This window comes from Streptomyces sp. NPDC059169 (assembly GCF_042755225.1).
GTDB lineage: Bacteria > Actinomycetota > Actinomycetes > Streptomycetales > Streptomycetaceae > Streptomyces.
The window spans coordinates 345,425-572,257 of the sequence record NZ_JBHZCF010000001.1 but is presented as its reverse complement, the minus strand read 5'-3'; the positions used below and the strand labels follow the sequence as shown (position 1 = coordinate 572,257).

Sequence of the window (226,833 nt, the reverse complement as noted above, 5' to 3'; positions counted from 1 at the left end):
AGCGACAAGGCCGACGGCTGGGCCGTCGCGGGCTATTCGGCGGGTGCCCACTGCGCGGCCAAGCTCGCCGTCGCGCACCCCGACCGCTACCGCGCCGGAGTGGCCATGTCCGGCTACAACGACCCGGCCGGCGAGAAGGCGTCCCTCGCCGCCCAGGACCCGGAGCTGCGCCGCGAGAACAACCCGCTCCACATCCTGGAGTCCGCCAAGACCCCTCCGCGGACGTCCCTCTACGTCTCCGGCGCCCGCGGGGACGGTTTCGAGTCGGGCCTGGCTCTCCGGGCCGCCGCCAAGCCCCCGACCAAGGTTGACGTCTTCGAGATCTACGGGGCGCACGACACTGGTGCGTGGAAGATCCAGATCCCGGAGATCTTCCGTTGGCTGACCCGCCAGGTCAGCTACGAGCCGACCGCCAACAACACGGCAGCCGCCCGCTGACGCGGACCGCGGGCCCCGGGGCGACAGTGGGGCCGCTGCGTCCTCCGGCCTCAGCCGGAACCTGCGGGCGCCGGACACGACGGCGGTTTCCCGGGCGTACGTCCGGCACGCCCGGCGAGGTCCGGGTGCCCCTGGGGCGACGACCGGACCCGTCCTCGACGTCGACGAGCGGACCCGTCTTCGACGTCGACGACCGGGGGAAGCGGGGACCGGATCCTCACTTCCGGGCTCGCCGCGTACTTGCCCCACTCCCGGGCTCGCTGCGTACTCGCCCCGCATCACCGATCCGAAGAGCCGGGCGGCTCCGGGCTGGGCTCTTCGCCGTGCACCCGCGCCGCGGGATGGAGGCCCGGGCCCGGGTCGACGGGCCGGAAGCCGTTGCCCCGGCCCCGCCGCAGGAGCCTGTGCGGGACTGTTCCGGGGCTACGCGATCCGCGTCGCCCCGGCGTACGGCATGTCGTCGATGGACGCGATCCGGACCGGCGCCCCGGGACGGGGGGCGTGGATCATCCTGCCGCCGCCGATGTAGAGGCCCACGTGGGAGATGCCGGAGTAGAAGAAGACCAGGTCTCCCGGGGCGAGCTGGGACCGGGAAACGCTCCGTCCCGCGTTGATCTGGGTGTACGTCGTCCGTGGGAGGGAGACGCCCGCCGAGCGCCAGGCGGCCTGCGTCAGCCCGGAGCAGTCGTACGCCGAAGGGCCTGTCGCGCCCCACACGTACGGCTTCCCGAGCGCTGCGTAGGCGTAGTCGACGGCCTGTGACGCACGGGAGTTGGGCGCGGGGACGCGCGGTGCGGATGTGTCGGGGCGGGTGGTGTCGCGGTCCGCGCGGGCCACCGCCGCACCGTCGCCGGCCCGGTAGGCCGCCCGCTGCTCGGAGGTGAGCCGGGCCAGCAGGGACTGGGCTGCCGCGAGCTTCTTCCGGATCACCGTGCGATGGCGGTCCAGCTCAGCCTGCTGCTCCGCGAGTTCGGCCAGCAGCTCGGACGCCTCCGCGCGCACTTGGGCGATCTCCCGGAGCTGGTGTCGGATCCTGCTGATCGTCGTCGTCTGCCGCGCCCCGACGCGTTCGGCCAGCTCCGCCCCCGCCAGATAGCCGGCGGGGTCGGAGACGAGCGCGAGCTGGACGGCCGGGTCGATGCCTCCCGCACGGTACTGCGCGGTGGCGAAGGAGCCCAGGTCGTTCCGGGAGGCATTGAGTCGTTCCGTGCGCCGGGCCGCCTCGTCCCGTAGCTCGTCCACCGTGGTCCGCGCCGCGTCCGCCTTCTCCTTCGCACCGTTGTACTGCTCCGTCGACCGCTCCGCCTCTTCGTAGAGCCTGTCGGCCTTGGCGCGCACCTCGTCCGCAGTGAGGTGGGGTTCTGCCTGCGCGGACCCTTCGAAGGCGGTGGCGGTCGCGGCTCCGGCGAGTGCGAGGGCCGAGAAGCGGGTGGCGGGTCCGGCGAGCTTTCGCTGCCTGGGCTTGCGGTGCGCTGCCACGGGTGGTGCCAGTCCTTCCGGATCGGGGCCGCCGGTGCGGGTTCCGGCGGCGGACCGCACAGGGGCGACGGTCCGCCGCCGGGTCTTTCGGCGGGGGCTGCCGACTGCCGCCCCGGTGCGCGGAGCGGTGGTGGGAGTCGGCCACCTGGGGCTGGACGCTAGACCGCGGGATGAGGGAAGAGAGAGGGCATGTCTGTTATTGGCAACAGACGGACCGCACGGGTCGCTTTCCGACCATACGGATAGGCTCCCTTGCCATGGACGTACTCATCAATGTCTTCGTCGCTCTCCACATCATCGGTATTGCCGCACTGCTCGGTGGTTTCCTGACCCAGATGAAGGCGATGGGTGAGGGACGGGCGCGCTTCACGCCCGCGATGCTGCACGGCGCGCTGACCATGCTGGTGACGGGCGTGGTGCTGGTGGGGCTCAACCAGGCGGACGACCAGCCGGTGAACAACCTCAAGGTGGGCATCAAGCTGGTGATCCTGGTGGTGATCCTGGGCCTGGTGTACGTGAAGCGCGACGAGGAGACGGTGGACAAGGCACTGTTCGCCACGGTGGGCGGCCTGACCGTGGCGAACATCTTCATCGCCACGCTCTGGACCTGACCCGATCGCCGGACCACCCGTCCCGCCCCGACCGGACCACTCGTCCCGCCCCGACCACTCGTCCCGACCCGTGAGGCCGAGCCGACCTTGATCGGCCCGGCCGTCCGGCCCGCTCTCGTCGAGGAGGCGCCGGAGGGGAGGCCCGGGAGAGTGAAGAGTGGCCCCCCGGGAACCGATCTGACGATCAGGCCGGCCGGACGCTCCCGTAGATCGGCATGTAGTAGATGGACTCCTCGCGCACGGAGGTGCCGGGCTTCGGTGCGTGGATCATCTTGCCGTCGCCGATGTAGATGCCGACGTGGCTGATGTCGTTGTAGAAGAAGACGAGGTCGCCGGGGAGGAGCTGCTCCGTCGCGACCCGCTGCCCCACCTTCACCTGGTCCCAGGTGGTGCGGGGCAGATCGACGCCGGCGGCCCGCCATGCGGCCTGGGTGAGCCCGGAGCAGTCGTAGGAACTGGGCCCCGTCGCACCCCAGACGTACGGCTTGCCGATCTGCGCCCGGGCGAAGGACAGCACCTTTTCAGCCTTCGCGGCGTACGTACCGGTGGTGGCGTCCGTGCCCGTTGTGGCGCCCTGGCTCTGCTCCTGTTGCTGCTCCTGCTCCTGCTGCTGGCGCTGCTGCTCGGCTTCCGCCCTGGCCCTCGCCTCTGCCTTGCGGCGGGCTTCCTCCGCGCGTTCCTGCTCCAACTCGTCCAGCCGGGCTCGCTCCTCGGCCGTCAGCCGCGACAGCAGCTCCCGCGCTTCGGCGAGCTTCTTCTGGACGGTCTGCTTGCTGGTGCGCAGCGACTCCTGCGAGGCCGTCAGCGACTCCAGGCTCTTGGTGGCCCGCGCACGCTCCTTCGCCGCCGCGGCTTGCTCCGTCTCGAAGTCCGTGATCGCGCTGCGCTGCCGGTCGGTCATCCGGTCCATCAGTTGCGTCTGGTCGACGTAGTCCTGCGGACTGTCGGCGAAGAGCAACGCGGCGGTCGGGGTGACCCCACCGGTGCGGTACTGGGCGGCGGCGAACGTACCGAGGGCGCGCCGGGTCTCGTTGAGGGCGTCCGCGCGCTCGGCGGCGTCGTCCATGATCCGGTCCACCGCGCGGCGCTGCTTCGTGGTGGCTTCCTGCGCCCGGTTGTACTCCTGGGTGGCGGAGCCCGCCTGCCGGTAGAGGGCGTCGACCTTCTGCTGGACCTCTTCGAGGCTCGGCTTGGGTTCGGCGGTTGCGTTCTGGGTCGACAGTAGCGAGACACCCGCTATGGCGGCCGTCGTGAACCCGACTGTGGGGGCGTTCGTACGCGGTCGACTGCGCTCCTTGCGATGCGACGCCAAGGTCGGCATCTCCTTCCGTGGACCGCCTACCGGGTTAGCTGTCGGGTTCGGACGGATCGGAAGGCTGTCCTACGGGCCGAGCGAAATATGGCCCGATTCACCCCAGTTGCGTATGCATGTTGGGTCCCCGGTTCCGAACTCCCGTCAGGGAGGTCGAATTCGGCGCAGGCTGCCCGGTTGGCGTGGGTCGCCGATGGTGAACGGATCGCCTGGGCGAGCACGCTAGCCAAAGTGTGGTGCTGCTGTGAAGGTGGATGTTCGATTTGCCCGATACATTTCCGTGACCTCGGCGTGTTGTGGCCGAGACATGACGCTGGGTAGTCGGCCTGATGTGTGCGCTCCCTGCGTCCGGTGTGGGGAAGGCGGCGGCGGGTTGTCGGCGGGGCGGCCTAGACTCGTACTGCGATGAGCAGCCTCTTTGACGACAGCTTCCTGGCGGATCTCCAGCGCACCTCGGCGTCGGAGGAGTCCCCCCCGCCCGAGGACGACGAGCATGGTGAGCACCCCCACGAGGAGGTCCCGCACGACCTCTTCGAGGGGGCGTTCGACGCGCCTCCCAGCGGGGACGCCCACTACCGCAACGGTGCGCCGCGCCCGGTCGTGGACCCGGCCGCGCTGCTCGAGGGGCTGAACGAGCAGCAGCGCGCCGCCGTCGTGCACACCGGGTCACCCCTGCTCATCGTTGCCGGTGCCGGCTCCGGCAAGACCCGCGTGCTCACCCACCGGATCGCCCATCTGCTGGCGACCCGCCACGTGCATCCCGGTCAGATACTGGCCATCACGTTCACCAACAAGGCCGCCGGCGAGATGAAGGAGCGCGTCGAGCAGCTCGTCGGCCCGCGCGCCAACGCCATGTGGGTGTCCACGTTCCACAGCGCGTGCGTCCGTATCCTGCGCCGTGAGTCGAAGAAGCTCGGCTTCACCTCGTCGTTCTCGATCTACGATGCGGCCGACTCCAAGCGCCTGATGTCGCTGGTCTGCCGAGACCTGGACCTCGACCCGAAGAAGTTCCCGCCGAAGTCCTTCAGCGCCAAGGTCTCGAACCTGAAGAACGAGCTGGTCGACGAGGAGACGTTCGCCGACGGCGCGGCCGACGGATTCGAGAAGACGCTCGCCGAGGCGTACCGGATGTACCAGGCCCGGCTGCGCGAGGCCAACGCGCTGGACTTCGACGACATCATCATGACGACCGTCCATCTGCTCCAGGCGTTCCCCGACGTCGCCGAGCACTACCGCCGGCGCTTCCGCCACGTACTGGTCGACGAGTACCAGGACACCAACCACGCGCAGTACACGCTGGTGCGCGAGCTCGTTGGCACCGGGTACGAGGACCTCGAGCCCGCCGAGCTGTGCGTCGTCGGCGACGCCGACCAGTCGATCTACGCCTTCCGCGGCGCCACGATCCGCAACATCCTCCAGTTCGAGGAGGACTACCCGGACGCGACCACGATCCTGCTCGAGCAGAACTACCGCTCCACGCAGACGATCCTCTCCGCCGCCAACGCCGTCATCGAGCGCAACGAGAGCCGCCGCCCCAAGAACCTGTGGACGAACGCGGGCGCCGGAGCGCAGATCACCGGTTACGTCGCGGACACCGAGCACGACGAGGCGCAGTTCGTCGCCGACGAGATCGACCGGCTGACGGACGCGGGTGAGGCAAAGGCGGGCGACGTCGCCGTCTTCTACCGGACCAACGCACAGTCACGCGTCTTCGAAGAGATCTTCATCCGCGTCGGGCTGCCGTACAAGGTCGTCGGCGGAGTGCGCTTCTACGAGCGCAAGGAGGTCCGGGACGTCCTCGCCTACCTGCGGGTCCTCGCCAACCCCGAGGACAACGTCCCGCTGCGCCGCATCCTCAACGTCCCCAAGCGCGGCATCGGCGAGCGCGCCGAAGCGATGATCGACGCGCTGGCGCTGCGCGAGAAGATCACCTTCCCGCAGGCGCTGCGCCGCGTCGACGAGGCCTATGGGATGGCGGCCCGTTCGGCCAACGCCGTGAAGCGCTTCAACACGTTGATGGAGGAGTTGCGCACCGTCGTCGACTCGGGCGCAGGACCGGCCGTCGTGCTGGAGGCAGTGCTGGAGCGGACCGGGTACCTGGCCGAGCTCCAGGCCTCGACCGACCCGCAGGACGAGACGCGCATCGAGAACCTGCAGGAACTCGCCGCCGTGGCACTGGAGTTCGAGCAGGAGCGCGGAGCCGAGGAGGGCTCCGGCACGCTCGCCGAGTTCCTGGAGCAGGTCGCGCTCGTCGCGGATTCCGACCAGATCCCCGACGAGGACGAGGAGGGCAGCGGAGTCATCACGCTCATGACGCTGCACACGGCGAAGGGCCTGGAGTTCCCGGTGGTGTTCCTCACCGGCATGGAGGACGGCGTCTTCCCGCACATGCGCGCACTCGGCCAGACCAAGGAACTGGAGGAGGAGCGGCGCCTGGCGTACGTGGGGATCACTCGCGCCCGCGAGCGGCTCTACGTGACGCGGTCGTCGATGCGCAGCGCCTGGGGGCAGCCGGCGTACAACCCCGCGTCCCGATTCCTCGAAGAGATCCCGGACGTGCACGTGCAGTGGAAGCGCACCGGTCCCATGGCGGCCCCCGCCGGCCCGACGTCCGGGATCACCTCCTCGCTCTCGTCCTCCCGGGCGCGCTCCGGCCCTTCGGGCTTCGCCACCAGGCGGACGACGGACAAGCCGGTGATCGCGCTGGCGGTCGGCGACCGGGTCACGCACGACCAGTTCGGGCTGGGTACCGTCATGGCGGTCACCGGCTCGGGATCGGACGCCCAGGCCACGATCGACTTCGGGGACGCCAAGCCGAAACGGCTGCTGCTGCGGTACGCCCCGGTCGAGAAGCTCTGACGAGAGTCGCTTCGCGGCGCGGTCCGTGGTCGTGCCGGCCTGCGGACGCGCCGGCCTGCGGACGCGCCGGCCCGCGGGGCGTGACGGTCCTGACGGGCGCCGGGCCCCGACGGAAGGATGCCCCGTTGCCGACGTGCGGTGGCCCTGGGGGACGTCCGGGAACGGGGCGCATGGTCTCAGGGAGAAACGGCGGGCGGGACGCGTATGACCCGGCCGCGCCGGACGCGAGGGTGCGGGTGCGCCACAGAGGACGCGGACTGCCACCGGGACGGGCGGGACGAGTGTGCCCCGGGCCTCTGCCGCCGGTCGGGCCGGCCGACGGTCCTCGTCGTGGTCGTGGGACCGGCGTCGGTCAGGTCGGGCTGAGCCCGTGGCTGCGCAGCCAGGGCAGCGGGTCCACGGCGGAACCGCCGCCGGGTCGCACTTCGAAGTGCAGGTGCGGGCCCGTGGAATTGCCCGAGTTGCCGGAGAAGGCGATCGTTTCGCCGGCCTTGACCTTGCCGGAGCGGATCTTGGTGCTGCTGAGGTGGCAGTACCAGGTCTCCGTACCGTCCTCGGCGGTCACGATGGCCATGTTGCCGTACGCGCTGTTCCACTGGGTGCGCACGGTGCCGTCGGTCGCGGCCATCACAGGGGTCCCATAGGAGACAGGGAAGTCGATGCCGGTGTGCATGGACATCCAGTTGACGCCGGCCTGGCCGTAGTAGGCGCTGAGTCCGTGCTGGCTCACCGGGAGCGCGAACTTGGGGCGCAGGGCCTCGCGGCGTGCGGCTTCCGCCTCGCGCTTCTTCCGTTCCGCCTCCTGGCGGGCTTTGAGGTCGATGCGTTCCTGCGTGCGGCTGGCGCGGTCGCCGAAGTCGCGGGCGTCGGCGCTGAGTGCGGCGAGCTGGGTGTCGAGCTTGTTGTTCGCGACTGCCGGCTTCACGGACGACGGGTCGGCGGCAGTGACCGCGGTGCCGCTGTCCTTCTTGTCGTCGGTGCCGGTGAGCCCGCTGACCGAGGCGGCTGCGACGCCGGCGACTCCCATCACGCATGCGGACGGTACGGCCACGGTGAGCAGGGCGGAGCGCTTGGTGGGGGTGCGGCGACGGCCGCGGCTGCCGCCGGTTCGGCGGACGGGGCGTGCCGTGGCGGGCGAGGAGGAGAGCGCCACGGCGGGGGCGGTGATGGTGGCGGCCTCGGCGACCAGTGCGGGATCGGGCTCGTGGCCGGAGTCCTCGGCGTAACCGTAGTCCTGCTCATGGTCGGTGTCATAGGCGGAGTCGCGGTCGGAGTCCGCTGCCGATGCGTAGTCGCTTCCCTGGCCCTCGCTCGTCACGGCATCCGACGGCATGTCGGCGTCGTAGCCGGCCGTGGTGGGGAACTGCTCGGAGGCGACTCCCCCGTCGAGTTCCTGGTGCGCGTCGAAACCGGGATAGTCGGCGTACGCCGTGGTGTCGGAAGCCTGCTCGGCCTGCTGTCCGACGGGCTCGGCGAACTGCGGGTAGACGGCCGTGGCATCGGGTGCGTCCGTCGCAAGGGGCGAATCCGTCGTGCCGGCACCGGAGTTCCAGGCGGTCGCGTCGAAGGCGCCCGAGTCGTACGACGTCCCGTAGCCGGTCGTCGTCCACTGCCCCGTGGCGTCGTAGGGGACGGAGGTCGCGGCGGTCTCAAACGGGTCCGTGGTGAACTGCCCCGACTGGTTCCAGGCGTTGGCGTCCCACTGAGCGGTGGTGTCGTACTGGCCCGCGTCGTACTGGCCTGCGTCGTACTGCTGCGGGTACGGCTGCTCGTGCGCCTGGACGCCGTAGGCCCCGTAGCCCGTGGTGGAGTTCGTGGTCCACTGCGATGCGTCGTAATGGCCGCTGTGCCCGTTGTGTCCGGACTCGTAGTCGCCCGGCATGGTGCCGAAGAGCGGGTCGGTGTCGAAGCTGCCGGTGGCGTACGGGGCGTACCCGGCGTCGGGGTGCTGGTCGTTCACCAACTTCTCTCTCGCCTCGGCAGACAGGAGCAGGATCTGGGCTCCGTGTGACGGAGACACCAGAGGCAAAGCAGTGGCGCGACTGTACCCGGCGGTATGCGACGGCGACAATCTTCCACTGGTTTTACCGAAGCCGGAAACGGGCATTCGGCCGTGTTTCGGTGGGCTGTAGGCAGAGCCTTGGCCTTATGTTCGACTTTTGTTCGACTTCAGGCCACCGATGCGGCGCCGGTGGCGCCGAGTCCCGCACCACCCGACTCCAGTACTTCGCGGACCCTGGTCGCGACGGCGGGATGGACGGGCAGCGCGAGATGGCCGATGCCGTTCACGTGGACGTTCTGCGCCGCGAGGTCGGGATGGTCCAGGCGCGCCGTCTCGGGGGGCACCATCACCTGGTCCAGATCGCTCCAGAAGCTGACGAACCGGGTCCTGCAGTCGGGCGCGGGACGGCGCAACTCGGCGATCACCGCGGAGCCCGGCCTCATCTGGCGTACGAGGGGGTGGGCGCTCGCGAAGGGCGCGACGCGCGTACCCGCGTGCGGGGTGCCGAGGGTGACCAGTGTGCGGACGCGGTGGTCACCGCCGAGCCGCTGGACGTAGTAGCGGGCGATGAGGCCCCCGAGGCTGTGGCCGACGACGTCGACCTCCTGGTGACCGGTGCGCGCGCAGATCTGTTCGACGTGCCGACCGAGGAGCTCCGCCGCCGTCCGTATGTCGCAGGTCAGCGGCGAGTAGTTGAGGGACTCCAGGTGGCTCCAGCCGTGCCGGGCCAGGCAGCGTCGCAGGAGCACGAACACGGAGCGGTTGTCGACGAAGCCGTGGAGCATGACGACGGGGAGCAGTGGACCGCCCTGCGCCGGGAGCTTGACGGCGTCGGTCGGTGCCGGCTTCGGGGCCTGGCGCTCCTGCGTCACGCCCGACGGGTAGAGGACCAGGTGGGCGGCGAGGACGGCCACCTCAAGGGCGGTGGCCCGGACCAGTGCGATCGACACCCTCGTCCGCAAGAGCGGCAGCAGTCCCATGGCCGACCTCCTGAACGGCGCACGGGATGACGGCTCCGTCCCCCGTGTGCCCTCATGGGGCTGCCGACAGGTCGCACCGCTGTGCCGCGGCGGCTGGCGGCACAGCGGTACGGCGACCGGCTGGCGGCTCCCTTGCGATCGCCCCAGATGCGACTGTGTGCCGACCTGCGCGGGTACGACGCATAGCGAACAATGTCCCACGTGTGATTTCCCCCTCGCTGTCCACCGTGAAACGGCTGGTTGCGGGATGCTGTAGATAACGTTCGTTCACACTCCCCGGCCCGCCGCGGCACGGGGACCCCGCGGCAACGACGCCGCAGTCGGTATGTGGAGGCAGTGATGGGTGTGACCGGTCCGATTCGCGTGGTGGTCGCCAAGCCGGGTCTCGACGGCCACGATCGCGGCGCGAAGGTGATCGCTCGCGCGCTGCGCGACGCCGGTATGGAGGTCATCTACACCGGGCTCCACCAGACCCCCGAGCAGATCGTGGACACCGCTATTCAGGAGGACGCCGACGCGATCGGCCTTTCCATCCTCTCCGGCGCCCACAACACGCTCTTCGTGAAGGTGCTGGAACTACTGAAGGAGCGGGACGCGGAGGACATCAAGGTCTTCGGCGGCGGCATCATCCCGGAGGCGGACATCCTGCCGCTGAAGGAGAAGGGCGTCGCCGCGATCTTCACGCCAGGCGCCACGACGACGTCCATCGTCGACTGGGTCAACGCCAACGTCCGCCATCACGCCGACGCCTGATCGCTCCCGCCGGTGAGATGCGCGCTCCGGGCCTCGCCGGGCCCGCGCTCCGCGCCGGGCCACGTGGAGCGCGGGGCAACGGGGGCCGACGGCTGGCCCGGGGCGGGCCCGCCCGACATTGCGCCCGGCGCCCGGCGTGCCACGCCACGCCACGTGTTGCGAGCCGGTATGCCCAAGGCGGCAGCCCGTCCGCGCAGCCGGTGCGCCACTCCAACGATGGGGCAGCCCGACGGGCGTGCCCTCGGGCTGCCTCGTCGGCAGCCCCACCCGATCGTCCGCTCGTGCCGTTCGTCCGGTAGGCATCAACGCCCCCGGCCGGGGCCGCACTGTCCACCGGCCGTGCCCGTACCGACCGCCGCACCGCACCAGCCTCGTCACCCGCCCGTGCTCCGGTCGTCCAGAGCAGGGGCTACACCCCTCGCGGAGTCAGCTCGGTGTGCATCGTCGCCCGCAGGCGCAGCGTCGAGACCAGACGCTGGAAAGCCTCGGACCAGTAGCTCCCCGCCCCCGGCGAGCCGTGTTCCGGTTCGTCGGGTGTCGCCGTCAGCAGGTCGAGCCGTTCCGCTTCCGCGGGGTCGAGGCAGCGCTCGGCCAGGCCCATGACGCCGCTGAAGCTCCACGGGTAACTCCCCGCGTCCCGCGCGATGTCGAGGGCGTCGACCACGGACCGCCCGAGCGGCTCCGCCCACGGCACCGCGCACACGCCGAGCAACTGGAACGCGTCGGACAGCCCGTGAGCCGATATGAACGCCGCGACCCATGCCGCCCGTTCCTCGTCCGGCAGCGTCGCCAGCAGCGTCGCCCGTTCCGCCAGGGAGGCTGTCCCGGGGCCGGTCGACGGCGGCTCCGACGGAGAGCCGAGGAGGGCGCGGGACCACACCGGATCCCGCTGCCGCACCGCTGCCCGGCACCATGCGGCGTGGAGCTCGTCGCGCCAGCCGTCGGCCACCGGCATGTTCACGATTTCCTCGGGAGTGCGCCAGCCGAGCCGGGCCGGCCAGGTCGCCAGCGGCGCCGCCTCGAGGAGTTGGCCGAGCCACCACGACCGTTCGCCCCGCCCGGAAGGTGGCGTCGGGACGACTCCGTCGCGCTGCATTCCCGCATCGCATGCGTGAGGCGCCTCGACGGCTATTCCTTCCCCGCCTTCCGCATGGTCTGGCCCGACGCAGCTCGAGGCCCGCTCGGCCATCCGCCCGGCCAGCGCAGAGCCCGGAAGCGCCGACAACAACTCTGCCGCGGTCGCACGGACGTTGCGACTGCGGTCGGACAACGCCTGCTCCAGGAAGGGTTCGTCCGCGTCCGACAGCCCCGTGCGCAGCGAGTCCAGGAACATCAGCCGGTCCTCAGCCCGCTCGGTGGACCATGTGGCGGCCAGCAGCGCACGGGCCGCCACCGGGTCGTGCGCGCGGACGGCGGAGAGCAGCGCGACCCGCTCGGCGAACAGTCCCTCCTCCCAGAGCCGGCGGACGGCGTCGCCGTCCTCGGGCGCCGGGAGGGAAGCCCCGCCCGACGTACCGCGCAGGGCGAACTTCCACTCGGTGTTGAGGCGCGCGAGCCACAGACCGCGCGGTCCGGCGAAACGCAGGGCGAGCGGGCGGAGGTCGGTACGGGCACGCGCCGCGTCGAGCAAGGCGGGCAGTGCCGAGGCGGGTGCGCGGTAGCCGTGCGCGTTGGCGGCCGAGAGCCACTGCGGGAGCAACTCGGTGAGGTCGGGCGCCGTGCCGCGGCGGCCCCCGGAGCTCGCGGGCGCACCGCGGTCGGCCAGTAGCAGGGCGAGCCGGCGGCGGGCGGGCTCCGGCGGGGTGCGTCGGTCGTCGTGGGGTGCCCGATCCGGCCGTGCCGCCGCCACGGGCAGGAGTCCGGCCCGGCGGCGCACCGTGTTCAGTGCGGCCGCGTCCAGGAGCGCGAGGGGTGCCTCCTGGCCGGGTGGCAGTACGGCGTCCGGTGGGGTGCGACGCTCGGTGCCGAGGAGAGCGGAGCTGACGAGCTCTTCCCAAGCGGTCGTGCGGGTGGTGCTGGGCATCGGTTCCTCCGTGCGTCAGGTGAGGGCGACCGTCTCGTCGGTGTCGTCGGACCAGGCGGACAGGGGCGTGAAGCCTCGGTGGCCGCATTCGCCGAAGACCGTGATCGGGCCGCCTCCCGACAGTGCGGCGAGCTTCCACAGCCCGGGCCGCGACAGGGCGGCGGAGGTGACGGGCAGCGCGCAGTCACCCTCCTCGTCGACGATGTGCCAGCCGTCGTCCGCCGGGGCCGGTAGGACATGGGTCAGGGTGACCGGCCAGGACTCCAGCCACGGGTCCTGGCACAGGGCCGCCGCGTACGCGGCGAGCGCGTCCACCACGGAACCGCCCGGCGGCGGCGCCTTGATGGGGGCCGGCGGGCCGAACTGCGCACCGAGGTCGACCCGTAGTTGCCCGGCACCCGGGTGCGGCACGAGCTCGGCATCGATCATCACGCCCGTGGGCAGGGCGAGTTGGGGCGCTCGACCTGCGGCGCCGAACGAGAGCAGCAGAGCCGTGCGGCCGCTCTTCCGCCCGGACAGCCACATGCGCCGCGTGGTGACCCTGCCGTCGGTGGTGTCGTACTGCGCGAGCACCAGCCACTCGTCCCTGACCGCAGGCCCCTCCGCCGGAGCGGTCAGCCCCACCCTCGTCCGGACGGTGGCGGCCAGCGGCGCGGGCAGCCGCTCGACGTCCAGCCAGGCGCGGTCGAGGAGGTGGAGCAGCGCGCACTCCTCCAGCAACCGCACCGGCCAGCCCGCCCCCGATCCCGGGATCGCGCCCAACTCCCTCACCCGTCCGGCCAGCCCGGGTGCCTGGGCGTCGACCATGCGGGCCGCAGCCTCCTGCCACATCCCGTACCCCGCCTGCTCCGCCGAGGCGAGGCCGCCGCGCAGCAGGTCGGCCAGCCTCTGCTCGAGTTCCGTCACTCCGGCGGTGATCCGGACCGCACGCCGTGCGGCCCTGCGCCGGGCCGCCTCCGGGTCGGCCGTCTTGGCGGCCCGTCTCGCGTCGGCTCCGCCCGCTTCCCCGTCCGCCGTGCGCCTGCGGCGCTTGGCCAGCCAGCCGTCGGCCCATTCCGGCACGGCGGTGGGCGGGACGGCCTCCTGGCCCCCGGCCCAGAGCAGCAGCAGCCCCAGCGCGTGCTTGCACGGGAACTTCCTGCTCGGACAACTGCACGTGTACGCCGGGCCCTTGGTGTCCACGACCGTCTGGTACGGCTTGCTCCCGCTGCCCTTGCACAGGCCCCAGACGGCCCCGGACCCGCTGCAGCCCGCCTCGGACCAGGGCCCGGGCGTGCCGAGTTTGCTTCCCGCCTTGCGCGACGAGGCGTCAGGAGCCAGGGCCAGCACCTGTTCCGCCGTCCAGCGCACCCCCTGCTGATTCATGGGGAAGACGCTAGGTGCAGCCACTGACAATCGTCCCTGACCTGCCCGTTCGTTCGCAGCGCGAGGGCCGCGCCGCCGATTGACCCAAGGCGGTTCGTGGTGGTGCCGAAAGGAACGGGCCGGCCCGCCGGACGGCGGGCCCCGCCCGGGTTTCGGCGACCGGGATCCGACGACTGGGCATTCCCGCCCCACCTGCGGCGACGATCGATTGTCAGTGGCGTGGTGCACGGTGGCACCCACATCCGGTCGACCGATCTGGAGGGGGATCCATGACCGTGCCCGAAGCCAGTGCAACCACCGCCGTCGAGACGCTGCGGCCGCATGCCGAGGACGCCTTCGCCGAAGAGCTCGCCGCGCTGGCCGCGGCCGACGACCGGCCGCGGCCGGCCCGCTGGAGGCTGTCGCCGTGGGCGGTGGCCACCTATCTGCTGGGCGGCACCCTGCCCGACGGGACGGTGGTCACGCCCAAGTACGTCGGGCCGCGCCGGATCGTCGAGGTCGCGGTCACGACGCTCGCCACGGACCGCGCGCTGCTCCTGCTCGGTGTCCCCGGTACGGCCAAGACCTGGGTCTCCGAGCACCTGGCCGCTGCGGTCAGCGGGGACTCCACTCTGCTCGTGCAGGGCACGGCGGGGACGCCCGAGGAGGCGATCCGGTACGGGTGGAACTACGCCCGGTTGCTCGCCCACGGGCCGAGCCGCGACGCGCTGGTGCCCAGCCCGGTCATGCGGGCGATGTCGCAGGGCATGACCGCACGCGTCGAGGAGCTCACCCGCATCCCTGCGGACGTGCAGGACACGCTGATCACCATCCTGTCCGAGAAGACGCTGCCCGTACCCGAGTTGGGCGAGGAGGTGCAGGCGGTACGCGGGTTCAACCTGATCGCCACCGCCAACGACCGTGACCGCGGCGTCAACGACCTCTCCAGCGCCCTGCGCCGCAGGTTCAACACGGTGGTGCTGCCGCTGCCCGAATCCGCGGAGGCGGAGGTCGACATCGTGTCCCGGCGCGTTGACCAGATCGGCCGTTCGCTCGACCTGCCCGCCGTTCCCGAAGGGTTCGACGAGATCCGTCGCGTCGTCACGGTCTTCCGCGAGCTGCGTGGCGGCGTCACGGCGGACGGGCGCACCAAGCTCAAGTCCCCTTCGGGGACGCTCTCCACCGCGGAGGCCATCTCGGTCGTCACCAATGGGCTCGCCCTCGCGGCGCACTTCGGTGACGGGGTGCTGCGGCCGGGCGACGTGGCCGCCGGGCTCCTGGGAGCCGTCGTGCGCGACCCCGCGGCGGACCGCGTCATCTGGCAGGAGTACTTGGAAACGGTGGTCCGCGAGCGCGACGGCTGGAAGGACTTCTACCGCGCCTGCCGTGAGGTGAGCGCATGACGACGGGCACGGTGGTGCCGGACGCGCCGCAGGCCCCCGTCCGTCCGCCGGGCGGCGCTGCCGCCCGGCAGGCCGCGTCCGCCGCGAGCCCCGCTGCGGCTGTCGGACGGGAGTCCCCGGCCGCGGTCACCTCGCCGGCCGGGACGCCCGGAGGCGTGGAGGAGGCCTGGCCCGTCGACGGGCCGCTGGTGCTGGGAGTGCGCCATCACGGACCGGGATCCGCCCGGGCGGTGCGGGCCGCCCTGGAGGCGGTACGGCCCCGGGCGCTGTTGGTGGAGGGGCCGCCCGAAGGGGACGCCCTGGTGCCGCTCGCGGCCGACGACGCCATGGTCCCGCCGGTGGCGATCCTGGCGCATTCCGTGGACGACCCGGGCAGGGCCGCGTTCTGGCCGTTCGCCGGGTTCTCCCCCGAGTGGGTGGCGATCCGCTGGGCCCTGCGCCACGACGTTCCCGTGCGTTTCATCGACCTGCCCGCCGCGTACTCCCTGGCGGCTGCCGCCGACCCCTCGTGGGGCGATGAGGAGGACGAACTGCACCCGGGGGACGGAGGGGAGCGAGCGCTGCGGATCGATCCCGTCGCCGTGCTCGCCGAGGCCGCCGGGTACGACGACCCGGAGCGCTGGTGGGAGGACGTGATCGAGCACCGTGGCGCGTCCCCCTCGGGGGGCGGCCCGGCGCCGGCCGACCCCCTCCTGCCGTTCGCCGTCCTCGGTGAGGCGATGGCCGCTCTCCGCGAGACCTACGGGCACGGCGGGCACCCGCGTGATCTCGTGCGCGAGGCCCATATGCGGATCCAGCTGCGCGTCGCGCGCAAGGAGTTCGGCGATGAGGTCGCGGTCGTCTGCGGCGCGTGGCACGTGCCCGCACTGACGGCAAAGTCGACCGTCACCGCCGACCGCGCCCTGCTCAGGGGGCTTCCCAAGGTCAAGACGGAGACGACGTGGGTCCCCTGGACCCACCGGAGACTGGCCCGGCACAGCGGCTACGGCGCAGGCATCGACGCTCCCGGTTGGTACGCCCACCTGTTCGACTCACCGGACCGTCCCCTCGAGCGCTGGATGACCAAGGCCGCCGGGCTGCTGAGGGACGCGGACCTGACGGTCTCCTCGGCCCACGTGATCGAAGCGGTCCGGCTCGCGGGGACACTCGCCGCGATGCGCGGCCGGCCGCTCGCCGGGCTGAGTGAGACCGCCGACGCGATCCGCGCCGTGATGTGCGACGGGTCCGACGTACCCCTGCGCCTGATCCAGGACGAGTTGACCACCGGCGACGTGCTCGGCGAAGTCCCGGACACGGCTCCGGCCGTACCACTGCAGCGCGACCTCACCCGGCTCCACCGCACCCTTCGGCTCAAACCAGAGTTGTTGGAACGCGAGTTGCAGCTCGACCTGCGCAAGGACAACGACGCGGCGCGCAGCCGTCTGCTGCACCGGCTCGGACTTCTCGGCATCACCTGGGGCACACAGACGCAGGGGCGTGCGTCCACCGGCACCTTCCGGGAGACGTGGCGGCTGCGCTGGGAGCCCGAGTCGTACGTCAAGGTCGCAGAGGCGGGTGTCTGGGGCACCACCGTGCTCACCGCCGCCACCGCCAAGGCTGCGTCGCAGGCTATGTCGTCGACAGCGCTCGCCGAGGTCACCGCGCTCGCGGAGCAGTGCCTGCTCGCGGAACTGCCGGAGGCGCTCCCCGTGGTGATGCAGGCCCTCGCCGACCGGGCCGCGCTGGACTCGGACGTCGGACACCTCGCCCAGGCCCTGCCCGCGCTCGCCCGCTCCCTGCGCTACGGGGACGTCCGCGCCACGGACACGGCTGCGCTCGGTGAGGTCGCGGCCGGGCTGGCCGAGCGGATCTGCGTGGGACTCCCGCCTGCCTGTACCGGACTGGACGCGGACGGAGCCGCCGAGATGCGCCGCCACCTCGACGCCGTCCACACGGCGATCGGGCTCCTGCCGGAGTCGGCTGAACTCGGCGTCCGCTGGGCCGGTGTGCTGCGCAGACTCGCCGTACGGGACACCGTGCGAGGAGTGATACGCGGCCGTGCGGCCCGGCTGCTGCTGGACGACGGCCGGCTGCCCGAGGAGGAGGCCGCCCGGCTCATGGGCCTGGCGCTCTCACCGGGCACCGCACCGACCGACGCCGCGGCCTGGATCGAGGGGTTCGTCGGCGGTGCCCCGGGCGGGGGGATGCTCCTGGTGCACGACGAGCGCTTGCTCGGGCTCGTGGACGCCTGGCTGGCGGGCGTGCCCGTGGACGCCTTCACGGACGTCCTGCCCTTGCTGCGCCGTACGTTCTCCGCGTACGAGCCGGGTGTGCGGCGCACCCTCGGCGAGTTGGTGCGGCGCGGTCCCGCTGCCCGAGGACCGGTTCAGAAGGAGGCCGGTGCACCGGGGTTCGGCGCCGGGCTCGACGAGGAGCGGGCGGACGCGGTGCTGCCCGTGCTGCGGCTGATCCTGGAGGGGGACGCATGACGACCGTGGAAACGGCACCCGACGAGCGGCTTCGCCGGTGGCGGCTGGTCCTTGGCGGGGAGGCCGCGGAAGGCACCGGCTGTGTACTGAACGGTGCGGACGCGGCGATGGACGGCGCGCTCGCCGCGCTGTACGGAGCGGGCGGCGACCGGGACAGGACCGGCGGAAGGCGGTCCGCGGGGCTGGAGGGCTCGGCCCCGTCCGTGGCGCGCTGGCTCGGTGACATCCGCACGTACTTCCCGAGTTCCGTCGTCCAGGTCATGCAGCGGGACGCCATCGACCGACTGGGCCTGTCGGCCCTCCTCCTGGAACCGGAAATGCTGGAGGCTGTCGAGGCGGACGTACACCTGGTGGGAACGCTCCTCTCGCTCAACAAGGCGATGCCGGAGACCACGAAGGAGACGGCTCGCGCGGTCGTCCGCAGGGTCGTCGAGGACCTGGAGAAACGCCTGGCCACCCGCACTCGGGCAACCCTCACAGGAGCGCTCGACCGCAGTGCACGCATCAACCGGCCGCGGCACCGGGACATCGACTGGGGCCGCACGATCCGGGCCAACCTGAAGAACTACCTGCCCGAGTACCGCACGGTCGTGCCCGAGCGGCTCATCGGCTACGGCCGCGCGTCCCGGTCCGTGAAGAAGGACGTCGTCCTGTGCATCGACCAGTCGGGCTCGATGGCGGCATCCGTCGTCTACGCCTCGGTGTTCGGGGCCGTGCTCGCCTCCATGCGCTCGATCGCGACGCGGCTCGTCGTCTTCGACACGTCCGTCGTCGACCTGACGGACCAACTCGACGACCCGGTGGACGTCCTGTTCGGCACCCGACTCGGCGGCGGTACGGACATCAACCGGGCCCTCGCCTACTGCCAGTCGCAGATCACCCGACCCGCCGACACCGTCGTCGTGCTCATCAGTGACCTCTACGAGGGCGGCATACGTGACGAGATGCTCAAGCGGGTCGCGGCGATGAAGGCGTCGGGGGTCCAGTTCGTCGCCTTGCTCGCTCTCTCCGACGAGGGTGCACCTGCTTACGACCGTGAGCATGCGGCAGCCCTGGCGGCCCTCGGGGCCCCGGCGTTCGCCTGCACTCCCGACCTCTTCCCGGAGGTCATGGCGGCGGCGCTCGAGAAGCGGCCGTTGCCGGTGCCCGATGAGGGTTGAGCGGAGAGTCGGGAGGGGGACCAAACCGGACGGGAACGTCCGGCGCCCTGGACGGCTGGGGCAGCCCGGCCACCGGGAGAGCCCTCGCCGCGGATCCCTGATGCCCGTTACCGCCGGCGCCCGCCGCCGGGGGCCAGGCTGGCCCTCTCCGCGTCAACCCGAGGCCCGTGCCGTCCGGTAGGCGTCCGCGCGTCGGGTCAGACTCGAGGAAGAGGTCCGGTGCGATGGTGCTGCGGATGCCCCAAGCCGCCGGCGCGGGGCCGCGGCACGTCGGGCACGCGCCGCCCGTCGCTGTCGGTCACGACGCACGACGCGATGGGCACGGTCGCCACGACGCCGGCCGCGGGGCACGCGGTCGCCGGGGTGAAGGGTACGGCCGCCGCGGTCGCGCCGAGCTACGTCCACGGTGTGGCGCAGCAGGTCTGAGCCGCGCGGGACGGCGTGTGACCGGCGGGTCGCCACGTCCGGCGGGTGAACACGGGCGGTCCCCATGGGGGTGGGGCCGCCCGTTCCCGTTCCCAGCCGCTCCCTTCCCCCTGCTGCTACCGGTTCCTTCCTGTCCGTCGTGATCTCTGTCCGTCATGCGAGCCCCGTCCGTCGTCGGCGCTGTCCTTCGTGGTCCCGATCCGTCCGCCGTGGTCCCGATCCCCGTCCGGCCCCTGCGCGCTGCGCCTGTGGGTGGTCCGCCCCTGTTCCGCTGATCCGCGATCCCTCCCGTCCGTTCCGTTTCTCGTGGCACCCGATGGGGGTGTGGCCGGTCCGACGCCCGTCACGGTGACCTCCGCGCGGGCCGGCGGCCGATGAGCGGGGGGTTGCTGCGGGGTTCGCCGCGCGCGGTGCGTCCCGCCGTGGCCGGACCGAGTCCGTTCCGCGTCCGTTCCGTATCCACTGGGTTCCGCCGCGGGCGCTATCTGTGACGGGTATCACCGCCCAGGTGTGATCTGCGATTTAGGCCGCCACGTCCTGCGGGGATAACCTGCGAGACGGACATGCCGCGTGCCCGGACACCGTGTACGCCTCCCTTGTGACAGCGCAGTCACGTTGCCCTTCGCGGCACGCCCACGCAGACAACGAACCGCGATCACTGAAAAGGGACGGACGCGCGTGGACCTGTTCGAGTACCAGGCGAGGGACCTCTTCGCCAAGCACGGTGTACCGGTGCTGGCCGGTGAAGTCATCGACACGCCTGAGGCGGCGCGCGAGGCGACCGAGCGACTGGGCGGCCGTTCGGTCGTCAAGGCGCAGGTGAAGGTCGGCGGCCGCGGCAAGGCCGGTGGCGTCAAGCTGGCCGCCACACCGGACGAGGCCGTCGCCCGCGCGACGGACATCCTTGGCATGGACATCAAGGGCCACACGGTCCACAAGGTGATGATCGCCGAGACGGCTCCCGAGATCGCCGAGGAGTACTACGTCTCGTACCTCCTGGACCGCACCAACCGCACCTTCCTGGCGATGGCCTCGGTCGCAGGCGGCATGGACATCGAGGAAGTCGCCGCGACGGCGCCGGAGAAGCTCGCCAAGGTTCCGGTCGACGCCAACGAGGGCGTCGACCGGGCCAAGGCTCGCGAGATCGTCGAGACCGCGAAGTTCCCGGCCGAGGTGGCCGAGCAGGTCGCCGAGGTCCTCGTGACCCTGTGGAAGACCTTCGTCGCGGAGGACGCCCTCCTCGTCGAGGTGAACCCGCTGGCCAAGGTCGCCGACGGCCGCGTCATCGCCCTCGACGGCAAGGTCTCGCTGGACGCCAACGCCGAGTTCCGCCACGCCGAGCAGCACGCCGAGCTCGAGGACAAGGCGGCGGCCAACCCGCTCGAGGCCGCAGCCAAGGCCAAGGGGCTCAACTACGTCAAGCTCGAGGGCGAAGTGGGCATCATCGGCAACGGCGCGGGTCTGGTCATGTCGACCCTCGACGTCGTCGCGTACGCCGGTGAGAAGCACGCAGGCGTCAAGCCGGCCAACTTCCTCGACATCGGTGGCGGTGCGTCCGCCGAGGTCATGGCGAACGGCCTGGAGATCATCCTCGGCGACCCGGACGTCAAGTCCGTGTTCGTCAACGTCTTCGGCGGCATCACCGCCTGCGACGCGGTCGCCAACGGCATCGTGCAGGCCCTGGAGCTCCTCGAGTCCAAGGGCGAGGCCGTGACGAAGCCGCTGGTCGTGCGTCTCGACGGCAACAATGCCGAGCTGGGTCGTCAGATCCTCGACGACCGCAACCACCCGCTCGTGCAGCGCGTGGACACCATGGACGGCGCGGCCGACAAGGCTGCCGAGCTGGCTGCTGCCAAGTAACAAGGGACGAGGTCACAGACTCACCATGGCTATCTTCCTCACCAAGGAATCCAAGGTCATCGTCCAGGGCATGACCGGCTCCGAGGGCCAGAAGCACACCAAGCGCATGCTGGCTTCCGGCACCAACATCGTCGGTGGCGTGAACCCGCGCAAGGCGGGCACCACGGTCGAATTCGACGTCCCCCAGGGCGCCGAGGGCCTGGGAAGCACCTCCGTCGAGGTCCCGGTCTTCGGATCGGTCAAGGAGGCCATCGAGAAGACCGGTGCCGACGTCACCGTCATCTTCGTCCCGGAGAGGTTCACCAAGGACGCGGTCGTCGAGGCGATCGACGCCGAGATCGGTCTCGCGGTCGTCATCACCGAGGGCGTCGCGGTCCACGACACCGCCCAGTTCTGGGCGTACGCGGGTGCCAAGGGCGACAAGACGCGGATCATCGGCCCGAACTGCCCGGGTCTGATCACCCCCGGTCAGTCGAACGCGGGCATCATCCCGTCCGACATCACCAAGCCCGGCCGCATCGGTCTCGTGTCCAAGTCCGGCACGCTGACCTACCAGATGATGTACGAGCTCCGGGACATCGGCTTCAGCTCCTGCGTCGGCATCGGTGGTGACCCGATCATCGGCACCACCCACATCGACGCCCTGGCCGCCTTCGAGGCTGACCCGGACACCGACCTGATCGTGATGATCGGCGAGATCGGCGGGGACGCCGAGGAGCGTGCCGCCGACTTCATCAAGGCGAACGTCACCAAGCCGGTCGTCGGTTACGTCGCGGGCTTCACCGCGCCCGAGGGCAAGACCATGGGCCACGCGGGCGCCATCGTCTCCGGCTCCTCCGGCACCGCCCAGGCGAAGAAGGAGGCCCTTGAGGCCGCCGGCGTGAAGGTCGGCAAGACCCCGACCGAGACGGCGAAGCTGGCGCGCGAGATCCTCGTGGGCTGAGCCCGACCGCTCCAGCATGCGGGCCCGCACCCCGGGGAATCGGGGCGCGGGCCCGCGTCGTGTCCACCGGGCGCCCGGCTCCCAGGGCGCGGACCTGCCCGGTCGCCTGCCCGCAGATCGGCCGGATGTGCCGTCGGCCACGGTCAGCCCACCCGTGGAACGAGTCGTTCCGGCCCGGCGTTCGGATGCGAGCGGAGCTTCGCTCGCAGCGTTACCTCCGCCTTCGTGAAGGAGGGCGGACCCCCGCGCGGCGGGACGCCGCTGACCGCCTCGCCCGGTGCCTGCGGGGGATCGTAGTGGGAGGGGGACGTCGCGAGGGTGACGGCCGTGGCCCCGATGATCAGCGCGGTCAGGCCGAAGGCCGCCCGCGTCCAGAACTGCGTCCTGCGCTCGCTGTTGTCCCGCACGGTCGGGGCAGGAGGGACGTCCGGTCCGACCCCGGCCCGCACCAGGTCGCCGAGCTCCCGGTGCAGTGCCGCGGGTTCCGACAACTGCGGCAGCCTGGCGGCGACGAGTTCTCGGGCGTGCAGTATCCGGTTGGCCGCGGCCGGGGTGCTCGCCTCGGTCTCGGCCGCCGTCTCGGGCAGGTCCAGGCCGAGCCCGTCGTACAGCAGCATCGTCCGGCGGTACGGCGGGGGCAGTTCGAGGAGTGCCGCGCGCAGGGGGTGCCGTTCGGGATCCGCGGACGCCGGGACGGACGCCTGTTCGTTCGGTTCCGGCCGACGGTGGCTGCGGCGCAGCCGGTGCCAGGGTGACAGCGCGTACTCGTACACGGCCGCTCGCACCCATCCCTCCGGATGACGGTCGACGGCGACCTCCGGCCAGCGCTGCCAGGCGAGGTGGAAGGCGTGCTCGACGGCCTCGCGGGCGAGTGCCCGTCTGCCGGTGAGCAGGTAGGCCTGGCGTACGAGATCGGGGGCCGCACGTGCGTAGAGGGCATCGAAGGCTTGTTCGGCGGTGAGGCTCGGCTCGCGAGCCTGGGGCACCGCGGGCGGGTAGTGGGCGGTCGGAGTCCGGCGGTGCCGGCTGTCGGGGGGCGCCGGTGGCGGGTGCGTGCCCGAGGCGGCGGGTCCGACCGCCGGGAACGGCCCTCGTGCCGGGCGGGACCCCGGTCCGGAAGCCCGCTCGGCGACGGGGGCGGTAGCGAGCCGGCTCGGCGACGCTGGAAGCGGCGCGGAGCGTTCCTCGGGCACGAGAGCTGGCGCGGACGCCGGGGCGGGCGTGGGCGGGGGTCCGGTCTCGGGCGTGCGGAGGGTGGCTTTTGCCGATGCGCCTCCGGACGCGGCCCCCGCTGCCGACGAGGCCACGGCGGGGGCCTCGGCGACCTCGCTGCGTCCGGGGGCGTGCTCCCCGGCTCGCTCCCGGGGGGCCGTGGGATCGACCTCGGAGGTCCGCGACTCCCCTGTGCCGGCGAGGGCTGGTGGCCTGTAGTGCTCCGCGCCGCCGGTCGTGGTGGCGCCGCCGCTGGGGGCCGGGGCCGCGTCGTGCTGCTCTCCGGCGTCCTGCCTGGTCTTCCGTTCCCCAGCGGGTGCCACGGCGTCCCCGTGCGCCTGTCGTGCCTCGCGATCTGCGGCGAGCGAGGCGAGCAGTTTCCCGTACGCCTCGCGCTTGCGTCCGCGCGGGGTGGTGCGGCCGGTCTCCCAGTTCCTTATCGTCGCGCGGGTAACGCCGACGGCCTCCGCCACTTGTTGTTCGCTCAGCGACTTCGCTTCGCGAAGCCGGCGCCGCTCTTTGGGGGACGGCAGTCGTCGGGCGTGGGGCTCGGTGCCGTCGCTGTCCCCGGTGCTCTGCGTCATGAAGGGCTCCCCGAGAGGCTGTACCTGGCAAAAAAACACATAAACGTATATTGAGCGACACAACGGCCATTCGCCTGTTACATGGATAAACCGTGTGTCGTTGGCAGCATGGCGGCGTGAACCGCACGACCGATCGCAGCCCGTCGTTGGTGGCCGTCCAGGGCGCCCCGCCCGCTGTCGCCCTGGTCATGTCCTTCATGCGGGGGGTGATCGCAGCAGGGCTGGGCCTCGGCGCCCTCGCCGTCCTGGTGACCCTGATGTGGATCACCTCCCCGTACCCGGACAGCGGACCACGCGGCGCGCTGCACGTGGCCGCAGGGCTGTGGCTCCTCGCGCACGGGGTCGAGGTGGTCAGGACCGACACGCTCTTCGGGACCCCGGCGCCCGTCGGGGTCGTCCCGCTGCTGCTGGTGGTGCTGCCCGTCGCTCTCGTGCACCGTGCGGCCCGGGACTCGGCCGAGGCCGTGGACGGCGCGCGCCAACCCTCCGGCGGCGTGGTGGTGGCAGGCGTCACCGTCGGGTACCTGGTGGTCGCCGGAGCCGTGACGGTGTTCTCGGCGGGCGGCGCGCTCGCTGGGGAACCGCTCAGCGCTGCCCTGCACCTCCCGCTCGCGGCCCTCCTGTCCGCAGCGGCAGGAGTCTGGACGGCGTACGGTCGCCCGCTCGGGCCGCTGCCGGACCGGGTGCCAGCGCGCCTCCGTACCGCCCTTGCGCGGTCCTGGGTCGTCGAGGCGCCCAGGGTCGCCGGCGCGGCGGTGGCAGCGCTGCTGTGCGGCGGTCTGCTGCTGCTCGGACTGTCGCTGGTGGGCCATGCCGGCGCGTTGCAGGAGTCCTTCCTGATGCTCGCGCGGGACTGGCCGGGCAGGTTCGCGGTGCTGCTGCTCGCCCTGCTGCTGCTGCCCAACGCCGCGGTGTGGGCAGCGGCCTACGGACTCGGCCCGGGGTTCGCTCTCGGTACGGGTGCCGCGGTGACGCCCCTCGGGAAGACGGGGAACCCGGTGGTGCCCGAGTTCCCGCTGCTCACGGCGGTCCCCGGGGGCGGGCCCGCGCACCCGCTGATCTGGCTGGCCGTCGCGGTGCCCGTCGCAGCGGGTGTGGCGGCAGGCTGGTGCGCGGTGGCCCCGGCCGGGTCGGCATCCCGCGGGCGTGCCGCCGGGAGGCCCGGCGTCGAGCGGCGCGAGGGCGCGTCGGACCAGGGGCACCGCAGCGGAGGAGCCTCCTCCAGGGACGCGGGGGGTGCCGAGCGCGCCGGGTCCGGGGACGGCCGCGGCATCGGCGGCACCACACTGACCGTGCTGCTCGCGGCGGGTCTGTGCGGCGTGGCCGTTTCGCTGCTCTCCGCAGCTGCCGGTGGCCCGCTCGGCACCGGCCACCTGGCCGCCTTCGGCCCGGTCTGGTGGCTCACGGGCCCCGCCGCGGTGCTGTGGACCACGGCCGTCGGGGTTCCCTGTGCGCTAGGTCTGCGCGCCTGGCGCCTGAGGGACCGGGACCGCTGGACGTGGGCCCGCTGCCGGGCGGCAGCGGTGCGGTCCGTGCGCGGTGTGCCGGGGCGCCTGAAACCACGGGGAATCCCGTTGCCCGGCCGTTCGTCGAGGGAGGCGCCGGGTCGATCCCCGGCGGTGGTCCTCGCCCCTTCCCCGACGCAGGCCCTCGACCGCGCACCGGCGGAGGCCGGTCCGGCCGAGGGGCCGGCCGGTCACGACGACCCCACGTCCGCGGGCACACCCGCGCCGGCGGATGACGCCCGTGCGGAGGACCCGGGTGGGGAGGACGTGCCAGGCCCGGCAGGCGACCCGGGACCAGCTGTTCCTCCGCCCGTACCCTCGCCGCCCGCGCCCGCGGAGAGGGCCACGGCGACGGTCGTGCCCACCGTCGGACCGACGGCGGGCACGACCGCACGGGGCGCCGGCGGGATGTGGGGTGCCCCGGGTCCTGCACCGGGAGGGGCCGCGACACCGGACGCGGGTCTTGAGGAAGCCGGGACCGCTCGATCGGCCTGCGACGTGCGCGGGGGCACGCCCGCCAGGCCGTCCGGCGCGGGTGCGGCGGCCGGTACGGGAGGAACCCGGCAGAACCGGTCCTCCTCGACTACTGCTTGACGCCGATCACGCCGCGCAGCGGCTCGGGCAGCAGCGTGTTGCAGGAGAGCTGGCCCGTCTTCGTCAGGGAGTCGTCCACGCACGTGTAGAAGTCGCGGTACACCAGCTGGACGGTGAAGGTCATCGCCACGATCGCCAGTGCGACCACCGCCATCAGCAGACCGCTCACGGCCGCCGTCACCTGTGACTTGCCCGACGGCTGGGGGGCGCCGACGGCCGCGGCAGTCGCCTCGCCGACGGTGCGCCGCGACCTCGCGCGCAGCGAGCTCGTGCCCCAGTAGAGCGTCAGGGCACCGAGGAGCAGGGCGATCTCGGGGAGGTCGAAGAGGGCGAAGAAGAAGGCCCACATGCCGCCCAGGAGCGCGTAGCGGGCGCGCCGCTGGGCCGGGTCGGTCGGGTCCCAGCGCAGGCCGGTGCCAGGGCCGCCGCCCTCGGGGCCGCCCTGGCCGCCGCCCTGGCCCTCGGGCCGGCCGCCGAACCCGCCGGAGGAGCGGCCCGGCTGGCGGCTGCTCCATTGGCTTCCCCAGGACGAACGCTCGTCGTCCCGCTCGTCGTCGTCGCCTTCGTCGCTGCCGCTCGACCCGTGCCGGGGCTGCCAGGGACGGTCCGGCGAACCCTCCGGCGGGGGCGCGAACGGATTGCCCCCGTCCGCGGGTCCGCCGGGTTCCCCGGGCTCCGTGGAATCCGTGGACTGGCGTTCCCGCAGCAGCAAGGAGCCCCGCTCGGAGGCGAGCGGGAGGCGGAAGGCCGTGCGGCGGCGTCGGTCCGGCATGTGGTGAACGTCTTCCCCTCTGTACCCGGGTGCTCCGTCTGAGGACGGGCCCTGCCCCCAGACGCTACCTCCCGGCCCTGCCCCCGTCCCGTGGGGGCCGCTCGGTGTGCCGGTATCGTTGCTGACGGTCGGCGGCTTCGTAGAGTTCCCCTATCGCAGGACTCGCTCCGTTCGTACGACCGCACAAAAGATCCATCCGAAGACGTACTGCAACGCGAAAAGAGTCCCCCAGTGGCTGCCGCCCGCCTCGTCGTCCTGGTCTCCGGATCCGGAACCAATCTCCAGGCGCTGCTCGACGCCATCAGCGAGGATCCGCACGGTTTCGGCGCCGAGATCGTCGCCGTCGGCGCCGACCGCGACGGCATCGCCGGTCTCGACCGGGCCCGTGGCGCTGGGATCCCGACCTTCGTCCGCCGGGTCAAGGACTACGCGACCCGTGAGGAGTGGGACCGCGCGTTGGCCGAGGCCACCGCCGACCACGCGCCGGACCTCGTCGTCTCGGCCGGTTTCATGAAGATCGTCGGCAAGGACTTCCTCGCCCGGTTCGGCGGCCGGTTCGTCAACACGCACCCCGCCCTGCTGCCCAGCTTTCCCGGTGCCCACGGAGTGCGCGACGCGCTCGCGTACGGGGTCAGGGTCACCGGATGCACCGTCCACTTCGTCGACGACGGCGTCGACACCGGCCCGATCATCGCCCAGGGCGTGGTCGAGGTGCGGGACGAGGACGATGAAGCCGCTCTGCACGAGCGCATCAAGGAAGTCGAGCGTCAGCTGCTCGTCGATGTCGTGGGGCGTCTGGCCCGCAACGGCTACCGCATTGAGGGACGAAAGGTAGTTATCCCGTGACCGAGACCGCCGAAACCATGCAGCGGCCCATCCGGCGCGCGCTGGTCAGCGTCTACGACAAGACCGGCTTGGAGGACCTGGCGCGCGGCCTGCACGAGGCCGGCGTGGAACTCGTGTCGACGGGGTCGACCGCCGGGCGCATCGCCGCTGCCGGCGTCCCGGTCACCAAGGTCGAGGAGCTCACCGGCTTCCCCGAGTGCCTGGACGGCCGCGTCAAGACGCTGCACCCCCGCGTGCACGCGGGCATCCTCGCCGACCTGCGCCTCGAAGCGCACCGCGAGCAGCTCGCCGAGCTCGGCGTCGAGCCGTTCGACCTGGTGGTGGTGAACCTCTACCCGTTCCGGGAGACCGTCGCTTCCGGTGCGAATCCCGACGAGTGCGTCGAGCAGATCGACATCGGCGGCCCCTCGATGGTCCGGGCAGCCGCCAAGAACCACCCGTCCGTGGCGGTGGTCACCAGTCCCGACCGTTACGCCGACGTCCTCACCGCCGTCGCGGGCGGCGGTTTCGACCTGACCGCGCGCAAGCGGCTCGCCGCCGAGGCCTTCCAGCACACCGCCGCCTACGACGTCGCCGTCGCCTCGTGGTTCGCGTCCTCGTACGCCCCCGTGGACGAGGGCCGCCTCCCGGACTTCCTCGGCGCGACGTACGAGCGCTCCAGCGTGCTGCGCTACGGCGAGAACCCGCACCAGGAAGCGGCGCTCTACGTCACGGAGCAGGGCGGCGGACTCGCCCAGGCCGAGCAGTTGCACGGCAAGGAAATGTCGTTCAACAACTACACGGACACGGAGGCCGCTCGCCGGGCGGCGTACGACCACGCCGAGCCGTGCGTCGCGATCATCAAGCACGCCAACCCGTGCGGCATCGCCGTCGGCACCGATGTCGCCGAGGCCCACCGGAAGGCGCACGCCTGTGACCCGCTGTCCGCGTTCGGCGGGGTGATCGCCGTCAACCGTCCGGTCTCCGTGGCGATGGCCGAGCAGGTCGCCGAGATCTTCACCGAGGTCATCGTGGCCCCCGGCTACGAGGACGGCGCTGTCGAGGTGCTGGCCCGCAAGAAGAACATCCGGGTGCTGCGTTGCCCCGAGGCACCTTCGGCCCCGGTCGAGCTCAAGCCGATCGACGGCGGTGCTCTGCTCCAGGTCACCGACCGTCTCCAGGCGGACGGCGACGACCCGGCGCACTGGACGCTCGCCACCGGTGAGCCGCTGCCTGCCGACGAGTTGGCCGAGCTGGCGTTCGCCTGGAAGGCGTGCCGGGCGGTCAAGTCGAACGCGATCCTCCTCGCGCGGGGCGGCGCCTCGGTCGGCGTCGGCATGGGTCAGGTCAACCGCGTCGACTCCGCGAAGCTCGCGGTCGAGCGGGCGGGCAAGGAGCGTGCGGAGGGTGCGTACGCCGCCTCCGACGCGTTCTTCCCCTTCCCTGACGGCCTGGAGATCCTGACGGCGGCGGGCGTCAAGGCCGTGGTCCAGCCGGGCGGTTCGGTCCGTGACGAGCTGGTGGTGGAGGCCGCCCGGAAGGCGGGCGTGACGATGTACTTCACGGGGACGCGCCACTTCTTCCACTGATCCGTATGCTCCGCCGCGCCGGACTGTTTTCCCGCCTGGCGGGGCCAGGCGGGCTGGAGCGCCTTTCCCCACGGTCCGGGGGGTTGCACTCTCGGTTGCAGGCTCTCGGCCCCGCAGTCTGATCGCACCGCTTCCCCGGCGTGCGCCGCCTCGGAAGGCGCCCGCCGGGAGGCGCTGGCACGGCGAAGGCCGCCTTCCCCGCACTGCGGGGAAGGCGGCCTTCGGCCTTGGCGGGCTTACTTCTTGATGACCAGGGTGCCGGCCGCGCGGTCGTGCCAGCCCTGGAGCTTCCCGGAGTTGTCGAAGAAGGGCGACAGGTACACCAGGAGCATGCCGATGAAGCAGACGATCGAGCCGACCATGGGGATGATCCACCGGATGAAGCCGCCACCGATGCCGGGGACCCGTCCGGTGTTCTCCTTGACGACCTTCAGGCCCAGCGCGAGCTTGCCGACCGTGGCGCCCAGGAACGAGATCATCAGCCACTCGTACAGCAGGGACGCCAGGAAGAAGAGGGCGAGGACGGCCAGGAAGGTGCCGACCACGCCGGCCGCAGCCGCCGTGTTGTCGTCCATGCACTGCTGGAAGTCGGCCGCCGCGGGGTCACATTGCTTGGTGGTCTCCGACAGCCCGACGGTGCCGGCGAGGCCTATGAACCCGAAGATCAGGTACAGCACGTACAGCAGAACGCCGTCGATCAGTCGCGCTGCGAAACGGCGGCCCATCGAAGCGACCTGGACGGTGCCGAGTTCGGGCACGTTGATGTAGCCGTTGTTGGCCTGGAGCGTCCCCGGGGCCTGGGGGTACGCGCCGTGGGGCGGCTGGCCCGGCTGCTGCGGGTAGCCGTAGCCCTGGGGCGGGACGCCCTGGGGGGCCTGCTGCGGATAGCCGTAGCCGGGCTGGCCCTGCGGGGGCTGCTGAGGCTGCTGCCCGTACGGGTTGTTCGGGTCGCCGAAGCTCATCTGGGGTTTTCCTCCGTTGTATCGCGGGGACGACGCGGCCGCGCGGAGGAAAGCATGGAAATGTTACGTGATGACCGCCCCCCGGCACTGCCTGCGGCACTGCGCGGTTCATGGTCATAAACGGGACGTAAGTTTGTCCAGCCGGTATCGAGATGTGTTGTGCAAGTGCAACCTCGGTCATGTTCGTGCACGACTCGGCGGAGGCCTGGCGGCGGCCCGAATTGGAACCGGAGAGGGTTCATCCGCGAGGATGGGGCCATGACCGCCCAGATTCTCGATGGCAAGGCCACCGCAGCCGCGATCAAGTCCGAACTGACCGCCCGCGTGGCGGCGCTCAAGGCCAGGGGCGTGACGCCCGGCCTCGGGACCCTGCTGGTCGGCGACGACGTCGGCAGCCAGAAGTACGTCGCGGGCAAGCACCGCGACTGCGCGCAGGTGGGGATCGCCTCCATCCAGCGCGAACTGCCGGCGACCGCCACGCAGGACGACATCGAGGCGGTCGTGCGTGAGCTCAACGCCAACCCCGAGTGCACCGGCTACATCGTGCAGTTGCCGCTGCCCAAGGGCATCGACGAGAACAGGGTGCTGGAGCTGATCGACCCGGCGAAGGACGCGGACGGGCTGCACCCCATGAACCTCGGCCGGCTCGTGCTGAACGAGCCCGCGCCGCTGCCCTGCACCCCCGCAGGGGTGATCCGGTTGCTGCGCCAGTACGGCGTCGAGCTGAACGGCGCGCACGTCGTCGTGGTCGGCCGCGGCACCACCATCGGACGCTCACTGCCGCTGATGCTGACTCGGCGCTCGGAGAACGCGACGGTGACGCAGTGTCACACGGGCACCCGTGACCTCTCGTCCCACCTGCGCCAGGCCGACATCATCGTCGCCGCGGCGGGCTCCGCCCATCTCGTCCGGCCGGAGGACGTGAAGCCGGGCGCGGCGGTGCTCGACGTCGGCGTCAGCCGCGACGGCAATGGCAAGATCGTCGGTGACGTCCACCCGGACGTCGCCGAGGTGGCCGGGTGGCTCTCCCCGAACCCGGGTGGCGTCGGTCCGATGACCCGGGCCCTGCTCCTCGTGAACGTCGTCGAGGCTGCCGAGCTGTCGGCGGCGGGTTGATCCGTCATGGGCACCACGGACGACAACCAGGAACGGCTGCCCGCCGCGGGTGACGTCCCCGTGTCGGCGGCCGGCACCGGCCCGGACGCGGCGACCGGCGAAGCGAACGGCAAGCCCCCCGCCGAACAGCACGCCCCCGGGCGCGCCGCCGGCAGGTCCCGGCGCCCTCCGGCCGTGACGCGGGACACCGCGCGGCCCGAGGGCGGCGGACGTGCCGCGCCGGGAGACGCGCCGGCCCCCGCCCGGCAGTGGCCCCTGTTGACCGTGTTGGGGCTGGCTGCGCTCGGTCTGCTGGTCGTGGCCACCGATCCGTTCGCGCAGGCCTTCCGGATCGGCATGATGCTGGTCGGCGCCGCACTTCTCACCGGCGCGGGACTGCGCCGGTGGATGCCCTCGGTGGGCATGCTGGCGGTGCGTTCGCGCTTCACCGACATGGTCACCTACGGCCTGCTCGGCCTGGCGATCGTGTTGCTCGCCCTCATGATCCAGCCGCGGCCCTGGCTGGAGATCCCGTTCCTCGAGGACGCGGTCCACTTCACCGTGCGGTAACCGCGCGGCAGTAGGGCGCCTCGTGGTTCGAGCACGGCCCGACGAGCGCGTGCGACGACCCGCACCCCTTCGGTCCTTCGGGGTGCGGGTCGTCGCCGTTCGGGGGACACCGCCCGGTACGGCAGTGGCCTTCCAGCTCCCGGTCCCGGGCGCGTCGAAGCCGGCGGGCGCCCGGGGTCGCGGTGCGGGAGAGCTCCGCCGAGCCGCGGAGGCGCCACGTCCCCGGACGGCAGTGCGGGACGGGAGGGCGTGCCCGTGTCCGGCTGAACGCGTGCGTCTGCGGGAACCGCTACGGGACGCCCTGCGGTGCGGCCGGGGCGAGGGCGGGCCGAACAGGGGGAGGTCGCCGAGCCGACCGTCTCCGGTGGCCGTGTCCACCGCGAGGTCGCGGGACAGGAGGGCGTCGCCGCCACCGTGCGACGCCCGTGGCCGTGGCGAAGGAGCCCTCCGGCCCGGGGCGCTCTGGCGGTGGTGTTCGACGACCGTCGGGCGTACCCGGGGGCTTCGTCGCGCGACGACGCCCGTCCTCACCCTCGTGGGAAGTCGGGCGTCGTCCCGTGGTGAAGGGCCGTGCGCGGGTCACGGCCCTTCAGGGGGCGCCCGGGGCCGGTAGTGCGGAAGTGACGGTTCCGCCATGGTGTGATCGTCGGGCAACGGATGCGAGACTGGTGCGGGCTTCGGTTCACGGCGTGCTCGGGGGTGTATGCCAATGTCCCGAATGCCCCCGTGCGCCCCCGCGTCAGGAACTGTCATCCTGGCTCCGCGCATCCCTGCGGGTAGTTCGTGCGACGGCGCCGGAGGGAGTGGCAGGGGGCACCACAGCGCGGGGCACATCAGGCACGTTTTGGGGGGACAAGGGGGAGCAATGCCTCGTTGGAAGGCGCTACCAGAGGAACTCGACCCGCAGGTGAAGGAGTTCACGAGCCAGCTGCGGCGGCTCGTGGACCGCAGCGGGCTGAGCATCAACGCCGTGGCGGACCGCACCGGCTACAGCAAGACGTCGTGGGAGCGCTATCTGAACGGGCGGCTGCTCGCCCCCAAGCGCGCGATCATGGCTCTCGGCGAGGTGACGGGCACCAACACGGTTCACCTCACCACGATGTGGGAGCTCGCGGAGCGCGCCTGGAGTCGTTCGGAGATGCGCCACGACATGACCATGGAGGCGATCCGGATATCCCAGGCGCGGGCCGCGCTGGGGGAATTCGGACCCACGCCCCCGGGTGCGGGCGGTGTGCGCTCCGGCGGGGTGACGACGGCTCCGCCCGGTGTGGGAGGCGGTGTGGACGGCCAGCCGTACGTTCCCGCGCAGGACGGCGGTCGTGGCGGTCATCGTGCCGGTGCGTCGGCCCGTGCGGGCGCCCCCGCCCAGGGTCGTGGCCGCCGCAAGGCCGTGATGTTCGTCGCAGGCGTCGTGGGTGCGCTGCTGGTGGTCGCGGCGGCCATCGCCCTCACCGATCTCGGTGGCGGCAGCGACGACGACACCGGCGGCAAGGCCGTTGCCCAGTCGCCGTCCGCCCCGCCGACCAGCAGTGCACCGGAGCTGCCCGTCGGAGTGAAGTGCTCCGGTGCGGACTGCACCGGCCAGGATCCCGAGAGCATGGGGTGCGGCGGGCAGTTCGCCACGACCGCGGCCCGCGCGACCGTCGGCCGGACCGTCGTCGAGGTGCGCTACAGCAAGACCTGCTCCGCTGCCTGGGCGAGGATCACCGAGGCGAAGACGGGGGACAAGGTCCAGATAAGCGCTGCGGACGCGGAGCAGAACGGGCTGGTGAGCGCCGACAAGGATGCGTACACGCCGATGGTCGCCGTGGCAGCCGAGTCCGAGGCCAAGGCGTGCGCGACGCTCGCCACGGGCCTCAAGGGGTGCACCACGGCGCAGTGAGGGCGCTCAGTGGAACGACTGCGCGCTCCAGTGAGCCGCACCACAAGGGTCCGGCGGTGCGTGGGCCCTGGGGTCCGATAGCCTGACCGCTGGATATCTCTTCACGTCGAGAGATCGATCACTACGGTGGAGATATCCAGCACCAGGGGCAGGGACCCCCACCGCCAGCTGTCTTACGGAGATCGCCATGACCCGCACTCCCGTGAATGTCACCGTCACCGGCGCGGCCGGCCAGATCGGCTACGCGCTGCTCTTCCGCATCGCCTCGGGCCACCTGCTCGGCGCGGACGTGCCGGTCAAGCTCCGCCTGCTGGAGATCCCGCAGGGCCTGAAGGCCGCGGAGGGCACCGCCATGGAGCTCGACGACTGCGCCTTCCCGCTGCTGCGGGGCATCGAGATCACCGACGACCCGAACGTCGCCTTCGACGGTGCCAACGTCGCCCTGCTCGTGGGCGCCCGCCCCCGTACCAAGGGCATGGAGCGCGGCGACCTGCTGGAGGCCAACGGCGGCATCTTCAAGCCGCAGGGCAAGGCCATCAACGACCACGCCGCGGACGACATCAAGGTCCTCGTCGTCGGCAACCCGGCCAACACCAACGCCCTCATCGCCCAGGCCGCCGCCCCGGACGTACCGGCCGAGCGCTTCACCGCGATGACCCGCCTCGACCACAACCGTGCGATCTCGCAGCTGGCCGCCAAGACCGGTGCCGCCGTCTCCGACATCAAGCGCCTCACCATCTGGGGCAACCACTCCGCGACCCAGTACCCGGACGTCTTCCACGCGGAGATCGCGGGCAAGAACGCCGCCGAGGTCGTCAACGACCAGGAGTGGCTGGCCGACACCTTCATCCCGACCGTCGCCAAGCGGGGCGCCGCGATCATCGAGGCCCGCGGTGCCTCGTCGGCCGCGTCGGCGGCGAACGCCGCGATCGACCACGTGCACACGTGGGTCAACGGCACCGCCGAGGGTGACTGGACCTCGATGGGCATCCCGTCGGACGGCTCCTACGGCGTCCCGGAGGGCCTGATCTCCTCCTTCCCCGTCACCTGCAAGGACGGCGCGTACGAGATCGTCCAGGGGCTGGACATCAACGAGTTCTCCCGCACTCGGATCGACGCCTCGGTCGCCGAGCTGGCGGAGGAGCGCGACGCGGTCCGCGGTCTCGGCCTGATCTAGGAGGAGCGGCGCGCACCGGCGCGCAGAGCTGTTGTGGGGCACCACCCTGGGTGGTGCCCCATCGTTGTTTTTCCCTGCTCCGCCCTCCGTGTGCCCCGCGTGCGGTCCGCCGGGACCCGTGGGTGTGCCCGCCGTCCGCCCGGTCCACGTTCCGTCCGCGCGATGACCTGAACCTGTTCGCGGCACATCGTGTTGTGAAGCTACACCTTGATGTAGTACTACTTATACATGAGCGAGCAGGTGCACAACAGGCTGGCCGTCGTCAGGGCTGAGCGGAATGTGACCCGTCAGCAATTGGCCGAGGCAGTGGGCGTCCACTACCAGACCATCGGCTACATCGAGCGGGGGCAGTACAACCCGAGCCTCGACCTGGCGTTGAAGGTCGCCCGGCACTTCGGGCTCCCGGTGGAGGCGTTGTTCTCCCTGGAGCCGTTCCAGCCGCTCACCGACGAGGTGTACGGGAGGACGTCATGACGGGGACGACGGCGCGCGCGGGCGCGGCGACGCGCTACGACCGCTGGATGCACGGGCTGATGAACCGGCGGGAGGGGGACGCGCTGCACGCGACCGTGAGCCGGCGACGGGCCTTCGTCGGCGGGCACATCGCCCTCACCGCCGCCGCCGTGGCGGCCTGGCTCGGGGCCGTGGTCGGTGACCGGCTCTGGTGTGCCTACGCGCTGGCCGTACTCGTGCTGCCGTGGTGCATCGCCATGGGTGTCATCAACGCCTCGACCCGGGGGCTGCTCGAACTGCGAGCCCGGGTGCTCGACGAGCGCCAGCTCGCCGAGCGCGCGGCCGTACGGGCCAGGGCGCACACGCTGACCACCTGGCTGGTCTCCGGGGCGACCGTCGGTGCCGGGGCGATAGCCTGGGTCGGGGACGTGGCCACGGACGTCACGCTCTTCACCGTGCTCTTCGTCGTCCTGATCGTCCACTGGACGATGCCCCGCTGGGTGGCGGGCCTGTCCGTCCGCGACGAACCCGCGGACGACCCCGGAATCGAGTGACGCGCATTACTTCCGGCCATGCATCGTGCATGCTTTCCGCCCTTAGGGGCAGGCGACCCGTCCACCAGTCCAAGCTGGTGAAGGACATAACGGGAACGGAAGGCAAAACGCGACGTGTCGGCAGAACTGACCATCCACGTGGCCGGAGAATGGCGCAAAGCCGCCTCCGGGGCCACGCGCGAGATCCTCGACCCCGCTGACGCCACGCCCTTCGCGGTCGTGGCGGAAGGCGGGGCCGAGGACACCGACGCCGCGATCGCCGCAGCGCGAGCCGCGTTCGACCGGGGGGAGTGGCCCCGCACACCGGTGACCGAGCGTGCCGCGCTGCTGCGGCGCGTCGCCGGGCTGCTCCAGCGGGACCGCGAGGAGCTCGGACTCCTCGAGAGCCGCGACGCGGGCAAGACCGTCGAGGAAGGGCGTGTCGACGTCGACTGCGTCGCGGACGCCTTCCGCTACTTCGCCGACCTCGTCATGGGCGAGCACGGCCGCGTCGTCGACGCCGGGTCGCCCGACATCCACAGCGTGGTCGTCCACGAGCCCGTCGGGGTGTGCGGCCTCATCACGCCCTGGAACTACCCCCTGCTCCAGGCCAGCTGGAAGATCGCCCCCGCGCTGGCCGCGGGCAACACGTTCGTGATCAAGCCCAGCGAGATCACCCCGCTGACCACCGTCGCCCTCATCCGGCTCCTCTCCGAGGCCGGTCTGCCGGACGGCGTAGCCAACATCGTCACCGGCGCCGGCGACCCGGTGGGCGCTCGCCTCGCCGAGCACCCGGACGTCGACCTCGTCTCCTTCACCGGTGGACTCGCCAGCGGTACGAAGGTCATGCGCGCCGCCGCGGAAAGCGTCAAGAAGGTCGCACTGGAACTCGGCGGCAAGAACCCCAACGTGGTGTTCGCGGACGCCTGCACCACCGACGAGGGCTTCGACACCGCCGTCGACCAGGCGCTGAACGCCGCCTTCATCCACAGTGGCCAGGTCTGCTCCGCCGGCTCCCGGCTCATCATCGAGGAGTCGCTGAGCGAGCGCTTCACGACGGAACTCGCCCGCCGCGCCGATCGGATCCGCCTCGGCCGCGGCACCGACGAGGGCGTCGAATGCGGCCCCCTCGTATCCGCCCAGCAGCTGGCGAGGACCGAGGACTACGTCGCCTCCGCGCTCGCCGAGGGTGCGCTGCTGCGAGCCGGTGGGCACCGGCCCGAGGGCCCCGGCTACTTCTACCGGCCGACCGTCCTCGACCGCTGCCACCGCGGGATGCGCGTCATCCGCGAGGAGGTCTTCGGCCCGGTGCTCACCGTCGAGACGTTCCGCACCGAGGACGAGGCCGTCGCACTCGCCAACGACACGGAGTACGGCCTCGCCGGCGCCGTGTGGAGCGGGGACCCGGGCCGTGCCCGGCGCGTCGCCGGCCGGCTGCGCCACGGGACCGTGTGGATCAACGACTTCCACCCCTATCTGCCGCAGGCGGAGTGGGGCGGCTTCGGCAAGTCCGGCATCGGCCGTGAGCTCGGCCCGGCGGGACTCGCCGAATACCGCGAGACCAAGCACATCTACCAGAACCTCGCCCCGCGCCCCGTGCGCTGGTTCGCAGGCTGAACAGGGTGAGGAAGGAACACAGGAACATGACCCAGTACGACTACGTCGTCGTCGGCGGCGGCACCGCAGGCTCGGTGATCGCTTCCCGGCTGACCCAGAACCCCGACGTCACCGTGGCCGTCATCGAGGGCGGTCCGACCGACGTGGACCGTGAGGACGTCCTCACGCTGCGTCGCTGGATGGGACTCCTCGGCGGGGAACTCGACTACGACTACCCCACCACCGAGCAGCCCCGGGGGAACTCCCACATCCGGCACAGCCGCGCCAAGGTGCTCGGCGGATGCTCGTCCCACAACACCCTCATCGCGTTCAAGCCGCTGCCGTCCGACTGGGACGAGTGGGCCGAGGCCGGAGCGACCGGTTGGGACGCCGCGGCCATGGACCCGTACTACTACCGGCTGCTGAACCACATCGTGCCGGTCGACGAGGCCGACCGTAACGCCATCGCCCGCGACTTCGTCGACGCGGCCCAGGCCGCGCTCGGCGTGCCGCGCGTCGAAGGATTCAACAAGAAGCCGTTCCACGAGGGCGTCGGCTTCTTCGACCTCGCGTACCACCCGGAGGACAACAAGCGTTCCTCGGCGTCCGTCGCCTACCTGCACCCGGTGATGGACAAGCGTCCGAACCTCACGCTGATGCTGGAGACCTGGGCCCACCGGCTGGAGCTGGAGGGGACCAGGGCGCGCGGCGTGCACGTGCGCACGAAGGACGGCGAGGAACTGTTCGTCGAGGCGCGGCGTGAAGTCCTCGTCTGCGCGGGCGCGGTGGACACCCCGCGGCTGCTGATGCACTCCGGTATCGGTCCGAAGGCGGACCTGGAGAAGCTCGGCATCCCCGTCGTGCACGACCTGCCGGGCATCGGGGAGAACCTCCTCGACCACCCCGAGTCGGTCATCGTCTGGGAGACGAACGGACCCATACCGGAGAACTCCGCGATGGACTCCGATGCCGGGCTGTTCGTCCGGAGGGACCCCGAGGAGCGGGGCCCCGACCTGATGTTCCACTTCTACCAGATCCCGTTCACGGACAATCCGGAGCGGCTCGGCTACGAACGCCCGCCGCACGGCGTGTCGATGACGCCCAACATCCCCAAGCCGCGCAGCCGCGGTCGGCTGTACCTCACCAGCGCTGACCCCGAGGTCAAGCCGGCGCTGGACTTCCGCTACTTCACGGACGAGGACGACTACGACGGCCGCACGCTCGTTGACGGCATCCGCATCGCCCGGGAGATCGCGAAGGCCGAACCGCTGGCCGGCTGGCTGAAGCGGGAGGTGTGCCCGGGACCCGAGGTCACCGGTGACGAGGAGCTCAGCGAGTACGCGCGCAAGGTGGCGCACACCGTGTACCACCCCGCGGGCACCTGCCGCATGGGTGCCGAATCCGATGGCCAGGCCGTCGTCGGACCTGACCTGAAGATCAGGGGGCTGGACGGAATACGCATCGCCGATGCGTCCGTGTTCCCGACGATGCCCGCCGTCAACCCGATGATCGGGGTCCTGATGGTGGGGGAGAAATGTGCGGCGATGCTGACGGGAAGTGAGGCCCGATGACCACCGAAACGTCACCCTCGACCACGACTGCAGGTCACGATCCCGCCGGCGACACCCCGCCGGTGTTCGCGGTCCGCAACCTGTGGAAGGTCTTCGGGCCGCGGGCCGACAAGGTGCCCGGCTCGGCCGAACTCGCCGCCCTCAGCCCCGTCGAACTGCGGGAGCGCACCGGCTGTACCGCCGCCGTCCACGACGTCAGCTTCGACGTCCGCAAGGGCGAGGTCTTCGTCGTGATGGGCCTGTCCGGCTCCGGCAAGTCCACGCTGGTGCGCTGTCTGACACGGCTGATCGAGCCCACGTCCGGTTCGATCGAGATCGATGGCGAGGACGTGCTGTCGATGGACAAGGGCCGGCTGCGCGAGCTGCGTCGGCACCGCGCGGCGATGGTCTTCCAGCACTTCGGGTTGCTGCCCCACCGCACCGTGCTGGACAACGTCGCCTACGGGCTGGAGATCCAGGGCGCCGGCCGTGCCGAGCGGCGCGCCAAGGCCGCCGAAGTGGTCGCCAAGGTCGGCCTGGAAGGCATGGAAACACGACGTCCCGGTCAGCTCTCGGGCGGACAGCAGCAGCGCGTCGGACTCGCCAGGGCGCTCGCCGTCGACCCCGAAGTGCTGCTCTTCGACGAACCGTTCAGCGCGCTCGACCCGCTGATCCGCCGCGACATGCAGGAGGAGGTGATCCGGCTGCACCGGGAGGAGGGCCGCACGATGGTCTTCATCACCCACGACCTGAGCGAGGCGCTCCGCCTCGGCGACCGGATCGCGCTGATGCGTGACGGGCGGATCGTGCAGCTCGGCACCCCCGAGGAGATCGTCGGCTCGCCCGCCGACGACTACGTGCGCGACTTCGTCCGCGACGTGCCGCGCGAGCAGGTCATGACCGTCCGCACAGCCATGCGCCCCGCGGCGGCCGGCGAAGCCGAAGAGGGCCCCGCGGTCGCTCCGGACGTCACCGTTTCCGAGGCGATCGAAGCGGTCGCACGTTCCGGCGGCGCGGTGCGCGTCGTCGAGAACGGGCAGTGCCTCGGAGTGGCGGACCACGCGGCCCTCCTCGCGGTCGTCGCGGGCCTGCCGCGCGAGGAGGTGGCGGCATGACGAAGATCGGCATACCTGCGGAGCAAGGACGGTGGTGCGGATGACCGCCACCGTGACCGTACCCAAGGCCGAACCTCGCGGCGCGGCCGGAGAGTCCGCCGACCCCGGCTTCCTGCGGAACCTCATACGGCGGGGCGGAGGACCGAAGACGTTCGCCGTGGCCGCGGCCGTCCTCGTCATCGTGCCGCTGTGCGCCGTCCTGCTGGGCGGCGGGAGCTGGCCCGCCGGGCTGACCGTCGACATCTCGGGTCCGCTCGACGACGCCAACCAGTGGGTCATCGACAACCGGGACACCCATCCCCTCTTCCTGTACTTCCTGCTGCACCTCTCCAACACGGCGACCGAAGCGGTCAACGCCGTCTACCAGGGCCTCGACGCGCTCGGCTGGCTCGGCATGCTGACCGCCGGCGTACTCGTCGCGTGGCGGGCCGGCGGACTCGGACGGCGCGGGGCGCGTCTCGCGCTCACCGCGCTCGCGGTGTTCGCCGTGTGCGGGCTGCTCGGCATGTGGGACGCCACGCTGATCACCCTTGCGCTGATGGTGGTGTCCGTCGCGGCCGCGGCCGTGCTCGGGGCGCTGATCGGCCTCGCGGCCGGGCTGTCCGACCGGTTCGACCGGGCGCTGCGCCCGGTGCTCGACACCATGCAGGTGATGCCGGCGTTCGCCTACCTGCTGCCGTTCGTGCTGGTCTTCGGCACCGGTACGCCCGCCGCGCTGTTCTGTACCGTGATCTACGCCGCACCGCCGATGGCCCGGCTCACCGCGCTCGGGCTGCGCGGTGCCGACCCGTCGGTGTTGGAGGCGTCCACCTCCCTCGGCGCCAGCGGCTGGCAGCGCCTGCGGACCGCGCGGTTCCCGCTCGCCCGCAAGCAGATGCTGCTCGGCCTCAACCAGACGATCATGATGGCCCTGTCGATGGTCGTCATCGCCGCGCTCGTCGGCGCGGGCGGTCTCGGCGAAGAGGTGTACTCGGCCCTGTCGACCACCGACGTCGGCAAGGCGTTCGCCGCGGGCGTCCCGATCGTGCTGATCGCCATCTGGTTGGACCGGACCACCGCCGCGGCGGGTGACCGCATCGGTGATCCCGTCCCCGCGGGCAGCCGGCTGCTCCACGGCCCGCGTGCCTGGGCACTGGTCGCCGCCGCCGTCGCCGTGGCCGCCGCGGTGCGTACCACCAGTTGGCCCGACGCCTGGACGTACGAGATCTCCACCCCGGTCAACAAGGCGCAGGAGTGGGTCACCGCGAACCTGACCTTCACCGAGGACTGGGCGCGGGAGTTCACGCTCTGGATCCTCAACCCGCTGCGGGACGGACTGTTGTGGCTGCCCTGGTGGTCGCTGCTGTTGATCATCGCCGTGGTGACCTGGCTCGTCGGCAACTGGGCCGCGGCGCTCACCGCGACCGCCGCAATGTCCCTCATCGGTGTCCTCGGTGTCTGGTCGAGGTCCTTGAACACGCTCTCCCAGGTGCTGGCCGCGCTGGTGGTCACGTTGGTCCTGGGCATTGCCGTGGGCGTGGTGTGCTCCCGTGCCGGACGGCTGGAGCGTTGGTTGCGCCCGCTGCTCGACGCCATGCAGACCATGCCGCAGTTCGTGTATCTGATCCCGGTCGTCGCGCTGTTCGGCGCCACCCGGACCTCGGCCATCGTCGCCGCCGTGGTGTACGCCTTGCCCGCCGTCATCCGCATCACGACCCAGGGCCTGCGCGAGGTCGACCCGGGCGCGGTCGAGGCGTCCCGTTCGCTCGGTGCCTCCGTGCGTCAGCAACTGCTCGGCGTGCAACTGCCGCTCGCCCGTCCTGCCCTGCAACTCGCCGTGAACCAGGGTGTGGTGCTGGTGCTGGCCGTGGTCGTGGTCGGCGGCCTCGTCGGTGGCGGTGCCCTCGGCTATGACGTCGTCAAGGGCCTCTCCCGGGGCGAGATGGGCCTTGGTATGACGTCCGGTGTCGCCATCGTCTGCCTCGGCCTCGTACTGGACCGGATCACCCAACGGGGCGCCCGCAAGACCGGTTGACCCACCCCCTCCCCCCTCCACCCCCCTTCACCCCTTCCCCACCAGCAAGGAGCCACCATGCGAACCATCCGTACCGCCGTCGCCGTCGCCGGCGCCCTCGGCGTCCTGTCCCTCACCGCGTGCGGTGCCGCCGACACCGGCAAGACCCAGGACGTCGGCGGCGACAAGACCGTCAAACTCACCGTGCCGTCCTGGGTGGGCGCCCAGGCCAACGTGGCCGTGGCCAAGAACATCCTGGAGAAGGAGCTCGGCTACAAGGTCAAGACCCAGCAGATGGGTGAGGTCCTGGCCTGGGACGCCCTGTCCAAGGGAGACATCGACGCGGTCCTCGAGGACTGGGGCCACCCCAAGGAGGAGAAGCAGTACGTCGAGACGAAGAAGTCCGTCGTCAAGGGCGGCGACCTCGGCGTCACGGGGCACATCGGCTGGTTCGTTCCGAAGTACTACGCGGACAAGAACCCCGACATCACCGACTGGAAGAACCTCAACAAGCACGCCGAGGACTTCAGAACCGCGGAGAGCGGGGACAAGGGACAACTGCTGGAAGGCTCGCCCGACTACGTCACCAACGATGACGCGATCATCGGGAACCTGAAGCTGAACCTGAAGACGAAGTACGCTGGCTCCGAGGCCGCCCAGATCACTGCCATGAAGAAGTACGCCAAGGAGGAGAAGCCCTTCCTGACGTACTGGTGGACCCCGCAGTGGCTGAACTCGCAGATCGACATGGTCGAGATCAAGCTGCCCGAGTACAAGGAAGGCTGCGACGCGGACCCGAAGAAGGTCGCCTGCGGCTACCCGCACACTCCGCTGCAGAAGTTCTTCAACGCGGACTTCGCGAAGAACGGAGGCGAGGCGGCCGAGTTCCTGAAGAACTTCAAGTGGTCGACCGAGCAGCAGAACGAGGTCGCCCTGATGATCGCCGACGAGAAGATGTCGCCCGACGCCGCGGCCGAGAAGTGGGTCAAGGCGAACGAGGCCACCTGGAAGGCGTGGCTGCCGAAGAAGTGACCGGCACGGCCCCGGGACACCCCCGTGTTCCCGGGGCCGCCGTCGTACGCCCGTACACGCGAGCGCCCTCGCCGGATCGTCAGCCGGCGGAAGTGCTCGCCGGGCATCGCACGGGATGACGGACCTGACGCCGCTGTGCGTGCCCGGTCCCGTCCGGCAGCAACCGCTCCGCCCGGCGCACCGACGGCTCCCGTGAACGGCCCCGGCGCGCCCGCCCGCCGTCCGGCCGTCCCGCCGTCCGGCCGTCGAGGTCCGGGTCAGGTGCGCAGCGAGGAAGCGAGCGCGCGGACCGCGTCCAGCGTCCGCAGCAGGAGCCCGGGGCCGAACGTGATGCGGGTGGCTCCGAGCCTCCCCCACCCGGCGACGTCCGGGCCGTCCTGCCCCATGCCCACGTTGATCGGTCCGGACACGGCCTCGCGCAGAACGCACAGGGCCTCGGGCGGCGCCCCGATGGGATAGACGCAGTCGGCGCCCGCCGCGACGTACAGCAGGGCCCGCTCGACCGCTGCCACCGGATCGGTCACCCCGCGGAGGAAGGTGTCCACCCGGGCGTTGAGAAACAGCGCACCGCCGGCCTCGGCCCGTACCTCCGCGAGCCAGTCCGCGTGCCGGTGCGGTTCTTTGAGCACCTTTCCGGGACCCGAGTCCTCAAGATTGACCCCGACGGCGCCGGCGTCGAGGGCCCTCCCCACGAGTTCCTTGGGGGAGAGGCCGTAGCCGCCCTCCAGATCCGCGGACACCGGTACGTCCACGGACCGGACGATCCGCGCCACCGCGGCGAACATCTCGTCCGCCGGCGTCGCGCCGTCCGCGTAGCCGAGCGCTGTCGCCACGCCCGCACTGGGTGTGGCGAGGGCCGCGAAGCCGGCTTCCACGAAGACCCGGGCGCTGGCCGCGTCCCACGGACCCGGCAGGACCAGCGGTTCCTCGGGCGCTCGCCCGTGGTGCAGGGCGCGGAAGGTCCCCACTGCGTCGCCCGGTTCGGTGGTCATCCGATGCCTCCAGGTCAGTGGGCGTGCTGCCCGGGTGTGTAGTGGCCGGGGACCATCCGGGTCGTGACGCCGAATCGGTTCCAGGCGTTGATGACCGTGATCGCCGCGATCAACTGTGCGAGCTCGGCTTCCTCGAAGTGCGCGGCGGCCCCCGCGTAGACGTCGTCCGGGACGAATCCGTCCGTGAGTACCGTCATCGCCTCGGTGAGCTCGATCGCCGCGATCTCCTTCGGCGTGTAGTAGTGCTTCGACTCCTCCCACGCGCTCAGTTGGACGATCCGGTCGACCGACTCCCCCGCAGCCAGGGCGTCCTTGGTGTGCATGTCGAGGCAGAAGGCGCAGTGGTTGATCTGCGAGGCGCGTATCTTCACCAGCTCCAGGAGGGCGGGTTCGAGCCCCTGCTTCGCGGCCACCTCCAGCTTGATCATGGCTTTGTAGACCTCGGGCGCGAGCTTCGCCCACTGCAGGCGCGGACTGTGCTCCGGGTGGTTGCCGGCGTTCTCGGTGCTCCGGATCTCTGTCATGAGAAGAACCTACGAGGGGTGTGGCTCAGGGGTATGGTCCACTTCCATGTCTGATGACTGGGCCACTCTCGGGTCGGACCTCCACCTGGAGCTGCGAGGCACCGGGCTGCGCACGGGCCTGATGGACGCCTTGCGGGAGGCGATACGCTCGGGGCGGCTCGCCGCGGGCACCCGACTGCCGTCGTCCCGTACGCTCGCCGCCGACCTCGGGGTGGCCCGCAACACCGTGGCCGACGCCTACGCCGAGCTCGTCGCGGAAGGCTGGCTCACCGCACGGCAGGGCTCGGGCACCCGGGTCGCCCCGCGGGCCACTCCGCGCAAGGTCGCGCGCGCCGCACCGCGCACCAGCCCCGCGCGACGACGGCCCGCGTACAGCCTGCTGGCCGGCTCACCGGACCTCTCGTCGTTCCCGCGCGCGCAGTGGCTCAAAGCCTCCCGTCGCGCGCTGACCGCTGCCCCGCACGAAGCCTTCGGCTACGGCGATCCGCGCGGTCGCACCGAGTTGCGCACGGCGCTCGCCGACTACCTGTCCCGTGCGCGTGGGGTGCACGCCGCCCCGGAACGCATCGTGATCTGCTCCGGATTCGTGCACGGTCTGATGCTGCTCGCCACGGTGCTGTGGCGCAGGAGGGTGCGGGAGGTGGCGGTCGAGGCGTACGGGCTCGACGCGCACCGCAAGCGGCTCGGCGACGCGGGGCTGCGCCTGCCCGCACTCCCCTTCGACGCACTCGGTACCCGGACCGCGGGGCTGGCGGGCCTGAAGGGGGTCGGCGCGGTGCTGCTCACGCCTGCGCACCAGTTCCCCATGGGGGTGGCGCTTCCCTCCGAGCGACGGGCCGCCGCCGTGGACTGGGCGCGCAGCACGGGCGGCCTGGTCCTGGAGGACGACTACGACGGCGAGTTCCGCTACGACCGCCAGCCGATCGGTGCGCTCCAGAACCTCGATCCCGAACGGGTCGCCTACCTGGGCACGGTGAGCAAGTCCCTGGCGCCCGGGCTGCGGCTCGGCTGGATGGTCCTGCCGGAGGACCTGGTGGACGAGGTCGCCGCGGCCAAGGGGGTTTCCGACTGGGCGTCGGGCGCGCTCGACCAGCTGACGCTCGCCGAGTTCATCACCTCCGGGGCCTACGACCGCCATGTGCGCGGCATGCGGCTGCGCTACCGGCGCCGACGCGACCAACTGGTGGAGGCGCTCGCCGAGCGGGCCCCGGACGTCAGGGTCAGCGGCATCGCGGCCGGGATGCACGCGGTGCTCGAACTCCCGGCGGGCACCGAGCACACGGTGGTCCAGGCGGCGGCCTGGCAGGGCCTCGCACTGGAGGGCCTCGGCCGCTACCGCCACCCGGCCACGCCGTCCGGAGCGGACGGCCTCGTCGTCGGCTACGGCACCCCTTCGGACAGCGCGTGGTCGGGTGCGTTGGACGCGCTGTGCCGCGTGCTGCCGTGAGCGGGGCAGCGGCATGGGCGGGGATGCCGGCGCAAGGCCGGAACGTCCGGGTGCGACGACGTGCGCACCCGGGGGATGCCGGGCGCAAGGCCGGAACGTCCGAGTGCGACGACGTGCGCACCCCGGACCGCTGCCCCCCGGACCGTCGTCCGGGTGCCGGCGCTGTACCGGTTGCGACGCCCGCGGCAGACCGGCGCGGTCGGGCGACCGGCGGTCAGCACGCCGGGGCGGTGTTCCGCCGGCGCGGGTCCGCAGGCTTGGCCCCTCGAAGTGCCGCCGGTCCCAAGGCCCCGCTTCGACGGGGGCCACTACCTCGGTCCAGAGCCCTCGGTGGCGCCCTGCGGAGCCGAGGGACCGTGTGCCGCCGGGGGCGGGACCTCACCGAAACGGGCCAGGGCCAGTGCGCCCGCGACCGAGATGACGAAGCCGGCGACCGCGAGCCAGGCGAGACCCTCACGGGGGCGGTCGCCGAGCCAGATCACGCCCACCGCGGCGGGACAGGTGGTCTCGGTGAGGACCAGGCCGGCCGTGGCCGTGGTGACGGAACCGCGGGCGAAGGCGGAAGTGAGCAGCAGGAACGCCGCCGCGCCGCCGAGCAGCAGCGCGTACAGCGCGGGGTTCGTGAAGTCCACCGAGTCCAGTAGCCGCACCGCGACCTCCGGCACGCCGAAGCCGATGCCCGCGCCGAGTCCCAGCACCAGCGCCCGGGAACGGCCGGGTAGCCGACCCGCCGCCAGGCCGATCAGCAGGACGACGACGGAGACGCCGAGCAGCGCCCAGCGCAGCCAGCCGGGTGCGGTCGCGTCCCCCTCCGGGCCCGAGGCGATTCCCAGCATCGCGAGCCCCGCGCACACCACGCCCACGGCCGACCACTCGATCCTGGTCAGCCGTACCGACAGCAGCCGCGTCGCGGCCACCGCGGTCACGGCAAGGCTGGCGGCGAGTGCCGCACCCACCGCGTAGATCGGGATGAGCCGCAGGGCCACGATCTGCAGCCCGAACCCCACGCCGTCCAGCGCCAGCCCCACGAGATAGCGCCACTGCCGCACCGCGCGCACGAGTAGCGCCGTGTCCACCCCCGAGGTGGCCCCCGGATCCGCGACGGCGCGGGCGGCGATGGCCTGGAAGACGGTGGCCATGCCGTAGCAGACCGACGAAGCAACGGCGCAGAGCATCCCGAAGAGCACAAAACGACTCTAGATGGGGAGGGTTCGTGGACTGGGCTTACGGCGGCTCGGGGCGGCCATCTAGTCTGTGCGGCGGTCAGCCGGCTGGCCGGATGTGTTCGTACGAGGAACCGGGGGACCCGAGATGGCACGGCGCAGGCTGAGGTCGAGCACGATCGTGCTGGGTGGAGTGGGGGTGCTCGCGGCGACGCTCACGTCCTGCGCCTCGGAGCCCGATGAGCGCTGTGTCGACCCGGTGACCTACGAGGTGCTCCCCGACTACGAGTGCGCTGACGACGAGGGCGTTGACGGCGACGTCGTTGACGATGATGACGATGACGATGACGACCACGGGCACAGCAACGGGCGCTACTACTACGGCGGCGGCGTCCGCGGCAACGGCAAGGTCTCGGGCGGCAGCTTCGACAAGGCGGCCGTCGACACCGGCGGATTCGGTGGATCCCACCGATCCGGCGGCGGCTGATCGGACGGGGACCAGCACACACCGATGAAACGCCACACCATCGCCCCGCGCCCCGGCTGGCAGCAGATCGTCGAGGAGCAGGGGCTCATCTACCCGCTGACCCGCTACCCCGACGGCTCGCTGCGGCCCTACTGGGACGAGAGCGCCTACTACGAGTTCTCCCTGCCCGAGGTCGAGGCCCTGGAGGAGGCCGTCGAGGAACTGCACGCCATGTGCCTGGCCGCCGCCGCGCACATCGTGGAGCAGGAGCGTTTCGCTGACCTGGGCATCACCGACCGCCGACTGGCCCGCAGGGTCGCCCAGTCCTGGCGCCGGCGCGCCGAACTGCCGTCCCTCTACGGACGGTTCGACCTGCGCTACGACGGCACGGGCCCGGCCAAGCTGCTGGAGTACAACGCGGACACCCCCACCTCGCTGGTCGAGGCCGCCAGCCCCCAGTGGTTCTGGATGGAGGAACGTTTCCCCGGTGCCGACCAGTGGAACTCGCTGCACGAGCGGCTCGTGGACGCCTGGAAGCGGCAGGCCCCGCTGCTGCCGCCGGGTCCGGTGCACTTCGCGCACTCCGACGGCGACGAACTCGGCGAGGACCTGATGACCGTCGCCTACCTCCGCGAGACCGCCCAACAGGCGGGGCTCAGCACCGCGGCACTCTCCGTCGAACGCATCGGCTGGGACCGGTTGTCCGGGAGGTTCGTCGACGACCGGCTGCGCTTCATCCGAAGTTGCTTCAAGCTCTACCCCTGGGAGTGGCTGGCGACCGACCGCTTCGGTCCGCACGTCCTCGACACCCTGGACAACGGCGGCGGCACCGGCACCACGTGCTGGATCGAGCCGGCGTGGAAGATGCTCCTCTCCAACAAAGCCCTGCTCGCGGTGTTGTGGGAGCTCTACCCGGGCCACCCGAACCTGCTGCCCGCCTACCTGGACGGTCCGCGTGACCTCGCCGAGCGCAGCGGTTACGTGGCCAAGCCGCTCCTCGGCCGCGAAGGGGCGGGCATCACCATCCACGAGGCGGGCGCAGCGCCGGTGGTCCGCGAAGAGGCCTGCTGCTACCAGGAGTTCGCACCCCTGCCGGACCTGGGCGGACGCCAGGGCGACGGCTCCGGGGGAGGCAACCGGGTCGTCCTGGGCGCCTGGGTCGTGGAGGACGAGGCCGCGGGCCTCGGGATCAGGGAGTCCTCTGGTCCGGTGACGGACGAGTACGCCCGCTTCGTCCCCCACGTGATCCTGTGAACGGGCGGCGGTCGTGCCCCGGCGTGACAGCCCGGGCACGACCGCACCGTCTCACTCGCCGGCAAGTACCGCCCTCAACTGGTCCAGCCCCCAGTCCAGGTCCTCCTTGCTGATCACCAGCGGCGGGGCGATCCGGATCGTCGACCCGTGGGTGTCCTTGACCAGCACACCGCGTTCCATCAGCTTCTCGGAGATCTCCCGGCCGGTGCCGTGCGAGGGCGTGATGTCGATCCCGGCCCACAAACCGCGCCCGCGCACCGCCTCCACCGCGCCGCCGCCGACCAGCAGCCCGAGCTCGTGGTGCAGGTGTTCGCCGAGCTCGGTCGCCCGCTGCTGGAACTCGCCGGTGCGCAGCATCGCGATGACCTCAAGCGCCACGGCGCAGGCCAACGGGTTACCACCGAAGGTCGAGCCGTGCTCGCCGGGACGGTAGACGCCGAGCACGTCGGACGAGGACACGACCGCCGACACCGGGACGACCCCGCCCCCCAGGGCCTTGCCCAGCACGTACACGTCCGGGACGACGCCCTCGTGCTCGCAGGCGAACGTGCGGCCGGTTCGGCCGAGGCCCGACTGGATCTCGTCCGCGATGAACAGCACGTTCTTCTCGCGGGTCAGCTCCCGCACTCCGGCGAGGTAGCCGGCGGGCGGCACCAGCACACCCGCCTCTCCCTGGATCGGCTCCAGCAGCACGGCCACGGTGTTCGCGCTGACCGCGGCGTCCAGGGCGGTCAGGTCGCCGTACGGGACGATCTCGAAGCCGGGCGTGTACGGGCCGAAGTCGGCCCGGGCCTCGGGGTCGGTGGAGAAACTGACGATCGTCGTCGTACGGCCGTGGAAGTTGTTCGCCGCGACCACGATCTTCGCCTGTCCCGGCGGCACGCCCTTGACCCGGTAGCCCCACTTGCGGGCGGTCTTCAGCGCGGTCTCCACCGCCTCGGCCCCGGTGTTCATGGGCAGCACCATCTCCATGCCGCAGAGTTCGGCGAGCTGCGTGCAGAAGTCGGCGAACCGGTCGTGGTGGAACGCGCGCGAGGTCAGCGTCACCCGCTCGAGCTGGGCCTTGGCGGCCTCGATCAGTCGCCGGTTGCCGTGTCCGAAGTTGAGCGCCGAGTACCCGGCGAGCATGTCGAGGAACCGGCGCCCCTCGACATCCGTCATCCAAGCACCGTCCGCCGAAGCGATGACGACGGGCAGCGGGTGGTAGTTGTGGGCGCTGTGCGCCTCCGCGGAGGCGATCGCTTGCTGCGTTGCAGACACGGGGTCTCCGTTCGTCCTGCGGCGTGGTTCGACGGTCGGCTCCAGGGCCGAGGCCGTGCTCCTTTCTATCGTCGCTCGGCCGCCGCGTGAAGAAACATCCTGACTTCCGAGGGTTCCGCCGCAGGACCTTTCCGCTCCGCCCCCGGAGGCCGGCCGCCGTGCGCCGCCGAGTAGGGTGAGCGCTACGCACGGCGACTGGCGTACGCGGAACGGACCGCGGGGGAGCCGTGTGCGGCAGGACCTACGAGGTGCCGCCCGCCTGGGCACCCCGCTCGTGGGTGCCGTCCGCTCCCCGCCCGTCGGCGGGGATCCCGAGCTGCACCCCGGGACCAGCAGGTCCCGTGCGGGTGCCCGTCGTCTCCGTCCGGCACGGAGTTCCGCGCACCCCCGGGACACCGGCCGATCGCCCCGGAGGACCGCCATGATCCACAACCATCCCGCACTCACCGCCACGGACCCCGAACTCGCTGCCCTCGTCGGTGCCGAGGAGCAGCTGCAGGCCGACACCCTGCGGCTCATCCCCAGCGAGAACTACGTGTCACAGGCGGTGCTCGAAGCCTCCGGCACCGTCCTGCAGAACAAGTACAGCGAGGGTTACCCCGGCCGCCGCTACTACGAGGGTCAGCAGAACATCGACCAGGTCGAGCTGCTCGCCGTGGAACGCGCCAAGGCCCTCTTCGGCGTCGACCACGCCAACGTCCAGCCCTACTCCGGGTCCCCGGCCAACCTCGCCGTGTACCTCGCCTTCGCACAGCCCGGCGACACCGTCATGGGCATGGCCCTCCCGATGGGAGGCCACCTCACCCACGGCTGGGGCGTGTCCGCCACCGGGACCTGGTTCCGCGGCGTCCGGTACGGCGTGCGCCGGGACACCGGGCTCGTCGACTTCGACGAGGTTCGCGAACTGGCCCTCAAGGAGCGGCCGAAGGTCATCTTCTGCGGTGGCACCGCCCTGCCCCGCGCCATCGACTTCGCCGCCTTCGCCGAGATCGCGCAGGAGTGCGGTGCCGTGCTGGTCGCCGATGTCGCCCACATCGCCGGCCTGATCGCGGGTGGTGCGCACCCTTCGCCCGTGCCGCACGCCGACGTGATCTCCACGACCACCCACAAGACGCTGCGCGGTCCCCGGGGCGCGATGCTGATGTGCCGCGCGGAGCACGCCAAGGCCATCGACAAGGCCGTCTTCCCCGGCCTGCAGGGCGGACCGCACAACCAGACCACGGCCGCCATCGCCGTCGCCCTGCGGGAGGCGTCGCGGCCCGCTTTCCGTGACTACGCCCAGGCGGTCGTCGGCAATGCCAAGGCCCTCGCCGAGGCCCTGCTCGCGCGGGGCTTCGACCTGGTCTCCGGTGGTACGGACAACCACCTGATCCTCATGGATCTCACCCCCAAGGACGTTCCCGGCAAGGTGGCGGCGAAGGCCCTGGACCGGGCCGGCGTCGTGGTCAACTACAACACCGTCCCCTACGACCCGCGGAAGCCCTTCGACCCGTCCGGCATCCGTATCGGAACCCCTTCGCTCACCTCGCGCGGCCTCGGCACCGAGCACATGCCGAAGGTCGCCGACTGGATCGACCGCGGCGTCACCGCGGCCCGTACGGGCGACGAGCAGGTCCTCGCCGCCATCCGGAAGGAGGTGGCCGAGCTGATGTCGGCCTTCCCCGCCCCGGGCCTCTCGAGCTGAGACCCGAGGAGCCGGCAGATCGCGGCCCCGTGGTCCGGCAGCCCGCGCGCGGACCGTTCGGTACGTCCGTCCCTCCGCCCAGCACGGTCCTGCCGGGCAGGCGGCGATGTCGGGCCGGAGGGGGCCAACCCGCAGGGTGCGGGCGGGCGACGGACGTCCGTCCGAGCGACCGCGACTGTGTTCCTCGTCTCACCCCCGACGCGCCGGACCGGGGAGCGGCGCAGCAGGCCGCCCCCCGGATCCGCCCGGTGCCCCGCGGGCGCCGGGCGGATCCGGGACACGACCGCCACGGAACGGCCCGGTGGGAACACCCCGGCGCAGGCCACGGCGGTACGCCGGGTACGGGCGGGGGTGAGTCCGGCGGCCGCATCCCCGCCCCTGGCACCTGCCCGCCGTACGTGGGCGATCGCTTCCGGCGCACCGCCCCCGGGTGATCGGTTCCCGTCCTGTCCGCGGCACCTGAGAGAATGATGAACATGGCCTCTGACAGTCCTCGTGTGCTCTCCGGAATCCAGCCCACCGCAGGCTCGTTCCACCTCGGCAACTACCTCGGCGCGGTCCGCCAGTGGGTCGCGTTGCAGGAGACACACGACGCCTTCTACATGGTCGTCGACCTGCACGCGATCACCGTTCCGCAGGACCCGGCCGAGCTGCGTGCCAACACCCGCCTCGCCGCGGCCCAGCTGCTCGCCGCGGGCCTCGACCCGGAGCGCTGCACGCTGTTCGTCCAGAGCCATGTCCCGGAGCACGCCCAGCTCGGCTGGGTGATGAACTGCCTCACCGGCTTCGGCGAGGCCTCGCGCATGACGCAGTTCAAGGACAAGGCCGCCAAGCAGGGCGCCGACCGGGCCACCGTCGGCCTGTTCACGTACCCGATCCTCCAGGTCGCCGACATCCTGCTGTACCAGGCCAACCAGGTCCCGGTCGGCGAGGACCAGCGGCAGCACATCGAGCTGACCCGCGACCTCGCGGAACGCTTCAACAGCCGCTTCGGTGAGACGTTCACCCTCCCCGCGCCGTACATCCTCAAGGAGACGGCGAAGATCTACGACCTGCAGGACCCGCAGATCAAGATGAGCAAGTCGGCCTCCACCCCCAAGGGTCTGGTCAACCTGCTCGACGAGCCGAAGACGACTGCGAAGAAGGTCAAGAGCGCCGTCACGGACACCGACACCGTCATCCGCTTCGACCAGGACGAGAAGCCGGGCGTCAGCAACCTGCTGACGATCTACTCCACCCTCACCGGTACCGGTATCCCGGAACTGGAGCAGAAGTACGAGGGCAAGGGTTACGGTGCGCTGAAGACCGACCTCGCCGAGGTCATGGTGGAATTCGTCACGCCGTTCCGGGCCCGCACCCAGGAGTACCTGGACGACCCGGAGACCCTGGACTCCATCCTGGCCAAGGGCGCGGAGAAGGCGCGGGCGGTCGCCGCCGAGACCCTCGCACAGACCTACGACCGGGTGGGTTTCCTGCCCGCCAAGCACTGAGTCCAAGGACTCTGGCGGGATCACTGCCGCAGCCGTCACACTGGCGGCTGCACGGACCATCGATCTGAGGAGAACGACGTGGGGACCGTAACGCTCGGCGTTTCGATCGCGGTCCCGGAGCCCTTCGGCAGCCTGCTCCAGGAGCGGCGCGCGGGCTTCGGTGATCCCGCCGCCCACGGCATCCCCACGCACGTCACGCTCCTGCCCCCCACGGAGGCCGATGCGTCGGTGTTGCCGGCGGTCGAAGCCCACCTCGTGCGCGTCGCCGCCGCGAGCCGGCCGTTCCCGATGCGACTGTCGGGCACCGGGACGTTCCGCCCGCTGTCACCGGTCGTGTTCGTCAAGGTCGTCGAGGGTGCTGCCGGCTGCACCCAGCTCCAGCAGCGGGTGCGGGACGCGTCGGGCCCCCTCGTGCGGGAGCTGCAGTTCCCGTACCACCCGCACGTCACGGTGGCGCACGGCATCGCCGAGGAGGCGATGGACCGTGCCTTCGAGGAGCTGGCCGGCTACGAGGCGGCGTGGACCTGCGCGTCCTTCGCCTTGTACGAGCAGGGTGCGGACGGCGTGTGGCGCAAGCTCCGGGAGTACGCGTTCGACGGCGGCCAGGCCGCGCCGGGCGTTCCCGCCCAGGGCACTGCGCTCGACGCGCCGGCCCCCACCCACCGCTGATCCGGCGGCCTCACAGCGGGAGGCGGCGGAACAACGGCCGCGGCACGTGTCGCAGGGCCGACATCACCAGCCGTAGTGCCCCCGGCACCCACACCGTCTCCGAGCGCCGCCGCAACCCCCGCTCGATCGCCTCGGCCACCGCCTCCGGCGTGGTGGCCAGGGGAGCCTCCGCGATGCCCGCGGTCATCTTCGTCCGGACGAATCCGGGTCGGACGACCATGACGTGCACGCCCGTGCCGTACAGGGCGTCGCCCAGGCCCTGGGAGAAGGCGTCGAGGCCGGCTTTGCTGGAGCCGTAGATGAAGTTGGCCCGGCGGGCCCTCTCGCCCGCCACCGAGGACAGCACGACGAGAGAGCCGTGGCCTTGGGCCTGGAGGGCACCGGCGCAGATCAGCCCGGAGGACACCGCACCGGTGTAGTTGGTCTGGGCGATCCGGACCGCTGCGAGGGGCCTGGCCTCGTCGTGCGCCTGGTCGCCGAGGACGCCGAAGGCGAGCAGCACCATGTCGATGTCGCCCTCCGCGAAGACCTTGCCGAGCACCTCTTCGTGACCGGCGGGGTCCAGCGCGTCGAAGGGGACGGCGTGCACGACCGCGCCGAGGTCCCGCAGTTCGCCCGCGGCGGTTTCCAACGCGGGGGAGGGCCTGCCGGCGAGCCAGACCGTGCGGGTGCGGCGGGCCACCAGCCGGCGCGCGGTGGCCAACCCGATCTCCGACGCGCCACCGAGGACGAGCAGGGTCTGGGGGGTTCCGAAGGCGTCCTTCATGTGTCTCCTTTCAACGCCTGGGTTCACGGGTTCATCGGGGCGGGGCGACGTGAGTGATCCGTTCCGCTCAGAGCGAGAGGCGGCGGGAGAGGTCCGACACGAACACTCCGCCCGGATCCAGGGCGGCGCGCAGCTCGCGGAAGCGGTCGAGCTGCGGGTACATGGCCGCGAGCATCTCGGGCCGCAGCCGGGAGTCCTTGGCGAGGTACACCCTCCCGCCGGCGGCCGCGACCTCCTCGTCGAGTTCGTCGAGGAAGGCGCCCAGTCCGGGCAGGCCGGCGGGGATGTCCAGCGCCAGCGTCCAACCGGGCATCGGGAACGACAGCCATCCGGGGTCGCCTTGGCCGAAGCGCTTCAGCACGGCCAGGAACGAGGGGCAGCCGTGCCGGGCGATGCGTCCGGCGATCCGGTGCACCGCCTCCTCCTGCCCGTGTCCGACCACGAACTGGTACTGGACGAAGCCGTCCCGCCCGTAGACGCGGTTCCAGTGCGGAACCCCGTCGAGCGGGTGGAAGAACGCGGAGATCTTCTGCAGTTCGCCCACGCGCGACCGGGGTGCCTTGCGGTACCACAGTGCATTGAACGCGGCGACGGAGGCGCGGCCGAGCAGTCCCGTGGGTACGCCGCCGGGGACGGCGGGGAGCTGCCGGGGGCGGAACGTGAGCGGGCGGCGCCTCCCGCGCGGGGGCAGGGCCTCGAGCGGGGCGTGGTCCCCCCGGGTGAGGACCGAACGGCCCGTCGCGCCCCCGCGGGCGAGAAGGTCGACCCAAGCCACCGAGTAGCGGTAGCGGTGGTCGGTCGAGGCGAGTCTGGCCATCAAGTCGTCCAGGTCGGTGGCGCGTGCGGTGTCCACGGACATCAGCGACGTTTCGACGCGGTGCAGTTGGACCGTGGCCGACAGGATCACCCCGGTGAGGCCCATGCCGCCCGTCGTCGCGTCGAAGAGCTCGGTGCCGGGGAGAACGGTGTGCAGCCCGCCGTCGGCAGTGAGTAGTTCCATCGAGAGCACGTGGCGGGAGAAGGTGCCGGAGACGTGGTGGTTCTTGCCGTGAATGTCGGCCCCGATGGCTCCGCCGACCGTCACGTGGCGGGTTCCGGGTGTGACCGGCACGAACCAGCCGAGCGGGAGCAGCACCTCCATCAGCCGGTGCAGACTGACCCCGGCGTCGCACACGACGATGCCCGCCTCCGCGTCGATGCTGCGGATCCGGTCGAGGCCGGTCATGTCCAGGACGGCGCCACCGGCGTTCTGCGCGGCGTCCCCGTACGCCCGACCGAGGCCCCGCGCGATGGAGCCGCGTGCGCCGCAGTGGCGGACCGCCGCAGCGGTCTCCGCGTAGCTGCGCGGGTGCACAAGCAGTGCGGCCGAGGGGGCGGTACGGCCCCAGCCGGTTACCGCCACCGGCAAACCGTCGTCCTCGTCGGTGGTCCCGGGGGCGCCGCCGAGAGCGGACTCATGGGCGTCGGACGGGCGCTGGCGGTGCGTGGCGGAACAGTCGGCGGACATGTAGGTGACGCTATCGCCATGAATGCGGTATTCATCCCTCATGCCCATGGGCGCGCCGGAATGGGTGATTAAAGGAGTGTCATTAAAAATGACCACACATATCGGCCGTCTATTGAGAAGAGTCGCAGCTGGCCCATCGAAAGGGGTGGCAGATGCGATCCGTCAACCAGGTCCACCGGACATGCTGGCAGGACTGGGCGGACCTCGATCGCCGGCTGCTGGCGGTGATGCGCGACTGCGGAAGCCGGCCGCGTGTGGCCGTGGCGGCGCGGGCGCTGTCCCACGGCGGCGAGCACGCCGGGCTGTGGCTCGCCGCGGGCCTCCTGTGCGCGTCGGCCGACCGGGAACGGCGCCGCAGCTGGCTGCGCGGCACCTTCCTGGTCGGCGCAGCCCACCTCGCGAGCGTCGGCGTCAAGCGGGTCGTGCGCAGGCCCCGCCCCCTACTGGAGGACGCCGCGCCGCTCGTCGGCGTCGCGAGCCGGCACTCCTTCCCCAGCTCCCACGCCACCTCCGCCGCGGCGGCCGCCGTGGTCTTCGGAGCACTGCGCCCGGCGGGCCGCCGGCTGGTTCCACCGCTGGCCGCCGCCATGTGCGCGTCCCGATTGATCGTCGGCGTGCACTACCCGACCGACGTCGCCGCGGGAGCGCTCCTCGGCGGGCTCACGGCGGGGCTCGGCACCGCATGGATGCGCGCCGGCGGCGCAGGAAACCGGGGGGGAGGCCGTCGTGTCTGAAGGCGGCACCGCGCTGCTGGAACAGCCAGAACGGCGGCCGGACCCACCGGCGCCCGTCCGGGCCAGGCCCCTCGGCCTGCCCCTGGGGCTGATCAGGACGGCACGACCACGCCAATGGATCAAGAACGTCCTGGTCGCCGCGGCCCCGGCGGCCGCCGGGGAACTGGCCTCACGGCACACCGCCACCCAACTCGCAACCGTCTTCGCCCTGTTCACGGCCGCCGCCTCCGCGGTGTACCTGATCAACGACGCGCGTGACGCGGAGGCCGACCGTGCCCACCCGGTGAAGTGCACCCGCCCGGTGGCCGCCGGGGACGTACCCGTACCCGTCGCCTATGCGGCAGGGGCGCTGCTCGCCGTCGCTGCGACCGCCGCCGCGGCCCTCCTGTGCAACGCGATGACTGCCGCGCTGCTCACTGCGTACCTCGCCATGCAGTTCGCCTACTGCGTCCGGCTCAAGCACGTGCTCGTCCTCGACCTCGCCGTCGTCGCGACGGGCTTCCTGATGCGCGCCATGATCGGCGGAGTGGCGCTGGGCATCCCACTCTCCCGCTGGTTCCTGATCACCACCGGCTTCGGTGCCCTCTTCATGGTGGCCGCCAAGCGCTATTCGGAAGCGGTCCAGATGGCGGGCTCCGACGGCGCCACGCGTGCCCTGCTCGCCTCGTACACCACCGGGTACCTCCGCTTCGTCTGGCAGCTCGCGGCAGGCGTCGCCGTCCTCGGCTACTGCCTGTGGGCGTTGGAGAACGGCCAGGCCGCAGACGGGTCGCTGCTGCCCTGGCGCCAGCTCTCGGTCATCGCGTTCATCCTCGCGGTGCTGCGGTATGCGGTCTTCGCCGACCGGGGGACCGCGGGGGCGCCCGAGGACGTCGTCCTGCGCGACCGGCCGCTCGCCGTCATCGGGCTGATGTGGCTCGCGGTGTACGGATTGGCGGTCGTGCACCTGTGACCGGACGGACCCGGGAGCTGACGTCGTTCTTCCTCGTCGGAGCCTGCGCCTACGCCTCCGATCTGGCGCTGTTCGTGCTGCTGCGCGGTCCGCTCGGCCAGGATCCGCTGCCCGCCAAGGCATTCTCGTTCGTCGCCGGCTGCACCGTCGCGTACGTCGGTAACGCCCTCGGCACGTACCGCAACCGGGGCCACGGGCGTCGCGTCGCATGGCGCCAGTACGCCGTCTTCTCCGGGATCAACGCGGCGGGGGCCCTCGTCCAACTACTCTGCCTCGCCGTCTCGCACTACGTGCTCGGGCTCACCTCGCCCCGCGCCGACGCCGCCGCCGGGCTCGGCGTCGGCATGGTCCTCGCCACCTGCCTGCGCTTCTGGGCGACACGCACGTTCGTGTTCGGATCAGGATTCGCTCGAGAGGGCAGACGTACGTCATGGACTGGCTGACCCGACTCCCCGTCATCGGTCCGCACGTGCGGCGGCTGATGCAGACCCACGCATGGCGGTCGTACGAGCGGCTCGACGAGGCGCGCTGGACCCGTCTCGCAGCCGCGATCACCTTCATCAGCTTCATCGCGCTCTTCCCGCTGATCACGGTCGGGGCCGCCGTCGGCGCCTCCCTTCTCAGCAAGGCACAGCTCGACCAGATCGAAGCCAAGATCTCCGAGCAGGTGCCCGGCATCTCCGAGCAGCTGGACATCGGCGCGCTGGTCGACAACGCCGGCACCGTCGGACTGATCGCCGGTGCGCTGCTGCTGCTCACCGGCATCGGCTGGATCGGCTCGATGAGGGAGTGCCTGCGGGTCGTGTGGGGCCTCGACGACCGTGCCGACGGCAACCCGGTCGTGCGCATCGGCAAGGACGCGCTGATCCTGGTCGGGCTCGGCGCGGCCGTCCTGCTGTCGTTCGTGGCCTCCGCACTCGGTTCTACCGCCATCGGCTGGAGCGTGGACCGGCTCGGCATCGACCGGAACGGCTGGGGCGGGGTGCTGCTGCAGGCCGCCGCCCTGGCCGCCGCCATCCTCGCCGACTTCCTGGTGCTGCTGTACGTCCTGACGCTCCTGCCGGGGGTACAGCCGCCGCGCCGTCGCCTGATCGTCGCCGCGCTGATCGGCGCCGTCGGCTTCGAGCTGTTGAAACTGCTGCTCGGCGGCTACATGCAGAACGTCGCTGGACGGTCGATGTACGGCGCGTTCGGCGTCCCGGTCGCCCTGCTGCTGTGGATCAACTTCACCGCGAAGCTCACGCTCTACTGCGCCGCGTGGACGGCCACGGGCCACGGCGCCGTCACGGAGCGTCGTGCCGGCGCGGAAGACGACGGACCAGATCCGGCAGCGGCCAGCGCCGGTTGACCAGGAACGCTGCCCCCGCCAGCAGGACGAGCACCCCGCCGGTCACGCCCAGTGCGACACCAGCCCCACTGGAACCGTCGTGCGCCGATGCGGACGCCTTGGCCGGCCCCGGCCGGTTCTTCTTCCCGTCTTCGCCGGCCGAGTCGGGATGCTCGGAACCGCTGTTCCCCGTCTGCGCGTTCCGCGGCGCGACCAGCTCGCCGACCGGCTCCACCTTTCCGGCCGCGGCGAAGCCCCAGTCGAGCAGGCGGGCGGCCTCCTTGTAGACCGCGTGGGGCTCTTTCGTCGACGGATTCATGACGGTGACCAGCAGGACCCTGCCGTTCCGCTCCGCGACACCGGTGAACGTCGCTCCCGCATTGGTGGTGTTGCCGTTCTTGACGCCCGCGATGCCCTCGTACGGGGCGACCCCGGACTCGCCGGTGAGCAGCCTGTTGGTGTTCTGGATCTCGAACGTGCCGCGGGGCTTCCCCGGCTTCTGATCGCCGGGGAACGCGGCGCGCGCCGTCGAGCAGTACTCCCGGAAGTCCTTCTTCTGCAGACCGCTCCGGGCGAACAGGGTCAGGTCGTACGCGCTCGACACCTGGCCTGCCTCGTCGTATCCGTCCGGAGTGACCACCTGTGTGTCGAGCGCCTGCAACTCCTCGGCGTGCGTCTGCATCTCCTGCACCGTCTTGCCCACGCCGCCGTTCATCGACGAGAGCACGTGCACCGCGTCGTTGCCCGATCGGAGGAACACCCCGAGCCACAGATCGTGGACGGAGTACGTGAGCTTCTCCTTGACGCCGACGAGGCTGCTGCCCTCGCCGATCCCCGCGAGGTCGTCCCGGGTCACCAGGCGCAGCTGTTCCCTTGGCAGCTTGGGGAGCAAGGTGTCCGCGAACAGCATCTTCAGGGTGGAGGCGGGGGGCAGCCGCCAGTGTGCGTTGTGGGAGGCCAGCACCTCGCCGCTCTCCGCGTCCGAAACGATCCAGGCGCGGCCGGTCAGCTTCGCCGGGAGGACGGGAGCGCCCGGCCCGAGAATGACCTGGGTGCCGGGCTTGCCGAGCCGGGTGCCACCGACCGTGGACATCGCCGCGGGAGGGTTCGGAGCCTTGCGGTCCTGCTTCGCGGACGCCGCCGCGGGCGCGGCGGAGAGCGCGGGCAGCAGCGCGGCGGCGGTGACCGTCAGGGCGGCCTTCTTCACAGCAGACACGGACGAGAACGTACATGGCGTCGACGCGGATCCCGACACCGGCCACAGGACCCGCCGCGAACGCCGCCGGGACAGCCCATCGACCGGCCCACGGACCGCTCGGGGGCCGCGCCCCGGACCCCGCCACACCCGCGAGGGGGAGAGCGGTGATACTGAGTCCATGAAGCTCAGCCGCCCCGTCTCCTGGTTCCTGCTCGCCTTCGGGGTGTGGAGCTGGTTCATCTGGATCACTTTCGTCAAGAACCTGTGGAAGGACGGCAGCGGGCTCGCTTTCGACGACGCGGGTGAACCCACCGGGTACTTCTGGGTGCACCTGCTGCTCGCCGTCACGTCCTTTCTCCTGGGGACGGCCGTCGGAGTCATCGGGTTGCGTGGCGTCCGCGCACTGCGCCGCGAGCGACAGCAGTCGTCCGGCCAACTGCCGGACTGAGGAGGGAACGGTCTGCCGTGCTGCTCGTCGTCCTCGTCGTCCTGGCGGTCCTCGCCCTCCTGGTGGGCGTGCACTGGTACGTCTGGCGGCGCCTGGTCCGTGACACCACGCCGGGCCCCGGCCGGCCACGGCGTCTCGGAACCGCGGCCGTCGTCCTGCTGCCGCTGCTCTCCGTCGGGGCACTCGTCGCAGGGCGCGCGGGGGCCCCGTTCCGGCTCCAGCAGGTCCTGGCCTGGCCCGGCTACCTCTGGCTCGCCACGTTGCTCTACCTGACGCTGGCCCTGCTGGTGGGTGAGGCGGTCCGACCGATCCTGCTGCGCGTGACGGCTCGCAGGGCTGCCGCACGGTCGTCGTCCGCGCGGGAGCCAGAGCCGCTGGCCGACGCTCCGGCCGCTGCCGCACCACGTCCGGCTGAACCGTCGTCCGGTGGCGGCACGCCCCAGCCCGGCACCTTCGCCGGGGGCGGTGCGTCCACGGCACCCCCGACCGCCGACACCGGGGCGGCGACGACGATGCAGCAGGGGGGCCCTGCCGACGGCACCGCCCCGGTGAGCACGGCCGCCGTGGCGGCTCGGCCCGCGGGGACCACTGCCGGAGACGGCACCGGCACGAGCGTGGACGCCCCCCCGGACGGTGCCGTCGCAGCAGGAGTCGCACCGGCCGGGAAGACCGTGTCGCGACGGGTGTTCGTCTCGCGCATCGTCGGCGGCGCGGCGGCCGCCGCCGCGGTGGGGACCGTCGGCTACGGCACGTACGGAGTCCTGCGCGGGCCCCGTGTGAAGAGGGTCACGGTGCCGCTGGCGAAGCTCGCCCGCAGCGCCCACGGGTTCCGCATCGCCGTCGTCAGCGACATCCACCTCGGCCCGATCCTGGGGCGCGCACACAGCCAGCGGATCGTGGACACGATCAACAGCACCCAGCCGGACCTCGTCGCCGTCGTCGGTGACCTGGTGGACGGCAGCGTCGCCGACCTCGGGCCGGCGGCCGAGCCGCTCGCCCAGCTGACGGCCCGGCACGGTGCGTACTTCGTCACCGGGAACCACGAGTACTTCTCGGGTGCCGACGCGTGGGTCGACCACGTACGGGAGCTCGGCCTCACTCCGCTCCGCAACGACCGCGTCGCGCTCGACGGGTTCGACCTCGCCGGGGTCGACGACGTCGCGGGCGTCTACGAGGGGCAGGGGCCGGACTTCGGCAAGGCCCTCGGCGATCGTGACCGCAGCCGCGCCGCCGTGCTCCTCGCCCACCAGCCGGTCGTCATCGACGATGCGGTGCGCCACGGCGTGGACCTCCAGCTCTCCGGGCACACCCACGGAGGTCAGCTCTGGCCCGGGAACTACCTCGCGGACCTGGCGAACCCGACCGTGGCCGGGCTCGAACGCTACGGCGATACGCAGCTCTACGTCTCGCGCGGGGCGGGCGCCTGGGGGCCACCGGTGCGCGTCGGCGCCCCCTCCGACATCACCGTCGTCGAGTTGGCCTCCCGGCGAACCTGATTGTTCACCCGCGAGGCCGGTGATTTCCCTACCGGTCGTATGCCCTCTGTGATTGGCTGATCGCCATCACGAACAGGGGTGGGCGTGAAGGGGGATACGGGCGATGCTTTCTGTCCGGTTACGCATCGTTGTGACGTGTGTGGTGCTGCTCGTGGCGGCGGCCGGCGCCTGGCGGCTGCTTCCCTCGGGCGGTGCGGAAAAGGTCATCACGGTCGGCACGACCGACGCCGTCACCTCCCTCGACCCGGCAGGCGCCTACGACGCCGGCTCGTGGGCGCTGTACAGCAACGTCTTCCAGTCCCTGCTGACCTTCCGGCCGGGCGCTGCGACCCCGGTCCCGGACGCAGCCGAACGCTGTGCCTTCACGGGGCTCAACCTCCAGACCTACAGCTGTGAGTTACGCGACGACCTCACCTTCTCCAACGGCCACCGGATCTCGGCCGAGGACGTCAAGTACTCCTTCGAGCGGATGCTGCGGATCACGACCGACGTCGGTCCGAAATCGTTGTTCACCACGCTCGCGTCCGTCACGGCCGAGGGGCGCACGGTGACCTTCCACCTCCGCAACCGCGATGCCACGTTCCCGCAGAAGGTCGCCACGGGGGCCGGATCGATCGTCGACCGCTCTGCCTACCCGGCGAACGGGCTGCGCACGGGCGGCACCGTCGACGGCTCGGGACCGTACGTCCTCAAGGAGTACGTCCCGGGCGTCAGCGCCACCCTGGAGCCCAACCCCACCTACAAGGGCGCCATCACCAAGCGGGGCGGGCCCGTCGTCGTCCGCTATTTCAAGGAGTCGGCCCAACTCGCGGCGGCTTGGAAGCGCAAGGACGTCGACGTCACGCACCGCCAGATGCCACCGTCAGTGATCACCGGGATCGTCAACGGGACGTCGGCGGTCCGTGTTGACGCAGCCGACAGCTCCGAGGTGCGCGACCTCGTCTTCAACGTGCGCGAGGACTCGCCGTTCGCGAAGGTTGCCGTGCGGAAGGCGGTCGCCGCGGCGGTGGACCGGTCGGCCCTCGCCACCTCCGTCTACCGGGCGACCGTCGAGCCGCTCTACTCGCTGATCCCACAGGGCATCACCGGACACAGCACCTCGTTCTTCAACGCCTATCCGAAGCCCGACCCCGGCCGTGCGCGGAGACTGCTGGAGGAGACGGGGGTCGCCGCGCCGGTGCGTTTCACCCTCGCCCACCGGGACGACAGCGCCGCGGCGGCTGAGGCGGCGGAGCTGCGCCGGCAGCTGCAGGGCACCGGAGCCTTCGAGGTGACGGTGGTATCCGTGCCGTGGCAGGCCTTGCAGAAGGGCTACGCGGCGGGGAAGTACGACGCGTTCACCATCGGCTGGGTGCCGGACTTTCCCGACCCCGACAACTTCGTCCAGCCGTTGGTCGGTCATGACTCCACCCTGCACTCGGGGTATCGGAGCGCCCGTGTCGAACGGCTCATCCAGTCCACGCAGCAGTACAGCGAACGCGGACGTGCCGCGAAGGACTTCAGGTCGATCCAGGACGTGGTGGCGGATGACGTCCCGCTCGTGCCCCTGTGGCAGAAGAAGGACTACGTGTTGAGCAGCGAGGACGTCGCCGGCGCACAGTACCTGTCGGACGGCACGGGCATCTGGCGGCTGTGGGAGCTGGGGTGGCTGTGACCCGCCGGATGCGAAGGGCGGCGGGGGACGGCGGGACCGAGGATCGGCGAGGAACGGCGAGGGGGGTGTCGGCACGGAGGAGCGGCAGGCCGGCGGGGCGGGCCTCGGGCGGGTTCGGAGCCCGACGTCTTCCCGGTCCGGGCGGAGAAGGCTCCGGGGTTCGGGTGTGCTCGAGCTTCGGTGGCCGGCGGCCCGGCGATCGAGCTCGGTCTCCCGGACACCCCACCTGGACTCAGCCCTCCAGGGACGGACCCTCGCGGTGCGTCGTGCGCTTCGGCTTGACCGACGCGGCCATACCCGCGGCCGTGGGCATGAAGTCCCTGAGCAACTCGTGCGTCTCCGCGACGAGTGGGCGCAGGATCCGGAAGCGGGAGAGCGAGATCGCCCGGGCCGTGACCGGTGCGAGCCGTTCGACGAGACGGCGGCTGTTGGCACAGCCATCGGACCTGTCGTACACCCAGAACAGCACGAGCCCCATCTGCTGGAGCCAGAGGAGTTGGGGAAGTGTCTCGGCCAGCTCGGGGTCGACCTTCACGGCGGCTCCCGACAGCACCCGGCGGTGGACGCTGATCGCCGCCTCGCGCGGCCCCTCCGACTCGGGGGAGAAGGGACTGAGCGGACTCTCCGGGTCGGCCGCGTTCTTGAAGAACTGGGCCGCGAACTCGTGGTACGGCTCGGCGACGTCCAGCCAACCGAGGAGGACCCCACGGATGCGTGCCGTGAGGTCCTCCTCGCTGCCGTCGAGGATGTTCGCCACCGCTGTCTGGTGCTGCTCGGCGATCCGGTCGTAGAACCCCTGGATCAGGTGTTCCTTGGAGGAGAAGTAGTAGTAGGCGTTGCCGACCGAGACACCCGCCTCCTGGGCGATCGCCCGCATGGTCGTCTTGTCGTAACCGCGCTCCTGGAAGAGCCGGAGCGCGGTTTCGAGGATGAGGGTGCGGGTCTGCTCGCTCTTGGCGGGCTTGGCTGGCCTGCCCTGCTTCTCGTCGTTCACGCTGACCGAGCCTAGTCGGGCGGTGCCGGGGGGTCGCACTGCCCGTCGCAAGGGACAACCGTCAACTCCCGGTACTTCGCGGCGGCGAGTACCGTGGCGCGGGCGAAGGGCCGGCCGGCCGGTGTGCTCAGCCAGTGGGCCTTGGGTCGGTGTTCGGCCAGGGCCCACAGGCAGACGATCCAAGCGGCGGTGGACCGGTACACCTGGCCCTGGTCCCCGATCACCGTGATTTCCCGCAGGGTGCTCTCGTGGTCGAGTGCGGGGAAGCGGCTCCTGGCTTCGGCCGAGGCGGCTGGGACCAGGTCCAATGGGACGAGCTGCGGCTGTCGCAGCAGCCAGTGGCGCAGGTGGACGCAGAGCGTGCACTGCGCGTCGTACAGCACGGTCAGCCGTGTCACCGGAACGCCCACGGTGCTCACGCGCCCGTCGCGGGTGCCACCCAGACGGTGAGGGCCACGCTGATCAGCAGGTAGGCGACGTACGCGATGACAGTGAGGTCCATGCCCCACCCTCCTTTGAACGCGTTCAAAAGCTGGTGTCTGAACTTTAGACTCCCTTCTGAACGCGTTCAAGTCGAGATGGTCGAGGACTGCTCGGTGGTCGCAGGCTCGTAGCGGAGAACGAAGGCTGATCCCCGGGGGGTCGCCGCGTCGCACTGCCCCGGGCCGGCGATCCGTCGTCTTTGGGCGCCCCGTTGTCGTGACCGCCCTGCTGACGGACTTCCTGGACGGCCTATCCGACCGGTGATCGGCGTGACGGCCGCCATGGCGGGGGCCAAGAAACGTCGCTGACGGCAGGGCCGGTCACGCCCAGGCTGGTCCGTGCGTGCTCCAGGTACTGCCTGCGCGCGCCTCTGAATTCCGCATACGCCTGGTCCCAGTCCTGGTCGCCGCTGGTGGGGAGGCCCTGTGCGAGGTACTCGAGGTGCCACAGGCAATGATTGAGCCTTTTCGAGGCGGTGTTGGTCGCGGTGTCGCCCAACAGCCCCAATCGGTCCGAGAGTGCTGAGCGGCGGGACTCCCCCGCCCGTATCTGGTCCAGCACCTCGGGTGTCAGCTCCAGTGGTGATGATCCCGTCGTCAGCCCGCGGCCCACGGCGATGCGTTGGTAGCAGGCTGCGAGCTCCTTCACCGTGTGGGCGTACTCCCCGTAGGCGTTCAGTCGTGCCTCGTCCCAGCGCACCGCCTGCCGGCGCCGCCATCGTGTCCGTTCGTTGAGGCTCGTGACGAGGAACGATGTCAGGGCGCCGATCACGAAGCCGACGAGGGGAAGTATCTGATCGGTCAGGCTCATGGTGCCCCCGTGGGCCGAACGGTCAACGACGAGCTGTCACCTTCCCGCAACGCGGTGACCTGAAGCTCCGGCCTCTCCTTGCCAACCTCGCAGCAGATCAGATGAGTTGGCCGGACTCAGTCAGGAGTGCATCGGGAAGCTGCCGGATGCCCTCGGCACGGGTGACCGCGCCGGGCGGTCACCTCCCGGTCCGCCGCACCCGGTCGGCCCCCGTCACCGACATCACCAGGGAGTACAGCGACGTCGTCGCCGTGATGAACAGGCGGTTGTTCTTGGGCCCGCCGAAGGTCAGGTTGGAAACCGGCTCGGGGACGAGTAGCCGGCCTATCAGCGTGCCGTCGGGGTCGTAGCAGTGCACCCCGTCGTGGAACGCGGCCGCCCACAGTCGACCCTGGTCGTCGAAGCGGATGTTGTCGAAACCGCTCGTCGACTCTGCGAAGACCTTGCCGTCGGTCAGGGTGCCGTCGTCGCGTACGCCGAAAACGCGGATCTGCCGGGCGACGCTGTCCGACACGTACAACTGCTGCTCGTCCATGGAGAAGACGACCCCGTTCGGGCCGGAGAAGCCGTCCGCCGCCAGGTGGACCGTGCCGGTGGCGGGGTCGATCCGGTAGACGTTGCGCGCGCCGATCTCGCTCTCCGCACGATGCCCTTCGTAGTCGCTGGTGATGCCGAAGTCCGGGTCGGAGAACCAGATCGACCCGTCGGAACGCACCACCGCGTCGTTCGGTGAGTTGAACCGCTTGCCCTCGAAGCGGTCCGCCAGGACCGTGATGGATCCGTCGTGCTCGGTGCGGGTGACGCGACGGTTGCCCTGCTCGCAGCTGATCAGTCGGCCCTCTCGGTCCAGCGTGTTGCCGTTGCTGTGTCCCGCGGGGGAGCGGAAGACGCCGACGGTGCCGGTCGGCTCGTCCCACCGCAGCATGCGGTCGTTCGGGATGTCGCTCCAGACCACCTGACGCCAGGCCGGTAGGTAGAGCGGACCTTCGGCCCATCGGCAGTCCCCGTACAGCTGCTCCAGTTTGACGTCCCCGTTGGCACACCGTCCGGTACGGAAGCGGTCGTCCAGAATCTCGTACGGATGGTCCATTGTTGCGTCGGACATCTTCCACCTCTGTCCATCATTTGCCGAATGTCATTCTGGCCAACTCCAGTATGGCAGAACCGGGTATGGTTGCCTCATGGCGCCTGTGGATAACCTCGACAACACCGACCGTGCCCTGCTCACGCTCCTGCAGCAGGACGCAGGAAAGGCCTATGCCGTCCTGGGGAAGGCCATCGGCCTGTCCGCCGGTGCCGCGCACGAGCGGGTCCGCAAACTGCGGGAGCGTGGGGTCATCCGCCGTACGCGGGTCGACGTCGACCCCGCGGCCCTCGGTCTCGGCGTGCTGGCCTTCGTCATGGTCGAGTCCTCGGCGTGGATGGGGGACTCGGCGGACGCGTTCGCCGCGATACCGGAGATCGAAGAGGCTCACGTCATCGCGGGCAGCGCATCGATCCTGGTGAAGGTGCGGACGGCCACCACCGAGCAGCTCCAGGACGTCCTGCGCCGGTTGTACGCGATCGACGGGGTGTGCGGCACTCAGGCCACCGTCGCGCTGGAGACGTTCTTCGAGCGGCCTCCGGCGCCGTAGTCGTCCTCCTCGTCCCGCTGTGCGTGCAGACGCCGCACGCCGGGTGCCGCCGCCGTGGCCAGGCACGCACCCCCGACCGCCAACGCGGCGACGGTGAGCGGGACGTGCGCACCCCATGCGGACGCTGCGACCGGTGCGAGCGCATAGCCCAGCGGCACCGCCGCCAGTGACAGCAGCCAGTCGTACGAGGTGACGCGGGCGAGCGCGTGCGCCGGGAACGCCCGTTGGACGGCGGTGCTCCACACGGGGGAGAGGAAGCCCAGGCCCGCCTGGGCGACGCCGTACGCGGCGATGGTCAATGGCATGGGAGCGGACGCTGCCATCAGGAGCAGAGGCAGGGCGTACGTCGCGAGCCCCAGGTTCGCCGCCAGGACAGGTCGTCGCGGCCTGGCGTGCCCCGCGAGCAGGGAGCCGACCAGCAGGCCGACCGCGCCTGTCTGCAGCATCGCCACCCAGGCGCCCTCGCCGCCCGGCCCCCGCACGGCGATCGCCGGGCCGAGTGTCATCAGGACGGCCGCGGCTCCGTTCCACGCGGCGTGGGCGATCAGGCTCGTCCAGTACCAGTCGCGGCTGCGGACCTCACTCCATCCTTCGCGGAGGTCGGTGAACAGCGACCTCCGCGGCACACGGACGTTGCGCACCCGTACCGCGGCGAGCAGCGCGGCGCTCACGGCGAAGCTCGCCCCGTCGAGGACGAACGCCCAGCCGGGCCCGGAGGTGAGGACGAGCAGTCCCGCGAGGGCGGGTCCGCCCAGCCGGGCAGCGCTCAGGGCGACACCCATCGCGGCGTTGGCGCGCTGGAGTTGGTCGTCCGTCACCGTTCCCGTGATCAGCGGGGAAACGGTCGGCATCGCGAAGGCGGAGGCGGTGCCGCCGATCACCTCGGCACCGGCGACCACCCACAACCGGGGCTCGCTGCTGAGGAGTTGGGCGCCCACCAGGAGCTGCGTGGCGCACCGCACGAGGTCGGTCGCGAGGGCGATCCTGCGGGCGTCGAAGCGGTCCCCCGCCACGCCGCCGAGCGGCAGCAGGAGCAGCTTGGGGACCATCGCGCAGGCGAGCACCAGGGCGAGGGCGGAGGTGGAGCCGGTGGCTTGGAGGACGGCGAGTGCGAGGGCGGCGGGCACGACGGCGTCGCCGAGGAGGGAGAGGGTTCGTCCGGCGAAGAGCAACCGGAACGAACGTGAGCGCAGGGGGTGCGGATGCGACGGCATGCCCGTCAATGTATTTCGGTATCGAATAATTCGTCAACGAAATGTATGGGTGGGGTGATCGAACCCGAGGTGCGACCGAGCACCACGCCCAGGACAGAACACCCAGCGCCCCGGGCGTACGATCAACCGCATGGACGAGCCCGAGCCCCGCGACTGGACCGATGAGCACGTGGCGCGCTGGCAGCCGGTGCTCCCCGGCCTCGACCCGGACGTCGAAGGCGCGGTCACCCGGATGAAGAAGCTCTCCGTCCATCTCCGGAGGGTCCGTGAGAAGTCCCTCGTCGACTTCGACCTCGAACGCCACGAGTTCGACACCCTGCACAAGCTGGCAGGTCGCGGAGGTACCGCCGCACCCTCCGACCTCGCCGCCGACCTCGACCTGGCACCCGCGTCCGTCACCGGGCGCCTCGACGCCCTGGAGCGGCGCGGCTTCGTCCGCCGCACGCCGTCCACCACCGACCGGCGCCGTGTCGTCGTGGAACTCACTCCGGCGGGGCGGGCGACCTGGCTGGGGGCGATGGACGTCCTCGGCCACGAAGAGGTCCGGCTGCTCGGCGTCCTCGGCGAGGACGAACGGGCACTCCTCAACGACATGCTGCGTCGCGTCATGCTTGTCGCCGAGGAGCGTGACCGCGAGCCCCGGGACCCCGAGCACGGTGCCTAGCGCCGTGGCAGGGCGGGTTCGAAAGCTGGGCTGGGAGGAATTGAGCGCCCCAGCGGGCGCGGAGAACGGGCGATGAGGGGCGATCAGCCGGCGGTGCTGCCGGCTGACGCACCGTGACGGTCGCGCCGGAGGCCGCCCGTTCGGCTTCGACGCTGAGACGTACGAGGGAGCGCAGTACCGTCGAGCGGTGCGCCGCCCTACTCAAGCAGTGGTGCGGCCTCGCCATGCCGATGGACAAGCTCGCCTTCGCCCGTCAGGCCGCATCGCACCTCGCTGCCATCCCAGGAGGCAGGCTCTAGATGCTCAGCGAACGCGCGTAGTTGATCTGCCCCATCACCCAGTGGACGGTGTCCGGGCCGGTCGCCGGGATCATCGTGGTGTGGTGCCGGCCTCCGCTGGAGACGCTCACCTGGATGAAGCCGGTCGTCGTCTTCTCCTTCATCAGCAGGAAGAGCAGGCCGAGCAGGCAGAAGACCGCGAAGACGACCGCGAGCACGATGCCGACGGTAGGGATCTTGTCCTCGGTGCGGGACAAGTCCGTGAAGTTCCACACCGCGCCCTTGAGGGGGAGCGTGCCGGCCGGAGTGACGATCGAATCCTGCAGCACGGTGATGTCGCCGATGGACATGAGGGGCATGCCGTGGGCGCCCATGCCGGGCACCGCCTGGGGAATGCCGTAGCCGGGCGTGGTGTTGGGGTAGCCGTAGCCGAAGTCGGGAGTGCCCGGGGGCTGCGTGGGCCCCCACTGGTACTCGCCGCCGTCCTTGTAGGGGTTCGGCTCGCTCATCAGTCCCCGCTCTCGCATGCAGAAGGCCCGTTCCTGTACGGCGAGCGTACAGAAACGGGCCCGCGGCGGGGTGTCTGACCCGTCCGTCAGAAGCGGCGCGTGATCAGCGCCCGCTTGACTTCCTGGATCGCCTTCGTGACCTCGATGCCACGCGGGCAGGCGTCCGTACAGTTGAAGGTCGTGCGGCAACGCCACACGCCGTCCTTGTCGTTGAGGATCTCCAGGCGCTGCTCGCCCGCCTCGTCACGCGAGTCGAAGATGAAGCGGTGCGCGTTGACGATCGCGGCCGGCCCGAAGTACTGGCCGTCGTTCCAGAACACCGGGCAGGACGACGTGCACGCGGCGCACAGGATGCACTTGGTGGTGTCGTCGAACCGCTCGCGGTCCTCGGCCGACTGCAGGCGCTCCCGCGTCGGTTCGTTGCCCGTGGTCACCAGGAACGGCATGACGTCCCGGTACGCCTGGAAGAACGGCTCCATGTCCACGACCAGGTCCTTGAGGACGGTCAGGCCCTTGATGGCCTCGATCGTGATGGGCTTCTCCGGGTTGATGTCCTTGATCAGCGTCTTGCAGGCGAGCCTGTTCTTGCCGTTGATCCGCATCGCGTCGGAGCCGCAGATGCCGTGCGCGCAGGAGCGTCGGAAGGTCAGCGAACCGTCGACGTCCCACTTGATCTTGTGGAGACCGTCGAGCACGCGCTCCTTCGGGTCGATCTCGATCTGGAAGTCCTGCCACTCCGCCTCGGCCGAGACCTCGGGGTTGAAGCGGCGGATCCGGAAGGTGACCGTGATGTACGGGGAGGCGGTGGACTCCGCCTCCACCTTGTCCATGGTCGGGGTTGCCATCAGTACTTACGCTCCATCGGCTGGTAGCGGGTCTGGACGACGGGCTTGTAGTCGAGACGCACGGTCTCGGAGCCGTCGGCGCCGACCTCGCGGTACGCCATGGTGTGGCGCATGAAGTTGACGTCGTCGCGGTTCGGGAAGTCCTCGCGGTAGTGACCACCGCGGGACTCCTTGCGGGCCAGCGCGGAGACGGCCATGACCTCGGCCAGGTCGAGCAGGTTGCCCAGCTCGATGGCCTCCAGCAGGTCCGTGTTGAACCGCTTGCCCTTGTCCTGGATGGACACGTTCTTGTAGCGCTCGCGCAGTTCGGCGATCTTCTCGACCGCCGACTTGATGGTCTGCTCGGTGCGGAACACCATCACGTTGGCGTCCATGGTCTCCTGCAGCTCCTTGCGGATCTGCGCGACCCGCTCGTTGCCGGTGGAGGCGCGCAGCCGCTCGACCATGTCCTCCACGACCGAGGACGGGTCCTCGGGCAGGTCGACGTAGTCGGCCTTCGCGGAGTACTCGGCGGCGGAGATGCCGGCGCGGCGGCCGAAGACGTTGATGTCGAGCAGCGAGTTGGTGCCCAGGCGGTTGGCCCCGTGCACCGATACGCAGGCGACCTCGCCGGCGGCGTACAGACCCGGGACGACGGTGGTGTTGTCGGCCAGGACCTCGCCCTCGACGTTCGTCGGGATGCCGCCCATCGCGTAGTGCGCGGTCGGCTGGATCGGGATCGGGTCCGTGTAGGGCTCGATGCCGAGGTACGTGCGCGCGAACTCGGTGATGTCCGGGAGCTTCGCGTCCAGCTGCTCCGGGGGCAGGTGGGTGAGGTCCAGGTAGACGTGGTCGCCCTCCGGGCCGCAACCGCGGCCCTCGCGGATCTCCGTGTAGATGGAGCGCGAGACGACGTCGCGCGACGCGAGGTCCTTCATGACCGGCGCGTACTTCTCCATGAAGCGCTCGCCGTCCTTGTTGCGGAGGATGCCGCCCTCACCGCGGGCGCCCTCCGTCAGGAGGATGCCCATGCGCCAGATGCCCGTCGGGTGGAACTGGAAGAACTCCATGTCCTCCAGCGGCAGACCGCGCCGGTAGCAGGCGGCCTGGCCGTCGCCGGTCAGGGTGTGGGCGTTGGAGGTCACCTTGAAGAACTTGCCGGTGCCGCCGGAGGCGTAGATGACGGCCTTCGCCTGGAAGACGTGGATCTCGCCGGTGGCCAGCTCGTAGGCGACCACACCGGCCGACTTGCGGACGCCGTCGACCTCGGTGATCAGCTGATCGAGGACGTAGAACTCGTTGAAGAATTCCACGCCTTCCTTGACGCAGTTCTGGTACAGCGTCTGGAGGATCATGTGGCCGGTGCGGTCCGCGGCGTAGCAGGACCGGCGGACCGGCGCCTCGCCGTGGTTGCGGCTGTGACCGCCGAAGCGGCGCTGGTCGATGGTGCCGTTCGGGGTCCGGTTGAACGGCAGACCCATCTTCTCCAGGTCGAGGACGGCGTCGATGGCCTCCTTCGCGAGGATCTCGGCGGCGTCCTGGTCGACCAGGTAGTCACCGCCCTTGACCGTGTCGAAGGTGTGCCACTCCCAGTTGTCCTCCTCCACGTTCGCCAGCGCGGCGGCCATGCCGCCCTGCGCGGCGCCCGTGTGGGACCGGGTGGGGTAGAGCTTCGTCAGCACGGCGGTACGGCTGCGCTTCGTCGCCTCGATGGCGGCGCGCATGCCGGCGCCGCCGGCGCCGACGATGACGGTGTCGTACTTGTGAATCTTCATGGGTTAAACCTCAGCCCCGTGCCTAGCGGATGTTCGGGTCGAAGGTGAAGATCACCAGCGTGCCCAGAAGGATGGTGAACACCGTGGCCGTGTACAGCAGGCCCTTGAGCCACAGGCGCGTGTTCGGCCGCTCCGCGTAGTCGTTGATGACCGTACGCAGGCCGTTCGCGCCGTGCAGCATGGCCAGCCACAGCATCGCCAGGTCCCAGACCTGCCAGAACGGGTTGGCCCAGCGGCCCGCGACGAACGCGAAGCCGATCTTGGAGACTCCGCCGTCCAGGACGAGCTGGATCAGCAGGTGGCCGATGACCAGGACGACCAGCACGACGCCCGAGAGGCGCATGAAGAGCCACGCGGCCATCTCGAAGTTGCCGCGGGTGGACTTCGGGGTCGTCCCGGTGCGCTTGCGCGGGGCCTCGATGACCGGGGCGGGGTTGTCGGCGTCGTAGAGGGACACGCCCTCGACGGAGCCGATCGCGGAAGAGGTTTCAGCAGACATGTCGTTCCTCACCCGAACAGTTCGCGTGCGGCGTGGCCGAGCACCGGATAAAGGGCGCCCACCATCAGGACGATCCAGACGCCCATGACGGTCCAGAGCATCTGCTTCTGGTAGCGCGGGCCCTTGGACCAGAAGTCCACGGCGATGACCCGAAGGCCGTTCAGCGCGTGGAAGAGGATGGCGGCCACGAGGCCGTACTCCAGCAGCGCGACGATCGGCGTCTTGTACGTCGCGACGACATCGTCGTACGCCTCGGGGGAGACGCGGACGAGAGCGGTGTCCAGCACGTGTACGAACAGGAAGAAGAAGATGAGGACGCCGGTGACTCGGTGAGCCACCCAGGACCACATACCTTCCCGGCCGCGGTACAGCGTTCCAGCCGGCACGGAAAAACCCTCCGGGAGCGGGGATTGGAGCCGGCCGCCAGCGTTCTACCAAAGGTGACAGCTCTGTCGGTCTGGCCCGGCCGGGTACGGTCCACCGGCCCTGGCCATCGTAGCGACGAGATGTCGGTTCCCTCGCGCGGGGTCCATAGGTGTGATCAAACCGGCAATCAAAGGGGCACGGACGGACTATTGACGGGGTCCGATCGGCTCGTTTCCGGTCGATCGGGCCACTGTCCTGCCCAGGCGTGCCCTGGCGAGCCGGCGCAGCTCGTCCGCTGCGGTCACCCGCTCCTCATCAGGATCGTTACCAAGTCTTGAGCGGATCCCGGCGAGCACCTGGTCGGGGTGTTCGTCCGGGTGGAAGCCGTCCAGGTAGATCACGAAGGCGTGGCCGAAACTCGCCTCATACGCGGCGTGGGCGGCGCGCAGCGCGGTGTGCGCGGACGCAGGGGCGGTGGGAGGCAGGCCGAAGGAGCGCTCCCCGGTGAGCGCTTCGTCCAGGTCCGCCGCGGACAGGTCGTAGCTGGCCTCGTCGGCGGCCGCCAGCAGTGCGTCCACGTCGGGGTACGGCCGGTGGGCGACGATCCGGTGCGCCCAGCGACGACTGTTGCAGCAGGTGAGGACGGTGGCCGTGGCCGCGGCCTCGGGGGCGGTGTTGAAGTGGTCGAGCCCGGGCAGGCGGGCCCTGGCCGGCTGCCTCGGGGTGCGGACCGGACAGGGGGTGGCGGGGGCTGCGGGGGCGGGAATCCGCGCGGCGGGGTGGAGCACCGGTGGTCGCTGGGGGAGACCGGTGGGCGTTTCGCTGGACAGCGTGGGCTCCGGGGCGACTGGGGGCAGTGAGGGAGATGGGCTGCAACGCTATCGACGCGTGACGACACCTGTCCGAGGGATGCACGAATTTCACTCGGACGAGAGAGTGTCGGTGCGCATGATAGACGAAGCCGAGGGAAATCGCCCGATTCACCTTTGTTCGTCATACTTCAGCAGGAAAGGGAGGTTGATGAGGTGATGTGGCTTTCCCGGGGTGCACGCCGTCCGGGCTCCGCCGTCGTTGTGGTCGCGGCCCTAGCAGCGGTGGTGTCCTGCTCACCCGGCGGTTCCGCAGGTGCCAGGACCGCCGAGGGCGAATCGGCCCGGCCGCCGACAGCTCCGTCGAGGGCGACGCCGCCCGAGCCCGTCCCCTCGCCCACCAAGACGTACCCGCTGTCCACCGCCCCCCGCACCATTCCGTCCGTGCGGGCGTTCGAGGCTGCGCGCGGCCCTGGTTGGCGCCCCGGAGCGGGCAGCGCGGTCGTCGTCGCCAAGGGCAGCGAGTCGCTCGCCGACGAGGGGCGCTTGCTTGCGGGAGAGCTGAAGACCCGTTTCCGCAGCAGCGGCCCCGTCAACGCCGGCGACATCGAGCTCGCGCTCAGCCCCGGCCGGCAGGGTGCGGCCGAGTCGTACACGCTCACCACGCGTGACAACCGGGTGCGGATCACCGGCCCCGACGAGGCCGGCGTCTTCTACGGCACCAGAACCCTCAAGCAGTCGCTCCGCTCCGGCGGCTCGGTGCCGGAGGGCGTCGTGCGCGACCGGCCCGACCGCCCGCAGCGCGGGCTGAACGTGGACATCGCGCGCAAGCACTTCACGGCCGGCTGGATAGAGGCCCGGCTTCGTGAGATGGCCGATCTCAAGCTCAACACGCTCGGTCTGCACTTCTCCGACGACCAAGGCTTCCGGATCGCCTCCGACACGCACCCCGAGGTGGTCTCCGCCCAGCACCTGTCCAAGGAGGAGGTGCGCCGGATCATCGCGCTCGCGCAGAGCCTGCACATCGCGGTCGTGCCCGAGATCGACTCGCCCGGTCATCTCGGGGCCGTCCTGCGCGCGCACCCGGATCTGCAGCTGCGCAACACCCAGGGCACACCGCGCCAAGGTGCCATCGACATCTCCAAGCCCGGTTCCGCGAAGATCGTGGACGATCTGCTGCGCGAGTACGCGGCGCTCTTCCCCGCCGGATGGTTCCACGTCGGCGCCGACGAGTACCAGGCGCTGACCGTGCGGGACCCGGCCGCCTCGTACCCGCAGCTCGCCCGGGCGGCCGTGCAGAAGTACGGCCCGAACGCCCGAGTGAAGGACCTGGCGACCGGCTGGCTGAACGACCGTGCCGCGGTGGTGCGCGCAGCGCAGAAGAAGCCCAAGGCGTGGAACGACGGCTTCTTCCGCGGCGGCGTGGTCTCCGCAGACAAGAACATCGAGGTCGAGTACTGGACCGGCAAGGAGTACGGGGCACGGCCGCCGCAGGAGTACCTGGCCGAGGGCCGCAGGCTGGTCAACCTGAATGACGAGTTCCTCTACTACGTGCTCGGTGAGCCCAACCAGTTCACCTACCCGACGGGACGTCGCATCTACGAGCAGTGGACACCGCTGGTGCTGCGCGGCACGACAGCGGTGCCGGCGGGCTACTCCGGCCAGATCCTGGGCGGCCGCCTCGCCGTCTGGTGCGACCTGGCCCAAGCCCAGACCCAGGAGCAGGTGGCGGCCGGCATCCGGATGCCGCTGCGGGCGGTGTCACAGAAGCTGTGGACACCGGGGAAGCCCGCGCTCTCCTGGCCGCAGTTCAACTCGTTGGCGAACACTCTGGGCTGAGCGTAGGGTTCGGGGCCGGTCGCGGTGCGACCGGCCCGGCCGCGCCTCAAGGGGAGAGGGCGGCCTTTCTCCTGCCTTTGTTGCACTCGTCCGGGGGGACCTCGTCATGAACCATGCGCCCGCGCCCTTTCCTGCGCCCGCGCCCCATCCAGTACCCACGGCCCGCCAGGTGCTCCACTCGCCCGTCGGTCTCTCGCACGCGCTGACCGCGCTGCTGGGCTGCGTCGCGCTCGCCAACGTGCTGGAAATCGCCGCCGCGCTCAGACTGCGCAGCGTGATGGACGGCATCATCGCGGACGGCACGGCCCTCGGCGACGAGGCACTGGAGCTGGTCGACTACGGCCTGCGCGGATCGAGCCAGGTGTACGTGGTCTGCTTCCTCGCCACGGCCGTCGTCTTCATCGTCTGGTTCCACCGGGTCCGCCGGAACGCCGGGGTCTTCGCGCCTGATCTGCAGCGCCGAGGGGCGGGATGGGCGATCGGCGGTTGGTTCGTACCGTTCGGCAACCTCTGGATCCCGTTCGGGATCGCCGTCGACGTCCTGCGGGCGAGCCATCCCGACCCGTACGGTCGGCAGCCCTCGCGCCAGGGAATCCTCCGCGCCTGGTGGGGCGCCTGGGTGCTGTCGTGGTTCGTCCACCGCTTCGCGTTGCTGGCCTACGACAAGGCGCAGACCGCACAGCAGCTCCGCGACGCCGCGGGCCCCCTCGTTGTCAGCGCGTCCCTCGACCTGGTGGCGGCACTGCTCGCGATCCTCTTCGTCCGTCAGGTGACGAGGATGCAGCACGCCAAGGTCCTCGGCGGGGGGACCGTAGCCGCAGCGTGAGCCCGCCCCGGGGGTGTGTCACCCACCGGCCGGCGGTGTGCCGTGGGCGGTGCATCCTGCGCGGCCCTTCCTCACCGTTCGCCCCACCGGCCGGAGCGCGGTGTGCGCAGAATGTCACATGCGTGTGACGCATACGTGTGCGATGGGCCGGTGGGTGTGCCGTCTACCGGTCAGCAGCCGGACGCAGAGGGGGCGGGGCATGGGGTACTCGGGCTACTTCCTGGTCGGAAGGGACGAACGTCCGCTGGCCGAACAGGACGCGCTGGGTCGGGTGCGGGCGGATCTGACGCTGCACCAGCGCCGACCTGACGGCTGGCAGGTGTGGCGCCACCCGAGCGAACCCGACATCGGCGACATGGGGGCGCTCGCCGGCTCGGCGGGTGTCCCCGTGCTCTTCGGCTTCGTCATGGACAGTGCCTGTGTGGTGGTGGAGGCGGCCGCGCCGGGCAGCGGCTCTTGGTACGCCTGCCTCGCCAGGGAGCACATGGCCGAATTTCTCGCCACCAACGACATGGTGGTGGACGACCTGTTCCCGTCGGCCGAGGACGCCGTGAAGCGGGCCTCCGAGTGGGCCGTGGCAGCGGGGACGGCCGCGGAGGCCGGAGGGCTGCTGGAGATCCTGCGGGCGCCGCGGCCGGTGCCGCTCGCCGCGGATGCTGAGGAGCTCTTCTTCAGCTTCCTGGAGCGACTGGGCATTCCGGATGAGTCCGGTGTTATCGGCGTCTCTGGGTGACGATTTCGAGCCACCGGGCGCAGTAAGGGGCATACTGCGTCCGGACTGTCGGGAGGCGTCGATGAGCCTGGTGCAACTGATCGCTGAGGCGGACGAGCGGAGCCTGGCGGCGAGTGGTCTCGCGTGTCTGGACCGCTGCCTGCCTCTGTTGGTGGACGAGACGGAGGTGCTGCGTCCGCTCTGGGCGGGCATCGCCGAGGGCGAGGACGGCTGGGCGGGACAGCTCGCCGCCGCGAGGGTCGCCCTCGACGACACGCCCGCCGCCCAGGCCGCGGCCCCGGTGCGGGAGATGATCGGGGCCGCGCCCGCGCAGTGGGCCGCCGAGCCGCTCGCCGCATGGGCCACGGCCTGCTCCGCCCTGGCGCTGGAGCTCCACCAGGAGCTCGATCCCACGGGTGGTGCCGAGGGGCCGCTCGCCGCCGGCGAGGAGCGACGCCAGATCCAGATCCTGGAAATCCTCGCCGGCACACCGGGCGGCGCGGGGCTCCGACGGGCCCTGGACCTCTCGACAGAGGGCCGGCGCGTGCTGCGCGCGGCCCTGTCCCGCCGGGCGAGGGCCCAGGGCTGACCCGGCCGCCACTGCCGCGGCAGGCACGGTTCGCCCCGGGCGAACCGTGCCTGCCGCGGCGCTAGACCGCGCTGATCCCGTGCGGACCGCCCTTCGCCACCACCGTTGAGCCCAACAGGACCTCGGCGTAACCGTCGCCGTCCGTGTCGCGCACCACCGGCGAGCCGTGGCCCGACCGCGCCTTGACGCTGGGGGCGCCGGTCGTCGTGAGTCCCTCCGGCGAGCCGTGGAAGGTGGCGATCCGGCCGTCGTTGACGACGATGAGGTCGTCGTACCCGTCGCCGTTCACATCGCCGGAGGCGAGCCCCTGGCCACCTGCTCCCATGAGGACCGCCGGTGCGCCCGTCTGCGATCCGCGCGCCGAACTACTGACCACGACCAGCGGCCTGTCGCCCGACGGCGTCAGGAAGGTGAAGGCCCCGTCCGTGTCGTCGTCCCCGTCGAAGTCCCCGAACGCCGAGGCCACCAGCTTGGAACCCGGGGGAACGAGACCCGCCGCGCCGAACACCGAGCCGGGTGTCGCGGGTGCAGTACCGGAGCCGGAAACGGCGGCCAGTGCACGGATCGCGGGCAGGGCGGCGTACAGCTTCCTCCCGGGGCATTCGGTGGGGGAGCCGTCCCGGTGGCCCGACAGCCGCTGGAAGGTCACCTTCTGCCCGGCCCGGTACTTGCCGTTGTTCATGCTCGACGTGAGGGTCGTGGTCCCGTTCACGGTTGCCCCGTAGAGACCGAGCTTCCACGCGGCGACGGCGGCGATCGCCTTGCGGACCGCCGGTGTGACCGCCGCGGTCTGGTAGTTGCCGATGACGGAGATGCTGCTGGTGTTCACGTTGAAGCCGTACGTGTGTGCGCCCTGGACGGGCTTGTCGATGCCGCCGGCACGTCCCTCGAAGACCGTCCCGCACTTGTCGACCAGGAAGTGGTAGCCGATGTCGTTCCACCCCTGACTCTTCACGTGGTAGGTGAAGATGCCGCGCACGATGGCCGCCGAATTGGAGCACTTGTAGGTGTTGGAACCGGCGGTGTGGTGGACGAAGACGGCCTTGGTGCTGGTGTTGTACTTCGGCGGGTCCTGGACAAGGGACTCGTTGGCGCCCCAGCCGGCGCGCGAGACCATGGCGGGCGCTCCGGCGGGCGCGGCGACCCGCTGCGAGGGAGGTGTCACGGCGCGGTGCGAAGGCACCACCGGGGCCCCACCCTGAGGGTCGATCAGCTCCAGGCGCAGTCCCCGGGGGAGCGCCGTGCCCGAGGCGCGCAGTTGCACCCCGTCGGAGGGGCCGGTCCACAGGGGTGCGGTGCCGGCCCGCAGCCCGCTGCCGCTCCGCTCCGTGTCGCCCTCGGGCGTCCGTGCGTCGGCGTCCAGGGCGTGCCACTCGGACCACGCGCCGGTGTCGCTGTCACGGGTGCGGACCTCGGCGGTGCCGCCGAGGGGGGCGTCCGGGTCGTCCCAGGTGAGGCCGACCATGCTGAAGGGCCGGGTGGTGCGGGCCGGAAGGATTCGCACCGTCGGGTCGTTGCCGGGCACCGGAACGGTGTGGACGGCACCGCTCGCGGGGGTGGGGGGCGTGGACGCGTCCCGTGCGGGGGGCGCGGCAACGGTCGGGGCCGTGAGGCCGGTGAGGCAGAACGTCACAGTGCACGCGGCGGCGAGCGCCACGGGGCGGCATCTCATGAGCCGCGAGCATAGGGAAGTAGCGGACATATGTTGTGCAATGACGCTCCGTCGGACGCGTGGACCCCTCCGCGGGGCGAGCGGCAGTGGACTGGTCGTCGAACGCGAGCGCGAAATGGGGAGTCCGGCTTCTCGGGCCGTTGGTAACGTCCCGCCATGACCGATGATCACCATGGGGGCACGCCGTCGAGGACGCCCGTAGCGGCCGACGACGTCCAGCACGCCGTCCGGCTCGCGCTCACCACGCTGCGTGCCGGAGTCGACGCCGACTGGGACGTCAAGGCCGGAGCGCTGGAGTGGACCTGCTGGGAGACCGTCGAACACCTGGCAGACGACCTCTTCGCGTACGCGGCCCAGCTCGGTCCCGAGGCGCCCCCGACGGACCGCGACGTGCCGTTCGACTGGGTGGCCCGGCGTCCCGGGGGACCGGCGAACGTCACCTTCGCGGAACGGGCGTCCGGGCCGCGCGGGTTGCTCCAGGTGCTGGAGGCGTGCGGCGCCCTGCTCGCGGCGATGGTCAGGACCACCCCGCCCGAGGTGCGCGCGTACCACTCCTTCGGGGCGTCCGACCCGGAAGGCTTCGCCGCCATGGGGATCGTCGAGACGCTCGTCCACACGCATGACGTCGCGGCCGGGCTCGGGATCTCGTGGGCGCCCCCGAGCGGGCTCTGCGACCGCGTCCTCGCCCGTCTCTTCCCCGATGCCCCAGCGGGTACCGACCGCTGGGCCACCCTCCTGTGGGCGACGGGTCGGGGCGCTTTGCCGGGGCGCGCACGGCTGGATTCGTGGCGGTGGTACGGAGCGGTCCGCGACTGACCGGGCCGTCCGGGGGAGGTGTCGAACCCGCTCCCGGCCCGGGCCCGTTTCCACGGTTCCGGAGCGCGCCGGGGGACCGGCCGGTGCGCAGGAGGAGGGCTCGAAGAGAGGCGGCGCGCCGGAGAACAAAGGGACGACCGGGGCCGCCACCCCCCACAGGAGAGGCCCCGGTCGCCGTTTGCAGGGCCGCGGAACGGCCCCGTACCTCTCTCAGCGCCGGGGGTGCGTTTTCTGTCACACCCGCGGGCCCGCAGAATGTTGCAAGTTGTACAAGCACGTGGACGCGGCCCCCTCGGAGCACGTAGCGTGGCGCTGCGCGCTGGGCTGTGCGACGGGTAGTGACCAGCCGCGATGACGAACGGGTAGTGGGAGTGCTGGGGGACGACGCGGAGCTGACCGCCGCGGTGAACGCTGCGCAGGCCGGGGACGAGGATGCCTTTCGGGCCGTGTACCGCGCTGTGCACCCGCGGCTGCTCGGATACGTACGGACGCTGGTCGGCGAGCCCGAGGCCGAGGACGTCGCCTCAGAAGCCTGGCTGCAGATAGCCCGGGACCTGGACCGCTTCAGCGGCGACGCGGACCGGTTCCGGGGCTGGGCCGCGCGGATCGCCCGCAACCGTGCACTCGACCACATCCGGATGCGGGGCCGGCGCCCCGCCGTCGGCGGCGACGAGACCGAACTGACCGGGAAGCCCGCCGAATGCGACACCGCGGGAGAGGCCATGGAGGCCCTTGCCACCGGCCGGACCATGGAGCTCATCGCGCAACTCCCCCAGGACCAGGCAGAGGCCGTCGTCCTGCGCGTCGTCGTGGGCCTCGACGCCAAGAGCGCGGCCATGACGCTGGGCAAGCGTCCGGGTGCCGTACGCACGGCTGCCCACCGCGGGCTGAAGAAGCTGGCGGAGCTGCTGGGCACCGAGGGCGAGGGCGGCGCGGATAGCCTGGGCCGGGGCGCGGAGCTCGGAGCCGTCCCGCCGCAGCGCATCCCACGGCCCGGCCCGGCGCGCTCCGCCGGTGTGACGCATTCGCGTCTGCGGACGCAGAAGGACATGTGATGGCCGACGAGCGGTACGAATGGCTCGACAAGGACACGGCGGAGCGGTTGCTCCGTGGTGAGCCCGTCGAGCCCGTCGGCGTTGACGCGCGTAGCCAGGCGGAACGGCTCGCCAAGGCGTTGGACGATACCCGCGTCCGGGACGGTGCGACCGAGCCGATGCGGGGCGAGGACGCCGCGGTCGCGGCGTTCCGCAAGGCGCGCGACGGCGGCGGTGCAGAGCTGCTCCCTCCGGTCCGGCTCGCCTCCGCGCCCTCCGCCACCCGCTGGGGCCGCCCGGTGCGCCGCTGGGGACTGGCCGCCTCGCTGGCCGGCGTCGCCGTGGGCGGTGTGGCCGTGGCCGCGGTGGCCGGTGTGGTGCCGACACCGTTCCGCGGCGACCGCGCCCCGGAACCGGCAGCCTCGGTCTCCGGGGACGCCAGTCCGGGTCCCGTCGCCTCCGACACGCCGAGCGGTGGGGCCACATGGCGGCCGTCGCCGGCGGAGAGTCCGCAGGAGCCCCCCGCATCCTCCTCGCCCCACCCGTCCGAGCCTCCTGCGGACCGGCCCGGGGGCGGGGCGACCCAGGGCCGCGGTGACGACGAGTCCGCCCCGTCGGACGACCAGGGCACGGGCGCGGGGTCCGACGACGCCGATTGGTACGGCAAGACGGTCTCCGCGTGCCGCGACTACCGAGACGGAGCCCTCGACGAGGAGAGCAAGCAGCGCCTGGAGGCCGCAGCCAGGGGCGCGGACCGGGTCAGGCGCTTCTGCGACCGGGTGCTGTCCTCCGTCGACGACGACGGTGACGACAACGATGGCAGCTCCGGCGGCGGGGGCGGCAGGGGTGGCGGCACCGACGAGGGCGACGACGGGGACGACGGTCCCGCGGGTGTCCGCTTCCCGTTCCTGGGTGCCCCGGTCGATGCCCTCCCGGTGCCGGCCGCGCCCGTGGCCTCCCCCGACACGTCCGCCGTCCGGACCGCCTGGCTGGTCGCCGTCTAGGGGCGTGTTGCGAAGGTAGCTCCGTCCGCCCGCGGGCCAGGAGGGACTTTCACAACACGCCCTAGCACCGTCCGGCCCCGGTCGTGCCCGGCCCGTCGTCCGCGGGGTCGCGGGGGCCGGGTGGCCCGGGACGGTGGGTGCGCGCTGCCGCGTGGGCGGGGCCGGCCCGCTCGACGGCGGGATCCCGGGCTCGGCCCGTTACCCCGTCTTCCGCCCGCCACCCCCTCCCCGTGCGGCTTCGATCGTTCCGCGAGCGGTCCCGCCCGTGCAGGCCTAGCACGGCCTTCCCGCGCTCGGACGCTCGCCACCCGTACCGCCTTCCCCGTGGGTGGGGCGTACGGTCCCGCACCTCGCGGGTGCCGGGGCGGGCCGTCCTCGGGCGGGCGTCCGTCGCCCTCCGGCAGTGGAGGGAGAGGGCCGTGTGCCCGCGACGGGCCCGATCGGAGGTCACCGCGAGAGCCCGAAGGACCGCAACCGCATGCCGCCGTGCTCGGGCCGGCCAGTGCTCCGGCCGTCCTCGGGCGGGCGTCCGTTGCCCCGGTCCGTCCCTTGGCCACAGGTCCCTGACCTGGCATGTTCAAGTTCCCGACAAGAATTTCCAGCCAGGTGTGACGTTTTTTGGCTGACCGGCGCAGTACTAAGTGAGCCGACTGGTCATCGGCCGTGCCAGAGCCGGGGTTCCCCCCGTACCCGCGGCTCGGCGCACAGGCGCGGGCGGGACACGTTCCCCCGGTCCCGCCCGCGCCTCTCTCCTTCGCCGGGTCACCAGTGGACGACGACCTTGTCGCCCTTCTGCACCTGGTCGAAGACCGAAGCGAGCTTCTTCTTGTCCCGGACGTTCACACAACCGTGCGACGCGCCGGCGTAGCCGCGGGCCGCGAAGTCCGCGGAGTAGTGCACCGCCTGGCCTCCGCTGAAGAACATCGCGTACGGCATGGACGTGTGATAGATCGTCGACGTCCACTCCTTGGCCTTCCATCCCACGGTGAACGTCCCTTCGCGGGTCGGCGTGTTCTCCGAACCGAACCGCACGTCCATGGCGGCGACGACCTTGCCGTCGATCATCCAGGCGAGCGTCCTGCTCTCCTTGCTGATGCACAGCACCCGTCCGGTCTTGCACCGCGCATCGGGTTCGTCCAGCGCGTTCGTCGTCGCCGGGCGCAGTTCGTCGGCCGTCGGCCGGTGCGTCATCGCGAGGAGCTTCCGCCAGGTCGCCTCGTCCACCGACCCGGTAGCGGGCACGCCGCGCTTCTCCTGGAAGCCGCGGACCGCCTTCGAGGTCATCGAGCCGTAGAACGCAGTGGGGCTGCGGTGGAAGTGGCCGACCTGCCGGAGCCGCGCCTGCAGCTCGCGGACCTGCTCGTTCTCCGTGCCCTCCGTCATCAGCACCTTCGGGGTCGTCGGCTCCGTGCTCGCCTTCGTGGACGGCGGGTCGGCCTTCGGCTTGGAGTCGGACCCCGGAGTGGAGTCGGACCCCGGACTGGAGTCCGCCGCGGGCGACGAGGGCGCAGCCGAGGCCTTGCCGTCGGCTGCCGGTCGTGCCTTGCCGTCGGCGGCGGGCGGGGCGGCTGCTCCGCTTCCGGTCGCCTGACTGGTGCAGCTGGTGGCCAGGGCCACGACAGCGGCGGCCATGAGTGCTCTTCGCAGGACGGACGTACGGTGCATCAGCTGCCCCCCGGGACGGTCGTGTGTGAGTAGGGATGCTTCCCGGCCGCGCTTGGTTGCGGCCGGGAGGGCATGCTGTGAGGAAGGTCCCACCGCGGGGCGGCGCGTCCACCGCACGCCCGCCGGCGCGATCCGTCGCGAGGGACCCGTACCGAGGGGGACAGCTCCAGCGGGAGGCACAGCACATGGCGCGCGAGTCGGAATCGGGACTGCCGATCGAGCCGGTGTACGGACCGGACGCCCTCGAAGGGTGGGATCCGGCCGCGAAGCTGGGTGAGCCCGGGGGCTACCCGTTCACCCGCGGCGTCTACCCCTCCATGTACACGGGACGACCATGGACGATGCGCCAGTACGCGGGGTTCGGCACGGCCGCCGAGTCGAACGCCCGGTACAAGCAGCTCATCGCCCACGGCACGACCGGGCTCTCCGTCGCCTTCGACCTGCCGACCCAGATGGGCCACGACTCCGACGCGCCCCTCGCACACGGCGAGGTCGGGAAGGTCGGGGTCGCGATCGACTCCCTCGACGACATGCGGCTGCTGTTCGACGGGATCCCGCTGGACCGGGTGTCCACGTCGATGACGATCAACGCGCCGGCCTCGCTGCTGCTGCTGCTCTACCAGCTGGTCGCCGAGGAACAGGGCGTCCCCGCGGGCAAACTCACCGGGACGATCCAGAACGACGTGCTCAAGGAGTACATCGCCCGCGGTACCTACATCTTCCCCCCGGGCCCGTCGCTGCGGTTGATCGCCGACACCTTCGGGTACTGCAGGGCCGAGGTCCCGAAGTGGAACACCATCTCGATCTCCGGCTACCACATGGCGGAGGCCGGGGCGTCGCCCGCGCAGGAAGTCGCCTTCACCCTCGCGAACGGCATCGAGTACGTCAGGACGGCGCTGGCAGCGGGCATGGACGTCGACGACTTCGGGCCCCGACTCTCCTTCTTCTTCGTCGCCCGGACGACATTCCTGGAGGAGGTCGCCAAGTTCCGTGCCGCACGCCGCATCTGGGCGCGGGTCATGCGGAACGACTTCGGGGCGGAAGACCCCAAGTCCCTGATGCTGCGCTTCCACACGCAGACCGCCGGGGTGCAGCTCACCGCGCAGCAGCCCGAAACGAATCTGGTGCGCGTGGCGGTCCAGGGCCTCGCCGCCGTCCTCGGCGGCACTCAGTCGCTGCACACCAACTCCTTCGACGAGGCCATCGCGCTGCCGACCGAGAAGTCGGCCCGCCTGGCGCTCCGCACCCAGCAGGTTCTCGCGTACGAAACCGACGTCACCGCCACCGTCGATCCGTTCGCCGGGTCGTACGCCGTCGAGAGCATGACGGACGACCTGGAGGCAGCAGCGCTGGAGTTGATGGCCAAGGTGGAGGACCTGGGGGGCGCGGTCAACGCCATCGAACGCGGCTTCCAGAAGAACGAGATCGAACGCAGCGCGTACCGTATCGCGCAGGAGACCGATTCCGGGGAGCGCACCGTCGTCGGTGTCAACCGCTTCACCCTTGAGGAGGAGGAGCCGTACGAACCGCTCCGCGTCGATCCGGCCATCGAGGCCGAGCAGGTGGCACGGCTGGCGGAACTGCGCGCGGAGCGCGACCGCACGGCCGTGGACGCGCTGCTCGACGAGCTGAGGGTGACCGCCGGGGGCACCGGCAACGTGCTCCCTCCGATGAAGGAGGCACTCCGCGCCCGGGCCACGGTCGGCGAGGTGTGCAACGCCCTGCGCGACGTGTGGGGCACCTACGTTCCCGTCGACGCGTACTGAAGCGCTCCGTTCGGCCCCCGCGGAACGGCGGGGCGGAGGGACGGGCAGGGGGGCGGAAGGCCCGCGGCCTCCCTCTCGGGGAGAGCCACCGTGCTGGTGGGGATTCCGTCATGCGAAACGCAGAGGCGGTGTGTCGCAGGCGCGTGCGAGACTCCGCCTCATGCTGGGTGTGACCGATCTACCGACCTACCTCGCAGGACTCGTCCTGATCGTTCTGCTACCGGGACCGAACTCGCTCTACGTGCTCTCCGCCGCCGCCCGCCGCGGCGTACGCACGGGCTACCGCGCGGCGGCCGGCGTCTGGTGCGGCGACACGGTCTTGATGACCCTGTCAGCCGCGGGGGTCGCTTCGCTCCTCCAGGGCAATCCCATGCTCTTCGGGATCGTGAAGCTCGCCGGCGCGGGCTATCTGACGTGGCTGGCGTTCGGGATGCTCCGAGCGGCGCGGGGCATGTGGCGGTCCCGGCACGAGCCTGCGGACGTGGTGACGGAGCAGGCGCCCGCCGCAGCGGAGCGGCCGTTCCGCCGGGCCTTCGTGATCAGCCTGTTCAACCCCAAGGCGATCCTCTTCTTCGTCGCCTTCTTCGTGCAGTTCGTCGACCCCGGCTACGCCTACCCGGCACTCTCTTTCGTCGTGCTCGGCGGACTGGCCCAGCTGGCGAGCGTCCTCTACCTGACGCTGCTGATATTCGGCGGCACCCGCCTGGCGTCCGCGTTCCGCCGCCGCAGGCGACTGTCGGCCGGGGCGACGTCGGCCGCCGGTGCGCTGTTCCTCGGCTTTGCAGTGAAGCTGTCGCTCAGCAGCGCGTGACCTTTCCGAGGAAGCCGAGCAGCCCTTCCGCATCCGTGCCGGCCCAGCCGACGTAGCCGTCGGGTCGGACCAGGAAGAGGCCCTCGCCGTATGCCGGAAGGACGTCTTCCGGCTGCGTGCGCCGCACGCGCACGACGTCGGGCAGCTCGTCGGGCAGCTTCGTGGCGAGGGCGTCGACCCCCACCACCAGCAGGGTGAAGTGCGGGCCCCGGAAGACGTCGAAGAGCCGGGTTCCGTCCGCGAGACGCCCGTCGGGCGCCCGGTCGCCTCCCGTCAGTACACCCGCGGCGCCGTCGGCGAGCGGGCCACCGCGGTATCCGAGTCCGAGCTGGCGCGTCACCGCCCCGCGGCGCGCCTCGCCCCGGTGGATCCGGGTGGACAGCCCGAGGACGTCCGCCGCGACGGGCCGCCGCTCCTCCTCGTAGGAGTCGAGCAGGGCCTGCGGCGCTCCGTGACGTAGTACGTGGCCGAGCTTCCAGCCCAGGTTGTGGGCGTCCTGGACGCTGGTGTTGAGTCCTTGCCCGCCGGCCGGCGAGTGGATGTGCGCGGCGTCGCCGGCGAGGAAGACCCGGCCGCCGCGGAAGCGCTGGGCGAGGGCGGCGCGCGGGCGGAAGGCGGAGGCCCACAGCACCTCAGTGACCTGATCAGCCGTCAGGTGGGTGCGGGCGGCGACCAGGGCGCGCACTCCTTCGGGGGTGGTGTCCGGGGCGCCCTCGGCGAACCGGGCGACGAGCTGGAAGTCTTCGGTGCCGGGGAGCGGGCAGATCGCCGCCCAGCCGGAGCCCGTCCCGCCGAAGGTGTGCCAGCCGCCGCGGTCGAGGTCCCGTACGCGGACGTCCGCGACCAGGATCGGGGCCGGGTCGACCGTCTCGCCTTCCATGTCGATCCCGAGGGCAGTGCGGACCGTGCTGCGGCCCCCGTCCGCGGCGACCGCGTAGCGGGCGCGGACCGCCGTGCCGGTTGAGAGTGTCGCCGTGACGCCGTCGGCGTCCTGCTCGATGCGGGTCACGGACCGCCCGAAGGCCACGTCGCCGCCGAGCTCGCGCAGTCTGGCGAAGAGGATCTCCTGGGTGCGCCACTGGGGGAGGAGCCAGGGCTCCCCGAACGGCTCGGCCTCCGTCGGCTCCGCGCGGTCGAACATGTCGTGCTCGCTGATGCGCCGACCGTCTTCCCAGAGCTGCCCCATCGGCGCCGGTCCGCCGGCGGTGAGGACCGCGTCGACCACTCCGAGGTCGTGGAGCACCTCCAGGGTGCGCGGTTGGAGCCCCTTGCCCCGGGAGCCGGGGAACAGTCCGTCGGACCGTTCCGCGACGAAGGCGTCGACCCCGCGCCTGGCCAGGTCCACGGCGAGGGTCAGCCCGGTGGGGCCGGCGCCGACGATGAGCACGTCCACTTCCTTAACGTTGTTAAGTTCCATGAGGCGGAGCGTGCCCTTAACGGCGTTAAACTGTCAAGGTGGGACCGACGAAGATCGACCGTGCCCGGGTCGCCGAGACCGCCCTGCGGCTGCTGAACGACGTGGGGCTCGACGGGCTGAGCCTGCGCCTCATCGCCAAGGAGTTGGACGTGAAGGCGCCCGCGCTCTATTGGCACTTCAAGGACAAGAAGGCGCTGCTCGACGAGATGGCGACCGAGATGCTCCGGCGGATGGTCGCCGACATGACGGGGTCGCCGTCGGCCGACTGGCGGGAGAGCCTCGCGCTGGCGATGCGGGGGCTGCGCGAACACCTGCTGCGCTACCGCGACGGGGCGAAGGTCTACAGCGGAACGCATTTCACCGACATGAGCTTCGCCGAACCGATGGAGTCCCACCTGCGGCGCCTCACCGAAGCCGGCTTCACCCCGGGAGCGGCGGCCCGCGCCTGGCTCACCGCATACAGCTACACGATCGGCTACGTGATCGAGGAGCAGGCCATGGGGCCGGATCCGGCCACCGGTGCCGAGGGGTACGACCTGGCCGCCCGCGCGGAGCGCCTGGCCGACTACCCCTTGGCCGCGGCGGCCGGCGAGGAGATCTTCGCCGGGCGCCCCGCCGGCTTCGAGACCGGTCTCCGAGCGGTGGTGGAGGGCATCGCCCACACCCTGGGCCCGGCGGTGCGGGGCTGACCCCGCGCGCCCGCCGGACGTGTCGGTCCTCCCCCTCGGACGTGCTCGATCCACCGGTGGTCGCGGGCCCGGTGCCCTTATGGTGCGGGAGGGGAACGCACCAGCAGGCTGCCCCGCACCCACCTCGACCTCGGCGACCGTGCGCAGAAGGGGGCGTGGCCGGGCGGGGTCCGTACGCCGCGCCGATGGGCGTCGGGGGACCGGTCGTCGTGCGTGGCCGGCGGGACCCGGTGCCGGGAGGCGACGTGCGGCGGGCCGGCGCGGGGCGGCCGCTGCTCGGCTTCGTACCGCGCCCGCGCCGGATCGGGGTTGGTGTGACGAAGCCGGCGGCCGGTACGGCAATGGACGGGAGCCGACGGGAGCCGACGGAAGCCGACCGGTGCGGACGGGTGCGGACGGGTGCGGACGGCTCGTCGACCGGCGGACGCCAGCGTCTCGCGGGAAGGGGCCGCGGTCCGTGAGCGGGCGGCAGCGCCCGGCGCCCGGACGGGGGATCTGGGCGCGACAGGACGCGCATCAGTCCATATCGTGGTCAAAAGACGGGTGAGCTTACCCACACTGAGGGCCGGCCATGCGTCGTCAGACGAGTTTCCCATCCCCTATCGGGCTGAACTTTTGTTGATCTCGAGTTAGTTGGGCCTTGAAGGGGCCTACTCTTCAACGGGTGAACCAGTTGATGTCCCGCGAGCCCGACGCCGGCCTTCCCGGCGAGACCGTGCTGCCTGGCGACCGTGCGCTGCCCGGCATGCTGCCCGACGCCCTGCGCACCGAACTCATCGCCTTCCGCCGGGACTTGCACATGCACCCGGAGCTCGGCAACCAGGAGTTCCGCACCACCGCGGCGATCAAGGCCCGGCTGGAGGCCGCGGGCCTGCGCCCCCGGGTGCTGGCGAGTGGTACGGGTCTCGTGTGCGACGTCGGAACCTGGGACCGGGTACGCCCCATGCTCGCCTTCCGCGCGGACATCGACGCCCTGCCCATCCCCGACACCAAGACGGTGCCGTACCGGTCCACCGTGGCCAACCGCGCCCACGCCTGCGGCCACGACGTGCACACCACGACCGTGCTCGGGGCGGGCCTCGTCCTCGCCGACCTCGACCGGCAGGGACTGCTGCCCAACGCCGTGCGACTGATCTTCCAGCCGGCCGAAGAGGTCCTGCCCGGAGGGGCGGCAGATGCCATTGAGTCCGGCGTGCTGGACGGGGTGGGCCGGATCATCGCCGTGCACTGCGACCCACGGGTGGACGCGGGCCGGATCGGGTTGCGACCGGGCCCCATCACCTCTGCGTGTGATCGGCTGGAAATCACCCTTGACGGGCCTGGTGGACACACGGCTCGGCCGCATCTGACCACCGACCTGGTAACCGCCGCCGCGAAGGTCGTCACCGAAGTCCCCGCGCTGCTGGCCCGCAGGGTCGACACCCGCTCGGGCCTGGCGCTGACCTGGGGGCGCATCGAGTCCGGGCACGCCTGCAACGTGATCCCGCAGCACGCCGAGCTCTCCGGCACCGTCCGCTGCCTGGACCTCCCCGCCTGGCGCGAGGCCCCGGACCTGGTGCACGCCGCCGTCGATGAGATCGCCACGCTGCACCGTGCGAAGTCCCAGATCAACTACATTCGCGGAGTCCCGCCAGTGGTCAACGACCCGGTCACCACGGAACTGCTCCGCGACGCCCAGACCGCGCGCCGGGGTGCGCTCACGATCGAGGACACCGAGCAGAGCCTGGGCGGCGAGGACTTCTCCTGGTACCTGGAACACGTTCCCGGCGCGATGGCGCGTCTCGGTGTGCACCCCCCGGGGGACCCGGTCCGGCGTGATCTGCACCGCGGTGACTTCGACGCCGACGAGCGGGCGATCGAGACGGGCGTGGAGCTGTTCACGGCTGCGGCGCTGATCGACGCCGTCCCCGTGTAGCCGATCCCCGCAGCATCTTCCCCGCGTAGGGGAGCGGAAAGGGCTGCGCCCTCCCGGGTAAGGGGCCGACCCGAAGAGCGATATGGCGCCCGTGACATCGCGGGCGCCATTCGTTGTTTCCGGGTAACGCCAGGGCGTAATTTGTTTAGCTCTTGGCCAAAATAGATGACGCATTGTCATGATGTGAGTTCTCTGAGTCATCAAAAGTGCCCGAAATGTAGGAGCTGTGCATCGTGTGGGTGGTATGGGAAAATACTTGCTTGTGCGCAACTGCCAAGTCCGCTACGCGACGATCCGATAACGACTCATGAACGGGTCTTTAACTGACATCTACGCGCGTTACGATCGCCGCGAACCCAGCGCCGGAAGTGGCGCTTTCGGCCAGGTCTAAGGAGCCTTCCCGTGCGCCGGATTACCAGGATCGCCACCGTGGGCATCGCGTCCGCGGCTCTCGCAGTTTCGGTCACCGCATGCGGTGGAAAGTCGTCGTCCGATGCAGGCGCGGAGGGTGGCGCCCGGGCCGCTCTCGCCTACGACATCGGCGGCCGTGGTGACCAGTCCTTCAACGACGCCGCCTACGCCGGCATCGAGAAGGCCAAGACCGAGCTCGGCATCAAGGCCACCGAGGCGGAGCCCACCGAGGGCGAGGGCGACCCGGACAAGGTCCAGCGGCTCACCGAGCTGGCCCGCGCCGGCAACAACCCGGTGATCGGCGTCGGCTTCGCCTACGCCCCGGCCATCGCCGAGGTCGCGCCGAAGTTCCCGAAGACCACCTTCGGTCTCATCGACGACACCTCCAAGACCGGCAAGAACATCGCCAACCTGGTCTTCAACGAGGAGCAGGGTTCCTACCTGGCAGGTGTCGCCGCCGCCAAGGTGACCAAGTCCAAGACGGTCGGCTTCATCGGCGGCGTCGAGACTCCGCTGATCAAGAAGTTCGAGGCGGGCTTCGTCCAGGGTGTCAAGGACACCAACAAGGACGTCAACGTCAAGGTCCAGTACCTGACGCAGCCGCCGGACTTCGGTGGCTTCTCCAAGCCCGACCTCGGCAAGGCCGCCGCGCAGGGCCAGCTCGACGCGGGTGCCGACGTGATCTACGCGGCCGCCGGTCTCGCGGGCTCCGGCTCGATCGAGGCCGCCGCCAAGGCCAAGAAGTGGGCCATCGGCGTCGACTCGGACCAGTACAGCCAGAAGGGCCTCGCCGCCTACAAGGAGTACATCCTCACCTCGGTGACCAAGGACGTCTCCGGCGCTGTCTTCAACCTGGTCAAGTCGGTCAAGGACGGCAAGCCGCAGTCCGGTGAGATCCGCTACGGCCTGGACAGTGACGGCGTGGGCCTGGCCACCTCGAACCCCGCCTTCACCAAGATGAAGGACGTCACCGCCGCGGTCGAGAAGGCCAAGGCCGACATCATCGCCAAGAAGATCACGGTCAAGACCGCTCCGTAACCGGACAGTCGGGACCGGTGGTCCGCGGGTCCGGGGAGGACGGCATGCGCCGCCCTCTCCGGACCCCGTTCCCGATCCCGGCCGCCGGATTTCGTCATCAGGCGAAGCTACGCGCGTAGAGCCCTCTGTGGCACGATACTTTCGCCCAGCCCCTGACCTTCCTGACCAGTCCGCTGCTCGTCCCGCCGAGCTCGCCCAGTACTTTTGCTCCTTATCCGCCAAGGAGAGTGCGCCATCAACGCGTCCAGTCCGTCATCGCCGCCGGCTGCAGCCGTAGAACTCCGCGGCATCACGAAGCGCTTCCCCGGAGTCGTCGCCAACCACGACATCGACATCACCATTCGCAGGGGCACCGTCCATGCCCTCGTCGGTGAGAACGGCGCTGGTAAGTCGACCCTGATGAAGATCCTCTACGGCATGCAGAAGCCGGACGAGGGCACCATCACGATCGACGGGAACCAGGTCTCGTTCTCCAGCCCCGCGGACGCCATCGCGACCGGCATCGGCATGGTCCACCAGCACTTCATGCTGGCCGACAACCTGACCGTGCTGGAGAACGTCGTCCTCGGCGGCGAGAAGCTGTACGGGATCGGCGCGAAGGCCCGGAAGAAGATCAAGCAGATCTCGGACGCGTACGGGCTGAACATCCGCCCCGACGTCCTGGTCGAGGAGCTCGGTGTCGCCGACCGCCAGCGCGTGGAGATCCTGAAGGTCCTCTACCGCGGAGCCCGCACGCTGATCCTCGACGAGCCGACCGCCGTCCTCGTCCCGCAGGAGGTCGACGCGCTCTTCGACAACCTCCGGGAGCTCAAGGCGGAGGGCCTCACGGTCATCTTCATCTCGCACAAGCTGGGCGAGGTGCTGTCGGTCGCCGACGACATCACCGTCATCCGCCGCGGTACGACCGTGGGCACCGCCGACCCGCGCACCACCACGCCCAAGCAGCTCGCCGAGCTGATGGTCGGCAGCGAGCTGCCGTCGCCGGAGACCCGCGAGTCGACGGTGACGGACGTGTCGATGCTCGACGTGCACGACCTCAGGCTCACGGCGACCGACCCCGACGGCGTCATCCGCGAGGTCCTCGCCGGGGTCACCTTCACCATCCACAAGGGCGAGGTGATGGGCATCGCCGGTGTCGAGGGCAACGGCCAGACCGAGCTCATCGACGCCCTCATGGGCATGCGCGACCCGGATGGCGGTGTGATCACCCTCGACGGCGTCGACATCTCGCACCTGCCGACCCGCAAGCGCCGCGAAGACGGCATCGGCTACATCCCCGAGGACCGCCACCGGCACGGTCTGCTGCTGGAGTCGTCCCTCTGGGAGAACCGCATCCTCGGCCACGTCACCGAGAGCCCCAACAGCAAGAGGGGCCTGCTCGATCTCAAGGCCGCCCGCAAGGACACCGAGCGGATCGTCCGCGAGTACGACGTCCGCACCCCGGGTATCGAGGTCACCGCGGCTTCGCTCTCCGGCGGCAACCAGCAGAAGCTGATCGTCGGCCGCGAGATGAGTCACACCCCCAAGCTGCTCATCGCCGCCCACCCCACACGGGGCGTGGACGTCGGCGCGCAGGCGCAGATCTGGGACCAGATCCGGGAGGCGCGCCGCGAGGGCTTGGCGGTGCTGCTGATCTCCGCCGACCTGGACGAACTCATCGGGCTTTCCGACACCCTGCGGGTGATGTACCGCGGCCGTCTGGTCGCGGACGCCGACCCTGCCACGATCACTCCCGAGGAGCTGGGCTCGGCTATGACCGGCGCTGCCTCCGGCCACCTCGAGCACAACGAGAACGGTGAAGGCCGATGAGGAAATTCGACAAGGACCGGCTGATCCTGGGCCTCGCCGGCCCGGCGCTCGCCCTGGTCGTGGCCTTCCTGCTCACCTCCGTGGTGCTGCTGCTCTCGGGACGCAACCCCGTCGAGCCGTACCAGCTGATGTGGGAGAACGCCGAGTACACCGATGTCCAGGTGCTGATCCTCAATCAGACCGGCACGTACTACCTGGCTGCCCTGGCCGTGGCCATCGGCTTCAGGATGAACCTGTTCAACATCGGCGTGGACGGCCAGTACCGCCTCGCGGCGATGCTCGCCTCCGTCGTCGGTGCCTCCGTCGAACTGCCGGGCCCGCTGCACATCCTGCTGATCGTGGTCGTCGCCATGCTCGTCGGTGCCTTCTGGGCCGGCATCGCCGGCGTCCTGAAGACCACCCGCGGCGTGAGCGAGGTCGTCTCCACGATCATGCTCAACGCCATCGCCACCAGTCTGATCGCCTGGCTGATCCTGCCGGCCAACTTCGGTGTGCAGCCGAAGGGTTCCAACAACGTGACCACCGGTGACATCGCCGAGTCCGGCTGGTTCCCGGGCCTGGACGTGGAAGGCGGCACGATCTACGGCTTCACCTTCATCGCCTTCGCGCTGGGTGTCGTCTACTGGTTCGTGCTCAACCGCACCCGCTTCGGCTTCGATCTGCGCGCCACCGGCGCCAGCGCGTCCGCCGCCCAGGCGAGCGGTGTCGACGCCAAGAAGATGGTCATGACGGCGATGCTGGTCTCCGGCGCGATCGCCGGGCTCACCGGCATGCCGCTGCTGCTCGGCCAGACCCACACCTACAGCCTGAGCTTCCCGGCCGGTGTCGGCTTCACGGGCATCACCATCGCGCTCCTCGGCCGCAACAACCCGCTCGGGATCTTCTTCTCCGCGCTGCTCATCTCCTTCCTGGAGAAGACGTCCGCCTCGCTGGACCAGCACGGCTACGAGAAGGAGATCGCCACGATCATGCAGGGCCTGATCGTCATCTCGGTCGTCGTGTCCTACGAACTCGTCCGCCAGTACGGGCTCCGCCGCCAGCAGCAGAAGGTCGGCGAGGAACTTGCCGCCCAGGCCCGCAAGAACAAGGAAGAGGTGGCGGCATGAGCGAGTCCACGAGCACGGTCTCGATGACGGCTACTGCCCCCAAGAAGGGCGGGGGCCGCGGCAAGCTGTCCCTGCCGGTCATCCTGCTGATCATCGCGGCGGGCCTGGCGCTGTTCTCCATGGTCCGCATGATCAGCGGCGCCAACGACCTCACCTCCATCGGGCAGGTCTCCGGCGCACTGCAGCTGGCCGTGCCCATCGGTCTCGCCGGTCTCGGTGGTCTGTGGGCGGAGCGGGCCGGCGTGGTCAACATCGGACTCGAGGGAATGATGATCCTGGGCACCTGGTTCGGTGCCTGGGCGGGCTACCAGTGGGGCCCGTGGACCGGCGTCCTGCTCGGTGTCGTCGGCGGTGCGCTCGGCGGTCTGCTGCATGCCGTGATCACGGTGACCTTCAACGTCAACCACATCGTCTCCGGTGTGGCCGTCAACATCCTCGCCGTCGGCCTCACGCAGTACCTGTCCAACTTCACCTTCGCCAACGCCGAGGGCGGTTCCTCCAAGCAGTCCCCGCGCATCGACCGCATCACCGACATCACGATCCCAGGACTGTCGGACGGTCTGGCCGATGTCCAGGCCAAACACTGGTTCTTCGTCTCCGACCTGGCGGGCGTGCTCGGCGGCCTGGTCACCAACCTGTCCGTGCTCACCGTCGTCGCGCTGCTGCTGGTCCCCGGCACCTGGTGGATCCTGTGGCGCACCGCCTTCGGCCTCCGGCTGCGGTCCTGCGGTGAGAACCCCGTCGCTGCCGAGTCCCTCGGCGTCAACGTCTACAAGTACAAGTACATCGCGGTACTCGTCTCGGGCGGCATGGCCGGTCTCGGCGGTGCGTTCCTCGCCATCGTCTCCACGGGCATCTACCAGGAGGGCCAGACCGGGGGCCGCGGCTACATCGGTCTCGCCGCGATGATCTTCGGTAACTGGATGCCGGGCGGACTGGCCCTCGGCGCCGGGCTGTTCGGCTTCACCGACAGCCTCAAGCTGCGCGGCGGTGCCGAGAACGTCCACGCCATGCTGCTGCTGGTGGGCATCCTGCTGATCCTCGCGTTCGCGTGGCAGCTGTACAAGAAGAAGCACTGGCAGGCCGGGATCTCCCTGGGCGTCGCCGCCCTGGTGGTCGCCTGGTACGCGACGACCGAGGCGCTGCCCAGCCAGTTCGTGGACGCCGCGCCGTACGTCACGACGCTGCTCGTGCTGGCCCTGTCCTCGCAACGGCTGCGCATGCCCAAGGCCAACGGCCAGCCGTACAAGAAGGGCCAAGGGAAGTGACGTCGGCACAGGCCGCCGGGCCCATCGACTGGGACGCCCTGCGCGCGGCGGCACGGGAGGCGATGTCCCGGGCGTACGCCCCGTACTCCGGCTTCCCGGTCGGCGCGGCGGCACGCGTGGACGACGGACGTATCGTCAGCGGCTGCAACGTCGAGAACGCCAGCTACGGCGTCTCGTTGTGCGCCGAGTGCGGTCTCGTCTCGCAGCTGCAGGTCACCGGTGGTGGCCGGCTCACCCACTTCACGTGCGTGGACGGCAAGGGCGACGTCCTGATGCCGTGCGGCCGCTGCCGCCAGCTGCTCTACGAGTTCGGCGGGCCGGGCCTGCTGCTGGACACGGCGCTGGGCATCCTGCCGCTCGCCGAGATGCTGCCTCAGGCCTTCGGGCCCGAGCAGCTGGGCCCTGAGAAGCTCGGCTAGACCGGCGGCCCCTCCGCTTCCCCCGTGCGGAGGGGCCGCCCCACTTTCGTACCACCTGGTTCGCATCCGGAAGGACCCCCCAAGCACATGGACGCCATCTCCGTCATCCGCACCAAGCGCGACCGCGGCGAACTCAGCCCCGAGCAGATCGACTGGGTCATCGACGCGTACACCCGCGGGGAGGTCGCCGACGAGCAGATGTCGTCGTTGGCGATGGCGATCCTGCTCAACGGCATGAACCGTGCGGAGATCGCCCGTTGGACCGCCGCGATGATCGCGTCCGGTGAGCGCATGGACTTCTCCTCGCTGTCCCGCCCGACCGCCGACAAGCACTCCACCGGCGGTGTCGGCGACAAGATCACGCTGCCGCTGGCACCGCTGGTAGCCGCGTGCGGCGCGGCGGTGCCGCAGCTGTCCGGCCGCGGTCTCGGCCACACCGGCGGCACCCTGGACAAGCTGGAGTCCATCCCCGGCTGGCGCGCACTGCTGTCCAACGAGGAGATGCTGAACGTCCTCGACACCACCGGTGCGGTCATCTGCGCCGCGGGTGACGGGCTGGCCCCGGCGGACAAGAAGCTCTACGCCCTGCGCGACGTCACCGGCACGGTCGAGGCGATTCCGCTGATCGCCTCCTCGATCATGTCGAAGAAGATCGCCGAGGGGACCGGGTCGCTGGTGCTGGACGTGAAGGTCGGCACCGGCGCCTTCATGAAGAACATCGAGGACGCCCGTGAGCTGGCCTCCACCATGGTGGGCCTCGGCACCGACCACGGAGTGAAGACGGTCGCCCTGCTGACCGACATGTCCACGCCCCTCGGTCTGACCGCGGGCAACGCACTGGAGGTCCGCGAGTCCGTCGAGGTGCTCGCGGGCGGCGGCCCCCAGGACGTCATCGACCTCACCGTGGCGCTCGCCCGGGAGATGCTCGCCGCGGCCGGGATCAAGGACGCCGATCCGGCGCAGGCGCTCGCCGACGGCTCCGCGATGGACGTCTGGCGCCGGATGATCTCCGCTCAGGGCGGTGACCCGGACGCCGAGCTCCCGGTCGCTCGCGAGCAGCACGTGATCACCGCTCCGTCGTCGGGCCTGCTCACCCGCCTCGACGCGTACGGCGTCGGCGTGGCCGCTTGGCGCCTCGGCGCGGGCCGCGCCCGCAAGGAGGACCCGGTGCAGGCGGGAGCCGGCATCGAGATCCACGCGAAGCCCGGCGAGCCGGTGACCGCGGGGCAGCGACTGCTGACCCTGCACACGGACACCCCGGAGAAGTTCGCTTACGCCCTGGATTCCCTGGAGGGTGCGTTCGACATCGCCCCGTCGGCCGCGGACTTCACGGCGAACCCGATCGTCCTGGACCGCATCGCCTGACCTCCCCGCACGCTGCCAGGCATATGTCGGTGGCCTCATTCGGGTGAACGGGACCGGTGGACCTCCACCGGTCCCGTTCGGCATGCTGGGATCGGTGACGCACCCATAGACGAGACCGCCATGAGCGCACTCACCGTCGAACCCCCGACGGCCCAGGGCCGTGAGTGGGACGACGTCGTCCGGATCTGGGAGGAGACGGACGCACCCGAGGGCTGCACGGTGGAGATCATCGAGGGGATCGTCACCGTGTCACCCACACCCGCGAACAGCCACAACAGCATTGCCGACTTGGTACAGCGGCGCCTGTACACGGTGATCCCCAATGACCGGGGCATCTACCAGACCCTTGCCCTCGCCATCCCCTCCCGCCTGGGCATGTTCATCCCGGATGTTGTTGTGGCGCCCAAGACGGCGCTGATGGAACCGGGGTGCGACAACCCTGCCGCCGCCGCCGAACTCGTCGTCGAGATCACCTCGAAGTCCAACGCGAATCACGACCGGGTCGAGAAGCTGCACGCCTCCACGACGGCGGGAGTACCGCTCTACCTGCTGCTCGACAGCTGGCACTCCGGCCGCCCCACCGCGACGCTCTACGGAGAGCCGAAGAACGGGATGTGCCGCGTCCTCGACACGGTGAAGTACGGGGAAGAGATCTGCTTGCCCGCGCCCTTCGACCTGACCGTCGACAGCAGCGACTTCCCCGTCGACTGACGCGTCCGCAGGCCCGCTCCCGGCGATGACTTGTCGCTCCCGGGCCGGTCTCCCCCCTATGGACAGCACACGGCGGCCCCTCGTTCTCGCACTCGTCGGCCGGATCAACCCGGCCGACATACCGCTGCTGTGTGCACGACTGCACGCGGAGGCCGACGCCGAAAGCGGCGACGGGCCGGATGAGGTCGTCTGTGACGCCGCCCGGCTCACCGTGGCCGATCTCGCCGCCGTCGAGGCCGTCGCCCGGCTCCGGCTCACGGCCCGGCGCCTCGGACGGAACCTGACGTTGCAGAACGCCGGGCCGGATCTGCTCACGCTCCTGCACCTCGCGGGGCTGACGTAGCCCACCGGGCCGAGGCACCGAACGGGGACCGTGGTTCTCCCCGCACCCACGGACCCCGGGTGACCCGACGACGGCCCCGGTCCCGGACTGCCCGCCTCCTCAGCTCTCCGGGCCCCATCGCTCCGGCAGTCCGAACAGCGGGAACCAGCGCTTCGTGTCCAGGAAGAAGTCCATCCCGGCGACCTTGCCGTCCCTGACCTCCAGGACGATCAGCGCCCACGGGTCGAATCCGTCCCCGGACGCGCTCGGGTGGTACTGCGCGAAGGCCGGGGAGCCGTTCGCCACGGTGGGCAGGAGACGGGAGCCGCGGCAGACGTCCCCGACGCCGAGCATCCAGCCCACGATGTCGTCGTGCCCGCGCAGCCACAGGTCGTACGGAGGCATGGACATCGTCGCGTCCTCGCGCAGCAGGGCCGTCAGCGCCTCCATGTCGTACCCCTCGAAGGCCGCGACATAGCGCTCCAGCAGTCGCTGCTGCTCCTCGTCCAGTGGGTCCGCGGCATCCGCCTCAGCCGGTGCGGAATCGGCGAGCGTGGCGCGGGCGCGCTGCAGGGCGCTATTGACCGAGGCCACCGACGTGTCCAGCAGCTCGGCGACCTCCGCGGCCTTCCACGCCAGCACCTCGCGCAGGATCAGCACCGCCCGTTGCCTCGGCGGCAGGTGTTGCAGCGCCGCGACGAACGCCAACCGGATCGACTCGCGCTCGACCGCCGTGTCGGCGGGGTCGCCCACCGGCGGGAGCACCCGCCCGTCCGGCACCGGCTCGAGCCAGGTGACCTCCGGACGGGCGGTGAGCTGGGCGTGGGCCACCGGTGTGGGTGCGGAGAGGTCCATCGGACGTGCCCGGCGGTTGCCCGCGTTCAACATGTCGAGGCAGACGTTCGTCGCGATGCGGTACAGCCACGACCTCAGTGACGACCTGCCCTCGAATTTCTCAAGGCTCCGCCAGGCCCGCACCATCGTGTCCTGGACCGCGTCCTCCGCTTCGAAGGCCGACCCCAGCATGCGGTAGCAGTAGCCCGTGAGCTCCCTGCGATAGCCCTCCAGCAGGGAGTCGCGGTCCTGGGTCGCTGCCAGATCACTCATCGGGTTCCCCTGTCATGCCCGTCCGCACCAGTACCCAGGACGCTACCCGAGGGGACTGACAGCGGCGGGGGCACCGGCGGCCGCCTCAGGTGCCGGGCTTGCGGCCGTAGACGTACACGTCGTCGCCGTTGCGCAGCAGGTTCCAGTACGCCTTGGCGTCCGCGGGGCGCATGTTCACGCAGCCCCCCGAGCCGGGAGGGTTGTACATGCTCTTGGTGACCGAGTGGAAGGCCTGCCCGCCGTCGAAGAACTGGGAGTACGGCATCCGCACGTGGTACAGCGTCGACCAGTGGTCGATGCTCCGGTAGTAGACCCTCTTCGCGCCGGTGCGGGTCTTCGCCCCGGCCCGTCCGGTGCGCACCGGCACGGGGCCGTACGTCAGCCGTGCTCCGTCCTGGATCCAGCTGAGCTGCCGGGTCAGGTCGACACAGGCGATCCTGCCCTTGTTGGTGGGGCACGCGCCGGACCGGTTCGGCGTTCTTCCCGCGGCGCGCTGCGCCAGGATCGTGCTCATCGTGCGCCAGGTCACCGGGCCCGCGTAGCCGATCGTCGGGGTGATCCCGTGCCAGCGCTGGAACGTCCGGATCGCCGTGCAGTCGGCGGGCGACTGCCGTCCGTCGACGGGACGGCCCATGAACCTCTCGACCTGCTTCTGGTACGGCCCGGTCGCCGTCGTGCAGGACGCCGCCTCGGCGGGTGCGGCCCCGAGCGCGACCGCCAGGGGCACCAGCAGACCGCTGACGCCGAGGGCTGCGACGCCCCGTCTCCGCATGTTCCGTACTCGATTCACGGTGACCAACTCCCCGGTACGCGCAGTGCGGTTGCTCTGACCTATGGACGCGTACCGGGGGGCTGCGGTTGTAGGGGAGGGGCGGGGAATTCCGCGGAGTGACGAGGTATCGGCACCAGCCGCACCCCGTGCCCCGGCAGCCTCAGTTGTGCGCGGTCAGGGGCAGCAGCCGACGTGCCTGAGCGCGCGCGGCGTAGGACCCGTACAGCGTGATCGAGACGACGCCCAGGACCGCGAGCAGCCCGAGCAGGACCGTCCCTGCCCAACCGTCGGCGTGGAAGGCGATCGCGCCGAGCGTGCCGCCGGCGCTGCTGCCCAGGTAGTAAGCCGACTGGTAGAGCGCGGAGGCCTGCGCGCGGCCCGTCTTGGCGGTGCGGCTCACCGAGGAGGAGGCGACCGCGTGGCCTGCGAAGAAGCCGGCGGTGATCAGCACGAGGCCGGCGAGCACCGCGGTGAGCGAGTCCGCGAGGGAGAGCAGCAGCCCCGCCGTGGTCGTGCCGACGGCCAGGTAGAGTGCGCCCCTCCGGCCGAGGCGGCCGACCAGCTTCCCGGCCGCGGCGGACGAGACCGTTCCCACCAGGTAGACCAGGAAGACCGAGCCGACGACGCCCTGGGGCAGCCCGAACGGGTCGCCGACCAACCGGTAGCCGATGACGGTGTAGACCGCGCCGAAGACGGTCATGAACAGCGCGCCGATCCCGTACAGGCGCATCAGCAGGGGGTCCGACAGGTGTCCGCGGACGGTCGCGGCGAGTGCACGGGGGGTCAGCGAACCTTCGGTGAAATGACGCGCCCGGGGCAGCAACAGCCGGAAGGCGACCGCGCACAGCACGGCCAGGACACCGACCGAGGCGAGTCCCGCGCGCCAGCCCCACAGCTGGGCGATCCAGCCGGAGACGATGCGGCCGCTCATCCCGCCGATGCTGTTGCCGGCCACGAACAGACCGATCGCCGCGACCAGTGCCTTGGGGCGCACCTCTTCAGCGAGGTACGCCATGGCGGAGGCGGGCAGTCCGGCGAGCGCCGCGCCCTGCACCGCGCGCAGCGCGACGAGCCACTCGAGGTTCGGCGCCAGAGGCACCAGGAGCCCGACGACGACGGCGACCGCCAGGGAAGCCGTCATCATCCGCACCCGTCCGAACCGCTCGGACAGGGCACTCAGCGGCAGGACGCACAGGGCCAGTGCCGCGGTGGCCGCGGAGACCGTCCAGCTCGCCGCGCTCGCGGTCACGCCGAAGTCGGAGGAGACGGCGGGCAGCAGCGCCTGGGTGGAGTAGAGGAGGGCGAAGGTCGCGACGCCCGCGGCGAAGAGTGCGAGACTCATGCGGCGGTAGCCGGGCAAGCCGGGGGCGAGCTGACGGGACGGCGAGGTGGGGGCACCCACGGCCGTGGGCGCCCCGGTATCGGCGGAAGGCATACCTCGAAGGTAGGCACCCCCATCTGATGCGTCCAATGCATAGAACGGCTTTAATCGTTCCCATGGTGCATGAGTACAGCTCACAGGCTCGCGTGTCACTGAACAGTTACGAAGAAGACATGCGGCTGCTGCTCGCTCCGCGCCTGGCGTACTTCGCGGGGGTGGCCCGCCACGAGCATGTGACCAGGGCCGCGCAGGAGCTCGGCGTTCCCCAGTCCACTCTGTCGCGCGCCTTGGTCCGCCTCGAAGCGGACCTTGGCGTCCCCCTGTTCACCCGCAAGGGCCGTACCCTGTCGCTCACTCCGGCCGGTCGCACCTTCCTCACCTCCGTGGAACGCGCCCTCTCCGAGGTCGAACGGGCCGCGGAGTCGGTTCGCGCCGACGCTGACCCGTCCGCGGGCAAGGTGGCCTTCGGCTTCCTGCACACCATGGGTTCGGAGACGGTGCCCGAGCTCATCCGGGCCTTCCGGGTCGACCACCCCAGGGTCCGCTTCACCCTCGTGCAGAACTACGGCGAGGCGATGATCGAGCGGCTGCGCGCGGGCGAACTGGATCTGTGCCTCACCTCTCCGGTGCCGGACGCCCCCGACCTCGTGGCGCGGCGCCTGGACGAGCAGCGCCTGCGGCTCGTCGTCCCCGACGACCACCGGCTCGCCTCGCGCAAGCGCATCCGCCTCGCGGAGGCCGCGGACGAGACCTTCGTGACCCTCGAACCCGGTTACGGGCTGCGTCGCATCACCGACGCGCTGTGCGCCGAAGCGGGTTTCGCCCCACGGGTCGCCTTCGAGGGGGAGGAGGCCGAAACGCTGCGCGGACTGGTCGCCGCGGGGCTCGGGGTCGCGTTGCTCCCGCCCCCGGCCGTGCCGCGGCCGGGCGTCGTGGAGCTCACGGTGACGGCACCGCGCGCGGTGCGCGAGATCGGGGTCGCCTGGCTCGACGGACACCAGGACACCGTGCCGGTCGCGGAGTTCAAGAGGTTCCTGCTGTCCCGCCGGGGCAACCTGCTGCCCGATTGACGCGCAGGAGCGTCGGCGGCCGGGCCGCGCCGCGTGCGCGCCGCGCCCCTGCCCCCGCCGGAGCGTTGTGCCCCCGTCCCGGTCCCGCCTCAGCGCTTCCGGGTCCGCAAGCTGCGGGCGCGGCCGAATCCGGCTGCGAGCGGCATGCGCAACCCCAGCGGCGGCGGTGCCGCGAGAGCATCCGCGACGGGGCGCGCGTAGGCCCGGGAGAAGAGCGTGCCGAGGACGAAGTCGGCTGCCAGGGCCTGGACTTCGCCCTGGTACTGGCGCAGGGCGTGGCCGTCCGAGTGGACCTCGAAGCGGCAGGTGTCCCGATTCGCCTTCTTCGCCCGCTCGGCGAGCCGGTACGACAGTTCGGGGTCCGTCCGGGTGTCCTTCGTACCGTGGACGATCAGGACGTGGCGGCCGACGAGCTGCCTCACCGGTTCGGGGCGCGCCGCGACGTCGTCCTCCGGCAGCCACGGAGCAAGCGCCAGCACGGAGTTGACGGCGTCGTGGCCGGCGGCGTGCAGTGCGGCGCGGCCTCCCATGCCGTGTCCGGCCAGACACACGGGAACGTCGCCGTAGCGCCGCACCACCTCGTCCGCGGCCCAGGAGGCGTCGGCGGCGAGGCGTGCGTCGGAGCCGTTCCAGCCGCGGCCGCGGTAGCGGACGACATGGGCGACGAGGCCGTCCTCGCGGCCCGCCCGCACCAACGAGCGCGCCAGGGGCAGCGCCGCGGCGTGCGACATCGTGGACGGCCCCCGGCTCGAATCCGGTTCGCCGTCCGGCAGCAGCAGCACCACCCCGCCCACCGCACCGGAACCGCTCTGCGGCGTCACCGCACGGCCGAGCCTGGCCTGCGGGATTGGTCCGTCCACCGGCTCCGCATCCGACTCGAGCCGGGCGCGCCCGGAATCGGCCGCGCCTGCCGTACGCCCCCACCACCGGGGCAGTGCCTGGTGTGCCATGGCAGAACAGTCTCAGAAGTACACGTGTACTCCACCCGTCCGCACGGTCACTGTTACGTATCGACGGGCGGTTCATGCCTCTGCCTTCTACGCGCGTAGGGAATAGAGTGCGCAGATGACGAGCCAGACCACCCAAGCGTCCTCCCGGGGGGCCGCCCCCGGACCGGACAGGCCCACCTCCGACCAGATCCGCCGCGCCCCGAAGGTGCTCCTCCACGACCACCTCGACGGCGGACTCCGTCCCGGCACGATCATCGAGCTCGCCCGCGCCACGGGCTACGACGCACTCCCCGAGGCCGAGCCCGACAAGCTCGGCATCTGGTTCCACGAAGCCGCCGACTCCGGTTCGCTGGAGCGGTATCTGGAGACGTTCGCGCACACCTGCGCCGTCATGCAGACGCGCGAGGCGCTCGTCCGCGTCGCCGCCGAGTGTGCCGAGGACCTCGCCGAGGACGGCGTCGTCTACGCCGAGGTGCGGTACGCGCCGGAGCAACACCTCGAAGCCGGCCTCACCCTCGAAGAGGTCGTCGAGGCCGTCAACGAGGGCTTCAGGGAAGGGGAACGGCACGCTCGCGCCAGCGGTCACCGCATTCGCGTCGGCGCCCTGCTCACCGCCATGCGACACGCCGCCCGCGCCCTGGAGATCGCCGAACTCGCCAACCGGTACCGCGACTCGGGCGTCGTCGGCTTCGACATCGCGGGCGCCGAGGCGGGCTACCCGCCCACCCGGCACCTCGACGCCTTCGAGTACCTCAAGCGCGAGAACAACCACTTCACGATCCACGCCGGTGAGGGCTTCGGACTGCCGTCCATCTGGCAGGCCCTCCAGTGGTGCGGTGCCGACCGCCTCGGCCACGGCGTGCGCATCATCGACGACATCGAGGTCGCCGACGACGGCACGGTGACGCTCGGGCGGCTCGCCGCGTACGTACGGGACAAGCGCATCCCCCTGGAGCTCTGCCCGACCTCGAACCTGCAGACGGGCGCAGCCGCCTCGTACGAGGAGCACCCCATCGGCCTACTTCGCCGACTGCACTTCCGGGCCACCGTCAACACCGACAACCGGTTGATGAGCAACACGAGCATGAGCCGCGAATTCGAGCTGCTGACCGAGACGTTCGGCTACACGCTCGACGACATGCAGTGGTTCACCGTCAATGCGATGAAGTCGGCATTCATTCCTTTCGATGAACGTCTGGCGATGATCAATGACGTGATCAAGCCCGGCTACGCCGAGCTCAGGTCCGAATGGCTGTTCCGGCAGACCGCCACGAGCAGCGGCACCGTGGGCGACGAGGGCTGAGCCGGGATGCACGGAGGCGGCCGAGGGTGCGGACGCCGGCCGCTTCCGCCCGCCCGGAACCGTTTGCGGGCGGTGCGGGGTGCTGGCTAGCTTGCAGAACTCCCCGCACCCCATTCCAAGGAACCGCCTGATGAAGCCGTCCGCCGCCAGGACCTTCGGTGCCGCCGTCCTCGGTGCCGCCTTCGCCGCCGCTGCCGCCGGTACGGCGTCCGCCGCACCGCGGCTCCCCGACGTCGGCACGCCGGTGCACGCCCTCCCGGCGGTCCAGAACGAAACCTTCCCGGCTGTCGGGCAGGTGGCTCAACAGGCGGCGGGACGCGAAGTGCTGCCCGACACGACGACCAACCGGGTCACGGGGCTCGTCGGCGGTCTGCCGCCGCGGGCCTCCAGCGCGGCGAACCGTAGGGGGTGAGGAACGTCGGGGCGATGACCGAGAGGTCCGTCCTTCGGCGCGGGGCTGACGGCTCGTCGGTTCCGGCGCGGGGTGACGGGCGAGGTCCCCGGGGCGTGTGACCTGTGCGCGGTCCGGGCCCGTCCTGCCGTCGGACGGGCCCGCACCCCGTCGAAGTGACCGCCCCGGCGGGCGCGGCGGTCTTTCGTCGGTCGCGTCGAGCCGGAGGCGACGGCGCGCACGAGAAGGCGCGCACGAGAAGGCGCGCACGAGAAGGCGCGCACGAGAAGGCGCGCACACCCGGACCGGGTGTGCGCCCCTTCGGGTGGCGCCGGCAGTGTTACCAGGCGCTCGACGCGGTCGTCTCCGCCGGCAGTAGCAGCCACAGCGCCAGGTACAGCAGGAACTGCGGACCCGGCAGCAGGCACGACACGAGGAAGATCACGCGCATGGTGGTCGCGGAGGTGCCGAAGCGCCGTGCGAGCGCCGCGCACACTCCGCCGATCATGCGTCCGTCTCGGGGGCGGGCAAGTGCGGCCATGGTGGGCTCCTTCGCGAGTCCTTCGTGGGAGTCACTCCTGTGTGCTCCCGATGAATCGATAATCCCTCGGAAACGGTGGGCGAAGCGTCGCTCTACGGGGCGATCCCGACCCTGGGAATCGTCGGGGTGGGCCCCTGAGGGACGTCCTCCCGCAGCAGGGGGCCGCGCTCCTTCCCGGGACGGGGCGCCGAACGGGTTCGCCTGCGCCGTCGCAGCCGCGCACGACCCGCCGGGACCACCAGGAGGTGGGCCAGCGCCACGCCCATCGTGTTCAGCAACAGCGAGTCCACGTCGACGACCCGTCCCGGCACGCCGGTCTGCAACAGTTCGATGCCGAGCGAGATCATGGCGCCCGCACCGACCGTACGCACCAGCGACGCCCACGGCGAGACGGCGAGCCGCCCACCGGCCATGGGGAGCAGTATGCCGAGGGGGGCCAACAGAAGCAGGCCCTCGCCGATCCGCCGGGCCGCCTGCACCGGGCCGAGCGCCAGGTCCGCCTTGATGCCGGCCAGCGGTTCGAGGTTCGCCGCGTTCACCCACAGCACGTCCCGTGGCCTGAGCGTCAGCCACGCCACGAGTGCCAGATGCGCGAGCAGGAGGACGACCCCCGCCGCGCGGAAGCGGATGGCGGCACTGCCGCCCGAACCTTGACGCTGCACGCCCCCCAAGACGCGGCGACCGGCGGGATCGGTTCCGCCGGACGCACGCGGACCTCGGGAACGACGTGATCCGGAAGGCGCGCGCCGAGCCTGGGGAGAGGCCCGTCGGGGCGATGCGGGGCACGCCTCGGGGGCGACGCCGCCCCCGGTGTGACGGCCCTTCAGGGCGGATCCGGGACGAACCCGCCGCGGACACCCCGGAGCAGGAGCGGGCACCTCGGTGCCGGAAGACATCTGCCTGCCGGTTGCCGCCGTCCGGCAGGGAGCCGCCCTGGTCCCGGTGCGCCAGCCCGCCCCGGCTCGCCCCGGCACGCGACCGCGCCCCGCCCGCCGGCGCAGGGCGCTCAGGAGGACGGCGTCGATCCGGCCGTGGGCAGCACCGCGTCAGGACGCTGCTTGACCGTCGTCGTGCAGCGGTAAGCGCGGGGTGCGTACTTCCCGGGCCCGCCCAGGACCACCGTGCCGCCGTCGACCGCGGCCCCGCTCTCCGCGAAGGTGCACACGATCTGCGCCAGTGCGGCCGCCGGCAGGTCCTCGGGCTGGCGGCTCAGCCGCAGCGTGCCCAGGGGGTCACCCTCCCGCGCGGCCGAGACGGTCAGCGGGGCCCGTACGCGGGTCGCGAACCCCGCCTCCCGCTCGGTGTCCGACGGCTGCTGCGACAACTCCGCCAGGAGCACCTTCGCGATCCGGACCCGGTCGCCGGTCTTTCCCTCGTCGAGCGGAACGGTGCGGTCCACCGCCTCCAGGGCCGAGGCGCACACCAGGTAGACCTGAACCGGCACTTGGGGCTGCTGCGCCTGGCCGGTGGTCTGCTTGCCGGACAGCGTGCACGGCACCCGTGACGGCGCGGGCCCCGCGTCGACCGGCACCGTGGTCGTCCTGATCCCGCAGCCGGTCGCGGCGGCCGCGGCCACGAGGGCGCCGAGGAGCGCCGCGGCCACGCGGCGGGCCCCCGTCGCGAACGGACCCCCGGCCCTTCCCGGGCCACCTGCCGCGCAACGGAACCCGAGGCGGGCCGGCACCTTCCGTACGGTCACTGCGCGTCTCCCGCTTCTCCCCGTGCGCCGTCCCGCTCCCGGCCGGTGCGGGAGCGGGCGTCCGCCGCGATGCCCGATGCGTCGCGGGGCAGCCGCAACACGAACACCGCACCGCCGTCGCCGTCCGTCGTGTTCGCCGCGGAGATGCCGCCGCCGTGGATCAGTGCGTTCTCCATGGCGATGGACAGTCCGAGGCCGCTGCCCTCCGAGCGCGGCCGGGAGGCACTCGCCTTGTAGAACCGGTCGAAGACGTGCGGCAGCACCTCCTCGGGGATGCCGGGGCCGTGGTCCCGCACCTCGATGACCAGTTCTTCGCCCTCCGGCCGCACCGCCACCCGCACCGGCGAGCCGCCGTGCTTCAGCGCGTTCCCGATCAGGTTCGCAAGGATGACGTCGAGGCGACGGGGATCCAGGCGGGCCATGATGCCGCGCTCGGCGTCGAGTTCCACCGCGTCCAGCCAGGCCCGGGCGTCGATGCAGGCGGTGACCTGGTCGGCCACGTCGACGTCGTCGAGCACGAGACGGGCGGTGCCCGCATCGAAACGGGTCACCTCCATCAGGTTCTCCACCAGGTCGTTGAGGCGCCGGGTCTCGCTCACCACCAGGGCGACGGCGGGTGCGATCATCGGGTCCAGGCTCTCCTGCTCGTCCTCCAGCACCTCGGTCACGGCGGTCAGTGCGGTCAACGGGGTCCGCAGTTCGTGCGACATGTCGGCGACGAAGCGGCGGCTGGACTCCTCGCGGGCGCTCATGTCCGCGACCTTCTTCTCCAGCGACTCCGCCGCCTTGTTGAAGGTTCGCGAGAGGTCCGCCAGTTCGTCCGTGCCCGACACCTGCAGCCGGGTGTCCAGCTTCCCCTCGCCGAGCTGCCTGGCCGCTTGGCCGAGGCGCTGCACCGGCTTGAGCACGGTCGTCGCGGCCGCCTGGGCGAGCAGCGCCGAGCCCAGCAGGGCCAGGCCGGTGGCGATGCCCAGCGACCAGGCGAGCGAGTTCAGGTCCTGCCGCTCCTGGTCGAGGGACTTGAGCAGGTAGCCCGTCGGCCCGCCGCCCGAGATCTGCGTACCCCCCACGAGGTAGGGCGTGTTGCCGTGCTTGGTGCGCACCCAGAACAGGTGCTGCTTGTCGTTCACGGCGTCCCGCAGCTCGCGCGGCACGTCGTCGAGCGTGAAGACGTCGGGGTTGGACGCCCCGACGATCGGCTTGCCCGCCGCTCGTTCCCCGAGCAGGAGCACGCTGTAGCCCGCGTTGCCGCTCGCCATCTGCTCGGCGGCCGTCTGGAGTTCGCTCTCCGTCGGCCGCGCGGGCAGCGACGCGGCACGGTTCTGCATCTCCTGCCGGAAGTCGTTCAGTGCCGAGTCCTGGGTGCGCGTCAGCACGGCTTCGCGGTTCAGCCAGTAGGCGATCCCCGATGCGGACACCGCCGCCGTCAGCGCGACCATGCCGAACACGACGACGAGCCGCAGCCGCAGGCTGGTCCAGCCGAGTCCCGCGAGTATCGCGCGCTTCGCGGCACCCTTCTTGAGCGCTTCCGTCACTGTGCTCTTCTTCTCGTTTCCCCGCCGAGGGGGCGGCCGGTACGGCGCCGGGGTACGGCGTGAGCGGCGTGCCCCGGCCGGGTGGCCGCGGCTGCGCCGCTCACTGCGGTGCGTCCAGTCGGTATCCCACGCCCCGGACGGTGCGGATCAGGGTGGGCGAGGACGGTACGTCCTCCACCTTCGCCCGCAAACGCTGCACACAGGCGTCAACCAGGCGGGAATCGCCCAGGTAGTCGTGCTCCCACACCAGCCGGAGCAACTGTTGGCGCGACAGGGCCTGCCCCGGACGCCGGCTCAGCTCCAGCAGGAGGCGCAGCTCGGTCGGCGTCAGCTGCAGGTCCTCGCCGTTCTTGGTGACCGTCATCGCGGAGCGGTCGATGACCAGCGAGCCGAACGTCGCCGAGTCCGTCGACTCCCGCTCGCCGCGGCGCAGCACCGCGCGGATCCGGGCGTCCAGCACCCGACCCTGCACCGGCTTGACCACGTAGTCGTCGGCACCCGACTCCAGACCCACCACGACGTCGATGTCATCGCTACGTGCGGTCAGCAGGATGATCGGCAGCTGGTCGGTGCGCCTGATCCGGCGGCACACCTCGAAACCGTCGATGCCGGGCAGCATCACATCCAGCACGATCAGGTCCGGCCGCTGCTCGCGCAGCAGTTTCAGGCCGTCCTCGCCCGTCGCCGCGGTGGCCACCCGGTGGCCCTGGCGTGACAGCGAGAGTTCGAGGGCCGTGCGGATGGCGTCATCGTCCTCGATCAGCAACAGGAAAGGCACGGGGGCCATTCTGGCGCATCGTGCCGGGAGAGATCGACCGTCGAAGCGCTCCGGGCGTTCCGCGGGCACCGGCGGGGCCCTGTGACAGGCCTGTGACAGTCGGCGGACAGCGGCGTGAAGGTCCCCGGGCAGCATCTTTTCCACACGAACAGAAGCCATACGCCGATCGACGGGGGGCGCGAGATGAACGCACTGCACAGCACCACCTCCAGCGCAGTCGTCACGCGTCTCCACGACGTCGTGCGGAACACCGAGAAGTCCGGCGCCGTGAACGGGCGGGGGTGCGTTCGCGGCGCCGGGCGTCAGCCCAAGCCGTCGGAGCAGGGCTACAAGCCGTTCATGACGGTCGTTGACGCCAAGGCCGAGGGGGGTCGCGGGGGAAGCGCGTACGGGGAGGCCACGGGAGAGCGGAGCCCCCTGACCGAGGCGGAGTTCACCGCCTACGTCCAGGAGCGCCGCGCCTCGCTGTACGCCACGGCCTACCACCTGACCGGTGACCGGTTCGAGGCCGAGGACCTGCTGCAGAGCGCACTGTTCTCGACCTACCGGGCCTGGGACCGGATCAGCGACAAGGCCGCCGTCGGCGGCTACCTGCGCCGCACCATGACGAACCTGCACATCAGCGCGTGGCGCCGGCGCAAGATCGACGAGTACCCGACCGAGGAGCTCCCGGAGACGGCGGGCGACACGGACGCGATGCGGGGCACGGAGCTGCGGGCCGTGCTCTGGCAGGCCCTCGCCCGGCTGCCGGAACAACAGCGCACCATGCTCGTGCTGCGCTACTACGAGGGCCGCACCGACCCGGAGATCGCGGACATCCTCGACATCAGTGTCGGCACGGTGAAGTCGAGCATCTGGCGGTCGCTCCGCCGGCTGCGCGAGGACGAGGTCCTGAGCTTCGGCCGTGACGAGGAAGAGTCCTTCGGCGAGCTGGTGGCCTGAGGGCGCCGGGGGGCGCGGGGGAAGAGCGGGGGATCGGGGACCACGGGGGAACGAGAGGCCCGGGGGGACGGGGGGTCCACGGGGGACCACCGGGGTGACGAAGCGGGGTCGGACGGGACCGGGGGGGACTGTCCGGCCCCGCTTCGCGTTTCGTGCGTGCGTCGGGCCGTCCGGCCGGGGCGAGACGGCGGGCGGCGGCGCCCGGGCTCGGCGCCGCCGCAGGGAGAGCCGTCAGGACGCGTCGCTCGTCACCGGCGTACGGCGGCAACGCCCGGCCGCTGCGGCAGCCAGTCGGCCCAGGGCCTCCTCCTTGCCGCAGGGGTGGGCGCCGAGCGCGGACTGGCGCGCCACGATGCCGCGTTCCGCGCGCATCAGGCGCCAGCCGCGGCGCAGCAGGAAGGCGACCGACTTGCGGCCCTCGCGCAGGTCGCGGAGGAGCCGGCGGCGGAAGGTGGTGGAGGGGCGACCACGCAGGCACAAGGCGTCGGCGAGGACGCCGAGTTCCTGGCAGCGGCGGACGATGTCCGCAGCGAAGATGCCCTCGGCCACGAAGAGCGGGGTGCGCTCGATGTCGAGGTCTTCCCGGCCGGAGCGGGAACTCGTGGCGATGTCGTACACGGGGACGACCGTCCGCCCCGTGCGGCACAGGTCGAGCACCGCCTGGACCGCCGCGTCGGCGTCCCAGGACTCGGGCGAGTCCCAGTCGATGTCCGTGCCGCCGGCGACCAGCGGGAGGGAGGGGTCGTCACCCTCCTTGTAGAAGTCGTCGAGGCGCAGCACCGGGAGACCGGAGCGGGCGGCGAGGGACGACTTACCTGAGCCGGAAGGCCCGGCGAGCAGCACGACGCGCGTCGGCAGGGGATGGGAACTCACGGAACACCAGTGTGAGGCATTGACCCGTGCAGGGGACCCCCGAGGGGTCTACTTGGTGTGCGGATCACACGGGCAATACGCTGCGTGCCCGTCCGGTCACTACTCCAGGCGGGAATCTCTTGACTCCATCCACGGCCGACGCCGCGGGCCCTCCTCGCCGATGGCTGTGCCGGGCCGTGCCGGGTCGGTCCGGCGGCCGGTACCCGACGGCGGTGCTCCGGACGCCGCGCACGAGCAGACCGGGGGCGTACGCATCGCCGGGGGCCGGCGGACCTTCCCGATCCCCGCCGCGCGGCGTACGCGTCCACACCGTGCGCACACGGCCCCGGTCCAGCGGACCTCACCGGCACGTGTGAGGCGGCACTCCGAACGACGGCGGGCCGCCCAGAAAGGGCCCTCGATTCCCCCCACCGGCAAGGCCGGTGGTCCTTCCGAAGGAGAACTCATGGCACGTCACAAGGCTCCCAAGGCCCCGCGCCGCTCACTGCTGCGGTCGGCCGGACTCACCGTCACGGCGGCGGGTGCGGCGATCGCCGCCGGCGCCGGAGCGTCCCAGGCGGCCCAGGTGGGCGACCTCGAACCGCCGGCAGCGGTGCAGGGCGTGCAGTCCGGCGTCGGGCACGCGACCGGGCACGTTCCGGTGAACCCGCTCGCGCACACCGGTGTGGACCCGCTCGACAACGGCGTCGGCACGCAGGTCGCCGACTTCAAGCCGGTCGAGACCCGTTCGGTCACCGGTTCCCTGGGGACCACGTCGGACGTCCCGGTCGCCGGCCCGCTGCTGGGGGGTGTCACCCCGGGCTGAGCCCGGAAACCGCCTACGGGCCCGCAGGGTGTTCCTGCGGGCCCGTAGGCTGCGTCGCGCCGGCCGGCTCAGTAGGCCGAGCCGGACGCGCCCAGCGAACCCGTCGGGTGCCAGACGGTCTTGGTCTCCAGGAACGCGGTCAGCCGGTGAGTGCCCGGGTCCGCGGACCAGTCCCCGGTGCGCGGGCGCAGCACCCGCTTGAGGTTGTCCGCTGCCGCGACCTCCAGTTCCGCGGCGAGCTGCTCGTCCGCGCCGGTCAGATCGATGGCGTTGACGTCCTGGTGTGCGGCCAGCGGGGTCGCGATCTCCGCGGTGCGACCGGAGAGGACGTTGACGACGCCGCCGGGGAGGTCGGACGTGGCCAGCACTTCGCCCAGGGAAAGTGCGGGGAGCGGGGCCTTCTCGGAGGCGACCACGACGACGGTGTTCCCGGTGGCGATGGCCGGGGCGACCACCGAGACCAGACCGAGGAACGAGGACTCCTGCGGGGCCAGGACCGCCACCACACCGGTCGGCTCCGGGGTGGACAGGTTGAGATACGGGCCCGCGACCGGGTTGGCCCCGCCCACGACCTGGCCGATCTTGTCCGTCCAGCCCGCGTACCAGACCCAGCGGTCGATCGCGGCGTCCACGACCGCCGCCGCCTTGGACTTCGACAGGGCTTCGGCGTCGGCCACCTCCCGGACGAACTGCTCCCTGCGGCCCTCCAGCATCTCGGCGATGCGGTAGAGGATCTGGCCGCGGTTGTAGGCGGTCGCGCCAGACCAGCCGCCGAACGCCTTGCGCGCCGCGACGACCGCATCACGGGCGTCCTTGCGGGACGACAGCGGGGCGTTGGCCAGCCACTTGCCGTTGCCGGTCGCGTCAGCGGCCGATGTTGCAGCGGTCACCTCGTACACCCGTCCGCTCTCGCTGCGGGGGAACTTGCCCCCGACGAACAGCTTGTAGGTCTTGAAGACACTGAGGCGCGAAACATCAGACATCGAGGTAGGCCTCCAGACCGTGGCGGCCGCCCTCGCGGCCGAAGCCCGACTCCTTGTAGCCGCCGAACGGCGAGGTCGGGTCGAACTTGTTGAAGGTGTTGGCCCAGACCACACCGGCACGGAGCTTGTTCGCGACGGCGAGGATGCGGGAGCCCTTCTCCGTCCAGATGCCCGCCGAGAGTCCGTACTGGGTGTTGTTGGCCTTGGCGACGGCCTCGTCGGGGGTGCGGAAGGTCAGCACCGACAGCACCGGGCCGAAGATCTCGTCGCGGGCGATGGTGTGCGCCTGCGTGACGTTGGTGAACAGCGTCGGGGCGAACCAGTAGCCGGAGGAGGGAAGTTCGCACGGGGCGGACCAACGATCGGCGCCCTCGGCCTCACCGGTCTCGACGAGCCCGGTGATCCGGGCCAGCTGCTCGGCCGAGTTGATCGCGCCGATGTCGGTGTTCTTGTCCAGCGGGTCGCCGAGGCGCAGCGTGGACAGCCGGCGCTTGAGCGAGTCCAGCAGCTCGTCCTGGACGGACTCCTGGACCAGCAGCCGCGAGCCCGCGCAGCAGACCTGGCCCTGGTTGAAGAAGATGCCGCCGACGATGCCCTCGACGGCCTGGTCGATGGGAGCGTCGTCGAAGACGATGTTGGCTCCCTTGCCACCGAGTTCCAGGGTGAGCTTCTTGTCGGTGCCGGCGACCTCGCGGGCGATGGCCTTGCCGACCGCGGTGGAGCCGGTGAAGGCGACCTTGTCGACGTCCGGGTGCGCGACGAGCGCGGCTCCCGCGTCCCCGTATCCGGGCAGGATGTTGACGACGCCCTTCGGCAGCCCGGCCTGGCGGCAGATATCCGCGAAGAACAGCGCCGACAGCGGAGTGGTCTCGGCGGGCTTCAGCACCACGGTGTTGCCGGTGGCCAGCGCCGGGGCGATCTTCCACGCGAGCATCAGCAGCGGGAAGTTCCAGGGGATCACCTGGCCGGCGACGCCGAGCGGCTGCGGATTCGGGCCGTAGCCCGCGTGGTCGAGCTTGTCGGCCCATCCCGCGTAGTAGAAGAAGTGCGCCGCGACCAGCGGGAGGTCCGCATCGCGGGTCTCCTTGATCGGCTTGCCGTTGTCGAGCGTCTCCAGGACCGCCAGCTCGCGTGCACGCTCCTGGATGATCCGCGCGATGCGGAAGAGGTACTTGGCGCGTTCCGCGCCGGGCAGCGCGGACCACTTCTCGAACGCCTTGCGCGCCGCCTTCACGGCACGGTCGACGTCTTCGGCGCCCGCCTGGGCGACCTCGGAGAGCACTTCCTCGGTCGACGGGGAGACGGTCTTGAAGACCTTGCCGTCGGCGGCGTCGGTGAACTCGCCGTTGATGAAGAGCCCGTACGACGGCGCGATGTCGACGATCGACCGGGACTCGGGTGCGGGTGCGTATTCAAAGGACATGGTCATCTCCGCTCAGTCCACCGTCACGTAGTCGGGGCCGGAGTAGCGGCCGGTCGCCAGCTTCTGGCGCTGCATCAGCAGGTCGTTGAGCAGGCTGGAGGCGCCGAAGCGGAACCAGTGGTTGTCCAGCCAGTCCTCACCCGCGGTCTCGTTGACCAGGACCAGGAACTTGATTGCATCCTTGCTGGTGCGAATGCCGCCCGCGGGTTTCACACCGACCTGCACACCGGTCTGCGCCCGGAAGTCACGTACGGCTTCCAGCATGAGCAGGGTGTTCGCGGGGGTGGCGTTGACGGCGACCTTCCCGGTCGACGTCTTGATGAAGTCGGCCCCGGCCATCATTCCGAGCCAGGAGGCGCGACGGATGTTGTCGTACGTGGAGAGCTCGCCGGTCTCGAAGATGACCTTCAGGCGGGCGGCGCCCGAGGCCTCCTTCACGGCCAGGATCTCCTCGAAGACCTTCATGTACTTGCCCGAGAGGAAGGCGCCGCGGTCGATCACCATGTCGATCTCGTCGGCGCCGGCGGCGACGGCGTCACGGGTGTCCGCGAGCTTCACGTCGAGGGCGGCGCGTCCGGCCGGGAAGGCGGTGGCGACCGAGGCGACCTTGACGTCCGTCCCGTTCAGCGCGGCCTTGGCCGTGGCCACCATGTCGGGGTAGACGCAGACGGCGGCCGTCCGGGGGGCCGAGCGGTCGGTCGGGTCGGGGTTGACGGCCTTGGCGGCGAGCGCCCGGACCTTGCCCGGGGTGTCCGCGCCTTCCAGCGTCGTCAGGTCGATCATCGAGATGGCCAGGTCGATGGCGTAGGCCTTGGCCGTCGTCTTGATGGAACGGGTGCCGAGGGACGCGGCGCGCGCTTCCAGGCCGACGGCGTCGACACCGGGCAGCCCGTGCAGGAAGCGGCGCAGTGCGCTGTCGGACGAGGTCACGTCAGCGAATGCAGGTGCAATGGTGGGCATGGTCACCAGACCAGCATATCTACGCGCGTAGCGGCGTGTACAGTCCCGGCCCGGAAATGGGGGAGCGGACGGGGGCCGGGTCCGGGTCGGCACCCCCGCTCCGGCCGGGCCGCGGCACACCCGGACGCGCGCCGCGAGCGCGCGACGGCGCCGTCCACGCGGATCCCGCCCGCCGCGACGGGTGAGGCAGAATCGCAGCATGACGACCCCCAGCCCGCAGCCACCCCCCGCAGAGCCGACCTACGCCGACCGCGTGTACCGGTCACCCGCGGGGCTCGTGACCGGTGTGCTGCTGCTCGCCTTCGTCTTCTGGGTCGGTGGCGACGCCGTGGTCCGGGGGACGGGGCTCGTCCGGTGGCTGGGGCTCGCGGGCCTGGTCCTCGTGGTGCCGCTCGTCTTCGCCTTCACCCTCCGTCCGGCCGTCTACGCGAATGCCGACCGGCTCAGGGTGCGCAATCCTTTCCGCACCATCACGCTCCCCTGGGCGTCGGTCGCGCTGGTGCGCGCCACGTACTCCAGCGAGGTCATCACCGAGGAAGGCGCGAAGTACCAGATCTGGGCCGTGCCCGTGTCGCTGCGCCAGCGCAAGCAGGCCGCACGCAAGCAGGCCGCACGCAAGCAGGCCGCGAGGGGTGGGCGCGGACCGGGCCCGACGGACACCGGGACCGGGGGCACCGAACCCCACCGCGCACCCGGCGACCGCACCATCGCCGAACTCCAGGACCTCGCCGAGCGGGGCACGTCACGCCCCGACGCGCAGGGCGAACCCCGGGTGCGCTGGGCCTACGAGGTCATCGCTCCGGCCGTCGCCGGCGCCGTCGCCTTCGTGGTGCTGCTCGTGGTCGCCTGAACCGTCGCTGTAGCCGCGTGGCTCCAGCCTGCCGCCCCGGCGGGGCGGTGCGGGCCTACCGGCGTCCCGGCGGGGCCGTCGGCTGCCGATCAGCGGAGCGCGTGACCGCTCCGGGTGCGGCCCGTCAGCCGGTGAGGCACACCGAGCGGCTCGGGAGGGCGGCGCGCTGGCACACCGAGGACCGGTCGTTGCTCGGCGTTCGCCGGGAACTCCCGCACCGCGACGGTGCTCCGGCCGCCCTCCCGCGGCCCGTCGCTCACGGCGGGCCCCGCCACACGAGCAGCAGATAGCCGCCGAACCAGGAGGAGGACAGTACCGCCCCGGCCAGCACCACCAGTGCCACCGGACGGCGGGCCCGGGCCAGTGCCGCCGCGACCGGCAGCAGCAGGGGGAAGCCCGGCAGCAGGAATCGGGCGCGCGGGAAGTAGACGCCGCCGCTCCCCAGCACGACCAGCAGCAGTACTCCGGTGAAGACGAGAAGCACCAGGGGCTGCCGGTCGACCAGACACAGCAGGTACAGCGCCGCCGACACGACGAGTACGACGGACACCACCACCAACAGCAGTTGTGGGTTGGTGTCGTAGGCGAGGTAGTCGCGGACGGCGGAGAGGGTGACGCCCCCGCCGTCCCAGGTGTTGCGCCACAGCTTCTGCACCGCGAAGTAGCCGTCCCAGCGCCCGAGCCTCAGTCCCACCCACGCCACGTACCCGCACCACCCCAGCGGCGCGAGCAGCACGCCGGCGAGCGCCCGGAGGTTCCGGCCCCGCACGAGTGCCACGAGCCCGGACACCACCACGGCCGCCGCGACGGCGACACCCGTCGGCCGGGTCAGCCCGGCCAGGGCGCTGAGCACGCCCGCCCACAGCCAGCAGGTGCCGAGTGCCGCGTAGAGCGCCCAGGCCGTGAGCGCTGTGAACAGGGACTCGGTGTAGCCCATCCACTGGACGACGGCGACCGGCAGAGCACCCCACAGAAGGGCGAGCAGGGTTCCGGTGCGCCGCCCGTGCAACCGGTCGCCGACCGCGAAGATCCCCCACGCGGCGACCAGCGACGACAGCACGGCGATCACGAGGGCCACCGAGGCGCGGCTGCCCGGAGTGACTCCCGCGACTGCCTTCACCAGTACCGGGTAGAGCGGGAAGAAGGCCAGGTTGTTCGCGTCCAGCGCGGTGCCGAGCTCCCGTGCGTAACCGTGGTCCGCGATGCCCAGGTACCAGTCGGAGTCCCACGACGTGGCCAGCGTCGGCCACACCCCGAGCCCCTTCAGGTGTGCCCAGCGGGCGAGGACGAGCAGCCCGGTCAGCCGGACCGTCAGGTAGCCGGTCAGCGCCGGGGCCGCGCGGGCGAACGACCGGAGCAGCCGGCCGTCCGCGGCCGGTACGCCGCCGCCTCCCGGTGGCGGGGGCCGCCGGGAGGCGGGGAGTGTGGGCTGATGGACTGCGGTCGGCGGCACTGCAGCTGCTCCGGTGGCTCGGCGGACGCTACCGGGGCCACCTTCGCGCCCGCCCCCACCGGCGGGCACCCGGACTTGCGTCAACTGTCGTACGGGAACCACCCGTACGAAGGCGGCGACGGCGCCGTCCGGCGTCGTGCGCCGTGCCGTGACCCTCCGGCGCGGCGTCGACGGGCGTCGTGCGCCGTGTTCGCGGTCGTGCGCCGTGTCCGCCGTCCCGCGGCCCCGCCGTGCCGTCAGATTCCGGCTGCGGCCGCCAGATCGCGCTTGACCGCCGTGAGGAGCTCGGTCGCCCGGGCCCGGGCCCCGGCGAGTTCGCCGGCGTCGGCGACCGGCACCACGATCTCCAGGTAGCACTTGAGCTTGGGCTCGGTGCCGCTCGGACGCACGATGACGCGCGCCGCGTACTCGCCCTTGAGGTAGTAGCGCAGTCCGTCGGTCGGCGGCAGCTGATCGCTTCCCTTCGTCAAGTCCTCCGCGGACGTGACGTGCAGCCCGGCCAGCACGGTGGGCGGCTGCTCGCGCAGGCGGCGCATCGCGTCCGCGATGACGCCGAGGTCCTCCACGCGGACGGACAGCTGGTCGGTGGCGTGCAGCCCGTGCGTGACCGCGAGGTCGTCCAGCAGGTCCGACAGCGTGCGGTCGTGCGCCTTGAGCTCCGCGGCCAGTTCGGCGATGAGCAGAGCGGCAGTGACGCCGTCCTTGTCGCGCACGCCCTCGGGGTCGACGCAGTAGCCGAGCGCCTCCTCGTACCCGTACCGCAGGCCCTCCGCGCGGGAGATCCACTTGAAGCCGGTGAGGGTCTCCTCGTGACGCAGACCCGCGGCGGCGGCGATCCGTCCGAGCAGCGACGACGACACGATCGACTCGGCGAAGGTGCTGTTCTCGTCCCGCGGGGACACACCCTTGTGGACCAGGTGCTGGGCGAGCAGCGCGCCGACCTCGTCGCCGCGCAGCATCCGCCAGCCGCCGTCCACCGCGCCGTCGGGGACGGCCACGGCGCACCGGTCGGCATCCGGGTCGTTCGCGATGACGATGTCCGGACGGGCCCGGCGGGCCGCGGCGAAGGCCAGGTCCATGGCACCCGGCTCCTCCGGGTTGGGGAAGGCGACCGTCGGGAACTCGGGGTCCGGCTCGGCCTGCTCCTCGACGAGCACGGGCTCGGGGAATCCGGCGCGCTCCCAGGCCGCCAGCACCACGTCCTTGCCGACGCCGTGCATCGCCGTGTAGACGACGCGGACGTCGCGCGGCGAGCCGGGACTCAGGACCGCGTCCGTACGCTCCAGGTACGCCTGCAGCACCTCGTCGCCCAGGGTCTCCCAGCCGCCGTCGGGGCGCGGCACGCCGTCCAGACCGCCGACCGCCTCGATCTGCGCCGCGATCTCACCGTCCGCGGGCGGCACGATCTGCGAGCCGTCACCGAGGTAGACCTTGTATCCGTTGTCGCGCGGCGGGTTGTGGCTGGCGGTGACTTCCACGCCGGCGACGGCTCCCAGGTGCCGTATGGCGTACGCCAGGACGGGCGTCGGCAGCGGACGCGGCAGCACGGCGGCGCGCAGACCTGCTCCGACCATCACGGCGGCCGTGTCGCGCGCGAAGTCCGTGGACTTGTGCCGGGCGTCGTAGCCGATGACGACGAGGCCGTCGGTGTGGCCCTGGGCCTTCAGGTACGCCGCGAGCCCCGCTGCGGCGCGGATCACCACGGCCCGGTTCATCCGCATCGGCCCGGCGCCGAGTTCCCCGCGCAGCCCGGCCGTTCCGAACTGCAGCGTCCCAGCGAACCGTGCGGCCAACTCCTCCGCGTCCCCGGCCTCGATGAGTCGGGCGAGCTCGTCGCGGGTCTCGGGGTCCGGGTCCTCCGCCAGCCAGGCCTGAGCCCGGGCGGTCAGCTCCTGCTGCACGCTGTCTGCCTCTCTCGGTGTCTTGGGGCCGGTGGTGTCCACGCCCGCCCGTTCACGTCTACCCCGTCGGGTGTCGCGCCTCCCGCACGCGCCGCGAGGGCAGCGCGCGGGGCAGCCCCGCGTACGGCCCCGAGGGGCCGGTCCCGGGGTACGCGTGGGTCCGGTAGGTCGGGTCGACGTCACGGCCCGGGCGCCGTGTCCGCGCGGCGCCGTCGCCCCGCCGTCGCGGATCCGTCAGATCCGGGCCAGTACCCGGGTCAGCAGCTCGCCCATCCGGGCGGCGGAGTCACGACCCGCCTGGAGCACTTCCTCGTGGTTGAGCGGCTCGCCCGACAGGCCCGCCGCCAGGTTGGTGACGAGCGAGATGCCGAGGACTTCGGCGCCGGCCTCGCGGGCCGCGATGGCCTCCAGGACGGTGGACATGCCGACCAGGTCGCCGCCCATGACCCGGACCATGTTGATCTCGGCCGGGGTCTCGTAGTGGGGACCGGGGAACTGGACGTACACGCCCTCTTCCAGCGTCCCGTCGACCTCCTTGCACAGCGCGCGCAGGCGCGGTGAGTAGAGGTCGGTCAGGTCGACGAAGTTCGCGCCCACGATGGGGGAGGCCGCGGTCAGGTTGATGTGGTCGCTGATGAGGACCGGCTGGCCGGGGCGCATGCCCTCGCGCAGGCCGCCGCAGCCGTTGGTCAGCACGACCGTCTTGCAGCCCGCGGCGACGGCGGTGCGCACACCGTGCGCCACGGCCGCGACACCGCGGCCCTCGTAGTAGTGGGTGCGTCCCAGGAAGACGAGTGCGCGCTTGTCGCCGATCCGATACGAGCGGATCTTGCCGCCGTGCCCCTCCACGGCCGGCGGCGGGAAGCCGGGCAGCTCGGTGACCGGGAATTCGGCCTCGGGCGCGCCGAGGGCGTCGACGGCCGGTGCCCAGCCCGAGCCCATCACGAGGGCGACGTCATGGGTCTCGGCGCCGGTGAGTTCGCGCAGGCGCGCGGCGGCGGCACCCGCAGCGGTGTGGGGGTCCGGGGTATCAGAAACGTTCACGAGACGAGCGTATCCCGAGAATCCCTACGCGCGTAGATGACGAGGGTCACGACTGCGCGGCCGATTCTTCGGCGGAACGCACCAATGCACGCAGCGGGGTCCTTCGGTCGCTCCGTGTCACACCCGCATCAGCAGGGGCGCTTGCGGAGCTCCATCACGTAGTCGTGCGGCGCCCCCGCGGACTCGGCCGCATCGGCGATCTCGCCCAGGTAACGCGCGGAGGGCAGCCCGCCCTCGTAGCCGTTGAGGACGTACACCCATGCGGGCTCCTCCCCGTCCAGGGTGTGCACGCGCACGCGCATGCGCCGGTAGATGTCGAGACCGACGCCCTCCCAGCGGTCCATGGAGTCCTCGTCCAGCGGGGCGATGTCGTACAGGGCGACGAAGACCTGGGAGCGCGGGGCTTCCACGATCGTGGCCAGGGCGCCTTCCCAGCCCATCTGCTCGCCGCCGAACGTCAGTCGCCAGCCGTTGAGCCAGCCCGTGCCGCGCAGCGGGGAGTGCGGAGCGCGGCGGGTCATCAGCCGCGCGTCGAGGTTGCCGGCGTACGCGGCGTAGAGCGACATGGGATCGAGGGTACGGGAGGGGGAGCGGTGGCCGCCCGTCCCGGAGGTCCGGGGGCGGTAGCGAGGCCCCGGCGCGAAGCAGGTTGAGGCGTGCGGGACAATGGGTGGGACGGACCACCCGGCAGAGCGAGAGCGCGAGGCGTAACCCCAGTGACCCGGATCGTGATCATCGGTGGCGGACCCGGCGGATACGAGGCGGCCCTGGTGGGCGCCCAACTCGGCGCGGAGGTGACCGTCGTCGACTGCGACGGCCTCGGCGGAGCCTCCGTACTCACCGACTGCGTGCCTTCGAAGACCCTGATCGCCACCGCCGAGGTGATGACGAACTTCGACTCCTCGCACGAGGAACTCGGCATCATCGTGGCGGACGACACGCCGCCCATCGAACAGTCCGCCCGGATAGTCGGCGTGGACCTCGGCAAGGTCAACCGGCGTGTGAAGCGGCTCGCCCTCGCCCAGTCCCACGACATCACCGCCTCGGTCACCCGCGCGGGGGCCCGTGTCATGCGCGGCCGCGGCCGGCTCGACGGGCGCCAGGCCGTGGACGGCTCCCGCAAGGTGGTCGTGACCGCTGCGGACGGCACCGAGGAGACCCTCACCGCCGACGCCGTGCTCATCGCGACCGGTGGGCACCCGCGCGAGATCCCCGACGCCCAGCCCGACGGCGAGCGCATCCTCAATTGGACCCAGGTGTACGACCTGACCGAGCTCCCCGAGGAGCTCATCGTGGTCGGCTCCGGTGTCACCGGTGCGGAGTTCGCGGGCGCCTACCAGGCGCTCGGCTCCCGGGTCACCCTCGTCTCCTCGCGCGACCGCGTGCTCCCGGGTGAGGACCCGGACGCGGCCGCGGTCCTCGAAGACGTCTTCCGCCGCCGCGGCATGAACGTCATGGCCCGCTCCCGCGCCCAGTCCGCCAAGCGGGTCGGCGACCGCGTCGAGGTGACGCTCTCCGACGGCCGCGTCATCTCCGGTACGCACTGTCTGATGGCGGTCGGTGCCATCCCGAACTCCGCGGGCATGGGCCTGGAGGAGGCGGGCGTCCGCCTCACCGAGTCCGGGCACGTCTGGACCGACAAGGTCTCCCGCACGACGGCCCCCGGCGTGTACGCGGCCGGTGACGTCACCGGTGTCTTCGCCCTGGCGTCGGTGGCAGCCATGCAGGGGCGCATCGCCATGTACCACTTCCTGGGCGACGCGGTGGCCCCGTTGAACCTGAAGACGGTGTCGTCCAACGTCTTCACCGACCCCGAGATCGCCACCGTCGGCTACACCCAGGCGGACGTCGACGGCGGTCTCATCGACGCCAGGGGTGTCAAGCTGCCTCTGCTACGCAATCCCCGCGCCAAGATGCAGGGCATCCGGGACGGCTTCGTGAAGATCTTCTGCCGCCCCGGCACCGGCATCGTCGTCGGCGGAGTGGTCGTCTCCCCGCGCGCATCGGAACTGATCCACCCCATCTCGATCGCGGTCGACAACAACCTGACGGTGGAACAGATCGCAAACGCTTTCACCGTGTACCCGTCGCTGTCGGGCTCGATCGCGGAAGTCGCCCGTCAGCTGCACACACGGAAGACGGCCGACGGGGCGTAACGGGGGCCATATCCGGCAAGCCGGGACGTGTCGCCGGGCCCTATAGCACTATGGGGGCCCGTCCGTGAGGAAATTCTCCCATTCGGCGCAAAGTGCTGAAAGGCATCGACCTCTGGGGTTACTGTCAGTTTCGTGTTCGCTGCAGAACGTCGTCAATTGATCCTTGAAATGGTGCGTGCCAACGGTGCCGTGTCGCTCCGTGAGCTCGCCCGCGTCGTCCAGACCTCGGAAGTGACCGTACGGCGGGACGTGCGGGCGCTGGAGGCAGAAGGACTCCTCGACCGTCGGCACGGCGGTGCGGTACTGCCGGGCGGTTTCACGCGAGAGTCCGGCTTCCCGCAGAAATCCCACCTCGCGACCGCGGAGAAGACGGCGATCGCCGACGCCGCCGCGGCCCTGGTCGAAGAAGGCGAGGCCATCGTGGTCGGCGCCGGCACGACCACGCAGGAGCTGGCGCGCCGGCTCGCGCGGGTCCCCGGCCTCACGGTGGTCACGAACTCGCTCCTGGTGGCCCAGGCCCTGGCCCACGCCAACCGCGTCGAGGTCGTCATGACCGGTGGCACCCTGCGTGGCTCGAACTACGCGCTCGTGGGCAGTGGGGCGGAGCAGTCGCTCCAGGGTCTGCGGGTCTCCCGCGCCTTCCTCTCGGGTAGCGGTCTCACGGCAGAACGTGGCCTCTCCACGTCCAACATGCTCTCGGCGAGCGTCGACAGGGCGCTCGTCCAGGCGGCAGCCGAGGTGGTGGTCCTCGCGGACCACACCAAGCTGGGTACGGACACCATGTTCCAAACGGTGCCGACGGACGTGATCACCCGCCTGGTGACCGACGAGCCGCCGGCCCACGACGACCGTGCGGCGACGGAGCTCCAGGCGCTGGCCGACCAGGGCGTGCAGGTCGCGGTCGCGGGAGCCGGTCCCGACTCCGGGCGCCCGCGCCGCGATGTGCCCCTCCCGGGCCAGCGCCGCACCCATCCGGGGCCCGCGCTGCGCACCGCGGCTGCGGCTGCCGCACTGGCCTCCGACCAGGCGGACCGGCCGCGCGTCGCGGATCTGCGCCGCCGCTGAGTCCCTGTGTGGGAAGCGGCCGGAAGCGCGGGGCCCGCGTTCGGCGTCGGCTGCCGCCGCGGGCCGGTCGTGGGGGTGGGGAAGGCCGAACGGCCCGTGGGGGTGTCGCCCCGAGGCAGCCCCCGGTGACGGGTGTGTGTGCTCCCCGGCGCCGACGGGCACTCCGGAGCGCCCCCTGCGCGGGGTGCGCGGTGCACCGAAGGCCCTTCGGCGAACCAGGGGACCACCGGGGGCGGCGCCAGCACCCCTACGCCTTCAGCCCGCGCAGGGTCAGCATCAGCAGGCGGTCCGCGAGTTCGGTGTCGGTCGGGTCCTGTTCCGCCGCAAGCGCGATCGCATTGGTCAGTTGCATCAGGTCCCTGATCGAGACGTCCGTGCGGACGGCCCCGACCGCCTGTGCGCGGGACAACAGGCGCGCCCCCGCCTCTTCCAGCGGAACGCTGCACTGGGTCAGGGCCGAACTCGTGTCGTGCGAAGCCGACATGAGGGCTCGGGCCACCCCCCGATATTCACCCGCATGAGTGACGACTGCGCGGAGCCACTCCACGAGAGCCGCGCACGGCTGCTCAGCCGAGGCCAACTCGCCGGACCGGTCGAGCAGCGAGGCCAGCGCCTCTTGGAAGACCGCGTTCATCAGGGCGTGCCGGTTCGGGAAGTGCCGGTACAGCGTGCCGATGCCAACGCCGGCCCGCCGCGCGATCTCTTCGAGCGACGCGTCCGTCCCGTGTTCGGCGAAGGCCCCGCGGGCTTCTACGAGCAGTCGCTCGTAGTTGCGGCGCGCATCGGCGCGCATCGGCCGTGACGTACCCGCTGCCGTACTCGTCGTCATGGCACCCAGCATGCCATCGGAGAGCCGGAGGAGTCCTCCGGACGCAGTGGGGCCCGCCGGTCGTGACCGGCGGGCCCCACACACGCGAGCGTCAGTCCTTGATCTCGCAGATCACGGCGCCGGAGGTGACCGACGCGCCGATCTCCGCAGCGAGCCCCTTGACTGTGCCGGAACGGTGCGCGTTGAGCGGCTGTTCCATCTTCATGGCCTCGAGGACGACGATGAGGTCGCCCTCGTTGACGGTCTGGCCCTCTTCGACGGCGACCTTGACGATGGTGCCCTGCATCGGCGACGCGAGGGTGTCACCGGACGCGGCGGCGGTGGACTTCTTGGCCGCCCGGCGCTTGGGTTTGGCACCGCCCGCGGCAGCGGTGCGCGCCAGGGTCATGCCCAGCGACGACGGCAGCGACACCTCCAGGCGCTTGCCGCCGACCTCGACGACCACGGTCTCACGGCCCGGCTCGTCCTCGGTCTCGCTGGCCGCGGGGGCGGCGAAGGCCGGGATCTCGTTGACGAACTCGGTCTCGATCCACCGGGTGTGGACGCTGAAGGGGGTGCCGTCGGTGGGAGCGAAGGCGGGGTCCACGACGACCGCCCGGTGGAACGGGATCGCGGTCGCCATGCCCTCGACCTGGAACTCGGCCAGGGCGCGCGCCGCGCGCTGCAGGGCCTGCTCGCGGGTGGCGCCCGTGACGACGAGCTTGGCGAGGAGGGAGTCCCAGGCGGGGCCGATGACACTGCCGGACTCGACGCCCGCGTCGAGCCGGACGCCGGGGCCGGTGGGGGGCGTGAAGGTGGTGACGGTGCCCGGTGCGGGCAGGAAGTTGCGGCCCGGGTCCTCGCCGTTGATGCGGAACTCGAAGGAGTGGCCGCGCAGCGGCGGGTCGTCGTAGCCCAGTGCTTCGCCGTCGGCGATGCGGAACATCTCGCGGACCAGGTCGATGCCCGTGACCTCCTCGGTCACCGGGTGCTCGACCTGGAGGCGGGTGTTGACCTCCAGGAAGGAGATCGTGCCGTCGGTGCCGACGAGGAACTCGACGGTACCGGCGCCGACGTAGCCGGCTTCCTTGAGGATGGCCTTGGAGGCGCGGTAGAGCTCGGCGTTCTGCTCGGCGCTCAGGAAGGGTGCGGGCGCCTCCTCGACGAGCTTCTGGTGGCGGCGCTGGAGCGAGCAGTCGCGGGTGGAGACGACGACCACGTTGCCGTGGGTGTCCGCCAGGCACTGGGTTTCGACGTGGCGGGGCTTGTCGAGGTAGCGCTCGACGAAGCACTCGCCGCGACCGAAGGCGGCCACGGCCTCGCGCACGGCGGAGTCGTAGAGCTCGGGAACCTCTTCGAGGGTGCGGGCGACCTTGAGCCCGCGACCGCCGCCACCGAAGGCGGCCTTGATGGCGATGGGCAGCCCGTGCTCTTCCGCGAAGGCGACGACTTCCTCGGCGCCGGACACCGGGTCGGGCGTGCCCGCGACGAGCGGCGCGCCGGCGCGCTGGGCGATGTGACGGGCGGCGACCTTGTCGCCGAGGTCGCGGATCGCCTGCGGCGGCGGGCCGATCCACGTCAGGCCCGCATCGATGACGGCCTGGGCGAAGTCGGCGTTCTCGGAGAGGAAGCCGTAGCCCGGGTGGATGGCGTCGGCACCGGAGTCGGCTGCCGCCTGGAGGACCTTGGCCATGTCCAGATAGCTGGCCGCCGGGGTGTCACCGCCCAGGGCGAACGCCTCGTCGGCCGCGCGGACGTGCAGGGCGTCCCGGTCCGGATCGGCGTAGACGGCTACGCTCGCGATTCCGGCGTCCCGGCATGCACGGGCAACGCGGACAGCGATCTCGCCTCGGTTGGCGATGAGCACCTTGCGCACGATGGCTCCCTCCTTGCTGTGTTCGCCCGGGGACGTTCCCCAGGCTGCGGCTGTGCCGCGGGCCGGTCCCGGCCGGGTCACCCGGACCGGGCACTCGGCGAGTCACCGTGCCGAAGTCCTCGCTGAAACACGCTGAGTTTAGGGACTAGTGACACGGCCTTTCGACCCATCCCCAAGGGTGAGCTTGCCCACACGGAGTGTGACTCGAGGCGGGCTCGTGTGGCGAAACCCCTTGTCGCACCACGGTACGCCTGGATTCCTTCCGTGCAGAGTAGCCTCCGGATGTGGTCAAGGTCTCTGCGTGTGCGGCCAGCGGCGCTGCGCGTTTCTTTGTGGAGTCCCTACGAATGGACGAATGATTCTTTGCCTGTGTCCAGACCCTTGTCCGCGGGTTTACCCGTTAGTAGCGTGCGCGGTGTCGTTCGTACTGCTGGTAACAGGGGTCGGGAACCGAGAGGTGGGGGCCGTGGCGCGCAGATTGGTGGCCGTCGTGGCTGCGATCGTGCTGTTCCTGGAAGCCGTGGGGATAGTGGTGGTCAACGGCATCCTCGCCACCGTCGCGGGCAACCAGAACATGTCGCTGGGCGGCATGGACCCCGGTGTGATGGCAACGGGTACCTGGGTGATGGGCGGAGGCCTCGGCCTCTTCCTCGCGGCCTGCGGTGTGCTCCTGCTCGTCGCAGGTGTGCGCGACCGTGCCCCGGGCCGGTTCGGCCGCATCCTGCTCGTCGCCTGCGCCGTGACGCACGGCGTGCTCGGCGCGCTCGCGGTGGGTCTGGTGGGTTGGGAGGCGTTCACCTTCCAGATGGTGGTCCTGGGGCTGCTGGTGCTGTCGCTGGTGGCGTACGGGGCAGTCGAGCCGGTCGTGGCGGGGAGCGACGCGGACCGGGCTCCCGGCGGAGACGGTGGCGCGCCGGTGGGCGAGGGGCCGGCACCCGCGTGAGCGTGCTTCCCCGCGGGCGCGGCGCCCGCACGAGGGTTGCGGTCGGACGGGTCGCCGCACGGCGATGGGCGCGGGCAGGCGCACGGCCGCTCGGAGGTTCCGAGTGCTCCGGACGGTGCCCGTGGTCGGCGCGTTCGCCGTTCACCGGACGCCCAGGGGGCTTGAAGGCCGCGCGAGGACGTGCGGGTTGATTCAGGGCGCCGCCCGATGCCACCCCGGCCTGGAGCGCAGCGCCCCGGTCGGATCAGCCCTCGTGTCGCGCCGGTCCGGGACCCCGTGCGGCGCGCCGCACGGGGCCCCGTGGGTCAGACCCACAGATCCGTTATCCGCACCCCCAGGTCGCCCAGCAGCCGGCGCAGCAGCGGCAGCGACATGCCGATCACGTTGCCGTGGTCGCCGTCGATCCCGTCGATGAACGGTGCCGAGCGGCCGTCCAGCGTGAAGGCACCCGCCACGCGGAGCGGTTCGCCGCTGGCCACGTACGCCGCGATCTCGGAGTCCGAGGGTTCGCCGAACCGGACCGTCGTGGCGCAGGTCGCCGCGGCGTGCCGTCCGGAAAGGGTGTCGATCACGCAGTGCCCCGTCTGCAGCACGCCGGACCGGCCGCGCATGGACTTCCAGCGGGCGGTGGCCTCTTCGGCGTCCGACGGCTTGCCCAGGGCTTCGCCGTCCAGCTCCAGGACCGAGTCGCAGCCGATGACGAGCGCACCCGCGGCATCCGAGCGGGCGGCCACGGCACGGGCCTTCGCCTCGGCGAGGACCAGCGCCAGCTCGGCCGGGGTCGGGGCGCTCAGCGCGTCCTCGTCGAACCCACTGACGATGACCTCGGGGGCGAGTCCGGCCTGGCGGAGCAGTCCGAGGCGGGCGGGAGAGGCGGAGGCGAGGACGACACGCCGGTGCTGATCGGTCATGCGGGCCATCGTAGGCGCCGGCGACGGCGGTCCGGAGGCGGATCGTGGGGGCCGCCGGCCCGCTCCGGCGGGCGGGCGTCAGCGAAGACCCGCGACGAACATCGCGATGACCATCACGACGGCCAGCAGGACGCCCGCGCGGCGCATCATCGCCTGCATGTCCCGCATGTCCTGTGGGGGCTCGTTCTTGGGATCGGACCACAGCATGTCTCCGATCCTGCTGCCGTGGTGACCCTGGCGCCTGAGTATCCGTACTCAAGTCGACTCGCCCCGACGGACCGGTTGTGCGCCGAGGTCCAGCCGGAACGGCGCGGGGGCACCGTCCGCGAGCAGCGGCACGGGGGACCGTCCGCAAGCCTCCGGACGGCACGACGGTCGGTCCCTGACACGTGCCGGGGACCGACCGCGCCCGGGTGCTCCTAGCTGGGCCAGAACGCGCGCGACCACGCCCGCGGCCCCGGCCGCGGAGCCCGCGCCCGCGCGATGCGTTCGGGGTCCGACCAGCCCTCGGGCGGCTGCGGCGCGCCGGACACGGCCGAAGCCGTCGCCGCGGCGCGCGCTTGGACCACCGCCAGTGCGGCGGCCAGCTCCTCCGGGGTCGGATTGCCCCGTACGACCTTGATCATCTCGAATCCTCCAGGTCCGGGGGCCTACAGGGGAATGTTGCCGTGCTTCTTCGGAGGGAGGTTTTCCCGCTTCGTCCGCAGCCCACGCAGGCCCTTCACGATCTGGGCACGCGTGTCGGACGGCAGGATGACCGCGTCGACGTAGCCGGCTTCCGCCGCCACGTACGGGTTGAGCAGAGTGTCCTCGTAGTCCGCGATCAGCTCGGTGCGCAGCTTCTCCTGCCCTTCCGGTTCGCCGGCGGCCGCGATCGTGCGGCGGTGCAGGATGTTCACCGCGCCTTGGGCGCCCATCACCGCGATCTGCGCGGTCGGCCAGGCGAGGTTCAGATCGGCTCCGAGGTGCTTGGACCCCATGACGTCGTACGCGCCGCCGAACGCCTTGCGCGTGATCACGGTGATCAGCGGGACGGTCGCCTCCGCGTAGGCGTAGATCAGCTTGGCGCCGCGCCGGATGATGCCGCCGTACTCCTGGTCGACGCCCGGCAGGAAGCCGGGAACGTCCACGAAGGTCAGCACCGGGATGTTGAACGCGTCGCAGGTGCGGACGAACCGCGCGGCCTTCTCACTCGCGTTGATGTCGAGGCATCCGGCGAACTGCATCGGCTGGTTGGCGACGATGCCGACCGGGTAGCCCTCGACGCGGCCGAAGCCCGTGACGATGTTCGGCGCGAACAGCGCCTGGGTCTCCAGGAATTCGCCGTCGTCGAGCACGTGCTCCAGGACGGTGTGCATGTCGTAGGGCTGGTTGGCGCTGTCCGGGATCAGCGCGTCGAGCTCCTGGTCCTCCGCGCTGAGGTCCAGGGAGGCCTCCTCGGGGAAGGCGGGTGCCTCGGACAGGTTGTTCGACGGCAGGTACGAGAGCAGGGACTTGACGTACTCGATCGCGTCCTTCTCGTCGCCCGACATGTGGTGGGCGACGCCGGACGTGGTGTTGTGCGTACGGGCGCCGCCCAGCTCCTCGAAGCCCACGTCCTCGCCGGTGACCGTCTTGATGACGTCGGGACCGGTGATGAACATGTGCGAGGTCTGGTCGACCATGACCGTGAAGTCGGTGATGGCGGGGGAGTAGACCGCGCCTCCCGCGCAAGGGCCGACGATCAGCGAGATCTGTGGGATCACGCCGGAGGCGTGCGTGTTCCGGCGGAAGATCTCGCCGTACATGCCGAGGGCCATGACACCCTCCTGGATGCGGGCGCCGCCGGAGTCGTTGATGCCGATCACCGGGCAGCCGGTCTTCAGCGCGAAGTCCATCACCTTGACGATCTTCTGCCCGAACACCTCGCCAAGGGCACCGCCGAAGACGGTGAAGTCCTGGGAGAACACGGCCACCGGGCGACCGTCCACCGTGCCGTAGCCGGTGACCACGCCGTCTCCGTACGGACGGTTGTTCTCCAGGCCGAAGTTGGTCGACCGGTGTCGTGCGAACTCGTCGAGCTCCACGAACGACCCCTCGTCGAGGAGCAGTTCGATGCGCTCGCGAGCCGTCAGCTTGCCTTTCGCGTGCTGCTTCTCGACCGCACGCTCGGAGCCCGCGTGTGTGGCCTCTTCGATACGGCGCTGCAGATCCGCGATCTTTCCCGCGGTCGTGTGGATGTCGATCTTGTTGGGCTCTGCCGACTCGGACATCGGGATGCGGCTCCCTGCCTGGTCACGGGGGTTTGGCTACTGGCTCGTAGCGTATCGGCGTGGATACGGTTCGGCACTGCGGCGTTTGCCACATCCCGCTGCGCTTGCGAACGAGACCCGCCGCAGTACTCGTACCTGTGCGACGGCGTTGCGAATGCACCTGCAACACAAGGGGTACACGAGGAGAACACCACCCGAACCGGGCGCGGGTCGATCACGCCCCCGCGATGGTCGTCGGCGTCCCGGGGCGCGGGGCCCGCCTCCGCGGAACCCGCCCGCCGGGCGCGCCGCGCCGCCGGTTCGCCTCGCGGGGCCCGGAGGGGCCAAGCTGTTCGGCATGACGCCTCACGCCTCCGAAGGTCGCTGGTCCGACCTCGACCGCCCCCCGCTGAACGCCGCGGCGTTGCGCCGCTCCCTGGTGAAGCCGGGTGGGCTGTGGACGTCGCTCGACGTCGTCGGGGCGACCGGCTCCACCAACTCCGACCTCGCGTCCCGCGCGGGAGGGCTTCCCGAGGGCGCCGTGCTCGTCGCCGAGGAGCAGACCGCGGGCCGCGGCCGTCTGGACCGCGCCTGGACCGCGCCCGCACGCTCCGGCTTGTTCCTCTCCGTGCTGCTCAAGCCGGCGGTCCCGGTCGAGCGCTGGGGCTGGCTGCCGTTGCTCACCGGGGTCGCCGCGGCGACCGGGCTGGCCAGGGCTGCCGGTACCGACTTCGCCCTCAAGTGGCCGAACGACCTGCTGGTACGGGTCGGCGGGGAGGAGCGCAAGGCCGGCGGCATCCTCGCGGAGCGTGCCGGGCAGGACGCCGTCGTCATCGGCATGGGCGTCAACGTCACGCTGCGTGAGGAGGAACTCCCGGTGCCGGGGGCGGGCTCCCTGGCGCTCGCCGACGCCGTCTGCACGGACCGCGACCCATTGCTGCGGGCGCTGCTGCGTTCGCTGGAGGAGTGGTACACGACCTGGTGCGCGGCCAACGGCGACGCGCACGCCTCCCGGCTCCAGGAGACCTACGCGGCCGGTTGCTCCACGCTCGGGCTCACGGTCCGCGTCGAGCTGCCGGGGGACCGGACGCTGATCGGTGAGGCCGTCGCCATAGACGGTGACGGCCGGCTCGTCGTGACCACTCCGGACGGCAAGGATCACTCCATCGGGGCCGGTGACATCGTCCACCTGCGCCCGGGCGGCTGACCCGGCCGGCCGACCGGGACGTGAGCTAGGGCACACCTGCCGTATCGTTGAGGCCGCGCCGGGGGTTCGCGGCATGCGCGGGCCGCCACGGCATGACAGATCGGCAGGGCAGTGCGCAGGGAACGGGCAGGAGGCGGCCGGTGACCGTCGACGACACGACTTCCGGCGCGGGTGCTTCCGGCGACGGATCGTCCGGTTCCGGCAAGGGGCCGGCGGATTCCGGCAACGGCACGTCGGGCACCGGCAAGGGAGCCCAGGGCTCCTCGGGCGGTTCCGGCAAGGGCTCTTCGGGGGCCGGCAGGAGGCAGTCGTCGGACTCGCACCCGACGCCGCACCACGAGGTCGACCACACGGCCGAGCCGACCAAGGATCCGCTCGCCATCAGGCTGGAGCACCTGATCCTCGGCGCCGACCGGCGCTACACGCCGTTCCAGGCCGCGAGGACCGCCGGCGTCTCCATGGAGCTGGCCTCCCGGTTCTGGCGCGCGATGGGCTTCGCCGATATCGGCCAGGCCAAGGCGCTCACCGAGGCCGACGTCCTCGCCCTGCGGCGGCTCGCCGGTCTCGTCGAGGCCGGCCTGCTGAGCGAGCCGATGGCCGTACAGGTGGCGCGGTCGACCGGGCAGACCACGGCGCGGCTCGCGGAATGGCAGATCGATTCGTTCCTGGAAGGCCTGACCGAACCTCCCGAGCCGGGCATGACCCGCACCGAGGTCACGTACCCGCTGGTCGAGCTGCTGCTGCCGGAGCTGGAGGAGTTCCTCGTCTACGTGTGGCGGCGGCAGCTGGCCGCCGCCACCGGCCGCGTCGTCCAGGCCGCCGACGACGAAGAGATGGTCGACCGGCGGCTCGCGGTCGGTTTCGCGGATCTCGTCGGCTTCACCCGACTCACCCGGCGGCTGGAGGAGGAGGAGCTCGGCGAACTGGTGGAATCGTTCGAGACGACCTGTGCCGACCTCGTGGCCGCGCACGGGGGGCGGCTCATCAAGACCCTCGGTGACGAGGTGCTCTTCGCGGGGGACGACGCGGGCACGGCCGCAGAGATCGCCATGCGGCTGATCGAGACGCTGTCGCACGACGAGACGATGCCCGCGCTGCGGGTCGGGATCGCTTTCGGGACGGTCACGACCCGGATGGGCGACGTGTTCGGGACCACCGTGAACCTGGCGAGCCGGCTGACCTCGATAGCTCCGAAGGACGCCGTCCTGGTGGACGGGGCGTTCGCCGAGGAGTTGTCGCGCACCGGCGATGCGCCGGTCTCGGAGGCCGAAGCCGCCGAGGCGGTCGCCACGGCCGAGAAGGAGGGCGAGGAGGCCCCGTCGTACCGCTTCGCGCTGCAGCCCATGTGGCAGCGGCCGGTGCGTGGTCTCGGAGTGGTGGAACCCTGGCTGCTGACCCGGCGCCCCACCTAGGATCCTCCCGGTGAACCATCGTTAACCGGGAGGTCTTCGATCATGTCCGAGCAGCGTTTCGGGGAATTCGTCGTCGTGCGGCGTCACGAGCAGGGCCACGTCGCGGAGCTGGTGCTCGACCGGCCCAAGGCGATGAACGCCGTGTCGACGGACATGGCCCGGTCCGTCGGGGCGGCTTGCGCGGCCCTCGGGACGGACCCCTCGGTCCGGGTGGCCGTGCTGACCTCGTCCAACGACCGGGCCTTCTGCGTGGGTGCGGACCTCAAGGAGCGGAACTCCTTCACCGACGCCGAACTGGTGCGGCAGCGGCCGACCGCCCGCGCCGCCTACACCGGGGTGCTGGAGCTGCCCATGCCGACGATCGCCGCGGTGCACGGGTTCGCCCTCGGCGGCGGGTTCGAGTTGGCCCTCTCCTGCGACGTGATCGTGGCCGACGCCACGGCGGTCGTGGGACTGCCCGAGGTGTCGGTCGGGGTGATCCCGGGCGGGGGCGGGACGCAGCTGCTGCCGCGTCGTGTCGGCGCCGCGCGGGCCGCCGAGCTGGTCTTCACCGCGCGGCGGGTGGAGGCCGCCGAGGCGCGGGAGTTGGGGCTGGTGGACGAACTGGTCGAGGCGGATGCCCGGGGTGCGGCGCTGGAGCTGGCCGGACGGATGGCCGCGAACTCCCCCGTCGGGCTGAGGGCCGCGAAGAAGGCGCTGCGGCTCGGCCATGGGCTGGACCTGCGCGCCGGCCTGGAGGTCGAGGACGCGGCCTGGCGCTCCGTGGCCTTCTCCGGGGACCGCGCCGAGGGCGTCGCGGCGTTCAACGAGAAGAGGAAGCCCGAGTGGCCCGGCGAGTGAAACCCATTCAAACCCTCCTTAGCGGGCAAATCTCCCTAAGCTGGGGGAATGGGTGTGGATGTGCGGCTGCGGGCCGTGGTGGCGCTCGCACAGTCGATGGCTGCTGCACGTACGCCACGGGAGTCGTGGCGTGCGGCCGCGGCCGGTGCGTGTGACGCGTTGGTGGGGAGCTTCGCGGCGCTCTCGGTCTGGGAGCGGGACCACGGCCGGCTGAAGGTGCTCGTCAACGCGGGGGAACGGGCCGTGGACGAGGAGGAGTTCCCCGACGGCGAGACCTATCCGGTGCACCGCTTCCCGGAGATCACGGAGTTCCTCCACGAGCAGTGGGCGGGCGGCGGTGCGCCGAGGGCGTGGGTCGAGACGGCGGACGGGCCGGCCCCGGGCGAGCACGGCTACAGCCACCAGCGCGTCGACGCGCTGCGTCAGCGGGGCCGCGGCTGCTGCGTCGTCGCCCCCATCGTGCTGCACGGGCGGGCCTGGGGCGAGCTGTACGTGGCCCGGAGGGCGGGGCAGCCCGTGTTCGACCGTGACGACGCGGACTTCGCCACCGTGCTCGCGCAGGTCGTGGCGGCCGGGATCGCCCAGCAGGAGCGGCTGGAGGAGGTCCGCCGGTTGGCCTTCACGGACCCGCTGACCGGCCTGGCCAACCGTCGGGCCGTCGACACCAGGCTCGACGAGGCGATCGAGCAGCACCGCACGGACCGCTCGGTGGTGTCCCTGGTGGTCTGCGACCTGAACGGCCTCAAGCGGGTCAACGACACGCTGGGCCACGCGGTCGGGGACCGGCTGCTGGAGCGCTTCGGCTCGGTGCTCTCCCTGTGCGGGGCGATGCTTCCGGGGGCGCTGGCGGCCCGGCTCGGCGGTGACGAGTTCTGTCTGCTGTCGACGGGGCCCGCGGCGGACGACGTGGTGAAGGTCGCGGACGAACTCTGCGAGCGCGCTGGTGGGTTGAAGCTGGGCGAAGGGGTGGCCTGCGGGGTGGCCTCGACCGGTGACCCCATCGGACCGGTGCGTTCCGCCCGACGGCTGTTCCGGCTCGCCGACGCGGCCCAGTACCGCGCGAAGGCGGCCCGGTCCCGGGGGCCGGTCGTCGCGGGCAGGGACGACACGGTCCTCCCGCTCGCGGACACCCCGCCGTCGTCCCGTCAGGACCGTCGCCGTTTCCGGGACGCCCGTCCCTGACCCGTCCGCCCGGGGCTGCCCCGTGAGGGGGTGCGGGTCCCCCGGCGGGTGGTCCGGTACCGGTAGGCCCTCCGGGGCGTCCGCTTCGCGCGCCGCCGGCGTGGCTCCGGGCGGTGCGGTGTGACGATGCCCGGGCCCCTGCGCCGCCGAAGCCCCCGCAGCCCGCGAAGCCGTGTGCGGGCGAGGTGGTGACAGAGAGGGATTCAGTCCGTAGGGTGCTGAATATGGATATGCACACTGTCGTGGTGGGGACGTCCGGCACCACCGCCGAAGATGTCATCGCCGTCGCCCGCGGCAACGCCCGTATCGAGCTCTCCGAGGAGGCCCTCGCGGCCCTCGCGACCGCGCGCGGCATCGTGGACGCGCTGGCGGCGAAGCCCGAGCCGGTGTACGGCGTGTCGACCGGGTTCGGCGCGCTCGCCACCCGGCACATCGGCCATGACCTGCGCAAGCAGCTGCAGCGCAACATCGTGCGCTCGCACGCTGCGGGCATGGGGCCCCGCGTGGAGCGCGAGGTCGTGCGCGCGCTGATGTTCCTGCGACTGAAGACGGTGGCCTCGGGGCACACCGGCGTACGCCCCGAGGTCGCGCAGACGATGGCCGACGTGCTCAACGCGGGGATCACCCCGGTCGTCCACGAGTACGGCTCGCTCGGCTGCTCCGGCGACCTGGCGCCCCTGTCGCACTGTGCCCTGACGCTGATGGGCGAGGGTGACGCCGAGGGCCCCGACGGCAACGTGCGCCCCGCCGGCGAGCTCCTCGTCGAGCACGGCATCGCCCCCGTCGAGCTCCGCGAGAAGGAGGGCCTCGCCCTCCTCAACGGCACCGACGGCATGCTCGGCATGCTGATCATGGCGCTCGCCGACCTCGAACGCCTCTACACCGCCGCCGACATCACGGCCGCCCTCTCACTGGAAGCCCTCCTCGGCACCGACAAGGTGCTCGCCCCCGAGCTGCACGCCATCCGCCCGCATCCCGGCCAGGCCGCCTCCGCCGCCAACATGAGCGCCGTGCTCAAGGGCTCCGAGCTCACCGGCCACTTCCAGGAGGAGGAGGCGCCGCGCGTCCAGGACGCCTACTCCGTGCGTTGCGCCCCGCAGGTCGCCGGAGCCGGGCGGGACACCCTCGCGCACGCCCGGCTCGTCGCCGGACGCGAGCTCGCGTCCGCCGTCGACAACCCGGTCGTGCTCCCCGACGGACGGGTCGAGTCCAACGGCAACTTCCACGGGGCGCCGGTCGCGTACGTCCTCGACTTCCTCGCCATCGCCGCAGCCGACCTCGGTTCCATCGCCGAGCGGCGCACCGACCGGCTGCTCGACAAGAACCGGTCGCACGGTCTCCCGCCGTTCCTCGCGGACGACGCAGGGGTCGACTCCGGCCTGATGATCGCCCAGTACACGCAGGCCGCGCTGGTGAGCGAGATGAAGCGGCTCGCCGTCCCGGCCTCGGCCGACTCCATCCCGTCCTCGGCGATGCAGGAGGACCACGTCTCCATGGGGTGGTCCGCCGCGCGCAAGCTGCGCACGGCCGTCGGGAACCTCGGCAGGATCATCGCCGTGGAGCTCTACGCGGCAACCCGTGCGATCGAGCTGCGCCGCAGCCTCAGCCCGGCCCCGGCGTCCCAGGCGGCCATCGCGGCGCTCCGCGCGGCGGGCGTCGAGGGTCCCGGCCCCGACCGCTTCCTCGCTCCCGACCTGGCCGCTGCCGAAACGTTCGTCCGGGACGGCAGGCTGATTGCCGCCGTGGAGTCGGTGACCGGCCGACTGGCCTGAGTGCCGCACCCCGTCGGGAGGGGCGCGGTCGGCTGCGCCCCCCACGTCGGGCACCGAGCGCCGCCGCACCGCCCCCGGTGCCCTGCTCGGGGCGGTGCTGCGTACAGCGGCGGCACCGGACGGTCGGTAGCCGGTAACGACGCATACCGGCGGCGTCGCGCCTCCCCAGAAGGCCGCGGACCGGAAGGTGTCCCTCCCGTTCACGACCAACGCCCTGGCCCCGGTGGCCGCCGGTCCTCCCGGCTTTCGAAGTCCATCGCACCGCTTGGGCGGGGGAGGGTGCTGCAGCGACCGCCGGGACGGAAGAGCCCCGGGGGGCTTCCTGGTCGCGCTTCAGGCCGCCCGGCCGCTGCGGCGCGCCGCGAAGCTGACGAACCCCGCCCCGACCCCCAGGAACAGGGTGCCGCCGATCAGGTACGGCGTCGTGTCCACGCTGCCCGTGTCGGCGAGGGAGACCTCCTGCGCTTCCTGAGTGGCGCTCTGCACGTCGCTCACCGCGGCACTCCCCGCGCCGGCGTCCACGGACCGTACGCGGACGGAAGCGGAGGCTCCGGGCTGCTCTGCGGTCGCCGGTGCGGCCTCACCCTCCCCGGTGGCGTTCGCCGAGGGGACGAACCACAGCGCGCAGAGCAGGGTGCCGGCTGCGGTGGCGGTGAGCAACGGGCGACGAGCAGCGGACACGGAGAATCGATCCCCCTTGTGACGGCGGCGAATTGGCCGTGTTCGGTGGTGCTGCGGCGATGCTAATGAAAGCAGCGGGTCGCAGGAAAGTCGCGGTGCCCCTGCGGCCTACCCTCCGTCGTATGACCACTTCTCAGACATCACGCTATGTGCGGCTACACGTCGAATTGGTGCTGGAGGTCGCGGAACCGGAGGCCCTGACCGACGCCGCCCTCGAACGCATCGAGGGCGACGACCTCATGCCCGACGAGGAGCGCGCGCACGCGGGGTCCTCCGTGCGCGAGGACGCCGCCGAGGCCCTCGCCTACCTCGTGGACCCCTTCGACCTGGTGACGGAGGTCCCTGGGGTGGAACTCGCCCAGGCGTCCTGGAGCTGTGAGCAAATCGACTACGACCCCGAAGCCGGAGAGTGGGTACTCGACGAGGAAGATGGCTATACGCAAGAAGACGGCCACGCGGGCGACGACGGTGACGGCGAAAGCGGTCCCGCCGGTCGACCGTAGGACCAGGTACCAGTACCGGCGTGGCCGGGCCGCTTCGCCGCACCGGCGGAGCCGGGCCCGGCCACGCCGCGTCCCGGAGCGGAGGGCCCGGGCTGCAACCGGCGGCGCCTCCAGTGCGTCGTTGAGTGGTGTTGCCCACATCTTCCGCTGGAACTGGAACCAGCGGGGGTGTTTTGGGTCTGCTTGTAAGTGTTGGCAGGGAAATCGGCGACGATGGAGAAGCGTGTGATGACGGACAGCAAGCGGCGCAGGGGCCTGGCGGCCGCGTCCGTACTGCTCGGCAGCGTGCTGGTGCTCACCGGCTGCAGCGGCGGCAGCGACAAGGCCGCAGCCGACGACTCCAAGAAGTCCCAGGCAGCTGTGGACGAGGCGGCCGCCAAGGACTCCTCGGCCGCGCGAATAGTCATCTCGCCGAAGAACGGTGCGACCAACGCGAGCATCAACAACGACGCCAAGGTCACCGTCAGCGACGGAACGCTCACCCAGGTCACCATGGCCACCGCCGATGGCAAGGAGGTCAAGGGCACCCTCGCCGCCGACGGCAAGAGCTGGAAGCCGGACGGCCAGCTGGAGCGCGCGACCGTCTACAAGATCGCCGCGTCGGCCAAGGACTCCGACGGCCGTGAGGCCCACGAGAACTCCTCCTTCACGACCGTCTCCCCGGCCAACAGCTTCATCGGCAGCTTCACGCCCGAGGACGGCTCCACCGTCGGCGTCGGCATGCCGGTCTCGATCAACTTCAACAAGCCGATCGAGAACCGCAAGGCCGTGCAGTCCGGCATCACCGTCTCCAGCTCCAGCGGTCAGGAGGTCGTCGGTCACTGGTTTGGTTCGCAGCGGCTCGACTTCCGTCCCGACCAGTACTGGCAGGCCGGTTCCACCGTCACGATGAAGCTGGAACTCGACGGGGTCGAGGGCACCAAGGGCGTCTTCGGCGTTCAGCAGAAGACGGTGACCTTCAAGATCGGTCGCAACCAGGTGTCCACCGTCGACGCCTCCACGAAGACCATGACGGTCACCCGCGACGGCAAGACGGTCAAGACCATCCCGATCTCCGCCGGTTCGCCGGAGAACCCGACCTACAACGGTCAGATGGTGATCTCCGAGAAGTTCAAGGAGACCCGGATGAACGGCGCGACCGTCGGCTTCACCGACGACGACGGCAAGGGCGAGTACGACATCAAGGACGTCCCGCACGCGATGCGGCTCTCCGCGTCCGGCACGTTCATCCACGGCAACTACTGGGGCTCCGACAGCGTCTTCGGCAGCGTCAACACCAGCCACGGCTGCGTCGGGCTGAACGACGTCAAGGGTGCCGGCGATCCGAACCAGCCCGCCGCGTGGTTCTTCGACAACTCGATCGTCGGCGATGTCGTCGTCGTCAAGAACTCCAAGGACAAGACGATCAAGCCGGACAACGGCCTCAACGGCTGGAACCTGGACTGGGCCGACTGGAAGGCCGGTTCGGCGGTCTGATCCCGCAAGCCCGGGACGCCCGGGACCGATGGGCAGGCCGACGGCGGCGGCTCCGACCAGGAGCCGCCGCCGTCGCGTTGACGGACCGCGTCCCGCCCGCGACGGGCGGCCGGGAGTCCTCGGTGACTACCTCGGAGGTAATCGACCCGGCTGCGCGCCGCGCGGCAAGATCGATGCATCGACGGGCGCCGCTCGTCGTGACGACGGGACGACCGCCGCACACCCCTCGAGGAGGACCCGTGACCGCGTACGGCATCGGCAACCTGCGCCCCCCGGCCCAACTGCACGACGACGTCTTCGCCTACATCGAGCGGATCCAGGCCACCCTGGACCCCTTCGGAGGGCGGTTCCTGGTGCACGGCGCACCGGAGCGCGAGGTGCGTGAGGGCACATGGCCCGAGGCCCTCGTCATCATCGCCTTCCCCACGATGGACGACGCCCGCGGCTGGTACGACTCCGACGCCTACCAGGAGCTCCTCCCGCTGCGTACCCGCCACATGGCGGGCGACGTGCTGCTCATCGACGGCGTCCCTCCAGGGTACGAACCGGCAGCCACGGCGGCCGCGATGAGGGCGGCACGGGTCGCAGGGTGAGCCCCGTCGGGCTGCCGATCGACCGTACGACCGCCGCCGGACCCGTGAACCGGCCGCTCTGCGGGGCGATATGACCGCACGTCGATCCTCGACCCGCCCTGGGGGCGCGACGGTCGGAGGCAGACGATACAAAGGGACCACAAGTGCGACGAAGAGTGCGGGGGCGGATCAGCGCGGTGCAGCAGACGACGGCGGCGGGTACGGCAACAACGGGTAGGAAACGGCTGATCAGCGTGGACGCAGCCCGCGCCGTCGCCGTGTTCGCCATGTTCGCCGCGCACATCGGCCCTCCGGTGAAGCCCGAGGGAGCCGGCTATCTGCTGGTCGCCTTCGACGGAACCGCACCCGCCGTCTTCACGCTCATCGCCGGTCTCTCCCTGACCCTCTCCCGCGGCGGCACCGAGCCCCGCCCGGCACCCCCCGGAGCTCTGCAGGGCACGTTCATCCGCTGTGCCGTACTCGGGTTCCTCGGGCTCTGGCTGGCGGAACAGAAGTCCGGGATCGCGGTGATCCTCTCGTTCTTCGCCGTCTACTTCCTGGCCGCCGAGCCGTTGGCGCGGTTGCGCACCCGGACCCTGGTCGTCGTGGCCGCTGTGTCGGTGGTCCTCGGCCCCCTCCTGTCGTACGTCCTCGGCCCGTACTTCGGCTACCGGGTCGTCGGCCGCGGACGCTACCCGGGCTTCAGCGCCCTCACCAGCTGGCACGGGTTCGCCGACGGACTCGACACGTTGCTGCTCTCGGGTGCCTACCCCTGGCTCACCTACTTCCCTTACGTGGTCGTCGGCATGGCCCTCGGGCGCGTGGTGAACCTGGCGCGTCCCGGCGTCGCCCGGCACCTCATCGGCTGGGGGGCGCTGGCCACGTTCGCCGGGCACGGGCTCTCCGCGCTGGCACTCGGTCCCGGCGGCGGACACGACGCGCTGATGCGTGCCATCGCCCACAGCCACTCCTTCGCGCTGAAGGCCCCCGACCCGGTGGAAGCCGTGCTGGGCAAGCAGGCCGGCGCGATACCGAGCACCTCCTGGGCGTGGCTGCTGGTCGACGACCCGTACAGCCAGACCCCGTTCGAGACGGTCGCGAACATCGGCGTCAGCCTGCTCGTCCTCGGCCTCGCCGTCGCCGCCTGCCGCAACAGGATCCTCGAAACGACGCTGCGTCCCCTGGCGGTCGTCGGGTCGATGGGGCTGTCGGTGTACGTCATCCACGTCCTCGCGCGGGCGGAACTGCGCCCGGTGCACGGTTGGACGACGCTCGGCCTGTTCTGCGTCGTCGCACTCGCGGGTTGTGTCGTATGGGAGTTCGTCTTCCGCCACGCCCCACTGAAGCGGGGGCCGCTGGAGTGGGTGCTGCACGCCCTCATGGCGAAGCCCGTCCCGACGGCGGCGGTGCGGACCGAACCCGCCCCACGGGCCCCGAGCCAGGAGCCCGTGGAGGTAGGGGCAGTCAAGGCAGCCGTGCGCTGACGGCCCGCCCGGCCCCGTCGCACCGGGACCGGGCGGCGGGACGGCGTCCGGTCCGGGCGGCCCGACCCCTCACCGCTCGTCGGTGCTGATGCCCCGGTTGCCGCACCAGATCCTGTAGGCGGCCACGGCGGTGGGCAGCGTGGGGAAGATCCGGTCCTCTCCCACGGACGCGCTGAGGCCGTAGGCGTCCAACTCGTCACGCAGGTCCTGTTTGACGCGTGCCATGGCGAACTCGATCCCGCGCCCGGTCAGTTCCCGTCGCAGCTCCTCCAGTGCGTCCAGCGCCGTGATGTCCACCTCGACGTTCGCCTCGGCGTTGAGCACGAACCACCTGACGGGCTGCCGCTGGTCGTCCACGGCCGCCAGGGCGCGGCGCCTGAAGTCCTCGGCGTTGGCGAAGAACAGCGGGGAGTCGTAGCGGTACACCACCAGCCCGGGAACGGGCCGGGCCTGTGGGTAGTCGTCGACGTCGTGCATCCCCGCAAGCCCGGGTACCAGACCCTCGATCGCGTCGTGCGGCCGGGCCACCCTGCCCAGCAACTCGACGACCGACAGACCCACGGCCACGAGCACCCCGTACAGGATGTCCAGGGCCAGCACACCGGCGAGGCACCCGAGTGCCAGCAGGAGTTCGCGCCGCCGGAACGACGCCAGCCGGCGGAAGCCGGCCAGGTCCACCAGCCGGACCGCGGCGTAGACGACCAGCGAGCCGAGCACCGCCGTGGGCGTGCTGGTGAACAGCGGGCCGAGGAACAGCAGTACGGCGAGCACGGCGGCGCCTGCGGCGAGCCCGTACGCCTGGGTGTGCCCGCCCGCCGACTTCGCGAGGGCGGTGCGGCTGGCGCTGCTGCTCACCGGGAATCCGCTCACGCTGCCCGCCCCGAGGTTCGCGGCGCCGAGCGCGAGCAGCTCCTGGTTGGCGTCCAACCGCGGCCCGCCGTCGGCCGTGGCGAAGGCGCGTGCCGTGAGGATGAAGTCGGTGTAGGCGACGAGCAGGACGCCGATGGCCGGCAGCAGCAGCCGGGGCAGGTCGCCGGGGTCGGGCAGGGCGAAACCGGGGAGCCCGGAGGGGACCTTCCCGATCACCGCGACGCCGTCGTCCTCGAGGCCGAACACCGCCACCGCCGCCGTCCCCAGCGCCACGGCCAACAGCGGGCCGGGCACGACCTGCGGCAGACGCGCCACCGTGAACAGGAACAGGATCGTGGCGGCGCTGAGCGCCACGGTGGCCGGGTGCGCCTGGGCCAGGTTCCCTACGAAGGACAGGAGTTTCGGGAAGAACCCGGATCCTTGCGTCGGCACGCCGGTGAGCTCGGTCAGCTGGTCGACGATCATGATCATGGCGACTCCCGCCAAATAGCCGATCAGGACCGGGCGGGAGAGCAGGTCGGCGACGAACCCGAGCCGCGTCGCCCAAGCCACCAGGCACATCAGCCCGACGGCGAACGCGAGGGCGGAGGCAAGGACCGCGTACCGCGCCGGATCCCCCGCCGCGAGAGGCCCGACGACGGTGGCGGTCATCAGGGCGGTCGTCGACTCGGGGCCGACCGACATCAGTCGCGACGAGCCGAAGACGGCGTACATGGCGATGCCCGGAAGGATCGCCCACAGCCCCACGACCGGCGGCAGGCCCGCGACGCTCGCATACGCCATCACCTGGGGCACGAGGTACGCCGCGACCGTGACTCCGGCCACGAGGTCCCCTCGCAGCCAGCTGCGCCGGTACCCGCGGAGGACCCCGAGACCGGGTACTCGCGGCACGACGCGACGCCAACCCCGGTCCGCGGGCGGGATGTGCTCGGACATGGCCCTCCTTCGAACGCCCTCTACCGGGCCTGGCACCCTACCCCCGGGTGGCGGCCGACCCGGCCGGCACTCTGCTCGCGCTCGCCCCGCGCGCCAGCCTCGAGACCCGTTCCACGGGGACGACAGGGCCAGGATCGACGGCAACACCCCGGCAAGCGTTCCGGATCGAGCCCAGTCTGACTACCTGTCACGACCGGTGGCTCCGTACCCACCCGTCCGGCTCCGCAGCCAGCCGGGGCGCGCACCGCGAACGCCGGCCCCGGGGCGGGCGAACAGCCGCAGGGCAGCCGGTCGGGAGCCCCGCACGACCACGTTGGAGGATCGCAGCAAACGAGGAGGCCGGGATGCTGTTGCGCAACGTGGTACCGGACGATGTCGGTCGGCTCATGGCCGCCGACCAATGGCTCTGCGACCCGCGCACGATTCTGGCTTGAACACCGCCGATTCTGGCTTGAACACCGCCGATGCCCCTCGTCGGCGGCGACGGTGCCAGGGCTACCGTCTCTCCTTCCGCTTCCTCGTGGTGGCGGAACCTCCGCGGCGAAGCCTCCGGGGCGTCCGTCAGACGTCAGGGGGCCCCTCGACGTCATCAGGCGCATCGAGGAAGTCCCGGACCACCTGGTTGAATGCAGTGGGGTTCTCCCAGAACGCGAAGTGGCTGGCGCGTTCGGCGAGCGTCTTCACGGTGGCTCCCGGAATGGCCGAGGCCACCGCCCGCGCGGCGGCGGACGGGATCACGCTGTCACTCCCGCCGATCACCAACGTCGGAACGGTGATCCTGGGCAGGACGTCACGCCAGTCCTGCATGACGTTGTCCAGGAGTAGCCTGCCGGCGTACTCCCTGGGCAGCAGCAGGTTCTGGGCGAGAACCCACCGGCGGTCCTCCTCGTCGGCGTCCGGGGTCCACATGGCGTCCAGGAACTGGGCACTGAGCTTCTCGGCGTCCGAGCGAGGGTCGCAGAGCCCCGCGACGACGTCGGCGATCTCCGAGAGGTCGTACAACGCGCCGAAGTGCTCGGCCAGACCGTCCGGCCAGTACGGCTGCCTGATCAGGACGGCGGGTTCGTCGAACAACACCAGCCGGGCCAGCCGGTCCCCGCCGAACAGGTCCCAGTAGGACCACGCCAGTGCACAGCCCATGGAATGGGCCACCCAGATGACCTCGGTGAGGTCCAGACGGTGAATGAGCTGGTGCAGGTCCGTCGACAGACGGGCGACCCGGTAACCGTGGTCGGGTGTGTCGGATTCACCGTGGCCGCGGTGGTCGACCGCGACCACATGGTGGGTCCTCGCGAACTCGGCGATCTGGTGCTTCCACTGCGCGGCGGTCTGTGACCAGCCGGGAACGAGAAGCATGTCCGGCCCGCTACCGGCCTCGAGATAGTGCAGCCGCACACCATCGTCGGTGGTGGCGAAGCCACTGCGCACGCCGTGCATCTCGTCCTCCTCCGGCGCAGCCGCAACGCCTCCCGGGGTCCCTGGAAGGGCGTGGCAGCCCCCGTTCCTCGTGTCTGCTTCCGCAACTCGGGGAACGATCCTGTCGACACCTGCCGGCCCCGGCAATCTCCCACGCCGACCGTCCAACCTGCGGACCGCCGTACGGGGCGTCTGTGTGCAGTTCCCTGCTGCCCTCCGCCGCGGAAAGGAGCTCTCGTCGGCGGACGAGGCCGACGCGGCACCCAGGAACTCGGGGCTGAGGGCCTCGGCGTGCGCTTGCGGGCTGTGAAGTCCCCGTAGGGCGCCGGCGATCTGCCCGGGAGCGCACAACCTGCCGAGATGTCCGGCGAGGCCGTCCCGCCGCTACGGCCCTCGTTCCGGAACGGCGGCTCCATCGAGCGCACCCCCGTGGTGGCGATGGACCACCGTCGAGCGTCTCGCACGATGCCGTCGGGCGGGGCAGCCACCCCGCCCATCGGCATGCCGGGGAGACACGAGGCCCCCGACGAATGCGGACGTAGATACCCTCAAATCCCCTCTTCTTCCAGCATAGTGACTATTCGTTCTAAGAATCATGAAATTGGTCAAGCACGCTCAGGCCCAGGCCTGGTCATGACTGCCACGGCAGATCGCGCAGCGCCGAGCCGCCGCAGAAGGAACGCCGGCCAGCTCGTGATCAGGATGCAGCTCACAGGGGAGAACGCCATGCATGACGGTCCGCTCCACGGGAAGCCCGGCTCCGGCGACGCTCCGGAGGGGGGCTCGCGCGACTCCGTATCCCGGCCGCCGCGTCTCTGGCTGACGCTGATCGCTTCCTCGCTGTGCATCTTCGTCGTGCAACTCGACTTCCTGGCGCTGAACCTGGCACTGCCCCGGATGGCCTCGGACCTGGGGACGACCACCACGGACCTCCAATGGGTGATCAGCGGCTACATGCTGGCACTGGCAGCCACCCTGATCCCGGGCGGCAGGCTCGGTGACATCTTCGGCCGCAGACGGATGCTGCTCGTGGGCCTCGTCGTCTTCGCGCTGTGCTCGCTGGGCGTCGGCCTGGCCTCCACGCCGAGCAGCATCATCGTGCTGCGCATCGCCCAGGGAGTCGGCGCGGGCGTGTTGTTCCCCCTCGCCGTCGCCGTGATCACCGATGCCTACCCGCCCGACCGGACGATGCGGGCCATCGGCAACGCCTACGGGATCGGGGCCCTGGCCCTGGCCCTCGGTCCCGTGTTCGGCGGTGCGGTGACGGAACTGTTGAGCTGGCGCGTGGTGCTCCTGGTCAACGTCCCGACCTGCGCCGTGACCATCGCCATGGTCGCCCTCGGCGTGCGCGAGTCGCGCGACACCACCGTGCCGCACTCGGTCGACGTACCGGGGCTGCTGCTGGTGATTCTCGGCATCGCCACCGTGACGCTGACGGTGGACCGTCAGCAGGCCTGGCCACCCGCGGTCAGCGCGGGCGTCTCGGCGGCCGGGGTGCTGTTCCTGGTCGGGTTCGTGCTCCGGGAACGCGTGGCGCGCTGGCCGCTGGTCTCGCTCGACCTGTTCCGCAACATGCTCTTCGTGATCATCACGCTGATGTCGACCGTCGCCAACATCGCCTTCGTCGTGGCCATGTACGGCGTCACGATCTACCTCCAGCAGGCGACCGGGCGCAGCCCGCTCGACTCCGGAATGATCTTTCTGGCCGCCTCCGTCGCCGCGGGCGTGGCCGCACCGCTGTCGGGACGGCTCGGCGAGCGCTTCGACGTTCCGCGGACGATGGCCGTCATGACCGTCCTCGGAGCGGTGGGCCTCTTCCTCGTCTCGCTCGGCGGCGACCTCTGGTTCTACCTTCCCGGTCTCGCACTGACCGGATTCGGGTACGGCATGGGGTGGACGATGGGAAGCAGCGGCACCCAGGCCGTCGTCCCGGTCGAGCGGGTCGGGCAGGCCTCCGGCGTGGAACTCGCCATCGTGATCGGAGTCGCGGGTATCTGCGTGGCCGCCGCCGCGTCCCTCATCGAGGTACGTACCACCGCCGACGGTCTCGCGACGGCGATCGAGGACGTGCTGCGTTGGATCGCGATCGGCAGCGCCGTCGCCGCGGCTGCCCTGGGTCTCCTCGCCACCCGTGTGGTGCCGTCGAAGCGCGCTCATGGGTCGCTCGGATGAAGCCGTGCCCGCACGCCGTGTGCTCGTTGCCGTGCATCCGGCCGTTCCGGCCGGATGGCCCAGAGCACGGTCGGTGCCGCCGGCAGATGCGGCATCAGGTCGCGTCGGCGCGTCGCGACGCTCACGCCGGGGAACGCGGGGGCGAACTCACCACCGCGGCCAGACGCATACGGGGAGTCCGCTGCCCCGTCATCGTGCGGCGCGTCGGCGAGGCGATACACGACGCCAGCGGGTACCGCAGCCGTCCCGTCACGCGCGACGCCGCAGACGCACGGCCAGGGCCGGGCACTGGTTGACGGCGCGGAGGGCGCCGTGCTCCTGCCAGGGGGCGACGGGGACGGTTGCGGAGGCGGGGTAGCCGTGCGGGCCGAGGCGAATGAGGTCGGGGGCCAGCACGGCGCACAGACCGTGGCCGGCGCAGCGGGACCAGTCCACCTCCAGGCGAGCGCCCTTCGAGGGCGGCAGGGGCAGTACTCCGTGCACGGGGCGGCCGCAGCCGGGGCTGGACAGGTGGGCGTCGACATCCTCGGAGAAGACGTCCAGCGCTGTGAGCAGGAAGCGGGCCACGCCGTCCGGGTGCGAACAGGCCCCACCGGCCTGGGCCGCCCCGAGAGCACACCTGGCGTCCTCGAGTACCGCGGGCTCGGCAGCGCCGGCAGCCAGCATGGCCAGGGCCTCGGCGGCTGCGGGCAGACCGCGCTTGCACGGTCCGCACTGGCCGGTGGACTCGGCCGCCAGCCAGGCCGCGACCCGGGCGGTCTCGCCGAGCGGACAGGTGTCATCGGGGAGCGCGACGATCGCGCCCGCGCCGAGGGTCCCACCGAGAGCGGAGAGCCCGGCACGGGAGAGCGGTGCATCGATGGCGTCCGAAGGCCGCAGCCAAGCGCCGTGGTAGCCGCCCACCAGCACGCCGACGCCCGGCCGGAGCCCACAGGCGTCCAGCACCGGCCCGAGCCGGGTCCCGATCGGAACCTCGACCACCAGCGCATCTGTGCCCGGCCGGTTGACGGTGAGCAGGGTCGTGCCGGGTTCTGCGGCGGTGCCGACCGAGGCATAGGCTTCGGGTCCGAGCCGGGCCGCGAGGGCGAGTTGGGCCCAGGTCTCGACGTTGGAGAGCAGTGTCGGACGACGACGCACCCCGCCCGCTGCGCCGTCGGCCGCGCGGGCCTTCAGGGGCGCCGGTGTCACCGGCAGACCGTTGATGCCACGGATCAGGGCGCCGGATTCGCCGGAGACGAAACGCTCGGGCAATGAGACGGTCCGGGCAGGGCAGGGCAGTGCGCGCTCGGCCAGGGCGGCCGGTACGGACGTCTCGCCCGGGCTGCCTGAGGCCACGCCGATCACGATCTCGCTGGCTCCGAATGCGGCCGCGGCCAGGCTGGCGCCGTCCAGCACCAGATGCGGCACACGGGCGAGCAGCATCTTGTCCTTGGCGCTGGCCGGTTCGCCCTCCGCGCCGTTCACCACGATGACCGGCGCCGTGCCGGTGCGGTCGGCGGTGGCGAGGGCGGCCCGGGCCTTGCGCGCGAACGGGAAGCCGGCGCCGCCGCGGCCGGACAGCCCGACGGCCTCGGCGAGGGCGAGCAGACCGGCCCTGTCCGTCCGGGGGAGCGGCGGGTGGGCACGCGTGTGGGCGGCGACGTCCAGGCGCTGGTGGCGGTCCAGGCCGAGGGTCAGCCGGCTCGGACGCAGCCAGCGCATCTCGGGCAGCTTCAAGGGGGCACTGTTCATTCGCTGCTCCCGGGGCGGGCCAGGTGGAGCGGCCAGTGCTCTGACCTCTTGGCGTGTTTGGGGTGTTTGGGGTGTTTGGGCATGCCGCCGCTCTGTGCGGGTCGGCGAGTCGCTGTTGTCGGCACGGTGGGCCTGAAGATCGGGTTGGCGGCCGTCGTCGGGCGAGCGGACCGCGTGGACAGTGCGGCCAGTTCGGCCGGGCGGACGGCGGCGGGCCGATATGCCTTGATGCTGCGCTGACGTCGGCTCCGGCTCCGGTGGCGGCCCAGATGGGAAAGGGCACGCACCATCAGTGCGAGCCCCACCAGGGCTGCGAACAGGCCGTAGCCCCAGAGCACCCACGGGTGCGCCTCGCGCCCTGCCGTCAGTCCGTGCGCCAGGGAGATCGGCCAGCAGATGTACGCCGTCGAGTGCAGCACCCGCCAGAGCCCGGGGTGGCCGCCGGCGAACCGGCCACGGAGCACACCGGTGGCCGTGATCAGGACGAGCAGGTCGGCGGCGATGGTGCCCAGGCTCACCGCGAGGGCAGTACCGCCGGCGAAGGGGATCACCGCGGCCTGCGGGGCGGCATGCCGCTCGACGACCTTGACGGCGACGTGGATGGCCAGGAAGCCGAGCGCCGCGACGGCGGTCGCCCGGTGAACCGACTGCACGGCCACCCGCAGGCGGGGGGTCAGCACCAGCCTGTCGGTGGCGGCGAGCCCGCATGCCACCACGGCGGTCAGCGAGAGCAGCGTGAAGACGCCGGCGAAAAAGTCCAGGAAGGCCATCACCTGCCCAACTACTCTCGCCGTCGTGCTGTAGAGCCCAGGACGGACGAGCAGGGCGAAGCTGGACATGCGGCACCTTCTTCCTCGACTCGGGTCGCGCAGCCAAGCCGTGGTGGGACCGGATGGGCATTCCACATGCCCACGCTGGGGCAAGGTCCCCAGGAAGTGAGGCACCGGCATCACTACGCGACAGGGCACATCGTTAGCTCGGTCCCAGCGCAGCGCCAACCGCCCCTGCTACGGCCTGTGACCGTAGTAGCTCCGGCGTCGAGGCCGGATATCCGCGTGTAGGCGACAGTTTGCGGTCCACGAACGTGACTAGTAGACGCCCACATTCGCGTGACCATACTCACCCCTGTAGGAGCCGTGGGGGCGTGCCGGGACCAAGCGGGCGATCGAACTGCCGCCAGAACTCCGAGGCCCTCGCGGCCGACGACCGGAACCGACCCGGCAACGTCGAAGAAATCGCCGCCCCTTGCCTACCGGTCCGCCGCCTGTGCCCCCTCCACGCGGGAGCGAAGCACCCCGGGAACCAGGCCGCGACCGCCAGTTACGCCTGGCCGGCCCTCACCGGCGGCGTCCCGCGACGGAGCTGCTCCACCGCCGGCCACCCCAAGAGGGAGAACTCGCCCAGCAGGTCCGCCCGTTGCCGACAACCGCACAACACGCACGGTACGAAGGCGACATGCGAGCAGCGCGCGACTGTCCGGCCGCCCCCGCCCCCTGCGCGGCCCGACGAACGGACGCCCCGTGAACCGGCGGCTTCGAGCCCACGGCACACCAGTTCACTGCGGTTCTCGTTGCGACATCGCTTCTGGCCCAGCTGCTCGCGGGATCGGCCCTCACCCCCTCGCGCTGCTCGCAGGAGAGAGCACCGCAGCGCGTCGTACCCGACTGCTCGTTCTTGCGGGGTTCCGGCGGGCCGCGTCTGCCGCCGATGGAGCGGCAGGCGCGGTGTCGTGTCCACGAAGCACTCGGTGCGTGACGGCGTCGACGTGACCGCCTGGCCACGGGAGCCGGCTACTCGTCCGCGGCCTCCGGCGCCGGAGCGATACCCGTCGGGCAGGACGCGCCCCAGTTGGTCTCGAACGGGGCGTCCAGCTTGACGCCGGTCCCGCCCAGCCCGCAGTACCCGCCCGGGTTCTTGCTCTCCGAAAGGTACTGCTGGTGGTACCCCTCCGCCGGGTAGAAGGGGCGTCCCCGTGCGGGCAGGAGTTCCGTGGTGATCGTGCCGTAGCCCGAACCCGTGAGCACCGTCTGGTACGCCTCGCGGGAGGCCTCCGCCACCGCCTCCTGCTCGGGGGTGTGGGTGTAGATCGCCGAACGGTACTGGGTACCGACGTCGTTCCCCTGGCGGAAGCCCTGGGTGGGGTCGTGGGACTCCCAGAAGACCTTGAGCAACTGACCGTACGGGACCACGGCCGGGTCGTACACCACGCGGACGGCTTCGGTGTGCCCCGTCAGGCCGGAGCACACCTCCTCGTACGTCGGGTTCGGGGTGTGGCCGCCCTGGTAGCCGACGAGGGTCGTCCACACGCCCGGCGTCTGCCAGAACTTCCGCTCCGCGCCCCAGAAGCACCCCAGCCCGAAGTCGGCGACCTCGAGGCCTTCCGGGTACGGGCCCAGCAAAGGGTTGCCGAGCACCGTGTGGCGGTCCGGTACCTCGAATTCGGGGGTCTCGCGGCCGCGCAGGGCCTGGGCGGGAGTGGGAAGCTCGGGTACGCGGCGGTTCAGGAACATGCGGGGCTCCTCCGGGAGTGGGTCCGTACGGGACAACGCCACGACCCCCCGGCGGATTCCCCGGTGCGCTGCGCCTTCCGTTCCCGGACGGGCCCGCCGCCGCACGTGTCGGTCGCCCGGGACACGGGCCGCCGCCGCACGCGTCGCCTCACTGCGTCAGGGTCGCCGGGCTTCCGCCGTTCGCCTCGTAGCCCGCCACGGCCAGGGCGCGGTAGACCGTGTACTCCGCCGCCGGATCGGCGCTGTGCGTCCAGGGGAGCGCGCCCACATGGCCGTCCACCAGCACCAGCTGGTGCATGGCCTCGGCCCACCGCTCCGACCCGACCAGGAAGAACACCAGCAGGTGGCGGACGTGCGGGAGTACCGGGTCGTCGTCAGCCGCGGTGTGCACCGCGTGCAGCGCCCCCTCGACAGCCTTGGTGATCACCGCGCTCTCGTAGAAGCCGGACACCAGATTGACCTCGGGCAGGTGCTCGAACACGGCGAACAGCGGCAGTGCCGCCAGCAGCGAACCGTGGGGCGCGCGGGCGGCGGCGGTGGTTGCGAAGTGGTCGGCCTCCGTCCGGGAGCCGTGCCACTTCTCGCACCAGTAGTGCAGCGCAGCGAGGTGCGCCCCCATGTGCACGGGGGCCCGGTCGATGACCTTGGCCCAGACCTGGTCGAACTCCTCGTGCGAGTATCCGAGCCCACGGGCCACTGCGAGTTCGACGATGTACGGGACGGGGTCGCCCGGGGCCAGCAGTGCCGCGTCGGCGCAGACGGTGCGGGCCTCCTCCAGGATGATCCGGAAGTCGTCGCTCCCGACGCCGCCGGAAGAGCGCCAGGCCTGCTGCACGAGGAACTCCGCGTGGACGGCGGCGCCGCCCGCGTCCTTCGGGGCCTGAGCGCGCCAGGTGCGCAGCCAGGAGCCACCGCTCCCGGGCTGCTGCTGCAGTTCCAGGGACGCCGCGCCCGCGAAGGCCTGCACGCGCTGCCAGCGCAGCTCCCCCTCCTTCCCGGTCCCGGCGAGGAGCTGGGAAGCGGCGCGCCAGTCCTGGGTCCGCTGCACCAGGTCGAGCACGTCGAGGAGGTCCTGGTCGGGCCCGGGCAGCCGGGGGTCCAGCAGTTCCTGCCGGACGAAGCCGTACGTCGCGGGGTCGGCCGCGTCCGGCGATCCGGGAGCGACCTGGCGGATTGCGTTGCGGCGCCGCAGCACGAACGGGCCGAGCGCCGCGGCCAGGAGGCACGTCGCGATCAGGAACCAGAGAATCTCCATGTGCCCATTGTCCCGGACGCCGCCGGGAACGAGGCCGCCCGGGGGCGGGCTACGCTCGGGCACATGAGCGACCACCACAGCTTCGAGACCCTCGCCATCCACGCGGGCAACACCGCAGATCCGCTGACCGGCGCGGTCGTCCCGCCCATCTACCAGGTGTCCACCTACAAGCAGGACGGTGTGGGCGGGCTGCGCGGCGGCTACGAGTACAGCCGAAGCGCCAACCCGACCCGTACCGCGCTGGAGGAGAACCTCGCGGCACTGGAGGGCGGTAGCCGCGGCCTCGCCTTCGCCTCCGGTCTCGCCGCCGAGGACTGCCTGCTCCGCACGCTGCTGACCCCCGGCGACCACGTGGTGATCCCCAACGACGCGTACGGAGGCACGTTCCGGCTGTTCGCGAAGGTGGTCCAGCGGTGGGGCGTGGAGTACTCCGTCGCCGACACCTCGGACCCTGCGTCGGTGCGGGGTGCCCTCACGGACCGCACGAAGGTGATCTGGGTCGAGACCCCGTCCAACCCGCTTCTCGGCATCACCGACATCGCCGCCGTCGCGGACCTCGCACGGTCGGCCGGGGCGAAGCTGGTCGTCGACAACACCTTCGCCAGCCCCTACCTCCAGCAGCCGCTCGCGCTCGGTGCCGATGTGGTCGTGCACTCGCTGACGAAGTACATGGGTGGGCACTCGGACGTCGTGGGCGGGGCGCTGGTCACGGCCGACGCGGAGCTGGGCGAGGAGCTGGCGTACCACCAGAACGCGATGGGCGCGGTGGCGGGGCCGTTCGACTCGTGGATCGTGCTGCGCGGCATCAAGACGCTGGCGGTGCGGATGGACCGCCACAGCGACAACGCCGAGCGCGTCGTCGAGATGCTGACCCAGCACCCCAAGGTGACCCGGGTCCTCTACCCGGGGCTGGACACGCACCCGGGCCACGAGACCGCGGCGAAGCAGATGAAGCGCTTCGGCGGCATGGTGTCGTTCCAGGTGCAGGGCGGCGAGCAGGCGGCCGTGGAGGTCTGCAACCGCGCGAAGCTCTTCACCCTCGGCGAGTCCCTCGGCGGCGTCGAGTCGCTGATCGAACACCCGGGCCGGATGACGCACGCCTCCGTGGCGGGGTCGGCGCTCGAGGTGCCGGCGGACCTGGTCCGGCTCTCGGTGGGCATCGAGGCCGTGGACGACCTGCTGGCCGACCTGCAGCAGGCGCTCGGCTGACGCCTCGGGGCCGGCTCCCGGTCCGGGCGGGGTGACCGCGTCGGGCCGGGTGCTGTCCGCCGGTACGGGCCGTCCGGTGACCGCCCTCTGCGGGACGGGGTTGTCCGGCCCGTGCCCGGGCCGGGTCCGCCCAGCCGGCGGGCCTTCCGCGCCCGCTCGGGCCGGCCGCCGAGTTGTTCGTCCGGTGCGGGCTGCCCTCTGGACGGGAGCCCGGGCGGGTCCGCGCCGGGTCGGGCAGAGGGCGATCGCCCTCTGCCCGCTTCAGGTCAGGCGCTGACCGTTTCGTCCTGGAGCGAGGCGCGGATCTGCTCGCGCAGCTCCGGTGTGTCCTCGTGGCCGTGGACGGATACCGCGTGCTCCGTGGCTGCGCGGATGACTTCCTCTTCCTCGCCCGAAATGGTGAGCGAGCAGTTCATGACGCTCGGCGAATTGCGGCAGTCGGCGACTTTTCTCGTCATGACGTCCTCCTGGGCTTCGTGCTTGCGCCGCCCTTTCCAGGATAGGTCGGGGCTTGCGGACCGCTCGTCGCCGGCGAGCTGGCTCGCCGCGCGTGCGGACCGGTCGCCGTCGGTGCCAGGCCGCCGGCGACCCGTCGGGCGCGGTTCACCAGCCCTCGCTCACCAACCTTCGATCTCCGGGGTCGTCATCGACGGCGGTAGGTTCCACGGCTCGACGGACACCGCCCACACCGTGAAAGCGACCACGACGACGCACAGCAGGACCCAGCCCACCCGGCGCAGGGCACGACGGCGGCGCAGCAGCCGCGTGCCGAGGCGCCCGGCGCGGGCGGCCAGATCGGCGGGGACCACCGGATGAGGGAGGTCCAGCATCCGCCTGACCTCGTCCTCCTTGGTGCGGTGGCGGGTCACGGTGCCCCCGCCGGCCGCGCAGACGCCCTTGTCCGTCGGGCCGACCCGGTGCTGCGCAGCGTGGCGACCGCTCGGGCACACAGCGCCCTGACCCGCTCCTCCGGTAGTCCGAGCAGCGCTGCCGTCTGCTCCTCCGCCACACCCTCGTACAGGCGGAGCACCACGACCAGGCGCAGTCGGGGCGTCAGCGCGGCGAGCACTCCGCGGTCCTCTGTGCTGCTCCGCACCCGGTGGTGGAAGTGCCAGGAGGTGCGTGCGAAGAGAGTGGCGAGTTCCCGCCGCGTGCGGTCGTACGGGTCTTCGCCGTGCAGCCGGTCCCACACCGCGTACGTGCGTGCCAGCGCCCCGACCAGCAAGTGCTGCGCCCGGGGATTGTTGCCGTGCGGTTCTGCCGTCAGCAAGGTCGCGACGTGGAGCAGCCGACCCCCCGCCCCCGCGGCGAACGCATCGAACTCCCGGGTGCGGCGGTCGACGAGCACGGACTGCCGCGTCTCACGCACGTCCTCATATCAGGGCAGCGCGGCCCCGGGGTCAAGAGGTGGGAGATGCTTCCGTGTCGACCGGCAGCTGCCCGGCCTGGCGGGCGGAGAGCGCCGAGTTGAAGCGGGTGAGCAGGGTGCAGAAGGACTCCCGCTCCTGCTCTGTCCACCCGTCCGTCACCTGGGCCATCAGTTCCCGCCGCGAGGAACGGACCTCTTCGAGGCGGGCGTGGCCGCGGGGCGACAGCTGGAGGACGACGGCACGGCCGTCCTCCGGGTGGGAGGTGCGTTTCACCAGCCCCGTGTCGACGAGCGGGGCGACCTGCCGGGTGACGGTCGAGGAGTCGATGCCCATCCCCGCGGCCAGGGCCTTGACTCCCATCGGGCCTTCCCGATCAAGGCGGTTGAGCAGCAGATAGGCGGCGCGGTCCATCGAGTTGCGGACCTGGCCGACCCCGCCGAGCCGGGTCTGCTCGGCCCGGCGTGCGAAGACGGCCACCTGGTGCTGGAGGGCATCGAGGAGGCCGGGGTCGAGATCAGTCGTCATGTCCTGAGATGTGGGCATGGCTGCAGAGGGCTCTCTCGTGCGTTGGTCGGTTGGTGGGGGACAGAGTACGCGGCCCCGGGCGGGTGCGTACCGGCCCTGCGCAAACCCGTGGACGAGCCGTGACCCGGGCGGCCGCCGGGCCGTTGAGCTGCGAGACTTGCTGTCATGAGCTTCCGCGCGACTGGCCCCTTTCACCCGCTGATCCTGGATGACGTCCGAGGGGCCCAGAAGATGCTCTCCGGCGTCGCCCGACTGACCCCGATGGAGGGCAGCCGGTACCTGTCCGGCCTGGTGGGGGCACCGGTCCACCTCAAGTGCGAGAACCTCCAGCGGACGGGGTCGTTCAAGCTGCGCGGTGCGTACGTCCGGATCTCCGGGTTGCGGCCGGAGGAGCGGGCGGCCGGTGTGGTGGCTGCTTCGGCGGGCAATCACGCGCAGGGGGTCGCACTCGCGTCGGCGTTGCTCGGGGTCCACTCCACCGTGTTCATGCCGATCGGTGCCCCGCTGCCGAAGGTCGCGGCCACCCGGGACTACGGTGCCGACGTCCGGATGCACGGGCACGTGGTCGACGAGACCCTGGCCGCCGCACAGGAGTACGCGGACCGGACGGGGGCGGTCTTCATCCACCCCTTCGACCACCCGGACATCATCGCGGGCCAGGGAACGGTCGGTCTGGAGATCCTCGAACAGTGTCCGGAGGTGCGGACGGTCGTCGTCGGGGTCGGTGGGGGCGGCCTGGCTGCGGGCATCGCGGTCGCGGTGAAGGCGCTGCGCCCCGATGTGCAGGTGGTCGGGGTGCAGGCGGCCGGCGCTGCGGCCTACCCGCCCTCGCTCGCCGCGGGGCGGCCGGTGTCGATCGACGAGCCGAGCACGATGGCGGACGGCATCAAGGTGGGCCGCCCCGGCGACGTGCCGTTCGCGATCGTGGAGGAGCTCGTGGACGACGTGCGGACGGTGTCCGAGGACGCCCTGTCGTCGGCGCTGCTGCTCTGCCTGGAGCGGGCGAAGCTGGTCGTCGAGCCGGCGGGGGCGAGCTCCGTCGCGGCGCTGTTGAGCGACCCGAAGGCATTCCAGGGGCCGGTCGTCGCGGTGCTGTCGGGCGGCAATGTGGATCCACTGCTCCTGCAGCGGATCCTGCGGCATGGCATGGCCGCGGCCGGTCGCTACCTGTCGCTCCGGCTCCGCCTCCCCGATCGGCCGGGGGCGCTGGCGACGTTGCTCGGGGTGCTGTCCGTGGCGGATGCGAACGTGCTGGACGTTGGGCACGTACGGACGGACCCGCGGCTCGGGCTCACCGAGGTGGAGGTCGAGCTCCACCTGGAGACCAAGGGGCTGGAGCACTGCACGGAGGTCGGTGAGGCGCTGCGGCAGGCGGGGTACCGGGTCATCGGCTGAGCGGTGGGGCGGCCCTCGCGGGCCGTCGCTCCGGTGGGACGGACCCGGTGGGTGACACGACGGGACCCCCGGCACCGCAACGGTGCCGGGGGTCCTTTACGTCCGGGCCGACTCAGCCCTGGTAGGGCTTGGCCTCGAGGACCTTGACCATGGCCATCTTGCCGTTGGGCAGTTCGTACTCGGCGTCCTCGCCGACCTTCTTGCCGTTGACGCCCGCGCCGAGCGGCGACTGCGGCGAGTACGTGGCGATGTCCTGGGAGGCGTACTCGCGGGAGGCGAGCAGGAAGGTCTCGGTGTCGGTCTCGTCGCCGTCGAAGGCGACCGTCACGACCATGCCCGGGGCGACGGTGCCGTTGTCGGCCGGGGCCTCGCCGACCTTCGCGTTCTCCAGGAGTTGGGTCAGCTGGCGCACGCGAAGCTCCTGCTTGCCCTGCTCCTCCTTGGCCGCGTGGTACCCGCCGTTCTCCCGCAGGTCGCCCTCCTCACGGGCCGCCTCGATCTTCTTTGCGATCTCGACGCGCGCGGGACCAGACAGGTGCTCCAGCTCGGCCTTGAGCTGGTTGTACGCCTCCTGGGTGAGCCAGGTGACGTTCTCGCTGGTCTGGGTCACAGGTGCTCCTCGTAGGTACTGGGGATACAAAGCATCGCCCTACCCAGAAGGATGTTCCTCCACGAGTGGGCGAAACCACGAGCCTAACAATTGGTCCGTGAAAGAGGGAGGACCGAAAGACCTCGAAAATGCGTCAATGCAGGTCAGCGTTGTCGCAGTCGCGACAACGTCAGCCCTTCGGCCCGTCGTCCGCGGTGCAACCTGCCAGTTCGGCACTGGTCGCCTTCGACGTGGTACGCACGGTGACGACCTCGTCGATACGGCTTTGGTGCGAGTCGAAGCGCACGTCGCGCCGACCGACCTCACTGCCGTCCTCCGCCCGCGAGCGCAGCGTGCAGTAGCCCTTGGCGGCGGCGTCCTTGCGGACCTCGAGGTGGACCTGGACCCGGTCGTCCGCAGAGACGTCGAACTTGATGATCTCGGCGCTGATGCGCTGCCCGCTCACGTAGTCGTAGCCGAACCACCCGATCACGCCGAGCAGGCACGCTCCGAGTGCCGCGCCCACGATCTTGAGCGTGCGGTCCGCGCGCGCGTCCGCCGAGCGACCGTATCGGCCTTCGGGGAGCCCTTGGCCAACCGCCGTCATGATCGTCCCTTCACCGTGCGGATGCCGGAATTTTTCTCCCCCCGGATTCCGTCACTATAGGAGTCGCCCTCGTGGCGGCCGACCACCGCCCCACACCGTGCGTGCCCGGCGGGACGGGCCGATGTTCTGCGACGAAGACTTGAGGATCGAACTTGACTGAGCAGCTGCGACTGATGGCCGTCCACGCCCATCCCGACGACGAGTCGAGCAAGGGTGCGGCCACGATGGCCAAATACGTGTCCGAAGGGGTGGACGTGCTGGTGGTGACCTGCACGGGCGGCGAACGCGGCTCCATCCTCAACCCGAAGCTCCAGGGCGACGCGTACGTCGAGGAGAACATCCACGAGGTGCGCCGCAAGGAGATGGACGAGGCCCGCGAGATCCTCGGTGTGAAACAGGAGTGGCTCGGCTTCGTCGACTCCGGGCTGCCCGAGGGCGACCCGCTGCCTCCGCTTCCCGAGGGTTGCTTCGCCCTGGAGGACATCGACAAGGCGGCCGGCGAGCTGGTGCGCAAGATCCGTTCCTTCCGGCCGCAGGTCGTCACGACCTACGACGAGAACGGTGGCTACCCGCACCCGGACCACATCATGACGCACAAGATCTCGATGGTCGCGTTCGAGGCCGCGGCGGACACCGAGAAGTACCCCGAGTCCGAGTACGGACCGGCCTGGCAGCCGCTGAAGCTCTACTACAACCAGGGGTTCAACCGTCCGCGCACGGTCGCCCTGCACGAGGCCCTGCTGGCGCGCGGGATGGAGTCCCCGTACGGGGAGTGGCTCGAGCGGTGGAAGCAGTTCCAGCGGACCGAGCGGACCCTCACCACGCACGTGCCGTGTGCCGACTTCTTCGAGATCCGTGACAAGGCACTGATCGCCCACGCCACGCAGATCGATCCGGACGGTGGGTGGTTCCGCGTCCCGATGGAGATCCAGAAGGAGGTCTGGCCGACGGAGGAGTACGAGCTCGCCAAGTCCCTCATCGACACCTCCCTCCCCGAGGCCGACCTCTTCGCCGGTGTCCGCGACCCCGCATGATCCGCCGAAACCCGCCCCGAGCCGGTGTTCTTCCCGGCCCGTTCCGTCGGGGGTGGGCCGGGAGAACGCTCCGCGGGCGCCCGGGTATGGTCGGTACATCCACACAAGGAGCGACCGATGAGCAGCACAGGCCTGGCGATGACCCACCTCGTCCCTCTCGCCAAGGAGCTCGACACGAACAAGGTGACGCCCGGCGTCCTCGGGTTCATCGTCTTCGCGGTGATGGCGGCCGCCGTCTGGCTGCTGATGAAGTCGATGAACCGCCACATGGGACGGGTGAGCTTCGAGGAGGTCCCGGAGGCGGGCACCACGTCGAAGGCGGACAAGCCGGCGTCGGCCGCGGGGAAGTAGGCCCGGCACCGGACCGGAGTACGGGTGCGCGCGCGGTAACCGGCGCGCCCCGGTGCCGTGCGGTGTGCGGACAGCAGCCTTCGGCCACGCCCGGCGCTCCTGGGCGTCGGCGCCGTACGTCCACGTCGGACGCGCGCCCGCACCTCCCGTCCCTGTCGGCCCGCACGGATCCAGGACGCCCACTGAGCCGGCCGTGGCGCGGGCGATGACGCGTGCACGGCCGCCCACGGGGGCCGCGAGCGGGTCGACGGCCGTCCGAACGGCCGTGGCCCCGGCGGGGCAATGATCGCCGGGAGCCCACGGCCGTTCCTGGACCAACCTGGTCCTCAGCTCGGGACCCCCATCACCTCGCGCGCGTGACGGTCCGGCACCATCCCCAGCTGCCACGCCTGCCAGCCGTCCTCCAGTCGCACTCCCCGCTCCAGGACCAGGGCGAACGCCTCCATGTAGTCCTCGATCGAGCCGTCACGTGAGGGGTGGGGTGTGCCGCGGAGCCGGGCCAGCTCCTCCTGGGCGACGACGGTGCCGATCTCCATACCGCCCGCCGAGGCGTACGGGAGCAGGGTGCAGCGGAGGAACCCGGCCCAGTCGGCGCCGCGCCGGTCTCCGTACGAGGCGAAGAGCCCCGCTGCCTCGTCGCAGAGCTCGAGGGCCTGTGCGGCGCGGTCGTTGCCCGCGTCCACGACGGCCAGTTCCACACACGTCCACGCTTCGCCGTGGGCCACGCCGATGCGCTGGAAGTCGGCCCGGGCGTCGACCAGGAGCTGGCGGGCGAACCCCGAATTGCGGAGGTTCCCGGTCTGCGCGGCGCGTTGGTCGCGGGTGGCGCGGCCCGAGTGGTGGCGGGCGCAGGCAAGCCCGTAGACGTCGCGCATGCGGGAGAACATCGTGCGGGCCCGTTCCAGCTCACGCACGGCCTGGTCGCGCTCGCCGCGCTCCTCCAGGGCCTGGCCCAGGTAGTACAGCGTCCACGCCTCACCGCGCGCGTCCTCGTTCTCGCGGTGCTGGGCGAGGGCCCGGCGGAGCTGTTCGACCGCCGGGGCGGGGTCGCGGTCCACCAGCCGGGCCCGGGCGAGCTGGGTGAGCGCCCAGGCCTCGCCGCGGTCGTCGCGGGTGCGGCCGTACAGGTCGAGCGCGTCGCGCAACTCGGATTCGGCGCGCGGCACGTCGCCCGCCCGCAGGTACACCTGACCCATCTGGAAGTGGGTCCACGCCTCCCCGTGGAGCGACTCGCCCTTGCGGTGCAGCACGAGCGCGGAGGCGAGCAGGGTGCCGGCCTCCGCGAGGTTGGCCCGGTCCCGTTCGACCGCGGCGAGCGCGTGCAGCGTCCAGGCGCGGTCCGCCGCCAGTTCCTCGGAGGCCTGGAGTTCGATCGCCTCGCGCAGCTTCGCCGAGGCTTCGGTGAGGTTGCCCTGGTGGTGCAGGGTGATGCCGAGCGAGCAGAGGGCACGGGCCGCCCCCGCGTCGTGATGCGCCTCGCGGTACAGGTTGACCACGGAGGACAGGGTTGTCCGCGCCTTGTCCAGCTCGCCCAGTTGGCGCGCCGCGATGCCGGTGCGCCACTGGACGGAGCGGACCAGCAACCCCTGGTCGACGGCCTGCGTCAGCTCGTTGATCTCGCCGAGCCGGTAGAGGTCGCCCCGCAGCAGACAGTAGTCGCACAGCGCGCCCAGGAGGTTCAGTACGGCCTGCTGGTCGAGGCCCTCCGCATGCCGCAGCGCGGCCGTGATGAAGCTCGACTCGTCGTCCAGCCAGCGCAGGGCGGCGTCGAGCGAGGAGAAGCCGTGGACGCCGAACCGGTCAGCGCGGGTCGACGTCTTGCCGTCCACGAGGCGGATCACCGAGTCGGCGAGCTCCGCGTACCCGATGATCAGGCGCTCCTGCGCGGCCGTGCGCTCCGTCTGTTCCTCCTCGTCGAGGAGCCGTGCCAGTGCGAAGGCGCGTACGGCGTCGTGCAGCCGGTAGCGCTCGCCGCGCACATGGTCCAGCAGTCCGGCCCGGGAGAGTTCCGACAGCAGTCGCAGTGCATCCGCCTCGTCGGTCGCCAGCAGGGCCGCTGCCGCGGCCGCGCCCAGCGAGGTCCGCCCCGCGAGCGCGAGCCTGCGCAGCAGCCTCCGTGCCTGCTCGGGCTGGTCGGTGTAGCGCAGCCACAGCGCCCGCTCGACCGGTTCCACGGGGCCGTAGGCGCCGAGGTCGGCCGCCAGCCGCTCCTGGGTCCGCGGTCCCAGCGACGAACCCGCGATCCGCAGAGCCAGCGGCAGCCCGCCGCACAACTCCCTGATGCGTTCGGCCGACTGCGAGTCGTACGGGCCCTCCAGGGACTCCTCGGCGGCTGCCGCCAGCAGCTCCTCCGCGCCGGCCGCGTCCAGCGCCTCCACCGGCAGGTGGTGCACCCAGGCCGGTACGTCCCCGGGCAGCTCGAGCGGTTCGCGTGCGGTCACCAGCACCAGGCTGTCGGAACGCCCGGGGAGCAGCGTGCGCACCTGCTCGGCGTCGCTCGCGTCGTCCAGGACGATGGTGACGGGCAGCCCGGTCAGGTACCGGTGGTAGAGCTCGCCGAGCCTCCGCAGCTGTGCGTCCGCCGACGACCTTTCGCGGAACAGCAGTTGTTCGCGCGGTGCACCCAGCCGGTTCAGCAGGTGCAGCAGTGCGTCCCGGGTGGGCAGTGGCTGCTCGTCGGCCGAGCCACCGCGCAGGTCCACCAGGCACGCGCCCCGGAACTGGTCCTTCAGGTGGTGGGCGGCCCGCACCGCGAGCGTCGTCCGCCCCGACCCCGGTGCGCCGTGCAGCACCACCACGGTCGGTTTCGTGTCCGTCGACGCACGGGCCGCGTGCACCCATTGGGCGATCTGCGCCATTGCGTCCTTGCGGCCCGCGAACGGCCCGCCGGGTTGCGGGAGGTGTCCGAAGGACTGCTCCAGCACGCTGCGCCTGCGTGCCGCCTGACTGCGGTCCGCGCCGCGGAGTGCAGGGGTGGCCGCGGCTTTCTTCGCGGGGCGTGCCGTCGCGGCCGCCAACATGCGCTGTTGGTCCAGGAAGGGCCGGATGCCCCGTACTTCCAGCGCCGTCAGCCACTGCAGGCGCAGTTGCTCGGGGCCGCCCGGTTGCCCCAGCGCGGCAGCCCTGCGGTGCGCGTCCGGCCAGTGGGCAGCGGTCACCTTGGCGACGGTCGCGGCGGCCCCGGCGACGGCGACCACTGCTCCTGCGCCGAGCGCCGTTCCGGTGGCCGTGCCCAGCGCCACGTCGGCGCCGAACGCCGCGACCGTCGCAACGGCCGTCACCAGCAGCGGAGTCGACACGTTCCGGCGGCTGAACCGCTCGCCGAGCGGCAGCTGTCCGGCCTCCGCCTCCTCCACGGCCCGCAGGTAGGCCGCGTATTCCTCGTCCGCAGTCGCCGCCAGCTCGTCCAGCGCGGCCTGACCGCGCGTCAGCAGCGCTGTGGAGTCGCCGCGCCCGTTCGAGTGCCGCACCTCCTCTTCGACGGCTCGTGCCAACAGCCGCTCGGCTTCCGCCCGATGGCTGTCCCGCATGTGGGTCCCCCTCCGAGAGCTTCCGCTTGCGCTTTCCGTGGTCAAGTGTCCTGCGTGACGGGGTCCGGCGCGAGGGAGACCGGCGATCATCACGCTCCCGGGGCCGGCCGGAGCGCGACGGCCGCCGGGATGCGGACCGGTCCCCTCACCCGGTCACTCCGGAGCATCACCCGATAAGAGGACGTTTGTCCTGTTCTGTGATGGGCAGGTGATCGATGTCAGGGGAATCGACCACGAAGGGAGCGGTATCAGTCGTCTCAGAAGAACGAGGAGGAATATGACGCGCTGACACCTGTGAATTCTCGGGGAAGCGGGAGCGGGAAGAGATCTTCTCTTCCCGCTCCGCCCGTTTCCGGCGCTGCGCCATCCGCTGCCTCCGCCTTTCCCGGACCCATCGCACGGGCCGTAACCGCTGGTCGGGACCCCTTCTGCGGAACCGCTCCGTGCCGTGTCATCCCCGTGGCAAATACCCCTCTGCCTTTCCCCGGGGAAGAGCCGCTGCCCGGGCTGATTACTCATGAGTTCTTCACGGTCCGCTCGTGAATGCTGTGACTGTTGGCAGTACTTCGCCGCGTGACAGCCTCTGGACGTCAACCGGCGGAGGGAGCCAGATGAACAAGGGGTACGCCGCCTTCTGCGACGCCGATCGGCAGTTCTACGACGCTCCGCACACGCTCGCCGCGGACGACGACGGGACCGCACGGCTGTACGAGGCGGCCGGGCGCGAGGCGCCCGCAGGATGGCAGCGGCACCAGTCAGGGGACTGGCTCGCCTACCGTCCGCTCGCCTCCGAACTGCCCCCGCAGGGCTGGAAGATCCACGTCTCCGCCCGTCTGGACAACGCGGAGAAGATCCTCGCCCAGGTGTGGGACTACTGCGTGCCTCGGGACATCGCCTTCAAGTTCGTGCCCAGCCGGTACCTGCTGCACAGGCGCAACGCCAAGTACGCCGACCGCGCAGCCAGCGGCAAGTTCATCACCGTCTACCCCGTGGACGACGCGCAGTGCCGCACCATCTGCGAGGACCTCGACGCCGTACTGGGCGGAGAGCCCGGTCCGTACATCCTCAGCGACCTGAGGTGGGGAGCCGGTCCCGTCCATGTGCGCTACGGAAGCTTCACCGAGCGGAACTGCCGCGACGAGCACGGGGACGTGCGCCCCGCGATAGAGGACGCCGACGGCCGGCTCGTACCGGACCGGAGGGAACCCGCGTTCCACGTCCCGCCCTGGATCACGCTCCCGGACTTCCTCCGGCCGCACCTGCGGGCCCGGTCCGCGACCACGACCACCGACATCCCGTACGTGATCGAACGGGCACTCCACTTCTCCAACGGCGGTGGTGTCTACGCCGCCCGGGACGAGCGGACGGGCCGGAAGGTCGTCCTGAAGGAGGCCCGCCCGCACGCGGGGCTCGCCGCGGACGGAGCGGACGCCGTGACGCGGCTCGTCCGGGAGAAGGAAGCCCTGGACCGCCTGTCGGGACTGCCCTGCACCCCCGAGGTGCTGGACTGGTTCACCCTCGGCGACCACACCTTCCTGGCACTGGACTACATCGAGGGCCGTCCCCTCAACACCTTCTTCGCCCGGCGGCACCCGCTGATCGAGGAGGACCCGGACCCGCAGGAGCTCGCCGCGTACACCGCGTGGGCACTGCGCATCCACGGCCTCGTGGAGCGCGCCGTGGACGCGGTCCACTCCCGCGGCGTGGCCTTCAACGACCTGCACCTCTTCAACATCATGGTCTCCGACGACGAGTCGTCCGTGGTGCTGCTCGACTTCGAGGCGGCGGCGGGAGCGGAGGAGGGCCGCCGGCAGGTCATCGCCAATCCCGGCTTCGTCGCACCCGCCGACCGCAGGGGCACCGACGTCGACCGGTACGCCCTCGCCTGCCTGCGCATCGCGCTGTTCCTCCCGCTGACGAGCCTGTTCGCCGTCGACCGCACCAAGGCCGCCCACCTGGCGGACATCGTCGCGGAGCACTTCCCGGTGGACCGCGCCTTCCTCGACGAGGCGGTCGAGGAGATCACCCGGGGGCTCCCCGCGCCGGACCCCGGCGTCACCGGTCCGCCCTTCGACGCTCCGCGCAGAGCCGGCGGCAGCAACGACCCGCCCGCGGCGGGCGGCTTCGACGGGCCCCCGCCCCGGCACGAGGCAGGGCCGCCGCACGACCGCCCGGCGCCCGGCGCCCGGTCACGCCCCGCGCGCGGACCGTACGACTACCTGCCCGTGCAGCCGGGCGACTGGCCGCGCAGCCGCGACTCCATGGCCGATGCCATCCGGGCCTCGGCGTCACTCGACCGGGACGACCGCTGCGTCCCCGGCGACATCGCCCAGTTCGCGTCGCCCGCCGGCGGCAGCTGCTTCGCCCACGGAGCGGCCGGCGTGCTCTACGCCCTCGCGGAGACCGGCTGCGGGCGGTGGCCGGAAGCCGAGGAGTGGCTGCTGCGGGCCGTGCGCACGCCGGCCCCGGGCACCCCGCTCGGCTTCTACGACGGCCTCAGCGGCATCGCCTGGACCCTCGACCGGCTCGGCCACCACGCGCCGGCCCGCGTCCTCGTGGACCTCGTCCTGGCGCAGGACTGGGACGGCATGGCGCCGGACCTGCACGGCGGGCTCGCCGGCATCGGACTCGCGCTCGACGCGCTCGCCGCGTCCACCGGCGACACCACCCTGCGCGCCGCGTCCCTGCGCTGCGGCCGCCTCGTCGCGGAGCGCACCGCGAGTACGGCAGCCACCCGGACCGGTCTGCTGTACGGCGCGAGCGGCGCGGCCCTGCTCCTGGTACGGCTGTACGAGCGGACCGGCGACCCCGAGCTGCTCGACCTCGCCGCCGACGCACTGCGCCACGACCTGGACCGTTGCGTACGTGGTGCGCGCGGCGCCCTCCAGGTCGACGAGGGCTGGCGCACCATGCCCTACCTCGGAGCGGGCAGCGTCGGCATCGGCATGGTCCTCGACGACTGGCTCGCGCACGGCACCGACGTGCAGTTCGGCGAGGCCCGCGACGGGATCGTCCGCGCGGCGCAGGCCAAGTTCTACGCACAGCCGGGACTGTTCCGCGGCGCCGCCGGCATGGTGCTCCACCTGAGCCGGACGAACGCGACCGGGCCCGGCACCACCGCGGACGACGTCGCACGGCAGATCGGCGTGCTGTCCTGGCACGCCCTCCCCTACGAAGGCCGTCTGGCCTTCCCCGGCGAACAGATGATGCGGCTGTCCATGGACCTCGGCACCGGTACGGCGGGATGCCTGCTGGCGCTGGGAGCGGCGCTCCACGACGCGCCCGTCCACCTGCCGTTCCTGCCGCCGCCACCGGCCGCGCCCGCGGCCCCCCGAACTGGCCCCTGAAGCGGGGGTCATGGCAACACCTTCCGTCCCCGAAGAAAGGAACTCGACATGTCGCTCCTCGACCTGCAGAGCATGGAGACCCCGAAGGACGAGCTCAACGACGAGATCGGCACCGGCGGCAGCCGCGCGAGCCTGCTGCTCTGCGGCGACAGCAGCCTGAGCATCACCACCTGCAACTGAACCCAGGCCGGCCGCGGAGTCCCGCTCCGCGGCCGGCAGCGGGTGGAACAGCGGTCCCGGGCGTCCATCGCCCGGGACCGTGCCGCTTGCGGGACCACGTCGACATCCGGTCCCGCTCTCGACGAACGGGGAAGCCCATGAGCCGGAGTCCGGCCACCACCGCCACGCCCCGCCCCCGGTCCGCCGGCGCGCCGGCGGCGACGGGCGCCCGGGCGCTGCTGGTCGGCGCCGCGCGGGCCTCGGCCGTGCGGACCTCGGCCATCGCCCTGTGCGGCCTCGCGGCGGCGGGCGCGGCGGTCGCCCTGCCGGCGGCCCTGGGCCGGACCCTCGACCTGCTCCTTGCCGGCGCCGCGAACACCGGACCGTGGCTGGTGCTCTGCGCGGCACTGCTCACCGCCGACGTGCTCTGCGAGGCTGCTACCGCACTGCTCGTCGGCACGGTCACGGCGCGGTCCGCCGGCTGGATCCGTCGTCGGGCCCTGCGCCATGTGCTGGCCGCCGGCCCGCCCGGCGCAGCACGATTCACCTCCGGTGACCTGGTGACCCGGCTCACCGGCAACGTGACCGAAGCCGCCGCCGCGCCCGCCGCCGCGGCGGCAGCCCTGCCGTCCCTCGTGCTTCCGGCCGGCGGGCTGGTGGCACTGGCGCTGATCGACGCGTGGACGGCCGCCGTCCTCGTGGCCGGCGCCCCCGCGCTGCTCCTGCTGCTGCGTTCCTTCAGCCGTGACACCTCCACCGGAGTCGCCCGCTACCAGCGCGCGCAGGGGGACATCGCGGCGCGGCTCGTCGAGGCGCTCGGCGGCGCCCGCACCATCGCCGCCGCGGGCACGCAGGAGCGGGAACGCACCCGCATCCTCGCCCCGATGGCCGAACTGGACGCGCGAGGGCGCCAGGTGTGGCGGGTGTACGGCCGGGCCGTGGCCCGCAGCACCGTCCTGCTGCCGCTGCTGGAGACCGCGGTTCTCGCCGTCGGCGGTCTGCGACTCGCGGCCGGCGAGCTGACCGTCGGGGAGTTGCTCGCGGTCCTGCGCTACGCGGCCCTGGCCGGCGGGCTCGGCGCGGTGGTGGGACAGCTCGCCGCCCTGCTGCGCAGCCGCGCAGCGGCCCGCCGCACGGCCGAGCTCGTCTCGGGGGAGGCCATGGAGTACGGGAGTCGGGAGTTGCCCCCGAACGGTCCGGGACGGCTGGAGTTCCGCGACGTCACCGTGGTCCACGACGGACGCACCGTGCTGCAGGGGATCGACCTGGTGGTTCCCGGCGGCACGACCCTCGCCGTCGTCGGCCGGTCGGGGGCGGGCAAGACGGCACTCGCCGCGGTCGCCGGCCGGCTGGCGGACCCGGCCGCCGGGCAGGTCCTGCTGGACGGGGTCCCGCTGGCCCAACTCGGCCGGCGGACACTGCGGCGCGAGGTCGGCTACGCCTTCGAACGCCCGGCGTTGTTCGGTGAGACGGTGTCCGGGGCGATCGCCTTCGGCCCGTACGAGCCGGACGCACCCCGGTTGACCGAGGCGGCCCGCGCGGCCGGGGCGGACGCCTTCGTACGCCGGCTCCCCCAGGGGTACCGCAGCGCGCTCGACGAGGCGCCCCTCTCCGGAGGGGAGATGCAACGGCTCGGGCTGGCACGGGCCTTCGCGCACGCCGGACGGCTGCTCGTACTCGACGACGCGACGTCGAGCCTCGACAGCGCCACCGAACGCCACGTCGTGCGCGCCCTCCTGCACGACGTCCGGAGCGGCACCCGTCTGGTGGTCGCGCACCGCGCGTCGTCCGCAGCCCGCGCCGATCTCGTGGCCTGGCTGGAGGGCGGCACGGTGCGGGCCGTCGGACGGCACGAGCAGCTGTGGCAACTGGCGGCGTACCGGGAAGTGTTCGCCGCCGAATCGAACGGGGGCGACGTCAGGGAGGCGGGCGACGACCCCCGGAGGGCGGTGCGGTGACGGCCCGCGCCCGCGTCCGAGCGGCGTGTCCCGCCGTCCGTGCGGCGCCCGGGGCGGGAGCCGGACACAGCAGGACCGAACACCCCTCGCGAGGTGCACTGCGCCGGGTGCTCTCCCGAGCGCGCCCCTTCCTCGCCGCGCGACGCCGTGCGCTGTTCGGCTTGGCCGGTTGGTCCCTGCTGGAGTCCGTGCAGACCTTCTTCGGCGGGTACGGAGTGGCCAGGGCGCTGGACGGCGGGTTCCTCGCCGGTCGCCCCGGAGTCGGCCTCGCCTGGTCGGCAGTGGCCGCCGTGGCGATCGTCGCGGGGGGCACGGCAGTCGGCCGGGTGTTCCGCCACCTCGCGGACCTGGTGGAGCCGCTCCGTGACGGCCTGGTGCGCCGGGTGGTCACCTCGGCCCTGCAGCACGCGGTGGCGGGGGCGGGCGGGGCGGTCGATCGCACCGCGGTGTCACGGCTCACTCACCAGACGGAGTCCGCCCGGGACGGCTTCGCGGGGCTCGTGCTGGTGGCCAGGTCCTTCGTCTTCACGGCCGCGGGCGCGCTGCTCGGCCTCGCGGCCCTGGCTCCGCCGCTACTGCTCGTCGTGCTTCCGCCGCTGCTCCTCGGACTGGCCCTGTTCGCCGCGGCGCTGCGGCCGATGGCCGCGCGACAGAGGGAGTTCCTGCACGCGGACGAGGCGCTCGCCCAGCGGTTCGGCGCCGTCACCGCGGGCCTGAGGGACATCACGGCGTGCGGCGCCGAGGACCGGATCACCGCGCAGGCGCAGGAGCTGATCGACACCCAGACCCGGGCGGCGCGCTCGCTCGCCCGCTGGTCGGCGGTGCGCACCCTCGCGCTCGCGGTGGCCGGGCAGCTCCCGGTCGTGCTGCTGCTGGCGTCGGCGCCCTGGCTACTGGAGCGCGGGGTCGGCGCCGGTGCGCTCCTCGGAGCGCTGACCTATCTGACGCAGTCGCTGCTGCCGGCCCTGCACACCGTGATGACCGGTCTCGGGGCGGCGGGCACCCGGCTGCTGGTGATCCTGGACCACCTCACGCAGGGAGCCGACGGGCCGACGGGCACCCGACCCCGCCCGGCCGCCCCGGTGACCGTCCCCCCGCCCGCTCGGGAGCGTGTCCCCGCGGCCGCTCCGACCCCGTCCGCGCGGGTGGAGTTCCGTTCCGTGTCGTTCGCCTACGGCCCCGGTGCGAGCCCGGTGGTGGACGGCCTCGACCTGGTCGTCGAGCCGGGTGAGCACCTCGCCGTGGTCGGTCCCAGCGGCATCGGGAAGTCCACCCTGTTCGCCCTGACGGCCGGGTTGCTGGTGCCCGACGCGGGAGAGGTGCGGATCAACGGGGTGCCCGCACCCCACGGCGTCCCTCACGCGGCTGCCCGACAGCGCGTCCTGATACCGCAGGAGGCCTACCTGTTCAGCGGCACCCTGCGGGAGAACCTCGTCTACCTCTGCCCGGACGGGGCCACCGACGCAGCCGTGGAGGACGCCGCGGAGGCCGTGGGGCTGGCCCCCGTCGTGCACCGGCTCGGGGGGCTGGACGGGCACGTCGACCCGCCGTCCCTCTCACAGGGCGAGAGGCAACTGGTGGCGCTCACCCGTGCCCATCTCTCGCCGGTCGGGCTCGTCCTGCTCGATGAGGCGACATGCCACCTGGACCCGGCGGCGGAGGCGCGTGCCGAGCGGGCGTTCGCCGATCGGCCGGGCACACTCGTGGTGATCGCCCACCGCATCAGCTCGGCGCTGCGGGCGGACCGGGTACTGGTCCTGGACGGCGTACGGGCCGAAGCCGGACCGCACGGGGAACTGCTCGGCCGGTCGGAGCTGTACCGGGACCTCGTGGGGCACTGGCGGTCCTGACGGTCGTGACCCGGGCGCGATGCGCACGCCCGGGTGCTCCTCGCCGCCTCGGGGTCACACCCAACCCGCGCGCTGGGAGATCCGTATGGCGTCGACCCGGTTGCGTGCCCCGGTCTTGCGGGTGATCGCCGACATGTAGTTGCGGATGGTGCCCGGCGACAGGTGGAGACTGCAGGCGATCTCCGGGACGGACGCACCGTCGGCGGCCAGCTTCAGCACGCTCAACTCTCGTGCTGTCAGGGGCATTTCGGTGGCCTGGAGGAAGCCGAAGGCGAGCGAGGCGTCGATGAACCGCTCGCCCGCGGCGACCCGTCGGATGCCGTCGAGTAATCGCTGGGGCCCGGAGTCCTTGCTGACGTACCCGTGGGCTCCCGTGTCGTAGGCGCGGCGCAGCGGGCCGGGCTTCGAGCCGCTCCCGAGCACGAGCAGTGCGGCACCCTTCCCGGTCATGCGCCGGGCGAGTTCGGCCATCGTGCCGATCCTGGTCGAGCCCGGGCAGTCGACGTCCACGACGCAGACGTGCGGGCGCAGTTCCTGTGCCCGTCCAGAGGCGCCCGACCACGAAGTCGACACGACCTCCAGATCACGCTCCTTTCTGAGCAGCGCAGCAAGCGCCGACCGCACCAGGCTCGTGTCGTGCACCAGCAGGACCCGTATCAAACCCGTCCCCTCCCCGCACGTGCCCGGCCGGTGGTCCACCGAACACTTCCCGTCAACTCCTCCAAGCCGTTTCCCCGCTCGCGGCGCAGGTACTCGGTCAGCGGGAGGTAGGGGAGCGCACGGCGTGGCAGGAGTGCGCTCCTGCGTGCGCATGGGTGCCGCCGTGCGCCCGCGCCGCTCGCGCATGCCCGGCGCGTCCCCGGGCAAACGGGCGCACCCCCGGATACGTCTCCCGCCGGCGATCACGGGAGCGGTCCCCGGCGCGGCCGGCGGGACGGGTCCGGAGCCGTCGAGCGGACGCGAGCAGTGCGCACCGGAGCGGTCGTCCGCGATCGGGGCTCGCGGCGGTTTCCTGCTCGCCCTCCGGCTGTCGAACGTCTTCCGCCCCGCAGGTCTACGCCCCAGGTCTACGCCCCGCAGGGCCGCCGGCTGCCCGGGCACGCCGTCGAGTCAGGCGCCCCGTCCGCTCCGAAGGCGCCTCCAACCCGGCGGATGCGCACGTGGGTTGGGGAGGGGACGGTGACGGAGGCCGCGCGGTGGGACGCGCCCGCCCGCTTCGGTGCGGGCCGGTCGTCAACCCGGCTCAACCGGGGGCTGGTTACCCGGCGACAGGGAAAGCGTCCGGGCGCCCGGCTCATCCGCCCGGGAGGAACTGGGGGCCGTAGGTCTCCTCGGTGCCGGGGATCGGGATCTCCATCAGCGCCACGGCTGGAGTCTCCAGCCTCTGCATGCGCCGCACCGACACGTGCAGGCTGCGCCGGTCGCCCTCTCTCCACGCGGTGTCGAGTCCCTCCAGGAGCCCCGTGTAGGTGCAGTCGAAGTCGTCGAGGAGTCGCTGGGCCTCGGCGGGCGGTCGATGCCATCCGCCCGCGGGCACCCTGGCCATGGGGCGCGCATCGGGGAACGGCACCCGAGGTCCGGTGAAGTGCCATTCGCCGTCGGTCTCGCGCAGCTGGCGGCCGTAGTAGATCTCGGCGAAGGCGTAGTAGTGGGCCACGTGACCGTCTCCCTGGCCATCGGCCGGTGACGTCGCGGTGCCTTCCCCCTGGTCTTTGATGATGTCGATCGAACGCTCGACGTCCTCGGGGGTCCGGGCCGGCCTGAGCAGGTTCTCTCCGATGCGGTGGTGCATCTGTCGGTGCCCCGATAGGTCCGGCGCCACGGCCCGGAACGCCTTCAGCAACTCCTCGTAGAAGAGGCCGATGCTGAGGGGGTCGTGCGCGCTTCCGGTGAGCGGTGCCGCGGGCGCCTCAATGGCCATCATGACGTCCCGAACGAGCGGCTTGCTCAAGCCGGCCAGGTACACGTCGACGCCTGGATGCACCCCGCCGGGCAACGGGCCGGGGTACTCGGGTGCCGATTCCCTGATCCGTGGCCGTCCTCCCAGGCCCGCCAGCAGGTTGCAGACGATGCCGAAGTGGTACATCTCGTCGAGGACGATGCGCTGGATCAGCCGTGCGGCAGCAGACCTCCGGTTCTTGACGGACCACCAGCCGCACAGGTACGGCGGGATGGTGGAGAACTCGATTTGTACGGCGACCTGAAGCGCTGACCTGAGCCAATCGACGTCGCGGTTCGCCTCGGGGACGGCGACCAGGCGGGCGGCCGCACCGTGCTGCGGCGCGGCATGCCGACCAGGTCCCGGTTGCCCCGCCGTGTGCGCGCACGAGGCGAGCGACATCGGCGCGCCGGCCGCCAGCGCAGCCGAAGCCAGGAGACTGCGACGTCGCACGGGGGGACCAGGCTCTCCCTCGGCAGCTCCTCTCGTATGCGCCACCGCAGCCTCCCAACGTGCCGGCAGTACCGGGCCTCGGTTCGAGCTCGGTGCGCGAAACTAGCAATCCTGCTCGGCATCGCCGGGGTGCCCGCACCGAACGACGCGACCTCCCATGCGATCGGCCGACGCCAGGGAACTCGGGGGTGACTGCATCCGACTACGTGCGGGGCGGCCTTTCGACGCACGCGCCGATCCGTCGTCGGCGGGGCGGCACCCGCTGGCCCGTACCGGCTGTCGATGAGGCAGAGTCCGCGTCTGCGCTCCACGAGGGCTGCGTATCCGCAGGGTGGTGCGTCCAGCCCGAAGGTGGGGAGTGTTTCCGATCGCTCGCGAACAGCGACTATCCGAGCGCTATCGGTCAGACGGCGAAAGCGGGACCTCTCCGTCCTTACATGACCTCAAGATCGACCGTGATGGAGAAGGGTGCAGTGGCCTTCACCGTGCCGGTGAACATCTCGCCGTCCCTGTAAGCCCTGGTGGCGGGGTCGAGGACGTAGGTGTAGACGATCGGGACCCCGGTGGCGGCCTGCTCGACCCGCCAGTAGAAGGGGATGCCGGCCTTGGCGTACTGGTCCACCTTCACGATCCGGTCGGTGGTCTCCGAACCGGGCGACACGACCTCGACGACCAGGAGCACATGCTCGGGGCGGGTAGGTGTGAGGTCGATGGTCTCCGCCCGGTAGACGATGACGTCAGGGCGACGGTTGGTGAGCGGAACGTCCTGCAGGCGGACGTCGAAGTCCGTGTCCGCGTTCCAGTCAGGGCCTGCAGCTGCGTCCAGGGAGTTGGCCAGGATCCGCGCCAGCCGGCCCAGCCGTTTGGAGGCGCTCGGACTCACGACGACCATCCCGTCCACGATCTCGATGCCGGCGCACTGCTCCTCGGACCAGGAGTCGTACTGCTCCGCGCTGATCTGCGTGTGCATCCACGCGGGCGCCACCATCTCGGCGGCCATGGTGTACCTCCTTCGAGGATTCGAGGAGCCTCGGCGGGTCCAGCGCTGCTGCGCCCAGCCCACTGTTCCGCGGTGCCGGACCGCCCGACTCGGACGAACGCCGGAAAAGTCCGACACCCACCCCGAGGGAGAGGAGCCGCCCGCCACGTGATGGCCCACAAGTGCAATGCGGCCAAGCGAGGCGGGCGCGTGAGGGTTTCACCCGGTCGCGCCAGGCGCTGTGAGAGGCTGGGCCGCATGAACCGGCTGGCTGGTGTGACCTCGCCTTATCTGCTTCAGCACGCTGACAATCCGGTCGACTGGTGGCCCTGGACGCCGGAGGCGTTCGAGGAAGCCCGGCGGCGCGACGTCCCCGTGTTCCTGAGCGTCGGCTACAGCGCCTGTCACTGGTGCCACGTCATGGCCCACGAGTCGTTCGAAGACGACGCCACCGCCGCGTACCTGAACGAGCACTTCGTGCCCGTCAAGGTGGACCGTGAGGAGCGGCCCGATGTGGACGCGGTCTACATGGAGGCCGTGCAGGCGGCCACCGGGCAGGGCGGCTGGCCCATGTCCGTGTTCATGACGCCGGACGGGGAGCCCTTCTACTTCGGCACGTACTTCCCGCCCGAGGCCCGCCACGGCATGCCGTCCTTCCGCCAAGTGCTCGACGGCGTGCACAACGCCTGGACGAGCCGGCGGGACGAGGTGGGAGAGGTCGCGGGGAAGATCACTCGGGACCTTGCCGAGCGCGAGCTGAGTATCGGGGATGCCGAGATGCCCACCGAGGAGACCCAGGCCCTGGCACTCCTCCAACTGACCCGGGACATCGATCCTTCGACCGGCTGGTTCGAGGGGGACACCAAGTTCCCGCCGTCGATGGTGATCGAGTTCCTGTTGCGCCACCACGCACGGGCCGGTTCCGTGGGGGCGCTGGAGATGTCGGAGGGGCTGTGCGGCGCGATGGCCCGTTCGAGCCTGTACGACCAGGTGGGGGGCGGGTTCCACCGGTACGTCCTCACGCCGAGGGCTGGTGGACCACTGGTCCCCCACTTCGAGAAGATGCTGTACGACAACGCGCTGCTCTGCCGGGCGTACGCCCACCTGTGGCGGGTCACGGGCAGCGACCTCGCCCGGCGGGTGGCCCTGGAGACCGCCGACTTCATGGTGCGCGAGCTGCGGACGCCGGAGGGCGGCTACGCGTCGGCGCTCGACGCGGACAGCGACGCGGGCGACGGCACGCACGAGGAGGGGGCGTTCTACGTATGGACGCCCGCACAGCTGACCCAGGTGTTGGGCGAGGGCGACGCCGCCTTCGCCGCACGGTACTTCGGGGTGACCGAGGAGGGGACCTTCGAGGGGGGCGCCTCCGTGCTCAGGCTCCCGCAGGACGCGGGCCCGGCCGACGCCGAGCGGGTCGCGCGCATCAAGGAGCGGCTGGCGGCTGCGCGGGAGGAACGGCCGAGGCCCGGGCGGGACGACAAGATCGTCGCCGCGTGGAACGGACTCGCGGTCGCCGCGCTCGCCGAGGCCGGTGGGTTCTTCGACCGGCCGGACCTGGTGGAGCGGGCGACCGAGGCCGCCGACCTGCTCGTACGGCTGCACATGGACGACGGCGCCCGGCTGGCCCGTACGTCCAGGGACGGCCGCAGGGGGACCCACGCCGGAGTGCTGGAGGACTACGGGGACGTCGCCGAGGGCTTCCTCACGCTCGCGTCCGTCACCGGCGAGGGCGCGTGGCTGGAGTTCGCAGGCTTCCTGCTGGACATCGTCCTGGAGAAGTTCACCGGTCCCGCAGGCCAGTTGTACGACACCGCCCATGACGCCGAGCAGTTGATCCGGCGGCCCCAGGACCCAACGGACAATGCCGCCCCGTCCGGTTGGACCGCGGCCGCCGGCGCACTGCTCTCGTACGCGGCGCACACCGGGTCACAGACCCACCGCACCGCTGCGGAGCAGTCGTTGGGCGTGGTGAAGGCGCTGGGCCCGCGTGTGCCCCGGTTCGTCGGTTGGGGGCTGGCCGTCGCCGAGGCGGTGCTCGACGGACCGCGGGAGGTCGCGGTCGTGGGGCCGCAGGACGACCGGGGCGCCCGGGAACTGCACCGGACGGCGCTGCTGGGGACGGCCCCGGGGGCCGTGGTCGCCGCCGGCCGACCGGACAGTGGGGAGTTCCCGCTGCTTCAGGACCGTCCGCTGGTGGACGGCCGGCCCGCGGCGTACGTTTGCCGGCACTTCGTGTGCACTGCGCCGGTCACCGATGCGGATTCCTTGCAGGAGCAGTTGAGGCCCGGCGGCTGACCGGTGCCCACTGGTCCGGCCCGCATCGGGGCGCCGTGAGCTCCCGACGGGCCGTGCTGCTCCGGGGGCGGTTCTCGGTGCCGCGCCCCGACGTCCGGATGCGCCCGGGCCGACCCGGTGGACGAGGCGCGCGATGAGGTGATGCGGGGTCGGTGACGGGCCCCTTGATCCATCACCGTGCGGGCCCGCTCCCCAGCGCGTCGAGGGCGTGTTCCAGGAGCACGACCAGGTCGTCGTGCCGGTCGTGCTCCGCCCAGTGGACCGTCGCTTCGAACAGGGCGCCGAGCACGGCGGTGGTGACGACCCGCACCGCCAGGTCGTCCGGAGCCCGGCCGCTGCGTTCTGCGAGGACCCGGGAGAGCCGCCGGGAGGTCGCGGTCGCGATCTCGGCTGCCCGGGCGCGCACGGCAGGCACCGTCACCAGCAGCAGGGCGCGCCGTGCCACCTCCTCGCGTGCGTCTTCCAGGGCGGCCCCTACCGCCCGGGTGAGGGTGGACCGCAGGGCTTCCAGCGGTGGTTCACCGGCGGGCCGCTCCCGGAGCGCCGTCTCCACGGCCGCCACCGCGCCGGCACCGTCTGCCAGGACGATGTCCTCCTTGGTGGGGAAGTAGCGGAAGACGGTGGAGGGGGAGACCTCGGCGGCCGCTGCGATCTGCTCGACGGTGGTCGCTTCGTACCCTTGTTCGTCGATCAGTCGGTGAGCGGCCCTGCGGATGACGGTGCGGGTCCTGAGCTTCTTGCGTTCCCGCAGGCCCAACGGCGGCTGATGCGTATCGGGGGACGTCTGCGGTGCGGCGGCCATGATCGCCATTGTCCGGCACCGCCCGCTCGTCAGGGCCCTGTGGGGGCGTCGTCGGCTGCCCCGCGCGCCCCTACCCCAACTCCGCGGCCCTGCTCCCGGCCGAGGCCATGCCGAGCCAGGTGTGCGGATTCCCCTCCCAGCACCAGCCGAGCTTCGGTGCCTTGTTGCTGATCCAGAGTGCGGGGACCCTGCGGTCACCGCACCGCGAACCGCCCAGGGAGAAGCACTTGTTCTTGACCAGCACCTGCGGGAAGTGCGTGAGGAGGGCGATGCCTTCCTCGATGGTGAGGAGGGTGCGGTCCCTCGCGGCGACGGTCTTCATGGCGTCGTTCGGCACGACTCCGCAGAACTCCTCACCGCGCTCGACGTCGAAGAGCAGGTACGCGTCCCGGCGGGGGAGCCGGACCTCCTCGGTGGTGACGAACCGTTCGAGGGCACCGGGTTCGAAGGAGCGGTCGACGAACCCGGGCAGTTGGCCGCCGTGGAGGACGGTCCGTGGCATCGTCATCTCGATCGGCGCCAGGGTCCGGGTGACGACCAACACGAACGACACCCTGCCCGTACCGGGATCGCACGGGCCGCCCCCGGCCGCCACGGCGAGGGCGCGCAGCGGGGCGAGCGCGGAGCCGAACCGCTCCGGGGCGAGGCCGGCGAACGCCGGGTACCCGAGGTCGGTCAGGGTGCGGACCTGGCGGTCGAACTCGGCCCCCGCGTCGAAGGACGTCGTCACGGTCAAGTGGGTGCCTTTCGTCGTGCGCGGCTCGGGGGCCGCGGGGGTCCGGCGGTGTGGTCCGGCGGCTGGTGCTCCGGTGCGGCCGTCGACCGCCCGGGATCGTGCGGGTGCCGTGCGGACGGGGACGTTCGGCAACGAGCCTCCGTGGGTGCGGGCGCGCGGAACGGACGAGGAGGCGTCAACGTTCCAGCGCTAAAACTTACAACGAATATAAAAATACGCAGAGCGTACGTCGGGTGTCAAGGTAAAAGTATGTCGAGGGTAAGATCTGCTCATGGGTATCGAGCCGAACGCCATGGCTGACGCCGCGGCCATGGGCCTGCGCGAGGCCAAGAAGCGCGAGACGCGCCAACTGATCTCCGACCACGCGACCCGGCTCTTCATGGAGCAGGGCTTCGAACGCACCACCATCGCCGAGATCGCCGACGCCGCCCGTGTCGCCAAGAAGACCGTGACCAACTACTTCCCGCGCAAGGAGGACCTGGCGCTCGACCACCAGGACCGGTTCGTCGCGAGCCTGGCCGCGGCCGTCGCCGTCCGGGAGCCCGGTGAGTCGGCGTTCTCGGCACTGCGCCGGGCCTGCCTGTCGGCGGTCGCCGCGCAGGACCCGGTCACCGGTTTCGCGGGGCTGGAGTTCAGTCGCATGGTCGCGGAGAGCCCCACGCTCTCGGTATGTCTGCGCACTCTGCACGACCGGCGCGAGGACGCCCTCGCCGCCGCTCTCGCCGAAGCCACCGGGACCTCGCCCGCCGACGTCGTCCCGCGAACGGCCGCCGCCCTGCTCGGTGGCGTGCACCGGGTCCTGTTCCAGCGGATCCAGGACCTCACCCTGGCGGGTCGCGGCAACGCGGAGATCGCCGCGGTCCTCGAAGGGGAGGTATCCCGGGCGTTCGCCCTCCTGGAGCCCGCTCTGGCCGACTACGCCCGGGCGTAGTCACGCGGCCCCCGGATGCCTCCCGGGCACAAGCGGCGGCGGTGTCGGCGCACCACTTCGGCCCTCACGATCCCGTGGGGCGCGCGTACCGGACCGTCGCGATCCGGGCGCGACGGCCTGCCCGTCCGCGCGGGGCCCGCTGCTCGTGGCTGCGGCCCCCCTGGCGCCGTCCCCGGCGCGGCTCCGTGACGCCTCGCGACCCGGCGCCGGATGGGAGCCGGTCGGCGCCGTGGGCGTCGTACCGCTCAGGAGTGCTGGTAGGCCACCAGGGAGATCCCCACGTAGTGGACGACGAAGGCGGCCAACGTGAAGGAGTGGAAGACCTCGTGGAAGCCGAACCACCGGGGTGAGGGGTTCGGGCGCTTGATCCCGTAGATCACGCCGCCCGCGCTGTAGAGCAGCCCGCCGACGATGACCAGCACGAGTACCGCGATGCCGCCCTTGCGCATGAAGTCGGGCAGGAAGAACACCGCCGCCCAGCCCATCGCGATGTAGCACGGCGTGTAGAGCCAGCGCGGGGCGCCGACCCAGAACACCCGGAAGGCGATCCCCGCCACCGCTGCCGCCCAGACCGCCCACAGGAGTACCCGCCCGGTGGAGTCGGGGAGGAGGAGCAGCGTCAGCGGGGTATACGTACCGGCGATGATCAGGAAGATGTTCGCGTGGTCGAGCCGGCGCAGTACGGCAGTGGCGCGTGGACCCCAATCGCCCCGGTGGTAGAGGGCGCTCACTCCGAAGAGCAGGCAGGCGGTGAGCACGTAGATGCCGCACGCGACCCGGCCGCGCGTCGAATCCGCGAGTGCCGTCAGGACGATTCCCGCAACGAGTACCGCAGGAAACATGCCGGCGTGCAGCCACCCCCGCAGCCTCGGCTTCAGTGGCAGCGGTTCCGACTCGGTCACATCAGGCGCGGCTGCGTTCATGGCGGAATGCTACCTACGCGCCCGTAGGCAAAACCCCCGAGTGGTGATGCTCACGTGAGAGGTCCTCTGGACATATGGGCAGATGGCACGGATGATCAGATGAGTACGGTCGGCACCGGATGAGCGGCTACGAAGCATCCGGGTCGTAGCCCCCACGGGGCAACAAACTTCAAACCCCTCATTTAGGAGCAATCGTGGCGCGCGACATCGCGGCTCCCAGCAGCGTCCCCACCAACCACCAGGAACTCATCGCCTGGGTCGACGAGATCGCAGCCATCACGCAGCCGGACAGGATCGTCTGGTGCGACGGCTCCGAGGCCGAGTACGACCGCCTGTGCGAGGAGCTCGTCGCCAAGGGCACGTTCAAGAAGCTGGACCCGATCAAGCGCCCGAACTCCTACTACGCGGCCTCCGACCCGACCGACGTGGCGCGCGTCGAGGACCGCACCTTCATCTGCTCCGAGAAGGAGGAGGACGCCGGCCCGACCAACCACTGGAAGGCCCCGGCGGAGATGAAGAAGATCTTCACCGGTGAGCCCGGTGCGGACGCCTCCAAGGCCGAAGGCTCCGAGGGGATATTCCGCGGCTCGATGAAGGGCCGCACGATGTACGTCGTACCGTTCTGCATGGGGCCGCTCGGCTCGCCCCTGTCCGCGCTCGGCGTTGAGATCACCGACTCCGCGTACGTCGCGGTCTCCATGCGCACCATGACCCGCATGGGCCAGGCCGTCCTCGACGAACTCGGCTCCGACGGCTTCTTCGTGAAGGCCGTTCACACGCTGGGCGCGCCGCTCGCCGAGGGCGAGGCGGACGTCCCGTGGCCCTGCAACTCGACCAAGTACATCTCGCACTTCCCGGAGACCCGCGAGATCTGGTCGTACGGCTCCGGCTACGGCGGCAACGCCCTGCTCGGCAAGAAGTGCTACGCCCTGCGCATCGCCTCCGTCATGGCGCGCGACGAGGGCTGGCTCGCCGAGCACATGCTCATCCTGAAGCTGACTCCGCCACAGGGCGAGCCCAAGTACGTGGCCGCTGCCTTCCCGTCCGCCTGCGGCAAGACCAACCTCGCCATGCTGGAGCCCACCATCTCCGGCTGGACGGTGGAGACGATCGGCGACGACATCGCCTGGATGCGCTTCGGCGAGGACGGTCGCCTGTACGCGATCAACCCCGAGGCCGGCTTCTTCGGTGTCGCGCCCGGCACCGGTGAGCACACCAACGCCAATGCCATGAAGACCCTGTGGGGCAATGCGGTCTTCACCAACGTGGCGCTCACCGACGACAACGACATCTGGTGGGAGGGCATGACGGAGGAGACCCCCGCCCACCTCACCGACTGGAAGGGCAACGACTGGACGCCGGAGTCCGGCACCCCGGCCGCCCACCCGAACGCCCGCTTCACGGTCCCGGCCGCGCAGTGCCCGATCGCCGCCCCGGAGTGGGAGGACCCCAAGGGAGTGCCGATCTCGGCGATCCTCTTCGGTGGCCGCCGCGCCTCGGCCGTCCCGCTGGTGACCGAGTCCTTCGACTGGCAGCACGGTGTCTTCCTCGGAGCGAACGTCGCTTCCGAGAAGACCGCCGCTGCCGAGGGAAAGGTGGGCGAACTGCGCCGCGACCCGTTCGCGATGCTGCCGTTCTGCGGCTACAACATGGGCGACTACATGGCCCACTGGATCAAGGTCGGCCAGGCAGCGGACGCCTCGAAGCTCCCGAAGATCTACTACGTGAACTGGTTCCGCAAGAACGACGCGGGCAAGTTCGTCTGGCCGGGCTTCGGCGAGAACAGCCGCGTCCTGAAGTGGATCGTGGAGCGACTCGAGGGCAAGGCCGAGGGCGTCGAGACCGCGATCGGCATCCTGCCGACGAAGGAGAGCCTGGACACCGACGGCCTGGAGCTGGCCGAGGAGGACCTGGACTTCCTGCTCAAGGTCGACGCCGACGTGTGGCGCGAAGAGGCCGCCCTGGTGCCCGAGCACCTCAACACCTTCGGTGACCACACCCCGAAGGAGCTGTGGGAGGAGTACCGCGCACTGGTCGCCCGACTGGGCTGAACACCCACTCGGAGTCGAGGCCGGGGCCCGCACCGTACAACGGCGTACGGAGCGGGCCCCGGCCCGTCTCCGCTGTGTGCGGCCCGCGGCCCGTGGACGCACGGGTGTCGTGCCCGGGAGATCCCCGGCACGACACGGTGCTTGCACGGGAGGGCCATGGTCGGCCGTCGCGCTCGCCCGGCGAGCTCAACGGATGAGCGGCATCGGCCCGACGGAGGTACACGTCGGCGTGCCAGAGGAATGCCGTCCAGGGGGGTGCTTAGCATCGCGCGCACGTACACGTGCTGATTGGTGATGCTGTGAAGCCGTCCATGTGCCTCTGCATGATCGTGAAGAATGAGTCCGGCGTCATCGAACGGTGCCTGGCGTCAGTGCGCGACCTGATCTCCTACTGGGTGATCTCCGACACCGGTTCCACCGACGGGACCCAGGAGCTCATCCGTTCGGCACTGGCGGGCGTTCCGGGGGAGCTGCACGAGGAGCCCTGGGAGAACTTCGGCCACAACCGGAGCCTGAACATCAGTCATGCGCGGGGGAAGGCCGACTACCTGCTGCTGCTCGACGCCGACCTCGTGATCAGGAAGAACGGGCCCCTCCCGCCGTTGACGGGTGATGCGTACATGCTGCGGCACGCGGGTGAGATGGAGTACCGCATCAAGCGGTTGGTCCGGGGGGACATCCACTGGCGTTACGAAGGCGTCACCCACGAGTACCTCACCACGGACGAACCGGCCGGTCAGGAGAGCCTCGACGCCCTGTTCATCGAGGACTTCGCCGACGGGGGGTCGCGTCACGACAAGTTCGAGCGCGACGCACGCCTGTTGAGCGCCGAGCTGGAGCGGGACCCGGACAACGCCCGGACCGTCTTCTACCTCGCCCAGACGATGCGAGACATGGGTCGGGCTCCGGAAGCCGTCGACCTCTACCAGCGCCGCGCCGACATGGGGGGCTGGGAGGAGGAGGTCTACTACTCGCTGCTTCAGGTGGGCGTCCTGAAGGCCGATACCGGGGACTGGCCCGGTGGGATGGACGCCCTGGTGAAGGCATGGGAGTCACGTCCGGGACGTTTGGAAGCCTGCTACGAGCTGGCCGCGCGGTTGCGCAACCAGGGGCGCCATCATGCGGCGCACGCCTTCGCCCGGGCCGGGCTCGGCAGGCCGGTCCCGGACGACCTGCTGTTCGTCACCCCCTGGGTGTACCGCTGGGGTTTGCTGTTCGAGTACTCGATCAGCGCCTACGGGGTGGGCGACTGGGCGGGGTCGCTCCAGGCGTGCGACCGTCTGCTGGCCCTGCCGGGCCTTCCCGAGGCCCACCGGTTGCAGGCGCTCGCCAACCGGGAGTTCGCCGTCCGGCGCCTCTCCGCGGTCCTCAAGCCGGCGCGTTCCGCACCGGGGCGGGCGAGCCGCGGCGGAGCGGTGAAGTCCAAGGCCCGAGGAAGGAAGCGGGGGTAGGGGTACCACCCGGTGGCGCGGTGCGGCCGACCCGTCCGAGAGCCACGGGTTGGCACCCGGTCCGCGCGCCTCCACGGCCCGCGGACCGGGGCCGTCAGGGGGCGCCGATCAGCTGCGCGTCGCGCAGGGCGGCGGTGTGCGCGTCCATGCACTCGGCCGCGAGGATCGCGGCGGCGGTGTCGGCGCGCGACGCGGCCACCACCAGGGCTCGTCCGGCGAGCGCGAGGGCACGCTCGTGGAGCTCTGCGGCGGAGCCGCTGTTCAGCCCCGCGCGGCGCACGGGCGGTGCACCGCGCAGCCGGGCCACCTGCTCGGCGATGCGCTCGCCGGCGGCGTCGAGCCCGAGCTCGTCGGTGACGGTGAGGAGGGCCGCGAGATGGCCTGCGAGCTGGATGTCCAGCTCTTCCTCGCGACTGCGGTGCGGGAAGTCGCGCGCATCGGCCTCACCGGCCGTCGAGTGGACCGACTTCGAGCGGATCGGTTCGTACATGGGACGGCCCTTCTGCAATAGCTCTGGGACCATCCTAGCTTGGATTTCGTCTAAAGTTGAGTGCAGTCCGAAGATTTCCGGGTCAGGGCTGGCTGTACCCGTCGAGGAAGGTCCCGATGCGGGTGACCGCGTCCGCGAGGTCCTTGGTGTTCGGCAGCGTGACGATCCGGAAGTGATCGGGCTCGTGCCAGTTGAAGCCGGTCCCGTGGACGACCATGATCTTCTCGGCGCGCAGCAGGTCGAGCACCATCTGGCGGTCGTCCTTGATCTTGTAGACGTCCGGGTCGAGGCGGGGGAACAGGTAGAGCGCGCCCTTCGGCTTCACGCACGTCACGCCGGGGATCTGCGTCAGTAGCTCGTACGCCACGTCCCGCTGCTCCAGCAGCCGGCCGCCGGGCAGCACCAGGTCCTCGATCGACTGTCGACCCTGCAGTGCGGCCGCCACGGCGTGCTGGGCCGGCATGTTCGCGCAGAGGCGCATGTTCGCCAGGATCGTCAAGCCCTCGATGTACGAGGCAGCGTGTGCCTTCGGGCCGCAGACCGCGAGCCAGCCGCTGCGGTAGCCGGCGATCCGGTAGTTCTTCGACATCCCGTTGAACGTCAGGACCAGCAGGTCGGGCGCGATGGTCGAGGTCGGCGTGTGGGTGACCCCGTCGTAGAGGATCTTGTCGTAGATCTCGTCCGAGCAGACGACCAGGTTGTGGCGGCGGGCGATCTCGGTGAGGCCCCGGAGTACCTCGTCGTCGTAGACCGCGCCGGTCGGGTTGTTCGGGTTGATGATCACCAGCGCCTTGGTGCGGTCGGTGATCTTCCGCTCGATGTCGGCGAGGTCCGGCATCCACTCGGACTGCTCGTCGCACCGGTAGTGCACGGCCGTCCCGCCCGCGAGCGACACGGCCGCCGTCCAGAGCGGGTAGTCGGGTGCCGGTACGAGCACCTCGTCGCCGTCGTCGAGCAGCGCCTGCATCGACATCTGGATCAGCTCGGAGACGCCGTTGCCGAGGTAGACGTCCTCGACCGACAGGGGGATGCCCTTGGTCTCGTAGTGGCTCACGATCGCGCGGCGTGCGCTGAGCAGGCCCTTCGCGTCGCCGTAGCCGTGGGCGTCGCCCAGGTTGCGCAGCACGTCCTCGAGGATCGCCGGCGGGCACTCGAAGCCGAAGGCGGCGGGATTGCCGGTGTTCAGCTTCAGGATGCGGTGACCTGCGGCTTCAAGCCGCATCGCCTCATCGAGCACCGGGCCCCGGATCTCGTAACAGACGTTGGCGAGCTTGGTCGACTGGATCACCTGCATGTTCAGGAGCTTACGGCCGCCCGGGTCGGGTCGCTTCGTGTTTTGGGACACGTCGCCCGCAGGGGTGGCGGTCCGCCGTGTTCACGACGGTGCATCATTAGCTCGTATGTTCGGTTTTCTGGTTACTCTGGAGCCATGACGGCCGTCCACCTGCAGGGTTCGCTCTTCGACCAGAACGACGAGATCCGCCTCGATCCACTGGCGGACGTCCGCAGGACCGTCCTCGGCGACGGCGCGTGGCTCGACGCGCTGGACTGTTGGCTGCACGGCGCGGACGCATTGTTCGAGGCATTGGCCGACTCCGTTCCCTGGCGGGCCGAGCGGCGCCAGATGTACGAGCGGGAGGTGGACGTGCCGCGGCTGCTCGCCCACTACCGGGAAGGCGACGCCCTCCCGCACCCCGTCCTCGCCGAAGCCAGGCACGCGCTCTCCGTCCACTACGCGGCCGAACTCGGCGAGCGGTTCGTCACCGCGGGCCTCTGCTACTACCGCGACGGCCACGACAGCGTCGCCTGGCACGGCGACACCATCGGACGCGGATCCCGGGAGGACACGATGGTCGCCATCCTCTCCGTCGGCGCCCCGCGCGACCTGGTGCTCCGGCCGCGGGGCGGGGGCGCCCGCGTCCGCAGACCCCTCGGGCATGGTGACCTCGTCGTGATGGGCGGGTCCTGCCAGCGCACCTGGGAGCACGCCGTGCCGAAGACAGCGCGGGCGGTGGGGCCCCGGATCAGCGTCCAGTTCCGGCCCCGCGGGGTGAACTGACCCGAGACGGCCGGAGTCGACGGCCCGGGGCGCGACGCCGCGGGAGCCGGACGCCCCGGCCGCCATTCGGCCGCACGCGGGTTGCCCGCAGGACCGGATCGCGTTCGTATCGGGACGAAAGCCCCTCGATGCAGGCGGACGCTCATGGACGTCCCGGCGAAGGGACGACCCGTGCACATATCCGGGACCGCGGTGGGCCGCCTGTGCCGGGCGGCCGCCAGCGCCGCGGCGATGGTCTGCCTGGCATCCGTGACGGGATCCGGCCCCGCCCGGGTCGCCCGTCCGGGCCCCTTCTCGGGCCCACCCCCGCCACCGCTGTCCTGGAGCCCGTGCCCGAACGCACCAGGATTCGACTGCGCGACCGCCACGGTGCCGCTCGACTACCGCAGGCCCGCGGCGCGCACCATCGAACTGGCCGTCATCAGGCGCAGGGCGACAGGCCCCGGACGCACCGTCGGCACCCTCTTCTTCAATCCCGGTGGTCCGGGCGGGGCGGGCACCAAGGCGCTCCCCCTCGTCTACGAGGCGATCCCCGCAGAGGTGCGCGGACGGTTCGACGTCGTCAGCTGGGACCCCCGGGGCGTGGGGGACAGTACCGCCGTCCGCTGCTTCGACACCCCGCAGGAAGCCATCGACTTCCAGCGGCGGCTCCCGGTCGGCTTCCCGGTGGGCGAGGCAGAACGGACGACCTGGATCACGGCGCAGGAGGAACTCGGCCGGCGGTGCGCGCAGCGCGACCCCGAACTGCTGCGGCACGTCTCCACGGCCGACACCGCCCGCGACCTCGACCGCCTGCGCCGGGCCGTGGGCGACCCCCGGCTCAACTATCTCGGCATCTCGTACGGCACGTTCCTCGGGGCCGTCTACGCCAACCTCTTCCCCGCCCAGGTCCGCGCCATGGTCCTCGACGCCAACATCGACCCCCGGGCCTGGGTCGACCACGGTTTCCGCACCGACCCGCGCCTGACCACCTTCCAGCGCACCAGCGCCGACCTCGGCTCGGCCGCCACGCTCCGGCAGTTCCTCGACCTGTGCGGACGCAGCCCCACGGGCCGGTGCGCCTTCTCCGCCGGAAGCCCGGCCGCCACCCGCGGCAAGTTCGACCGGCTCATGCGGCGCCTGCAGACCGCTCCGCAGGGGGCCTGGACCTATGGCAGGACCGTCGGGACCGTCGTCGACAACCTGTACGCCGTCAATCCCCAGTGGACCTCACTGGCCACCGCCCTGCAGGACCTGTGGCAGTACCGCGAGCCGGAGACCCCCGCCCCACAGGAGGGCCCGCCCCCGTATCCCGGTTACGAACAGATCGAGGCGATCCGCTGCGCAGAGAGCCCGAACCCCCGCGATCCGCGGCTCTACCCAGCCCTGGAGGAATTCGGCTACGCCCGCTCCGGTGACGTCGGACGGGTGGCGGCGTGGGCGACCGAGGCGTGCGCCACCTGGCCCGTGACGGCCGCCGATCCGTACACGGGCCCGTGGGACCGTCCCACCGCCCGCCCCGTGCTCGTGGTCAACAACACCTACGACCCGGCCACCCCCTACCAGGGCGCCGTGGCCCTGGCCCGCGAACTCGGGGACGCCCGGCTGCTCACCGTCGACGGTTACGGACACGCCGCGCTGACCAATCCGAGCTCCTGCGCCGACGCCTACGAGAGCCGCTACCTCGTCGACGGGGTGCTGCCGAAGGCCGGAACGGTCTGCCGTCCGGACGAGGCCCCGTTCACACACCCCAGGCCGCGGGGCGGACTCGACACCGGCGGGGGAGGGAAGGCCGGCCACCTCCCCGGAGTCCTCCGCAGCGGCCGCACAGTCGTCCGGCGGGCGTGAACCCGGGCCCTCCGACGGCGGGTTCGTCCGACGGTGCGCCGATTACCCTGGCCGGCATGACGATGTGCAAGGCCGTCCGGTTGAGTGTCGACGCGATGGTCGAGGACCTCAGGTCACTGGTCGACGTCGAGTCCCCTTCGCGTGACCTCGATGCCCTGGCCGCCTCGGCCGAGGCCGTCGCCGCCGTCATCGAGAGCCGCCTCGGAGGGCGGGCGGTCCTCCTGGAGGGCACGGGCGGGACCCACGTCCACTGGTCGGGAGGCGGTGATCCGCAGGTCCTCGTCCTCGGTCACCACGACACGGTGTTCCCGCTCGGTACCCTGGAGCGCCGCCCTTTCACGGTGGCGGACGGGCGGGTGACGGGCCCGGGGGTCTTCGACATGCTGGGCGGTCTGGTGCAGGCCGTCCACGGACTCGCGACGCTCGACGACCGGTCGGGAGTCGAGATCCTGGTCACGGCAGACGAAGAGGTCGGCTCCGGTTCATCCCGGCCCCTGATCGAGGAACGCGCCCTCGCCTGCGGCGCCGTGCTCGTGGTCGAAGGCGCTGCCGACGGCGGAGCGGTGAAGACCGGCCGCAAGGGTTGCGGCACCTTCCGGGTCCGCGTCACGGGGTGCGCCTCGCACGCCGGACTCGAACCCGAGGCCGGGGTCAACGCGCTGGTCGAAGCGGCGCACCAGGTGCTCGCCATCGCGGCGCTCGGCCGGCCCGAGGTCGGTACGACCGTCACCCCGACCGTCGCGTCCGCAGGAACGCTGGACAACGTCGTTCCCGCGGAGGCGACCGTCGTCGTCGACGTCCGGGTGGAATCGGCCGACGAGAAGGAACGGGTCGAAGCCGCCTTCGCCGCGCTGTCCCCGCACCTCGACGGGGCGGAGATCGTGGTTGAAGGGGCCGTCGGCCGTCCCCCGATGCCCGAGTCCGCGTCGGCCCGGCTCTTCGCGCTGGCCGAGCAACTTCTTCCAGGGCTGGAGGGCGAGGCGGTCGGTGGCGGGAGCGACGGCAACTTCACGGCCGCACTGGGGGTGCCGACGCTCGACGGACTCGGGGCGGTCGGGGGTGGCGCCCACGCGGACCACGAGTACCTGGTGGTCGGGGCGATGGTCGAGCGGGCGCACCTGATCGCGGGACTGGTGGACGAGATCAGCCGCCGGTAGGAGAACGGTCCGCCGACGTGGCCCCACGCCGCACGGTCCCGGCCGTTGCGGGCCGGTGGGTGCGGTACCCGGTCCCCGCCGGGCCGGTGCATCGATCCGTACCGCTACCGCTACCGCTACCACGTCCAGGCCGGTCGCAGCACCGCGCACCGGTCCGGACGTCATCCGGTCCAGGTACTCAGCGACATCTCGGCGGTGATACCGGGTCCGAAACCGGCGAGCAGCCCCCGCTGTCCCTCCAGTGCCGATGCCTCGTCGAACATCCTGGCCAGGGCGTCGAGTACCACGACACTCGCGACGTTGCCGTACTCGGTGAGCGTGGCGCGGCTGAAACGGAACGCGTCGGGGGGTACGTCGAGGAAGCGGCTCAGGTCGTCGAGGATCCGCGGGCCGCCCGCGTGCACGATGTAGAAGTCCAGCTTGGAGGCGTTCCATTGGTGCTGTTCCGCCAGTGCGTACAGCGCGGGCGCGAGCTGCTCCATCGTCCTGGGCACGCGCGCGTCGAGTCGGAAGTGGAATCCGGTGGGCCGGACGGCGTACGAGATCCAGTCCTCGGTGTGCGGGATCAGGTACGAGCCGTTGTGCTCCAGCCGGACCCCGGTGCCGCCGCTGCCGCGGACCACCGCCGCGGCGACCCCGTCACCGAACAGGCCGTCGGACAGCAGTGATCCCACGCCGAGGTCGGTCGGCTGGTAGCACAGCGAGCAGAACTCGCAGGCGACGACGAGGGCGTTGGCGCCGGGGTGGGCCGTACAGAAGTCGTGCGCCCGGTTGACGGCCGCACCGCCTGCGGCGCACCCCAGTTGCGCGATGGGCAGCTGGCGCGTCTCGGGGCGGAAGCCCATGGCGTTGACGAGCCATGCGGTCAGCGACGGCATCATGAAACCCGTGCAGGACACGTAGACGATCAGGTCGATCTCCTGCGGTGAGAGCTCCGCGTGCTCCAGGGCGCGCCGTACCACGGCGGGCACGCGGGCCTTGGACTCCGCTTCGTAGACCGCGCTACGGGCCTCGAAACCGGGGTGCCGGAGCACCTCGGGCAAGGGCCGGACCAGGTGTCTCTTCCGTACGCCGGTGTTCGCGATGAGGCGCACGACCAGGGGGAGTCGGGGGTGGTCGGCGTGCTGCCGCCGTGCGAGGTCGAGTGTCTCCTCGCGGGTGATGACGTGCTCGGGGACCGCCACCGCCGGTTTGCACAGGACCGCCATGGATCTCCTCCCGACATCCGTGGGTCCGTCCTCGTGGGTGCCGCCTCACCGGGCTCCACGCTACGCCGCGCCGGCGACCGGCGCATGCCGGCCGCTGCCCCGAGGCCGCGGAGCACGGGGCCCAGCGGCGTGGACGGCCGGTGCACGCCGGGCGGGTCACGGGACGCACCCGCGTACGGCGCCCGGTGCGGGGACGGGCAACAGCGGGCCAGTGTCCAGAATGTGACGATCATTCACAGATGGCGATACGGGGATCTCCATGGACGTGAGCAGCACACGGCGCGCGACGGGACGCACGCCGGCGGTGGTCGGCGCTTCACTCGCCCTCCACCACGAGCGCCACGGCGAACCCGGACGCGCCCTACGTCGGGTACGGCTACCGCAACGTCCCCCGAGCGGTCTGGTGCGCTCAGGTCTTCGCCGACCTCTACGGGTACTACCAGCCGGCCATCGCCGAGGACGGGCGCTTCCGTCCCGACACGTACCGGGCGGTCAGGAAGTTCCAGGCAGCGGCCAACCAGTACGGGGGCTACCGCCTCACCGTCGACGGCGTGGTCGGCAAGGACACCGGACAGGCCATGTTGAACTTCGCCGCGCACGACAGCCGCGTGGCGCCGGCCGTGTACGGGAACTGCCTCGCTGCTCTCCCCAGCCGCTGACCGGGAGCGGCCAGCGGCGCACGTCACCGGGGGTCCCGCCTCCTTCCCGACTCGTTGTTCCGCGTACTACGCCTGCCGGCCGAGACGGTCCAACCGGCAGCGCGCGGATCCGACCGCGCGCAGGGTGATCCCCGTGTCAACCGGCACCTCCGGGTCCACCGCCCGCAGTTCGTACTCCTGGAGGACCATCGAGAGCGCGAGCACGGACTCCAGCATCGAGAAGTGCTGACCGATGCAGGCCCGCGGGCCTCCCCCGAACGGGAACCACGCGTACCGGTGCCGGGCCTTCTCGGCCCCGGGCGCGAACCGTTCCGGGTCGAAGCGCTCCGGTTCCTCCCAGTAGTGCGGATGACGGTGCGTCACCCACGGTGCCACGATCACGTCCGCCCCCGCGGGGATCTCGTAACCGCCGATCTCCGTGGCGGCGACCGCCCGCCGGCCGATGACCGGTGCCGCCGGGTACAACCGCATGGCTTCCTTCAGCACCTGCGTCAGGTAGGGGAGTGCATCCATGTCGTAGGCTTCGGGCGTCCGGCCCGCCAGCACGTGCTGCGCCTCCGCACGTGCCCTGGCCTGGTGTTCGGGGTGGCGGGCGAGGAGGTGCAGGGCGAACGCGAGGGACGTGGCCGTCGTCTCGTGCCCGGCGAGGAGGAAGATCAGTACCTGGTCCCTGATCTCCGAGGCGTCCAGGCTGCCGTCCTCGGTGCTCCCGGCCTGCGCGAGCAGGCTCAGCAGGTCGTCACCCTTCGCCGAGGTGCCATCGGCCCGCCGCTGGCGGATGATCCGGTCGCACACCGCGTACAACTCCTCCATTGCGGCGGCGGCCCGGCGGTTGCCCGGCGTCGGCCAGCTGCGGGGCGGGTTGACGGGCGAGTAGCCGCGGCGCAGCGTGTACGTCCCGATGACCGGGAAACAGCGCTCCACGACGTCGACCGCCTCCTCGACGTCCACGCCGAAGAGGATGCGTGCCACCGCGCGCAGCGCGAGCCGGGTCATCTCGTCGACCAGGTCGACCGTAGCGTCCGGTGCACCGCGCCAGCGCGCCAGGAGCGCGGTCGTCTCGTCCGTGACGGCCCCGGCGTAGCCGTCGACGCGACGGCGGGTGAACAGCGGCTGCATGAGGCGGCGCTGCCGCAGGTAGTCCTCGTCCTGACTGGTCAGCAGGCCGTTGCCGAAGGACTCCCGAACCTCTTGGTAGAAGGCGTTGTCCTTGCGGAAGTTGGCCGATTGGGTGGCCAGTACCTGCTGGGCGCCCTCGGCTGAGAACACTCCGTACAACTGGAATCGGAGTCCGGGCGGGCCCGCGGTGAACCGGACCACGTCTCCGTGTTCCCGCTGCCCGTTGAGGTAGGTGCCCAGGGAGTCCCGCTTCAGGTCGAGCATTGAGCCGAGGAAGGGTAACCCGGCGGGCCCGGGGGCGGTCTGCCCCGTGGCGGTCTTGCCGGCGGCGGTCGTCATCCGGTGACACCGCCCAAGGAAGCGGCCCGCGCCCCCGCGACGACGGCGAACGCGGGGCTCGCGCCGCCGAGCCGGGAGTCACGGACGTGCGGGCTGTGGGGGCAGCCGGCGCCCTCGACGCGGCCGCCTTGGTCGTCGTTGTGGGTGGACTGCCGCCAATCGAGCCCTGCGCCGATGCAGGCGCTGCCTTCCGTGCCGTCGTAGCCCGACGTCCACCCGTGCATTTCATCGCTCATAGTTCGTCCGCCATCCGCTTGATGAAGCGTGCCGATGCTGAAGCGTGCAGATTTCTCGGTGCTGGAGGCCCCCATTCGGGCCGTGCCACTTTGCCGCGTCGCTGCACCTACCCGATCGCGGTCTCCGGCCGGTTCGCTGATCGACTGTCCCTCGACGCGTGCGAGGAACTCGTGCTCGTTGGATTCCGGCAAGACCATGGCTCCGGTGGTCCCGGACGGGCCCCGGCACTGAACGGTAGTACCTGAACGGACACGTGGCGCACCGCAGCCGTGTCGACGAGGTGCAGCAGTCGTTCTCGGTGCGTTTTCGGGCCACCTGCCGTGCCGCACGGTGCGGCTTCGTGCATGACGAACGAACACTCTGCCGGGGGGCCTCCTCGTGAGCAAGGCCTGACGCTCCGGACCGGCGCGCAGCCGCTCTTCGGTCGTGTCGTCGTCGAGGGGCGGTCGGCGGGTCCGTACCGGCGGCGCTCAGTAACCGGCCGGGCGGACCAGCCCCGTTTCGTACGCGTGGACTGCGGCCTGGGTGCGGTCGCGCAGCCCCAGCTTCACCAGGATGCGGCTCACGTGCGTCTTCACGGTTTGCTCCGCGACCACCAGGTGCTCCGCTATCTCCGCGTTCGACAGCCCCTGGGCGATGAGGCAAAGCACTTCGGTCTCGCGCTCCGTGAGGCTGCCGACCCGGTCCTTGCGCGGGGCGCGGGGCGCCCGTGTCACCCGGGAGAACTCGCCGATGAGCCGTTTGGTGAGGTGAGGGGAGAGCAGGGCGTCTCCCGCCGCCACCACGCGTACCGCGTGGGCGAGTTCGTCCGCCGATGCGTCCTTGAGCAGGAACCCGGACGCGCCGGCGCGGAGTGCCTCGTACACGTACTCGTCGAGGTCGAAGGTGGTCAGGACGAGCACCTTGACGGCGGCTCCGGCCGCGGTGAGGCGGTGGGTCGCCTCGATACCACCGAGCTCGGGCATGCGGATGTCCATCAGGACGACGTCGGGGGCCAGTTCGGCGACCTTGCCCAGCGCGTCGAGCCCGTCCACGGCCTGGCCGACGACCTCGATGCCGGGCTCGGCGTCGAGCAGTACCGTGAATCCCTGGCGGACCATCATCTGGTCGTCGGCGATCAGCACGCGGATGGAGGGCGTCATACGGGGTCCTCGGTTGGTCGGGCGGGCGGCTTCGGTCCGGCTGCGGGCAGGAGCGCCGTGACGTCCCAGCCGCCGTCGGGAGTGGGCCCCGTGATGAGGTGGCCGCCCAACATGGCGACGCGTTCGCGCATGCCCAGGAGTCCGTGGCCGGCTCCCGGTGAGGCCGGTGGCGCGCTGAGGGGGGCGGTGTTGGTGACCCGGAGGGTGAGGCCGTCGGGCCGGTGGCCGAGTTCGACGCGGACGCGGGCTCCGGGGGCATGGCGCATCGCGTTGCTCAGCGCCTCCTGCACGATGCGGAACGCCGAGAGTTCGACGCCGGGCGACAGCGGACGCCGCTCGCCGGTGGTCTCCGTGGTGATCGCGAGACCGGCACCGCGGACGTTGCCGACGAGTTCGTCCAACCGGTCCAGGGTGGGCTGCGGGGCGTGCCGCACCCCGTCGGCCAGCGCGTCCTCGGAGCGCAGCACGCCGAGGACCCTGCGGAGTTCGGTCAGTGCCTCGACCGCGTTCTCGCGGATGCCCGCGAGGTTCTCCCTGAGCTCGTCCGAAGGGTTCTCGACCAGGTGCGGTGCGACCTGCGCCTGGATCGATATCACCGACATGTGGTGGGCGACCACGTCGTGCAGCTCGCGGGCGATGCGGTTGCGTTCTTCGAGGAGGGTGCGCCTGGCCCGTTCCTCCGCGGTGAGGACCTGCTGTTCGAGGAGTCGTTCCTGCGCCACCCTCCGCGTGCGCAGCGAGGTGCCGATGACCACGGCGCTCGAGAAGGAGATCAGACCCCACTCGGTGAGGACTCCGTTGTACTCGGGTGGCGGAGCGGCGAGGTGGAACAGCCCCGGCAGGACCGTGGCCACCAGCCCCGTGACGGCGGCGAGGGGGCGGACCCGCAGGGAGAGGAGAAGCAGGACGAGGGTGTGCAGCACGATTCCGCCGAAGGTCCACGGCCAGTGCGCGTCGGGATCGACGTTCCACCGGAACAGCGGAACCAGGAACAGCGCCAGCGTCGACAGCCACCAGGCGGGTGCAGGGCGGAACAACGACACGATCGGTGCCGCCGTCTGGAGCACGGCGAGCAGGCTCACGACCGGCGGAGTCGGGCCCGAGTCGGCGAGGTCGTTCATGTTGAGCAACAGCATCAGGAGGGCAAGCAGCACCAAGTGGACGTGCGGGAGCCATCCGAGCCAGCCCCGGCGCGGCAACGGGTCGCGAGCCAGCGTCCACAGGTCGTCGCGCAGGACGCGCGGCGCCGCCGCCAACGTCCGCACCCCCGCGGCCCTTCCGCCCCCCTCGTTCACGGTCCGCATCCTAAGGACGTCTCTCGGCCGTCGGCCGGGGGACCCGGTGTCCTCGGACGACCCGGGAGCCGCCGCGGCTCACCCGCCGCTTCTGTTCGTACGTGCGGAACGCCGTCCAACACACGAGCAGGGCGACCGCGAACACCGGGAGCCAGGCCAGCCGGGCGAGCACCCAGCCCGCACCGTCGGGGACGGTGTGCAGCCCGGGCAGGGGGCGTCCGGCGGTCAGCCCGATCGCGGTGACGGCCATCATCGCGGTCTGGTGCCAGAGGAATACGGTCATCGCGGAGAGGTTCACCAGTGCCACGGTCGCCCAGGCGGCCGGGCGCCGCAGCAACCGCCGCAGCGGATCGACCAGCAGCAGCGCGGCGCCGCACTGGGCGAGCCCGAAGGTGACGGCGGCGAGGGTGGGCGGACTGAGGTTGGAGATCTCCGCGCCGGGAACGCCGACCATGGACGCCGGGTAGCCGGCGGTCAGGACGAGGACGGCGGTGGCCGTGCCGCCGCCCAGCAGCAGCGTCCACCGGGTCGCGGGGGATCGCAGGCCGCCCCGGGCCCATGCCGCTCCCAGGCAGTACGGGACGAGCCAGCCCGCCGCCACGTTGACCCAGCCGATGCGGTCCGACCAGGCGCCGCCGTCCAGGCCGAAGCGGACGAGGTCGACGTGGAGCACGACGGCCAGCGGCCACAGCGGGCTCAGCCGGGCGACCAGCGGGGTGGCTGCCGTCAGCGCCGCGAAGACGAGGAGGAACCACAGCGGCGACAGTACGAGGGTGAGCAGGGTGTGCACGGTCTCCAGCCCGACCCCGGAGGCGAGTAGCAGGCCCCCCGTGGTCGCCCATACGGTGAAGACGGCGCCGACCGGCCGGAACAGGCGGGTCATGCGGGCCCGTAACCAACGCCCGTAGGTCTCCCCTCGGGCGCGGGCGGTGGCGTACCCACGTGCGCCGAGGTGTCCGCCCACGAGGAAGAAGACCGCCAGGGTCTGGAACCCCCAGGACACCGGGGCGAGTCGGGGCAGGTGCTGCAGCGGGCTGGTGACGCGGACGGTGCCGCTGTCGGCGACCAGGGCCGTCACCAGCCAGTGGCCGAGGACCACGCCGAGGATGGCCAGGGCGCGCAGCGCGTCGACGGCGCGGTCGCGGTCCCGGGGGGTCGCGGAGGCGATGCGTCGGACGAGGTCACGCATTTCCGTCCGCCTCGGAGGGGAGCCGTCCGGCGACGATCAGGGCGATGTTCCGGAGGGGTACGGACCCGGGCTCGAGGTAGTCGCTGTGTCCGCCGTCGCCGGCGTCGAACGGGCGGGCGCCGAACTCCGGGGAGACCGGGTCGGCACCCAGCCCGACGTCCGCGAAGGGCAGCCGCACATGTCCGTGCGGGACTTCATCGATCCAGTCGGCGGTCGCGCGGCCCACCCAGACCGTGGCCGTGGTGTTCAGCGCGGCGACGTCGTCGGCCCCGGCGCCGGGGCTGCCGTAGAGGACGATGGCGGCGACCCCGGCCACTCCGTCCCCGGCGGCGGCCCGCCCGCACACCACCGAGCCGTACGAGTGGCACACGAGTGACGTCCGGGCACCGGGCCGGAGGGCGGCCAGCTCGGCGACGAAGGACCGCAGCAGCGGCGCAGCGTCCTCGGCGCGGCCCGGGGTCAGTACGTCGGGGCCGATCGTGTGCGGTGTGCGGTATCCCAGCCAGGCGATGACGGCGGACCGCGCACCGAGTTCGTCGTGGAGGGCCGCCGCGCCCGCGCGGAGTCGCCCGTAGGTGTCGAGGCCGGTGTCCGAACCGGGGACCAGGACGGCGATCCGCTCGGCCGTGGAGAGGTCGCCGAACACTTCGGCGGTGCGGCCCCCGTCGCGGCCGTCGAAGGAGAGGAACTGCCGCGCCGGGGAGGCCATGGCACGCAGGGCCGCGGCGCGCCGTAGGTCGCCGTGGCCGGCGGCCGTGTGCTCGGCGGCACGGATGCCGTCCCGGTTGTCGGCGTAGCGCTCGGTGAGGGCGGCCGGCGTCGCGGCCTTCAGGGGGGCGAGGGCGGGTGGAACGGGTGCCGGGACGGCCGAAGGGCCGGACGCTCCCGCCAGCGGTAGCGCCACCGACGCGACCACGAGCGAGGCGATGAGGGCGCGGCCCGGGCGTCTGCTGCGCGAGCGAAGGGACATGGAAGTTCTCCTTGACCGGATACCCGTCGGGGCGTACCGGAGTCGGTCGGGTTGCGTGGCTGCCGGATGTCGGGCCGGCGGTGGTCGGTCTCGGTCGTGCGCCGTACCACCGGAGTGCCGGTCCGACGGTGGTGTTGTGCGTGGCCGCCGGGCGTCCGGTGCGGCCTGCCGGCGCGCGTCGGGGCTGCGGTCTGCCGGCGCGTGCCGCAGTGGGGTCCGGCGCGAGCCCCGGTGGAGAAGCTATGGATCGCGCTCCGTGGTCGGCGTCACCCTGGGGAGCGGTCCTGCGGCGTAGCTCCCGAGTAGTACGAGTACGGGTACCGGGCGGGGAGGCGGAGCGGGCCGGGCACGCGGTGCAGGGCGAGGACGGGGAGGGAAAGGGCCGGCGCGATCCGTGCGCGCCGCCCGCCCGCCCTTCCCGCGCGGCGAGCGCCTCGGGGGAGGTGCCGGCGGGGGCTGTAGTCTCGGCCATCCGTGCGAACCGGCGAACCGGGTGGGAATGAACCGACTGCTCAAGTGGATGCAGGGCGCGGCCGGAACGCGCTGGTTGGGGGCGTTCGGGTCGCTGGCGATCGCCGTCGGGGGCACGGTGGCGGGGGCCCTCCCGGCCCGTGACCCCTGGGGGCTGTGGGTACCTCGCGGTACCACGGCGACCGTCGCGGGCGCGGTGCTCGCGTACGTCGGACTGACGCTGCTCGTCCTCGCCTGGTGGTGCCGCGGGAGGCTGACCGCCCGCGGCGGGGGCGTCGGTGTGCGCGAGACGCTCGGCACGCTCGCCTGGTGGGCCGCGCCGCTCCTGCTCGCCCCGCCGCTGCACAGCGCGGACGTCTACAGCTACATAGCCCAAGGGGCGATGGTCCTCGACGGTCACGACGCCTATGCACACGGGCCGTCCGTCCTCACAGCGGACTCGATCGGGGCGGACGCGGCGGCCAGCGTGGGCGGCCACTGGACGGACACTCCCGCGCCGTACGGGCCGGTCTTCCTCCTCCTGGCGAAGGCGGTGGCGGCGCTCACCGGCGGGACCGTCGTGCCTGCCGTGACCGGGATGCGACTGACCGCCGTCGCCGCGCTCGTCGTGATCGCCTGGGCGGTACGACGACTCGCGGCGCTCCGGGGGGCCGACGAGTCACACGCGCTGTGGCTCGCGGTGCTCAATCCGCTCCTGCTGCTGCACGTCGTGGGCGGTGCGCACAACGACGGGTTGATGGTCGGTCTCACGTTGACGGGTGTGGTCCTGGCGCTGCGCGGCCACTGGGCGGCCGGCAGCGCCGTCGTCGCCCTGGCGGTGCTGGTCAAGTCACCGGCGGCGGTCGCCCTGTTGTTCATCGGAGTGCTCGTGGTCCGGCAGCGCGCGGGATCGTCGGGGTGGCGTGCGGCCACGGGGATGATCGGCCCGTGGCTCGTTGCCGTCGTCGTCGCGGTCTTCGCGTCCGTGCTCGGCGGCACCGGCTTCGGCTGGTTGCGGACGCAGAGCGTCGCGGCAACCATTCACACTCCGCTCTCCCCGTCCAGCGACCTCGGGCAGTTGGCGGGGTGGCTGCTGGGCGTGTCGGTCGGTGTGGACCCGGCCGCGGTCAAGGGCGCCGTGCAGAGCGCCTTCCTCGCCGCCGCGGTCGTGGCGATCGCCTTCCTCGCCCTGCGTTCGCTGCGGCCCTGGCGCGGCCGTCCGAGGCTCGACCCCGTGCACGGTCTGGGCCTGTCGCTGCTGTTGCTGGTCGGGCTATCGCCCATGGTGCAGCCGTGGTACCTGCTGTGGGGGACGGCGGTGGTGGCCGCGACCGCCTTGGCGGACGACGGGGTGGTCCGGGTGCTGACGGTCCTCTCCGCGGCGTTGGTGTACGAGACCCAGCCCTCGGGTCACACGCCGCCGTACGGGTTCGTGCTCGTTGCGATTGCGGGGGCTGTGGGGGTGGCGGCCTTGCGCAGGGGGCGCGAGCGTCTCCCTGGGGCTCCCGGGGTGACGGTGGCCGAAAAGAGCGTCTTGAACGGCTGAAGCACACCCCTCGACAATGCGCATGACAAGTCCGGAACCCACTCCGGACCGCGCAAGTCGCAAGAGGGGACCCCCACATGAACAAGCCTCTCGTCGGCGCGCTCGTTTCGCTCGCGCTCCTCGGAGCGGGAGCCGCGCCCGCGATCGCCGCCGCGCCCGCCGACACCTCCGCTCCCGCGGACGCGGCGGTCGGATCCGTCACGGCAGCCGCCCCCGCCTCCGGCGCGGTCAAGCCGAAGGCCGTCAACTTCGCCGGGACCGTGGCGCTCAGCAACTGCTCGGGCTCGGTCGTGCGCACGCCCGACTCGCAGCCGAACGACCCCGCACTCGTACTCTCCAACGGCCACTGTCTCGAGAGCGGCTTCCCGGGACCCGGCGAAGTGATCGTCGACCAGCCCTCCAGCCGCTCCTTCAGCCTCCTGAACTCCTCGGGAAGCAGGGTCGCCACGCTCAGGGCGAGCAAGGTCGCCTATGCGACGATGACCGACACCGACGTCTCACTCTACGAGCTGAGCACCAGCTACGCCCAGATCGAGAGCCGCTACGGCATCAAGGCCCTGGAGCTGAACGCGGACCGCCCGGTCCAGGGCACGGCCATCAAGGTGGTGTCCGGATACTGGAAGCGGATCTACACCTGCAACATCGACGGGTTCGCCTACCGGCTCAAGGAAGGCGCGTGGACCTGGAAGGACTCGGTCCGCTACACCTCCAGCTGCAACGTCATCGGTGGCACCTCGGGGTCGCCGGTGGTCGACGCCGCCACCGGCAAGGTCGTGGCCGTCAACAACACCGGCAACGAGGACGGCGGTCGCTGCACGATCAACAACCCCTGCGAGGTGGACGAGAACGGCAACGTGACCGTCCGCAAGGGCATCAACTACGCCGAGCAGACCTACATCATCGTTCCCTGCGTCGGCACCGGCAACAAGATCGACCTGGAACGTGAGGGGTGCACCCTGCCGAAGCCCCGGTGACGCGGGCGCGGGCGACGAACACACCGGGAAGCCCCGGTCCCCGGCGAAGGGCCGCGGACCGGGGCTTCCCCCTCGCGGGCGCCGGACGCCGCCGCACCCCCGCCCGCGGCCGGACGCCACCGCTCCGGCCGCCGTGCGCGCACCGCCCCTCGACGGCACCGGTCCGCCCGCGGTCCGCCACTCTGTCGCCGCGGCACGCCCCCGTCGTCCGCCGTTGTGGACCGCCCGGGAGGGACACTTCACCTCGGCCCCGGCTGGACGGCAGCCGCGCAGGCCACGGAGGAGGTACGTACGTCATGAGCCAGACCGTCGACCGCGCGCTCAGCATCCTGCCGCTGCTGGCACAGGGACCCGCAGACCTCGGGCAGGTCGCCGAGCGGCTGGACGTCCACAAGTCCACGGCGTTGCGCCTCCTCCGCACGCTGCACGCACACGGTCTCGTGTACCGCCAGCCGGACCAGCGCTACCGCCTCGGGATCCGACTCTTCGCCCTGGCGCAGCAGGCCGTCGAGAAGCTCGACGTCCGCGAGATCGCCCATCCCCACCTCGTCGCCCTCAACGAGGAGTGCGGGCACACGGTCCACCTCGCCGTCCACGAGGAGCAGGAGGTCCTCCACATCGACAAGGTGGACGGTCGTGACCCCGTGCGGATGTACTCGCGCATCGGTGAGCCCGTCGCCGTCACCGTCAGTGCCGTCGCGAAGATCCTCCTCGCCGACCTGCCGGAACCGGAACGCCGCGCCCTCGCAGAACGCCTGGACTACCCCATGTACACGCCTCACTCGACCCCGGACGCCGCCACGTTCCTCGAGGAGTTGGCGACCGTGCACCGGCAGGGCTGGGCGGCCGACTTCGGCGGTCACGAGGAGTTCATCAACTGCGTCGCGGCCCCCGTCCACGGCGCGGACGGGAGGGTCGTCGCCGCCCTGTCGGTCTCGGCGCCCAACGTCGTCGCCACCGCTGAGGAACTGCTGACCCTCCTACCACTGGTGCGGCGCACGGCGGGGACGATCACGAAGGAGTACTCGGGGGCGGACGGCGACATGGACGCAGCCCCGGGGAGAGCGGGGGCCGGGGCCGGTCCGGGCGAGGGGCCCGGGAGCGGTCCGCGTCCCATCGGCACCGCCGGGCCCGCGGCGGCTTCTCCGGCCGTCCTGCCCTGACGCCGCCGTCCCGGCACCCGCCCTCCCCGTCCTGCTGCCGCCGGTGCTGCCGCCAGAGCTGCGGGACCCCGGAGCCCGGGGGCGTCCGGGCCGGCAGTCTGCCGGTGCGGCCGCGCGGGGCACGAGGCAGGCCGCACGCCGTCCCGGCGACCGGCCACGACCCGGGTGGGCCACGACCGGACCCGTCCGGTACGGGACGGAACCGCAGCACCCCCCGTCGCGACACGGCGGTGCCGTGGCACCGGGAGGCCCGGCGCCACGGCACGGCCCGATCAGTTCGTGCAGTACTGCTGCTGCTTGCCGATCGACCGGTACATGCAGTCCGCGTTCTCCAGCAACTGGAGCACCGCGTCGCGGTTGCGGCTGGTCTCTCGCTCGATGACCTCGTCCGGCGGGTAGAAGCCGCCGCCCCCGAAACCGGTCGGGTACATCTCGAAGGTGTAGGCGAAGATCCTCTGGTTGCCCCACAGCCAGTCGTCGATCGACCCGTCGGTGATGTAGAGGTCGCTGGACTGCTCGGGCGTGTAGCCGTTGCTCGCGGCCATCTTCTGGCCGACGGTTGCGAAGGCGTCCCGGTCGTCCTGGGTCATGCCGGGCGCGGTGTTCGCGGTGGTGTAGCCGAACGGCCAGAGGACCAGCTCGCTGTAGGTGTGGAAGTCGATGCCGGCCGTGATCTGCTGCTTCCCGCCCACGACCCGGGAGCGCACGAAGTCGGCGACGACCTTCACTTCGGGAGCCGACTCGGGCGACGTGCCGCGGTAGGTCTCGGATCCGGTGTAGCCCGAGGAGCCGCCGCAGCAGCCCCACTTGTAGTTCCAGTTGCGGTTGAGGTCCGTGCCGTAACGGGAACCGGAGTTGGGCTGCCGGTTCTTGCGCCAGCTGCGGTAGCGGCCGGTGGCGATGTCGTACTCGCCGCCGTCCGGGTTGAGGTCCGGGATGATCCAGATTTCCCGGCCGTTGACGGCGTCGGTGATCCGGGAGTCCTTCCCGTAGCCGTCGCCGAGCTCCCGCAGCAGATAGAGGGCCATCTCGACGGTGAGGTGCTCGCGGGCGTGCTGGTGGTGGGTGAACAGGACCTCGGGCTCGTTCTCGTCGGTGGCGACGTTGTCGCTGACCTTGACCGCGACGATGTCCCGGCCTTCGTAGGACTTCCCGATCACTTGCTTGCTCATGATCTCGGGGTGCGCGGCGATGCGCTGGTCGATCTCCGTGTTCGCCTCGGCGTAGTTGTGGTACTTCGCGTCCGCGGGCGGGAAGTCGAACGCCGTGTCGGCCGCACCTGCCGCCCTGCGCGCCGGTGGGGCGGGCAGAAGGGTGAGCGAGTGGCCGATCCCGCGCAGCTGCTCGGCCTGTGCCGGGGTGGCGCTGACGACCAGGGAGTGTTCGTCCGCTTCGTCGATCGAAACGCCGGTCGCCGCGACGGCACTGCGTTCGGCGGCCGTGGACGGCCCGTGGACGTGGTACTGCCGGACCTGTTCGTCGTGCGTGGTGGAGGCCGTGGCGTTCGTCGGCTGCGGGGCGGGGGAAGCCGTAGCCGTGATCGGGACGGCGAGGGCCACGGCGAGGAGTGCGGCGAAGGACGCGGACCGGCCGGCGGACCTTCTGCTACTGCCTCTTATGCGAAGTCGCATGAAGTCTCCTGGGTGGGGAGTCGTGGGGGTGGCTCAGTGCGACGTGCATGTGGTGCCGGTTGTCGGGCACATGGTGAAGGCATGGCATGGCCCGGTCAAGAGAGTGCGCCGGCCACCTGTCTGACGAGGCGTCAATAACCGGGTGGTTTGTGAAAGTACAGCCGCCCGTCGGTGGTTGTCCCCGCGACACGGCGTCGGCGCAGGGAACCGTCCCCTTGGCTTTCCGGAGGGATGTCCTGCTGTGTGATCGTATGTGCTCACTGAAGTGGCCTGTAATGATGGGTATCCGATCAAAAGGGGGACCCATTGAGAATCGATGGAGTCGTACGACGGACCGTCACCGCAGCGTTGACCGTTGCCGCCTGTGCCGCCCTGGCGTCCTGCGGCCAGGAGGAAGTGGCGGCCGCTCCGCCGCCGCCGTCCGCGAAGCCGTGTTCCGGGACGCCGGAGCCGCCCACCGACGAGGACACGGGCGAACTGCCGGACGAGACCAGCGAGGAAGATTCCACGGGCACGAACACGGGGACGGACGAGACGACGGACGAGACCTCCCCCGACGACGGAACGGACGCGACCACGGACGACGCCTCCACCGGCCTGGACGAGACGACGGACGAGACCTCGCCGGGCACCGGAACGGACGAGACGACCGACGAGGGTTGCCCGCCAGGGTGGTACGACCTCCGGCGTGACTTCATCGCCCACCTCGCAGGGCCTGCCGATCCGTTCGACGACGACCTGCCCGCCCACGTCGAACGCGTCCGGATGCGCACGTCCGGTTCCGCGGGCGAAGCCCGGATCGACGTCGCCCAGGGCACCGAGGACGCGGACGTCACCCGTATCGCCAAGGCGTTCGCGGCCTGGCGCCGCGAGGTGTACGACGACCACGGAACGGTGGACGTCGGCTTCGGAGCCAAGGACGGACCGACGGTGGCGACCTGGTAGCCGCGGACGGGCCGTCATACTGGCGTGCATGACCCACGGCGGCTCCCCCGACCAGCAGAGCCGGGGGGCGGCGCCGCCCCCCGGTTTCGGCCCACCGATACCCCTCCCGGGGCAGCCGCCGTACGGCGGACCGCATCAGGCGTACGGGCCGGGCGCGCCCCCGTTCGGGCCGCCGCAGCCGTACGGCGGTCCTGTGCCCCCGTACAGGTACCCCGCACCGCAGGAACCACCCCATCCCGACGACCCCGAGTTCGTCGCGCACGACCCCGCCAACTCCGTGGTCGTCGACGCCCGCGGAGTGTCCCTGGAAGCCGACGGCCACACCCTGGACCTCCCGTGGTCCGCCGTCTCGACCGTCCACTTCGCCCCGGCCCCCTACGGGACCGTGCTGATGGTGGCGGTCGCCCATCCCGGCGGGATGCTCTACGAAACCCGGGTCGTCGCCCGCCGCAAGGCCGTGCTCAAGGAGTGGTTGGAGGAGATCGCTCCCGTGGTCCACTACTACCTGACCTACCGCTGAGCGTCGACGCCGCCGCACCGCAGGACCGCGCCGCCGCACGGGTCGAAGGGCCGTGCCAGGGCTAGGGGAGCGCGTGCACGTGCGGGCCGACCGCGCTGGACCAGGCGTTGCCGGCCGTCGCGTCCCAGTTCGTCGACCAGGTCATCGCACCGCGGAGCCCGGGGTACGTCCGCGCGGGCTTGAACGAGCCGCAGCCGGTGCCGCGGGCCAGGCAGTCCAACGCGTTCCTGACGACCTGCGGGTCGACGTAGCCGCTGCCCGCTCCCCGCGGTGACGCGGGCACGCCCAGCCCCACCTGGGACGGTTCGAGACCGCCTTCCAGCTGGATGCACGCCAGTGCGGTGAGGAAGTCCACGGAACCCTGGGCGTACACCTTGCCGTCGCAGCCGTTCATCGAACCGCTGTTGTAGTACTGCATGTTGACGACCGTGAGGATGTCCTTCACGTTGAGGGCCGTCCTGAAGTACGCGGTCGACGTGGACTGCATGTCGATGGTCTGCGGAGCCATCGTCAGCACGAGTCCGGGGCCCGCCTTCTGGGCGAGCTGCCGCAGGGCCTTCGTCAGGTAGGTGGCGTTGATGCCGTGCTCCAGGTCCACGTCGACACCGCTGAAACCGTAGCTCCGCATCAGGGCGTACGCACTGTCGGCGAAGGCGGTGGCCGAGGCGTCGCTGTTGATCGTGACGTTGCCGCGCTCGCCGCCGACCGAGAGGACGACTGACTTCCCGGCGCTCTTCTTGGCGCTGATGTCGTTCGTGAACTCCTCCACCGAGCCGTAGCCGACGGCCGGGTCGAGGGTGAACCCGATGCCGCCGGGTGTGGCGGTCGCGTCCGCGAACGACACCGCGATGATGTCGTACTGCGACGGGACGTCGCGCAGCTTCTGCACGGTCGCGCCGTTGTCGAAGTTCTGCCAGTAGCCGGTCAGCGCGTGCTTCGGCACCGCGGGGTTCCCCGGGGTGCCGCCCGAGGCCGTCGTGACCGTCAATGGCGTCGACTTCGCGGACTCGCCCGCCGCGTTGGTCGCGGAGACCTGGAACCGGTACGAGGTCGCCGCGGCGAGCCCCGTGACGGTCGCCGAGGTGCCCGACACCGCCTGCACCCTGGTGCCGTCGCGATACACGTGGTACCCGGTCGCACCGGCGGACCCGGTCCAGCTCAACGCCACCGACGACGAGGTGACCACACCGGACGTCAGACCCGCCGGAACCGGTGGCATCGCGGGGTCGGGGTCGGTGCCGCCACCTCCGTCCGGCCCGAGCACCGCGACGTCGTCGACGTGGTACGGGCCCTGCCCGTACCAGCCGTGGGTGTAGACCGTCACGGAAGTCGTACTCGGGCCCGTCGTGAAGGTGGTGTGCAGCTGCGACCACCCGGGCGCCCCGGGCGACCAGGTCGAGACGTCGGTCGTACCGGTCCCGCTGGCCCCGAGGTACACGTACGAGCCCTGCACCCAGGCACTCAGCCGGTACGTCGAACCCGGCTTGACGGCGACGGTCTGCCCGCACCTTGCGTTGTCCTGTCCGGCGGGTACGGCCATGAGTGCCGCGGTGCCGCCGTGTACGGGTGACGACACGGTCGTCCCGGACCCGCCGGAACAGGTCCAGCCGGTGAGTCCCGACTCGAAACCGGTGTTCTTCGCCACGTTCACGTCGGCGGCCCGCGCGGTGCCGGCACCGCCCGCGATGCCGAGGCCGGCGCCGACGGCCATTGCCAGGGCCCCGCGGAGCCATCTGCGTACGCCTGAGGTGCGGTCCACTTGCTGCCTCCGGTGGGGATGGGGTGGTGAGTGGGGGATGCACGGAGTGCTCGAACGGTGGCCACCGCTGGGCGTACAAGCTGGTCCAGACCAATCAGGTTGTCAAGTCCTGCGGCTGCCGCCGCCGTCGGGTCCACCTCCAGTGCGCCGGATGCGGTCGCTTCGGACCGGGCGCGTCCTGAACCGGGTGCGCGGACGGCAGGCACACGGGTGTCCCGCACGCGGACGTGACGGGCGCCCAGGGCGCGGCACTCGCCCTGAAGTGCGGTGAAGGAGTGGCCGGATACCGGGGAGGGAACGATTCCAGGAATTCACCGCTGATACGGGAGTTAACTCATGGAAGCTTCGTCCGGTTTAGGTCGTGAGCATTGCGTGTCCGTTGGTGTGCTGGACCCCGAAAGCTGTTCTCTGCCTCGGGGGACGTGGATAAAGTGCTGACACAGGAGGAGCACGGACAGTGAGGGATATCTGCGGTCGCCGGTGCGTCGGCGGCCGGAGCTGAACGGGGAACCAGCGTGCCGACCGCCATAGCCGTGACCAGCGCCGACCTGGTGCTGCCGCCGACCGACCGGCAGACGCCCACCGCGGCGCTGCTCCCTCCGCCGGACGTGCAGTCACTGGACGCGGCGCTCTCCGACATGCAGGTCCTGGTCGAGCGGCACGGTCATGTGATCGCCGTCTACCCCGCATCCCTCCCGGCGGCCCACGAGCGCAGGCTCCACACCGTGCGCTCGGTGCTGGAATGCGGCCGCATCGCCCTGCTCAAGCTGGATCTTCCACCACTCGGCGTGGCCGTCCTGGTACGCCAGTTACGGCAGTTGTCCATCTGTCACTACAGTGCCGGCGTCGTCGCCTCGGCCGCCCGGTTACTCTCCCACTACGTCTACGTCGGCGCCCAGCTCACCTCCGTGACCAAGCTCGACCGGGTTCCCGTGAGTCTCACGTCGCACGCCAAGTCATGGGTGCCCGGTTCGCAGTTCGCGGTGCTGGCCCATCCCCGTCCGCACCTGGTCAAGGTCGGGACCGGGGGCCTCCCCGGCCCCGAGTTCGGAACCCAACTCCTCGTGGCCAGAGGCCAGCTGCAGTCCGAATGGGTGAATTCCTCCCTCGCCCCGGCATGGCGGGTCGAGGGAATGCAGGAGGCCGCGCTGCCCGCCGATTCCCCGCGGTGGTGGGGCACCCACCGGCTGATCGAATTCGCCGCGTTCATCCCGGACGTTTCCGTCCTGTACCAACTCGTGTCGTCCGTGCGCCGGGAGGTGTGCACCTGGTGCGGTATCGAGCTCATCGGTGACCGCTGCGGCTTCTGCTCCGCGACGCTCGTACCCGTCGACGACCGCACACGCGTCGAGGGCGTCCGGCACCACGGAACGCCCATGAACCACGGGTCATGATGCGGCGCCGGGCGGTGCGCACCCGAACGGCGCCGGATCCGGCCTTCCGCGTACCGCACCGCTCCCCCGACCGCCCGCCAGCCAACGTCTCCCAACGAGGTCGTCCCGCCCATGAATTCACGCCAGCGCCGCGGCATCATCCTCCTGCTCGTCTCGGTCCTGTGCGCCGTCGCGGCGTTCGTCGGGGTGCTCTCGGTGATCAGCGACGTGAATTCCAAGGTCGGTCCCGAGGTCGACGCCTACCGGGTGAAGGAGAACGTCGCGCCCTACCAGCCGCTGCGGCCCGCGCAGTTCGAGAAGATCAGGATGCCCAAACGCTGGCTGTCCGCGAATGCGGTCACCGACGTGGGGGTCGTCGAGGGCAAGGTGGCCGTCACCCGGCTCAAGAAGGGCTCACTGCTCCAGGACGACATGTTCGTCGAACGGCCGGTGCTCGAACGGGACGAGCAGGAGATCGCCATCATGATCGATGCCGCCACCGGCGTGGCGGGAAAGATCAGAGCCGGTGACTCCGTCAACATCTACGCCACCTTCAAGGGCGAGAACGACGGATCCAAGGCCCAGTCCCGCGTCATCGTCCCCAACGCCAGAGTGATCGACGTCGGCCGGCTCACGGCGCTCGATCCCAAGGAGAACGACAGGCGGGGCAGCCTCCGCGAGGCCGTCCCGATCACCTTCGCGCTGAAGACCAAGGACGCCCAGCGCGTCGCGTACGCCGAGTCGTTCGCGGTGAACGTGCGGCTCGCCCTCCTCGCCGCCGGGGGTTCGACCCCGATCCGCCCGGGAGAGGGCACCTACACCCTCGAAGGGGACAAGTGAGGCCGGATGACGACCAGAATCCTCCCGGCCGTCGGCGACGCCGACGCCGCCCGATCCCTCACCACCCTGCTCACCCAGCTCCCGGAAGCGGAGCCCGCCGGGCCGGTCGGTGACTCCACCGCGCTGATCGACACCCTGGCACGGCTGGCCACGGAGTCCTACCACGAGCTCCCGGAAGTCGTCCTCGTCCACGAACGGATCGGACCGGTCCCGGCACTCGAGTTGATCCGCGAAGTGGCACTCCGTTTCCCCGCGGTCGGCGTCGTCCTGGTGACGTCAGACACCGGCCCCGGCCTCTACTCGGCCGCCATGGACTCCGGCGCCCGGGGCCTGGTGGGGCTGCCGCTCTCGTACGAGGAGCTCGTGCAGCGCGTCCAGACGGCTGCTGCCTGGGCCACCGGTGTGCGGCGCCACCTCGGCCACGGCGGTGATGTCTTCACCGGGCCCGGCGGCAGGGTCGTCACGGTCAGCGGTGCCAAGGGGGGCGTGGGCACCACACTCACCGCCGTGCAACTCGCCCTGGCGGCCGCCGCGTCCGGCACGAGCGCGGCGCTCGTCGACCTCGACCTCCAGTCCGGCGACGTCGCGTCCTACCTGGACGTGCAGTTCCGCCGCTCGATCGTCGACCTCGCGGGGATCCAGGACCTCTCGCCGCGTGTTCTCCAAGACGCCGTGTACGCGCATGAGACCGGGCTCGGCCTGCTGCTCGCCCCCGGTGAGGGCGAACGCGGGGAAGAGGTCGCCGACCGGGCCGTACGGCAGATCCTGAGCGCCCTTCGAAGCCGCTACGAGACCGTCGTCGTCGACTGCGGCAGCTACCTGAACGGCGCCAACGCCGCAGCGATCGAAATGGCCGACACCACGCTCCTGGTCACGACGCCGGACGTGGTCGCGGTTCGTGCCGCCAAGCGGATGGTCCGTCTCTGGGACCGCCTGCAGATCCGCAAGGCCGAGGAGACGGTCACCGTCGTCAACCGCTACGTGCGCACCACCGAGATCCAGCCGCCGCTGATCGAGAAGATCACCTCCACCCGTGTCTCCCGGACGGTCGTCCCCGCCAACTTCAAGGAGCTCCAACCGCTGGTCGACGCAGGCCGGATGCAGGACCTGGAGGCGAAGTCCACCGTCAAACAGGCGCTGTGGGGTCTGGCGGGGGAGCTCGGTCTGGTGAAGGCTTCCGATGCACCGCAGAAGTCGCGCGGCGGTCGTCTGAGCGTCACGGGCAAGGGCGACCGGGGTGCACTGGGCATTCGGCGCAGGGGCTGAAACACCGCGATCGGGAGGCGAGTCGAAGCGATGCACATCACGAGCTGGCGGGACGACCGCGGACAGACCGCGGTCGAGTTCACCGGGATGGTGCCGCTCATCCTGGCGACGCTGATCCTGCTCTGGGAGGCGGCCCTCGTCGGATACACGTTCTCGCTGGCGGGGAATTCGGCGGACGAGGGTGCGAGGGCCGGCGCGGTCGCAGGAGGCGGCGCCTGCGCCGCCGCGGCACGCAAGAACCTCCCGGCGGCCTGGCAGGCGGATCCGCGGTGCTACGAGGACGGGGACGTGTACCGCACCGAGCTCGATCTGGCCGTTCCCGTGCTCTACCCCGGGTTCCTCGACTTCCCGCTGACCGTCCCCGGGCGTGCGGGCGTGGTGCGGGAAGAGGGGGACCGCTGATGACCGGGCGCGGTCCGACCGGCCGTCGCAGGGCCCGGGGAGTCCGGGCGGACCGGGGGCAGACCGCCGTCGAGTACCTCGGCTGGCTCCCGGTCCTGCTGCTCGTCGCCCTCGCCGCCGTCCAGTTCGGGATCGCCGCGTACGGCGTGCAACAGGCGGGCACGGGAGCCAGGGCCGCGGCGCGTACGGCCTCGATCGGCGACGGCGACCCCACGCAGGCGGCCAGGGCGGCGGTGAGCGACTGGCTGGATCTCAGGATCACCGGAGGCGGGTACGACCAGGTCACCTACACGGCGACGGTCACCATCCCGTCGCTCGTACCGGGTGTCGGGGACTTCACGGCGACCCGGTCCGCCACCATGCCCGTCACCGACGACGGTTGACCCGCCACCCCGCACGACCACGCGACGACGCACGACACCGTACTTGTCAGGGAGTCACCACATGAGCCTCCGGGCGCGCATCAGCAATCCCGAGCCGCACGGCGGACAGGGCTCGGACAGCCGGCTCGTCGGCGTCTACCGGGCCAAACTCCTTGAGGAGATCGACCTCGCGGAGATGTCCGCGCTCCAGGCGGCCGATCGCCGTGCCCGCCTGGAACGCGTCCTCGGCCACATCATCAGCCGCGAAGGGCCCGTCCTCTCCTCGGTCGAACGGTCGCAGCTCATCCGTCGGGTCGTCGACGAAGCCCTCGGGCTCGGCATCCTGGAGCCCCTGCTCGAAGACGCCTCCATCAGCGAGATCATGGTGAACGGCCCGGACCAGGTCTTCGTCGAGCGCCGCGGGCGGCTGGAGCTCCTGCCGATGCGCTTCAGCTCCGTCGAGCAGCTCATGCAGACGATCGAGCGGATCGTCTCCACCGTCAACCGCCGTGTGGACGAGGCGAATCCGATGGTCGACGCACGGCTCCCCAGCGGGGAGCGCGTCAACGTGATCATTCCACCGCTCTCCCTCAGCGGTCCGATCCTCACCATCCGACGCTTCCCTCGTGCCTTCACCCTTCCCGAGATGATCGAGCTCGGTTCGCTCGACGACCACATGACGATGCTGCTCTCGGGGCTCGTGCGGTCGAAGTTCAACGTGATCGTCTCCGGTGCCACCGGCACGGGGAAGACCACGCTCCTCAACGCGCTGTCCGGACTCATCCCGGAGGGCGAGCGGATCGTCACCATCGAGGACTCCGCGGAACTCCAACTCCAGCAGAGTCACGTGATCACCCTGGAGAGTCGTCCCGCCAACGTCGAGGGCAAGGGACGCATCACCATTCGCGATCTCGTGCGCAACTCCCTGCGCATGCGCCCCGACCGCATCATCGTGGGCGAGGTCCGAGGCGGCGAGACCCTTGACATGCTCCAGGCCATGTCGACGGGCCACGACGGGTCGCTCGCCACCGTCCACGCCAACAGCGCCGAAGACGCGCTGATGCGTCTGCAGACCCTGGCCTCGATGTCGGAGATCGAGATCCCCTTCGTGGCGATCAAGGACCAGATCAACAGCGCCGTGGACGTGATCGTGCAGCTCACCCGGCACGCGGACGGCTCCCGCCGGATCACGGAGATCGCCATCCTCGACTCGCACGGCCGGGAGGAGTACCGGATCGTCACCGTCTGCCGGTTCAACGCACAGCCGATGACCGCGGACGGTCGGGTCCACGGAAGGTTCGAGTACCTGCCGCTGCCACGCAGGGTCGCGGAGCGCCTGTACATGAAGAGCGAACCGATCCCACCCGCCTTCGGCGTCGCCGCATCCGAGGAGCAGCTGACCCTGCGCGGGGCGTTCGCATGACGGACGGGGGACGGCGGACGGCGACGGTCCGCACGGCGGCGGCCCGAGTCCTGCGGACGGGCCGGTCCGCCGGGCCGACGGGGACGGTGGCGACGACCGGGCACCCGTGGACGGGCCGGTCCGCCGGGCCGACAGGTGCGCCCGCGAGGGGCGGGACCGACCGGACACCCGCATGCCTCGGCACCGCCGCAACCGCGGTGCCGGCTCCGCGTGCCGCACGGTGCGCGACGGGGTCCGCACGAGTTCCCGCGGTCCAGGAGCCCGTATCCGCCCACACCACCACGCCCCGACCCACCCCCCGACCAGAAGGTTCCGCCCGTGGATGACCTCCCGCTCCTGACGATCGGCGTCAGCCTCCTCGCCTGCGTCCTCGGTGTCGTCGGCGTGCACGTCTACTCGGCGGGCAGGGCCCAGCACCAGGCGCTCCTCGCGCGCATGTCGCAGACCGGCCAGCCCGCCCTGCCCGCAGGCCGCCGCCACCGCTTCCGGAGCGTGGACCGGCGGCTGCGGAGGACCGGGTTCGGCAAGCGCATCGAGCGCAAGATCGCCGTAACCGGACTCGACGTGACGCCCGGCGAGTACGTCGTCTACGTGATCGGCGCGCTCCTCGCCGTCTACTTCACCGTCGGCGCGGTCTTCGCCCCGTTCTTCGGCCTGCTGGCGGCCCTCATCGGGCTGTGGGGCGCCGACGCCTTCCTCGTCTGGCAGCGCGCCCAACGGACCGAGGCGTTCATCAACCAGCTCCCCGAGTTCACGCGTGTCCTCGCCAACGCCACCCAGGCCGGCCTCGCCATGCGCACCGCGCTCGCCATGGCGGCCGAGGAACTGGACGACCCCGCGGGCGAGGAACTCCTCCGGGTGGCCGACCACCTCGCCATCGGCCACACGCTCGACGACGCCCTCGGGGAACTCGCGGACCGGCTGCCCTCCAGGGAGCTTGTCGTCCTCGTCACCACCCTCGTCCTGTCCAACCGGGCCGGCGGCCAGGTCGTCACCTCCCTCCGCAACCTCACCGAGACCCTCGAACAGCGCAAGGAGACGCGGCGAGAGGTCACGACCCTGCTCTCCCAGGTCAAGGTCACCGCGATCGCCGTGCCGCTCCTCGGGCTCAGCTTCCTCCTCATGATCAACGGTATGCGGCCGGGTGCGCTGGACAAGATGACCGGGTCGGTCGTCGGGCAGCTCGCCGTCGTCGTCGCCTTCGGCATGTACGCCGTCGGCTTCTTCCTCATCCGCCGCATGTCGCGGATCAGAGTCTGAGGCAGGGAAACACACCATGGGACTTCTGCTCGCAGCCGCCTTCGGGCTCGCGGTGTACGGCGTCTTCCACGGCATCCGCATGTACCGGGCCGACGCCAAACTCCCCGGGGACCTCGCCGTAGCGCTCGAAGTCGGCGCCACCCGCACCACGGTCGTCGGCTCCGGCATCGACCGGCTGGGCATGCGGTTCGCCCCGACCGTCCTGTCCGTCATGGGCCCCAAACGCGTCGACGCGCTGCGCCACCGCCTCGACATGGCGGGCAACCCCGGGGGCATGACCGTCGACCGCTACGCAGCACGCCGCGCCGTCTACGGACTGCTCGGCGCCGCCGCCGCGCTCTCGCTCGCCCTGCGCGGCAACCCGGTGATCGCCGTCCTCGCCCTGCTCTTCGGGCTCGTCTGGACCGACGTCATCATCCGCGCGGCCATTCGCAGCCGCCGCGACGACATCGAACGCACTCTGCCCGATTTCCTCGACGTCCTCGCCGTCGTCGTTTCCGCGGGCCTCGGCTTCCGGCAGGCACTGGAGCGGGTCGCCGAGAAGTACGAAGGACCGTGGGCGGACGAACTCCGGATCACCCTGCGGCAGATGGACATGGGCGTGAGCCGGCGCGAGGCCTTCGAGCAACTGCGCAAGCGGAACTCGTCCGAACAGGTGTCGATGTTCGTCACCGCCCTGCAGCAGGGCGAGGAGTTGGGCGCACCGATCGTCGACACCCTGATCCAGATCGCGACCGACATGCGGCGCACCGACGCCCAGAACGCCCGGCGCTCCGCCGCCAGGGCCGTTCCCAAAACCACGCTCGTCGTCACCATGGTCATGCTCCCGGCGACCATGATCCTCATCGTCATGAGCTTCTACTACGGCTCCGGTGTCGACTTCGCCACCATCCTCAACGGCGGCTGACCCCGGCAGAACGACCGGAACAGGAGGTGACCCCATGGCCCCGAGGGAACCGGGCGAGGCGAGGCGCCCCGCCCGCACCCGTGGACTCTCCCGTGCCCGACGTCCGTTGCGGCGGCGCACGGGCAACCGTGAGATCCGCGGCGGACTCGGTGAAGCCCCGCGCCGTACGCTCCCCGGGCCCGCTTCGACCGCCGATCCCCACCCCGTGCCGCCGCTGCCGATCCAGGTCAACGCCCTTCAGGCGCTGTGCCGGCAGGTCTTCGGGTTCCGGATCGCCGTGATCGTCCTGGCCACCCCGTTCGCCCTGAGCCGTACGGCGAACGGTCCCGGCGTCTGGCTCGTGGGCGCCGCCGTCATCGTCACGTTCATGGTGTCGTACGTTCCCCTGCGGGACTGGGAGCGCTTCGGACCCGTCCTGCTGCGCCACCCGACGTTGCTCGCGGTGGACTCCTTCTTCGGCGCACTGCTGCTGGCGGTCGCCACGCCCGAATCGATCCTGGCCTACGTCACGCTCTGCACGCCGCTGCTCGCCGGACTGGTCTACAGCTGGCGCGGTGCGGCGGCGTTCGCCGTGCTCCAGTCACTCATCATCGGGGGAGCCTACGTCGTCAACCCTCAGGTGAACGCGTGCCTGAGCGATCTGCTCCTGCCCGGGCTGTGCGTGATAGCGGGCGCCGTCGGCAGCACCCTGCGCAACCTCATGCTCGGGTTCGGCACCGCGACCCAGGCCCTCACCGACGTCCGGGCCCGCCTCGCCGTCAACGAAGCCGTCCTGGAGGAACGGGCCCGTCTGGCACGCGAGATGCACGACTCCGTCGCGAAAACGCTGCACGGACTGGCGCTGGCCGCCGAAGGCCTCGCGGGCTCGGCCGACCGTATGGATGCGTCCACCCTCAAGCACCAGGCGGAGCTCGTGGCCCGCTCGGCACGCCGGGCCGCCGCCGAGTCGCGGGAGATGCTCTCGGACCTGAGACGGGACGCCGGGCTCGACGGGGGAGTGGATGTGCTGGGCGAACTCCGAGCGCGAACAGTGGACTTCGCACACCGTAGCGGGGTCGCGGCCAGGTTCCGGCGGCTGGGTGAGCTACCGGTGCCCGCCGTGCCGCACGTCGTGGGCCGTCAGGCGCTGACGATTGCCTCGGAGGCCATGGAGAACGCACAACGCCACGCCCAACCCGCGCACCTCGACGTCTCCGCGGGCGTCGTGGGGGACGTCCTGCGCATCAGCGTGTACGACGACGGCAAGGGCTTGCCGCCGGGCCTCACCCTGGACGGCTTGCGACAGACGGGGCACTTCGGACTCGTGGGCATGGTCGAACGCGCCGCGTCGATCGGCGCCCGCATCCGGATCGGGCGGGGACGAGCCTCGTGCGGCACGGAAGTCCGTCTGGAACTCCCGCTCTCGGCCGTCGCGCCGCAACCGCCAGGGAAAGCGCCGTCGTCGGGGCTGCAGTCGCCCGTAGAACCGCAGTCGCCCGTAGAACCGCAGACCGCACCGCTGCTGACCTGATGGGCGGCAGAACCCGACCTGAAGGGAGCAAAACCCGCCCCACCCGCCGCACCGCCAAGTTCCCGACCGACCCCGGACCCCTCGACCCGTCATCCCTCCCCGACCGACTCCGAGAGGAGGCCGCCACCATGCCGGACGACATCGCGCGTACCTTTGGGCGCCACCGGGCCCAGCGCCCCGGGGTGCCCCCGTACACGTCCTCCCGCGCCGCACCACTCAGCTCGGACCGCTCCGCCGAGACGCCGCTCCCGACTCCGAGGGGGTCCGCGGCGACCACCGTCCCCGACCTTCCCGGTTTCCCCGCACCCACGGCTGCCGCTCCGACCGTGCGCGTCGTGGTCGCCGACGACAACCCCGTCGTACGCGCCGGCCTGACCGCGCTGCTCCAGAGCCACCGGGACATCCACGTCGTGGCGGAGGCGGCGGACGGACGACAGGCGTACGAGGCGGCCCTCCGACACCGGCCGGACGTCGTCCTGCTCGACGTGCGGATGCCCGGGGTGGACGGCATCTCCGCGCTGCCCCACCTCGTCCGGCTCGCGCCGGTGCTCATGACGACGTACAGCAGCGAGAGCGAGATCGTCCATGAGGCCCTGCGGCGCGGCGCGGGCGGGTACCTGGTCCACGGTGAGTTCACCGTGGACCAACTGGTATCAGCCGTAAGGGACATCACCCAGGGCCGTGCCTCGTTCACGAGCTCGGCGTCCAGTGTGCTGCTGGCCGGCGTGCGGAACGGAGCCGTGTACGGGCCGGTGGACACCCGGCCGGCCGGAACAGGGCTGTGGCCGTCCGACGGAGAACGGGCGGAGTGGTCACTGCCCGAGTGCCCCGGGACCGTGACGACCCACCCCGCACACCAGTCCACAGCATCTGCAACCGCACACGATAGGCCTGGTGAAGCTTCCTCCGTGCCGTCATCAAGCCCTCAAATTCCCTTAGTTCATGCAGCTGGACCGCCACGCCGATCCAAGCGTAACCCTTCGCTTTCGCAAGCGAATGTGGCACATTCATCTATGGGGTCGGCCAACCCGGGGGCCGCAGGGCTGCTGGCCGAGTTGAGTCAGCGGGAGGTGGAAGTGATGGAGCTGATCGCCTCCGGCATGACCAACCAGCAGATCGCCGCCACCTGCTTCATCAGCCAGAAGACCGTGAAGAACCACATCAACCGCATTTTCGCCAAGCTCGGCGCCGGTAGCCGGGGCGAAGCCATCGCGCTCTGGCACGGCGTGGCACGGGGGAGGGTGGCACACCATGGCTGACTACGTCCGGGATGCCGCGCACGAAAGGGCCCAGTCAGGGGAATGGGCCCCTGATTGGGCCCTGAGGCCCATGCCGACCGGTGCGGTGCGGCCGTACGTTTCCGACGTCACCAGCGGAACCGGCCGCGCAGCAGCCGGAGGCGTGCGTGACACCGAGGACCCGTACGAGCCGGCCGCCACCCGGCCGGCCGGACTTGAAGGGGAACGCCATGTCGAACAGCACTCTGAAGGCCACCGTCACCGCCCCCGCTTACGTCGGCAGCTGGGCGAAGACGACGGTCGAGGCGCTCCGGCGCCGGGGCGACAAGGGGCAGGGCGCGGTCGAGTACGTGGGTGTGATCGTCCTGGTCGCCCTGATCATTGCGGCGTTGGTGGGTTCGGGTGTGGCGGAGACCATCGCGAACGGGCTGACAACGAAGGTCGGCGAGATCCTCGGCGGCTGACGCCTCGCACCCTTGGTGAGAAAGGGCAGGCCGCTCCCATCTACGTCACGGTGGTAGCGGGCCTGCTCTTTCTCGCGCTTGCGTTTTTCGTGGTCGGCCAAGCCGGCGCCCTGCGCAACGGCGCTCAAACAGCGGCCGATGCTGCTGCTCTGGCAGCGGCCAAAGAGTCCAGAGACGTGTTCGAGCCGCTGCTACTTGCCAACGCCGATCCGGTATTTCTCGAGGCGACCTTCAATCGGGGCGCGGTCGGAACCTGGGCTGGTTGCAGTGCGGCTGGGCCCATGGCTCGGCAGAACAACGCTGAGTTGCAAGGGTGCGCCGGACCCGATGGCAGCCGTTGGATCTTCAGTGTTCAGGTGAGGTCTCAGAGGTCTGTGGGTGACACCGTCCTGCCAGGGACCGAGGCGAGGAAGGCCGAAGCCGAGGCGGCGGCAGAAGTTCAATCCCGGTGTCGCTACGAGTCGGTCCCCAAGCCAACGCTCCGGTGTGACCGGATCGTCTGGGAGGTCGGCGACGGTGACCTTCCAGACATGTCGGAACTCTTCAAGGTCCGGCTGGCCGAGAACTGACCGCGAATGAACATAGAGGGAATGAAACACATGAGCATCCGCTACGGAGCGGCGACGTGCAGGCTGGCCGTCGCCCTCGTCACGACAGTGCTGAGCCTGTCGCTCACCGCCTGCGGTGGTGGAGACACCGGGTCGGCGAAGGAGAAGGCCGGCGAATCTGCACCCGCCAAGAAGGACGACCCGAAGCCCAACGATGCGGGCGAGGGGAACGTCGTGCCGGATGCTGGAAAAACCTTGGCGACAATCAACGGCAACAACGGATTTCAGTTCATCATTCGTGGCGCTACCCGCGACCCCGGCGGCTTCCTCACTGTAACAGGGACGCTCAAGAACACGTCGGGGAAGAAGGCCTACGCTCCCGTTGAATGGAATGGCCAGGAGAACAACGTCAGGCGCACCGGACGCTCGCTCGCGGGAACCACGCTGGTCGACAAGACCGAGAAGAAGCGCTACTACGTGCTTCGTGACACAGATGGTTTTCCGCTCACTACAACAGGCATCACAGGTGTGAACTCTGGTTCTGAGGTGGAGTTCTTCGCACAGTTCCCGTCTCCGCCCGACAAGACGACGCAGGTCGACATCCAGATCCCCCTGATGCCCACCGCGACGATTGAGATCTCCTGATGGCCGGCACCACGGTCCACACCAGTACGGCCGCCGTGCCTCGCTACGCGGCAGCGGTCCTCACCGCTGCCGTGCTCATCCTCGGAGTGCAGTTCGTCGTCCCGGGGGACGCACGCGCCGACGATCCGTCCACTCCGCCTGGCATCGAGTCCACGGCGCCACCACCGGAGGTCGATGGGAGCGCCTCAGGACTCAAGCTGCGGGACGGAGCGACCCTGGCGCCCGCCAAGGTTCTCGACATCGTCTCCGTCGTGGAGTCCGAAGGAGGCGAGGAGCGGCGTGAAGAGACCAGTTCCAAAATGAAGTTCGCGCTCCAGGCCGAGGTGCTCTTCGCCAAGGACAGCGCCAAGCTGTCCGGCGCCGCCAATGCGCGCATCGGTGAGATCGCAGCGGAGATCAGGCGGCAGGGAGCCAAGAGGGTCCGGGTCTTCGGCTTCACCGACAACCTTGGTTCGGCGGCGCACGGCGACGTCTTGTCCAAGCAGCGGGCAGACGCCGTGCACGGTGTGCTCTCGCAGCAGCTCGCCAACGACGGCATCACCTACGAGATCCGCGGCTACGGCGAGCAGTTCCCGATCGCCGACAACAACTCCGAGGAAGGCCGCAAGAAGAACCGTCGCGTGGAGGTGACCTTCCCGCGGGCCGAGGACAGCGGTCCGCAAAGCTGACGGGCCCGTCCTGCGGGACCGGTCCCCGAGGTCGGCCGGCTCTCGGGTTCCCGCCTCCCGTCGACGATACGCCGTGACGGCCGAGTCCTCCTCACGGCGTCACGCGCGCTCCTGCCGCCCGCCGCCCTCCGCGGTCGTGCCGTGGCAACGGGCTGTCGCACGGAGTCGCGGTGGTGTGGGCGGTGCGTCCCTGAGGGCCGGTGGGCTCGTCCGTGAGGACGAGCGGCATACCGGCCTGTCGTCCGCAGTGCTCCGGTCACCCCACTCCGTGGGTGACGGGCCGGTCGGCCGTCAGTCGCCGGTCGTACCGTCCACGAGTTCCCGAATCGCATCGATGTGCCCGTTGTGTCGAGCGGTCTCCTCGATCAAGTGGAGCATGATCCACCGCAGGGTGGGTCGCTTGCCGTCCCTGATGGGTCGCTTCGCCGCCGTCTCCAGGTCGGTATCGGCAACCAGTTGCCGATAGCGGGCGCTCTGTGCCTCGTACGCGGCGATCAGTTCCGCCAGCGGGACGTCCACCGCGATGCGCATCTCGCGGTCGGGGTCCTCTTCCGTCCACGGCCCCTCGTCCTCGTGGCCGAGCAGGACCACGTCGAACCAGTAGTACTCCACCCAATGCAGATGGCTGATCAGCCCGCACAGGGTCATCAACGGGGATCCGGGCAGCGGAGCCTCGCGGGCTCCGTCCGGCGAGACGCCTTCGCACTTCGTCAGGGCCGTCGCACGTACGTAGTCGAGGAACGTGGTCAACGAGGCCCGCTCGTCCCAGGTGGGCGGCATGTCAGTTCGTGTCATCGAAGAGATGATCCGCGAAGACCTGATCGACGTCGAGCGAGTATTTCGGGGCCATGGCACCGGTGGACCTGGGGGGCCGCACGGACGGGGCGAGCTGGGGCCCCGTGGTGCGCGGACCCGGGGTGTGTGTTCTCCGCGGGGCCGGTAGCGGTTCCGACCGGTGCGTGCACCCGCGCCCCGCCGCGCGCGGAGCCAGCCTGGTGAGGCAGGAGCACGCGGTGGTGTCGGAACGCCAGGAGGGCGTGCCGGAGCCACGGGACATAATCGTCCGCATGTTCCGCCCGGGTCCCGATCGCCGTTCCGCTGCCCCCCGTCGGCACGGCCTTCCGGCCGCAGCCCCCGCCCTCCTCGGGTACGCGGCCGTCCGGCTGACCGGCATGGCGGTCCTCGCGGTGGTCGCTGCCGCCCAGGGGAAGGACGCACTGCACCGCCTCGACCGCCGTTGGGACGCCGTCTGGTACGTCCGGATCGCCGAGCACGGCTACGGCTTCGACGTGACACTCCCCGACGGCAGCGTCCACTCGGACCTCGCGTTCTTCCCGCTGTTGCCCGCACTGGAGCGACTGGTCTCGCGGGTCCTGCCCGTCGATGCGGCGACGGCGGGGCTGGCGGTGGGGTGGATCGCGGCGTTCGCGGCCGCCTGGGGGATCCACGCGGTCGGTGCGAGGGTCGCGGGCCAGCGGGTGGGCGTGCTGCTCGCGGTGTTGTGGGGGGTGTATCCGACCGCGTTCGTGCAGTCGATGGCCTATACCGAGTCGCTGTTCACCGCGCTGGCCGCCTGGTCGCTGTACGCGGTGCTGACCGGACGCTGGATCGCGGCCGGGTCGCTGTGTGCCCTCGCCGGGCTGACCAGGCCGTCGGCCGCCGCGCTCGTCGCGGCCCTGTGCGTCACGGCGGTGGCGGGGGTCGTCCGCGGTGGCTGGGCGAGCCTGCGGTGGCGCACGGTCGCGGGGGTGCTGCTCGCGCCGCTCGGATGGGTGGGGTACGTCTGTTTCGTCGCCGTGCGCGAAGGGAGTGTCACCGCGTACTTCGACGTCCAGGCGGCCTGGGGCAACAGGGTCGACGGGGGTGTCGCGCTGGCCCTGTTCACCTGGGGACAGCTGACCGGCGGCAGTCCGCTCGCGGGGGTCGGACTGGTCGCCGCGCTCGGTTTGTTGTTCTGGGTGGTGTGGCTCTGTGTGCAGCAGCACCAGCCCCTGCCCGTGTTGGTGTACACGATCGGGATCGTCGTCATCTCGCTGATCGGAGCGGCGTACTTCGGCTCCCGTCCGCGCCTGATCATGCCGGCCTTCCCGCTGCTGCTACCCGCCGCGGCGGCGCTGGCCCGGCTGCCACTGCGGTCGGTGGTGCCGGTCACGGGGGCCCTCGCCGTGGTTTCCGGCGTGTACGGGGCGTTCACGTTGCTCGGCTCGGGGCCGCCCTGAGAGGCGGCGTTCCGCGGGGCGCGCAGGGGGGCGCGCCCGCGGTGCCTGCGGTGAGGTGCGTGGGGTGCCGATGCGGCCGGGGCCGACGTGCTGGTCCTGCTGCCGCACGTCTGCCCGGTGCTCCGTTCGGCGGCGCCGGCCCCGATCTCTGCTCGGCCGTTGGCCCATCCCTGCTAGTGCTCGTGCTTCACCGAGAGCCGCACGCCGGGACGGACCCCCCACGACGCCATGGCCCCCGCTTCGGCCTCCAGGACGTGACGGCTCCTCAGGCGCACCATGCCGAGCCGTCCCGGCCTCATCGTCGTCACGTCGATGACCCGCAACAGCTTGTCCAGGTGGGCCACATCGATCGCGAAGCGCATCCCGAAGGTGTGCACGCTGTTGCACGGGGTCAGCATGATCGCACCGTCGATGCCGTCGCGGCCCAGGAGTCCTCGGGTCCGCGCCCGGTACGACGCCGCTATCAGCAAGTCCACCGCGGTGCCGCGGCCCGGGACCGTCAGCACGCCTGTGCCGTCACGCCATCTACCCATGGGAGTAGACCGTACTGCCGGTGCCGCATGGGGAGTGGAGGGCCGGTGGGACGGGGCCGTAACGCCGCCCACGCAATCGGTGCGGCTCCCTGCGAGATCACCGCCGTGTCCGCCGCACCGTGCCTGGTCGAGCTCCGGGGAAGTGGTTCCGTGGAGCGAACATCCCCGGTGCCGACGGCCGGAAGGACGGACGGGAAGAACGGGGAAGGGCAAGGAGGGACGGGTGACTCCCGAGTGCTGCCCGGCAGCCGTCACCCTGGTGCTGTTCGCGATGCGGCGTGACACTGTGACGGCAGTTTTCCGGGACGTCGCCGTGGAGGACGTGTACGCCATGCTGATCGCCGTCGCCGTCGTGTGGGGCCTCGCCGCCGGGGCGCTGCTGCCGCGCGCCGCGTACCGGTTGTCCGTCGAGCCGGACGAGCCGTGGCGTGATACGTGTCCCGCCGGGCATCCGATCACCGGTCCTGCGCGCGGTTGGCTGGGCCGCGCCCGGTGTGCGGGCTGCGCGGTGCACGTGCTCGCCGCGCCCGTTTCCGCTGGGGGGCCGGCGGAGCGCGGCCACCCGGGGGACGGCGGGGGCGTTCGGTCCGGCGGGGTCGCGAGGAGGCCCGTCCCCTACCGGCCTTCCCCCGTCGTCCCCGCCCTCACCGCCCTCGTCTGCGCGGCGTTCGCGGCAGCCGTCGGGCCGCGGCCGGAGCTGGCCGTGTGGGTCGCGCTCACGCCGGTCGCCCTGCTCCTGGCGCTCGTCGACCGCAACGTGCACCGGTTGCCGGACCGTCTCACACTGCCGCTGGCCGGCGCGGCCGCCGTCCTCCTCGGTGGGGCTGCCCTGGTGCCCGGTGCCGCAGGGTCCTTCTGGACGGCGCTGATGGGCGGCTTGGTCCTGGGCGGCGCCTACGTCGTGCTGTTCGTGGTCAACCCGAACGGCATCGGGTTCGGCGATGTGAAGCTCGCGCTCGCGCTCGGCGTCGCCCTGGGTTGGTACGGCTGGCCGGTGCTGTTCGCCGGGGCCTTCGCCGGATTCGTGCTGGGCGCGGTGTACGGGCTCGGTCTGGTGGCGCTGCGCAAGGCGGGGCGCGGTACGGCGATCCCGTTCGGGCCGTTCATGATCTCGGGGGCGTTCCTCGGTCTCCTGTTCGGCGCGTTGGCGCCGTAAGTCCGCCGGCACCCGTCCTGCGGCTGTCCTCCTGCGGGCGCCGCCGCCCCGGCCCGTCGCCCGGGACCGGGGCGGCCGCAGCATCACACGGTCGTCGTGCCGCGGACCGCCACACGGAGGAGAGCACCCGTCATGCGGGCGGGAGCGCCTCTCCCGCCCTCTAGCATGCCGATGTATGCGGACATTTCCTGGCAATGCGGTGGTTCCGTGTGCGCAGCCGAAGACGACCCCGACTTCCGCCGCCCGGCTCGCCGGCCGTTCCGCCGCACTCCTGCCGTGGGGATGGGCGGCGGTGCTGTTCGTCCTCTACGGCACCGTGGCGGTACGGCGCCACCTGCTCCTGCGCACCACCGGCTACGACCTCGGTATCTTCGAGCAGGCCGTTCGTGCGTACGCCCACTTCCGCGCGCCCGTGGTGCCCTTGCGGGGCGAGGGCTTCAACCTGCTCGGGGACCACTTCCACCCGCTGGTCGCGGTCCTCGCCCCGCTGTACCGGGTGTGGCCCTCGCCGGTCTGCCTCCTGCTCGCCCAGTCCGCGCTGCTCGCCGTCGCGGTCGTCCCGCTGGCCGCCTGGGCCGTCCGTGCGCTGGGTCGCCGCGCCGCACACGTCGTCGCCTTCGGCTACGGGGCGAGCTGGGGCATCGCGTCGGCCGCCGCGTTCGACTTCCACGAGGTGGTGCTCGCGGTGCCGCTGCTGTCCTGCGCCCTCGAAGCACTGGGGAGGCGGCGCTGGCGCCACGCGGTCGCCTGGGCCGCACCGCTGCTGCTCATCAAGGAGGACCTCGGGCTGACGCTCGCCGCGCTCGGTGGGTACGTCGCGTGGAAGGGACCCAGACGGCTGGGGCTCGCGACTGCCGCCGCGGGTCTGATCGGCAGCGCCGTTGAGATCAAGGTGCTGCTGCCCGCCTTCAACCCCGGGGGCGGGTACGCGCACGGCGCCAACCTCGTCGAAGGACACGGCTCGCTGCTCGCCACCCTCGCCTTCGCCCCGCTGGACGCACTCCGCCCCGACGTCAAGGCCATGACCCTCGTCCTGGTCTTCGCGCCGAGTGCGCTCGTCGCACTCCGTTCACCGCTGTCGCTGATCGCCGTGCCGACGCTCGCCTGGCGCATGATGTCGGCCAACGGTTTCCACTGGGGTACCGCCTTTCACTACAGCGCCGTCCTCATGCCGGTCGTGTTCGCCGGGCTCATCGACGCGCTCACCGGCTACCGGCGGTCCGCAGACCCACTCGCGGGCCGGCACGTCCGCGCTTCGCTCGCGATCGTGGTCGCCGTGACGGTGGTGATGCTCCCGGCCTTCCCGCTGGCGCAGTTGGCGCAGCGGGCCACGTGGCGCACGACACCCCACATCGCAGCAGCCCGCACGCTGCTCCGGTTGATCCCGGACGGCACGACGGTGGCGGCGTCCAACCGGCTCGTGCCCCAGCTCACCTCCCGCTGTCAGGTCGTCACCTTCCCCACCTGGCCGGTCGAGGGGGAGCTGTACGAGTACAGCAGGAAGCGGTTGCCCCGGCCGTCCGCCGAGTGGATCATCCACGACCGGCACGCTCCGGAGGCCTGGCCCTACAAGAGCGGACACTGGCCCTATCCGCTGGAACAGCAGCTCGCCGAACTGGACACCGCGAAGCGCTCGTACGGCTACCGGGTCGTCGCCGTGCGCGACGGGATCACCCTGCTGCGGCGTCGGGCCTGAGCGGTCACGCGGGCCCGGCAACCGTCCGCCGTGCCCTGCGTCCGCCGTGCCCTGCGTCCGCCGTGCCCTGCGGGCCGCGGTGCACCGCGACGGGGAGAGCCGGAGCGTGGTCGGGGGGGGAGGGGAGGGAGGGGGGGGGACAGTGGATATAGGAGGGGGGGGAGGGGAGGGGGGGGGGGGGGGAGGAGGTGGG

General features: G+C 71.4%; 199 protein-coding genes, 3 pseudogenes and 2 riboswitches (1 of these 204 running past the window's edge). Of the genes and pseudogenes, 115 read left to right on the top strand and 87 right to left on the bottom strand.

The window, feature by feature from the left end:
* On the top strand, positions 1-438 hold the 3' end of the coding sequence (locus ACFXOM_RS02530; protein WP_384939208.1) for an alpha/beta hydrolase. The gene continues 702 nt to the left of window position 1, outside the view; the window shows 438 of its 1,140 coding nt (coding positions 703-1,140); its start codon lies off the left edge, out of view; the stop codon is at positions 436-438.
* 423 nt (positions 439-861) lie between these two features.
* On the opposite strand, the gene ACFXOM_RS02525 is transcribed toward ACFXOM_RS02530, so the two are convergent.
* Entirely contained in the window at positions 862-1,917 is a 1,056-nt protein-coding gene (locus tag ACFXOM_RS02525; protein WP_384943808.1) for an NlpC/P60 family protein, read from the bottom strand.
* Positions 1,918-2,174: 257 nt separating this feature from the next.
* On the opposite strand from ACFXOM_RS02525, the gene ACFXOM_RS02520 reads away from it, so the two are divergent.
* Positions 2,175-2,528, top strand: a complete 354-nt coding sequence (locus ACFXOM_RS02520; RefSeq protein ID WP_384939204.1) for a hypothetical protein — start codon at positions 2,175-2,177, stop codon at positions 2,526-2,528.
* A gap of 184 nt (positions 2,529-2,712) precedes the next feature.
* Here ACFXOM_RS02520 and ACFXOM_RS02515 read toward each other — a convergent pair whose 3' ends face one another.
* Positions 2,713-3,849, bottom strand: coding sequence for an NlpC/P60 family protein (locus ACFXOM_RS02515; RefSeq protein ID WP_384939202.1), 1,137 nt, complete (start codon positions 3,847-3,849; stop codon positions 2,713-2,715).
* Positions 3,848-4,015: riboswitch (cyclic di-AMP (ydaO/yuaA leader) on the bottom strand. Its footprint overlaps the gene before it by 2 nt.
* A 230-nt stretch (positions 4,016-4,245) precedes the next feature.
* Here ACFXOM_RS02515 and pcrA point away from each other — a divergent pair.
* Positions 4,246-6,699 carry a DNA helicase PcrA gene (gene pcrA / locus ACFXOM_RS02510; RefSeq protein ID WP_384939200.1) on the top strand — a complete coding sequence of 818 codons (2,454 nt, stop codon included), beginning with the start codon at positions 4,246-4,248 and terminating at the stop codon, positions 6,697-6,699.
* Positions 6,700-7,051: 352 nt separating this feature from the next.
* Here the strand turns inward: pcrA and ACFXOM_RS02505 are convergent, their stop codons facing one another.
* Both ACFXOM_RS02505 and ACFXOM_RS02500 read right to left on the bottom strand, forming a co-directional pair.
* Positions 7,052-8,659 carry a M23 family metallopeptidase gene (locus tag ACFXOM_RS02505; protein WP_385036779.1) on the bottom strand — a complete coding sequence of 536 codons (1,608 nt, stop codon included), beginning with the start codon at positions 8,657-8,659 and terminating at the stop codon, positions 7,052-7,054.
* A gap of 209 nt (positions 8,660-8,868) precedes the next feature.
* The gene (locus ACFXOM_RS02500; protein ID WP_384939196.1) at positions 8,869-9,681 is read right to left on the bottom strand and encodes an esterase/lipase family protein; all 813 of its coding nucleotides are present in this window, start codon (positions 9,679-9,681) and stop codon (positions 8,869-8,871) included.
* A 339-nt stretch (positions 9,682-10,020) separates the two neighbouring features.
* Between ACFXOM_RS02500 and ACFXOM_RS02495 the strand changes: the two genes are divergently transcribed.
* Positions 10,021-10,434 (top strand): cobalamin B12-binding domain-containing protein, encoded by a 414-nt coding sequence (locus ACFXOM_RS02495; protein ID WP_384939194.1) that lies wholly within the window; start codon positions 10,021-10,023, stop codon positions 10,432-10,434.
* A 409-nt stretch (positions 10,435-10,843) separates the two neighbouring features.
* Here the strand turns inward: ACFXOM_RS02495 and ACFXOM_RS02490 are convergent, their stop codons facing one another.
* Together ACFXOM_RS02490 and ACFXOM_RS02485 are read right to left on the bottom strand one after the other, a co-directional pair.
* Positions 10,844-12,457, bottom strand: a complete 1,614-nt coding sequence (locus ACFXOM_RS02490) for a DUF5691 domain-containing protein (RefSeq protein WP_385036777.1) — start codon at positions 12,455-12,457, stop codon at positions 10,844-10,846.
* A 15-nt stretch (positions 12,458-12,472) separates the two neighbouring features.
* Entirely contained in the window at positions 12,473-13,822 is a 1,350-nt protein-coding gene (locus tag ACFXOM_RS02485) for an SWIM zinc finger family protein (protein ID WP_385036775.1), read from the bottom strand.
* A gap of 269 nt (positions 13,823-14,091) precedes the next feature.
* On the opposite strand from ACFXOM_RS02485, the gene ACFXOM_RS02480 reads away from it, so the two are divergent.
* The 5 genes from ACFXOM_RS02480 (at position 14,092) to sucD (ending at position 22,061) form a co-directional block, all read left to right on the top strand.
* A complete protein-coding gene (locus ACFXOM_RS02480; protein ID WP_384939189.1) occupies positions 14,092-15,204 on the top strand; it encodes an AAA family ATPase in 1,113 nt (370 codons plus the stop codon).
* Positions 15,201-17,672 carry a DUF5682 family protein gene (locus ACFXOM_RS02475; RefSeq protein ID WP_385036773.1) on the top strand — a complete coding sequence of 824 codons (2,472 nt, stop codon included), beginning with the start codon at positions 15,201-15,203 and terminating at the stop codon, positions 17,670-17,672. The genes ACFXOM_RS02480 and ACFXOM_RS02475 overlap by 4 nt, the downstream gene beginning before the upstream one ends.
* Positions 17,669-18,832, top strand: a complete 1,164-nt coding sequence (locus ACFXOM_RS02470) for a VWA domain-containing protein (RefSeq protein ID WP_384939185.1) — start codon at positions 17,669-17,671, stop codon at positions 18,830-18,832. The genes ACFXOM_RS02475 and ACFXOM_RS02470 overlap by 4 nt, the downstream gene beginning before the upstream one ends.
* A 1,104-nt stretch (positions 18,833-19,936) precedes the next feature.
* Complete coding sequence (sucC, locus tag ACFXOM_RS02465) at positions 19,937-21,118, top strand: ADP-forming succinate--CoA ligase subunit beta (RefSeq protein ID WP_384939183.1); 1,182 nt, start codon at positions 19,937-19,939, stop codon at positions 21,116-21,118.
* 25 nt (positions 21,119-21,143) lie between these two features.
* Positions 21,144-22,061: a succinate--CoA ligase subunit alpha gene (gene sucD / locus ACFXOM_RS02460; protein WP_384939181.1), complete on the top strand. Its 918-nt coding sequence runs from the start codon at positions 21,144-21,146 to the stop codon at positions 22,059-22,061.
* 143 nt (positions 22,062-22,204) lie between these two features.
* Here sucD and ACFXOM_RS02455 read toward each other — a convergent pair whose 3' ends face one another.
* Complete coding sequence (locus tag ACFXOM_RS02455; protein WP_384939179.1) at positions 22,205-23,857, bottom strand: sigma factor-like helix-turn-helix DNA-binding protein; 1,653 nt, start codon at positions 23,855-23,857, stop codon at positions 22,205-22,207.
* Positions 23,858-23,973: 116 nt separating this feature from the next.
* On the opposite strand from ACFXOM_RS02455, the gene ACFXOM_RS02450 reads away from it, so the two are divergent.
* Positions 23,974-25,956, top strand: coding sequence for a DUF6350 family protein (locus tag ACFXOM_RS02450; protein WP_385036771.1), 1,983 nt, complete (start codon positions 23,974-23,976; stop codon positions 25,954-25,956).
* Here the strand turns inward: ACFXOM_RS02450 and ACFXOM_RS02445 are convergent.
* Entirely contained in the window at positions 25,946-26,728 is a 783-nt protein-coding gene (locus tag ACFXOM_RS02445; protein ID WP_384939175.1) for a hypothetical protein, read from the bottom strand. The two genes, ACFXOM_RS02450 and ACFXOM_RS02445, sit on opposite strands and share 11 nt — an antisense overlap.
* Positions 26,729-26,959: 231 nt before the next feature.
* On the opposite strand from ACFXOM_RS02445, the gene purN reads away from it, so the two are divergent.
* Positions 26,960-27,574, top strand: coding sequence for a phosphoribosylglycinamide formyltransferase (gene purN, locus ACFXOM_RS02440; protein WP_384939173.1), 615 nt, complete (start codon positions 26,960-26,962; stop codon positions 27,572-27,574).
* A 17-nt stretch (positions 27,575-27,591) separates the two neighbouring features.
* Positions 27,592-29,142, top strand: a complete 1,551-nt coding sequence (gene purH / locus ACFXOM_RS02435; RefSeq protein WP_384939271.1) for a bifunctional phosphoribosylaminoimidazolecarboxamide formyltransferase/IMP cyclohydrolase — start codon at positions 27,592-27,594, stop codon at positions 29,140-29,142.
* A 236-nt stretch (positions 29,143-29,378) separates the two neighbouring features.
* Here purH and ACFXOM_RS02430 read toward each other — a convergent pair whose 3' ends face one another.
* Positions 29,379-30,104, bottom strand: a complete 726-nt coding sequence (locus tag ACFXOM_RS02430; protein WP_384939171.1) for an RDD family protein — start codon at positions 30,102-30,104, stop codon at positions 29,379-29,381.
* A gap of 258 nt (positions 30,105-30,362) precedes the next feature.
* On the opposite strand from ACFXOM_RS02430, the gene ACFXOM_RS02425 reads away from it, so the two are divergent.
* The 11 genes from ACFXOM_RS02425 (at position 30,363) to ACFXOM_RS02375 (ending at position 43,100) form a co-directional block, all read left to right on the top strand.
* A complete protein-coding gene (locus ACFXOM_RS02425; protein ID WP_384939169.1) occupies positions 30,363-31,220 on the top strand; it encodes a bifunctional methylenetetrahydrofolate dehydrogenase/methenyltetrahydrofolate cyclohydrolase in 858 nt (285 codons plus the stop codon).
* 6 nt (positions 31,221-31,226) lie between these two features.
* Positions 31,227-31,769, top strand: coding sequence for a DUF3017 domain-containing protein (locus ACFXOM_RS02420; RefSeq protein ID WP_384939167.1), 543 nt, complete (start codon positions 31,227-31,229; stop codon positions 31,767-31,769).
* A gap of 865 nt (positions 31,770-32,634) precedes the next feature.
* Positions 32,635-33,651, top strand: coding sequence for an XRE family transcriptional regulator (locus ACFXOM_RS02415; protein ID WP_384939165.1), 1,017 nt, complete (start codon positions 32,635-32,637; stop codon positions 33,649-33,651).
* A gap of 187 nt (positions 33,652-33,838) precedes the next feature.
* Positions 33,839-34,828, top strand: a complete 990-nt coding sequence (locus ACFXOM_RS02410) for a malate dehydrogenase (protein ID WP_384939163.1) — start codon at positions 33,839-33,841, stop codon at positions 34,826-34,828.
* 228 nt (positions 34,829-35,056) lie between these two features.
* Positions 35,057-35,302, top strand: coding sequence for a helix-turn-helix transcriptional regulator (locus tag ACFXOM_RS02405; RefSeq protein WP_384939161.1), 246 nt, complete (start codon positions 35,057-35,059; stop codon positions 35,300-35,302).
* Positions 35,299-35,835 carry a hypothetical protein gene (locus ACFXOM_RS02400; RefSeq protein WP_384939160.1) on the top strand — a complete coding sequence of 179 codons (537 nt, stop codon included), beginning with the start codon at positions 35,299-35,301 and terminating at the stop codon, positions 35,833-35,835. Before ACFXOM_RS02405 ends, ACFXOM_RS02400 begins: the two co-directional genes overlap by 4 nt.
* Positions 35,836-35,949: 114 nt before the next feature.
* On the top strand, positions 35,950-37,431 hold the full coding sequence (locus tag ACFXOM_RS02395) for an aldehyde dehydrogenase family protein (protein WP_384943801.1): 1,482 nt from the start codon (positions 35,950-35,952) through the stop codon (positions 37,429-37,431).
* 26 nt (positions 37,432-37,457) lie between these two features.
* The gene (locus tag ACFXOM_RS02390; RefSeq protein WP_384939156.1) at positions 37,458-38,981 is read left to right on the top strand and encodes a GMC family oxidoreductase; all 1,524 of its coding nucleotides are present in this window, start codon (positions 37,458-37,460) and stop codon (positions 38,979-38,981) included.
* A complete protein-coding gene (locus tag ACFXOM_RS02385) occupies positions 38,978-40,075 on the top strand; it encodes a glycine betaine/L-proline ABC transporter ATP-binding protein (protein ID WP_384939154.1) in 1,098 nt (365 codons plus the stop codon). Before ACFXOM_RS02390 ends, ACFXOM_RS02385 begins: the two co-directional genes overlap by 4 nt.
* Before the next feature lie 40 nt (positions 40,076-40,115).
* On the top strand, positions 40,116-42,089 hold the full coding sequence (locus tag ACFXOM_RS02380; RefSeq protein WP_384939152.1) for an ABC transporter permease: 1,974 nt from the start codon (positions 40,116-40,118) through the stop codon (positions 42,087-42,089).
* A gap of 57 nt (positions 42,090-42,146) precedes the next feature.
* Positions 42,147-43,100: an ABC transporter substrate-binding protein gene (locus ACFXOM_RS02375; protein ID WP_384939150.1), complete on the top strand. Its 954-nt coding sequence runs from the start codon at positions 42,147-42,149 to the stop codon at positions 43,098-43,100.
* A gap of 257 nt (positions 43,101-43,357) precedes the next feature.
* On the opposite strand, the gene ACFXOM_RS02370 is transcribed toward ACFXOM_RS02375, so the two are convergent.
* Positions 43,358-44,092, bottom strand: a complete 735-nt coding sequence (locus ACFXOM_RS02370) for an isocitrate lyase/phosphoenolpyruvate mutase family protein (RefSeq protein WP_384939148.1) — start codon at positions 44,090-44,092, stop codon at positions 43,358-43,360.
* 14 nt (positions 44,093-44,106) lie between these two features.
* A complete protein-coding gene (locus ACFXOM_RS02365) occupies positions 44,107-44,616 on the bottom strand; it encodes a carboxymuconolactone decarboxylase family protein (protein ID WP_384939146.1) in 510 nt (169 codons plus the stop codon).
* Between the two features lie 46 nt (positions 44,617-44,662).
* Between ACFXOM_RS02365 and ACFXOM_RS02360 the strand changes: the two genes are divergently transcribed.
* Positions 44,663-46,063 (top strand): PLP-dependent aminotransferase family protein, encoded by a 1,401-nt coding sequence (locus ACFXOM_RS02360; RefSeq protein ID WP_384943799.1) that lies wholly within the window; start codon positions 44,663-44,665, stop codon positions 46,061-46,063.
* A 308-nt stretch (positions 46,064-46,371) separates the two neighbouring features.
* Here the strand turns inward: ACFXOM_RS02360 and ACFXOM_RS02355 are convergent, their stop codons facing one another.
* Positions 46,372-47,238: a hypothetical protein gene (locus ACFXOM_RS02355; RefSeq protein ID WP_384939269.1), complete on the bottom strand. Its 867-nt coding sequence runs from the start codon at positions 47,236-47,238 to the stop codon at positions 46,372-46,374.
* Positions 47,239-47,374: 136 nt separating this feature from the next.
* Here ACFXOM_RS02355 and ACFXOM_RS02350 point away from each other — a divergent pair, with 136 nt between their 5' ends.
* On the top strand, positions 47,375-47,713 hold the full coding sequence (locus tag ACFXOM_RS02350) for a hypothetical protein (protein ID WP_385036769.1): 339 nt from the start codon (positions 47,375-47,377) through the stop codon (positions 47,711-47,713).
* A 24-nt stretch (positions 47,714-47,737) separates the two neighbouring features.
* Positions 47,738-48,946, top strand: coding sequence for a glutathionylspermidine synthase family protein (locus ACFXOM_RS02345; RefSeq protein WP_385036767.1), 1,209 nt, complete (start codon positions 47,738-47,740; stop codon positions 48,944-48,946).
* 51 nt (positions 48,947-48,997) lie between these two features.
* On the opposite strand, the gene rocD is transcribed toward ACFXOM_RS02345, so the two are convergent.
* The gene (gene rocD / locus ACFXOM_RS02340; RefSeq protein ID WP_384943797.1) at positions 48,998-50,206 is read right to left on the bottom strand and encodes an ornithine--oxo-acid transaminase; all 1,209 of its coding nucleotides are present in this window, start codon (positions 50,204-50,206) and stop codon (positions 48,998-49,000) included.
* Positions 50,207-50,387: 181 nt separating this feature from the next.
* Positions 50,388-50,478: riboswitch (ZMP/ZTP riboswitch) on the top strand.
* A 149-nt stretch (positions 50,479-50,627) separates the two neighbouring features.
* Between rocD and glyA the strand changes: the two genes are divergently transcribed.
* The 3 genes from glyA (at position 50,628) to ACFXOM_RS02325 (ending at position 54,049) form a co-directional block, all read left to right on the top strand.
* Entirely contained in the window at positions 50,628-51,890 is a 1,263-nt protein-coding gene (gene glyA / locus ACFXOM_RS02335; protein WP_384939138.1) for a serine hydroxymethyltransferase, read from the top strand.
* Positions 51,891-52,366: 476 nt separating this feature from the next.
* Positions 52,367-53,380: a tryptophan--tRNA ligase gene (gene trpS / locus ACFXOM_RS02330; protein ID WP_384939136.1), complete on the top strand. Its 1,014-nt coding sequence runs from the start codon at positions 52,367-52,369 to the stop codon at positions 53,378-53,380.
* A 78-nt stretch (positions 53,381-53,458) separates the two neighbouring features.
* Positions 53,459-54,049 (top strand): 2'-5' RNA ligase family protein, encoded by a 591-nt coding sequence (locus ACFXOM_RS02325; RefSeq protein ID WP_384939134.1) that lies wholly within the window; start codon positions 53,459-53,461, stop codon positions 54,047-54,049.
* Positions 54,050-54,059: 10 nt separating this feature from the next.
* Here ACFXOM_RS02325 and ACFXOM_RS02320 read toward each other — a convergent pair whose 3' ends face one another.
* Together ACFXOM_RS02320 and ACFXOM_RS02315 are read right to left on the bottom strand one after the other, a co-directional pair.
* Positions 54,060-54,815 carry a decaprenylphospho-beta-D-erythro-pentofuranosid-2-ulose 2-reductase gene (locus tag ACFXOM_RS02320; RefSeq protein WP_384939133.1) on the bottom strand — a complete coding sequence of 252 codons (756 nt, stop codon included), beginning with the start codon at positions 54,813-54,815 and terminating at the stop codon, positions 54,060-54,062.
* A gap of 67 nt (positions 54,816-54,882) precedes the next feature.
* Entirely contained in the window at positions 54,883-56,322 is a 1,440-nt protein-coding gene (locus tag ACFXOM_RS02315) for an FAD-binding oxidoreductase (protein WP_385036765.1), read from the bottom strand.
* A gap of 152 nt (positions 56,323-56,474) precedes the next feature.
* Between ACFXOM_RS02315 and ACFXOM_RS02310 the strand changes: the two genes are divergently transcribed.
* From ACFXOM_RS02310 to ACFXOM_RS02295, 4 genes are read left to right on the top strand one after another with little or no spacing between them, the layout of a single operon-like run.
* Positions 56,475-57,056: a phosphatase PAP2 family protein gene (locus ACFXOM_RS02310; protein WP_384939129.1), complete on the top strand. Its 582-nt coding sequence runs from the start codon at positions 56,475-56,477 to the stop codon at positions 57,054-57,056.
* On the top strand, positions 57,049-58,008 hold the full coding sequence (locus tag ACFXOM_RS02305) for a decaprenyl-phosphate phosphoribosyltransferase (protein WP_384939127.1): 960 nt from the start codon (positions 57,049-57,051) through the stop codon (positions 58,006-58,008). The genes ACFXOM_RS02310 and ACFXOM_RS02305 overlap by 8 nt, the downstream gene beginning before the upstream one ends.
* Positions 58,005-58,451 (top strand): GtrA family protein, encoded by a 447-nt coding sequence (locus tag ACFXOM_RS02300; protein WP_384939125.1) that lies wholly within the window; start codon positions 58,005-58,007, stop codon positions 58,449-58,451. The genes ACFXOM_RS02305 and ACFXOM_RS02300 overlap by 4 nt, the downstream gene beginning before the upstream one ends.
* A complete protein-coding gene (locus ACFXOM_RS02295; RefSeq protein ID WP_384939123.1) occupies positions 58,439-59,356 on the top strand; it encodes a YihY/virulence factor BrkB family protein in 918 nt (305 codons plus the stop codon). The genes ACFXOM_RS02300 and ACFXOM_RS02295 overlap by 13 nt, the downstream gene beginning before the upstream one ends.
* On the opposite strand, the gene ACFXOM_RS02290 is transcribed toward ACFXOM_RS02295, so the two are convergent.
* Positions 59,292-60,551, bottom strand: a complete 1,260-nt coding sequence (locus ACFXOM_RS02290; RefSeq protein WP_384939121.1) for a D-alanyl-D-alanine carboxypeptidase family protein — start codon at positions 60,549-60,551, stop codon at positions 59,292-59,294. The two genes, ACFXOM_RS02295 and ACFXOM_RS02290, sit on opposite strands and share 65 nt — an antisense overlap.
* A 160-nt stretch (positions 60,552-60,711) precedes the next feature.
* Here ACFXOM_RS02290 and ACFXOM_RS02285 point away from each other — a divergent pair, with 160 nt between their 5' ends.
* The 3 genes from ACFXOM_RS02285 (at position 60,712) to ACFXOM_RS02275 (ending at position 64,131) form a co-directional block, all read left to right on the top strand.
* Positions 60,712-60,981 (top strand): SCO4848 family membrane protein, encoded by a 270-nt coding sequence (locus ACFXOM_RS02285; RefSeq protein ID WP_384939120.1) that lies wholly within the window; start codon positions 60,712-60,714, stop codon positions 60,979-60,981.
* 17 nt (positions 60,982-60,998) lie between these two features.
* Positions 60,999-62,477, top strand: a complete 1,479-nt coding sequence (locus ACFXOM_RS02280; RefSeq protein WP_384943795.1) for a metallophosphoesterase — start codon at positions 60,999-61,001, stop codon at positions 62,475-62,477.
* A gap of 103 nt (positions 62,478-62,580) precedes the next feature.
* The gene (locus ACFXOM_RS02275) at positions 62,581-64,131 is read left to right on the top strand and encodes an ABC transporter substrate-binding protein (protein ID WP_384939116.1); all 1,551 of its coding nucleotides are present in this window, start codon (positions 62,581-62,583) and stop codon (positions 64,129-64,131) included.
* A 232-nt stretch (positions 64,132-64,363) separates the two neighbouring features.
* Here the strand turns inward: ACFXOM_RS02275 and ACFXOM_RS02270 are convergent, their stop codons facing one another.
* The 4 genes from ACFXOM_RS02270 to ACFXOM_RS02255 all read right to left on the bottom strand — a co-directional run bounded on the left by ACFXOM_RS02270 (position 64,364) and on the right by ACFXOM_RS02255 (position 67,523).
* On the bottom strand, positions 64,364-65,125 hold the full coding sequence (locus ACFXOM_RS02270; RefSeq protein ID WP_384939114.1) for a TetR/AcrR family transcriptional regulator: 762 nt from the start codon (positions 65,123-65,125) through the stop codon (positions 64,364-64,366).
* Between the two features lie 11 nt (positions 65,126-65,136).
* Positions 65,137-65,523, bottom strand: a complete 387-nt coding sequence (locus tag ACFXOM_RS02265; RefSeq protein WP_384939113.1) for a thiol-disulfide oxidoreductase DCC family protein — start codon at positions 65,521-65,523, stop codon at positions 65,137-65,139.
* 334 nt (positions 65,524-65,857) lie between these two features.
* Positions 65,858-66,418: a hypothetical protein gene (locus tag ACFXOM_RS02260; protein ID WP_385036763.1), complete on the bottom strand. Its 561-nt coding sequence runs from the start codon at positions 66,416-66,418 to the stop codon at positions 65,858-65,860.
* A 178-nt stretch (positions 66,419-66,596) separates the two neighbouring features.
* Positions 66,597-67,523 (bottom strand): SMP-30/gluconolactonase/LRE family protein, encoded by a 927-nt coding sequence (locus ACFXOM_RS02255; protein WP_384939109.1) that lies wholly within the window; start codon positions 67,521-67,523, stop codon positions 66,597-66,599.
* Between the two features lie 76 nt (positions 67,524-67,599).
* Between ACFXOM_RS02255 and ACFXOM_RS02250 the strand changes: the two genes are divergently transcribed.
* Positions 67,600-68,052, top strand: a complete 453-nt coding sequence (locus tag ACFXOM_RS02250) for an Lrp/AsnC family transcriptional regulator (RefSeq protein WP_384943790.1) — start codon at positions 67,600-67,602, stop codon at positions 68,050-68,052.
* Here ACFXOM_RS02250 and ACFXOM_RS02245 read toward each other — a convergent pair.
* The gene (locus ACFXOM_RS02245) at positions 68,001-69,266 is read right to left on the bottom strand and encodes an MFS transporter (RefSeq protein ID WP_384939106.1); all 1,266 of its coding nucleotides are present in this window, start codon (positions 69,264-69,266) and stop codon (positions 68,001-68,003) included. The genes ACFXOM_RS02250 and ACFXOM_RS02245 overlap by 52 nt on opposite strands.
* 130 nt (positions 69,267-69,396) lie before the next feature.
* Here ACFXOM_RS02245 and ACFXOM_RS02240 point away from each other — a divergent pair, with 130 nt between their 5' ends.
* Complete coding sequence (locus ACFXOM_RS02240) at positions 69,397-69,930, top strand: MarR family winged helix-turn-helix transcriptional regulator (protein WP_384939104.1); 534 nt, start codon at positions 69,397-69,399, stop codon at positions 69,928-69,930.
* Between the two features lie 112 nt (positions 69,931-70,042).
* A pseudogene (locus tag ACFXOM_RS02235) lies at positions 70,043-70,229 on the top strand (IS5/IS1182 family transposase); the annotation flags it as partial.
* Here the strand turns inward: ACFXOM_RS02235 and ACFXOM_RS02230 are convergent.
* The 6 genes from ACFXOM_RS02230 to ACFXOM_RS02205 all read right to left on the bottom strand — a co-directional run bounded on the left by ACFXOM_RS02230 (position 70,226) and on the right by ACFXOM_RS02205 (position 74,969).
* Positions 70,226-70,717: a hypothetical protein gene (locus ACFXOM_RS02230; protein ID WP_384939102.1), complete on the bottom strand. Its 492-nt coding sequence runs from the start codon at positions 70,715-70,717 to the stop codon at positions 70,226-70,228. The pseudogene ACFXOM_RS02235 and the gene ACFXOM_RS02230 sit on opposite strands and share 4 nt — an antisense overlap.
* 86 nt (positions 70,718-70,803) lie before the next feature.
* Entirely contained in the window at positions 70,804-71,562 is a 759-nt protein-coding gene (locus ACFXOM_RS02225) for a succinate dehydrogenase iron-sulfur subunit (protein ID WP_384939100.1), read from the bottom strand.
* Entirely contained in the window at positions 71,562-73,316 is a 1,755-nt protein-coding gene (sdhA, locus tag ACFXOM_RS02220) for a succinate dehydrogenase flavoprotein subunit (RefSeq protein ID WP_384939098.1), read from the bottom strand. The genes ACFXOM_RS02225 and sdhA overlap by 1 nt, the downstream gene beginning before the upstream one ends.
* Before the next feature lie 22 nt (positions 73,317-73,338).
* Positions 73,339-73,815: a succinate dehydrogenase hydrophobic membrane anchor subunit gene (locus tag ACFXOM_RS02215; RefSeq protein WP_384939096.1), complete on the bottom strand. Its 477-nt coding sequence runs from the start codon at positions 73,813-73,815 to the stop codon at positions 73,339-73,341.
* Between the two features lie 8 nt (positions 73,816-73,823).
* Entirely contained in the window at positions 73,824-74,201 is a 378-nt protein-coding gene (sdhC, locus tag ACFXOM_RS02210; RefSeq protein ID WP_384939094.1) for a succinate dehydrogenase, cytochrome b556 subunit, read from the bottom strand.
* Between the two features lie 186 nt (positions 74,202-74,387).
* Positions 74,388-74,969 carry a 2-oxo-4-hydroxy-4-carboxy-5-ureidoimidazoline decarboxylase gene (locus ACFXOM_RS02205; protein WP_385036761.1) on the bottom strand — a complete coding sequence of 194 codons (582 nt, stop codon included), beginning with the start codon at positions 74,967-74,969 and terminating at the stop codon, positions 74,388-74,390.
* Positions 74,970-75,209: 240 nt separating this feature from the next.
* Here ACFXOM_RS02205 and ACFXOM_RS02200 point away from each other — a divergent pair, with 240 nt between their 5' ends.
* The 4 genes from ACFXOM_RS02200 to ACFXOM_RS02185 all read left to right on the top strand — a co-directional run bounded on the left by ACFXOM_RS02200 (position 75,210) and on the right by ACFXOM_RS02185 (position 78,956).
* Positions 75,210-76,829, top strand: a complete 1,620-nt coding sequence (locus tag ACFXOM_RS02200) for a glycoside hydrolase family 20 protein (protein ID WP_385036875.1) — start codon at positions 75,210-75,212, stop codon at positions 76,827-76,829.
* A gap of 106 nt (positions 76,830-76,935) precedes the next feature.
* The gene (locus ACFXOM_RS02195) at positions 76,936-77,655 is read left to right on the top strand and encodes a DUF4328 domain-containing protein (protein ID WP_385036759.1); all 720 of its coding nucleotides are present in this window, start codon (positions 76,936-76,938) and stop codon (positions 77,653-77,655) included.
* A 199-nt stretch (positions 77,656-77,854) separates the two neighbouring features.
* Positions 77,855-78,388, top strand: a complete 534-nt coding sequence (locus ACFXOM_RS02190) for a hypothetical protein (protein ID WP_384939088.1) — start codon at positions 77,855-77,857, stop codon at positions 78,386-78,388.
* Between the two features lie 61 nt (positions 78,389-78,449).
* Positions 78,450-78,956, top strand: a complete 507-nt coding sequence (locus tag ACFXOM_RS02185) for a hypothetical protein (RefSeq protein WP_384939086.1) — start codon at positions 78,450-78,452, stop codon at positions 78,954-78,956.
* A gap of 61 nt (positions 78,957-79,017) precedes the next feature.
* Here the strand turns inward: ACFXOM_RS02185 and ACFXOM_RS02180 are convergent, their stop codons facing one another.
* Positions 79,018-80,628 (bottom strand): N-acetylmuramoyl-L-alanine amidase, encoded by a 1,611-nt coding sequence (locus ACFXOM_RS02180; protein WP_384946057.1) that lies wholly within the window; start codon positions 80,626-80,628, stop codon positions 79,018-79,020.
* 156 nt (positions 80,629-80,784) lie between these two features.
* On the opposite strand from ACFXOM_RS02180, the gene ACFXOM_RS02175 reads away from it, so the two are divergent.
* The 3 genes from ACFXOM_RS02175 (at position 80,785) to ACFXOM_RS02165 (ending at position 83,482) form a co-directional block, all read left to right on the top strand.
* Complete coding sequence (locus tag ACFXOM_RS02175; RefSeq protein ID WP_384946055.1) at positions 80,785-81,444, top strand: hypothetical protein; 660 nt, start codon at positions 80,785-80,787, stop codon at positions 81,442-81,444.
* A gap of 371 nt (positions 81,445-81,815) precedes the next feature.
* Entirely contained in the window at positions 81,816-82,499 is a 684-nt protein-coding gene (locus ACFXOM_RS02170; RefSeq protein WP_384933182.1) for an RNA polymerase sigma factor, read from the top strand.
* Entirely contained in the window at positions 82,499-83,482 is a 984-nt protein-coding gene (locus ACFXOM_RS02165; RefSeq protein WP_384933138.1) for a hypothetical protein, read from the top strand. The genes ACFXOM_RS02170 and ACFXOM_RS02165 overlap by 1 nt, the downstream gene beginning before the upstream one ends.
* 762 nt (positions 83,483-84,244) lie before the next feature.
* Here the strand turns inward: ACFXOM_RS02165 and ACFXOM_RS02160 are convergent.
* On the bottom strand, positions 84,245-85,114 hold the full coding sequence (locus tag ACFXOM_RS02160; protein ID WP_385036757.1) for a L,D-transpeptidase family protein: 870 nt from the start codon (positions 85,112-85,114) through the stop codon (positions 84,245-84,247).
* A 218-nt stretch (positions 85,115-85,332) separates the two neighbouring features.
* On the opposite strand from ACFXOM_RS02160, the gene ACFXOM_RS02155 reads away from it, so the two are divergent.
* Together ACFXOM_RS02155 and leuE are read left to right on the top strand one after the other, a co-directional pair.
* Positions 85,333-86,913 (top strand): methylmalonyl-CoA mutase, encoded by a 1,581-nt coding sequence (locus ACFXOM_RS02155; protein WP_385036755.1) that lies wholly within the window; start codon positions 85,333-85,335, stop codon positions 86,911-86,913.
* Positions 86,914-87,073: 160 nt separating this feature from the next.
* Complete coding sequence (gene leuE / locus ACFXOM_RS02150) at positions 87,074-87,724, top strand: leucine efflux protein LeuE (protein WP_385036753.1); 651 nt, start codon at positions 87,074-87,076, stop codon at positions 87,722-87,724.
* Here the strand turns inward: leuE and ACFXOM_RS02145 are convergent.
* Positions 87,711-89,141 (bottom strand): FAD-dependent monooxygenase, encoded by a 1,431-nt coding sequence (locus ACFXOM_RS02145; RefSeq protein ID WP_385036751.1) that lies wholly within the window; start codon positions 89,139-89,141, stop codon positions 87,711-87,713. The genes leuE and ACFXOM_RS02145 overlap by 14 nt on opposite strands.
* A 38-nt stretch (positions 89,142-89,179) precedes the next feature.
* Here ACFXOM_RS02145 and ACFXOM_RS02140 point away from each other — a divergent pair, with 38 nt between their 5' ends.
* From ACFXOM_RS02140 to ACFXOM_RS02095, 10 genes are all read left to right on the top strand, one after another.
* Positions 89,180-89,830, top strand: a complete 651-nt coding sequence (locus tag ACFXOM_RS02140; RefSeq protein ID WP_384933124.1) for a TetR/AcrR family transcriptional regulator C-terminal domain-containing protein — start codon at positions 89,180-89,182, stop codon at positions 89,828-89,830.
* 676 nt (positions 89,831-90,506) lie between these two features.
* A complete protein-coding gene (locus ACFXOM_RS02135) occupies positions 90,507-91,745 on the top strand; it encodes an amidohydrolase (protein WP_384933179.1) in 1,239 nt (412 codons plus the stop codon).
* 402 nt (positions 91,746-92,147) lie between these two features.
* The gene (locus tag ACFXOM_RS02130; protein ID WP_384933122.1) at positions 92,148-93,194 is read left to right on the top strand and encodes a BMP family protein; all 1,047 of its coding nucleotides are present in this window, start codon (positions 92,148-92,150) and stop codon (positions 93,192-93,194) included.
* 234 nt (positions 93,195-93,428) lie between these two features.
* A complete protein-coding gene (locus ACFXOM_RS02125) occupies positions 93,429-95,003 on the top strand; it encodes an ABC transporter ATP-binding protein (RefSeq protein WP_384933176.1) in 1,575 nt (524 codons plus the stop codon).
* Positions 95,000-96,109 carry an ABC transporter permease gene (locus tag ACFXOM_RS02120; RefSeq protein ID WP_384933119.1) on the top strand — a complete coding sequence of 370 codons (1,110 nt, stop codon included), beginning with the start codon at positions 95,000-95,002 and terminating at the stop codon, positions 96,107-96,109. The genes ACFXOM_RS02125 and ACFXOM_RS02120 overlap by 4 nt, the downstream gene beginning before the upstream one ends.
* The gene (locus ACFXOM_RS02115; RefSeq protein WP_384933116.1) at positions 96,106-97,377 is read left to right on the top strand and encodes an ABC transporter permease; all 1,272 of its coding nucleotides are present in this window, start codon (positions 96,106-96,108) and stop codon (positions 97,375-97,377) included. The genes ACFXOM_RS02120 and ACFXOM_RS02115 overlap by 4 nt, the downstream gene beginning before the upstream one ends.
* Positions 97,374-97,796 carry a cytidine deaminase gene (locus tag ACFXOM_RS02110; RefSeq protein WP_384933114.1) on the top strand — a complete coding sequence of 141 codons (423 nt, stop codon included), beginning with the start codon at positions 97,374-97,376 and terminating at the stop codon, positions 97,794-97,796. Before ACFXOM_RS02115 ends, ACFXOM_RS02110 begins: the two co-directional genes overlap by 4 nt.
* Positions 97,797-97,883: 87 nt before the next feature.
* The gene (locus tag ACFXOM_RS02105; protein ID WP_384933111.1) at positions 97,884-99,161 is read left to right on the top strand and encodes a thymidine phosphorylase; all 1,278 of its coding nucleotides are present in this window, start codon (positions 97,884-97,886) and stop codon (positions 99,159-99,161) included.
* A gap of 120 nt (positions 99,162-99,281) precedes the next feature.
* Positions 99,282-99,872, top strand: a complete 591-nt coding sequence (locus ACFXOM_RS02100) for a Uma2 family endonuclease (RefSeq protein WP_385036749.1) — start codon at positions 99,282-99,284, stop codon at positions 99,870-99,872.
* 58 nt (positions 99,873-99,930) lie between these two features.
* Complete coding sequence (locus tag ACFXOM_RS02095) at positions 99,931-100,215, top strand: STAS domain-containing protein (protein WP_384946041.1); 285 nt, start codon at positions 99,931-99,933, stop codon at positions 100,213-100,215.
* Positions 100,216-100,314: 99 nt separating this feature from the next.
* Here the strand turns inward: ACFXOM_RS02095 and ACFXOM_RS02090 are convergent, their stop codons facing one another.
* The 3 genes from ACFXOM_RS02090 to ACFXOM_RS02080 all read right to left on the bottom strand — a co-directional run bounded on the left by ACFXOM_RS02090 (position 100,315) and on the right by ACFXOM_RS02080 (position 103,508).
* On the bottom strand, positions 100,315-101,301 hold the full coding sequence (locus tag ACFXOM_RS02090) for a sigma-70 family RNA polymerase sigma factor (protein ID WP_384933105.1): 987 nt from the start codon (positions 101,299-101,301) through the stop codon (positions 100,315-100,317).
* An 85-nt stretch (positions 101,302-101,386) separates the two neighbouring features.
* A complete protein-coding gene (locus ACFXOM_RS02085) occupies positions 101,387-102,073 on the bottom strand; it encodes a L,D-transpeptidase family protein (RefSeq protein ID WP_384933173.1) in 687 nt (228 codons plus the stop codon).
* Positions 102,074-102,233: 160 nt separating this feature from the next.
* On the bottom strand, positions 102,234-103,508 hold the full coding sequence (locus tag ACFXOM_RS02080) for an MFS transporter (protein WP_384933103.1): 1,275 nt from the start codon (positions 103,506-103,508) through the stop codon (positions 102,234-102,236).
* 62 nt (positions 103,509-103,570) lie between these two features.
* On the opposite strand from ACFXOM_RS02080, the gene ACFXOM_RS02075 reads away from it, so the two are divergent.
* The gene (locus tag ACFXOM_RS02075; RefSeq protein WP_384933101.1) at positions 103,571-104,524 is read left to right on the top strand and encodes a LysR family transcriptional regulator; all 954 of its coding nucleotides are present in this window, start codon (positions 103,571-103,573) and stop codon (positions 104,522-104,524) included.
* Between the two features lie 89 nt (positions 104,525-104,613).
* Here the strand turns inward: ACFXOM_RS02075 and ACFXOM_RS02070 are convergent, their stop codons facing one another.
* Entirely contained in the window at positions 104,614-105,474 is an 861-nt protein-coding gene (locus ACFXOM_RS02070) for an alpha/beta hydrolase (protein WP_384933098.1), read from the bottom strand.
* Between the two features lie 115 nt (positions 105,475-105,589).
* Between ACFXOM_RS02070 and ACFXOM_RS02065 the strand changes: the two genes are divergently transcribed.
* Together ACFXOM_RS02065 and ACFXOM_RS02060 are read left to right on the top strand one after the other, a co-directional pair.
* On the top strand, positions 105,590-106,777 hold the full coding sequence (locus ACFXOM_RS02065; protein WP_384933095.1) for an adenosine deaminase: 1,188 nt from the start codon (positions 105,590-105,592) through the stop codon (positions 106,775-106,777).
* A gap of 130 nt (positions 106,778-106,907) precedes the next feature.
* Complete coding sequence (locus ACFXOM_RS02060) at positions 106,908-107,189, top strand: hypothetical protein (RefSeq protein ID WP_384933093.1); 282 nt, start codon at positions 106,908-106,910, stop codon at positions 107,187-107,189.
* Positions 107,190-107,508: 319 nt separating this feature from the next.
* Here ACFXOM_RS02060 and ACFXOM_RS02055 read toward each other — a convergent pair whose 3' ends face one another.
* The 5 genes from ACFXOM_RS02055 to afsQ1 all read right to left on the bottom strand — a co-directional run bounded on the left by ACFXOM_RS02055 (position 107,509) and on the right by afsQ1 (position 111,721).
* Positions 107,509-107,709, bottom strand: coding sequence for a PspC domain-containing protein (locus ACFXOM_RS02055; protein WP_384933090.1), 201 nt, complete (start codon positions 107,707-107,709; stop codon positions 107,509-107,511).
* A 92-nt stretch (positions 107,710-107,801) separates the two neighbouring features.
* Positions 107,802-108,371, bottom strand: coding sequence for a VanZ family protein (locus ACFXOM_RS02050; RefSeq protein WP_384946033.1), 570 nt, complete (start codon positions 108,369-108,371; stop codon positions 107,802-107,804).
* A 344-nt stretch (positions 108,372-108,715) separates the two neighbouring features.
* Positions 108,716-109,312, bottom strand: coding sequence for a hypothetical protein (locus ACFXOM_RS02045; protein ID WP_384933084.1), 597 nt, complete (start codon positions 109,310-109,312; stop codon positions 108,716-108,718).
* Positions 109,313-109,404: 92 nt separating this feature from the next.
* The gene (locus tag ACFXOM_RS02040) at positions 109,405-110,943 is read right to left on the bottom strand and encodes an ATP-binding protein (RefSeq protein ID WP_384933081.1); all 1,539 of its coding nucleotides are present in this window, start codon (positions 110,941-110,943) and stop codon (positions 109,405-109,407) included.
* Positions 110,944-111,043: 100 nt separating this feature from the next.
* Positions 111,044-111,721, bottom strand: coding sequence for a two-component system response regulator AfsQ1 (afsQ1, locus tag ACFXOM_RS02035; RefSeq protein WP_351229557.1), 678 nt, complete (start codon positions 111,719-111,721; stop codon positions 111,044-111,046).
* A gap of 183 nt (positions 111,722-111,904) precedes the next feature.
* On the opposite strand from afsQ1, the gene ACFXOM_RS02030 reads away from it, so the two are divergent.
* Complete coding sequence (locus tag ACFXOM_RS02030) at positions 111,905-112,663, top strand: SigE family RNA polymerase sigma factor (RefSeq protein ID WP_384933078.1); 759 nt, start codon at positions 111,905-111,907, stop codon at positions 112,661-112,663.
* A gap of 231 nt (positions 112,664-112,894) precedes the next feature.
* On the opposite strand, the gene ACFXOM_RS02025 is transcribed toward ACFXOM_RS02030, so the two are convergent.
* Positions 112,895-113,536 carry a uridine kinase gene (locus ACFXOM_RS02025; protein WP_384933076.1) on the bottom strand — a complete coding sequence of 214 codons (642 nt, stop codon included), beginning with the start codon at positions 113,534-113,536 and terminating at the stop codon, positions 112,895-112,897.
* A gap of 445 nt (positions 113,537-113,981) precedes the next feature.
* On the opposite strand from ACFXOM_RS02025, the gene ACFXOM_RS02020 reads away from it, so the two are divergent.
* A complete protein-coding gene (locus ACFXOM_RS02020; RefSeq protein ID WP_384933073.1) occupies positions 113,982-114,341 on the top strand; it encodes a hypothetical protein in 360 nt (119 codons plus the stop codon).
* Between the two features lie 68 nt (positions 114,342-114,409).
* Here the strand turns inward: ACFXOM_RS02020 and ACFXOM_RS02015 are convergent, their stop codons facing one another.
* From ACFXOM_RS02015 to deoC, 3 genes are read right to left on the bottom strand one after another with little or no spacing between them, the layout of a single operon-like run.
* Entirely contained in the window at positions 114,410-115,324 is a 915-nt protein-coding gene (locus ACFXOM_RS02015; protein WP_384933070.1) for an aldehyde dehydrogenase family protein, read from the bottom strand.
* Positions 115,317-116,753, bottom strand: a complete 1,437-nt coding sequence (locus ACFXOM_RS02010; RefSeq protein WP_384933068.1) for an aldehyde dehydrogenase family protein — start codon at positions 116,751-116,753, stop codon at positions 115,317-115,319. The genes ACFXOM_RS02015 and ACFXOM_RS02010 overlap by 8 nt, the downstream gene beginning before the upstream one ends.
* A 6-nt stretch (positions 116,754-116,759) precedes the next feature.
* Positions 116,760-117,707 (bottom strand): deoxyribose-phosphate aldolase, encoded by a 948-nt coding sequence (gene deoC, locus ACFXOM_RS02005; RefSeq protein WP_384933170.1) that lies wholly within the window; start codon positions 117,705-117,707, stop codon positions 116,760-116,762.
* A 199-nt stretch (positions 117,708-117,906) separates the two neighbouring features.
* Between deoC and ACFXOM_RS02000 the strand changes: the two genes are divergently transcribed.
* Positions 117,907-118,557, top strand: coding sequence for a PH domain-containing protein (locus tag ACFXOM_RS02000; RefSeq protein ID WP_384946028.1), 651 nt, complete (start codon positions 117,907-117,909; stop codon positions 118,555-118,557).
* 256 nt (positions 118,558-118,813) lie between these two features.
* On the opposite strand, the gene ACFXOM_RS01995 is transcribed toward ACFXOM_RS02000, so the two are convergent.
* The 4 genes from ACFXOM_RS01995 to ACFXOM_RS01980 form a co-directional block, all read right to left on the bottom strand.
* Positions 118,814-120,010, bottom strand: coding sequence for a hypothetical protein (locus tag ACFXOM_RS01995; protein ID WP_384933062.1), 1,197 nt, complete (start codon positions 120,008-120,010; stop codon positions 118,814-118,816).
* Between the two features lie 236 nt (positions 120,011-120,246).
* Positions 120,247-121,911 (bottom strand): phospho-sugar mutase, encoded by a 1,665-nt coding sequence (locus ACFXOM_RS01990; protein WP_384933060.1) that lies wholly within the window; start codon positions 121,909-121,911, stop codon positions 120,247-120,249.
* A 234-nt stretch (positions 121,912-122,145) separates the two neighbouring features.
* Positions 122,146-122,955, bottom strand: coding sequence for a purine-nucleoside phosphorylase (locus ACFXOM_RS01985; protein WP_384933058.1), 810 nt, complete (start codon positions 122,953-122,955; stop codon positions 122,146-122,148).
* 128 nt (positions 122,956-123,083) lie between these two features.
* Positions 123,084-123,521 (bottom strand): gamma-glutamylcyclotransferase, encoded by a 438-nt coding sequence (locus ACFXOM_RS01980; RefSeq protein WP_018889198.1) that lies wholly within the window; start codon positions 123,519-123,521, stop codon positions 123,084-123,086.
* Between the two features lie 150 nt (positions 123,522-123,671).
* Between ACFXOM_RS01980 and ACFXOM_RS01975 the strand changes: the two genes are divergently transcribed.
* Together ACFXOM_RS01975 and ACFXOM_RS01970 are read left to right on the top strand one after the other, a co-directional pair.
* On the top strand, positions 123,672-125,111 hold the full coding sequence (locus ACFXOM_RS01975; RefSeq protein WP_384933056.1) for an NAD(P)H-quinone dehydrogenase: 1,440 nt from the start codon (positions 123,672-123,674) through the stop codon (positions 125,109-125,111).
* 132 nt (positions 125,112-125,243) lie between these two features.
* A complete protein-coding gene (locus tag ACFXOM_RS01970; protein ID WP_384933053.1) occupies positions 125,244-126,176 on the top strand; it encodes a DeoR/GlpR family DNA-binding transcription regulator in 933 nt (310 codons plus the stop codon).
* A 247-nt stretch (positions 126,177-126,423) separates the two neighbouring features.
* On the opposite strand, the gene ACFXOM_RS01965 is transcribed toward ACFXOM_RS01970, so the two are convergent.
* Both ACFXOM_RS01965 and ACFXOM_RS01960 read right to left on the bottom strand, forming a co-directional pair.
* The gene (locus ACFXOM_RS01965) at positions 126,424-127,005 is read right to left on the bottom strand and encodes a TetR/AcrR family transcriptional regulator (RefSeq protein ID WP_384946019.1); all 582 of its coding nucleotides are present in this window, start codon (positions 127,003-127,005) and stop codon (positions 126,424-126,426) included.
* Positions 127,006-127,096: 91 nt separating this feature from the next.
* Positions 127,097-128,860 (bottom strand): acetyl/propionyl/methylcrotonyl-CoA carboxylase subunit alpha, encoded by a 1,764-nt coding sequence (locus ACFXOM_RS01960; protein ID WP_384933047.1) that lies wholly within the window; start codon positions 128,858-128,860, stop codon positions 127,097-127,099.
* A gap of 457 nt (positions 128,861-129,317) precedes the next feature.
* On the opposite strand from ACFXOM_RS01960, the gene ACFXOM_RS01955 reads away from it, so the two are divergent.
* On the top strand, positions 129,318-129,803 hold the full coding sequence (locus tag ACFXOM_RS01955; RefSeq protein WP_384933168.1) for a hypothetical protein: 486 nt from the start codon (positions 129,318-129,320) through the stop codon (positions 129,801-129,803).
* 305 nt (positions 129,804-130,108) lie between these two features.
* Here ACFXOM_RS01955 and ACFXOM_RS01950 read toward each other — a convergent pair whose 3' ends face one another.
* From ACFXOM_RS01950 to ACFXOM_RS01935, 4 genes are all read right to left on the bottom strand, one after another.
* Positions 130,109-130,723, bottom strand: coding sequence for a nucleoside triphosphate pyrophosphatase (locus ACFXOM_RS01950; protein ID WP_385036747.1), 615 nt, complete (start codon positions 130,721-130,723; stop codon positions 130,109-130,111).
* 69 nt (positions 130,724-130,792) lie between these two features.
* Positions 130,793-130,921, bottom strand: a complete 129-nt coding sequence (gene mmpB, locus ACFXOM_RS01945; RefSeq protein ID WP_385036745.1) for a morphogenic membrane protein MmpB — start codon at positions 130,919-130,921, stop codon at positions 130,793-130,795.
* Positions 130,922-131,133: 212 nt separating this feature from the next.
* Complete coding sequence (locus tag ACFXOM_RS01940) at positions 131,134-131,340, bottom strand: acyl-CoA carboxylase epsilon subunit (protein WP_384933038.1); 207 nt, start codon at positions 131,338-131,340, stop codon at positions 131,134-131,136.
* 24 nt (positions 131,341-131,364) lie between these two features.
* A complete protein-coding gene (locus ACFXOM_RS01935; protein WP_384933035.1) occupies positions 131,365-132,966 on the bottom strand; it encodes an acyl-CoA carboxylase subunit beta in 1,602 nt (533 codons plus the stop codon).
* A gap of 337 nt (positions 132,967-133,303) precedes the next feature.
* Between ACFXOM_RS01935 and ACFXOM_RS01930 the strand changes: the two genes are divergently transcribed.
* From ACFXOM_RS01930 to hutH, 5 genes are all read left to right on the top strand, one after another.
* The gene (locus ACFXOM_RS01930; protein WP_385036743.1) at positions 133,304-134,152 is read left to right on the top strand and encodes a biotin--[acetyl-CoA-carboxylase] ligase; all 849 of its coding nucleotides are present in this window, start codon (positions 133,304-133,306) and stop codon (positions 134,150-134,152) included.
* Between the two features lie 140 nt (positions 134,153-134,292).
* A complete protein-coding gene (locus ACFXOM_RS01925; RefSeq protein ID WP_384946017.1) occupies positions 134,293-135,564 on the top strand; it encodes an adenylate/guanylate cyclase domain-containing protein in 1,272 nt (423 codons plus the stop codon).
* Between the two features lie 42 nt (positions 135,565-135,606).
* The gene (locus ACFXOM_RS01920; RefSeq protein WP_384933028.1) at positions 135,607-136,404 is read left to right on the top strand and encodes an enoyl-CoA hydratase/isomerase family protein; all 798 of its coding nucleotides are present in this window, start codon (positions 135,607-135,609) and stop codon (positions 136,402-136,404) included.
* A gap of 48 nt (positions 136,405-136,452) precedes the next feature.
* A complete protein-coding gene (locus tag ACFXOM_RS01915) occupies positions 136,453-137,586 on the top strand; it encodes a diguanylate cyclase domain-containing protein (RefSeq protein ID WP_384933025.1) in 1,134 nt (377 codons plus the stop codon).
* A gap of 230 nt (positions 137,587-137,816) precedes the next feature.
* Positions 137,817-139,358, top strand: a complete 1,542-nt coding sequence (gene hutH, locus ACFXOM_RS01910) for a histidine ammonia-lyase (RefSeq protein ID WP_384933165.1) — start codon at positions 137,817-137,819, stop codon at positions 139,356-139,358.
* Between the two features lie 333 nt (positions 139,359-139,691).
* Here the strand turns inward: hutH and ACFXOM_RS01905 are convergent, their stop codons facing one another.
* Complete coding sequence (locus ACFXOM_RS01905) at positions 139,692-140,039, bottom strand: hypothetical protein (protein ID WP_384933022.1); 348 nt, start codon at positions 140,037-140,039, stop codon at positions 139,692-139,694.
* 122 nt (positions 140,040-140,161) lie between these two features.
* Here ACFXOM_RS01905 and ACFXOM_RS01900 point away from each other — a divergent pair, with 122 nt between their 5' ends.
* From ACFXOM_RS01900 to ACFXOM_RS01885, 4 genes are all read left to right on the top strand, one after another.
* Entirely contained in the window at positions 140,162-140,542 is a 381-nt protein-coding gene (locus ACFXOM_RS01900; protein WP_384933020.1) for a hypothetical protein, read from the top strand.
* A gap of 213 nt (positions 140,543-140,755) precedes the next feature.
* Complete coding sequence (locus ACFXOM_RS01895; RefSeq protein ID WP_384933017.1) at positions 140,756-142,018, top strand: Ig-like domain-containing protein; 1,263 nt, start codon at positions 140,756-140,758, stop codon at positions 142,016-142,018.
* A 239-nt stretch (positions 142,019-142,257) separates the two neighbouring features.
* Complete coding sequence (locus ACFXOM_RS01890; protein ID WP_384933014.1) at positions 142,258-142,611, top strand: DUF1330 domain-containing protein; 354 nt, start codon at positions 142,258-142,260, stop codon at positions 142,609-142,611.
* A 143-nt stretch (positions 142,612-142,754) separates the two neighbouring features.
* The gene (locus ACFXOM_RS01885; RefSeq protein WP_384933011.1) at positions 142,755-144,074 is read left to right on the top strand and encodes a heparan-alpha-glucosaminide N-acetyltransferase domain-containing protein; all 1,320 of its coding nucleotides are present in this window, start codon (positions 142,755-142,757) and stop codon (positions 144,072-144,074) included.
* Between the two features lie 69 nt (positions 144,075-144,143).
* Here the strand turns inward: ACFXOM_RS01885 and ACFXOM_RS01880 are convergent, their stop codons facing one another.
* Together ACFXOM_RS01880 and ACFXOM_RS01875 are read right to left on the bottom strand one after the other, a co-directional pair.
* Positions 144,144-145,880 carry a SulP family inorganic anion transporter gene (locus tag ACFXOM_RS01880; RefSeq protein ID WP_384933008.1) on the bottom strand — a complete coding sequence of 579 codons (1,737 nt, stop codon included), beginning with the start codon at positions 145,878-145,880 and terminating at the stop codon, positions 144,144-144,146.
* Between the two features lie 561 nt (positions 145,881-146,441).
* Positions 146,442-147,317, bottom strand: coding sequence for an alpha/beta fold hydrolase (locus ACFXOM_RS01875; RefSeq protein ID WP_384933006.1), 876 nt, complete (start codon positions 147,315-147,317; stop codon positions 146,442-146,444).
* 705 nt (positions 147,318-148,022) lie between these two features.
* On the opposite strand from ACFXOM_RS01875, the gene ACFXOM_RS01870 reads away from it, so the two are divergent.
* Positions 148,023-149,468: an MFS transporter gene (locus tag ACFXOM_RS01870; protein WP_384933004.1), complete on the top strand. Its 1,446-nt coding sequence runs from the start codon at positions 148,023-148,025 to the stop codon at positions 149,466-149,468.
* A gap of 249 nt (positions 149,469-149,717) precedes the next feature.
* Here the strand turns inward: ACFXOM_RS01870 and ACFXOM_RS01865 are convergent, their stop codons facing one another.
* The 4 genes from ACFXOM_RS01865 to ACFXOM_RS01850 form a co-directional block, all read right to left on the bottom strand.
* Positions 149,718-151,199, bottom strand: coding sequence for an NADH-ubiquinone oxidoreductase-F iron-sulfur binding region domain-containing protein (locus ACFXOM_RS01865; protein ID WP_385036741.1), 1,482 nt, complete (start codon positions 151,197-151,199; stop codon positions 149,718-149,720).
* Positions 151,196-152,038, bottom strand: a complete 843-nt coding sequence (locus tag ACFXOM_RS01860) for a hypothetical protein (RefSeq protein ID WP_384932999.1) — start codon at positions 152,036-152,038, stop codon at positions 151,196-151,198. Before ACFXOM_RS01860 ends, ACFXOM_RS01865 begins: the two co-directional genes overlap by 4 nt.
* Positions 152,039-152,989: 951 nt before the next feature.
* Complete coding sequence (msrA, locus tag ACFXOM_RS01855) at positions 152,990-153,709, bottom strand: peptide-methionine (S)-S-oxide reductase MsrA (RefSeq protein WP_384932996.1); 720 nt, start codon at positions 153,707-153,709, stop codon at positions 152,990-152,992.
* A 148-nt stretch (positions 153,710-153,857) separates the two neighbouring features.
* The gene (locus ACFXOM_RS01850; RefSeq protein WP_384932993.1) at positions 153,858-154,964 is read right to left on the bottom strand and encodes a hypothetical protein; all 1,107 of its coding nucleotides are present in this window, start codon (positions 154,962-154,964) and stop codon (positions 153,858-153,860) included.
* 63 nt (positions 154,965-155,027) lie between these two features.
* Between ACFXOM_RS01850 and ACFXOM_RS01845 the strand changes: the two genes are divergently transcribed.
* Positions 155,028-156,173 (top strand): cystathionine gamma-synthase, encoded by a 1,146-nt coding sequence (locus tag ACFXOM_RS01845; RefSeq protein ID WP_384932991.1) that lies wholly within the window; start codon positions 155,028-155,030, stop codon positions 156,171-156,173.
* A 266-nt stretch (positions 156,174-156,439) separates the two neighbouring features.
* Here ACFXOM_RS01845 and ACFXOM_RS01840 read toward each other — a convergent pair whose 3' ends face one another.
* The 4 genes from ACFXOM_RS01840 to ACFXOM_RS01825 all read right to left on the bottom strand — a co-directional run bounded on the left by ACFXOM_RS01840 (position 156,440) and on the right by ACFXOM_RS01825 (position 158,086).
* Positions 156,440-156,631 (bottom strand): DUF1059 domain-containing protein, encoded by a 192-nt coding sequence (locus ACFXOM_RS01840; RefSeq protein WP_384932989.1) that lies wholly within the window; start codon positions 156,629-156,631, stop codon positions 156,440-156,442.
* Positions 156,632-156,790: 159 nt separating this feature from the next.
* Positions 156,791-157,042 (bottom strand): hypothetical protein, encoded by a 252-nt coding sequence (locus tag ACFXOM_RS01835; RefSeq protein WP_384932986.1) that lies wholly within the window; start codon positions 157,040-157,042, stop codon positions 156,791-156,793.
* Positions 157,039-157,542 carry a sigma factor-like helix-turn-helix DNA-binding protein gene (locus ACFXOM_RS01830; protein ID WP_384932983.1) on the bottom strand — a complete coding sequence of 168 codons (504 nt, stop codon included), beginning with the start codon at positions 157,540-157,542 and terminating at the stop codon, positions 157,039-157,041. Before ACFXOM_RS01830 ends, ACFXOM_RS01835 begins: the two co-directional genes overlap by 4 nt.
* A gap of 31 nt (positions 157,543-157,573) precedes the next feature.
* Positions 157,574-158,086, bottom strand: a complete 513-nt coding sequence (locus ACFXOM_RS01825; RefSeq protein ID WP_384932981.1) for a MarR family winged helix-turn-helix transcriptional regulator — start codon at positions 158,084-158,086, stop codon at positions 157,574-157,576.
* A 147-nt stretch (positions 158,087-158,233) separates the two neighbouring features.
* Between ACFXOM_RS01825 and ilvA the strand changes: the two genes are divergently transcribed.
* Positions 158,234-159,463 carry a threonine ammonia-lyase gene (gene ilvA, locus ACFXOM_RS01820; protein WP_384932978.1) on the top strand — a complete coding sequence of 410 codons (1,230 nt, stop codon included), beginning with the start codon at positions 158,234-158,236 and terminating at the stop codon, positions 159,461-159,463.
* Between the two features lie 112 nt (positions 159,464-159,575).
* Here the strand turns inward: ilvA and greA are convergent, their stop codons facing one another.
* On the bottom strand, positions 159,576-160,073 hold the full coding sequence (gene greA / locus ACFXOM_RS01815) for a transcription elongation factor GreA (RefSeq protein ID WP_384932975.1): 498 nt from the start codon (positions 160,071-160,073) through the stop codon (positions 159,576-159,578).
* Between the two features lie 169 nt (positions 160,074-160,242).
* Positions 160,243-160,659 (bottom strand): DUF4307 domain-containing protein, encoded by a 417-nt coding sequence (locus ACFXOM_RS01810; protein ID WP_384932972.1) that lies wholly within the window; start codon positions 160,657-160,659, stop codon positions 160,243-160,245.
* Positions 160,660-160,811: 152 nt separating this feature from the next.
* Here ACFXOM_RS01810 and mca point away from each other — a divergent pair, with 152 nt between their 5' ends.
* Positions 160,812-161,693, top strand: coding sequence for a mycothiol conjugate amidase Mca (gene mca / locus ACFXOM_RS01805; RefSeq protein ID WP_384932969.1), 882 nt, complete (start codon positions 160,812-160,814; stop codon positions 161,691-161,693).
* A gap of 117 nt (positions 161,694-161,810) precedes the next feature.
* A complete protein-coding gene (locus ACFXOM_RS01800) occupies positions 161,811-162,044 on the top strand; it encodes a hypothetical protein (RefSeq protein WP_384932967.1) in 234 nt (77 codons plus the stop codon).
* A 326-nt stretch (positions 162,045-162,370) separates the two neighbouring features.
* Here ACFXOM_RS01800 and ACFXOM_RS01795 read toward each other — a convergent pair whose 3' ends face one another.
* On the bottom strand, positions 162,371-165,574 hold the full coding sequence (locus tag ACFXOM_RS01795) for a tetratricopeptide repeat protein (protein WP_384932964.1): 3,204 nt from the start codon (positions 165,572-165,574) through the stop codon (positions 162,371-162,373).
* Between the two features lie 611 nt (positions 165,575-166,185).
* Here ACFXOM_RS01795 and lanKC point away from each other — a divergent pair.
* The 4 genes from lanKC (at position 166,186) to ACFXOM_RS01775 (ending at position 172,888) form a co-directional block, all read left to right on the top strand.
* The gene (lanKC, locus tag ACFXOM_RS01790; protein WP_384946011.1) at positions 166,186-168,921 is read left to right on the top strand and encodes a class III lanthionine synthetase LanKC; all 2,736 of its coding nucleotides are present in this window, start codon (positions 166,186-166,188) and stop codon (positions 168,919-168,921) included.
* Positions 168,922-168,969: 48 nt separating this feature from the next.
* A complete protein-coding gene (locus ACFXOM_RS01785; RefSeq protein WP_384932958.1) occupies positions 168,970-169,101 on the top strand; it encodes a SapB/AmfS family lanthipeptide in 132 nt (43 codons plus the stop codon).
* A gap of 137 nt (positions 169,102-169,238) precedes the next feature.
* The gene (locus tag ACFXOM_RS01780; RefSeq protein WP_385036739.1) at positions 169,239-171,038 is read left to right on the top strand and encodes an ABC transporter transmembrane domain-containing protein; all 1,800 of its coding nucleotides are present in this window, start codon (positions 169,239-169,241) and stop codon (positions 171,036-171,038) included.
* 107 nt (positions 171,039-171,145) lie between these two features.
* On the top strand, positions 171,146-172,888 hold the full coding sequence (locus ACFXOM_RS01775; protein WP_384946006.1) for an ATP-binding cassette domain-containing protein: 1,743 nt from the start codon (positions 171,146-171,148) through the stop codon (positions 172,886-172,888).
* 54 nt (positions 172,889-172,942) lie between these two features.
* Here the strand turns inward: ACFXOM_RS01775 and ACFXOM_RS01770 are convergent, their stop codons facing one another.
* From ACFXOM_RS01770 to ACFXOM_RS01760, 3 genes are all read right to left on the bottom strand, one after another.
* On the bottom strand, positions 172,943-173,548 hold the full coding sequence (locus tag ACFXOM_RS01770) for a response regulator transcription factor (protein ID WP_384932950.1): 606 nt from the start codon (positions 173,546-173,548) through the stop codon (positions 172,943-172,945).
* A 634-nt stretch (positions 173,549-174,182) separates the two neighbouring features.
* The gene (locus ACFXOM_RS01765) at positions 174,183-175,280 is read right to left on the bottom strand and encodes a ferritin-like protein (protein WP_384932947.1); all 1,098 of its coding nucleotides are present in this window, start codon (positions 175,278-175,280) and stop codon (positions 174,183-174,185) included.
* 433 nt (positions 175,281-175,713) lie between these two features.
* A complete protein-coding gene (locus tag ACFXOM_RS01760) occupies positions 175,714-176,280 on the bottom strand; it encodes a Uma2 family endonuclease (protein ID WP_385036737.1) in 567 nt (188 codons plus the stop codon).
* 237 nt (positions 176,281-176,517) lie between these two features.
* Here ACFXOM_RS01760 and ACFXOM_RS01755 point away from each other — a divergent pair, with 237 nt between their 5' ends.
* Positions 176,518-178,557, top strand: coding sequence for a thioredoxin domain-containing protein (locus tag ACFXOM_RS01755; RefSeq protein WP_385036735.1), 2,040 nt, complete (start codon positions 176,518-176,520; stop codon positions 178,555-178,557).
* Between the two features lie 172 nt (positions 178,558-178,729).
* On the opposite strand, the gene ACFXOM_RS01750 is transcribed toward ACFXOM_RS01755, so the two are convergent.
* Both ACFXOM_RS01750 and ACFXOM_RS01745 read right to left on the bottom strand, forming a co-directional pair.
* Entirely contained in the window at positions 178,730-179,359 is a 630-nt protein-coding gene (locus tag ACFXOM_RS01750) for a TetR/AcrR family transcriptional regulator (protein ID WP_384932942.1), read from the bottom strand.
* 70 nt (positions 179,360-179,429) lie between these two features.
* Entirely contained in the window at positions 179,430-180,089 is a 660-nt protein-coding gene (locus tag ACFXOM_RS01745) for a DUF5701 family protein (protein WP_384932939.1), read from the bottom strand.
* 277 nt (positions 180,090-180,366) lie between these two features.
* On the opposite strand from ACFXOM_RS01745, the gene ACFXOM_RS01740 reads away from it, so the two are divergent.
* Positions 180,367-181,026, top strand: a complete 660-nt coding sequence (locus ACFXOM_RS01740) for a TetR/AcrR family transcriptional regulator (RefSeq protein WP_384932936.1) — start codon at positions 180,367-180,369, stop codon at positions 181,024-181,026.
* A 245-nt stretch (positions 181,027-181,271) separates the two neighbouring features.
* On the opposite strand, the gene ACFXOM_RS01735 is transcribed toward ACFXOM_RS01740, so the two are convergent.
* Positions 181,272-181,949, bottom strand: a complete 678-nt coding sequence (locus ACFXOM_RS01735) for a hemolysin III family protein (RefSeq protein WP_384932934.1) — start codon at positions 181,947-181,949, stop codon at positions 181,272-181,274.
* Between the two features lie 194 nt (positions 181,950-182,143).
* Here ACFXOM_RS01735 and ACFXOM_RS01730 point away from each other — a divergent pair, with 194 nt between their 5' ends.
* Positions 182,144-184,000: a phosphoenolpyruvate carboxykinase (GTP) gene (locus ACFXOM_RS01730; protein WP_384932931.1), complete on the top strand. Its 1,857-nt coding sequence runs from the start codon at positions 182,144-182,146 to the stop codon at positions 183,998-184,000.
* A gap of 323 nt (positions 184,001-184,323) precedes the next feature.
* Positions 184,324-185,451, top strand: coding sequence for a glycosyltransferase (locus ACFXOM_RS01725; protein ID WP_384946001.1), 1,128 nt, complete (start codon positions 184,324-184,326; stop codon positions 185,449-185,451).
* 94 nt (positions 185,452-185,545) lie between these two features.
* Here the strand turns inward: ACFXOM_RS01725 and ACFXOM_RS01720 are convergent, their stop codons facing one another.
* Both ACFXOM_RS01720 and ACFXOM_RS01715 read right to left on the bottom strand, forming a co-directional pair.
* A complete protein-coding gene (locus ACFXOM_RS01720; protein WP_384932927.1) occupies positions 185,546-185,941 on the bottom strand; it encodes a hypothetical protein in 396 nt (131 codons plus the stop codon).
* An 82-nt stretch (positions 185,942-186,023) separates the two neighbouring features.
* Entirely contained in the window at positions 186,024-187,235 is a 1,212-nt protein-coding gene (locus ACFXOM_RS01715; RefSeq protein WP_384932924.1) for a pyridoxal phosphate-dependent aminotransferase, read from the bottom strand.
* Between the two features lie 135 nt (positions 187,236-187,370).
* Between ACFXOM_RS01715 and ACFXOM_RS01710 the strand changes: the two genes are divergently transcribed.
* The 3 genes from ACFXOM_RS01710 (at position 187,371) to ACFXOM_RS01700 (ending at position 190,984) form a co-directional block, all read left to right on the top strand.
* The gene (locus ACFXOM_RS01710) at positions 187,371-188,000 is read left to right on the top strand and encodes an alpha-ketoglutarate-dependent dioxygenase AlkB (protein ID WP_384945999.1); all 630 of its coding nucleotides are present in this window, start codon (positions 187,371-187,373) and stop codon (positions 187,998-188,000) included.
* A gap of 171 nt (positions 188,001-188,171) precedes the next feature.
* On the top strand, positions 188,172-189,827 hold the full coding sequence (locus ACFXOM_RS01705) for an alpha/beta hydrolase (RefSeq protein ID WP_384932918.1): 1,656 nt from the start codon (positions 188,172-188,174) through the stop codon (positions 189,825-189,827).
* Between the two features lie 56 nt (positions 189,828-189,883).
* Positions 189,884-190,984: a M20 family metallopeptidase gene (locus ACFXOM_RS01700; protein WP_384932915.1), complete on the top strand. Its 1,101-nt coding sequence runs from the start codon at positions 189,884-189,886 to the stop codon at positions 190,982-190,984.
* A 161-nt stretch (positions 190,985-191,145) separates the two neighbouring features.
* Here the strand turns inward: ACFXOM_RS01700 and ACFXOM_RS01695 are convergent, their stop codons facing one another.
* Positions 191,146-192,192, bottom strand: coding sequence for a type III polyketide synthase (locus ACFXOM_RS01695; RefSeq protein ID WP_384932913.1), 1,047 nt, complete (start codon positions 192,190-192,192; stop codon positions 191,146-191,148).
* 440 nt (positions 192,193-192,632) lie between these two features.
* On the opposite strand from ACFXOM_RS01695, the pseudogene ACFXOM_RS01690 reads away from it, so the two are divergent.
* Positions 192,633-192,851 (top strand): annotated as a pseudogene (locus ACFXOM_RS01690) (peptidoglycan-binding domain-containing protein); the annotation flags it as partial.
* Between the two features lie 66 nt (positions 192,852-192,917).
* Here ACFXOM_RS01690 and ACFXOM_RS01685 read toward each other — a convergent pair.
* The 7 genes and pseudogenes from ACFXOM_RS01685 to ACFXOM_RS01655 all read right to left on the bottom strand — a co-directional run bounded on the left by ACFXOM_RS01685 (position 192,918) and on the right by ACFXOM_RS01655 (position 199,142).
* On the bottom strand, positions 192,918-194,309 hold the full coding sequence (locus ACFXOM_RS01685; protein WP_385036733.1) for a cytochrome P450: 1,392 nt from the start codon (positions 194,307-194,309) through the stop codon (positions 192,918-192,920).
* A complete protein-coding gene (locus ACFXOM_RS01680; protein ID WP_384945994.1) occupies positions 194,306-194,545 on the bottom strand; it encodes a DUF397 domain-containing protein in 240 nt (79 codons plus the stop codon). Before ACFXOM_RS01680 ends, ACFXOM_RS01685 begins: the two co-directional genes overlap by 4 nt.
* 107 nt (positions 194,546-194,652) lie before the next feature.
* Positions 194,653-194,913: pseudogene (locus ACFXOM_RS01675) on the bottom strand (Scr1 family TA system antitoxin-like transcriptional regulator); the annotation flags it as partial.
* 103 nt (positions 194,914-195,016) lie between these two features.
* Entirely contained in the window at positions 195,017-195,688 is a 672-nt protein-coding gene (locus ACFXOM_RS01670) for a response regulator (RefSeq protein ID WP_384932905.1), read from the bottom strand.
* A complete protein-coding gene (locus ACFXOM_RS01665) occupies positions 195,685-196,992 on the bottom strand; it encodes a sensor histidine kinase (RefSeq protein WP_385036731.1) in 1,308 nt (435 codons plus the stop codon). Before ACFXOM_RS01665 ends, ACFXOM_RS01670 begins: the two co-directional genes overlap by 4 nt.
* 1 nt (position 196,993) lies before the next feature.
* Complete coding sequence (locus ACFXOM_RS01660) at positions 196,994-198,172, bottom strand: acyltransferase (protein ID WP_385036729.1); 1,179 nt, start codon at positions 198,170-198,172, stop codon at positions 196,994-196,996.
* Entirely contained in the window at positions 198,165-199,142 is a 978-nt protein-coding gene (locus ACFXOM_RS01655; RefSeq protein WP_385036727.1) for an alpha/beta hydrolase, read from the bottom strand. The genes ACFXOM_RS01660 and ACFXOM_RS01655 overlap by 8 nt, the downstream gene beginning before the upstream one ends.
* Positions 199,143-199,641: 499 nt before the next feature.
* On the opposite strand from ACFXOM_RS01655, the gene mptB reads away from it, so the two are divergent.
* The 3 genes from mptB to ACFXOM_RS01640 all read left to right on the top strand — a co-directional run bounded on the left by mptB (position 199,642) and on the right by ACFXOM_RS01640 (position 203,275).
* Entirely contained in the window at positions 199,642-201,138 is a 1,497-nt protein-coding gene (gene mptB, locus ACFXOM_RS01650) for a polyprenol phosphomannose-dependent alpha 1,6 mannosyltransferase MptB (RefSeq protein WP_384932895.1), read from the top strand.
* 77 nt (positions 201,139-201,215) lie between these two features.
* Entirely contained in the window at positions 201,216-202,112 is an 897-nt protein-coding gene (locus ACFXOM_RS01645; protein ID WP_384932892.1) for a serine protease, read from the top strand.
* Between the two features lie 296 nt (positions 202,113-202,408).
* A complete protein-coding gene (locus ACFXOM_RS01640) occupies positions 202,409-203,275 on the top strand; it encodes an IclR family transcriptional regulator (RefSeq protein WP_384932889.1) in 867 nt (288 codons plus the stop codon).
* 272 nt (positions 203,276-203,547) lie between these two features.
* Here the strand turns inward: ACFXOM_RS01640 and ACFXOM_RS01635 are convergent, their stop codons facing one another.
* Positions 203,548-204,906 (bottom strand): M14 family metallopeptidase, encoded by a 1,359-nt coding sequence (locus ACFXOM_RS01635; protein WP_384932887.1) that lies wholly within the window; start codon positions 204,904-204,906, stop codon positions 203,548-203,550.
* Positions 204,907-205,212: 306 nt separating this feature from the next.
* Here ACFXOM_RS01635 and ACFXOM_RS01630 point away from each other — a divergent pair, with 306 nt between their 5' ends.
* Together ACFXOM_RS01630 and ACFXOM_RS01625 are read left to right on the top strand one after the other, a co-directional pair.
* On the top strand, positions 205,213-205,851 hold the full coding sequence (locus ACFXOM_RS01630) for a hypothetical protein (RefSeq protein WP_384932884.1): 639 nt from the start codon (positions 205,213-205,215) through the stop codon (positions 205,849-205,851).
* Between the two features lie 193 nt (positions 205,852-206,044).
* On the top strand, positions 206,045-206,371 hold the full coding sequence (locus ACFXOM_RS01625) for a hypothetical protein (RefSeq protein WP_385036725.1): 327 nt from the start codon (positions 206,045-206,047) through the stop codon (positions 206,369-206,371).
* A 61-nt stretch (positions 206,372-206,432) separates the two neighbouring features.
* Here the strand turns inward: ACFXOM_RS01625 and ACFXOM_RS01620 are convergent, their stop codons facing one another.
* The gene (locus tag ACFXOM_RS01620) at positions 206,433-208,130 is read right to left on the bottom strand and encodes a chitinase (protein ID WP_384932878.1); all 1,698 of its coding nucleotides are present in this window, start codon (positions 208,128-208,130) and stop codon (positions 206,433-206,435) included.
* A 533-nt stretch (positions 208,131-208,663) separates the two neighbouring features.
* Between ACFXOM_RS01620 and ACFXOM_RS01615 the strand changes: the two genes are divergently transcribed.
* From ACFXOM_RS01615 to ACFXOM_RS01550, 14 genes are all read left to right on the top strand, one after another.
* A complete protein-coding gene (locus ACFXOM_RS01615; protein ID WP_384933163.1) occupies positions 208,664-209,524 on the top strand; it encodes a hypothetical protein in 861 nt (286 codons plus the stop codon).
* A 111-nt stretch (positions 209,525-209,635) separates the two neighbouring features.
* Positions 209,636-210,343 (top strand): Flp pilus assembly protein CpaB, encoded by a 708-nt coding sequence (gene cpaB, locus ACFXOM_RS01610; RefSeq protein ID WP_384932876.1) that lies wholly within the window; start codon positions 209,636-209,638, stop codon positions 210,341-210,343.
* A 6-nt stretch (positions 210,344-210,349) separates the two neighbouring features.
* Positions 210,350-211,609 (top strand): CpaE family protein, encoded by a 1,260-nt coding sequence (locus ACFXOM_RS01605; protein WP_385036723.1) that lies wholly within the window; start codon positions 210,350-210,352, stop codon positions 211,607-211,609.
* 30 nt (positions 211,610-211,639) lie between these two features.
* Positions 211,640-212,011, top strand: a complete 372-nt coding sequence (locus ACFXOM_RS01600; protein ID WP_384932870.1) for a TadE family protein — start codon at positions 211,640-211,642, stop codon at positions 212,009-212,011.
* On the top strand, positions 212,011-212,394 hold the full coding sequence (locus ACFXOM_RS01595) for a TadE/TadG family type IV pilus assembly protein (RefSeq protein ID WP_384932867.1): 384 nt from the start codon (positions 212,011-212,013) through the stop codon (positions 212,392-212,394). The genes ACFXOM_RS01600 and ACFXOM_RS01595 overlap by 1 nt, the downstream gene beginning before the upstream one ends.
* Before the next feature lie 61 nt (positions 212,395-212,455).
* Complete coding sequence (locus ACFXOM_RS01590) at positions 212,456-213,796, top strand: CpaF family protein (protein WP_384932864.1); 1,341 nt, start codon at positions 212,456-212,458, stop codon at positions 213,794-213,796.
* Between the two features lie 318 nt (positions 213,797-214,114).
* Complete coding sequence (locus ACFXOM_RS01585; protein WP_385036721.1) at positions 214,115-215,056, top strand: type II secretion system F family protein; 942 nt, start codon at positions 214,115-214,117, stop codon at positions 215,054-215,056.
* Positions 215,057-215,072: 16 nt separating this feature from the next.
* On the top strand, positions 215,073-215,963 hold the full coding sequence (locus ACFXOM_RS01580) for a DUF5936 domain-containing protein (protein ID WP_384945985.1): 891 nt from the start codon (positions 215,073-215,075) through the stop codon (positions 215,961-215,963).
* 34 nt (positions 215,964-215,997) lie between these two features.
* Positions 215,998-217,473, top strand: a complete 1,476-nt coding sequence (locus ACFXOM_RS01575; protein WP_385036719.1) for a sensor histidine kinase — start codon at positions 215,998-216,000, stop codon at positions 217,471-217,473.
* Positions 217,474-217,601: 128 nt separating this feature from the next.
* Entirely contained in the window at positions 217,602-218,732 is a 1,131-nt protein-coding gene (locus ACFXOM_RS01570; protein ID WP_385036717.1) for a response regulator, read from the top strand.
* A gap of 209 nt (positions 218,733-218,941) precedes the next feature.
* Positions 218,942-219,175, top strand: a complete 234-nt coding sequence (locus ACFXOM_RS01565; RefSeq protein WP_385036873.1) for a hypothetical protein — start codon at positions 218,942-218,944, stop codon at positions 219,173-219,175.
* A complete protein-coding gene (locus ACFXOM_RS01560; RefSeq protein WP_385036871.1) occupies positions 219,172-219,744 on the top strand; it encodes a pilus assembly protein TadG-related protein in 573 nt (190 codons plus the stop codon). Before ACFXOM_RS01565 ends, ACFXOM_RS01560 begins: the two co-directional genes overlap by 4 nt.
* A gap of 30 nt (positions 219,745-219,774) precedes the next feature.
* On the top strand, positions 219,775-220,368 hold the full coding sequence (locus ACFXOM_RS01555; RefSeq protein ID WP_385036716.1) for a hypothetical protein: 594 nt from the start codon (positions 219,775-219,777) through the stop codon (positions 220,366-220,368).
* A complete protein-coding gene (locus ACFXOM_RS01550) occupies positions 220,368-221,036 on the top strand; it encodes an OmpA family protein (protein WP_384932847.1) in 669 nt (222 codons plus the stop codon). Before ACFXOM_RS01555 ends, ACFXOM_RS01550 begins: the two co-directional genes overlap by 1 nt.
* 291 nt (positions 221,037-221,327) lie before the next feature.
* Here ACFXOM_RS01550 and ACFXOM_RS01545 read toward each other — a convergent pair whose 3' ends face one another.
* A complete protein-coding gene (locus ACFXOM_RS01545; protein ID WP_384932844.1) occupies positions 221,328-221,831 on the bottom strand; it encodes a DinB family protein in 504 nt (167 codons plus the stop codon).
* Positions 221,832-222,103: 272 nt separating this feature from the next.
* Here ACFXOM_RS01545 and ACFXOM_RS01540 point away from each other — a divergent pair, with 272 nt between their 5' ends.
* On the top strand, positions 222,104-223,255 hold the full coding sequence (locus tag ACFXOM_RS01540; protein ID WP_384932841.1) for a mannosyltransferase family protein: 1,152 nt from the start codon (positions 222,104-222,106) through the stop codon (positions 223,253-223,255).
* A gap of 173 nt (positions 223,256-223,428) precedes the next feature.
* Here ACFXOM_RS01540 and ACFXOM_RS01535 read toward each other — a convergent pair whose 3' ends face one another.
* Positions 223,429-223,788, bottom strand: coding sequence for a DUF192 domain-containing protein (locus ACFXOM_RS01535; RefSeq protein WP_384932838.1), 360 nt, complete (start codon positions 223,786-223,788; stop codon positions 223,429-223,431).
* A 322-nt stretch (positions 223,789-224,110) separates the two neighbouring features.
* On the opposite strand from ACFXOM_RS01535, the gene ACFXOM_RS01530 reads away from it, so the two are divergent.
* Both ACFXOM_RS01530 and ACFXOM_RS01525 read left to right on the top strand, forming a co-directional pair.
* Positions 224,111-224,944 carry a prepilin peptidase gene (locus tag ACFXOM_RS01530; protein WP_384933155.1) on the top strand — a complete coding sequence of 278 codons (834 nt, stop codon included), beginning with the start codon at positions 224,111-224,113 and terminating at the stop codon, positions 224,942-224,944.
* Between the two features lie 175 nt (positions 224,945-225,119).
* The gene (locus ACFXOM_RS01525) at positions 225,120-226,640 is read left to right on the top strand and encodes a DUF2079 domain-containing protein (RefSeq protein WP_384932836.1); all 1,521 of its coding nucleotides are present in this window, start codon (positions 225,120-225,122) and stop codon (positions 226,638-226,640) included.
* The last annotated feature ends 193 nt before the right edge of the window (positions 226,641-226,833 follow it).

Bases quoted from the DNA above. Each gene is read 5' to 3' on its own strand.
- ACFXOM_RS02070 (WP_384933098.1), bottom strand. From the start codon at position 105,474: ATGGCACACCAGGCACTGCCCCGGTGGTGGGGGCGTACGGCAGGCGCG.
- ACFXOM_RS01550 (WP_384932847.1), top strand. From the start codon at position 220,368: ATGGCCGGCACCACGGTCCACACCAGTACGGCCGCCGTGCCTCGCTAC.
- ACFXOM_RS01940 (WP_384933038.1), bottom strand. From the start codon at position 131,340: ATGATCAAGGTCGTACGGGGCAATCCGACCCCGGAGGAGCTGGCCGCC.
- ACFXOM_RS02120 (WP_384933119.1), top strand. From the start codon at position 95,000: ATGAGGAAATTCGACAAGGACCGGCTGATCCTGGGCCTCGCCGGCCCG.
- ACFXOM_RS01825 (WP_384932981.1), bottom strand. From the start codon at position 158,086: ATGCCCACATCTCAGGACATGACGACTGATCTCGACCCCGGCCTCCTC.
- ACFXOM_RS01640 (WP_384932889.1), top strand. From the start codon at position 202,409: ATGAGCCAGACCGTCGACCGCGCGCTCAGCATCCTGCCGCTGCTGGCA.
- ACFXOM_RS01575 (WP_385036719.1), top strand. From the start codon at position 215,998: ATGGCCCCGAGGGAACCGGGCGAGGCGAGGCGCCCCGCCCGCACCCGT.
- ACFXOM_RS02410 (WP_384939163.1), top strand. From the start codon at position 33,839: ATGACCCGCACTCCCGTGAATGTCACCGTCACCGGCGCGGCCGGCCAG.
- ACFXOM_RS01540 (WP_384932841.1), top strand. From the start codon at position 222,104: ATGTTCCGCCCGGGTCCCGATCGCCGTTCCGCTGCCCCCCGTCGGCAC.
- ACFXOM_RS01930 (WP_385036743.1), top strand. From the start codon at position 133,304: ATGACGCCTCACGCCTCCGAAGGTCGCTGGTCCGACCTCGACCGCCCC.
- ACFXOM_RS02185 (WP_384939086.1), top strand. From the start codon at position 78,450: ATGAGCCTGGTGCAACTGATCGCTGAGGCGGACGAGCGGAGCCTGGCG.
- ACFXOM_RS02200 (WP_385036875.1), top strand. From the start codon at position 75,210: ATGTGGCTTTCCCGGGGTGCACGCCGTCCGGGCTCCGCCGTCGTTGTG.
- ACFXOM_RS02350 (WP_385036769.1), top strand. From the start codon at position 47,375: ATGGCACGGCGCAGGCTGAGGTCGAGCACGATCGTGCTGGGTGGAGTG.
- trpS (WP_384939136.1), top strand. From the start codon at position 52,367: ATGGCCTCTGACAGTCCTCGTGTGCTCTCCGGAATCCAGCCCACCGCA.
- ACFXOM_RS02515 (WP_384939202.1), bottom strand. From the start codon at position 3,849: ATGCCGACCTTGGCGTCGCATCGCAAGGAGCGCAGTCGACCGCGTACG.
- ACFXOM_RS01750 (WP_384932942.1), bottom strand. From the start codon at position 179,359: ATGGCCGCCGCACCGCAGACGTCCCCCGATACGCATCAGCCGCCGTTG.
- ACFXOM_RS01635 (WP_384932887.1), bottom strand. From the start codon at position 204,906: ATGCGACTTCGCATAAGAGGCAGTAGCAGAAGGTCCGCCGGCCGGTCC.
- ACFXOM_RS01780 (WP_385036739.1), top strand. From the start codon at position 169,239: ATGAGCCGGAGTCCGGCCACCACCGCCACGCCCCGCCCCCGGTCCGCC.
- deoC (WP_384933170.1), bottom strand. From the start codon at position 117,707: ATGCCCACCATTGCACCTGCATTCGCTGACGTGACCTCGTCCGACAGC.
- ACFXOM_RS02115 (WP_384933116.1), top strand. From the start codon at position 96,106: ATGAGCGAGTCCACGAGCACGGTCTCGATGACGGCTACTGCCCCCAAG.
- ACFXOM_RS02085 (WP_384933173.1), bottom strand. From the start codon at position 102,073: ATGCGGAGACGGGGCGTCGCAGCCCTCGGCGTCAGCGGTCTGCTGGTG.
- ACFXOM_RS01950 (WP_385036747.1), bottom strand. From the start codon at position 130,723: ATGGCCCGCATGACCGATCAGCACCGGCGTGTCGTCCTCGCCTCCGCC.
- ACFXOM_RS02195 (WP_385036759.1), top strand. From the start codon at position 76,936: ATGAACCATGCGCCCGCGCCCTTTCCTGCGCCCGCGCCCCATCCAGTA.
- ACFXOM_RS01590 (WP_384932864.1), top strand. From the start codon at position 212,456: ATGAGCCTCCGGGCGCGCATCAGCAATCCCGAGCCGCACGGCGGACAG.
- ACFXOM_RS02180 (WP_384946057.1), bottom strand. From the start codon at position 80,628: ATGAGATGCCGCCCCGTGGCGCTCGCCGCCGCGTGCACTGTGACGTTC.
- ACFXOM_RS01680 (WP_384945994.1), bottom strand. From the start codon at position 194,545: ATGAGCGATGAAATGCACGGGTGGACGTCGGGCTACGACGGCACGGAA.
- purH (WP_384939271.1), top strand. From the start codon at position 27,592: ATGCAGCGGCCCATCCGGCGCGCGCTGGTCAGCGTCTACGACAAGACC.
- ACFXOM_RS02285 (WP_384939120.1), top strand. From the start codon at position 60,712: ATGAAGCTCAGCCGCCCCGTCTCCTGGTTCCTGCTCGCCTTCGGGGTG.
- ACFXOM_RS02105 (WP_384933111.1), top strand. From the start codon at position 97,884: ATGGACGCCATCTCCGTCATCCGCACCAAGCGCGACCGCGGCGAACTC.
- ACFXOM_RS02355 (WP_384939269.1), bottom strand. From the start codon at position 47,238: ATGCTCTGCGCCGTTGCTTCGTCGGTCTGCTACGGCATGGCCACCGTC.
- leuE (WP_385036753.1), top strand. From the start codon at position 87,074: ATGCTGGGTGTGACCGATCTACCGACCTACCTCGCAGGACTCGTCCTG.
- ACFXOM_RS01740 (WP_384932936.1), top strand. From the start codon at position 180,367: ATGGGTATCGAGCCGAACGCCATGGCTGACGCCGCGGCCATGGGCCTG.
- pcrA (WP_384939200.1), top strand. From the start codon at position 4,246: ATGAGCAGCCTCTTTGACGACAGCTTCCTGGCGGATCTCCAGCGCACC.
- glyA (WP_384939138.1), top strand. From the start codon at position 50,628: ATGATCCACAACCATCCCGCACTCACCGCCACGGACCCCGAACTCGCT.
- ACFXOM_RS01525 (WP_384932836.1), top strand. From the start codon at position 225,120: ATGCGGACATTTCCTGGCAATGCGGTGGTTCCGTGTGCGCAGCCGAAG.
- ACFXOM_RS02310 (WP_384939129.1), top strand. From the start codon at position 56,475: ATGCGATCCGTCAACCAGGTCCACCGGACATGCTGGCAGGACTGGGCG.
- ACFXOM_RS02520 (WP_384939204.1), top strand. From the start codon at position 2,175: ATGGACGTACTCATCAATGTCTTCGTCGCTCTCCACATCATCGGTATT.
- msrA (WP_384932996.1), bottom strand. From the start codon at position 153,709: ATGTTCCTGAACCGCCGCGTACCCGAGCTTCCCACTCCCGCCCAGGCC.
- ACFXOM_RS01685 (WP_385036733.1), bottom strand. From the start codon at position 194,309: ATGACGACCGCCGCCGGCAAGACCGCCACGGGGCAGACCGCCCCCGGG.
- ACFXOM_RS01570 (WP_385036717.1), top strand. From the start codon at position 217,602: ATGCCGGACGACATCGCGCGTACCTTTGGGCGCCACCGGGCCCAGCGC.
- ACFXOM_RS02360 (WP_384943799.1), top strand. From the start codon at position 44,663: ATGTCTGATGACTGGGCCACTCTCGGGTCGGACCTCCACCTGGAGCTG.
- ACFXOM_RS01555 (WP_385036716.1), top strand. From the start codon at position 219,775: ATGAGCATCCGCTACGGAGCGGCGACGTGCAGGCTGGCCGTCGCCCTC.
- ACFXOM_RS01915 (WP_384933025.1), top strand. From the start codon at position 136,453: ATGGGTGTGGATGTGCGGCTGCGGGCCGTGGTGGCGCTCGCACAGTCG.
- ACFXOM_RS01645 (WP_384932892.1), top strand. From the start codon at position 201,216: ATGAACAAGCCTCTCGTCGGCGCGCTCGTTTCGCTCGCGCTCCTCGGA.
- ACFXOM_RS02445 (WP_384939175.1), bottom strand. From the start codon at position 26,728: ATGCCGGACCGACGCCGCCGCACGGCCTTCCGCCTCCCGCTCGCCTCC.
- ACFXOM_RS01920 (WP_384933028.1), top strand. From the start codon at position 135,607: ATGTCCGAGCAGCGTTTCGGGGAATTCGTCGTCGTGCGGCGTCACGAG.
- ACFXOM_RS01810 (WP_384932972.1), bottom strand. From the start codon at position 160,659: ATGACGGCGGTTGGCCAAGGGCTCCCCGAAGGCCGATACGGTCGCTCG.
- cpaB (WP_384932876.1), top strand. From the start codon at position 209,636: ATGAATTCACGCCAGCGCCGCGGCATCATCCTCCTGCTCGTCTCGGTC.
- ACFXOM_RS02000 (WP_384946028.1), top strand. From the start codon at position 117,907: ATGACGACCCCCAGCCCGCAGCCACCCCCCGCAGAGCCGACCTACGCC.
- ACFXOM_RS02030 (WP_384933078.1), top strand. From the start codon at position 111,905: ATGAACGCACTGCACAGCACCACCTCCAGCGCAGTCGTCACGCGTCTC.
- ACFXOM_RS01800 (WP_384932967.1), top strand. From the start codon at position 161,811: ATGAGCAGCACAGGCCTGGCGATGACCCACCTCGTCCCTCTCGCCAAG.
- ACFXOM_RS02145 (WP_385036751.1), bottom strand. From the start codon at position 89,141: ATGGAACTTAACAACGTTAAGGAAGTGGACGTGCTCATCGTCGGCGCC.
- ACFXOM_RS01535 (WP_384932838.1), bottom strand. From the start codon at position 223,788: ATGGGTAGATGGCGTGACGGCACAGGCGTGCTGACGGTCCCGGGCCGC.
- ACFXOM_RS02405 (WP_384939161.1), top strand. From the start codon at position 35,057: ATGAGCGAGCAGGTGCACAACAGGCTGGCCGTCGTCAGGGCTGAGCGG.
- ACFXOM_RS01850 (WP_384932993.1), bottom strand. From the start codon at position 154,964: ATGGAGATTCTCTGGTTCCTGATCGCGACGTGCCTCCTGGCCGCGGCG.
- ACFXOM_RS01880 (WP_384933008.1), bottom strand. From the start codon at position 145,880: ATGTCCGAGCACATCCCGCCCGCGGACCGGGGTTGGCGTCGCGTCGTG.
- lanKC (WP_384946011.1), top strand. From the start codon at position 166,186: ATGAACAAGGGGTACGCCGCCTTCTGCGACGCCGATCGGCAGTTCTAC.
- ACFXOM_RS02470 (WP_384939185.1), top strand. From the start codon at position 17,669: ATGACGACCGTGGAAACGGCACCCGACGAGCGGCTTCGCCGGTGGCGG.
- ACFXOM_RS02375 (WP_384939150.1), top strand. From the start codon at position 42,147: ATGCGAACCATCCGTACCGCCGTCGCCGTCGCCGGCGCCCTCGGCGTC.
- sucD (WP_384939181.1), top strand. From the start codon at position 21,144: ATGGCTATCTTCCTCACCAAGGAATCCAAGGTCATCGTCCAGGGCATG.
- ACFXOM_RS02055 (WP_384933090.1), bottom strand. From the start codon at position 107,709: ATGGCCGCACTTGCCCGCCCCCGAGACGGACGCATGATCGGCGGAGTG.
- ACFXOM_RS01840 (WP_384932989.1), bottom strand. From the start codon at position 156,631: ATGACGAGAAAAGTCGCCGACTGCCGCAATTCGCCGAGCGTCATGAAC.
- ACFXOM_RS02215 (WP_384939096.1), bottom strand. From the start codon at position 73,815: ATGTCTGCTGAAACCTCTTCCGCGATCGGCTCCGTCGAGGGCGTGTCC.
- ACFXOM_RS01760 (WP_385036737.1), bottom strand. From the start codon at position 176,280: ATGGCCGCCGAGATGGTGGCGCCCGCGTGGATGCACACGCAGATCAGC.
- ACFXOM_RS02485 (WP_385036775.1), bottom strand. From the start codon at position 13,822: ATGAATCAGCAGGGGGTGCGCTGGACGGCGGAACAGGTGCTGGCCCTG.
- ACFXOM_RS01695 (WP_384932913.1), bottom strand. From the start codon at position 192,192: ATGGCGGTCCTGTGCAAACCGGCGGTGGCGGTCCCCGAGCACGTCATC.
- ACFXOM_RS01605 (WP_385036723.1), top strand. From the start codon at position 210,350: ATGACGACCAGAATCCTCCCGGCCGTCGGCGACGCCGACGCCGCCCGA.
- mmpB (WP_385036745.1), bottom strand. From the start codon at position 130,921: ATGCTGTGGTCCGATCCCAAGAACGAGCCCCCACAGGACATGCGGGAC.
- ACFXOM_RS01980 (WP_018889198.1), bottom strand. From the start codon at position 123,521: ATGTCGCTCTACGCCGCGTACGCCGGCAACCTCGACGCGCGGCTGATG.
- ACFXOM_RS02315 (WP_385036765.1), bottom strand. From the start codon at position 56,322: ATGTCCGCCGACTGTTCCGCCACGCACCGCCAGCGCCCGTCCGACGCC.
- ACFXOM_RS02370 (WP_384939148.1), bottom strand. From the start codon at position 44,092: ATGACCACCGAACCGGGCGACGCAGTGGGGACCTTCCGCGCCCTGCAC.
- ACFXOM_RS02160 (WP_385036757.1), bottom strand. From the start codon at position 85,114: ATGGCCGCCGCTGTCGTGGCCCTGGCCACCAGCTGCACCAGTCAGGCG.
- mptB (WP_384932895.1), top strand. From the start codon at position 199,642: ATGAACCGACTGCTCAAGTGGATGCAGGGCGCGGCCGGAACGCGCTGG.
- ACFXOM_RS01715 (WP_384932924.1), bottom strand. From the start codon at position 187,235: ATGCAGGTGATCCAGTCGACCAAGCTCGCCAACGTCTGTTACGAGATC.
- ACFXOM_RS02475 (WP_385036773.1), top strand. From the start codon at position 15,201: ATGACGACGGGCACGGTGGTGCCGGACGCGCCGCAGGCCCCCGTCCGT.
- ACFXOM_RS02165 (WP_384933138.1), top strand. From the start codon at position 82,499: ATGGCCGACGAGCGGTACGAATGGCTCGACAAGGACACGGCGGAGCGG.
- ACFXOM_RS01875 (WP_384933006.1), bottom strand. From the start codon at position 147,317: ATGCACGGCGTGCGCAGTGGCTTCGCCACCACCGACGATGGTGTGCGG.
- ACFXOM_RS02100 (WP_385036749.1), top strand. From the start codon at position 99,282: ATGAGCGCACTCACCGTCGAACCCCCGACGGCCCAGGGCCGTGAGTGG.
- ACFXOM_RS01755 (WP_385036735.1), top strand. From the start codon at position 176,518: ATGAACCGGCTGGCTGGTGTGACCTCGCCTTATCTGCTTCAGCACGCT.
- ACFXOM_RS02010 (WP_384933068.1), bottom strand. From the start codon at position 116,753: ATGACCATGTCCTTTGAATACGCACCCGCACCCGAGTCCCGGTCGATC.
- ACFXOM_RS02385 (WP_384939154.1), top strand. From the start codon at position 38,978: ATGACCACCGAAACGTCACCCTCGACCACGACTGCAGGTCACGATCCC.
- ACFXOM_RS01545 (WP_384932844.1), bottom strand. From the start codon at position 221,831: ATGACACGAACTGACATGCCGCCCACCTGGGACGAGCGGGCCTCGTTG.
- ACFXOM_RS01785 (WP_384932958.1), top strand. From the start codon at position 168,970: ATGTCGCTCCTCGACCTGCAGAGCATGGAGACCCCGAAGGACGAGCTC.
- ACFXOM_RS01580 (WP_384945985.1), top strand. From the start codon at position 215,073: ATGGGACTTCTGCTCGCAGCCGCCTTCGGGCTCGCGGTGTACGGCGTC.
- ACFXOM_RS02225 (WP_384939100.1), bottom strand. From the start codon at position 71,562: ATGGCAACCCCGACCATGGACAAGGTGGAGGCGGAGTCCACCGCCTCC.
- ACFXOM_RS02190 (WP_384939088.1), top strand. From the start codon at position 77,855: ATGGGGTACTCGGGCTACTTCCTGGTCGGAAGGGACGAACGTCCGCTG.
- ACFXOM_RS02415 (WP_384939165.1), top strand. From the start codon at position 32,635: ATGCCTCGTTGGAAGGCGCTACCAGAGGAACTCGACCCGCAGGTGAAG.
- ACFXOM_RS01895 (WP_384933017.1), top strand. From the start codon at position 140,756: ATGGAGAAGCGTGTGATGACGGACAGCAAGCGGCGCAGGGGCCTGGCG.
- ACFXOM_RS02155 (WP_385036755.1), top strand. From the start codon at position 85,333: ATGGCGCGCGAGTCGGAATCGGGACTGCCGATCGAGCCGGTGTACGGA.
- ACFXOM_RS02250 (WP_384943790.1), top strand. From the start codon at position 67,600: ATGGCGCCTGTGGATAACCTCGACAACACCGACCGTGCCCTGCTCACG.
- ACFXOM_RS02380 (WP_384939152.1), top strand. From the start codon at position 40,116: ATGACCGCCACCGTGACCGTACCCAAGGCCGAACCTCGCGGCGCGGCC.
- ACFXOM_RS01665 (WP_385036731.1), bottom strand. From the start codon at position 196,992: ATGCGGACCGTGAACGAGGGGGGCGGAAGGGCCGCGGGGGTGCGGACG.
- ACFXOM_RS02065 (WP_384933095.1), top strand. From the start codon at position 105,590: ATGACGAGCCAGACCACCCAAGCGTCCTCCCGGGGGGCCGCCCCCGGA.
- ilvA (WP_384932978.1), top strand. From the start codon at position 158,234: ATGAGCTTCCGCGCGACTGGCCCCTTTCACCCGCTGATCCTGGATGAC.
- ACFXOM_RS01935 (WP_384933035.1), bottom strand. From the start codon at position 132,966: ATGTCCGAGTCGGCAGAGCCCAACAAGATCGACATCCACACGACCGCG.
- ACFXOM_RS02175 (WP_384946055.1), top strand. From the start codon at position 80,785: ATGACCGATGATCACCATGGGGGCACGCCGTCGAGGACGCCCGTAGCG.
- ACFXOM_RS02390 (WP_384939156.1), top strand. From the start codon at position 37,458: ATGACCCAGTACGACTACGTCGTCGTCGGCGGCGGCACCGCAGGCTCG.
- ACFXOM_RS02020 (WP_384933073.1), top strand. From the start codon at position 113,982: ATGGCACGTCACAAGGCTCCCAAGGCCCCGCGCCGCTCACTGCTGCGG.
- ACFXOM_RS01700 (WP_384932915.1), top strand. From the start codon at position 189,884: ATGACGATGTGCAAGGCCGTCCGGTTGAGTGTCGACGCGATGGTCGAG.
- ACFXOM_RS02095 (WP_384946041.1), top strand. From the start codon at position 99,931: ATGGACAGCACACGGCGGCCCCTCGTTCTCGCACTCGTCGGCCGGATC.
- ACFXOM_RS02500 (WP_384939196.1), bottom strand. From the start codon at position 9,681: ATGGGACTGCTGCCGCTCTTGCGGACGAGGGTGTCGATCGCACTGGTC.
- ACFXOM_RS02255 (WP_384939109.1), bottom strand. From the start codon at position 67,523: ATGTCCGACGCAACAATGGACCATCCGTACGAGATTCTGGACGACCGC.
- ACFXOM_RS02425 (WP_384939169.1), top strand. From the start codon at position 30,363: ATGACCGCCCAGATTCTCGATGGCAAGGCCACCGCAGCCGCGATCAAG.
- ACFXOM_RS01670 (WP_384932905.1), bottom strand. From the start codon at position 195,688: ATGACGCCCTCCATCCGCGTGCTGATCGCCGACGACCAGATGATGGTC.
- ACFXOM_RS02135 (WP_384933179.1), top strand. From the start codon at position 90,507: ATGTCCCGCGAGCCCGACGCCGGCCTTCCCGGCGAGACCGTGCTGCCT.
- ACFXOM_RS02345 (WP_385036767.1), top strand. From the start codon at position 47,738: ATGAAACGCCACACCATCGCCCCGCGCCCCGGCTGGCAGCAGATCGTC.
- ACFXOM_RS01845 (WP_384932991.1), top strand. From the start codon at position 155,028: ATGAGCGACCACCACAGCTTCGAGACCCTCGCCATCCACGCGGGCAAC.
- ACFXOM_RS02430 (WP_384939171.1), bottom strand. From the start codon at position 30,104: ATGAGCTTCGGCGACCCGAACAACCCGTACGGGCAGCAGCCTCAGCAG.
- ACFXOM_RS02080 (WP_384933103.1), bottom strand. From the start codon at position 103,508: ATGCCTTCCGCCGATACCGGGGCGCCCACGGCCGTGGGTGCCCCCACC.
- ACFXOM_RS01655 (WP_385036727.1), bottom strand. From the start codon at position 199,142: ATGTCCCTTCGCTCGCGCAGCAGACGCCCGGGCCGCGCCCTCATCGCC.
- ACFXOM_RS02075 (WP_384933101.1), top strand. From the start codon at position 103,571: ATGGTGCATGAGTACAGCTCACAGGCTCGCGTGTCACTGAACAGTTAC.
- ACFXOM_RS02365 (WP_384939146.1), bottom strand. From the start codon at position 44,616: ATGACAGAGATCCGGAGCACCGAGAACGCCGGCAACCACCCGGAGCAC.
- ACFXOM_RS01965 (WP_384946019.1), bottom strand. From the start codon at position 127,005: ATGACGACGAGTACGGCAGCGGGTACGTCACGGCCGATGCGCGCCGAT.
- ACFXOM_RS01865 (WP_385036741.1), bottom strand. From the start codon at position 151,199: ATGAACAGTGCCCCCTTGAAGCTGCCCGAGATGCGCTGGCTGCGTCCG.
- ACFXOM_RS02230 (WP_384939102.1), bottom strand. From the start codon at position 70,717: ATGAGCGAGCCGAACCCCTACAAGGACGGCGGCGAGTACCAGTGGGGG.
- ACFXOM_RS02260 (WP_385036763.1), bottom strand. From the start codon at position 66,418: ATGAGCCTGACCGATCAGATACTTCCCCTCGTCGGCTTCGTGATCGGC.
- ACFXOM_RS02490 (WP_385036777.1), bottom strand. From the start codon at position 12,457: ATGCCCAGCACCACCCGCACGACCGCTTGGGAAGAGCTCGTCAGCTCC.
- ACFXOM_RS02090 (WP_384933105.1), bottom strand. From the start codon at position 101,301: ATGAGTGATCTGGCAGCGACCCAGGACCGCGACTCCCTGCTGGAGGGC.
- ACFXOM_RS02275 (WP_384939116.1), top strand. From the start codon at position 62,581: ATGCTTTCTGTCCGGTTACGCATCGTTGTGACGTGTGTGGTGCTGCTC.
- ACFXOM_RS01720 (WP_384932927.1), bottom strand. From the start codon at position 185,941: ATGTACGAACCGATCCGCTCGAAGTCGGTCCACTCGACGGCCGGTGAG.
- ACFXOM_RS02240 (WP_384939104.1), top strand. From the start codon at position 69,397: ATGGACGAGCCCGAGCCCCGCGACTGGACCGATGAGCACGTGGCGCGC.
- ACFXOM_RS01735 (WP_384932934.1), bottom strand. From the start codon at position 181,949: ATGAACGCAGCCGCGCCTGATGTGACCGAGTCGGAACCGCTGCCACTG.
- ACFXOM_RS02400 (WP_384939160.1), top strand. From the start codon at position 35,299: ATGACGGGGACGACGGCGCGCGCGGGCGCGGCGACGCGCTACGACCGC.
- ACFXOM_RS01725 (WP_384946001.1), top strand. From the start codon at position 184,324: ATGATCGTGAAGAATGAGTCCGGCGTCATCGAACGGTGCCTGGCGTCA.
- ACFXOM_RS01870 (WP_384933004.1), top strand. From the start codon at position 148,023: ATGCATGACGGTCCGCTCCACGGGAAGCCCGGCTCCGGCGACGCTCCG.
- ACFXOM_RS02060 (WP_384933093.1), top strand. From the start codon at position 106,908: ATGAAGCCGTCCGCCGCCAGGACCTTCGGTGCCGCCGTCCTCGGTGCC.
- ACFXOM_RS01795 (WP_384932964.1), bottom strand. From the start codon at position 165,574: ATGCGGGACAGCCATCGGGCGGAAGCCGAGCGGCTGTTGGCACGAGCC.
- ACFXOM_RS02420 (WP_384939167.1), top strand. From the start codon at position 31,227: ATGGGCACCACGGACGACAACCAGGAACGGCTGCCCGCCGCGGGTGAC.
- ACFXOM_RS01660 (WP_385036729.1), bottom strand. From the start codon at position 198,172: ATGCGTGACCTCGTCCGACGCATCGCCTCCGCGACCCCCCGGGACCGC.
- ACFXOM_RS02295 (WP_384939123.1), top strand. From the start codon at position 58,439: ATGGACTGGCTGACCCGACTCCCCGTCATCGGTCCGCACGTGCGGCGG.
- ACFXOM_RS01860 (WP_384932999.1), bottom strand. From the start codon at position 152,038: ATGTCCAGCTTCGCCCTGCTCGTCCGTCCTGGGCTCTACAGCACGACG.
- ACFXOM_RS02245 (WP_384939106.1), bottom strand. From the start codon at position 69,266: ATGCCGTCGCATCCGCACCCCCTGCGCTCACGTTCGTTCCGGTTGCTC.
- ACFXOM_RS02495 (WP_384939194.1), top strand. From the start codon at position 10,021: ATGGGTGTGACCGGTCCGATTCGCGTGGTGGTCGCCAAGCCGGGTCTC.
- ACFXOM_RS02455 (WP_384939179.1), bottom strand. From the start codon at position 23,857: ATGACGCAGAGCACCGGGGACAGCGACGGCACCGAGCCCCACGCCCGA.
- ACFXOM_RS02015 (WP_384933070.1), bottom strand. From the start codon at position 115,324: ATGTCTGATGTTTCGCGCCTCAGTGTCTTCAAGACCTACAAGCTGTTC.
- ACFXOM_RS01900 (WP_384933020.1), top strand. From the start codon at position 140,162: ATGACCACTTCTCAGACATCACGCTATGTGCGGCTACACGTCGAATTG.
- ACFXOM_RS01595 (WP_384932867.1), top strand. From the start codon at position 212,011: ATGACCGGGCGCGGTCCGACCGGCCGTCGCAGGGCCCGGGGAGTCCGG.
- ACFXOM_RS02480 (WP_384939189.1), top strand. From the start codon at position 14,092: ATGACCGTGCCCGAAGCCAGTGCAACCACCGCCGTCGAGACGCTGCGG.
- ACFXOM_RS01565 (WP_385036873.1), top strand. From the start codon at position 218,942: ATGTCGAACAGCACTCTGAAGGCCACCGTCACCGCCCCCGCTTACGTC.
- ACFXOM_RS02320 (WP_384939133.1), bottom strand. From the start codon at position 54,815: ATGAAGGACGCCTTCGGAACCCCCCAGACCCTGCTCGTCCTCGGTGGC.
- sdhA (WP_384939098.1), bottom strand. From the start codon at position 73,316: ATGAAGATTCACAAGTACGACACCGTCATCGTCGGCGCCGGCGGCGCC.
- hutH (WP_384933165.1), top strand. From the start codon at position 137,817: ATGCACACTGTCGTGGTGGGGACGTCCGGCACCACCGCCGAAGATGTC.
- ACFXOM_RS01710 (WP_384945999.1), top strand. From the start codon at position 187,371: ATGACGGCCGTCCACCTGCAGGGTTCGCTCTTCGACCAGAACGACGAG.
- ACFXOM_RS01600 (WP_384932870.1), top strand. From the start codon at position 211,640: ATGCACATCACGAGCTGGCGGGACGACCGCGGACAGACCGCGGTCGAG.